Source organism: Agrobacterium tumefaciens (genome assembly GCA_025560025.1).
Classification (GTDB): domain Bacteria; phylum Pseudomonadota; class Alphaproteobacteria; order Rhizobiales; family Rhizobiaceae; genus Agrobacterium.
Map to the genome: position 1 here is coordinate 1,083,582 of CP048485.1, position 230,686 is coordinate 1,314,267.

The 230,686-nt window shown below is 59.4% G+C and carries 225 protein-coding genes, 5 tRNA genes, 1 pseudogene and 3 riboswitches (2 of these 234 only partly in view); of the genes and pseudogenes, 108 read left to right on the forward strand and 123 right to left on the reverse strand.

From position 1 onward, the window contains the following. On the forward strand, nt 1-467 hold the final stretch of the coding sequence (locus FY152_05335; GenBank protein ID UXS33211.1) for a ComEC/Rec2 family competence protein. It extends 1,966 nt beyond the left edge of the window; only the last 467 of its 2,433 coding nucleotides appear in the window; the start codon falls outside the window, past its left edge; it ends in the stop codon at nt 465-467. A 17-nt stretch (nt 468-484) separates the two neighbouring features. On the opposite strand, the gene FY152_05340 is transcribed toward FY152_05335, so the two are convergent. After that, nucleotides 485-1,162 carry a glutathione S-transferase family protein gene (locus FY152_05340; protein ID UXS31546.1) on the reverse strand — a complete coding sequence of 226 codons (678 nt, stop codon included), beginning with the start codon at nt 1,160-1,162 and terminating at the stop codon, nt 485-487. Nucleotides 1,163-1,600: 438 nt separating this feature from the next. Continuing rightward, nucleotides 1,601-2,323, reverse strand: coding sequence for a transcriptional repressor LexA (gene lexA, locus FY152_05345; protein ID UXS31547.1), 723 nt, complete (start codon nt 2,321-2,323; stop codon nt 1,601-1,603). A gap of 210 nt (nt 2,324-2,533) precedes the next feature. Between lexA and FY152_05350 the strand changes: the two genes are divergently transcribed. The 11 genes from FY152_05350 to lipA all read left to right on the forward strand — a co-directional run bounded on the left by FY152_05350 (nt 2,534) and on the right by lipA (nt 13,934). Beyond that, nucleotides 2,534-3,418 carry a VOC family protein gene (locus FY152_05350; protein UXS33212.1) on the forward strand — a complete coding sequence of 295 codons (885 nt, stop codon included), beginning with the start codon at nt 2,534-2,536 and terminating at the stop codon, nt 3,416-3,418. Further along, nucleotides 3,418-4,263, forward strand: a complete 846-nt coding sequence (kdsA, locus tag FY152_05355; GenBank protein ID UXS31548.1) for a 3-deoxy-8-phosphooctulonate synthase — start codon at nt 3,418-3,420, stop codon at nt 4,261-4,263. The genes FY152_05350 and kdsA overlap by 1 nt, the downstream gene beginning before the upstream one ends. 140 nt (nt 4,264-4,403) lie before the next feature. After that, entirely contained in the window at nt 4,404-5,678 is a 1,275-nt protein-coding gene (eno, locus tag FY152_05360) for a phosphopyruvate hydratase (protein UXS31549.1), read from the forward strand. 344 nt (nt 5,679-6,022) lie between these two features. After that, nucleotides 6,023-6,340 carry a septum formation initiator family protein gene (locus tag FY152_05365; GenBank protein ID UXS31550.1) on the forward strand — a complete coding sequence of 106 codons (318 nt, stop codon included), beginning with the start codon at nt 6,023-6,025 and terminating at the stop codon, nt 6,338-6,340. Between the two features lie 153 nt (nt 6,341-6,493). Then, complete coding sequence (pdhA, locus tag FY152_05370; GenBank protein UXS31551.1) at nt 6,494-7,537, forward strand: pyruvate dehydrogenase (acetyl-transferring) E1 component subunit alpha; 1,044 nt, start codon at nt 6,494-6,496, stop codon at nt 7,535-7,537. 17 nt (nt 7,538-7,554) lie between these two features. Further along, entirely contained in the window at nt 7,555-8,976 is a 1,422-nt protein-coding gene (locus FY152_05375; protein UXS31552.1) for a pyruvate dehydrogenase complex E1 component subunit beta, read from the forward strand. A gap of 14 nt (nt 8,977-8,990) precedes the next feature. Beyond that, nucleotides 8,991-10,349, forward strand: a complete 1,359-nt coding sequence (locus tag FY152_05380; protein ID UXS31553.1) for a pyruvate dehydrogenase complex dihydrolipoamide acetyltransferase — start codon at nt 8,991-8,993, stop codon at nt 10,347-10,349. 12 nt (nt 10,350-10,361) lie between these two features. Then, on the forward strand, nt 10,362-11,006 hold the full coding sequence (locus FY152_05385) for an SGNH/GDSL hydrolase family protein (GenBank protein ID UXS31554.1): 645 nt from the start codon (nt 10,362-10,364) through the stop codon (nt 11,004-11,006). 59 nt (nt 11,007-11,065) lie between these two features. After that, nucleotides 11,066-12,511, forward strand: coding sequence for a dihydrolipoyl dehydrogenase (lpdA, locus tag FY152_05390; protein ID UXS31555.1), 1,446 nt, complete (start codon nt 11,066-11,068; stop codon nt 12,509-12,511). A 99-nt stretch (nt 12,512-12,610) separates the two neighbouring features. Next, complete coding sequence (locus FY152_05395) at nt 12,611-12,859, forward strand: GlsB/YeaQ/YmgE family stress response membrane protein (GenBank protein UXS31556.1); 249 nt, start codon at nt 12,611-12,613, stop codon at nt 12,857-12,859. A gap of 103 nt (nt 12,860-12,962) precedes the next feature. Beyond that, a complete protein-coding gene (lipA, locus tag FY152_05400) occupies nt 12,963-13,934 on the forward strand; it encodes a lipoyl synthase (GenBank protein UXS31557.1) in 972 nt (323 codons plus the stop codon). A 201-nt stretch (nt 13,935-14,135) separates the two neighbouring features. On the opposite strand, the gene FY152_05405 is transcribed toward lipA, so the two are convergent. Continuing rightward, nucleotides 14,136-15,065, reverse strand: coding sequence for a DMT family transporter (locus FY152_05405; GenBank protein UXS31558.1), 930 nt, complete (start codon nt 15,063-15,065; stop codon nt 14,136-14,138). A gap of 93 nt (nt 15,066-15,158) precedes the next feature. Continuing rightward, nucleotides 15,159-15,893, reverse strand: a complete 735-nt coding sequence (locus FY152_05410) for a helix-turn-helix transcriptional regulator (protein ID UXS31559.1) — start codon at nt 15,891-15,893, stop codon at nt 15,159-15,161. Between the two features lie 557 nt (nt 15,894-16,450). On the opposite strand from FY152_05410, the gene FY152_05415 reads away from it, so the two are divergent. Then, nucleotides 16,451-17,020 (forward strand): AAA family ATPase, encoded by a 570-nt coding sequence (locus FY152_05415; GenBank protein UXS33213.1) that lies wholly within the window; start codon nt 16,451-16,453, stop codon nt 17,018-17,020. Nucleotides 17,021-17,029: 9 nt separating this feature from the next. After that, a complete protein-coding gene (locus FY152_05420; GenBank protein ID UXS31560.1) occupies nt 17,030-17,485 on the forward strand; it encodes a type II toxin-antitoxin system RatA family toxin in 456 nt (151 codons plus the stop codon). Here the strand turns inward: FY152_05420 and FY152_05425 are convergent. After that, nucleotides 17,467-17,976 carry a CinA family protein gene (locus tag FY152_05425; protein UXS31561.1) on the reverse strand — a complete coding sequence of 170 codons (510 nt, stop codon included), beginning with the start codon at nt 17,974-17,976 and terminating at the stop codon, nt 17,467-17,469. The two genes, FY152_05420 and FY152_05425, sit on opposite strands and share 19 nt — an antisense overlap. Next, nucleotides 17,973-19,160, reverse strand: a complete 1,188-nt coding sequence (locus FY152_05430) for a bifunctional 2-C-methyl-D-erythritol 4-phosphate cytidylyltransferase/2-C-methyl-D-erythritol 2,4-cyclodiphosphate synthase (protein UXS31562.1) — start codon at nt 19,158-19,160, stop codon at nt 17,973-17,975. Before FY152_05430 ends, FY152_05425 begins: the two co-directional genes overlap by 4 nt. Nucleotides 19,161-19,436: 276 nt before the next feature. Here FY152_05430 and dusB point away from each other — a divergent pair, with 276 nt between their 5' ends. The 8 genes from dusB to hflX all read left to right on the forward strand — a co-directional run bounded on the left by dusB (nt 19,437) and on the right by hflX (nt 30,197). Next, nucleotides 19,437-20,453: a tRNA dihydrouridine synthase DusB gene (gene dusB, locus FY152_05435; protein UXS31563.1), complete on the forward strand. Its 1,017-nt coding sequence runs from the start codon at nt 19,437-19,439 to the stop codon at nt 20,451-20,453. Then, complete coding sequence (locus FY152_05440; protein UXS31564.1) at nt 20,450-21,598, forward strand: nitrogen regulation protein NR(II); 1,149 nt, start codon at nt 20,450-20,452, stop codon at nt 21,596-21,598. Before dusB ends, FY152_05440 begins: the two co-directional genes overlap by 4 nt. Beyond that, entirely contained in the window at nt 21,595-23,046 is a 1,452-nt protein-coding gene (ntrC, locus tag FY152_05445; protein ID UXS31565.1) for a nitrogen regulation protein NR(I), read from the forward strand. Before FY152_05440 ends, ntrC begins: the two co-directional genes overlap by 4 nt. Before the next feature lie 149 nt (nt 23,047-23,195). After that, the gene (locus tag FY152_05450) at nt 23,196-25,457 is read left to right on the forward strand and encodes a PAS domain-containing sensor histidine kinase (protein ID UXS31566.1); all 2,262 of its coding nucleotides are present in this window, start codon (nt 23,196-23,198) and stop codon (nt 25,455-25,457) included. Further along, complete coding sequence (locus FY152_05455) at nt 25,447-26,811, forward strand: sigma-54-dependent Fis family transcriptional regulator (GenBank protein ID UXS31567.1); 1,365 nt, start codon at nt 25,447-25,449, stop codon at nt 26,809-26,811. The genes FY152_05450 and FY152_05455 overlap by 11 nt, the downstream gene beginning before the upstream one ends. 49 nt (nt 26,812-26,860) lie before the next feature. Continuing rightward, the gene (trkA, locus tag FY152_05460; GenBank protein UXS31568.1) at nt 26,861-28,237 is read left to right on the forward strand and encodes a Trk system potassium transporter TrkA; all 1,377 of its coding nucleotides are present in this window, start codon (nt 26,861-26,863) and stop codon (nt 28,235-28,237) included. Nucleotides 28,238-28,421: 184 nt separating this feature from the next. Then, on the forward strand, nt 28,422-28,664 hold the full coding sequence (hfq, locus tag FY152_05465) for an RNA chaperone Hfq (protein UXS31569.1): 243 nt from the start codon (nt 28,422-28,424) through the stop codon (nt 28,662-28,664). Between the two features lie 198 nt (nt 28,665-28,862). Beyond that, the gene (gene hflX, locus FY152_05470) at nt 28,863-30,197 is read left to right on the forward strand and encodes a GTPase HflX (GenBank protein UXS33214.1); all 1,335 of its coding nucleotides are present in this window, start codon (nt 28,863-28,865) and stop codon (nt 30,195-30,197) included. A 27-nt stretch (nt 30,198-30,224) separates the two neighbouring features. Here the strand turns inward: hflX and mazG are convergent, their stop codons facing one another. Further along, nucleotides 30,225-31,070, reverse strand: a complete 846-nt coding sequence (gene mazG, locus FY152_05475) for a nucleoside triphosphate pyrophosphohydrolase (protein ID UXS31570.1) — start codon at nt 31,068-31,070, stop codon at nt 30,225-30,227. A 103-nt stretch (nt 31,071-31,173) separates the two neighbouring features. Continuing rightward, nucleotides 31,174-31,761, reverse strand: coding sequence for a nucleoside deaminase (locus FY152_05480; protein UXS31571.1), 588 nt, complete (start codon nt 31,759-31,761; stop codon nt 31,174-31,176). Nucleotides 31,762-32,012: 251 nt separating this feature from the next. Here FY152_05480 and cobA point away from each other — a divergent pair, with 251 nt between their 5' ends. The 5 genes from cobA to FY152_05505 all read left to right on the forward strand — a co-directional run bounded on the left by cobA (nt 32,013) and on the right by FY152_05505 (nt 36,941). Beyond that, complete coding sequence (cobA, locus tag FY152_05485; GenBank protein UXS31572.1) at nt 32,013-33,476, forward strand: uroporphyrinogen-III C-methyltransferase; 1,464 nt, start codon at nt 32,013-32,015, stop codon at nt 33,474-33,476. Further along, entirely contained in the window at nt 33,469-33,783 is a 315-nt protein-coding gene (locus FY152_05490) for a DUF2849 domain-containing protein (GenBank protein UXS31573.1), read from the forward strand. The genes cobA and FY152_05490 overlap by 8 nt, the downstream gene beginning before the upstream one ends. 8 nt (nt 33,784-33,791) lie before the next feature. Beyond that, nucleotides 33,792-35,462 carry a nitrite/sulfite reductase gene (locus FY152_05495; GenBank protein ID UXS31574.1) on the forward strand — a complete coding sequence of 557 codons (1,671 nt, stop codon included), beginning with the start codon at nt 33,792-33,794 and terminating at the stop codon, nt 35,460-35,462. A gap of 10 nt (nt 35,463-35,472) precedes the next feature. Then, nucleotides 35,473-35,979, forward strand: a complete 507-nt coding sequence (locus tag FY152_05500) for a DUF934 domain-containing protein (protein UXS31575.1) — start codon at nt 35,473-35,475, stop codon at nt 35,977-35,979. 149 nt (nt 35,980-36,128) lie between these two features. Further along, nucleotides 36,129-36,941 (forward strand): ferredoxin--NADP reductase, encoded by an 813-nt coding sequence (locus tag FY152_05505; protein UXS31576.1) that lies wholly within the window; start codon nt 36,129-36,131, stop codon nt 36,939-36,941. 48 nt (nt 36,942-36,989) lie between these two features. Here the strand turns inward: FY152_05505 and FY152_05510 are convergent, their stop codons facing one another. Then, nucleotides 36,990-38,306 carry an MFS transporter gene (locus FY152_05510; protein ID UXS31577.1) on the reverse strand — a complete coding sequence of 439 codons (1,317 nt, stop codon included), beginning with the start codon at nt 38,304-38,306 and terminating at the stop codon, nt 36,990-36,992. 152 nt (nt 38,307-38,458) lie between these two features. On the opposite strand from FY152_05510, the gene FY152_05515 reads away from it, so the two are divergent. Then, complete coding sequence (locus tag FY152_05515; protein ID UXS31578.1) at nt 38,459-38,962, forward strand: hypothetical protein; 504 nt, start codon at nt 38,459-38,461, stop codon at nt 38,960-38,962. A gap of 48 nt (nt 38,963-39,010) precedes the next feature. Here FY152_05515 and FY152_05520 read toward each other — a convergent pair whose 3' ends face one another. The 5 genes from FY152_05520 to FY152_05540 all read right to left on the reverse strand — a co-directional run bounded on the left by FY152_05520 (nt 39,011) and on the right by FY152_05540 (nt 44,913). Further along, nucleotides 39,011-39,814, reverse strand: coding sequence for an endonuclease/exonuclease/phosphatase family protein (locus tag FY152_05520; GenBank protein UXS31579.1), 804 nt, complete (start codon nt 39,812-39,814; stop codon nt 39,011-39,013). A 152-nt stretch (nt 39,815-39,966) separates the two neighbouring features. Then, the gene (gene gcvP / locus FY152_05525; protein ID UXS31580.1) at nt 39,967-42,831 is read right to left on the reverse strand and encodes an aminomethyl-transferring glycine dehydrogenase; all 2,865 of its coding nucleotides are present in this window, start codon (nt 42,829-42,831) and stop codon (nt 39,967-39,969) included. Then, the gene (gcvH, locus tag FY152_05530) at nt 42,831-43,193 is read right to left on the reverse strand and encodes a glycine cleavage system protein GcvH (GenBank protein ID UXS31581.1); all 363 of its coding nucleotides are present in this window, start codon (nt 43,191-43,193) and stop codon (nt 42,831-42,833) included. Before gcvH ends, gcvP begins: the two co-directional genes overlap by 1 nt. A gap of 28 nt (nt 43,194-43,221) precedes the next feature. Then, on the reverse strand, nt 43,222-44,361 hold the full coding sequence (gene gcvT, locus FY152_05535; GenBank protein ID UXS31582.1) for a glycine cleavage system aminomethyltransferase GcvT: 1,140 nt from the start codon (nt 44,359-44,361) through the stop codon (nt 43,222-43,224). Between the two features lie 154 nt (nt 44,362-44,515). After that, nucleotides 44,516-44,603: riboswitch (glycine riboswitch) on the reverse strand. Between the two features lie 124 nt (nt 44,604-44,727). Further along, complete coding sequence (locus FY152_05540; protein UXS31583.1) at nt 44,728-44,913, reverse strand: DUF3008 family protein; 186 nt, start codon at nt 44,911-44,913, stop codon at nt 44,728-44,730. Nucleotides 44,914-45,044: 131 nt separating this feature from the next. Between FY152_05540 and FY152_05545 the strand changes: the two genes are divergently transcribed. Together FY152_05545 and FY152_05550 are read left to right on the forward strand one after the other, a co-directional pair. Then, nucleotides 45,045-45,467, forward strand: coding sequence for a hypothetical protein (locus FY152_05545; GenBank protein ID UXS31584.1), 423 nt, complete (start codon nt 45,045-45,047; stop codon nt 45,465-45,467). Between the two features lie 88 nt (nt 45,468-45,555). Continuing rightward, nucleotides 45,556-46,527 (forward strand): DUF1775 domain-containing protein, encoded by a 972-nt coding sequence (locus FY152_05550; protein UXS31585.1) that lies wholly within the window; start codon nt 45,556-45,558, stop codon nt 46,525-46,527. Nucleotides 46,528-46,775: 248 nt separating this feature from the next. On the opposite strand, the gene FY152_05555 is transcribed toward FY152_05550, so the two are convergent. Further along, nucleotides 46,776-47,072, reverse strand: coding sequence for a hypothetical protein (locus FY152_05555; GenBank protein ID UXS31586.1), 297 nt, complete (start codon nt 47,070-47,072; stop codon nt 46,776-46,778). A gap of 202 nt (nt 47,073-47,274) precedes the next feature. Here FY152_05555 and crcB point away from each other — a divergent pair, with 202 nt between their 5' ends. The 6 genes from crcB (at nt 47,275) to FY152_05585 (ending at nt 51,395) form a co-directional block, all read left to right on the forward strand. Further along, nucleotides 47,275-47,652, forward strand: a complete 378-nt coding sequence (gene crcB, locus FY152_05560; protein UXS31587.1) for a fluoride efflux transporter CrcB — start codon at nt 47,275-47,277, stop codon at nt 47,650-47,652. Between the two features lie 66 nt (nt 47,653-47,718). Further along, nucleotides 47,719-48,708 (forward strand): RluA family pseudouridine synthase, encoded by a 990-nt coding sequence (locus FY152_05565; protein ID UXS31588.1) that lies wholly within the window; start codon nt 47,719-47,721, stop codon nt 48,706-48,708. A gap of 6 nt (nt 48,709-48,714) precedes the next feature. Continuing rightward, nucleotides 48,715-49,383, forward strand: coding sequence for an HAD family hydrolase (locus FY152_05570; protein UXS31589.1), 669 nt, complete (start codon nt 48,715-48,717; stop codon nt 49,381-49,383). A 29-nt stretch (nt 49,384-49,412) separates the two neighbouring features. After that, on the forward strand, nt 49,413-50,207 hold the full coding sequence (locus FY152_05575) for an ATPase (protein UXS31590.1): 795 nt from the start codon (nt 49,413-49,415) through the stop codon (nt 50,205-50,207). 60 nt (nt 50,208-50,267) lie between these two features. Next, nucleotides 50,268-50,756 (forward strand): hypothetical protein, encoded by a 489-nt coding sequence (locus tag FY152_05580; GenBank protein ID UXS31591.1) that lies wholly within the window; start codon nt 50,268-50,270, stop codon nt 50,754-50,756. Nucleotides 50,757-51,005: 249 nt separating this feature from the next. Continuing rightward, nucleotides 51,006-51,395, forward strand: a complete 390-nt coding sequence (locus tag FY152_05585) for a RidA family protein (protein ID UXS31592.1) — start codon at nt 51,006-51,008, stop codon at nt 51,393-51,395. A 60-nt stretch (nt 51,396-51,455) separates the two neighbouring features. Here FY152_05585 and fghA read toward each other — a convergent pair whose 3' ends face one another. The 3 genes from fghA to FY152_05600 are packed head-to-tail and all read right to left on the reverse strand — an operon-like array spanning nt 51,456 to nt 53,458. Beyond that, nucleotides 51,456-52,289 (reverse strand): S-formylglutathione hydrolase, encoded by an 834-nt coding sequence (gene fghA, locus FY152_05590; GenBank protein ID UXS31593.1) that lies wholly within the window; start codon nt 52,287-52,289, stop codon nt 51,456-51,458. A gap of 28 nt (nt 52,290-52,317) precedes the next feature. Further along, on the reverse strand, nt 52,318-52,977 hold the full coding sequence (locus FY152_05595) for a DUF1345 domain-containing protein (protein UXS31594.1): 660 nt from the start codon (nt 52,975-52,977) through the stop codon (nt 52,318-52,320). Nucleotides 52,978-53,002: 25 nt separating this feature from the next. Continuing rightward, nucleotides 53,003-53,458, reverse strand: coding sequence for a YaiI/YqxD family protein (locus tag FY152_05600; protein ID UXS31595.1), 456 nt, complete (start codon nt 53,456-53,458; stop codon nt 53,003-53,005). 166 nt (nt 53,459-53,624) lie between these two features. Here FY152_05600 and FY152_05605 point away from each other — a divergent pair, with 166 nt between their 5' ends. Together FY152_05605 and FY152_05610 are read left to right on the forward strand one after the other, a co-directional pair. Continuing rightward, nucleotides 53,625-54,077, forward strand: a complete 453-nt coding sequence (locus FY152_05605; protein ID UXS31596.1) for a hypothetical protein — start codon at nt 53,625-53,627, stop codon at nt 54,075-54,077. A gap of 31 nt (nt 54,078-54,108) precedes the next feature. Beyond that, on the forward strand, nt 54,109-54,912 hold the full coding sequence (locus tag FY152_05610) for a hypothetical protein (GenBank protein UXS31597.1): 804 nt from the start codon (nt 54,109-54,111) through the stop codon (nt 54,910-54,912). A 66-nt stretch (nt 54,913-54,978) separates the two neighbouring features. Here the strand turns inward: FY152_05610 and FY152_05615 are convergent, their stop codons facing one another. Continuing rightward, on the reverse strand, nt 54,979-55,635 hold the full coding sequence (locus FY152_05615; GenBank protein UXS31598.1) for a peroxiredoxin: 657 nt from the start codon (nt 55,633-55,635) through the stop codon (nt 54,979-54,981). Between the two features lie 244 nt (nt 55,636-55,879). On the opposite strand from FY152_05615, the gene FY152_05620 reads away from it, so the two are divergent. Continuing rightward, nucleotides 55,880-57,091 (forward strand): MFS transporter, encoded by a 1,212-nt coding sequence (locus FY152_05620; protein ID UXS31599.1) that lies wholly within the window; start codon nt 55,880-55,882, stop codon nt 57,089-57,091. 105 nt (nt 57,092-57,196) lie between these two features. Further along, on the forward strand, nt 57,197-57,847 hold the full coding sequence (locus FY152_05625) for a glutathione S-transferase family protein (protein ID UXS31600.1): 651 nt from the start codon (nt 57,197-57,199) through the stop codon (nt 57,845-57,847). A gap of 255 nt (nt 57,848-58,102) precedes the next feature. On the opposite strand, the gene FY152_05630 is transcribed toward FY152_05625, so the two are convergent. The 9 genes and pseudogenes from FY152_05630 to FY152_05670 all read right to left on the reverse strand — a co-directional run bounded on the left by FY152_05630 (nt 58,103) and on the right by FY152_05670 (nt 63,993). Next, a complete protein-coding gene (locus FY152_05630) occupies nt 58,103-58,852 on the reverse strand; it encodes a DUF1062 domain-containing protein (protein UXS31601.1) in 750 nt (249 codons plus the stop codon). Nucleotides 58,853-59,200: 348 nt separating this feature from the next. Continuing rightward, entirely contained in the window at nt 59,201-59,845 is a 645-nt protein-coding gene (locus tag FY152_05635; protein UXS31602.1) for a cytochrome b, read from the reverse strand. 3 nt (nt 59,846-59,848) lie between these two features. Next, nucleotides 59,849-60,628: an anti-sigma factor gene (locus tag FY152_05640; GenBank protein ID UXS31603.1), complete on the reverse strand. Its 780-nt coding sequence runs from the start codon at nt 60,626-60,628 to the stop codon at nt 59,849-59,851. After that, nucleotides 60,625-61,131, reverse strand: coding sequence for a sigma-70 family RNA polymerase sigma factor (locus tag FY152_05645; protein UXS31604.1), 507 nt, complete (start codon nt 61,129-61,131; stop codon nt 60,625-60,627). Before FY152_05645 ends, FY152_05640 begins: the two co-directional genes overlap by 4 nt. A 5-nt stretch (nt 61,132-61,136) precedes the next feature. Beyond that, nucleotides 61,137-61,526, reverse strand: a complete 390-nt coding sequence (locus tag FY152_05650; protein UXS31605.1) for a hypothetical protein — start codon at nt 61,524-61,526, stop codon at nt 61,137-61,139. Nucleotides 61,527-61,637: 111 nt separating this feature from the next. Continuing rightward, entirely contained in the window at nt 61,638-62,204 is a 567-nt protein-coding gene (locus FY152_05655; GenBank protein ID UXS31606.1) for a polyisoprenoid-binding protein, read from the reverse strand. Nucleotides 62,205-62,449: 245 nt separating this feature from the next. Then, nucleotides 62,450-62,766: pseudogene (locus FY152_05660) on the reverse strand (hypothetical protein). Further along, on the reverse strand, nt 62,747-63,451 hold the full coding sequence (locus FY152_05665; GenBank protein ID UXS31607.1) for an anti-sigma factor: 705 nt from the start codon (nt 63,449-63,451) through the stop codon (nt 62,747-62,749). Before FY152_05665 ends, FY152_05660 begins: the two are co-directional and overlap by 20 nt. Beyond that, nucleotides 63,448-63,993 (reverse strand): sigma-70 family RNA polymerase sigma factor, encoded by a 546-nt coding sequence (locus FY152_05670; GenBank protein UXS33215.1) that lies wholly within the window; start codon nt 63,991-63,993, stop codon nt 63,448-63,450. The genes FY152_05665 and FY152_05670 overlap by 4 nt, the downstream gene beginning before the upstream one ends. A 203-nt stretch (nt 63,994-64,196) precedes the next feature. On the opposite strand from FY152_05670, the gene FY152_05675 reads away from it, so the two are divergent. Next, nucleotides 64,197-64,985 carry a DUF4394 domain-containing protein gene (locus FY152_05675; GenBank protein ID UXS31608.1) on the forward strand — a complete coding sequence of 263 codons (789 nt, stop codon included), beginning with the start codon at nt 64,197-64,199 and terminating at the stop codon, nt 64,983-64,985. An 81-nt stretch (nt 64,986-65,066) separates the two neighbouring features. Here the strand turns inward: FY152_05675 and FY152_05680 are convergent, their stop codons facing one another. The 10 genes from FY152_05680 to FY152_05725 form a co-directional block, all read right to left on the reverse strand. Then, nucleotides 65,067-65,624 (reverse strand): fasciclin domain-containing protein, encoded by a 558-nt coding sequence (locus tag FY152_05680; protein ID UXS31609.1) that lies wholly within the window; start codon nt 65,622-65,624, stop codon nt 65,067-65,069. A gap of 169 nt (nt 65,625-65,793) precedes the next feature. Beyond that, nucleotides 65,794-66,540, reverse strand: coding sequence for an arsenical resistance protein ArsH (arsH, locus tag FY152_05685; protein ID UXS31610.1), 747 nt, complete (start codon nt 66,538-66,540; stop codon nt 65,794-65,796). After that, nucleotides 66,497-66,925, reverse strand: coding sequence for an arsenate reductase (glutaredoxin) (gene arsC / locus FY152_05690; GenBank protein ID UXS31611.1), 429 nt, complete (start codon nt 66,923-66,925; stop codon nt 66,497-66,499). Before arsC ends, arsH begins: the two co-directional genes overlap by 44 nt. After that, nucleotides 66,922-67,980, reverse strand: coding sequence for an ACR3 family arsenite efflux transporter (gene arsB, locus FY152_05695; protein ID UXS31612.1), 1,059 nt, complete (start codon nt 67,978-67,980; stop codon nt 66,922-66,924). Before arsB ends, arsC begins: the two co-directional genes overlap by 4 nt. 181 nt (nt 67,981-68,161) lie before the next feature. Further along, nucleotides 68,162-68,515: a helix-turn-helix transcriptional regulator gene (locus FY152_05700; GenBank protein UXS31613.1), complete on the reverse strand. Its 354-nt coding sequence runs from the start codon at nt 68,513-68,515 to the stop codon at nt 68,162-68,164. A gap of 57 nt (nt 68,516-68,572) precedes the next feature. Further along, the gene (locus FY152_05705) at nt 68,573-69,346 is read right to left on the reverse strand and encodes a methyltransferase domain-containing protein (GenBank protein ID UXS33216.1); all 774 of its coding nucleotides are present in this window, start codon (nt 69,344-69,346) and stop codon (nt 68,573-68,575) included. A gap of 47 nt (nt 69,347-69,393) precedes the next feature. Beyond that, nucleotides 69,394-70,155 (reverse strand): ABC transporter permease, encoded by a 762-nt coding sequence (locus FY152_05710; protein ID UXS31614.1) that lies wholly within the window; start codon nt 70,153-70,155, stop codon nt 69,394-69,396. Continuing rightward, on the reverse strand, nt 70,152-71,030 hold the full coding sequence (locus FY152_05715) for an ABC transporter permease (GenBank protein UXS33217.1): 879 nt from the start codon (nt 71,028-71,030) through the stop codon (nt 70,152-70,154). The genes FY152_05710 and FY152_05715 overlap by 4 nt, the downstream gene beginning before the upstream one ends. 44 nt (nt 71,031-71,074) lie before the next feature. Then, on the reverse strand, nt 71,075-72,400 hold the full coding sequence (locus tag FY152_05720; GenBank protein UXS33218.1) for a peptide-binding protein: 1,326 nt from the start codon (nt 72,398-72,400) through the stop codon (nt 71,075-71,077). 187 nt (nt 72,401-72,587) lie between these two features. Then, nucleotides 72,588-73,328 carry an NADH:ubiquinone oxidoreductase gene (locus FY152_05725; GenBank protein UXS33219.1) on the reverse strand — a complete coding sequence of 247 codons (741 nt, stop codon included), beginning with the start codon at nt 73,326-73,328 and terminating at the stop codon, nt 72,588-72,590. Nucleotides 73,329-73,470: 142 nt separating this feature from the next. Next, nucleotides 73,471-73,663, reverse strand: a riboswitch (cobalamin riboswitch). On the opposite strand from FY152_05725, the gene FY152_05730 reads away from it, so the two are divergent. Continuing rightward, complete coding sequence (locus tag FY152_05730) at nt 73,646-73,897, forward strand: hypothetical protein (protein UXS31615.1); 252 nt, start codon at nt 73,646-73,648, stop codon at nt 73,895-73,897. It overlaps the preceding riboswitch by 18 nt. Before the next feature lie 20 nt (nt 73,898-73,917). Here FY152_05730 and FY152_05735 read toward each other — a convergent pair whose 3' ends face one another. From FY152_05735 to FY152_05770, 8 genes are all read right to left on the reverse strand, one after another. After that, nucleotides 73,918-75,699: a chloride channel protein gene (locus tag FY152_05735; GenBank protein ID UXS31616.1), complete on the reverse strand. Its 1,782-nt coding sequence runs from the start codon at nt 75,697-75,699 to the stop codon at nt 73,918-73,920. Between the two features lie 21 nt (nt 75,700-75,720). Then, on the reverse strand, nt 75,721-76,551 hold the full coding sequence (locus tag FY152_05740) for an MBL fold metallo-hydrolase (GenBank protein ID UXS31617.1): 831 nt from the start codon (nt 76,549-76,551) through the stop codon (nt 75,721-75,723). Between the two features lie 2 nt (nt 76,552-76,553). Next, nucleotides 76,554-77,336, reverse strand: coding sequence for a TatD family hydrolase (locus FY152_05745; GenBank protein ID UXS31618.1), 783 nt, complete (start codon nt 77,334-77,336; stop codon nt 76,554-76,556). Nucleotides 77,337-77,347: 11 nt separating this feature from the next. Then, complete coding sequence (locus FY152_05750; GenBank protein ID UXS31619.1) at nt 77,348-78,898, reverse strand: methionine--tRNA ligase; 1,551 nt, start codon at nt 78,896-78,898, stop codon at nt 77,348-77,350. Between the two features lie 310 nt (nt 78,899-79,208). Continuing rightward, entirely contained in the window at nt 79,209-80,234 is a 1,026-nt protein-coding gene (locus FY152_05755; GenBank protein UXS31620.1) for a DNA polymerase III subunit delta', read from the reverse strand. Beyond that, a complete protein-coding gene (locus FY152_05760) occupies nt 80,227-80,901 on the reverse strand; it encodes a dTMP kinase (protein ID UXS31621.1) in 675 nt (224 codons plus the stop codon). Before FY152_05760 ends, FY152_05755 begins: the two co-directional genes overlap by 8 nt. Before the next feature lie 136 nt (nt 80,902-81,037). Further along, nucleotides 81,038-82,204, reverse strand: a complete 1,167-nt coding sequence (locus FY152_05765) for a D-alanyl-D-alanine carboxypeptidase (protein ID UXS31622.1) — start codon at nt 82,202-82,204, stop codon at nt 81,038-81,040. Nucleotides 82,205-82,280: 76 nt separating this feature from the next. Further along, nucleotides 82,281-83,369, reverse strand: a complete 1,089-nt coding sequence (locus FY152_05770) for a septal ring lytic transglycosylase RlpA family protein (GenBank protein ID UXS31623.1) — start codon at nt 83,367-83,369, stop codon at nt 82,281-82,283. A gap of 321 nt (nt 83,370-83,690) precedes the next feature. Here FY152_05770 and FY152_05775 point away from each other — a divergent pair, with 321 nt between their 5' ends. Then, complete coding sequence (locus FY152_05775) at nt 83,691-84,029, forward strand: hypothetical protein (GenBank protein ID UXS31624.1); 339 nt, start codon at nt 83,691-83,693, stop codon at nt 84,027-84,029. Between the two features lie 132 nt (nt 84,030-84,161). On the opposite strand, the gene FY152_05780 is transcribed toward FY152_05775, so the two are convergent. From FY152_05780 to FY152_05790, 3 genes are all read right to left on the reverse strand, one after another. Further along, nucleotides 84,162-84,251: transfer RNA gene (locus tag FY152_05780), tRNA-Ser, on the reverse strand. A gap of 639 nt (nt 84,252-84,890) precedes the next feature. Continuing rightward, nucleotides 84,891-85,118 carry a hypothetical protein gene (locus FY152_05785; GenBank protein UXS31625.1) on the reverse strand — a complete coding sequence of 76 codons (228 nt, stop codon included), beginning with the start codon at nt 85,116-85,118 and terminating at the stop codon, nt 84,891-84,893. Nucleotides 85,119-85,133: 15 nt separating this feature from the next. Then, a complete protein-coding gene (locus FY152_05790) occupies nt 85,134-85,397 on the reverse strand; it encodes a hypothetical protein (GenBank protein ID UXS31626.1) in 264 nt (87 codons plus the stop codon). Between the two features lie 138 nt (nt 85,398-85,535). Here FY152_05790 and FY152_05795 point away from each other — a divergent pair, with 138 nt between their 5' ends. From FY152_05795 to FY152_05805, 3 genes are all read left to right on the forward strand, one after another. Continuing rightward, the gene (locus FY152_05795) at nt 85,536-86,255 is read left to right on the forward strand and encodes a hypothetical protein (protein UXS31627.1); all 720 of its coding nucleotides are present in this window, start codon (nt 85,536-85,538) and stop codon (nt 86,253-86,255) included. A gap of 229 nt (nt 86,256-86,484) precedes the next feature. Beyond that, complete coding sequence (locus FY152_05800) at nt 86,485-87,888, forward strand: D-alanyl-D-alanine carboxypeptidase (GenBank protein UXS31628.1); 1,404 nt, start codon at nt 86,485-86,487, stop codon at nt 87,886-87,888. A gap of 83 nt (nt 87,889-87,971) precedes the next feature. Beyond that, nucleotides 87,972-88,232 (forward strand): hypothetical protein, encoded by a 261-nt coding sequence (locus FY152_05805; protein ID UXS31629.1) that lies wholly within the window; start codon nt 87,972-87,974, stop codon nt 88,230-88,232. Nucleotides 88,233-88,328: 96 nt separating this feature from the next. Here the strand turns inward: FY152_05805 and gyrA are convergent, their stop codons facing one another. Continuing rightward, a complete protein-coding gene (gene gyrA, locus FY152_05810; GenBank protein UXS31630.1) occupies nt 88,329-91,121 on the reverse strand; it encodes a DNA gyrase subunit A in 2,793 nt (930 codons plus the stop codon). A 217-nt stretch (nt 91,122-91,338) separates the two neighbouring features. On the opposite strand from gyrA, the gene FY152_05815 reads away from it, so the two are divergent. Next, entirely contained in the window at nt 91,339-91,968 is a 630-nt protein-coding gene (locus FY152_05815; GenBank protein ID UXS31631.1) for a MarC family protein, read from the forward strand. 130 nt (nt 91,969-92,098) lie between these two features. Then, nucleotides 92,099-93,247: an HPP family protein gene (locus tag FY152_05820; GenBank protein ID UXS31632.1), complete on the forward strand. Its 1,149-nt coding sequence runs from the start codon at nt 92,099-92,101 to the stop codon at nt 93,245-93,247. A 64-nt stretch (nt 93,248-93,311) separates the two neighbouring features. On the opposite strand, the gene FY152_05825 is transcribed toward FY152_05820, so the two are convergent. Further along, a complete protein-coding gene (locus tag FY152_05825) occupies nt 93,312-93,893 on the reverse strand; it encodes a single-stranded DNA-binding protein (GenBank protein UXS31633.1) in 582 nt (193 codons plus the stop codon). Nucleotides 93,894-94,157: 264 nt separating this feature from the next. Between FY152_05825 and uvrA the strand changes: the two genes are divergently transcribed. From uvrA to FY152_05840, 3 genes are all read left to right on the forward strand, one after another. Beyond that, nucleotides 94,158-97,079, forward strand: a complete 2,922-nt coding sequence (gene uvrA / locus FY152_05830; protein UXS31634.1) for an excinuclease ABC subunit UvrA — start codon at nt 94,158-94,160, stop codon at nt 97,077-97,079. Between the two features lie 158 nt (nt 97,080-97,237). Next, a complete protein-coding gene (locus tag FY152_05835) occupies nt 97,238-98,038 on the forward strand; it encodes a DUF72 domain-containing protein (protein ID UXS31635.1) in 801 nt (266 codons plus the stop codon). A 149-nt stretch (nt 98,039-98,187) separates the two neighbouring features. Next, nucleotides 98,188-98,706 (forward strand): GNAT family N-acetyltransferase, encoded by a 519-nt coding sequence (locus FY152_05840; GenBank protein ID UXS31636.1) that lies wholly within the window; start codon nt 98,188-98,190, stop codon nt 98,704-98,706. Between the two features lie 51 nt (nt 98,707-98,757). On the opposite strand, the gene dusA is transcribed toward FY152_05840, so the two are convergent. Then, the gene (dusA, locus tag FY152_05845) at nt 98,758-99,768 is read right to left on the reverse strand and encodes a tRNA dihydrouridine(20/20a) synthase DusA (GenBank protein ID UXS31637.1); all 1,011 of its coding nucleotides are present in this window, start codon (nt 99,766-99,768) and stop codon (nt 98,758-98,760) included. A gap of 139 nt (nt 99,769-99,907) precedes the next feature. Between dusA and FY152_05850 the strand changes: the two genes are divergently transcribed. Beyond that, entirely contained in the window at nt 99,908-100,597 is a 690-nt protein-coding gene (locus FY152_05850) for a fumarylacetoacetate hydrolase family protein (GenBank protein UXS31638.1), read from the forward strand. A 36-nt stretch (nt 100,598-100,633) separates the two neighbouring features. Beyond that, on the forward strand, nt 100,634-101,167 hold the full coding sequence (locus FY152_05855; GenBank protein ID UXS31639.1) for a gamma carbonic anhydrase family protein: 534 nt from the start codon (nt 100,634-100,636) through the stop codon (nt 101,165-101,167). Between the two features lie 38 nt (nt 101,168-101,205). Here FY152_05855 and FY152_05860 read toward each other — a convergent pair whose 3' ends face one another. From FY152_05860 to FY152_05870, 3 genes are read right to left on the reverse strand one after another with little or no spacing between them, the layout of a single operon-like run. Next, a complete protein-coding gene (locus FY152_05860) occupies nt 101,206-101,619 on the reverse strand; it encodes a transcriptional repressor (protein UXS31640.1) in 414 nt (137 codons plus the stop codon). Then, on the reverse strand, nt 101,616-102,434 hold the full coding sequence (gene znuB / locus FY152_05865; GenBank protein ID UXS31641.1) for a zinc ABC transporter permease subunit ZnuB: 819 nt from the start codon (nt 102,432-102,434) through the stop codon (nt 101,616-101,618). Before znuB ends, FY152_05860 begins: the two co-directional genes overlap by 4 nt. Further along, nucleotides 102,427-103,347: a metal ABC transporter ATP-binding protein gene (locus FY152_05870; GenBank protein ID UXS31642.1), complete on the reverse strand. Its 921-nt coding sequence runs from the start codon at nt 103,345-103,347 to the stop codon at nt 102,427-102,429. Before FY152_05870 ends, znuB begins: the two co-directional genes overlap by 8 nt. 104 nt (nt 103,348-103,451) lie before the next feature. Between FY152_05870 and znuA the strand changes: the two genes are divergently transcribed. Further along, the gene (gene znuA / locus FY152_05875) at nt 103,452-104,432 is read left to right on the forward strand and encodes a zinc ABC transporter substrate-binding protein ZnuA (protein UXS31643.1); all 981 of its coding nucleotides are present in this window, start codon (nt 103,452-103,454) and stop codon (nt 104,430-104,432) included. 21 nt (nt 104,433-104,453) lie between these two features. Here the strand turns inward: znuA and FY152_05880 are convergent, their stop codons facing one another. After that, entirely contained in the window at nt 104,454-105,506 is a 1,053-nt protein-coding gene (locus FY152_05880; protein ID UXS31644.1) for a LacI family DNA-binding transcriptional regulator, read from the reverse strand. Nucleotides 105,507-105,975: 469 nt separating this feature from the next. On the opposite strand from FY152_05880, the gene FY152_05885 reads away from it, so the two are divergent. The 4 genes from FY152_05885 to FY152_05900 all read left to right on the forward strand — a co-directional run bounded on the left by FY152_05885 (nt 105,976) and on the right by FY152_05900 (nt 110,908). Beyond that, nucleotides 105,976-108,471, forward strand: a complete 2,496-nt coding sequence (locus FY152_05885; GenBank protein ID UXS31645.1) for a glycoside hydrolase family 2 protein — start codon at nt 105,976-105,978, stop codon at nt 108,469-108,471. Between the two features lie 122 nt (nt 108,472-108,593). Further along, the gene (mgrA, locus tag FY152_05890; protein ID UXS31646.1) at nt 108,594-109,625 is read left to right on the forward strand and encodes an L-glyceraldehyde 3-phosphate reductase; all 1,032 of its coding nucleotides are present in this window, start codon (nt 108,594-108,596) and stop codon (nt 109,623-109,625) included. 625 nt (nt 109,626-110,250) lie between these two features. Then, on the forward strand, nt 110,251-110,463 hold the full coding sequence (locus FY152_05895) for a hypothetical protein (GenBank protein UXS31647.1): 213 nt from the start codon (nt 110,251-110,253) through the stop codon (nt 110,461-110,463). A 118-nt stretch (nt 110,464-110,581) separates the two neighbouring features. Further along, nucleotides 110,582-110,908: a hypothetical protein gene (locus FY152_05900; GenBank protein ID UXS31648.1), complete on the forward strand. Its 327-nt coding sequence runs from the start codon at nt 110,582-110,584 to the stop codon at nt 110,906-110,908. Between the two features lie 67 nt (nt 110,909-110,975). On the opposite strand, the gene gndA is transcribed toward FY152_05900, so the two are convergent. The 5 genes from gndA to ccoG all read right to left on the reverse strand — a co-directional run bounded on the left by gndA (nt 110,976) and on the right by ccoG (nt 117,094). Then, the gene (gndA, locus tag FY152_05905; GenBank protein UXS31649.1) at nt 110,976-112,406 is read right to left on the reverse strand and encodes an NADP-dependent phosphogluconate dehydrogenase; all 1,431 of its coding nucleotides are present in this window, start codon (nt 112,404-112,406) and stop codon (nt 110,976-110,978) included. Nucleotides 112,407-112,570: 164 nt separating this feature from the next. Next, complete coding sequence (ccoS, locus tag FY152_05910; GenBank protein ID UXS31650.1) at nt 112,571-112,729, reverse strand: cbb3-type cytochrome oxidase assembly protein CcoS; 159 nt, start codon at nt 112,727-112,729, stop codon at nt 112,571-112,573. After that, the gene (gene cadA, locus FY152_05915) at nt 112,726-114,939 is read right to left on the reverse strand and encodes a cadmium-translocating P-type ATPase (protein ID UXS33220.1); all 2,214 of its coding nucleotides are present in this window, start codon (nt 114,937-114,939) and stop codon (nt 112,726-112,728) included. Before cadA ends, ccoS begins: the two co-directional genes overlap by 4 nt. Before the next feature lie 74 nt (nt 114,940-115,013). Next, entirely contained in the window at nt 115,014-115,514 is a 501-nt protein-coding gene (locus FY152_05920; protein UXS31651.1) for a FixH family protein, read from the reverse strand. After that, nucleotides 115,511-117,094, reverse strand: a complete 1,584-nt coding sequence (gene ccoG / locus FY152_05925) for a cytochrome c oxidase accessory protein CcoG (GenBank protein UXS31652.1) — start codon at nt 117,092-117,094, stop codon at nt 115,511-115,513. Before ccoG ends, FY152_05920 begins: the two co-directional genes overlap by 4 nt. Nucleotides 117,095-117,213: 119 nt before the next feature. Between ccoG and FY152_05930 the strand changes: the two genes are divergently transcribed. The 3 genes from FY152_05930 to FY152_05940 are packed head-to-tail and all read left to right on the forward strand — an operon-like array spanning nt 117,214 to nt 118,448. Next, entirely contained in the window at nt 117,214-117,618 is a 405-nt protein-coding gene (locus FY152_05930; protein UXS31653.1) for an SRPBCC family protein, read from the forward strand. Between the two features lie 10 nt (nt 117,619-117,628). Then, nucleotides 117,629-117,985 carry a VOC family protein gene (locus FY152_05935; GenBank protein UXS31654.1) on the forward strand — a complete coding sequence of 119 codons (357 nt, stop codon included), beginning with the start codon at nt 117,629-117,631 and terminating at the stop codon, nt 117,983-117,985. A 16-nt stretch (nt 117,986-118,001) separates the two neighbouring features. After that, entirely contained in the window at nt 118,002-118,448 is a 447-nt protein-coding gene (locus tag FY152_05940) for a VOC family protein (protein UXS31655.1), read from the forward strand. A 55-nt stretch (nt 118,449-118,503) separates the two neighbouring features. On the opposite strand, the gene ccoP is transcribed toward FY152_05940, so the two are convergent. The 5 genes from ccoP to cobU form a co-directional block, all read right to left on the reverse strand. Next, nucleotides 118,504-119,367, reverse strand: coding sequence for a cytochrome-c oxidase, cbb3-type subunit III (ccoP, locus tag FY152_05945; GenBank protein UXS31656.1), 864 nt, complete (start codon nt 119,365-119,367; stop codon nt 118,504-118,506). Nucleotides 119,368-119,370: 3 nt separating this feature from the next. Further along, on the reverse strand, nt 119,371-119,523 hold the full coding sequence (locus FY152_05950; GenBank protein UXS31657.1) for a CcoQ/FixQ family Cbb3-type cytochrome c oxidase assembly chaperone: 153 nt from the start codon (nt 119,521-119,523) through the stop codon (nt 119,371-119,373). A gap of 13 nt (nt 119,524-119,536) precedes the next feature. Beyond that, the gene (gene ccoO / locus FY152_05955) at nt 119,537-120,268 is read right to left on the reverse strand and encodes a cytochrome-c oxidase, cbb3-type subunit II (protein ID UXS31658.1); all 732 of its coding nucleotides are present in this window, start codon (nt 120,266-120,268) and stop codon (nt 119,537-119,539) included. Between the two features lie 10 nt (nt 120,269-120,278). Next, nucleotides 120,279-121,925 carry a cytochrome-c oxidase, cbb3-type subunit I gene (gene ccoN / locus FY152_05960; protein UXS31659.1) on the reverse strand — a complete coding sequence of 549 codons (1,647 nt, stop codon included), beginning with the start codon at nt 121,923-121,925 and terminating at the stop codon, nt 120,279-120,281. 234 nt (nt 121,926-122,159) lie between these two features. Continuing rightward, nucleotides 122,160-122,681: a bifunctional adenosylcobinamide kinase/adenosylcobinamide-phosphate guanylyltransferase gene (cobU, locus tag FY152_05965; GenBank protein ID UXS31660.1), complete on the reverse strand. Its 522-nt coding sequence runs from the start codon at nt 122,679-122,681 to the stop codon at nt 122,160-122,162. Between the two features lie 504 nt (nt 122,682-123,185). On the opposite strand from cobU, the gene FY152_05970 reads away from it, so the two are divergent. Further along, nucleotides 123,186-123,878, forward strand: a complete 693-nt coding sequence (locus FY152_05970) for a DUF599 domain-containing protein (GenBank protein UXS33221.1) — start codon at nt 123,186-123,188, stop codon at nt 123,876-123,878. A gap of 69 nt (nt 123,879-123,947) precedes the next feature. After that, nucleotides 123,948-124,913, forward strand: a complete 966-nt coding sequence (locus tag FY152_05975; protein ID UXS31661.1) for a DUF1624 domain-containing protein — start codon at nt 123,948-123,950, stop codon at nt 124,911-124,913. Nucleotides 124,914-125,090: 177 nt separating this feature from the next. Here FY152_05975 and FY152_05980 read toward each other — a convergent pair whose 3' ends face one another. Continuing rightward, nucleotides 125,091-125,477, reverse strand: a complete 387-nt coding sequence (locus FY152_05980; protein ID UXS31662.1) for a MerR family DNA-binding transcriptional regulator — start codon at nt 125,475-125,477, stop codon at nt 125,091-125,093. Nucleotides 125,478-125,547: 70 nt separating this feature from the next. Then, nucleotides 125,548-126,975 carry a magnesium transporter gene (mgtE, locus tag FY152_05985; GenBank protein UXS31663.1) on the reverse strand — a complete coding sequence of 476 codons (1,428 nt, stop codon included), beginning with the start codon at nt 126,973-126,975 and terminating at the stop codon, nt 125,548-125,550. A gap of 394 nt (nt 126,976-127,369) precedes the next feature. On the opposite strand from mgtE, the gene FY152_05990 reads away from it, so the two are divergent. From FY152_05990 to FY152_06000, 3 genes are read left to right on the forward strand one after another with little or no spacing between them, the layout of a single operon-like run. Further along, a complete protein-coding gene (locus FY152_05990) occupies nt 127,370-129,688 on the forward strand; it encodes an FdhF/YdeP family oxidoreductase (protein UXS31664.1) in 2,319 nt (772 codons plus the stop codon). Then, on the forward strand, nt 129,688-129,990 hold the full coding sequence (locus FY152_05995) for a hypothetical protein (GenBank protein ID UXS33222.1): 303 nt from the start codon (nt 129,688-129,690) through the stop codon (nt 129,988-129,990). The genes FY152_05990 and FY152_05995 overlap by 1 nt, the downstream gene beginning before the upstream one ends. A 17-nt stretch (nt 129,991-130,007) precedes the next feature. Beyond that, the gene (locus tag FY152_06000) at nt 130,008-130,502 is read left to right on the forward strand and encodes a peptide deformylase (protein UXS31665.1); all 495 of its coding nucleotides are present in this window, start codon (nt 130,008-130,010) and stop codon (nt 130,500-130,502) included. Nucleotides 130,503-130,505: 3 nt separating this feature from the next. On the opposite strand, the gene FY152_06005 is transcribed toward FY152_06000, so the two are convergent. The 3 genes from FY152_06005 to FY152_06015 all read right to left on the reverse strand — a co-directional run bounded on the left by FY152_06005 (nt 130,506) and on the right by FY152_06015 (nt 132,359). Continuing rightward, complete coding sequence (locus FY152_06005; protein ID UXS31666.1) at nt 130,506-130,934, reverse strand: OsmC family protein; 429 nt, start codon at nt 130,932-130,934, stop codon at nt 130,506-130,508. Between the two features lie 342 nt (nt 130,935-131,276). Beyond that, on the reverse strand, nt 131,277-131,702 hold the full coding sequence (locus tag FY152_06010; GenBank protein ID UXS31667.1) for a PAS domain-containing protein: 426 nt from the start codon (nt 131,700-131,702) through the stop codon (nt 131,277-131,279). 572 nt (nt 131,703-132,274) lie between these two features. Beyond that, nucleotides 132,275-132,359 (reverse strand) — tRNA-Leu (locus FY152_06015). A gap of 189 nt (nt 132,360-132,548) precedes the next feature. Between FY152_06015 and lipB the strand changes: the two genes are divergently transcribed. The 3 genes from lipB (at nt 132,549) to FY152_06030 (ending at nt 135,423) form a co-directional block, all read left to right on the forward strand. After that, nucleotides 132,549-133,280 carry a lipoyl(octanoyl) transferase LipB gene (gene lipB, locus FY152_06020; protein UXS31668.1) on the forward strand — a complete coding sequence of 244 codons (732 nt, stop codon included), beginning with the start codon at nt 132,549-132,551 and terminating at the stop codon, nt 133,278-133,280. 66 nt (nt 133,281-133,346) lie between these two features. Continuing rightward, nucleotides 133,347-134,414 carry an NAD(P)-dependent alcohol dehydrogenase gene (locus FY152_06025; GenBank protein ID UXS31669.1) on the forward strand — a complete coding sequence of 356 codons (1,068 nt, stop codon included), beginning with the start codon at nt 133,347-133,349 and terminating at the stop codon, nt 134,412-134,414. 73 nt (nt 134,415-134,487) lie between these two features. After that, nucleotides 134,488-135,423 carry a DMT family transporter gene (locus FY152_06030; GenBank protein ID UXS31670.1) on the forward strand — a complete coding sequence of 312 codons (936 nt, stop codon included), beginning with the start codon at nt 134,488-134,490 and terminating at the stop codon, nt 135,421-135,423. Between the two features lie 24 nt (nt 135,424-135,447). Here the strand turns inward: FY152_06030 and FY152_06035 are convergent, their stop codons facing one another. The 5 genes from FY152_06035 to yajC all read right to left on the reverse strand — a co-directional run bounded on the left by FY152_06035 (nt 135,448) and on the right by yajC (nt 140,320). Further along, nucleotides 135,448-135,906: a hypothetical protein gene (locus FY152_06035; GenBank protein UXS31671.1), complete on the reverse strand. Its 459-nt coding sequence runs from the start codon at nt 135,904-135,906 to the stop codon at nt 135,448-135,450. Nucleotides 135,907-136,065: 159 nt separating this feature from the next. Next, complete coding sequence (locus tag FY152_06040) at nt 136,066-136,911, reverse strand: phytoene/squalene synthase family protein (GenBank protein UXS31672.1); 846 nt, start codon at nt 136,909-136,911, stop codon at nt 136,066-136,068. Nucleotides 136,912-136,934: 23 nt separating this feature from the next. After that, the gene (locus FY152_06045) at nt 136,935-137,327 is read right to left on the reverse strand and encodes a hypothetical protein (GenBank protein UXS31673.1); all 393 of its coding nucleotides are present in this window, start codon (nt 137,325-137,327) and stop codon (nt 136,935-136,937) included. Further along, nucleotides 137,327-139,891, reverse strand: coding sequence for a protein translocase subunit SecDF (locus FY152_06050; protein UXS31674.1), 2,565 nt, complete (start codon nt 139,889-139,891; stop codon nt 137,327-137,329). The genes FY152_06045 and FY152_06050 overlap by 1 nt, the downstream gene beginning before the upstream one ends. Before the next feature lie 81 nt (nt 139,892-139,972). Next, the gene (yajC, locus tag FY152_06055; GenBank protein UXS31675.1) at nt 139,973-140,320 is read right to left on the reverse strand and encodes a preprotein translocase subunit YajC; all 348 of its coding nucleotides are present in this window, start codon (nt 140,318-140,320) and stop codon (nt 139,973-139,975) included. 207 nt (nt 140,321-140,527) lie between these two features. Here yajC and FY152_06060 point away from each other — a divergent pair, with 207 nt between their 5' ends. Beyond that, nucleotides 140,528-141,400, forward strand: coding sequence for an ATP-binding protein (locus FY152_06060; protein ID UXS31676.1), 873 nt, complete (start codon nt 140,528-140,530; stop codon nt 141,398-141,400). A 32-nt stretch (nt 141,401-141,432) separates the two neighbouring features. On the opposite strand, the gene FY152_06065 is transcribed toward FY152_06060, so the two are convergent. Then, complete coding sequence (locus tag FY152_06065; GenBank protein UXS33223.1) at nt 141,433-141,963, reverse strand: serine acetyltransferase; 531 nt, start codon at nt 141,961-141,963, stop codon at nt 141,433-141,435. Between the two features lie 555 nt (nt 141,964-142,518). Between FY152_06065 and fdhA the strand changes: the two genes are divergently transcribed. Beyond that, nucleotides 142,519-143,709 (forward strand): formaldehyde dehydrogenase, glutathione-independent, encoded by a 1,191-nt coding sequence (gene fdhA, locus FY152_06070; protein ID UXS31677.1) that lies wholly within the window; start codon nt 142,519-142,521, stop codon nt 143,707-143,709. A 98-nt stretch (nt 143,710-143,807) separates the two neighbouring features. Here the strand turns inward: fdhA and FY152_06075 are convergent, their stop codons facing one another. Continuing rightward, nucleotides 143,808-144,464, reverse strand: a complete 657-nt coding sequence (locus FY152_06075) for a TetR/AcrR family transcriptional regulator (protein ID UXS31678.1) — start codon at nt 144,462-144,464, stop codon at nt 143,808-143,810. 111 nt (nt 144,465-144,575) lie between these two features. Between FY152_06075 and FY152_06080 the strand changes: the two genes are divergently transcribed. Further along, nucleotides 144,576-145,970, forward strand: coding sequence for a cytochrome P450 (locus tag FY152_06080; protein UXS31679.1), 1,395 nt, complete (start codon nt 144,576-144,578; stop codon nt 145,968-145,970). Nucleotides 145,971-146,021: 51 nt separating this feature from the next. On the opposite strand, the gene FY152_06085 is transcribed toward FY152_06080, so the two are convergent. The 3 genes from FY152_06085 to FY152_06095 all read right to left on the reverse strand — a co-directional run bounded on the left by FY152_06085 (nt 146,022) and on the right by FY152_06095 (nt 148,110). Next, nucleotides 146,022-146,225, reverse strand: a complete 204-nt coding sequence (locus tag FY152_06085; protein UXS31680.1) for a DUF3126 family protein — start codon at nt 146,223-146,225, stop codon at nt 146,022-146,024. Between the two features lie 119 nt (nt 146,226-146,344). Continuing rightward, nucleotides 146,345-147,169, reverse strand: coding sequence for a serine O-acetyltransferase (cysE, locus tag FY152_06090; GenBank protein UXS31681.1), 825 nt, complete (start codon nt 147,167-147,169; stop codon nt 146,345-146,347). A gap of 164 nt (nt 147,170-147,333) precedes the next feature. Then, nucleotides 147,334-148,110 (reverse strand): alpha/beta hydrolase, encoded by a 777-nt coding sequence (locus FY152_06095; GenBank protein ID UXS31682.1) that lies wholly within the window; start codon nt 148,108-148,110, stop codon nt 147,334-147,336. 170 nt (nt 148,111-148,280) lie between these two features. Here FY152_06095 and FY152_06100 point away from each other — a divergent pair, with 170 nt between their 5' ends. Both FY152_06100 and FY152_06105 read left to right on the forward strand, forming a co-directional pair. Then, nucleotides 148,281-148,526 carry a zinc-finger domain-containing protein gene (locus tag FY152_06100; protein UXS31683.1) on the forward strand — a complete coding sequence of 82 codons (246 nt, stop codon included), beginning with the start codon at nt 148,281-148,283 and terminating at the stop codon, nt 148,524-148,526. Nucleotides 148,527-148,555: 29 nt separating this feature from the next. Further along, nucleotides 148,556-149,725 (forward strand): salicylate hydroxylase, encoded by a 1,170-nt coding sequence (locus tag FY152_06105; GenBank protein ID UXS31684.1) that lies wholly within the window; start codon nt 148,556-148,558, stop codon nt 149,723-149,725. A gap of 2 nt (nt 149,726-149,727) precedes the next feature. Here FY152_06105 and FY152_06110 read toward each other — a convergent pair whose 3' ends face one another. Further along, on the reverse strand, nt 149,728-150,915 hold the full coding sequence (locus FY152_06110; GenBank protein UXS31685.1) for a cystathionine beta-lyase: 1,188 nt from the start codon (nt 150,913-150,915) through the stop codon (nt 149,728-149,730). A 375-nt stretch (nt 150,916-151,290) separates the two neighbouring features. Here FY152_06110 and FY152_06115 point away from each other — a divergent pair, with 375 nt between their 5' ends. The 6 genes from FY152_06115 to FY152_06140 all read left to right on the forward strand — a co-directional run bounded on the left by FY152_06115 (nt 151,291) and on the right by FY152_06140 (nt 156,605). Beyond that, nucleotides 151,291-152,313 (forward strand): amino acid ABC transporter substrate-binding protein, encoded by a 1,023-nt coding sequence (locus FY152_06115; protein ID UXS31686.1) that lies wholly within the window; start codon nt 151,291-151,293, stop codon nt 152,311-152,313. 109 nt (nt 152,314-152,422) lie between these two features. Then, a complete protein-coding gene (locus FY152_06120) occupies nt 152,423-153,619 on the forward strand; it encodes an amino acid ABC transporter permease (GenBank protein UXS31687.1) in 1,197 nt (398 codons plus the stop codon). Nucleotides 153,620-153,622: 3 nt separating this feature from the next. Continuing rightward, a complete protein-coding gene (locus FY152_06125; GenBank protein ID UXS31688.1) occupies nt 153,623-154,780 on the forward strand; it encodes an amino acid ABC transporter permease in 1,158 nt (385 codons plus the stop codon). Nucleotides 154,781-154,791: 11 nt separating this feature from the next. Then, complete coding sequence (locus FY152_06130) at nt 154,792-155,565, forward strand: amino acid ABC transporter ATP-binding protein (GenBank protein UXS31689.1); 774 nt, start codon at nt 154,792-154,794, stop codon at nt 155,563-155,565. Between the two features lie 420 nt (nt 155,566-155,985). Further along, nucleotides 155,986-156,060 (forward strand) — tRNA-Glu (locus FY152_06135). A gap of 470 nt (nt 156,061-156,530) precedes the next feature. Further along, a tRNA-Glu gene (locus tag FY152_06140) sits at nt 156,531-156,605 on the forward strand. Between the two features lie 128 nt (nt 156,606-156,733). Here the strand turns inward: FY152_06140 and recJ are convergent. The 5 genes from recJ to FY152_06165 all read right to left on the reverse strand — a co-directional run bounded on the left by recJ (nt 156,734) and on the right by FY152_06165 (nt 163,054). Next, nucleotides 156,734-158,536: a single-stranded-DNA-specific exonuclease RecJ gene (gene recJ, locus FY152_06145; protein ID UXS33224.1), complete on the reverse strand. Its 1,803-nt coding sequence runs from the start codon at nt 158,534-158,536 to the stop codon at nt 156,734-156,736. A gap of 109 nt (nt 158,537-158,645) precedes the next feature. Further along, nucleotides 158,646-158,870 (reverse strand): hypothetical protein, encoded by a 225-nt coding sequence (locus FY152_06150; GenBank protein UXS31690.1) that lies wholly within the window; start codon nt 158,868-158,870, stop codon nt 158,646-158,648. A 331-nt stretch (nt 158,871-159,201) separates the two neighbouring features. Continuing rightward, complete coding sequence (locus FY152_06155) at nt 159,202-160,512, reverse strand: homoserine dehydrogenase (protein UXS31691.1); 1,311 nt, start codon at nt 160,510-160,512, stop codon at nt 159,202-159,204. A 59-nt stretch (nt 160,513-160,571) separates the two neighbouring features. Beyond that, entirely contained in the window at nt 160,572-161,792 is a 1,221-nt protein-coding gene (locus tag FY152_06160) for an LL-diaminopimelate aminotransferase (GenBank protein UXS33225.1), read from the reverse strand. Between the two features lie 302 nt (nt 161,793-162,094). Beyond that, nucleotides 162,095-163,054, reverse strand: coding sequence for a nucleoside hydrolase (locus FY152_06165; GenBank protein ID UXS31692.1), 960 nt, complete (start codon nt 163,052-163,054; stop codon nt 162,095-162,097). 182 nt (nt 163,055-163,236) lie between these two features. On the opposite strand from FY152_06165, the gene FY152_06170 reads away from it, so the two are divergent. Next, the gene (locus tag FY152_06170) at nt 163,237-164,040 is read left to right on the forward strand and encodes a TSUP family transporter (protein UXS31693.1); all 804 of its coding nucleotides are present in this window, start codon (nt 163,237-163,239) and stop codon (nt 164,038-164,040) included. A gap of 41 nt (nt 164,041-164,081) precedes the next feature. Here FY152_06170 and FY152_06175 read toward each other — a convergent pair whose 3' ends face one another. The 8 genes from FY152_06175 to hemN form a co-directional block, all read right to left on the reverse strand. Continuing rightward, a complete protein-coding gene (locus FY152_06175; protein ID UXS31694.1) occupies nt 164,082-164,780 on the reverse strand; it encodes a hypothetical protein in 699 nt (232 codons plus the stop codon). Nucleotides 164,781-165,061: 281 nt separating this feature from the next. Then, a complete protein-coding gene (locus FY152_06180) occupies nt 165,062-165,991 on the reverse strand; it encodes a lipid A biosynthesis lauroyl acyltransferase (GenBank protein ID UXS31695.1) in 930 nt (309 codons plus the stop codon). A 5-nt stretch (nt 165,992-165,996) separates the two neighbouring features. Then, nucleotides 165,997-167,025: a zinc-binding dehydrogenase gene (locus tag FY152_06185; GenBank protein UXS31696.1), complete on the reverse strand. Its 1,029-nt coding sequence runs from the start codon at nt 167,023-167,025 to the stop codon at nt 165,997-165,999. A gap of 162 nt (nt 167,026-167,187) precedes the next feature. Then, complete coding sequence (locus tag FY152_06190; GenBank protein ID UXS31697.1) at nt 167,188-168,471, reverse strand: beta-ketoacyl-ACP synthase; 1,284 nt, start codon at nt 168,469-168,471, stop codon at nt 167,188-167,190. Between the two features lie 11 nt (nt 168,472-168,482). Further along, entirely contained in the window at nt 168,483-169,679 is a 1,197-nt protein-coding gene (locus FY152_06195; protein ID UXS31698.1) for a beta-ketoacyl-ACP synthase, read from the reverse strand. A gap of 208 nt (nt 169,680-169,887) precedes the next feature. Further along, entirely contained in the window at nt 169,888-170,367 is a 480-nt protein-coding gene (locus FY152_06200) for a beta-hydroxyacyl-ACP dehydratase (protein ID UXS31699.1), read from the reverse strand. Between the two features lie 88 nt (nt 170,368-170,455). Beyond that, nucleotides 170,456-170,734: an acyl carrier protein gene (locus FY152_06205; protein ID UXS31700.1), complete on the reverse strand. Its 279-nt coding sequence runs from the start codon at nt 170,732-170,734 to the stop codon at nt 170,456-170,458. Between the two features lie 120 nt (nt 170,735-170,854). Continuing rightward, nucleotides 170,855-172,204 (reverse strand): oxygen-independent coproporphyrinogen III oxidase, encoded by a 1,350-nt coding sequence (gene hemN / locus FY152_06210; GenBank protein UXS31701.1) that lies wholly within the window; start codon nt 172,202-172,204, stop codon nt 170,855-170,857. A 212-nt stretch (nt 172,205-172,416) separates the two neighbouring features. Between hemN and FY152_06215 the strand changes: the two genes are divergently transcribed. After that, the gene (locus FY152_06215) at nt 172,417-173,142 is read left to right on the forward strand and encodes a Crp/Fnr family transcriptional regulator (protein ID UXS31702.1); all 726 of its coding nucleotides are present in this window, start codon (nt 172,417-172,419) and stop codon (nt 173,140-173,142) included. Nucleotides 173,143-173,439: 297 nt separating this feature from the next. Here the strand turns inward: FY152_06215 and FY152_06220 are convergent, their stop codons facing one another. Together FY152_06220 and FY152_06225 are read right to left on the reverse strand one after the other, a co-directional pair. Further along, nucleotides 173,440-173,706, reverse strand: a complete 267-nt coding sequence (locus FY152_06220) for a hypothetical protein (GenBank protein UXS31703.1) — start codon at nt 173,704-173,706, stop codon at nt 173,440-173,442. Nucleotides 173,707-173,787: 81 nt separating this feature from the next. Continuing rightward, entirely contained in the window at nt 173,788-174,219 is a 432-nt protein-coding gene (locus tag FY152_06225; protein UXS31704.1) for a hypothetical protein, read from the reverse strand. 133 nt (nt 174,220-174,352) lie between these two features. Between FY152_06225 and phaC the strand changes: the two genes are divergently transcribed. From phaC to FY152_06255, 6 genes are all read left to right on the forward strand, one after another. Continuing rightward, the gene (phaC, locus tag FY152_06230) at nt 174,353-176,212 is read left to right on the forward strand and encodes a class I poly(R)-hydroxyalkanoic acid synthase (protein UXS31705.1); all 1,860 of its coding nucleotides are present in this window, start codon (nt 174,353-174,355) and stop codon (nt 176,210-176,212) included. Between the two features lie 32 nt (nt 176,213-176,244). After that, on the forward strand, nt 176,245-176,964 hold the full coding sequence (sfsA, locus tag FY152_06235) for a DNA/RNA nuclease SfsA (protein ID UXS31706.1): 720 nt from the start codon (nt 176,245-176,247) through the stop codon (nt 176,962-176,964). 31 nt (nt 176,965-176,995) lie between these two features. Beyond that, entirely contained in the window at nt 176,996-177,835 is an 840-nt protein-coding gene (gene map / locus FY152_06240) for a type I methionyl aminopeptidase (GenBank protein ID UXS31707.1), read from the forward strand. 13 nt (nt 177,836-177,848) lie between these two features. Then, nucleotides 177,849-178,685 (forward strand): JAB domain-containing protein, encoded by an 837-nt coding sequence (locus tag FY152_06245; GenBank protein ID UXS31708.1) that lies wholly within the window; start codon nt 177,849-177,851, stop codon nt 178,683-178,685. Between the two features lie 137 nt (nt 178,686-178,822). Next, a complete protein-coding gene (locus FY152_06250) occupies nt 178,823-179,245 on the forward strand; it encodes a pilus assembly protein (protein ID UXS31709.1) in 423 nt (140 codons plus the stop codon). Nucleotide 179,246: 1 nt separating this feature from the next. Continuing rightward, nucleotides 179,247-180,986: a hypothetical protein gene (locus FY152_06255; GenBank protein UXS31710.1), complete on the forward strand. Its 1,740-nt coding sequence runs from the start codon at nt 179,247-179,249 to the stop codon at nt 180,984-180,986. Between the two features lie 67 nt (nt 180,987-181,053). Here the strand turns inward: FY152_06255 and FY152_06260 are convergent, their stop codons facing one another. The 4 genes from FY152_06260 to rpiA form a co-directional block, all read right to left on the reverse strand. Then, nucleotides 181,054-182,430: a 3-deoxy-7-phosphoheptulonate synthase class II gene (locus FY152_06260; GenBank protein ID UXS31711.1), complete on the reverse strand. Its 1,377-nt coding sequence runs from the start codon at nt 182,428-182,430 to the stop codon at nt 181,054-181,056. Between the two features lie 249 nt (nt 182,431-182,679). After that, nucleotides 182,680-184,065 (reverse strand): glutathione-disulfide reductase, encoded by a 1,386-nt coding sequence (gene gor / locus FY152_06265; protein ID UXS31712.1) that lies wholly within the window; start codon nt 184,063-184,065, stop codon nt 182,680-182,682. 211 nt (nt 184,066-184,276) lie between these two features. Further along, nucleotides 184,277-184,846 carry a DUF2059 domain-containing protein gene (locus tag FY152_06270; GenBank protein ID UXS31713.1) on the reverse strand — a complete coding sequence of 190 codons (570 nt, stop codon included), beginning with the start codon at nt 184,844-184,846 and terminating at the stop codon, nt 184,277-184,279. 16 nt (nt 184,847-184,862) lie between these two features. Continuing rightward, nucleotides 184,863-185,558 (reverse strand): ribose-5-phosphate isomerase RpiA, encoded by a 696-nt coding sequence (gene rpiA / locus FY152_06275; protein UXS31714.1) that lies wholly within the window; start codon nt 185,556-185,558, stop codon nt 184,863-184,865. 190 nt (nt 185,559-185,748) lie between these two features. On the opposite strand from rpiA, the gene FY152_06280 reads away from it, so the two are divergent. Then, nucleotides 185,749-186,450, forward strand: coding sequence for a phosphoglycolate phosphatase (locus FY152_06280; protein ID UXS31715.1), 702 nt, complete (start codon nt 185,749-185,751; stop codon nt 186,448-186,450). Nucleotides 186,451-186,763: 313 nt separating this feature from the next. Here FY152_06280 and FY152_06285 read toward each other — a convergent pair whose 3' ends face one another. After that, complete coding sequence (locus tag FY152_06285) at nt 186,764-188,620, reverse strand: murein L,D-transpeptidase (GenBank protein ID UXS33226.1); 1,857 nt, start codon at nt 188,618-188,620, stop codon at nt 186,764-186,766. Nucleotides 188,621-189,122: 502 nt separating this feature from the next. Between FY152_06285 and fumC the strand changes: the two genes are divergently transcribed. Together fumC and FY152_06295 are read left to right on the forward strand one after the other, a co-directional pair. Next, entirely contained in the window at nt 189,123-190,514 is a 1,392-nt protein-coding gene (fumC, locus tag FY152_06290; protein ID UXS31716.1) for a class II fumarate hydratase, read from the forward strand. 205 nt (nt 190,515-190,719) lie between these two features. Beyond that, the gene (locus tag FY152_06295) at nt 190,720-191,652 is read left to right on the forward strand and encodes an alpha/beta hydrolase (protein UXS31717.1); all 933 of its coding nucleotides are present in this window, start codon (nt 190,720-190,722) and stop codon (nt 191,650-191,652) included. A 173-nt stretch (nt 191,653-191,825) separates the two neighbouring features. Here the strand turns inward: FY152_06295 and FY152_06300 are convergent, their stop codons facing one another. From FY152_06300 to FY152_06315, 4 genes are all read right to left on the reverse strand, one after another. Continuing rightward, nucleotides 191,826-193,454: a CTP synthase gene (locus FY152_06300; protein UXS31718.1), complete on the reverse strand. Its 1,629-nt coding sequence runs from the start codon at nt 193,452-193,454 to the stop codon at nt 191,826-191,828. Nucleotides 193,455-193,613: 159 nt separating this feature from the next. After that, nucleotides 193,614-194,072: a preprotein translocase subunit SecG gene (gene secG, locus FY152_06305; protein UXS31719.1), complete on the reverse strand. Its 459-nt coding sequence runs from the start codon at nt 194,070-194,072 to the stop codon at nt 193,614-193,616. A gap of 115 nt (nt 194,073-194,187) precedes the next feature. Continuing rightward, nucleotides 194,188-194,958, reverse strand: coding sequence for a triose-phosphate isomerase (locus FY152_06310; protein UXS31720.1), 771 nt, complete (start codon nt 194,956-194,958; stop codon nt 194,188-194,190). A gap of 206 nt (nt 194,959-195,164) precedes the next feature. Next, the gene (locus FY152_06315; GenBank protein ID UXS31721.1) at nt 195,165-196,046 is read right to left on the reverse strand and encodes an alpha/beta hydrolase; all 882 of its coding nucleotides are present in this window, start codon (nt 196,044-196,046) and stop codon (nt 195,165-195,167) included. Between the two features lie 224 nt (nt 196,047-196,270). Here FY152_06315 and parE point away from each other — a divergent pair, with 224 nt between their 5' ends. Continuing rightward, entirely contained in the window at nt 196,271-198,382 is a 2,112-nt protein-coding gene (gene parE / locus FY152_06320; protein UXS31722.1) for a DNA topoisomerase IV subunit B, read from the forward strand. A gap of 66 nt (nt 198,383-198,448) precedes the next feature. Beyond that, nucleotides 198,449-199,339: an NAD(P)-dependent oxidoreductase gene (locus FY152_06325; GenBank protein ID UXS31723.1), complete on the forward strand. Its 891-nt coding sequence runs from the start codon at nt 198,449-198,451 to the stop codon at nt 199,337-199,339. Between the two features lie 10 nt (nt 199,340-199,349). Here the strand turns inward: FY152_06325 and FY152_06330 are convergent, their stop codons facing one another. Genes FY152_06330 through FY152_06340 form a run of 3 tightly spaced genes read right to left on the reverse strand, consistent with a single transcriptional unit; the run spans nt 199,350 to nt 200,671 of the window. Further along, nucleotides 199,350-199,958: an ATP-dependent Clp protease proteolytic subunit gene (locus tag FY152_06330; GenBank protein ID UXS31724.1), complete on the reverse strand. Its 609-nt coding sequence runs from the start codon at nt 199,956-199,958 to the stop codon at nt 199,350-199,352. A gap of 42 nt (nt 199,959-200,000) precedes the next feature. Continuing rightward, nucleotides 200,001-200,360 carry a hypothetical protein gene (locus FY152_06335; GenBank protein UXS31725.1) on the reverse strand — a complete coding sequence of 120 codons (360 nt, stop codon included), beginning with the start codon at nt 200,358-200,360 and terminating at the stop codon, nt 200,001-200,003. After that, nucleotides 200,357-200,671 carry a winged helix-turn-helix transcriptional regulator gene (locus FY152_06340; GenBank protein UXS31726.1) on the reverse strand — a complete coding sequence of 105 codons (315 nt, stop codon included), beginning with the start codon at nt 200,669-200,671 and terminating at the stop codon, nt 200,357-200,359. The genes FY152_06335 and FY152_06340 overlap by 4 nt, the downstream gene beginning before the upstream one ends. 168 nt (nt 200,672-200,839) lie before the next feature. Here FY152_06340 and FY152_06345 point away from each other — a divergent pair, with 168 nt between their 5' ends. Continuing rightward, on the forward strand, nt 200,840-202,396 hold the full coding sequence (locus tag FY152_06345) for a phospholipase D family protein (protein UXS31727.1): 1,557 nt from the start codon (nt 200,840-200,842) through the stop codon (nt 202,394-202,396). Between the two features lie 13 nt (nt 202,397-202,409). On the opposite strand, the gene FY152_06350 is transcribed toward FY152_06345, so the two are convergent. The 3 genes from FY152_06350 to FY152_06360 all read right to left on the reverse strand — a co-directional run bounded on the left by FY152_06350 (nt 202,410) and on the right by FY152_06360 (nt 208,880). Beyond that, nucleotides 202,410-203,243: a response regulator gene (locus FY152_06350; protein ID UXS31728.1), complete on the reverse strand. Its 834-nt coding sequence runs from the start codon at nt 203,241-203,243 to the stop codon at nt 202,410-202,412. A 156-nt stretch (nt 203,244-203,399) separates the two neighbouring features. Next, nucleotides 203,400-205,913: an FAD-dependent oxidoreductase gene (locus tag FY152_06355; protein UXS31729.1), complete on the reverse strand. Its 2,514-nt coding sequence runs from the start codon at nt 205,911-205,913 to the stop codon at nt 203,400-203,402. A gap of 351 nt (nt 205,914-206,264) precedes the next feature. Further along, nucleotides 206,265-208,880 (reverse strand): mechanosensitive ion channel family protein, encoded by a 2,616-nt coding sequence (locus tag FY152_06360; GenBank protein ID UXS31730.1) that lies wholly within the window; start codon nt 208,878-208,880, stop codon nt 206,265-206,267. Here FY152_06360 and FY152_06365 point away from each other — a divergent pair. From FY152_06365 to FY152_06375, 3 genes are all read left to right on the forward strand, one after another. Next, nucleotides 208,774-209,001: a hypothetical protein gene (locus FY152_06365; GenBank protein ID UXS30545.1), complete on the forward strand. Its 228-nt coding sequence runs from the start codon at nt 208,774-208,776 to the stop codon at nt 208,999-209,001. The two genes, FY152_06360 and FY152_06365, sit on opposite strands and share 107 nt — an antisense overlap. 26 nt (nt 209,002-209,027) lie before the next feature. Further along, nucleotides 209,028-209,282: a GlsB/YeaQ/YmgE family stress response membrane protein gene (locus tag FY152_06370; protein UXS31731.1), complete on the forward strand. Its 255-nt coding sequence runs from the start codon at nt 209,028-209,030 to the stop codon at nt 209,280-209,282. A 155-nt stretch (nt 209,283-209,437) separates the two neighbouring features. Further along, nucleotides 209,438-209,513 (forward strand) — tRNA-Lys (locus tag FY152_06375). A gap of 153 nt (nt 209,514-209,666) precedes the next feature. Here the strand turns inward: FY152_06375 and FY152_06380 are convergent. After that, nucleotides 209,667-210,095, reverse strand: a complete 429-nt coding sequence (locus FY152_06380; protein UXS33227.1) for a hypothetical protein — start codon at nt 210,093-210,095, stop codon at nt 209,667-209,669. A gap of 438 nt (nt 210,096-210,533) precedes the next feature. Here FY152_06380 and FY152_06385 point away from each other — a divergent pair, with 438 nt between their 5' ends. From FY152_06385 to FY152_06400, 4 genes are all read left to right on the forward strand, one after another. Beyond that, nucleotides 210,534-210,866: a hypothetical protein gene (locus FY152_06385; protein UXS31732.1), complete on the forward strand. Its 333-nt coding sequence runs from the start codon at nt 210,534-210,536 to the stop codon at nt 210,864-210,866. A 146-nt stretch (nt 210,867-211,012) separates the two neighbouring features. Beyond that, nucleotides 211,013-211,264, forward strand: coding sequence for a hypothetical protein (locus tag FY152_06390; protein UXS33228.1), 252 nt, complete (start codon nt 211,013-211,015; stop codon nt 211,262-211,264). 201 nt (nt 211,265-211,465) lie between these two features. Beyond that, nucleotides 211,466-211,693 (forward strand): hypothetical protein, encoded by a 228-nt coding sequence (locus FY152_06395; GenBank protein UXS31733.1) that lies wholly within the window; start codon nt 211,466-211,468, stop codon nt 211,691-211,693. A 265-nt stretch (nt 211,694-211,958) separates the two neighbouring features. Then, entirely contained in the window at nt 211,959-212,147 is a 189-nt protein-coding gene (locus FY152_06400; protein ID UXS31734.1) for a hypothetical protein, read from the forward strand. Nucleotides 212,148-212,278: 131 nt separating this feature from the next. Here FY152_06400 and FY152_06405 read toward each other — a convergent pair whose 3' ends face one another. Beyond that, complete coding sequence (locus FY152_06405) at nt 212,279-212,530, reverse strand: hypothetical protein (protein ID UXS31735.1); 252 nt, start codon at nt 212,528-212,530, stop codon at nt 212,279-212,281. A gap of 683 nt (nt 212,531-213,213) precedes the next feature. Between FY152_06405 and FY152_06410 the strand changes: the two genes are divergently transcribed. Further along, nucleotides 213,214-213,648 (forward strand): PACE efflux transporter, encoded by a 435-nt coding sequence (locus FY152_06410; GenBank protein UXS31736.1) that lies wholly within the window; start codon nt 213,214-213,216, stop codon nt 213,646-213,648. Nucleotides 213,649-213,681: 33 nt separating this feature from the next. Here the strand turns inward: FY152_06410 and FY152_06415 are convergent, their stop codons facing one another. The 5 genes from FY152_06415 to FY152_06435 form a co-directional block, all read right to left on the reverse strand. Next, a complete protein-coding gene (locus FY152_06415; protein UXS33229.1) occupies nt 213,682-214,650 on the reverse strand; it encodes a prolyl oligopeptidase family serine peptidase in 969 nt (322 codons plus the stop codon). 102 nt (nt 214,651-214,752) lie between these two features. Further along, entirely contained in the window at nt 214,753-215,358 is a 606-nt protein-coding gene (locus FY152_06420) for an ABC transporter (GenBank protein ID UXS31737.1), read from the reverse strand. A gap of 15 nt (nt 215,359-215,373) precedes the next feature. Continuing rightward, nucleotides 215,374-216,744, reverse strand: coding sequence for an MCE family protein (locus tag FY152_06425; GenBank protein ID UXS31738.1), 1,371 nt, complete (start codon nt 216,742-216,744; stop codon nt 215,374-215,376). An 8-nt stretch (nt 216,745-216,752) separates the two neighbouring features. Then, nucleotides 216,753-217,589, reverse strand: coding sequence for an ABC transporter ATP-binding protein (locus FY152_06430; GenBank protein UXS31739.1), 837 nt, complete (start codon nt 217,587-217,589; stop codon nt 216,753-216,755). Between the two features lie 10 nt (nt 217,590-217,599). Continuing rightward, nucleotides 217,600-218,760 (reverse strand): MlaE family lipid ABC transporter permease subunit, encoded by a 1,161-nt coding sequence (locus FY152_06435; GenBank protein ID UXS31740.1) that lies wholly within the window; start codon nt 218,758-218,760, stop codon nt 217,600-217,602. Nucleotides 218,761-218,903: 143 nt separating this feature from the next. Here FY152_06435 and FY152_06440 point away from each other — a divergent pair, with 143 nt between their 5' ends. Continuing rightward, nucleotides 218,904-219,887: a dipeptide epimerase gene (locus FY152_06440; protein UXS31741.1), complete on the forward strand. Its 984-nt coding sequence runs from the start codon at nt 218,904-218,906 to the stop codon at nt 219,885-219,887. 535 nt (nt 219,888-220,422) lie between these two features. On the opposite strand, the gene FY152_06445 is transcribed toward FY152_06440, so the two are convergent. After that, nucleotides 220,423-221,262 (reverse strand): UDP-2,3-diacylglucosamine diphosphatase, encoded by an 840-nt coding sequence (locus FY152_06445; protein ID UXS31742.1) that lies wholly within the window; start codon nt 221,260-221,262, stop codon nt 220,423-220,425. A gap of 228 nt (nt 221,263-221,490) precedes the next feature. Here FY152_06445 and FY152_06450 point away from each other — a divergent pair, with 228 nt between their 5' ends. From FY152_06450 to FY152_06465, 4 genes are all read left to right on the forward strand, one after another. Next, nucleotides 221,491-223,806, forward strand: coding sequence for an NADP-dependent malic enzyme (locus tag FY152_06450; GenBank protein UXS31743.1), 2,316 nt, complete (start codon nt 221,491-221,493; stop codon nt 223,804-223,806). A 136-nt stretch (nt 223,807-223,942) separates the two neighbouring features. Next, on the forward strand, nt 223,943-225,049 hold the full coding sequence (locus FY152_06455) for a DUF2865 domain-containing protein (protein ID UXS31744.1): 1,107 nt from the start codon (nt 223,943-223,945) through the stop codon (nt 225,047-225,049). Nucleotides 225,050-225,423: 374 nt separating this feature from the next. Beyond that, a complete protein-coding gene (locus FY152_06460; protein ID UXS31745.1) occupies nt 225,424-226,083 on the forward strand; it encodes a hypothetical protein in 660 nt (219 codons plus the stop codon). Nucleotides 226,084-226,176: 93 nt separating this feature from the next. Then, on the forward strand, nt 226,177-227,136 hold the full coding sequence (locus FY152_06465; protein UXS31746.1) for a hypothetical protein: 960 nt from the start codon (nt 226,177-226,179) through the stop codon (nt 227,134-227,136). A gap of 81 nt (nt 227,137-227,217) precedes the next feature. Here FY152_06465 and bluB read toward each other — a convergent pair whose 3' ends face one another. Then, a complete protein-coding gene (bluB, locus tag FY152_06470; protein UXS31747.1) occupies nt 227,218-227,931 on the reverse strand; it encodes a 5,6-dimethylbenzimidazole synthase in 714 nt (237 codons plus the stop codon). A gap of 96 nt (nt 227,932-228,027) precedes the next feature. Further along, nucleotides 228,028-228,211, reverse strand: a riboswitch (cobalamin riboswitch). 187 nt (nt 228,212-228,398) lie between these two features. Continuing rightward, entirely contained in the window at nt 228,399-229,229 is an 831-nt protein-coding gene (locus FY152_06475) for a TolB family protein (protein ID UXS31748.1), read from the reverse strand. 192 nt (nt 229,230-229,421) lie between these two features. On the opposite strand from FY152_06475, the gene FY152_06480 reads away from it, so the two are divergent. Next, on the forward strand, nt 229,422-229,799 hold the full coding sequence (locus FY152_06480) for a VOC family protein (protein ID UXS31749.1): 378 nt from the start codon (nt 229,422-229,424) through the stop codon (nt 229,797-229,799). A gap of 254 nt (nt 229,800-230,053) precedes the next feature. Here FY152_06480 and FY152_06485 read toward each other — a convergent pair whose 3' ends face one another. Beyond that, nucleotides 230,054-230,686, reverse strand: the 3' portion of a protein-coding gene (locus FY152_06485; GenBank protein ID UXS31750.1) for an NAD+ synthase. 1,047 nt of this gene lie beyond the right edge of the window; only the last 633 of its 1,680 coding nucleotides appear in the window; its start codon lies beyond the right edge, outside the window; its stop codon occupies nt 230,054-230,056.

Sequence of the window (230,686 nt, forward strand, 5' to 3'; positions counted from 1 at the left end):
CCGGATTGGCGCCGAAAACGAAGCTCCCACCCAAAGAGATGGCGGCGGTGACGAAAGAGATGACGGCGGCGCTGAGGGACGCCAAGGCTGGCGTCTTCAGCTGCAGAAAAGGCATATGGTGCGTGGCCCGCGCCGGCAGCGGCGAGTGGATCATTGTTCTGGAGGACGGCCGATTTGCCGGAACAGCCTGCGACATCGCCGATATTGTCATCGTTTCCCGCCGAACTTCGTTTTCACAGTGCCGCTCCGGCGCGCTGCTTCTCAATCGAGACATATTGCGACGTATCGGTTCGGTGGAAATAGATTTTGCCAATATGGATCAGGCAGGCGTGGTAAAACGGCTGCGCGCCGCAATATCCGGAACGGACAGGCCGTGGAGCGAACATCGCTATTACGACTGGAAAAGCGGCCGTTTCGATCACGAGGTACCGGACGCCGTCAACAGGCTGCTGGCGACGTCAGAGTGAGCCGCCAGCGTGGTTCATCATGCCCTGGCGCGCAGATCTTCGATCACGTCGCCGATCCCGCCAATTTCTTCTTCATGCGCCGTGTCGCGCCATGTTTCCTTCAAACCGGCCTCGTACCATTCACGCATCGCGGGCAGGGCGAGCAGCCTTTCGCAATAGCTCCTGGCCGCGGGTGAAAGATCGGCGCCATAGCTCTGGAAACGGAACGCCACCGGGCAGAAGAAGGCGTCGACCGCCGTGAATTTCCCGCCGGCGAGATATGGTCCGCCGAATTTTGCAAGGCCTTCACTCCACAGCGCATCAATGCGCTTGATATCGGCGGCAAGCCCGGCATCACCACCCTTCGGTTTTGCCCTGATGCCGACAGACATGGGATAGAGATTGCGCAGCGAAGAAAAGCCGGCATGCATTTCACTTGCCGCCGACCGTGACCAGGCCCGTGCCTGCTTGTCGCTCGCCCAGACACCCTGATGTCTTTCAGCAAGATATTCAGCGATCGAAAGCGTTTCCCACACCATGAAGCCGTCATCGACAAGGCACGGCACCTTGCCGGTTGGTGAAAAGGAGGAGAAGGAAATCCCTTCACCGAACGGAATGAGTTTTTCAGTGAAGGCGATACCCAGCGTGCGCATCAATACCCACGGCCGCAACGACCATGAAGAATAGTTCTTATTCGCTATATAAAGATCGTACATGGCGTATCTCCCGGATATGACGCGCATTTTTATACCTGCCGGACGTCCGTGGAATATCGAAAATAATCCATGGCTCCCATAAGCCGTATTGATGAATGATAAGGTAAGGGCATGGACGGCAGCTCCTTGCAAATATCACCACCCGGAGACAGCTGAAAATTCACCACTCGACCGACGGCGCAAATTCAACTTCGCGAGGGTTTGGCAAAAATTCAAGGGCTGAATGCGGCAGGACAGACCTATGCCGTCATACTAGCAAAACTGAAAATCAGCATGAAACTGTAGCCAGTGTCGGAAGGCACCACGCATCGCCCGCGTCAGTCACATACCAGCGTGCGTATCCAAATCATGCCATGCTTCGGGCAGTCTTCACCTCTCATACAGGCGTCATCATCACGACGACGCCTGTTGAAACCGGATGACATCCGGTCCATCGGGTCAATGATAACGGCGGATCAGCCCAACCAGCTTGCCCTGGATTTTCACCCGATCCGGTCCGAAGATGCGGGTCTCATAAGCGGGGTTCGCAGCCTCGAGCGCGATGGAGGCGCCCTTGCGGCGGAAGCGCTTCAGCGTCGCCTCCTCGTCATCCACCAATGCCACAACGATATCGCCCGGATTTGCCGTATTGCCGTTACGGATAATGACGGTGTCGCCGTCAAAAATACCGGCCTCGATCATCGAATCGCCCTTGACCTCAAGCGCGTAATGTTCGCCGGTGCCCAGCATATCCACCGGCACGGCAACGTCGTGGGTGTTGTTCTGGATGGCGGAAATCGGCACACCGGCGGCGATACGGCCCATGACCGGCACGGTAACGGCCCCGCCAAGATCATTGGCAGGTGCCTTGGGGGCAGGGGTCGGTTCCGGCGTCTTCGGCTTGCCAAGGCTGCCTTCGATGACACTCGGCGAAAAGCCGCGCTGCGGCCTCGCACCCGGCGCATAGGCCTCGGGCAACTTAATGACTTCCAGCGCCCGTGCCCTGTTAGGTAGCCGGCGAATGAATCCGCGCTCTTCGAGGGCAGTGATCAGGCGATGAATGCCGGATTTGGAGGCAAGATCGAGTGCGTCCTTCATTTCATCGAAGGAGGGCGGCACGCCGGACTCTTTCATTCTTTCATGAATGAAGAGAAGCAATTCCTGCTGTTTGCGCGTGAGCATGAGGAAAACACCCTTGAGAATCGTAGTGGAGGTCGCGAAACAAATACAGAACGAACACTATATGTTCCATATGTGTTCCGCAATCCCCTAAAATTTCGTGAAGCTGCTATCTGTTGTTTTGATGATTTGCCTCATCGCACGAAATTGTGCTTTTCTTCGCCTCGAACCGGTGCAGCATGGCTTCCTGTCGCGCCGCCAGCAGGAATGACAATGACGAAACCCTATTGCATCGATCATCTCGTCTTGCCCGTGCAGGCTCTTGCCGTTGCGGAAAAGCGCTATGAAGACCTCGGCTTCACGGTTGCGCCGGAGGCTCTTCATCCCTTCGGCACGCAGAACGCATGCGTTTTTTTCACCGATGGGACCTATCTGGAGCGGTTGGCAATTGCTGATCCGGCTAAATATAATGCCTCCGTGAACCGTGGCGATGTGTTCACAGGCAGGGATCAAGCCTTCAGGGAGGGTCATGGCAGGGAGGGATTTTCCGCTCTGGTAGCCCGAACCGAGGATGCCTTTGCTGATCATGAGAGATTTGCGATCTCCGGCCTCTCGGCGGGCGATATCTTTGAATTTTCGCGGCCTGTTCGAATGCCGGACGGTTCGCAAAGCGAGGCGGCATTCCGGCTTGCTTTTGCAGCAGCAAGCGGGACGGCTGTGGATTTCTTTTCGTTCAGCTGTCAGCGGCTTCAGGCGCTGCCGGGCGATCGCACGGCACTGGAGCGCCATGCCAATGGGGTTCTCGGCCTCAGCGAGATCGTTCTGTTTCCAGGAGCCGATCGAAATGCGGCGCGGCTGATCGAAACGGTTTTTCGCTGCAAGGGTGAAACGTCCCCGAATGGTGATATGGTTTTCGCAACCGGCAATGCGCGCATCCGATTGGCGGCAAAGCCGGTTTTTGGCGGGCATGACGTGAATGCCGGAGAGTGGGGCGACGGCGGATTGCGCGGCGCGAGCGTCATCTTTTTGTCACACGATCTTGCCGTGACAGAAGCTGTGCTTGCTGCTAATGGCGTGTCCTGCGCAAAAGCGGGCGGCCGCCTGTTGGTGGCAGCAGCACCCGGTCAGGGCGTAACATTCGCCTTCGAGGAAAAATGATGAGCGTTACGAACAATCTCAAAGTCACCGCCGGCGATGGCGCCGGCAAGGTTTCCTTCTCCAACACAGAGCGTTTTTCGCTGATTGCCGGCCCCTGCCAGATGGAGAGCCGCGAACATGCCTTCATGATCGCCGGTGTCCTGAAGGAGCTTTGCGACAAGCTGGGGATCGGGCTCGTTTATAAGTCGTCCTTCGACAAGGCGAACCGCACCTCGCTTTCCGGCAAACGCGGCATCGGCCTCGAGAGCGCCATGCAGGTCTTCGCCGATCTCAAGAAGGAATTCGGCTTTCCTGTTCTGACCGACATTCACACCGAAGAACAATGCGCCATCGTGTCCGAAGTGGTGGATGTGCTGCAAATCCCGGCCTTTCTCAGCCGCCAGACCGATCTTCTTGTCGCCGCCGCGAAAACCGGCCGCGTCATCAATGTCAAGAAGGGCCAGTTCCTCGCCCCCTGGGACATGAAGAATGTGCTGGCCAAGCTCAACGAGAGCGGCAATCCGAATGTGCTTCTGTGCGAGCGCGGCGCCTCCTTCGGTTACAATACGCTTGTTTCCGACATGCGCTCGCTGCCGATCATGGCTTCGCTCGGCGCGCCTGTTGTCTTTGATGCCACCCATTCGGTTCAGCAGCCGGGTGGGCAGGGCGGCTCCACGGGCGGGCAGCGCGAATTCGTCGAGACTCTGGCGCGGGCGGCGGTTGCTGTCGGTGTCGCCGGCCTCTTCATCGAGACCCATGAGGACCCGGACAATGCACCGTCCGACGGCCCCAACATGGTTCATCTGAAGGACATGCCGAAACTGCTGGAAAAGCTGCTCGCCTTCGACGCGATTACCAAAGCCTGAGGGGCGGGGCGGGCACAGTCTGTGCCAATCGATTTTAATGGCGGGCGGGCCGTTTCTGCCGCCCGTCGTCATTGTAATTTCTTCGCCATCGTCTAAGACAGGCGACGGAAAATATCTGTTCCATTCCCAAGGGAGAGACCATGACTGCCATTACCGATATCATCGCGCGCGAAATCCTCGACAGCCGCGGCAACCCGACCGTTGAAGTCGATGTTTACCTCGAAGACGGCTCCATGGGCCGCGCCGCCGTTCCTTCCGGTGCCTCCACGGGCGCGCATGAGGCGGTTGAGCTGCGCGATGGCGGCAAGCGTTATCTCGGCAAGGGCGTGGAAAAGGCGGTTGAAGCCGTCAATACCGAAATCTTCGACGCCATCGGCGGTTTCGATGCCGAAAACCAGATCCAGATCGACCAGACGATGATCGTGCTTGACGGTACGCCCAACAAGTCGCGCATCGGCGCCAACGCCATCCTCGGCGTATCGCTTGCCGTCGCCAAGGCTGCCGCCGAAGCCTCCGGCCTGCCGCTTTACCGTTATGTCGGTGGCCCGAACGCACATCTTCTGCCGGTTCCGATGATGAACATCATCAATGGCGGCGCGCATGCCGATAACCCCATCGACTTCCAGGAATTCATGATCCTGCCGGTTGGCGCGGAAAACATCCGCGAAGCCGTGCGCATGGGTTCGGAAGTGTTCCATACGCTGAAGAAAGAACTGTCCGCACAGGGCCACAATACCAATGTTGGCGACGAAGGCGGTTTTGCACCGGGTCTCGAAAGCGCGCCGGCAGCACTCGATTTCATCATGAAGTCGATCGAAAAGGCTGGCTACCGTCCGGGCGACGACATGTTCATCGGTCTCGACTGTGCCGCAACCGAATTCTTCAAGAACGGCAACTACGTTTATGAAGGCGAAGGCAAGACCCGTTCGCCGATCGAGCAGGCCGAATATCTGGCCGAACTCGTCGCCAAGTATCCGATCATCTCCGTGGAAGACGGCATGGCTGAAGACGACTGGGACGGCTGGAAGGCTCTGACCGATCTTATTGGCAACAAGTGCCAGCTGGTCGGCGACGATCTTTTCGTCACCAACTCCGCTCGCCTTCGCGATGGTATCAAGATGGGCGTTGCAAACTCCATCCTCGTCAAGGTCAACCAGATCGGCTCGCTTTCCGAGACCCTGGATGCGGTTGAGACCGCACACAAGGCTGGTTACACCGCCGTCATGTCGCACCGTTCGGGCGAGACGGAAGATTCCACCATCGCCGATCTCGCTGTTGCGACGAACTGCGGTCAGATAAAGACCGGCTCGCTTGCCCGTTCCGACCGGCTCGCAAAGTACAACCAGCTGATCCGCATCGAGGAAATGCTGGGTCCGCAGGCCGCTTACGCCGGCCGTTCGATCCTGCGCGGGTAATTCCGGCAGTATTGGTTTGTGATGCGGCCCGCCGCCTCGGCGGGCTCATTCAGGGGCGAGCGGTAGCATCCGCATTCCGTCACCCCGGACTTGATCTGGGGTCCAGTGCGATCAAGTCCTTGATCGCGAAAGACTCGCCCCACAGCGCAGATGCGCTGTGGCTGGATGCCGGATCAAGTCCGGCATGACGAGGGTTCTTTTGACGTCGCTGCCATTCTTAGCCCGCCCTCTGGCGGGCTTTTTTGCGCCTATTCGCCAAAGACAATTTAAGGTCAACGGATAGTTAAACAATCAGCCTTAATCTCGAGACTCAAAGGTTATGCGTTTTAAGGCTTCTCTGCGGCATGTGGACCAGACATCATAAAAAGAGACGATTCGGCCGTTTGATCGTTCCGGCCATCACGATCGCTTTTCTTTCCTATTTCGGCTATCATTCGATCCATGGCGACTTCGGCCTGCAGGCGACGGAGCGGCTGGAGCGGCAGCGTATCACCCGTACTGCGGAGCTTGCCAAGCTGACGCAGGCCCGTGTGGCGCTGGAGCGGCAGGTGGAATTGCTGAGCGACGGCTCGCTTGAGCGGGACATGATCGACGAGATTTCCCGTTACCAGCTGAATATGTCCCGCACGGACGAAATCGTCATCATGAACACATATTTCTAATTAACCGAAATCAAGTTAATTTAACATTTCTGATTTATTCACAGCATCTTAGCGTGAATATGTGCCATGCGTTTAAAGCATTGCTGCATGGCATTTTCTTGCATATGGTACGCGCCACTCTATCCATTCAAACGGCAACTCAGGGAGGGATGAATGGCGCCGCGAAAACCAGCGACCGTATCCGGCCGCAAGACCACGGCAAAGGCCGCAACCGAATTCACCGGCAAGAACAGCCCGGACTTCTCGAAGGAAGAAGAGCTTCACGCTTATCGTGAAATGCTGCTTATCCGCCGTTTCGAGGAAAAGGCCGGCCAGCTCTATGGCATGGGCTTCATCGGTGGTTTCTGTCACCTCTACATCGGTCAGGAAGCTGTCGTCGTCGGCATGCAGATGTCGCAGAAGGAAGGCGATCAGGTTATCACCGCTTACCGCGACCACGGCCACATGCTGGCGCTCGGCATGAGCGCGCGTGGCGTCATGGCCGAGTTGACCGGCCGCAAGGGCGGCCTGTCGAAAGGCAAGGGCGGCTCGATGCACATGTTCTCCAAGGAGAAGCATTTCTACGGCGGCCACGGCATCGTCGGCGCGCAGGTTTCGCTCGGAACCGGTCTCGCTTTCGCCAACCGCTATCGCGGCAACGACAATGTCTCCGTGACCTATTTCGGTGACGGCGCCGCCAACCAGGGCCAGGTCTACGAGAGCTTCAACATGGCCGCTCTCTGGAAGCTGCCGATCATCTATATCGTCGAAAACAACCGTTACGCCATGGGCACCTCGACCGCCCGCGCCACCGCCCAGTCGAACTATTCGCTGCGCGGCCAGTCCTTCGGCATTCCCGGCATCCAGGTGGATGGCATGGATGTGCGCGCCGTCAAGGCCGCCGCCGATCAGGCGCTGGAACATTGCCGTTCCGGCAAGGGTCCGATCATTCTGGAAATGCTGACCTACCGTTACCGTGGTCACTCCATGTCCGACCCGGCAAAATACCGTTCGAAAGACGAAGTGCAGAAGATGCGCTCCGAACATGACCCGATCGAGCAGGTCAAGGCACGGCTTCTGGAGCAGGGCTGGGCAAGCGAAGACGAACTCAAGGCCATCGACAAGGATGTCCGTGATATCGTCGCCGACAGCGCCGACTTCGCCCAGAACGACCCAGAGCCGGATGTATCCGAGCTCTACACCGACATTCTGCTCTGATCGGGAAAGGGAAACCCATGCCAGTAGAAATTCTTATGCCCGCCCTTTCCCCGACCATGGAGGAAGGCACGCTTTCCAAATGGCTTAAAAAGGAAGGCGACAAGGTCACCTCCGGCGACGTGATCGCCGAGATCGAGACCGACAAGGCGACCATGGAAGTGGAAGCCGTGGATGAAGGCGTCATCGGCAAGCTGCTGATCGATGCCGGCACCGAAGGCGTCAAGGTCAACACGGCTATTGCCGTGCTTCTTCAGGACGGCGAAAGCGCCGACGACATTTCTTCCTCCGCGAAGAAAGAAGAGCCGAAGGCTGAAGCCGCAAATTCCGATTCGGATGCGGCCGGCGGCAAGACCCGCGAAGCGACCGAAGAGCCGAGCGCTGCCAAGGAAGCCGCCAAGGTTCCCGCAGCACCCAAGATCGAAGTCGCAGCCGATCCGGATATTCCGGCAGGCACGGAAATGGTGATGACGACGGTGCGTGAAGCGCTGCGCGACGCCATGGCCGAAGAAATGCGCGCCGACGAAAAAGTCTTCGTCATGGGTGAGGAAGTCGCCGAATATCAGGGCGCCTACAAGATCACCCAGGGCCTGTTGCAGGAATTCGGTGAGCGTCGCGTCATCGATACCCCGATCACCGAGCACGGCTTTGCCGGTATCGGCGTCGGTGCGGCGATGACGGGCCTGCGGCCTATCGTCGAATTCATGACCTTCAACTTCGCCATGCAGGCGATCGACCAGATCGTCAACTCGGCGGCAAAGACGCTTTACATGTCGGGTGGCCAGATGGGCGCTCCGATGGTGTTCCGTGGTCCGTCGGGCGCTGCTGCCCGCGTCGGTGCACAGCATTCGCAATGTTACGCCGCATGGTACAGCCATATTCCAGGTCTCAAGGTCGTCATGCCTTACACGGCTGCTGACGCGAAGGGTCTGCTCAAGGCCGCCATCCGCGATCCGAACCCGGTTATCTTCCTTGAGAATGAAATTCTCTACGGCCAGAGCTTCGAAGTTCCGAAGCTCGATGATTTCGTGCTGCCGATCGGCAAGGCGCGCATTCATCGCAAGGGCAAGGATGCGACCATCGTGTCCTTCGGCATCGGCATGACCTATGCCATCAAGGCGGTTGCTGAACTCGAAAAGCTCGGCATCGACGTCGAACTGATCGATCTGCGCACCATCCGCCCGATGGATCTGCCCACCGTCATCGAATCGGTCAAGAAGACCGGTCGTCTGGTCACGGTGGAAGAAGGTTTCCCGCAGTCATCGGTCGGTGACTTCATCGCCAACCAGGTCATGCGCGCCGCTTTCGATTATCTCGATGCGCCGATCCTGACGATCGCCGGCAAGGATGTTCCGATGCCTTACGCGGCAAACCTCGAAAAGCTGGCTCTGCCGAACGTCGATGAAGTCGTTCAGGCCGTCAAAACCGTCTGCTACAAGTAAGGGGAGGCGTTTCGATGCCGATAAACATCACCATGCCTGCCCTTTCTCCGACGATGGAAGAGGGCAATCTGGCCAAGTGGCTGGTCAAGGAAGGCGACAAGGTCGCACCCGGTGACGTGATCGCCGAGATCGAGACCGACAAGGCGACCATGGAAGTGGAAGCCGTTGACGAAGGCACGGTCGCCAAGCTGGTTGTTCCGGCAGGCACTGAAGCGGTCAAGGTCAACGCCCTGATCGCCATCCTCGCCGCCGATGGCGAGGATGTGGCCGAAGCGGCAAAGGGCGGCGCTGCCGCTCCCGCCAAGGCCGAGGCTCCGAAGCAGGAAGCTGCAAAGGCTGAAGCGCCGAAGGAAGAATCTGCCCCGGCCAAGGCTGAAAAGCCAGCCGCCGATCAGGCTGCCGCATCGTCCACACCGGCTCCGGTCGCAAAGTCCGGCGAGCGCATCTTCGCTTCGCCGCTTGCCCGCCGTCTTGCCAAGGAAGCCGGTCTCGACCTCTCGGCCGTTTCCGGTTCCGGCCCGCATGGCCGTATCGTCAAGACTGACGTGGAAAAGGCCGCCGCTTCCGGCGGTGCGAAGGCCGCACCGTCTGCTGCTGCATCCGCAGGCGCACCGGCTCCGGCTCTCGCCAAGGGCCAGTCGGACGAAGCCGTTCTCAAGCTGTTCGAACAGGGCTCTTACGAGCTGGTGCCGCATGACGGCATGCGCAAGGTCATCGCCAAGCGTCTGGTCGAATCGAAGCAGACGGTTCCGCATTTCTACGTTTCGGTGGATTGTGAACTCGATACGCTTCTGGCTCTGCGCGCCCAGCTCAATGCGGCTGCCCCCGAAAAGGATGGCAAGCCGGCCTACAAGCTGTCGGTCAACGACATGGTCATCAAGGCGCTGGCTCTTGCCCTGCGCGATGTGCCTGACGCCAACGTCTCCTGGACGGAAAGCGCCATGGTCAAGCACAAGCATTCGGATGTCGGCGTTGCCGTTTCCATTCCGGGTGGCCTGATCACGCCGATCATCCGCAAGGCGGAAGAGAAGTCGCTCTCCACCATCTCCAACGAGATGAAGGACTACGGCAAGCGCGCCAAGGAGCGCAAGCTGAAGCCCGAGGAGTATCAGGGCGGTACGACGGCCGTGTCCAACATGGGCATGATGGGCGTCAAGAGCTTCTCCGCCGTCATCAACCCGCCGCATGCCACCATTCTGGCGGTTGGCGCGGGTGAAGAACGCGCTGTCGTGAAGAATGGCGAGATCAAGATCGCCAACGTCATGACGGTCACGCTTTCCACCGACCACCGCTGCGTCGATGGCGCGCTCGGAGCCGAGCTGATCGGTGCCTTCAAGCGCTACATCGAAAACCCGATGGGCATGCTGGTTTGATCGGAGCGTGACATGGTGAAATCGGTCCTCTGCTTTGGCGATTCCCTGACCTGGGGATCAAATGCGGAAACGGGTGGCCGTCACAGCCATGACGATCTTTGGCCGAGCGTCTTGCAAAAGGCGCTCGGTCCTGACGTGCACGTGATCCACGAAGGGCTGGGCGGCCGTACCACCGCCTATGACGATCTGACGGCCGATTGTGACCGCAATGGCGCAAGGCTTCTGCCGACGCTGCTGCACAGCCATGCGCCGCTTGATCTCGTCATCATCATGCTCGGCACCAACGACATGAAACCGTCGATCCACGGATCGGCAATTGTCGCCATGAAGGGTATCGAGCGATTGGTGAAACTCACGCGCAATCACGTCTGGCAAGTCGCTGACTGGGAAGCGCCGGATGTTCTGATCGTCGCGCCGCCGCAGCTTTGCGAAACGGCAAACCCCGTGATGGGGGCGATCTATCGCGATGCGATCGATGAATCGGCCATGCTGGCTTCGGTTTACCGGGACCTTGCCGACGACCTCGATTGCGGTTTTTTCGATGCCGGCTCCGTTGCCCGCACGACGCCGGTGGACGGCGTTCATCTCGATGCAGAAAACACACGGGCCATCGGGCGCGGGCTGGAGCCCGTCGTCCGCATGATGCTCGGACTTTGACAATAATTCCGTTTCGGAACGGCATGCCGTCATCCGAATAAGACAAGGCAGGATTTCCAATGGCTCAATCTTATGACGTCATCATCATCGGTTCGGGACCGGGCGGTTATATTGCCGCGATCCGCGCAGCCCAGCTCGGCATGAAGGTTGCCGTCGTGGAGCGCGAGCATCTGGCCGGCATCTGCTCCAACTGGGGTTGCATTCCCACCAAGGCGCTGCTGCGCACCGCCGATGTCATGCACACCGCCACCCATGCCAAGGATTATGGCTTGACGCTGGAAGGCTCGATCAAGCCTGATGTGAAGGCAATCGTGGCGCGCTCGCGCGGCATTGCTGCGCGCATGAACAATGGCGTCGGTTTCCTGTTCAAGAAGAACAAGGTCGATATCATCTGGGGCGAAGCCAAGATCACCAAGCCGGGCGAAATCGTTGTCGGCAAGTCCACCAAGCCGGTGGTTCAGCCGCAGGGTCCCGTGCCGAAGAATACGCTGGGCGAGGGCACCTATACCGCCAAGCACATCATCGTCGCGACAGGTGCGCGCCCGCGCGCGCTGCCCGGCATCGAGCCGGATGGCAAGCTGATCTGGACCTATTTCGAGGCGATGAAGCCGGAAGAAATGCCGAAGTCGCTGCTGGTCATGGGCTCGGGCGCCATCGGCATCGAATTCGCCAGCTTCTACCGCACCATGGGCGTCGACGTCACCGTCGTCGAGATCATGAGCCAGGTCATGCCGGTCGAGGATGCGGAAATCTCCACCTTCGCCAAGAAGCAGCTCGAAAAGCAGGGCATGAAAATTCACCTTGAAACCAAGGTTTCCAAGGTCGAGAAGGGCGCGAACTCCATCACCGCGACGCTGGAGAAGAAGGACGGTTCTTCCGAGAAGATCACCGCCGACCGCATGATTTCGGCCGTTGGCGTCGTCGCCAATATCGAAGGCATCGGCCTCGAGGCTGCCGGCGTGAAGACCGATCGCGGCTTCATCGTCATCGACGGTTACGGCAAGACCAACGTGCCGGGCATCTATGCCATCGGCGACGTCGCCGGCCCGCCGCTGCTCGCCCACAAGGCCGAGCATGAGGCAGTGATCTGCGTCGAAAAGATCGCCGGTCTGCCGAATGTGCACCCGATGGACAAGCTCAAGATTCCGGGCTGCACCTATTGCAACCCGCAGGTCGCCTCGGTCGGTCTCACCGAAGCCAAGGCCAAGGAACAGGGCCGCGACATCCGCGTCGGCCGCTTCTCCTTTGCGGCAAACGGCAAGGCTGTCGCGCTCGGCGAAGATCAGGGCATGGTCAAGACCATCTTCGACAAGAAGACCGGCGAGCTGCTCGGCGCGCATATGGTCGGTGCGGAAGTCACCGAACTCATTCAGGGCTTCGTTGTTGCGATGAACCTCGAGACCACTGAAGAAGACCTGATGCACACGATCTTCCCGCATCCGACCATTTCGGAATCGATGAAGGAAAGCGTGCTCGACGCCTATGGGCGTGTGCTGAACGCATAAGTGCTCCGTGATACCCGGCATTGTCTAACCATGCTGGGTGTCCCATATGTCTCGATGCAGGCTCCTTAAAAGGGGCTGGTTCTTTCAGGGAGCGTGGGAATGGAAAGTGTAGGCTGGATTGCAGCAATCATCATCGGCGGTCTCGCCGGCTGGCTTGCGGGCAAGCTCATGGATATGCGCTTCGGCATTTTCATGAACATCATCCTCGGCATTGTCGGTTCGGTGGTTGCCGTTGCGGTGCTTCGAACCTTCGATGTTTTCGTGCAGGACAGCAGGCTCGGCTATTTCGTCACGTCGTTCATCGGCGCCAGCCTTTTGTTGTTTCTGGCGAAGCTGGTACGGCGCTGAAAGGCTTCGTGGCCGGAAGGGGCTTACGCTTTTTCTGGAATTGTTCTAAAGCATCGGGCCAACAGATGTTTAGGTCGCCAGGGGCGATGGAAGCAGGTTTTTAATGGTCACTATTCTCGACAGGACGTCGTCCGACGAAAAGCGCATTCGCCACCCGGAAAAGGCGCATAAGCCCGATACCGAGGTCATGCGTAAGCCGGAATGGATCCGCGTCAAGGCGCCGACATCCAAGGGCTATCACGAGACGCGTGAACTGGTGCGTTCGCACAAGCTGGTGACGGTGTGCGAGGAAGCCGGCTGTCCGAATATCGGCGAATGCTGGGACAAGAAACACGCGACCTTCATGATCATGGGTGAAATCTGCACCCGCGCCTGCGCTTTCTGCAATGTCGCGACCGGCAAGCCCAATCCGCTGGATATGGCCGAGCCCGAGAACGTCGCCAAGGCCGTCAAGCAGATGGGCCTTTCCCACGTCGTCATCACCTCGGTCGACCGCGACGACCTCGCCGATGGCGGCGCTGAACATTTCGAGAAGGTCATCTGGGCGATCCGTGCGGCATCGCCCAACACGACCATCGAAATCCTGACCCCCGACTTCCTGAAGAAGCCCGGCGCGCTGGAACGGGTGGTCGCCGCCAAGCCCGATGTCTTCAACCACAATATGGAAACCGTCCCGGGCAATTACCTCACGGTTCGTCCCGGCGCGCGCTATTTCCACTCTGTGCGCCTTCTGCAGCGGGTGAAGGAACTCGATCCCACCATGTTCACCAAGTCGGGCATCATGGTCGGCCTCGGCGAAGAGCGAAACGAAGTGCTTCAGCTAATGGACGACCTGCGCAGCGCCGATGTGGACTTCCTGACCATCGGCCAATATCTGCAGCCGACCCGCAAGCACCACAAGGTCGAGGCCTTCGTGACGCCGGAAGAGTTCAAGTCCTACGAGACCGTGGCTTATACCAAGGGCTTCCTGATGGTGTCTTCCAGCCCGCTGACCCGCTCCTCGCACCATGCCGGCGACGATTTCGAACGCCTGCGTGCGGCCCGCGAGAAGAAGCTGCTGGCGGCTGCGGAGTAAGGGACAAAGGTTCGGCAACATAGGTTGCTGGATCGGGCGATATACGCTCTCTCCACCGTCATGCTCGGGCTTGTCCCGAGCATCTGCAACCTATCGATTGTACGATACGTGATTGGATCCTCGGGACAGGCCCGAGGATGACGTGAGTGGGAGGCGAGGCTTGTGAAATGGCTCCGCCGCCTGTTCCCGGCCTTCAACCCATCACACCACAACCTTCTCCGGCCTATGCGCCCGCATGCACAAGATCACGCTCAGCACCACCGAACAGATCGCCACGATCTCGACAATGGTCGGCCCGCGCCCTTCCCATAAAAATCCGTAAAGCAACGCAAACAGCGTTTCGAACAGGATCATCTGCCCGACCATGGTGAGCGGCAAAAGACGGCTCATGCGGTTCCATAAGGCATTGCCGAGAATGGAGGCGGTGAAACCCAGCCCGGCTGCAACAGCCACAAAATGCAGCCAGTCGCCCGAATTATGGCTTTCGCCGCCAAAGCCAAAGGCCGGGATGGCGAGCGCCAGCGCAAGCCCACCGGTCACCACGCCGGTCATCATGTTCCAGTCATCGGCGCTGACATCGTGAAGGCGGGAGAGCCACCGGGCATTGCCAACCGCAAAGGCCGTCCAAGACGCCAGCGCACCGAGCGCACAGGCAAGCCCGATGACGCGAGAGACATCGAGCCCTGCATCGTTTTCCGTCAGCGACTGCCAGGAAATGCCGATAATCCCCATCGCGCCGAAGGCGAGCGACGGCCACAGCCGCTTCAGCGACACCGCGCCGTGATCGCGGCTGCCGATGATGGTGACGGCGACGGGCAGGAAGCCGATAATGATCGAGGTGAAGGCGACACCGCTCAATTTCACTGCGGTCGATATGAAGACATAATAAGCGATGTTGCCGATCATGCTCAGCCAGCCGAGTGCTATCCACTCCCGCGCGCCAAAATGCGCCGACACGCGTTTCAGGCGCGGCCCGATGATGATGAGGGAAATCAGCCCATAGGTGAGATAACGCGCCGTCGAGAGTTGCAGGGCGGAAAAATCCGGCACGAGTTTCGGGGCGAGAAAAATCCCACCCCAGAGCGCACCCGCCAGCATGCCGTAAAAAACACCGAGACCTGTTCTGTTCATGTCATGTCACATCCGCATTCACATTTGCCTGCGATGTGCCACAGCCCTCTGCGGCTGTCTTGACAAAAACTCCTGACGGATATGCCGGCGGTTTTAATGAAGCCCGTAGGTCCGACGGTAGGCTGCGGGCGTTTCACCCAATGCATTGCGCATGGCCCGCGTCAGTGCAGTCTGGTCGGAAAAACCGGCCCGCAAGGCGATCTCGGCAATTGGCAGGGTGGAATTGCTGAGCAATACGCAGACCTTGTCCATGCGCAGCCCGGCCAGCCAGCGGTGAGGCGGGAGGCCGAATTCCTCGAGAAACAGCGCATGCAGGCGGCTGTCGCTGATCGTCACGCAGGAGGCCAGCATTTCGATGGTCCAGGGGAAGAACGGTTCCGCCCTGATGAGTGCAACGAGCCTGTGCAGGCGTTGGCGGATGTCGGCTTTCTCATTGGCAAGACTGTCGACCAGGAGCGGCGCCCACAGGTCCGCAATATCGTCGCGTCGCCCCTCTGTCCCGATGACACCGCGCATATAGGCTATCAATTGCCGCGTATCCTGCGCTATGTCGAGAAACGGCGAATGGGCGAATTTCTCGAGCGTTTGCTCGGGAAGGGCGCCTTCATCGATATCGACCACCAGCGAGTGGTTGCTTGCCGTCGCTTCCTGCGTATGCGGCGCATCGCGATGGATGAACACGCCGCGTCCGGTCGACAATTCGTCCTGCCGTCCGGCCACATCGATCAGCAGACGCCCGGAGACAGGAAGAACGATCTGCACGAAGCCATGCCGTTCCTTCGGTCTTTCTTCCCTGTAGGTTCTGATATTTGCGGATGCGGCCATCATGACGTTGTCGTTTTCCATTGTGCAAAGAAATGGCCGCCTCGAAAAAGCGGCCAGTTTCATTGTTTGATTATGACATCGTCTTGAAGATTGGGCCAGTCGGCTTTATCGGTCGGCTCTGCGCGCCGGCAATTAACAGTCTTCCTTGGCGGTCGATTCGCCGCGTTTGCGCTTGCGCAGAACCGGCTTGTTCTCTCTCGCCTCGCATTTTGCAACGTCGATGAGATAGGCAAGCACCGGCATGCCATTCATCGATGCGAGTTGCTTGGCGGATTCGAGAAGGTTGATGATGTTGGAAAAATCGTCCATCGGCTCACTCAGTGGCTCAAAGCGGTTATGTCGGGTCTGAACCCAAGGATGAATACGCGTGGGGAAATCGGGAGTGCCCGGCGCGTTTGCATCCAGTGGGTGTAATATTAGTGGCAAATAAATAGCAATCCCTGCGAGGGGGTTGCAATAGTCAATTTTCCGTAACTGCCATGCGCAACGACGATATCGTTGTGGAACGTTATATCGGGTTGGCAGCACGGTGTTCCAGCGTTCCTGACGAGGTTTACGCGATGCCGCACTATCTGGATAGAGCCGAAGACGCAGCAAAAATCATTGCCGGCGCAAAACGTATCATGGTCGTTGGCTGCTCGGGTGGCGGCAAGTCGACACTGTCACATAAGCTCTCGGCTGCCTTCGGGCTTCGCTACATTTCCATGGATCGCGAGATTTTCTGGCTGCCGGGCTGGCAGGCGCGTCCGCGCGAGGAGCAACGGCAGAAGATCGCCGCCATCGTCGCAGAGGAGAACTGGCTGATGGATGGCAGCAATCCGTCATCTTTCGACATGCGCCTGCCGAGATCCCACATCGTCCTGTGGGTGCGCATGCCGCGCTGGCTTTGCCTGTGGGGCGCGATCAGCCGAATCGGCAAGGGTTACGGAAGGGCGAGGCCCGAAATGGCGGAGGGATGCCCTGAAAGGATCGATCTCGATTTCCTGCGCTATATCTGGAATTTCGAGCGGCGCCATACGCCGATCTTCGAGCAGAATTTCGCGCTTTATGGTCCTGATGTGCCGGTATTCCAGCTGAAAAGCCGAAAACAGTTTCGCCGCCTTCTTGATCTTCTGCGTATCGAGGATTAACTGCCGCTCATGCCACAGTTCGAAACGCATCGCCACGTCAAACACTCGCCCGACCGCATGTACGACCTCGTCGCCGATGTGGAGAAATATCCGCAATTTCTGCCCCTTTGCGAGGCGCTCACCGTCCGCTCGCGCAAGGAGCGCGATGGCAAGGTGCTGCTGGTGGCGGATATGACGGTGGGCTACAAGGCCATTCGCGAAACCTTCACCACGCAGGTGCTGCTGAACCCGGCCGAGCGCGCCATAGACGTGAAATATATCGACGGCCCGTTCAAATATCTCGACAATCGCTGGCGTTTCGAGGCCTCGGACGAGGGCGGCTCAGCCATTCATTTCTTCATCGATTACGAATTCAAGAACCGTCTGCTCGGCGCGGTCATGGGGTCGATGTTCGACCGGGCCTTCCGTATGTTCGCGGAAGCCTTCGAAACGCGTGCCGATAAAATCTATACCGACCCGGCCTGATTGAGGGCTATCAGCATCTCAAGCGCGGTCCTCACCGTCGCAAGCCGGATTTCGGTGCGGCCGATCTCACCATAACGCATTTCCCGATGCAGGATTTCACCGCTGCGCACCTTGGCGGCCAGATGCACCAGCCCCACCGGCTTGTCGGTGGAACCACCACCCGGACCGGCAATACCGGTTACCGCCACCGCAAAATCCGCCCGCGAACGGAAGAGGGCGCCATGCGCCATCTGCAGCGCCGTCTGTCGGGAAACCGCGCCGAAATTCGCCAGCGTCTCGACACCAACCCCCAGCATGTCCATCTTGGCTTCATTGGTATAGGTGACAAAACCACGATCGACGACAGCGGAGGAGCCGGCAATCTCCGTCAGGGCACCGGCGATCAGGCCGCCGGTGCAGCTTTCCGCGGTCGAGACCATGAGGCCATGCGCGGTGAAATCGACAATGATCTGCCGCGCCAGCTCTTCTATGTCAGCGGGAAAAAGGCTCATAAAGGTCTGCCCCTGTAGACAACGGTAGCGGTGGCGATTGCAGCAATGCCTTCCCGGCGGCCGACGAAACCGATGGTCTCATTGGTCGTCGCCTTCACCGAGCAGCGCTCCAGCGCGATGCCCAGCATGTCCGAGAGTGCTTCGCGCATGGCCTGGCGGTGCGGGCCGATACGCGGCGCTTCCGCAATCAGCGAGACATCGGCATTCATGATCGTGCCGCCATTGTCGCGCACCACTTTCGCCGCATGTTCGAGGAAGATGCGTGAGGCGGCACCCTTCCATTGAGGCTCGGAAGGCGGGAAGTGATCGCCGATATCGCCAGCACCGCAGGTGGCGAGCAGCGCATCCGTCAGCGCATGCAAGGCCACATCCGCATCCGAATGACCTTTGAGTTTCTGGTCGTGTTCGATTAAGACGCCGCACAGCGTCACACCGTCGCCGGCCTCCAGCTGGTGCACGTCGTAACCATTGCCGGTGCGCACGTCCGGCAATCCGTGGGTGAGCTTTTCATCGGCCATGGCGATATCCCGCTTGAGAGTGAGTTTTACATTGTCGACCGAACCTTCGGTCAGCGTTACCGTCAGTCCCGCCCATTCGGCAATCGAAGCATCATCGGTAAAATCGGACTTTCCGGAGGCGGCAGCGGCGCGGTGCGCGGCGAGAATATCGCCATAGCCGAAACTCTGCGGTGTCTGCGCCGCATAAAGCCCCTGCCGGGAAACCGTTTCCACGACGCGACCATCCGAACCGCGCTTCAGCGTGTCGGTGACGGGCAGGGCAGGCAGAACGCCGCTAGCACCGGCCCGGTGCAGGGCGATAATGCGTTCCAGCATGTCCACGGCGACGAAAGGCCGCACGGCATCATGGATCATCACATGCGTCAGCTCTTCCGAGGAGAGCGCTTCCAGACCGGCAAGCACCGATTGCTGGCGTGTCGCGCCGCCCGTGACGGTGACGATCCGCTTTCCGGCATTCAGCCGTTCAAGGATCGGCGACAGCAGTGCTGCATCGTCTGCATGGCTGACGACAACGATCGGAGAGGCGTGATCCCAATCCAGAAAGGTCGACAATGTATGCTCGATCACGGCCCTGCCGCCGATCGGGCGATATTGTTTCGGCCCTTCCTCGGGGGAGCCTGCCCTTTCGCCGCGTCCTGCGGCGACGATGACGATGCCGAGTTTCATAGTACTTTCCTGCATTGGTCTTATGCTTTGCGCGCAACCCTTAGCGGTTGACAGTCCTGCTCTAGCGTTTCAAAACCCGGATGGCCAGCCCGATAAGACGCGCATCCGCCCCTGCACCTCGCAGGATCCGCAATCCTTGCGTGTTCGAACCTGCACAAATTGCTGCCGACAGCAAAACAGGCAGGCAGTCGCCCAGCAAATAAAAGGTGCAACCCTCTAAAAGTGCTTGGCAACTGCACAAACACTGTCTAAAAATAATGCAAATAACCCTTCTGCATGAAAGATCATCAGTTGCCCTTTCCGGAGTTGTCAGAACCGTTCAGCATCGGCTCAGTTGCGATCCGTAATCGCGCCGTGCTGGCGCCCATGTCGGGCGTGACGGATCTGCCGTTCCGGCAGCTCGCCTGGCGTTACGGTGCGGGCCTTGTTGTCACGGAAATGGTGGCAAGCCGCGAACTTGTCGCCAATCGCGGGGAATCCTGGGCGCGGCTGAAAAATGCCGGCATGGTTCCGCATATGGTGCAGCTCGCCGGGCGCGAAGCGCATTTCATGGCCGAGGCGGCGAAGATCGCTGCCGATAACGGCGCCGGAATCATCGATATCAATATGGGCTGTCCAGCCAAGAAGGTAACGGGCGGCTATTCCGGCTCGGCTTTGATGCGCGATCCCGATCATGCACTCTCGCTGATCGAGGCAACGGTCAATGCGGTCGACGTGCCTGTGACGCTGAAGATGCGGCTCGGCTGGGATCAGAACACCATCAATGCGCCGGAGATCGCCCGCCGTGCCGAAGCCGCAGGCGTTCAGCTGATCACCATTCACGGCCGCACCCGTATGCAGTTTTACGAGGGGCGTGCGGATTGGGACGCCATCCGCGCCGTGCGCGAGGTGATTTCCGTGCCTCTGATCGCCAATGGCGATGTGGAAACAGCCGAAGATGCGCGGGAAATCCTGCGTCGCTCGGGTGCTGATGCCGTCATGGTCGGTCGCGGCGCACAGGGTCAGCCCTGGCTGCCGGCGGCGCTCGCCGGACATTCAGCGCCGCACCGCGACGATATTCCCGCCATCGCCATCGAACATTACGAGATGATGCTGGAATTCTACGGAAGGGAAGCCGGTCTCCGGCATGCCCGCAAACATCTTGGCTGGTATCTCGACCGTTTCGCGCCAGAGATCGCCACGACTGACAAGGCTGAAATCATGACATCGCGTGACACGGCGGAAGTGGCGGATCTGCTGCGCTCCGCCCTTAGCGAAAATGCGGGCGAAGAAGCCGCAAGGAAGGCCGCATGAGCGCTGACAAACACAGCCCGGCAGATGCAAACCCGCTCGCCATGGCGGTTCTGAACGCGGTGCAGAACCCCGTCATTCTGGTGGATGCCGAAGGTTTCATCGCCTTCGCCAATTGGGAAGCCGAAGCCTTTTTCGGGGCGAGCGCCTCCCATCTCGCCCGCTACCGCGTTTCCACCTTCATTCCCTTCGGCAGCCCGTTGCTCGCCCTGATCGATCAGGTGCGGGAGCGCCGCGCGCCGGTCAATGAATATCGCGTCGACCTGAGTTCACCGCGTCTCGGCCAGGACAAGCTGGTTGATCTCTACGTTGCACCCGTTGTCAGCGAACCGGGATCGGTTGTCGTCGTCTTCCAGGAAAGGTCGATGGCCGACAAGATCGACCGGCAATTGACCCACCGGGCGGCAGCGCGCTCCGTTACCGGCCTTGCCTCCATGCTCGCGCATGAAATCAAGAATCCGCTGTCCGGCATTCGCGGCGCTGCCCAGCTGCTTGAGACGTCGGTTGCCGATGAAGACAGGGCGCTGACACGGCTGATCTGCGACGAGACCGACCGCATCGTCTCGCTGGTCGACCGTATGGAGGTGTTTTCCGACGAGCGGCCGGTAGACCGCGTGCCGGTCAATATCCATTCCGTGCTCGATCATGTGAAGGCCATCGCCAAGGCCGGTTTTGCCCGCAATATCAAGATTTCGGAGAATTACGACCCGTCGCTGCCGCCTGTTTATGCCAATCGCGACCAGCTGGTGCAGGTCTTTCTCAATCTGGTGAAGAATGCGGCGGAAGCCGTGGGCAACCAGCCGGATGGCGAGATCATCCTCACCACCGCCTATCGCCCCGGCATGCGGCTTTCGGTTGCCGGCAGCCGCGAGCGCATCTCGCTGCCGCTCGAATTCTGCGTGCATGACAACGGCCCGGGCGTTCCGGCCGATCTGCTGCCGCATCTATTCGATCCCTTTATCACCACCAAGACGAATGGTTCGGGCCTTGGCCTGGCGCTTGTCGCCAAGCTGATCGGCGCCCATGGCGGCATTGTCGAATGCGACAGCCAGAACCACCGCACGACTTTCCGCGTATTGATGCCCGTCTCGCCAGAAGTGGCGTTCGACGACCGCACTTTGCCGAACACGACAGGAAATGACCTATGACAGCTACGATCCTCGTCGCCGATGATGATGCCGCAATCCGCACGGTGCTGAACCAGGCGCTGAGCCGCGCCGGTTACGACGTGCGCATCACCTCCAATGCCGCAACGCTCTGGCGCTGGGTTTCGGCAGGTGAGGGCGATCTTGTCGTGACCGATGTCGTGATGCCGGATGAAAACGCCTTTGACCTTCTGCCACGTATCAAGAAGGCCCGCCCGGACCTGCCGGTTCTGGTCATGAGCGCGCAAAACACCTTCATGACGGCGATCAAGGCCTCTGAAAAGGGCGCTTACGATTACCTGCCGAAGCCCTTCGACCTGACGGAACTGATCGCCATCATCGGCCGCGCCCTGTCGGAACCCAAGCGCAAGCCGGCCAAGCTCGATGACGACATGCAGGACGGCATGCCGCTCGTCGGCCGCTCTGCCGCGATGCAGGAAATCTACCGCGTTCTCGCCCGCCTGATGCAGACCGACCTGACGCTGATGATAACGGGCGAATCCGGTACGGGTAAGGAACTGGTGGCGCGTGCGCTGCATGATTACGGCAAGCGCCGCAACGGTCCCTTCGTCGCCATCAACATGGCGGCGATCCCGCGCGATCTGATCGAATCCGAACTCTTCGGCCATGAGAAGGGCGCCTTCACCGGCGCGCAGAACCGCTCGACCGGCCGTTTCGAACAGGCCGAAGGCGGCACGCTGTTCCTCGACGAAATCGGCGACATGCCGATGGACGCCCAGACGCGCCTGCTGCGCGTATTGCAGCAGGGCGAATATACGACGGTGGGCGGTCGCACGCCGATCCGCACCGATGTCCGCATCGTCGCCGCCACCAACAAGGACCTGAAGCAGTCGATCAATCAGGGCCTTTTCCGTGAAGACCTCTATTATCGCCTGAACGTCGTGCCGCTGCGGCTGCCGCCGCTGCGTGACCGCGCCGAGGATATTCCCGATCTGGTGCGCCATTTCATCCAGCAGGGTGAGAAGGAGGGTCTGGAAGGCAAGCGTTTCGAGAGCGAGGCGCTGGAAGTCATGAAGGCCTATGCCTGGCCGGGCAACGTGCGTGAGCTGGAAAACCTGATCCGCCGCCTGATGGCGCTTTATCCGCAGGAAGTCATCACCCGCGAGATCATCGAGCAGGAGCTGCAATCGGATGTTCCCGACAGCCCGCTCGACAAGATGGCGGTTCGCACCGGTTCGCTCACCATTTCGCAGGCGGTCGAGGAGAATATGCGCGATTATTTCGCCAGCTTCGGCGATGGCCTGCCGCCGCCCGGCCTTTATGACCGCGTTCTGCGTGAACTGGAGTATCCGCTGATTCTCGCCGCCCTGACGGCGACGCGCGGCAACCAGATCAAGGCCGCCGATCTTCTTGGCCTGAACCGCAATACGCTGCGCAAGAAAATCCGCGAGCTTGGCGTTTCGGTCTATCGTAGCTCCCGCCCAAGCTGAGAATGTTGACAAGGCCGCATTTGTCGTTGCACTTTCGCCACATTGTGTTGCTTGAAAAACACTAGAAGGAAAGAGATTCGCCAGTCTGAGGCGCGTCTCGCCTGACTTCAGAAATGTGGTGCTGGCTGGCCAGCGATTGGGAGTAGTGCATGCGGAAACCCGCCGCCGAAAAAGCCGTTGCCGACGACGCAGCGGGAATGGTGGTTGCCGATCGCAGGATGTCTTTCGCTTTGCCGGGGCTGGTGCTCGCCGGCGTCGCCCTTGTCTGCGCTATCCTCACTCTCTTCGTGCTTCTGGGTGTCACGCCCATTGCGCCGACATCGAACGTGGTCATCGCCTCGGTGGTGATCAATTCGATCTTCGTGATCGGACTGATTTTTCTCATCGGCCGGGAAATCAACCGCCTGCTGAAAGCGCGTAAAAAGGGCAGGGCCGCCGCTCGCCTGCACGTGCGCATCGTCGTGCTTTTCTCCATCGTGGCGATCACACCGGCCGTTCTCGTCGCCATTTTCGCCAGCCTGACGCTGAATGTCGGCCTCGACCGCTGGTTTTCGCTGCGCACGCAATCGATCGTCGATTCATCGAGCAATATTGCCCAAGCCTATATGATGGAGAATGCCGGCTATCTTCAGGGCCAGACCCTGTCGATGGCGACCGACCTCGATCGTAACCGCGCCCTTTTTTATCTCGACCGCACCGGCTTCATTGATCTCATGACCCGCCAGGCCAAGGGCCGCGGTCTGCTCGGCGCGTTTCTGGTGCAGGAGGATGGCGACGCCGTCGCTCAGGCCGATATCAAGACCGAAAAGCCGCTTCCGGCCATTCCGCATGACGCGCTCGAAAAAGCGGCTGCCGGCCAGCCGACGCTGATCCCACCTGGCATCACCAACCTCGTCGGCGCCATCATCAAGCTTGAAGGCATCGGCGGTACCTTCCTTTACACGGTCCGCGCCGTCGATCCCAAGGTGATGGGCGCGATGCGGCTGATGGAAGAGAACCGCGCCGAATACAAGGCGATGGAGGCGGGCCGCGCACCCCTGCAGATCGCCTTTGCGATTCTTTATCTCGGCTTTGCGCTGATCGTGCTTCTCGCCGCCATCTGGACGGCCATTGCGGTCGCCGACCGTATCGTGCGGCCGATCCGCCTTCTCATCGGTGCCGCCGACAGTGTCGCCACCGGCAACATGCATGTGCTGGTGCCCGTGCGCGCCGTCGATGGTGACGTTGGCCGCCTGTCGCGCACCTTCAATAAGATGGTCTCGGAACTGCGCAGCCAGCAGGAGCAGATCATCGAGGCCAAGGACGATATCGATGATCGTCGCCGCTTCATTGAAGCCGTGCTGTCAGGCGTCACCGCCGCCGTCATCGGCGTCGATGAGAACCGCAGGATCACCATCGTCAATCCGTCAGGCGAGGAATTCCTGGCGCAGACCTCCGAGCAGCTTGTCGGCGCGCAACTCTCGGAGATCGCGCCTGAAATCGAGCAGGTCGTGACCGAAGCGAATACCTGGTCGCGCGGCAACTTCCGCAAGCAGATCAATATCATGCGACGCGGCAAGGAGCGGACGCTCAATGTTCAGGTGACCCGCGAGGATGCCCGAGACAGCCGCGACAGCTACGTCATCACCCTTGATGATATTACCGATCTCGTCATCGCCCAGCGCTCGACGGCATGGTCGGATGTGGCGCGCCGCATTGCGCATGAAATCAAGAACCCGCTGACGCCAATCCAGCTTTCCGCCGAGCGCATCAAGCGCCGTTTCGGCAAGCAGATCGACGAGAGCGACCGCGCCGTCTTCGACCAGTGTACGGACACCATCGTCCGGCAGGTCGGTGATATCGGCCGGATGGTGGATGAATTCTCGGCCTTTGCGCGTATGCCGAAGCCGACGAAGGAAAAGTCGGATCTGCGGGCAATCCTGAAGGACGCCGCATTCCTGCGCGAGATCAGCGCCGCCGATACGAAATTCTCAACCGAACTGGGCGATATCCCGCTGGAGGGCATGTTCGATGCCCGCATGCTGGGCCAGGCCTTCGGCAATCTCATCAAGAATGCGACGGAAGCGATCGAGGCGGTGGAAGGCGAAAAACGGCCGGGCAAAATCCTGGTGCGTGCCTCCTTCGACGAGAGCAATTCCCGTTTTGTGGCTGACATCATCGACAATGGCCGCGGCCTGCCCGTGGAGAACCGTCACCGCATTCTCGAACCCTATATGACGATGCGGGACAAGGGCACGGGCCTCGGCCTCGCCATCGTCAAGAAAATCATCGAAGAGCATGGCGGGTATCTGGAACTCCATGATGCCCCGCCGGAGTTCGACCATGGCCATGGCGCCATGATCAGAGTGCTGCTGCCCTATATCGAGGCGGTCGGCGGCGAAAATAACAAGGAAGCAGCATATGGCGTCTGATATTCTGGTCGTGGATGACGAGGCGGACATTCGCGAAATCGTAGCGGGCATTCTGTCCGACGAGGGCCACGAGACCCGCATGGCGTTCGACAGCGACAGCGCGCTGGCCGCCATTTCGGAGCGCGTGCCGCGCCTGATCTTTCTCGATATCTGGATGCAGGGCTCGAAGCTCGACGGTCTGGCACTGCTGGATGAGATCAAGAGCCGCCATCCCGAAATTCCGGTTGTCATGATTTCCGGTCACGGCAACATCGAAACCGCGGTCAACGCCATCAAGCGCGGTGCCTTCGACTTTATCGAGAAGCCCTTCAAGGCCGACCGCCTGATCCTGATCGCCGAGCGGGCGCTGGAGAACTCCAAGCTGAAACGCGAGGTTCAGGAACTCAAGAAGCGCACGGGTGACGCGGTCGAACTCGTCGGTGCCTCCCTTGCGGTTTCGCAGCTGCGCCAGACCATCGACCGGGTTGCTCCCACCAACAGCCGCATCATGATCCTCGGGCCCTCCGGTTCCGGCAAGGAACTGGTGGCGCGCATGGTGCACAAGAAATCTTCACGCGCCACCGGACCTTTCGTGGCGCTGAATGCCGCAACGATCACGCCGGACCGCATGGAAATCGCGCTTTTCGGCACGGAAGGGCTGCCCGGACAGCCACGCAAGGTGGGCGCTCTGGAAGAGGCCCATCGCGGCGTGCTTTATCTCGATGAAGTCGGCGAGATGCCGCGCGAGACGCAGAACAAGATTCTGCGCGTGCTGGTCGATCAGCAGTTCGAGCGCGTTGGCGGCGGCAAGCGGGTGAAGGTGGATGTGCGCATCATTTCCTCGACCGCCCACCACCTTGAAAGCCTGATTGCCGAAGGCCAGTTCCGTGAAGACCTTTACCACCGCCTCGCCGTGGTGCCGGTGAAGGTGCCGGCGCTGTCCGAGCGGCGCGAGGATATTCCCTTCCTGGTCGACATGTTCATGCGCCAGATTTCCGAGCAGGCCGGCATACGCCCGCGCAAGATCGGTGACGACGCCATGGCCGTTCTTCAGACGCATGACTGGCCGGGCAATATCCGCCAGCTGCGCAACAATATCGAGCGGCTGATGATCCTTGCCCGTCCCGAAGGCGGCGAAGCGCCGATCTCGGCCGACATGCTGCCCTCGGATATCGGTGACATGCTGCCAAAGATATCGGCGCAGGGCGACCAGCACATCATGACCCTGCCGCTGCGCGAAGCCCGCGAAATGTTCGAACGGGATTATCTCGTCGCCCAGATCAACCGCTTCGGTGGCAATATTTCGCGAACGGCGGAATTTGTCGGCATGGAACGGTCCGCACTGCATCGCAAACTGAAATCTCTCGGCGTATAAGGAGCGAAGGCCAAGTCGCCGCAACCGATTATTCCGTCAGAGAGACAGCATGAAAGTCATCATTTGCGGCGCAGGGCAGGTGGGTTACGGCATCGCCGAACAATTGTCGCGGGAGGATAATGAAGTATCGGTAATCGATACGGCCGCGCCGCTCATCACCGCCATCACCGAGACGCTGGATGTGCGCGGTTATGTCGGCCATGGCGCGCATCCCGATATGCTGGCGAAGGCGGGTGCCGACCAAGCGGACATGATCATCGCCGTGACCCTGCATGACGAAATCAATATCGTCGCCTGCGAGGTGGCGCATGCGCTCTTCAGCGTTCCGACCAAGATTGCCCGTATTCGCGACCAGAGTTATCTGAAACCTGAATATGCCGATCTCTTCAGCCGCGAGAACATGTCGATCGACGTGACGATTTCGCCGGAAGTCGAGGTCGGCAAGATGGTGCTCCGGCGCATTGCATTTCCGGGCGCGACCGATGTCGTGCGTTTTGCCGATGATACGATCTTCATGCTGGCGATTGAATGCATGGAGGACTGCCCTGTCATCAACACGCCATTGCAGCAGCTGTCCAACCTTTTCCCGGACCTGATCGCGACGGTGGTGGGTGTCTACCGGAACGGCATCCTCAAGGTTGCGCATTCTTCGGAACAGCTGCGGGTCGGAGACCTCGCCTATGTGATCTGTCAGCGCCTGCACGCCCGCCGCACCTTAAGCCTTTTCGGTCATGAGGAGCAGGAGGCGCAGCGCATCGTTATCGCCGGCGCTGGCAATATCGGCTACTTCGTCGCCCGCAAGATTGAGGAGATGCAGCCGAAAACACGGGTGAAGATCATCGAGGCGGATCGCGACAGGGCTATTGCCGCGTCGGAACAGCTCAGCAACACCATCGTCATGCATGGATCGGCGCTTGACCATAAAATCTTGATGCAGGCCGACATCCAGGATTCGGACCTCATCGTTACCCTGACCAATAACGACCAGACCAACATTCTGGCGGCGGTGATGGCCAAGCAGCTCGGCTGCAAGTCCAACCTTGCGCTGCTAAACAGCTCCTCTTTCCATGAGGTCGCCGGCTCGCTCGGTCTGGATGCCTATATCAACCCGCGGGCCGTCACCATTTCCCGGGTTCTCCAGCATGTGCGCAAGGGCCGCATCCGCTCGGTCTATGCCGTGCAGCGCGGGTCGGCAGAGGTGATCGAGGCGGAGGCGCTGGAAACCTCGCCGCTGGTCGGCCAGTCGTTCAGAGACATCGATATGCCTGACGGCGTGCGCATTGGCGCGATCTATCGCGACGGCGTGGTGATCCGCCCGGACGGCAGTACAAAAATCAAGGCGAAGGACCGTGTCGTGCTGTTTGCATCCGCCGATGCGGTGCGCGACGTGGAACAACTTTTCCGTGTTTCAATACAATATTTCTGACTGTCCCGAATCGAAAAAGCGGGTCAATACTCGTACTCATTCGGCTGTTTTGACCGTTGCGGAACGGAACACGATTTGATACCAGAGTTTGAGGTCGACCAAGCGGGGGACAAGACTTGGCCGGCTTATTATTGATTGATTATTTTCCGGTATCCCTGCCGGCAAAAAAGAAAGAAGCGGCGCCATGGCGGAACGTTCTCAAAACCTTCAGGATCTCTTCCTCAATACCGTTCGTAAGCAAAAGATTTCGCTCACGATTTTCTTGATCAACGGCGTCAAGCTGACGGGCGTTGTCACCTCCTTCGACAATTTCTGCGTGCTTCTGCGCCGTGATGGTCATTCGCAGCTTGTCTACAAGCATGCAATCTCCACCATCATGCCCGGCCAGCCGATGCAGATGTTCGAGAGCGAAGAAGGCGCAGCCTGATCCGGCTCCCTCGACGGTATCTTTCGACATAGGCTGACGTGAAGAGGGAACATTTCCGGTTCCGTCAGGTTATTCTAAGGGCCGCCCGCGCGGACGCGGTCGGCCGCAATGTTCTTTCTGGATAAGGCTGAGCCCATTTCGACGCGAGACACCTCGAACGAATCGATCATTCCGGAGCAGGAGAAGCGCCGCGACGACATGCGCGCCGTGGTTCTCGTGCCGGTTCTCAAGCAGCAACGCGAAGGCCGCGATGCGGCGTCGGCACCTCCTTCCCCCGGTCGCTCCGTTGAAGCCAAGCTTGAGGAAGCCAAGGGTCTGGCGCTCGCCATCGATCTCGACGTGACGCAGGGTCTTGTCGTTCCGGTCAATCAGCCGCGTCCCGCCACCTTGTTCGGAACCGGCAAGATCGAGGAAATCGGCCATCTTCTGGATGAGACCAATTCCGGCCTCGTGATCGTCGATCACCCGCTCACCCCGGTGCAGCAGCGCAATCTCGAAAAGCAGTGGAATGCCAAGGTCATCGACCGTACCGGTCTGATCCTTGAAATCTTCGGCCGCCGTGCCTCGACCAAGGAAGGGACGCTGCAGGTCGATCTTGCGCATCTGAACTACCAGAAGGGCCGCCTCGTCAGAAGCTGGACCCACCTTGAACGCCAGCGCGGTGGCGCCGGTTTCATGGGCGGTCCGGGTGAAACCCAGATCGAGGCCGACAGACGCCTGCTGCAGGATCGCATCGTCAAGCTGGAGAAGGAATTGGAGCAGGTGGTGCGTACCCGCCAGCTTCACCGCGCCAAGCGCCGCAAGGTGCCGCATCCGATCGTCGCGCTGGTGGGCTACACCAACGCCGGCAAATCCACGCTGTTCAACCGCATCACCGGGGCAGGTGTTCTGGCGGAGGATATGCTGTTCGCCACGCTCGATCCGACATTGCGGCGCATGAAGCTGCCGCATGGCCGCACGGTTATCCTGTCCGACACGGTCGGCTTCATCTCCGACCTGCCGACGCATCTCGTCGCCGCTTTCCGCGCGACGCTGGAAGAAGTGCTGGAAGCCGATCTCGTTCTGCATGTGCGCGACATGTCCGATCCCGACAATGCCGCGCAATCGGCTGACGTGCTGCGCATTCTCGGCGATCTCGGCATTGACGAGAAGGAAGCCGAAAAGCGCATCATCGAGGTCTGGAACAAGGTCGACCGTCTGGAACCCGAGGCGCATGACGCCATCATGCAGCGTGCCGAAGGCCGCTCGAATATCCGTGCCGTTTCGGCAATCACGGGCGAGGGCGTCGATGCCCTCATGGACGAGATTTCAAAACGCCTGTCCGGTGTTTTGACGGAAACGACCGTTCTCCTGTCCGTTGAGCAATTGCCGCTCATATCATGGGTTTACAGCAACTCCATCGTCGATAGCCGTGAAGACCATGAGGATGGCTCGGTTGCGCTTGATGTGCGCCTTTCGGAAACGCAGGCGGCTGAACTCGAACGGAAGCTTGGAAAGGCGACCATTCGTGAGCGGGAAGACTGGGAGCGCTGAGCGCTCCTTAATGGCATATCAGAACAATCAGGACGAAACCGTATCGAGCGACCGTTCGATGCGTTTCGCCGCCTGCCACAGGTCTTCCATTCTCTCAAGGCTCGCTTCCTGAAGCGTCTCGCCACTATCAGAGAGTGATGTCTCTATATGGTTGAAACGCCTGCGGAACTTCGTGTTGGTGCCACGCAGCGCATTTTCCGGATCGGCCTTGACGTGGCGGCCGATATTGACGAGGGCGAAAATCAGGTCGCCGAGTTCATCCGAGACCTTTTCCGGTTTTCCTTCCGCCAGCGCCTCACGCAGCTCGGCGATTTCCTCTTCGATCTTGTCGAGAATGGGAGCCGGGTCCGACCAGTCAAAACCGACGCGGGCCGCCTGTTCCTGTAGTTTCAAGGCCTCCGTCAGCGCCGGCTGGCTACGTTGTATCCCGCCCAGAAAACCCGCCTTGAAATCCTCCGTAATGCCCCGGCGCGCGCGGCGCTCCGCCCGCTCGCGTTTTTCCTCGGCCTTGATCCGGTCCCATTGCAGCTTGACGCTGTCAGGCGTATCGGCGTCCGATGCGGCAAAGACATGCGGATGGCGGCGGATCATCTTCGAGGTGACGGCCTCAACCACGTCACCAAAGGCGAATTCGCCTTTTTCCTCGGCGATGCGGGCATGGAAGACCACCTGCAGCAACAGGTCACCCAGCTCCTCGCAGAGATCGTCCATATCCTCGCGCTCGATGGCATCGGCGACTTCATAGGCCTCTTCGATCGTGTAGGGCTTGATGGTCTCGAAGGTCTGGACGACATCCCACGGGCAGCCGGTCTCCGGTTCGCGCAGGGCCTGCATGATCTCGATCAGGCGGGAAATATCCTTCGAGGCTTCCATATGTCTCAAACCTTCGTTCTTGCGGCGAGTATGGGTGAAAACGGGACCACCCTTAAATGCCCTGTCTTTTCATTTTTACGCTTTGTTCGGATGCAAAGCCGCGTCAATTGAGCGGAATGTCATTGTCACCCTTTGAGGACTGGTAGCTGGTGGAAAGATCGTCATAGGCGGCCTTGATCCGGGCCGTCTGCGCCTTCAGCGTGGTCTTCAGCGGATCGTCTTCACCCTCCACCAGATCGGCAATGAAATAGGAATTCCAGAAGGCATTGTTGCGGCGATATCCGCCGGGCTCCAGCCCGAAAACCTCCTTGAGGATTTTCAGATCATGCGGGATTGCGAAAGCGTCGCGGGAATCCTCGTGGCTGAAGAAGGAATAGAAATTGTCGAAGCCGGCCCAGGTGATGGCGGACATGCACATGGTGCAGGGTTCGTGGGTCGAAAGAAAAATCAGTTCCTTGGTATTCGGCTTTTCACCCAGTTCATAAAACCGTTTCAGCGTGTGCACTTCGCCATGCCAGAGCGGATTTTCCAGCTCATTATTTGTCTCGGCCACCACCAGCGACAGGTCGGATTTGCGCAGGATCGCCGCGCCGAAAACCTTGTTGCCGAGGCTGACCCCGCGCGCTGTCAGCGGCAGGATATCGTGTTCGATGACATCGAGAAGGCGGGCGGCGAGGGTGTGGCTGGTCAAGGGGCTGGTCCTTCGTGCCGCCTGCAGAAAAGCGGTCTTCGCATGGAGAAATCGACAGGAAACGGTCACTCCTTGTTCGGCGCGAGGACCCAGTTTGTCAAGGGATTCTGAAGGGATTCTGAGGCCCGAAAAAGGACCGCCGGTTTGTTTTCCTCCAAAACCGGGGTCTTCGAGAAATAAAAATCCAGGTGCTGGAAAGGCTTGAATTTCTGTTTCTTCAATCTTGCACCGCAATGCGGGATATATGTCCAATGCACAAAGGACATGATTTTTCCGCTGCTGGCGACCGCCTTTCAACCTTCCCTGCCTTCTTCCGGGTTGAGGGACGGCTGGTCGCTGTTTTCGGAAATGGAGACGAGGCTTTCGCCAAGGTAAGGCTTCTCGCCAACACTGATGCGCATATCGTCGCCTATGCCGATCAGCCGGAAGTGGATTTTAGACGTTATCTCCAGGAAAACAGCATTGATCATCGGGCATTGGGTTTTGAAAGCCGCCTGATCGACGGTGCAACGCTGGTTTTTGCCGCGACTGGTGACGAGGCGCTGGACCGTGAGATCGTTTCTGCGGCGCGTACAAAGAAAATCCCTGCCAATGCGGTGGATCAGCCGGAATTCTGCGATTTCTTCACGCCGGCGCTGGTCGCCCGCGCGCCTGTCGCCATTGCCATCGGCACGGAAGGGGCGGGGCCTGTTCTTGCCCAGATGATCCGCGCGCGCATCGATCAGATGCTGTCGCCGTCGCTCGGCAAGCTTGCGCGTCTTGCCGTGCAATATCGCGACGCAGCCGAAGAAAACGTGCCGAAGGGCGCCTTGCGGCGCAATTTCTGGCGACGGTTCTTTTCCGGTGCAGTCGCGGATGCCGTGGCTCTTGGCGATACGTCTTCAGCACGTGAAGCCGCTGATCGTCTGCTGCAATCGCCTGAGCGCAGCGAAGGCCGCGTCTGGCTGGTTGGTGCCGGTCCGGGGGCGGAAGATTTGCTGACATTGCGCGCCCAGCGCGTGCTGATGGAAGCCGATGTGATCGTCTATGATGCACTTGTGCCGCAGGCGATTGTCGATATGGGTCGCCGCGACGCCGAACGTCTCTCCGTCGGCAAGCGCAAGGGCTGCCACACGAAATCGCAGGAAGAGATCAACCGCCTGCTGGTGTGCCTCGGCAAGGATGGTAAGCGTGTCGTGCGCCTCAAATCCGGCGATCCGCTGGTCTATGGCCGGGCGGGTGAGGAAATGGCGGCGCTGCGTAACGCCGGTATCGGTTATGAGATCGTGCCCGGCATAACCTCCGCCTTCGCTGCCGCTGCGGATTTCGAATTGCCGCTGACGCTGCGGGGTGTCGCTTCGTCGCTGATTTTCACCACCGGCCATGATCTGACCGGCGATGTTCTGCCCGACTGGGCCCGTCTTGCCGTCTCCGGCGCGACCATTGCCGTCTATATGGGCCGCAGCGTCGCCGCTTCGGTTGCGACAAGGCTGATCGAGGCGGGGCTCGGCGTGGAAACGACAGTCGCCGTCATCGAAAACGCCAGCCGCGCGGATCGCCGCCTGCTGCATGGCACATTGAACGATCTGCCCGACCTCGAACATCGCGATGAGTTGACCGGCCCGGTCATGGTCATCATCGGCGATGCGGTGGCGGGCGCCAATTTCGACAGGTCCGAGGCGCTTGCGCTTGCCGCAAGGCCGGCGAACCTCAAACGGGAGTATGCAAATGGCTGACAAGGTTTTGACCGCCAACCGCCTGAGCGACGGTATCGCCGTCTGGCTCGACGCCAATGGCGAATGGACGGAGAACCTGCAGGGGGCGATCGTGGCCCGCCATGCGGAGGCCGTCGCCTCGTTCGAGGAAATCGGCAAGCGGGATTTTTCCGCCAACAAGGTCGTTGATGTGGCCGTCATCGATGTCGTCGAGGAGAACGGCAAGCTCTGGCCGACCCGTCTTCGCGAACGCATTCGCGCTGCCGGCCCAACCGTGCACTATGCCACCGGCTTCAAGCCGGCCGATGCAGCATTCATCGCAGTCTGAGGAAGAATATGTACCGTTACGACGAGTTCGATCACGCATTTGTTGAAGGCCGCGTGGCACAGTTTCGCGATCAGGTTGAGCGCCGCTTGTCCGGCGAACTGGCCGAGGATGCGTTCAAGCCGCTGCGCCTGATGAACGGCGTCTATCTCCAGCTGCATGCCTATATGCTGCGCGTCGCCATTCCCTACGGTACGCTGAATTCCAAGCAGATGCGGATGCTGGCCCATATCGCCCGCAAATATGACCGGGGTTACGGCCACTTCACCACCCGCCAGAACATCCAGTACAACTGGCCGCGTCTTTCCGATACGCCGGATATCCTGTCCGAACTGGCAAGTGTCGAAATGCATGCGCTGCAGACGTCCGGCAACTGCATTCGCAACGTCACCGCCGACCATTTCGCCGGTGCGGCCGCCGATGAGGTCGCCGATCCGCGTCCCTATGCGGAAATCCTGCGTCAGTGGTCTTCCGTGCACCCGGAATTCTCCTTCCTGCCGCGCAAGTTCAAGATCGCGGTGACGGGCGCCGAGCGCGACCGCGCCGCCATTCAGGTTCACGATATCGGCCTGCATCTGAAAAAGAACGACAAGGGTGAGATCGGTTTTGCCGTTTATGTCGGGGGCGGGCAGGGCCGCACGCCGATGATCGCCAAGAAAATCCGCGACTTTCTGCCGGAAGAGGATTTGCTGTCCTACACCACGGCGATCATGCGAGTTTATAATCTGCACGGCCGTCGCGACAACAAATACAAGGCGCGCATCAAGATCCTCGTGCACGAGACCGGTGCGGAAGAACTGGCCCGCCAGGTCGAGGTGGAATTCGCGGAACTGAAGAACACCGAGCTGAAACTGCCAGATGCCGATATCGCGGCAATCACCGCTTATTTCGCGCCGCCGGAACTGAAGGACCGCCCCGAGGGTTGGGAAAGCCTGGCGCGCTGGAAGCGGGCCGATGAAGGTTTTGCCCGCTTCGTCGAGCAGAACGTCGCACCGCATAAGCACCCGGACTATGGCATGGTGACGATCTCGCTGAAACCGATTGGCGGCATTCCGGGCGATGCGACCGATGAGCAGATGGAACTCGTCGCCGATATCGCCGCAGAATATGCCTTTGACGAAATCCGCATCAGCCACGAGCAGAATATCATCCTGCCGCATGTGGCGCTGGCTGATCTCGAACCGGTCTATCGCGCGCTTGTCGGCGCGGGGCTGGCCACCGCCAATGCCGGGCTGATCACCGATATCATTGCCTGTCCCGGGCTGGACTATTGCGCGCTCGCCAATGCGCGCTCCATTCCGCTGGCGCAGGAAATCTCCACCCGCTTTGGTGCGCATGAGCGTCAGGCGGAAATTGGCGAGCTGAAGATCAAGATTTCCGGCTGCATCAATGCTTGTGGTCACCACCATGTTGGCCATATCGGCCTTCTGGGCGTGGAGAAAAAAGGTGCGGAGCTCTACCAGATCACGCTTGGCGGATCGGGCGATGAAAACACCTCGATCGGCGAGATCATCGGCCGTGGCTTCGAGCCGGAAAAAGTGACCGATGCGGTGGAAACCATCGTCGACACCTATCTTGGTCTTCGCCTTTCGAAGGAAGAGAACTTCCTCGAAGCCTATCGCCGCGTCGGACCGCAGCCTTTCAAGGATGCGCTCTACGGTTCCGCAGCCGAAGCCGCCTGAGGAGATTGCAATGACGAAAATCTGGAACCGCGACGGTTTCGTGAAAAATGATCCCTGGGTGATTGAAACGGAAGAAGTGAAGGCGACAGCCGAGCAGAGGCCCTTGCTGCCGTTTGCCGATTTCCTCGTCCGCGCTGCCGAGAGCAACGATATCGGCCTTGGCGTTCTCATCGCGCCCGCCGACGATGTCACCCGGCTTGAGCCTTATCTCGACCGTATCGAGCTTGTTGCCGTGAGCTTCCCGGCCTTCAATGACGGCCGTGGTTTCAGCCACGCCTCGCTGCTGCGCAGCCGTCTTGGCTTTACAGGCGAGGTGAGGGCTGTCGGCGATGTGCTGATCGATCAGGTGCCGCTGATGTTGCGCACGGGCTTTACCAGCTTTGCGGTGACGAACGGCACGGCGATCCGTCGCCTGTCTGAAAATCGCCTGCCGGAAATTCCGGTCTATTACCAGCCGACGGCCAGACAGGCCGCTGGCGGAGAGACCTATAGCTGGCGCCGCCGTGCGGCCGGTTAACGCATGATGCAGGAAATATGAGTTTTTGATACATATTTCCTGCGCACATGGCAGTATTGACATTCTCATGCCTTCAAACCGGAGCAAAAATGGTATAATTGCCCGGTCGGAGAATGTCGCTTATCGAATAAGAATGGACGGAACCTGAAATGAACGCGCCAGCCAAGACGGAAGATTTCGCGATCAAGATACCTGATGGTGTTTACGCCGAGACGGTTTTATCGGTGGAGCACTATACGGACCACCTGTTCCGTTTCCGCATGACGCGTCCGGCCGGTTTCCGTTTCCGCTCCGGCGAATTCGCCATGATCGGCCTGATGGTCGGTGAAAAGCCGATCTATCGCGCCTACTCCATCGCCAGCCCCGCCTGGGATGAGGAACTGGAATTCTTCTCGATCAAGGTTCCGGATGGCCCACTGACCTCGCATCTTCAGGCGATCAAGCCCGGCGATACCGTGCTGATGCGCAAGAAGCCGACAGGCACGCTGGTTCTGGATGCGCTGACGCCCGGCAGGCGGCTTTACATGTTCTCCACCGGCACCGGCATCGCGCCTTTCGCGAGCCTGATCCGTGATCCGGAAACCTATGAGAAGTTCGAGGAAGTCATCCTTACCCATACCTGCCGCGACGTGGCCGAACTGAAATACGGCTTCGATCTGGTCGAGGAAATCCGCAACCACGAATTCCTGAACGAGATCGTCGGCGACAAGCTGAAGCATTATGCAACGGTCACCCGCGAGGATTATCCCTTCAAGGGCCGTATCACCACGCTGATCGAGAACGGCAAGCTGTTTGCGGATCTCGGCGTTCCGGCACTCGATCCCGAAATCGATCGCGGCATGATCTGCGGTTCTTCCGCGATGCTCAAGGACACCAAGGAACTGCTTGAAAAGGCGGGGCTCAATGAAGGCGCCAACAACAAGCCAGCCGAGTTCGTGATCGAGCGTGCTTTTGTCGGCTGAGGAAATATCCGTAGAGACGTTTTAAAAGGGGGCCGAAAGGCCTCCTTTTTATTTGGCGGCGATCTCGTCATTCTGCCTTGGCGCGATCTCATTCCTGTAGACAAGGAACAGGGCGATGGCGATGGCCGCAATGCCGCCGCCAACCAGATGTGACAGGGCATAACCGCCTTTCGTCACCAGCCAGCCCGCAACGACATTGCTGAACGAAGCGCCAATACCCTGCACCATCATCACGCTGGCGAGACCGACGTTGAAACGCCCGGTGCCTTTCAGGATTCGCTCCACAGCCACCGGCGTCACAATCCCCAAAAGGCCCGCGCCGATACCGTCGAGAAACTGCACGGGGAAAATAACCCAGAAATCCGTGAAAGCGGATGCAAGAAACCCACGGATCGGCAATGCTGCGAGCGCAATGAGAAAGACCGTGGCAAGGCCGAAACGGCGTATGAGAAAAGGCGCCATGGCAGCGACAAAGATCATGGCAAACTGCGCGACGCCGGTGATGATGGCGGTGGTGCGGAACGGCGTCTGCAATTCGATTGCAAAATCCTGGGCCAGAAGCCGCCCCATCGGCGCATTGCCGAAATGGAAGATGAGCAGGATGACGGCGAGCAGGATCAATCCGCGTTCGTGAAACAGTACATTGATGCCGGAGGGGCCAGGTTCACCCTTATCTTCACCCAGACCGCGCGCAACCTTGTGATCGATCCTGTCAGGGTCGATTGCGGCCGCGGCAACAAGTGCTCCCGCCGCTGTCAACAACATGAGACCGATGACGCCATGCAGGCCGAAGAAGGAAACGGCAACATAGGTGGCGAAAAGCGAGGCAAAGTTGCCGCCGTGGTTCCAGAACTCGTTTCGCGAAATCTGCCGGGAAAACAGGCGTTCGCCCACAAGGCCTAGTGTCAGCCCGGCGAGGGCGGGACCGACCACCGCGCCGACCACTGCGGTCATGATCTGGCCGGTCCAGACAATCCAGACATCGGGAAAGATGAGCGTAATGAGCGCCCCGATGGTCACCAGAACGACAGGCACCGCGATCAGCGTCCGTTTCCACACCGTGCCATCGACGAGGGCACCGCACAGGGGTGTCGCCAGAAGGCCGACCAGCCCGCCGACTGTTGCAATCAAACCAAGCGAAAGCGATGACCAACCCTTGGTGGCCAGAAAGGCATCCAGAAACGGCCCAAGTCCGTCACGCGCATCGGCAAGAAAGAAGTTCAGCGCCGCCAGCGCAAAGAGCGTGCGGTCGGACAAACCGCTGCGCGGCAGCCCCCCGGAAGGGATGTTAGCCTTTGATGCCGAAATGCCGATAGTCGTCATGGAACAAGCTCCGAAATATGCCCGATATTGGCACAGGGTCACCGTGGCTCGCCAAGAACATGCCTGCCGGCATTTGGTTGCATCGACGCGGACGAAACTTTCGCTACCGTTTTTCAGGAGCGTGAAAAACGGCACGAGGAACATTTTCAGCGATCCGCGAGTTACCTTTCATCAAATCGTATCGGATGATCGCCATGAAAACGAAGGCAGCCCTGATCTTATCTTTCGCAGGCCTCATTGCCGCAACCCCGACGCGCGCCGATGAAAGCGGGTTCCTGTCGTCGCTGGAAGGCACATGGACAGGCAAGGGAACGGTGATCACCCGCATCGGCATGCCGCCGATCAATGTCAATTGCACCTTGAGTTCCGACGCAAAGGCGACGGCGCTGCGCATGTCGGGCACATGCCGTGGTCTTGTCGTGGTAAAGCGTGCCATCGCCGCTGACCTTGCCGCCAGCGGCGCGCGTTACAGCGGCACCTATACCGGCCCCTCCGGCCGTCCTTCGGCATTGGCCGGCAACCGTCAGGGAAATGCGATCAATCTCACGGTCCGCTGGAACCGTGAAATCAACGGGGACCGCGTCGCGGCCATGACCATCGAAAAAGTCGGTGACAATGGCCTGCGGCTGCGCACGACCGACAAGGACGGCAAGACCGGTAAGACGGTTGTGACGAGCGACATCCGGCTGGTGCGCTGATTGCCTTCGGCTCGTTACTGGTGAAAGTCGGACACTGAGTTCAGATTTTCAGCTGAACTCAAGAACCAGCGGGCAATGATCCGAGACTTCCGGCTGCGTCACGACATGGAAGTGATCGACCTTCACGGCCGGATTGACCAGCATGTAGTCCGCATAACGATTTTGTTTCGTGTAGTGCGATGTCCGCGTGTCGGTAAAGCCGCGTGTCGTGACGAGTTCGACGAGGTCCAGCGTCTTCAGCACGGCGAATGTCTCACTATCGGGCAGAACATTAAAATCGCCACAGACGATGACCCGGTCGCCATCCTCGGCGATGTTTCTGACGAGCTGGACGAGGCGTTCTGCCTGCGCCAGACGGGCAGGTGTATCCTGTTTGCCATCGAGTTCCCGCAGGCCATGCATATGGGCGATGACGACGGGTTTACGGGTCGTGAAATCAAAGACACGAATGGCATGGCCGGTGCGCGAGCGAGGATGATCGCCATATCCGTCCGCGGAAAAGGCGCCATGCACGAAACCCTGCGCCTGCGCGACAATGGCAATGGATTTGCGCACGAAGGTCGCCAGCCCCCACTGGGAAGGATACCGCATCTCACCATCCCACAGATCACCCTGCGCTGCCGGGCAGAACACAGCCAGATGATCGGGCAGGGCCTTTGCGACATCCTGCAGGAAATCCGCCCTCTGCGGCAGGTCAATGCCGTGATCGCGATAGATCAGCCACTCCTGCATGGCCGCCGGAGTATGAATGACTTCCTGGAGACACAGAATATCGGGATCGGACGCGGCAATATAGGAAACGAGCTCGTCATGGAGCTTTCCGCCCCAACCGTTCAGGCAGATCAGACGCATTCACACTCCATCGCCGCTGGTTTGCATGGTCCGGTTTAACATGGATCGACGGGCGATCAATCGTGTCAGCGCGGTTCCGGGAACGTTTCCGTCGCAGCAACGAAAAAAGGCCCGGATCTGTCCGGGCCTTTTTATTATTCGAAACGAGTGCCTTATTCGGCGGCTTCGGCATAAGCCTCCATCGGCGGGCAGGTGCAGATGAGGTTGCGGTCGCCATAGACATTGTCGATGCGGTTGACCGGCGACCAGTATTTGTCGATGCGGAAGGCGCCAGGCGGGAAGCAGCCCTTTTCGCGGCTATAGGGACGATCCCATTCGCCGACGAGGTCTTCCACCGTATGCGGCGCGTTCTTCAGCGGGTTGTTGGTCTTGTCCGCACGACCTTCCTCGATGTCGCGGGCTTCCTCACGGATCGCCAGCATGGCATCGCAGAAACGGTCGATTTCCGCCTTGGTTTCGGATTCCGTCGGCTCGATCATCAGCGTGCCGGCAACCGGCCAGCTCATGGTCGGCGCATGGAAACCGCAGTCGATGAGGCGTTTTGCGACATCGTCCACCGTCACGCCGCAGCTGTCAGCCAGCGGGCGGGTATCGATGATGCATTCATGCGCCACACGTCCCGTTTCGGACTTGTAGAGCACGTCATAAGCGCCCTTCAGCCGTTCGGCGATGTAATTGGCATTGAGGATCGCCACCTTGGTCGCCTGCGTCAGCCCTTCGCCGCCCATCATCAGGCAATAGCTCCAGGAAATCGGCAGGATCGACGGCGAACCAAACGGGGCAGCAGACACCGCACCCTCACGGCCGTCCGTCGCCGGATGGCCGGGAAGGTAAGGAGCAAGATGCGCCTTGACACCGATCGGACCCATACCGGGGCCACCGCCGCCATGCGGAATGCAGAAGGTCTTGTGCAGGTTGAGATGCGAAACGTCGGAACCGATATCGCCGGGACGGGCAAGGCCGACCATGGCGTTCATGTTGGCGCCGTCGAGATAGACCTGTCCACCATGCTTGTGGGTGATCTCGCAGATCTCGCGAACCGTCTCCTCGAACACGCCGTGGGTGGACGGGTAAGTGATCATGCAGCACGAGAGGTTTTCCGTATACTGCTCTGCTTTTGCTCGGAAATCATCGATATCGATGTCGCCGTTATCCCGCACTTTCACCGGCACCACCTTCATGCCGACCATCTGCGCCGAGGCAGGGTTGGTGCCATGCGCGGAAGTCGGAATGAGGCAGACGTCACGATGTGTGTCGCCATTGGCGAGGTGATAGTTGCGGATGGTCAGAAGCCCGGCATATTCGCCCTGCGCGCCGGAATTCGGCTGCATGGAGAAGGCGTCGTAACCGGTGACCGAGCACAGCTTTTCGGAAAGATCGTCGATCATCTCCTTGTAACCGAGCGCCTGATCGGCCGGCACGAAGGGATGGATGTCGGAAAATTCCGGCCAGGTGATCGGCAGCATTTCCGCTGTCGCATTCAGTTTCATGGTGCAGGAACCGAGCGGGATCATCGAGCGGTCGAGCGCCAGATCACGGTCCGAAAGGCGGCGGATGTAACGGGTCATCTCGCTTTCGGCACGGTTCATGTGGAAGATCGGATGCGTCATATACTGGCTGGTGCGCAGCAATTCCTTCGGCAGGCGATATTCCGGCTCAAAATCCGAGATCGAGAAATTGCCGCCGAAAGCACGCCAGACGGCCTCAAGCGTTGCCGGGCGCGTACGCTCGTCAAGGCTCATGCCGATCTTGGTCGCGCCGACCTTGCGCAGGTTCACGCCTTCCGCCACGGCCGAACGCAGGATGACGCCCTGCATATGGCCGACTTCAACGGTGATGGTGTCAAAGAAGGTTTCCGGCTCGATGGTGTAGCCGAGCTTTTCCAGCCCCTTGGCCATCAGCACCGCCTTCTGGTGGGTCTGCTGGGCAATGGCCTTGATACCCTGCGGGCCATGGAAGACGCCATACATGGAGGCCATGACGGCGAGCAGCACCTGCGCGGTGCAGATGTTCGACGTCGCCTTTTCGCGGCGGATATGCTGCTCGCGGGTCTGCAGCGACAGGCGATAGGCGCGGTTGCCGCGGGCATCGACCGAGACGCCGACCAGACGGCCGGGCATGGAGCGCTTATGGGCGTCCTTGACGGCCATGTAGGCCGCATGCGGACCGCCGTAACCAACCGGAACGCCGAAACGCTGCGAGGTGCCGATGGCGATATCCGCACCCATTTCGCCGGGCGACTTCAGAAGCGTCAGCGCCAGAAGATCGGCGGCGACGGCAGCAATCGCACCCGTCTGGTGCAGGCGGGAAATCAGGCCTGAGAAATCGCTGACATGGCCGTGCGTGCCCGGATACTGGAAGATCGCGCCGAACACGTCGACCGGATCGAGATCGGTAAACGGGTTACCGACAATCACCTTCCAGCCGAGCGGGGCCGCACGCGTCTCGATCAGCGCAATGGTCTGCGGATGGCAATTGGCGTCAACGAAGAAGGCGGTCGCCTTGGACTTGGCAACACGCTGGCACATCGCCATGGCTTCGGCAGCCGCCGTCGCTTCATCGAGCAGCGATGCGTTGGCGACATCGAGACCAGTCAGGTCGCACACCATCGTCTGATAGTTCAACAGCGCCTCAAGGCGGCCCTGGCTGATTTCCGGCTGATAGGGCGTATAGGCGGTGTACCAGGCCGGGTTTTCCAGAATATTGCGCTGGATGACCGGCGGCGTGATGGTGCCGTAATAACCCTGGCCGATAAGCGAGGTCAGAACCTGGTTCTTGTTGGCCGTTTCACGCAGGCGGTCGAGCGCCTCGCGTTCGGTCAACGCGGCACCCCAGGTCAGCGGCACCTTCTGGCGGATGGAGGAGGGAACGGTGGCGTCGATCAGGGCGTCGAGGCTCTTATAGCCAACGACCTTCAGCATCTCGGCCATTTCCGACGGCGACGGCCCGATGTGACGCCGGTTGGCGAAATCATAGGGCTGATAGTCGGTGAAATGGAATTCGGTGGGCGTCGTCATTACGCGATCAGCTCCTTGTAGGCTGCTTCGTCGAGCAGCGTATCGGCATCTGCGGCGTTGGAAAGCTTGAGTTTGAAGAACCAGCCGGCGCCCTGCGGGTCGGAATTGACCAGCGAAGGATCATCGACGATGGCCTGGTTAATTTCCACCACTTCGCCATCCAGCGGACAATAGACGTCGGAAGCCGCCTTGACGGATTCAACAGTCGCCGCGTCGCCATCCTTGGAGAAGGTGGCGCCCACTTCCGGCAATTCGACGAAGACGAGATCGCCAAGCTGTTCAGCGGCGTGGCTGGTGATGCCAACGGTGGCGATATCGCCTTCGAACTTCAGCCATTCGTGTTCTGCGGTAAATTTCAGCATCGTATTCTCTCCGGAGATGGGATGAAGATTATCGTTTATAGGTGGGCTTGATGAAGGGCAGGGCAGCGACGGTGACGGGCAGATATTTGCCGCGCACTTCCGCAAAGACAGCCGTGCCGGGAGCGGCGTGGGAAACAGGCACGTAACCCATGGCGACGGGACCTTCGACCGAGGGACCGAAACCGCCCGAGGTCACTTCACCGATTTCCGTCTTGCCTTCGGCATCCGCAAACAGCTTCGAATGGCCGCGCACCGGCGCCTTGCCTTCCGGCTTCAGGCCGACGCGGCGGCGCGATGTGCCATCTTTCAGTTCGCCGAGAATACGCTCCGCGCCGGGAAAACCGCCCTCGCGGTCGCCGCCAGCGCGGCGCGCTTTCTGGATCGCCCATTCGAGCGAGGCTTCGATGGGGGAGGTCGTGGTGTCGATATCGTTGCCGTAGAGACAAAGGCCGGCTTCCAGACGCAGGCTGTCACGCGCACCAAGTCCGATCGGATCGCAATCGGGATGTTCGAGCAGGGCTTTGGCAATCTCCTCGGCCTTGTCGGCGGGTACGGAGATTTCAAAGCCGTCTTCACCGGAATAACCGGAGCGGGAGACGATGCAGGGCACGTCATGCAGCGGCACTTCCTGCACATCCATGAATTTCATTTCCGAAACGCCGGCCCAGAGTTCAGCCAGAACGGCCTCAGCGCGCGGTCCCTGAAGCGCGATGAGCGCCCGGTCATCGAGAAGCGTTATCTCGCAGGCGTCGGAAAGATGCGCCTTCATATGGGCGACATCGGCATCCTTGCAGGCCGCATTGACGACGACGAAAAGATGGTCGCCGCGATTGGTGATCATCAGGTCATCGAGAATGCCGCCGTTTTCGTCGGTGAAGAAACCGTAACGCTGGCGGCCTTCCTTCAGGCCGAAAATATCCACCGGCACCAGCTTTTCCAGCGCGAGTGCGGCATCTTCATTTTTGCCGGACTTCGCCTTCAGGATCACCTGACCCATATGGGACACGTCAAACAGACCGGCGGAGGTGCGGGTCTGAAGATGTTCCTTCAGAACGCCGGCCGGATATTGCACCGGCATGTCATAACCGGCGAAAGGCACCATGCGGGCGCCAAGCGATAGATGCAGGGAATTGAGCGGCGTGATTTGAAGCTCGGCGGTATCGTCCAAGGACGCCTCCAGGGTTGCGCGAAAGATCGCGCGGGCTCAGGTCATGACGCTAAAAACGCGCCGGGTTCAAGAGCCCCCTCTGTCCTTGTCGCCTGAGATTGTTATCCCTTCGGCGAGCCGTCCTAATGAAAGGTGGCTTCTCTCCAGAGTTCCGTCGTCACCGCTGGTCCTTTTGCCTGAGAGTTTCCGGGGCGGTTGCTCCTTCGGCACCGCAGTGAAGCGGCTTCTCCCAACGATGATGCGACGCTCATTATCTTCGAAGACCCGTTATTGGCAAGGACCAAATGACGCATCTGAACAGATTCTTGCTCCATCTGCGCCATCGTCGGCGTAAGATGCAGTCAATAGCCTGAGTGCCGGACAATATCAGTCGGATTTTTTCTCCGGCAAACCCTTGCGTTTTGTCGATGCCAATTCATCAAGTTCCTTTTCTGTCATGGACTTCTCCATGCTTTTTGAAGCACCTTGTAAACTGGATTTCTTGATGTCGCCGCGTTTAGCGGCCAGCGCCGCGCCCGCCGCTTTCTGCTGGGCTTTCGATTTGGCCGGCATGTCGGATACTCCTTCCGCAACAGTTTATCGGAGGGAAAATGCCGCGCTCCGACGATTGTTCCGGTTCAGAGCCTGGGGCTGCGGCAAATTTCCCCTTTGAAATCGGTGAGAAAGAAAGGTATCGCCAGAATATGGACGCAAATCGAAAGCGACGGCTGACAGGGATGGAGAAAATGCTTCGCATTTTCTGCGCGACCTTGATGTTGTCGCTCGGCTTTGCCCACAAGCCCGTACTTGCCGCTGCCTCGCAAGTCGTGCTTGATGAGAGTTACCGGCTGCCGGATGGCACCTTTGCAGAGATTTGCCTCGGCCACGGCGGCGGGGTGAATGCCTCGCACGCCAAAGACGGTCCGACCCATTCCAGCGATGCGATCCTGTTTTGCGAGGCCTGCCTGCTGGCCTCGTCCATTCTCCTGCCCGTGCCCGATGCGGACGGCTGGCTGAGGACCGAATTCGCCTGGCTCGACAATCGTTTATCCGCGGAGTGGAGTTTCCGCTCGGTCCTGACGATCCTTAAACAGGCTGCGCGCGGCCCGCCATTGCTGTCCGCCTGATCTCTTCGTTTCACAGGATCATCGCCGCCGGCTGGCGGCACGCAATGGCTGCACTGCCCGTGGGGCGCAGTCGCAAGGACAAGACACAATGAAAACCACCAGGATCATCACCTGCACCCTGTTTGCCGCTTCGGTCTCCAGCGTCCAGGCATTTGCCCATACCAGCTTCGTTGACGCTTCGGCCGAACAGGAAAGCACCGTCGTCGCCGCTCTTCAGGTGCCGCATGGCTGCGAAGGCGGTCTTGCCACGACCGAAGTTCAGGTCAAGCTGCCGGAAGGTTTCATTTCCGCCAAGCCGCAGCCCAAGGCCGGCTGGGAACTGGAAATCATCAAGGGCGACTATCAGAAGGCCTACAAGAACCACGGCCAGGAGATCAAAAGCGGCCCGGTCGAGATTCGCTGGAAAGGCGGCAACCTGCCGGACGAGTTCTACGACACCTTTGCGATACAGGGAAAAATCTCCGGTATAGAGGCAGGGCAGGACCTGCCCTTCAAGGTCACGCAGCTTTGCGGCGACAAGGGCAAGGTTTCCTGGGACGAGGTGGCAGCGGCGGGCGTCGATCCGCATTCGCTGAAAAACCCGGCCCCGGCCATCCGCGTTACTGCCAAGACCCATGCCGGCGGGCATGACCATTCCGCCATGGCCATGGATATGGATGTAGTGAAGGCTGGCAGCCTTGAGGTTTCCGGCGCCACGACCAAGGCCATGCTGCCGGGCCAGCCCGTCGGCGGCGGTTATGTGACGATCAAGAATGCCGGTGATAGCGATGACAAGCTGATCGGCGTCGAATCCGCCGCCGCTGGTCGCGCTGAAATTCATGAAATGGCCATGGTCAACGACGTCATGAAAATGCGCAAGCTGGATGACGGCATCGTCATTCCCGCCGGCCAGACGGTGGAATTGAAGTCGGGCGGCCTGCACATGATGTTCTTCAACGTGAAGAAGCCCTTTGCCGAAGGTGACAAGGTGCCGGTGACGCTGATCTTCGAAAAAGCCGGCAAGGTCGAAATCGTGCTGTCCGCAGGCTCGGCCAAGGGTGACGAACACCAGCATAATTGATGGCTGAAAAAAAACGGCTACCGGAACGCGTGACATGTCCGGTAGCCGCAAGCTTTTTCGGTTATTTCCTTGCTTTCAGCGCCGTGACGGAAAAGGCGTGATGGCCATCGCCTCCGTGATTTTTCCGGCATTCGATGGGTGATATCTAGAAAATCAGCCTGACATCAGCCTGAATGGGAAGGCCGAATTTAAATCGGCCAAACCTAAACTGTAAAATTAGAATATTAACACATCTATTTGATATAAATTTATTTTTTATGATCTGAAGGAGAGTTGTTTTCCTCATAGGCCTCCACGGCCTGATCGAGCGTTGTCTGCGGTTCGTGACGCTGGCTGGCATTGGTCAGGAAATAAAGGGTAAGTGCGGGCGGCTTGATGGCCGTCATCAGGGCTCTGAGTTGAAAGTCGTCTCCGTTTTCCGCCTTGCGCGCCAGTTCATGAATGGCCTCTTCGACCTCGCTCCTGCGCGGCACGCGCGGCGACGGCTTCACCGCCTCCAGTGCATAGGCGGCCGTATTTGCTGAAACGGAAAGAACCTGTGTCATCCAACCTCCGGCCATCTTCGCCGACCCGTAAAAACAGGAGACTAACACCGCCGTCTTGTTGGAAGGCTAAATCGCGGACCTGCAATTTAATCGTATTTTAATGGACGAAAGCGCGGGGTAGTGGACTTTCGCGCGGGATTGCCATGGTCTAGAAATGCCTCGGACAGATCGTCCGGCAATTTCCTCCGGAGACATAATCCCCATGATCAATATCGCCCTTGTCGCCACAGGCGGCGCAATCGGTTCCGTGTTTCGTTATCTGGTCGGTGTCTGGAGCATGCGATTGGCTGGTCCGAATTTTCCCTGGGGAACATTGGCCGTCAACGTGGTTGGGTCCTTCCTGATCGGTTTACTGGTCGAGCTTGTGGCGCGCCGGCTGAACGCCTCGATGGAAATGCGCCTGTTTCTCGTTACCGGCGTGCTCGGCGGATTCACCACCTTTTCGTCCTTCTCGCTCGATGCGGTTGCACTGTTTGAGCGCGGCGCGCTCGGTCTTTCAGCCGTTTACGTCATTGCAAGTCTTGTGGTTTCCATCGCTGCGGTTTTTGCCGGGCTGGCCTTGGGCCGCAGTTTGTTCTAAAGGCTTGGTTCAAACGGCGCGCCAGAGATATGGGCGTGCGATCAAGACAGAGAGACTGGAAATTTCATGGCAGGTATCGAGCATATCAAGGTCGAGGCCGACGAGGCCGGTATGCGGCTCGATCGCTGGTTCAAGATTCACTATCCGGGCCTAGGTTTCGGGCAATTGCAGAAGCTGCTGCGCTCCGGACAGGTGCGCGTGGATGGCGGCCGTGTAAAAACCGATGCGAGGGTGCAGCCGGGGCAGATGGTTCGCGTACCGCCGGTCGATTCCGACCTCAAGGTCAAGAGCGGCCCGATCGGATCAAGGGACCTCAAGCATTCGGAAGATACCGAGCTTCTGGCCCGTATGCTGCTGCATGAGGACGACAAGGTTTTTGTTTTCAACAAGCCGGCCGGCATTGCCGTGCAGGGCGGTTCCGGCGTCAACCGTCATATTGACGGGCTCCTCGAAGCATGGACCAACCAGAAGGGCGAAAAGCCGCGTCTGGTCCACCGCCTCGACCGCGATACGTCTGGCGTGCTGGTCGTCGCCCGCACCCGTGGCGCTGCCCAGAAACTGACCGCCGCCTTCCGCGAGCGCGATACCAAGAAGACCTATTGGGCGCTGGTCAAGGGCGTGCCGCGCAAGCATCAGGACAAGATTTCCACCTGGCTCGTCAAGGAACAGACGGCCGATGGTGACCGCATGCGCATCGCCAAGCATGGCGAGGAGGGGGCCGACCACGCCATTTCCTATTACCGTGTCATCGATACCGCCGCGCAGAACCTTGCCTGGCTGGAAATGGAACCCTATACCGGCCGCACCCACCAGCTTCGCGTCCATGCACTGCATATGGGACACCCGATCATCGGCGATCCCAAATATTACATCGATGATCCAAACTGGGATTTTCCGGGCGGCATCCAGAAACGCCTGCATCTCCACGCGCGCCATATCGACATTCCGCATCCGAATGGCGGCCGGCTTCGGGTCAGCGCACCCCTGCCGCCGCATATGGTCCAGACCTGGAACCTGCTCGGCCTCGACGTGGCCGATGGCGACAGGGAAGGCTGACAGCCCATGAAACTCGTTCTTTTCGATTGCGACGGCACGCTGGTGGATAGCGCCGGCCTCATCCATGCCGTCATGTCCGATACATTCGCCGATTTCGGAAAACCGCGTCCGGATATCTCGCAGACCAAGGCCATTATCGGCCTGACGCTGGATATCGCCATCGCCCGCATGCTCGACAAGCCGCATGTGGATGACGAGGCGCTGGCGATGACGCAGCGCTACAAGGAAATCTATCATCCGGTCCGCGCCCGCCCGGGAATGATCGAGCCGCTTTTCGATGGCGTTGCGGCGCTGATCGACGAGCTGGCGAAACGCGACGATGTCCTGATCGGCGCCGTCACCGGCAAAGGTCGTCGCGGGCTGACCCATATTCTCGAAACGCATGGCTTTGCCGATCATTTCATCGTGTCGCGCACGGCGGATGATTGCCCCTCCAAGCCGCATCCGGCCATGGTGATGGAATGCTGCCATGAAACCGGCATGGTTGCGGCCGACACTGTCGTTATCGGCGATGCGATCTATGACATGCAGATGGCCAAGGCTGCGGGTGCGAAAGCAATCGGCGTCGCCTGGGGTTATGCCTCGGTCGACGATCTCTGGAAGGCGGGCGCCGATACGGTCGTCAGCCACCCGCGCGAAATCCCGGCCTATGTTCCGGCCGATATTCTTGAATAACCATTTTATCCGACTGACGAGGACGTGCCATGCGTGATCTCCTGAATGACCTTTCGGAGGGCCTGAGCCATCCCGATCCCATCCTGCGCGCGCAGATCCAGATGCAGAAACCTCTGCCGAAGCGGTTCTACAAGGATGTCACCGTCGGTGAGACGGAAGAGGGCGGCTTTACCATCCTTCTCGATGGCAAGCCGCTGCGCACCCCCGCCAAGAAGCCGCTGACCGTCCCGACACGCGCGCTGGCGAAACTGCTTCGCGATGAATGGGACGCCCAGAAAGAAGTGGTCAATCCGGTGGTCATGCCCGTCTCTCGGCATGTGAACACGGCCATTGATGGCGTTGCCAACGATACCCAGGCGGTTTTTGAAGACATACTTCGTTTTTCCTCTTCCGATCTCCTCTGCTATCGCGCCGGCGATCCGCAAGCGCTGGTCGCGCGGCAGACGGACCATTGGGATCCTGTTCTGGACTGGGCGGCCAATGTGCTCGGAGCGCGCTTCATTCTCGTTGAAGGCGTGATGCATCAGGACCAGCCGCGCGAAGCCATCGCGGCTTTTGCGGTAACGCTGAAGAAATACGATACGCCGATTACGCTTGCCGCTCTTCACACCATGACGTCGCTGACCGGCTCCGCCATTTTGGCGCTGGCGCTGGCGGAAGAGGAGCTGACGCTGGAGGAAACCTGGGCACTTGCCCATCTGGACGAGGACTGGACGGCCGAGCAATGGGGCGAGGACGAGGAGGCGCTGGAGCGCCGCGCCGTCAGGCTTGTCGATATGCGCGCCGCACTCAATGTTCTGGAGTCCCTGAAGAGCGCGCCTTAACGCTTTTCTAACCCTGATGGTCGAATATGCGGTTACCTCACGTTAGGGGAGCCGCTGATCATGATCACCACGCTGAAACGCCTTGGCATTCTTGTGCTGGCGTGTTTCACGCTCATGTCTTTCAGGCTGGAACCGGAAGCGGCCAATACCGACCGGCTGCTTTACGATGTGCGCGGCGCATTTGTCGCTGCCCGCCCGGATGTAGCTCCGGCGCTGATGCAGTCCATTCATGCGCAGGTGCAGAATGCGATAAAGACGACGGCGCGTGGAGAAACCCGGCCGCGCGTGGTACTGACCATTCGCCTCGCATCCGTTACACGCGGTCCCTTTCTTTTCGGGGAAAGGGCGTCAGCCAAGGTCATCGTCCGCGCCGCCGCCGTCGCGACGGGAGAGGTGATCGCAGAGGCCAAATTCACCGCCACTGTCGTTAGCTTCGACAATCAGTCGATAGAGCAGGAACTTGCCTATGGCGTCGCCGAACGCGTGATCCGCGAGTTCAGGCTCAGCCGACCCGGCCCGACGACGCTTGCAACGGCTCTGTTTCCATAGGCCGGACACAAAAGGCGAGGGCGTGACTTCTATTCGTCCGCACTTCAGCTTCACAAATATCTCAAGCTTCAATTAGGCGCATCTTCCGTGCCCTTAAGTTCGCATACGTCGCGTATATGGAATTGACATGCGGCGCGTATGTAACTATCTGACATACGTAACGTATGTAAATGGGCGTCCGAAGCCTTCTTTTAAGAAGAACAACGCTTCTCGGTGTCCATGACCACTCAGCCATAAGAGAGATGCACAATGACCGCACGCGAAGCAATTTTCCCCGCCAACAGGCATGCGCTTTACGAGGAGCATGGCTATTCCGCAGCGATCCGATCCGGTGACCTTCTTTTCGTTTCCGGCCAGGTCGGCAGCCGTGCCGATGGAACGCCTGAACCTGATTTTGACCGTCAGGTCCGGCTGGCCTTTGAAAACCTCAAGGCCACGCTTGCAGCGGCGGGCTGCACCTTCGACAATATTGTGGATGTAACGACGTTCCACACGGATCCGGAAAACCAGTTCGGAACGATCATGGCCGTCAAGCAGGAGATTTTCAGCCAAAAGCCTTACCCGAACTGGACGGCCGTCGGCGTCAACTGGCTTGCCGGTTTCGATTTCGAGATCAAGGTCATTGCCCGCATCCCGTAATGTCAGGTTAAATCTGCAGCGGCGGCGCTAACAGGGCGCCGCCGGCCTGCTTCTCCATCCTTATCCCAGCCGCTCCGCATGCCACTTCAAATGGTCATCCATGAAGGTGGAAATGAAATAATAGGAGTGGTCGTAGCGCTCATGTATGCGCAGCGTCAGGCCGATATCCGTGCCCTTGACCGCTTCTTCGAACAGCCAGGGGCGCAGGCCCTTTTCAAGAAAACTATCGGCCTTGCCCTGATCGATCAGGAACTCGGGGAAACGCGCACCGTCCTCGACCAGCGCACAGGCGTCGTATTGACGCCATGCGGCCTTATCCGCACCGAGGTATTTTTCCAGCGCCGGCTCGGACCAGTCGGCCGAAGAGGGGGCCACGATCGGCGCAAAGGCGGAGCAGCTCTTGAAACGCTCGGGGTTCTTGAGCGCAATGGTCATCGCGCCATGGCCGCCCATCGAATGGCCGAAAATGCCCTGGCGGCTCATATCCGCACGGAAATGCTGGCCGATGAGGGCAGGCAGTTCTTCCGTCACATAGCTGTACATCCGGTAGTGCTCGGACCAGGGCTCCTCTGTGGCATCGAGATAAAATCCGGCGCCTTTGCCCATCTGCCAGTTGGTCAATTCGTCCGGCACGTCATTGCCGCGCGGGCTGGTGTCTGGGCAGACGACGATCAGTCCCAGTTTGGACGCCATGCGGCGATATTCGCCTTTTTCCATGACATTGGCATGGGTGCAGGTAAGGCCGGAAAGATACCACAGGACAGGGCAGGGCTCATGGATCGCCTTCGGCGGCACATAAACCGCAAAGCTCATCTCAGATTTCAGGGTTTCCGATGTGTGCGAAAATACGCCCTGCATGCCGCCAAAGGCCGTATTCTGCGAAATAATGTTCATGAAGCCATTCCTTGTGAAATTTCCCGGTTCAGCCCGCAAGCGAGACAGCTGCATTGACCGCCGCCGCCACCAGAACCGTATTGAAGAAGAAAGAAACGATGGAGTGCAGCAGCGTGACCTTGCGCATGGCGGTCGTGGTTATCCCCACATCCGACGTCTGCGCCGTCATGCCGATCACCACGGCAAAATAGAGAAAGTCGTAACCGCAGGGTTCCTTCGTGCCAGGAAAATCCATGCCGCCGCGATGCTGGCGTTTGCCGTCCACCATGGCGGGCCGCCAGTAAAGATGGGCGTAATGCAGGGCGGTCATGGTGTGGATGGTCAGCCAGCCGAAGATCACCGAGGCGAAGGCGATGAGCAGCGCCCAGACTGTTTCGCCCGTATGGTTGAGGGCCTGAAACAGCGATACCACCGCGACGGCAACGGCAAGCAGCGTGACGGCGATGATGGCGACCGCAGGCAGATCGTCGCTATCGGCATGGGCCTTCAGATGCTGCGCCGTCAGGCCCGACAGGCGAAAGGTAATCAGGGTGAGATAGGTCAGGAAGAACAGAACGGCCGCGATCTCGATCGCCAGCGGTGGCGCAAAAACCAGCGCCAGGCCAAGGCTCACGGCACCGACCAAAAAAGCAATGACGAAAGGTTGATGGCGGCGATAGCTGTTGCTTTTCATATTGGCCGGGGTCATGGGCGGCACCTTTCTGTTGGCGCCGTCATTTTTTGACACGGCGGCAGAAGCGGTCAAGCGTCTCCAGAAAAGCGGAGCGGTCACGCGGTGAAAAAGCCGCATTATATCCCTTGCTTTCACCGGTTTCGCGCAGATGCGCGCCAAGATCGCGCATCGCCGTCGCCATCCCGATATTCGACTGGTCAAAAACGCGGCCCGTCGGCCCGGTCACCAACGCACCCTTGGCGACGCAGCGCCCAGCCAGCGGCACATCGGCGGTGATGACGATATCGTTCTCACCGGCATGATCGGCGATCCAGTCGTCCGCCGCGTCGAAACCGGCGGATACGATGACGTTTTTCACCATGGGATCGCGTGACGGGCGCAGACCGGAATTGGCAACAAAGGTCACTTCCAGCCCATGCCGTTCCGCCACCTTGAGAATCTCCGGCTTCACGGGGCAGGCATCGGCATCGACATAGATTTGCGGGTTTTGCGGCATGGACACTCTTTTCGGATAATTCCTGCCACGCTTCTAAGCGCAAACGCCGCGATTACCAAGCCCGCCATTGCTGAAATGCGGGTTCGATGCCGGGCAGGGACCGCACTTGCGACGGCCCCAAAAATCGCTTATGTTCACTTTATGTTCTTGTCCCGAAAGGTTTCCCATGCTGGAAGAGTTCATCGTGCAGGCCAAGTCCGCCACTTATGTCGGCGGCGGCAACAAATCCGCTACGCCCACGCGCAAGGGATCGCACGATCTCGGTTATCAGAGCGGCGACTGGCACTATATCGACAGCTATTTCGGGGGAACCGATTTCATCGGCCAGGAGGTCGTCTGGCATGAGGGAACGGCGGTGTGGGCAATGAGTTATTACGGCCGCATCCTCCGGCCCGACATGATCGACGGCGCCACGGCTGGCATGGTCATTCAGCGGTCGCTTTCCACGCTCTATCGGGAGGGCCGGTTCCTTGGCGGTTTCACCAACCCGGTGGAAAATCTGGTCTATGTCGATACGAATGAAGGCGAATTCCGGTCCTTCACCGGCATCGAGCGCATTTACCGGGGCCATGTCGAAACGTACCGGCTTGACTATCATGGCGGGATCATAAAGCCATAACGCACAGAAAATGCCATGGACGGGATTTGTAATGGCAAATGGCGACACTCAATTTTTCAAGGCGACACTCTATTTCGACAGCGAACCCACGATCTCTGATTCAATGCTGACAGAAGCGTGGGGCGAGGAGGGATATGAATGTGAGCGGCTGAGCGAAAAGGGCGTGTTTGACGGCCTGCGCGGTTCGACCAGGGTCTTTGTCGGCACTCCCGAGCCGGTCGCAGTGGCGCCGGTTGCGCCGGCCCAATATCCGGCAGTCGCAGAGGCCGGGGTTGACTGGTCAAAGACCTTTTGCGTTGACGCCAAGGCGGCATATGACGATTTCAGCCGCGCGACACATCAGTGCGAGTTCAGATTCCTCATCATGGCGGATGAGGACGATCCTGAAATCGCCCATAACGAGATCGCCTCAGCCCTGCTCGGCATTCATCAGGTCGCTCCCATGCAGGCCGTCGTATTGCATTATCTCGACATGATCGTCGGCCGCGCCAATCTCGATGACTATCTGAACTATGCAAACAGCCATCTGGACCAACCGCAGCAAATGGCGGCGATGCTGGCCTTCGGAACCTTCGTGATGGAGGAGGGGGAAGAGATCAGGGCCTGGACAACGGGTCTGGAACATTTCGGCCAGACGAATCTGCTTTTCGAAACCCCGGCCGGAGATGCGACGGAAGCGCTTCTTACCCTGTTCGGCCTCGGGCATCTCGTCGTCAACGGGCGACGCTTCGCTGCCGGCGAAGCCATGACATCTTTCGACCTTCTTGCGCGTTTTACGCCCGCCGAACTCAATGCCCGGCCCATGCTGCGCGTCGTCAGGCAGGACGCCGGCTAGAGCCTGCTGTCATACCCAAGGGAGAATGGGACGATGATGTTTCACCGCCCCATCTCAGGTTTCAAATCAGCCAGGCTGCTTGGTCTTACGCAGATAGGGAAGAACCGTGTCGTAGGAACCGAAACGGGCAATCGCATCCTCGTTGGAGACGGCGGCGGTGATGATGACATCCTCACCCTGCTTCCAGTTGGCCGGTGTCGCCACCTGATGTTTGGAGGTGAGCTGGATGGAATCGATCGCGCGAAGAATTTCCTCGAAGTTGCGGCCGGTGGTCATGGGGTAGGTGAGGACCAGCTTGATCTTCTTGTCTGGACCGATGACGAAGACGGAGCGCACGGTGGCGTTGTCGGCAGGCGTGCGGCCTTCGGAACTGTCGCCAGCGCCAGCGGGCAGCATGTCATAGAGCTTGGCGACCTTCAGGTCCTTGTCGCCGATCAGCGGATAATCGACGTTGAAGCCGGTCGCGGTGCGAATATCGTTCTTCCATTTTTCATGGCTTTCGACCGGATCGACCGAAATACCGATGATCTTGACGCCACGCTTTTCGAATTCCGGCTGCAGCCCGCCCATCGCGCCGAGTTCCGTTGTGCAGACCGGCGTGAAGTTCTTCGGATGCGAAAACAGGACCGCCCAGCCGTCGCCGATCCAGTCGTGGAAGCTCACCGGACCATGGGTGGTCTCGGCGGTGAAGTCGGGTGCTATGTCGTTGATACGCAGGCTCATCTGATGTTTTCTCCGTAATGATTTGAACTGAAAACCGATGGTTCTAGGCAATCCGTGTCCGGCGCTGGAGCTTAGAGTTTTTGCGTGAAATGGCCAGCCCTTTCATCGGGCTTCGGCGGTATTTGCTTCAGCCCCACAGAGATTTGATGGCCCCGATTTTCCCTGTTCGTCGCGGTTGCACGATATCCGCCTGGTTGATTGTTTCAGGGGGACATGATTATTCCGGAGACGATCGGGGGCCATCATGACGACTTCTTCTGCGCCTGTTTCTGCAACGGTTCGGGCTCGCATTCCAGCAACGGTCTGGGTGCTCGGCATCGTTAGCCTTCTGATGGATATTTCTTCGGAAATGGTGCAGACGCTGCTGCCCTATTATCTCGTTTCCGGTCTCGGCGCTTCCGCGGTCACTGTCGGTTTCATCGAGGGAATGTCGGTTGCCATCGCCACCACGACCAAGCTGTTTTCCGGGATTATCGCGGACTGGACAAGGCGGCGGAAAATGCTCGCCGTGCTTGGATACGGTCTCGGCGCAATCTCGAAACTCGCTTTTCCCTTTGCCACCTCGCTTGGCTGGATCGTCGCTGCCAAGGCGGTGGACCGGGTCGGCAAGGGCATTCGCGGAACGCCGCGCGACGCCCTTATTGCCGATGTGACGTCACCCGAAATTCGTGGCGCCGCATTCGGGCTCAGAAAGTCGCTCGATACGGTCGGCGGCTTCATCGGGCCGCTGGCGGCCATCGGACTGATGTTCGCGCTCAGCGAAAATGTGCTCGCCATTTTCTGGATCGCGGTCATTCCCGCTTTCCTTGCGGTGTTCATCCTCGTCGCCGGTGTAACGGAACCGGATGCGCCCGCAAGACCAAAAGCCGAAAAGCCATTCCGGCTCGCCGATTTTGCGAAACTCAATCAGGCGGTCTGGATCGTCATCATCGCGGCGTCGCTCCTGACCTTCGCGCGTTTCAGCGAAGCATTCCTGTTGCTGAAATCCGAAGAGGCGGGCTTCCGGCCGGCATGGATACCGATCACGATGGTCATCATGCATGCCGTCTATGGCCTGACGGCCTATCCCGCCGGCCGGCTTTCGGACAAGATCGGCCGCTCAGGGATTATCGCGGCGGGCGTGGCCGTGCTGGTGGCCTCCTATCTGACGCTCGCTTTTGCCAATTCCATTCCGCTGTTCCTGTTCGGCATTCTTCTGTGGGGGCTGCATATGGGCCTGTCGCAGGGTCTGCTCGCGGCCCTGATTGCGGAAACGGCGCCGCCACATCTCAAGGGAACGGCCTTCGGCGTCTTCAATCTGATGACAGGTCTGGCGGTGCTGGTCGGCAATGTCATCGCCGGCTTGCTGTGGGACCTCCATGGTTCGTTCGTCACCTTCCTGGCGGGCGCCGCACTCTCTTTTACCGCATTGCCGGTGTTGATCTGGGTGTCCCGTCGAAAGCGCGCCGTCCCCTGAGCCTGTGCCGAAAACACGACGACGTTGTTTTCGCTCATCCCAGCGCATAGTGTGACGCGACGTCAGGCGACAGCATTCCGGGGTGGGGAGCGATGGAGAACAGCAATGACAGTCACCATTACCGCTTTTGAACGCTCGCCCGATGGCGGCAAAGGTCTCGCCCGCGACATGCGCGTCCGCTGGGCACTCGAAGAAGTGGGCCAGCCCTATGACGTCCGCCTCCTTTCCTTCAAGGCGATGCGGGAACCGGCGCATCTGGCGCTTCAACCCTTCGGGCAGATCCCGACCTATGAGGACGGCGATCTCGTCCTGTTCGAATCCGGTGCGATCATATTCCATATAGCCGAACACCATGCCGGCCTGTTGCCACAGGATGCGGATGCGCGCGCGCGGGCGATCATGTGGATGTTCGCCGCGCTCAGCACCATGGAACCGCCCATCGTCGAGCATTTTGTCACCGGCTTTCTTGAAAGGGACAAAAGCTGGCACGGCGAGCGCCTGCAGATCGTCGATGAACGCATCCGCAAGCGGCTCGGCGAATTGTCCAGCCGACTGGGTGAGGCCGATTGGCTCGACGGCGCATTCAGCGCCGGCGATCTGTTGATGATATCGGTGCTGCAACGGATAAAAAGTTCGGGCATTCTCGATGAATACGCGAATCTAGCGGCCTATGTCGCCCGCGGCGAGGCGCGTCCCGCCTATAAACGCGCCTTTGCCGATCAGTTGGCGATTTTCAAAGCTGCATCGAACGGCTGAACCGCATCGACGGGAGGCCCCCTCGCTGCGGACTGCCTGCGATCAAGCCGAGGTGCTGACGCGATAGGCCATTCCGAGCGACCTCGGCGCGGTCTCCCTGAAGCCGAATTTTTCGTGTAGCCTGTTTGCCGGCACATCGGCGCATCCATGACCGCTTTGCCCAAACCCCGGCCCTGATTGGCGGGGTCAGCAGCAGCCATCACCTTTTACGATGCCGCAAGCGAGGGCCTGAAGTTTCAGGCCCTCGTTATGCCGTTAGAAATCCGCCGTCACGGGTTTCCACAAATGCTCCGGATCGAAGCCGTCGCAGCGCGCGATCACGATCCGGGTTCCGTTTTTAACGCGCCGCCGCAAAAGATCGGAACGGTCGGACAGCGCCCGAAGCGAACCGTCACCCTGAAGCTTCTGCAGCATCGACCGCGAAAGCCCGAGTTCAGACGCCAGCAGGCGGTCAAGGCGTATGCCGGCCTGAAACGGAACCGCGAGATCGATCTCCGCCATGGGCCAGTCGGGAGGTTCATCCCGTATCTGTTTCGCGATATCGAATTCGGGAAACTCGTCGACGCGCTGCGATTTACGTCGCAAGGCTTCGAGGTTGAAGGTCTCCGCCCTTATCCATTGCGGATCGTTGGACTGCAGCGCTTCGAGAACGGCAGGGCTTATGTCCCGGACATTCTGGCGCTCGAAAATCGGCCTGTTCCAGCTCTTGTCGCAGATCAGGCATCTATAGATAAGCCAGGCATCCAGCTTGCGGCCATTGGCATTGAGCCGGATCTTGCCGCTGGCCTGAAATGCCCTCAGGCCGCCGCATCCGCTGCATGCAAGCCAGGGCTGGGGCGCCGTTCGTGGCGTAACGGTCCATTGGACCCTAAGTAAATTGCACATAGTCTCTTGGTCTTCCATTCGGAAGTCCACCAAGATGGTGCAGGAGAAAACCCTTACGGGAACGGCATGGCGGTGTTCTTGGGTGGTGAAGAGCTGAGACAGCGGCGCTGCGCAGGGCACATTGTAACAATGCCAGACCGGTCTCTTGCCACCACCCGATGAACATGATCATACGCCGACAGCCTGCGGCTATCCGGCAATACGGGTGAAACTGGATTGAGACCGGTATTTACTTAGGCAAAGTCTACCTCGATGCGCCAATGCTCTTCGGCGGCGACAATAACAAATGATCGCTCCGAAATAGAGTCATCCAGTGCAGCGAAAAGGCCGAAAGCCGTTGCGATGCGACTTTTATGCAACGTCAGGTGATCCGCCCATTCTTCCCGGTTCAAACGAGGCTACCGGCCGGATTTTATCTCTCATAAAAAATAATGGAAACATATACTTACACAACAACGGCTCGTGCGTTTATTTCCGGGAGGCGGCGGTTTTATGCCTGCTATCTGCGGCTGTCGGAAACGGAAGCATACGTCGGAGAGTCGCGTCCTTGCGAATGAAATGGTGCCACAACGCCGCCGCCACATGAAGAAAGACGATGGCTGCGGCAAGGTAGGCGAGGGTGGCGTGAACCTCGCTCCAGAAGGCCTCCGCCTTGTCGGAAATCACCAGAGGCAATCCCGGCACGACCACGAGGTCGAAGACGTAACTGGGGATTTGCAGAGGCGAGGTCGACGCAATTGCCCAGCCGGCGAGGGGAACGGCCAGCGTCAGGAACAGCAACGCGGCGTGAGCAGCCCGCGCGGCGAACCTCGCTGCCAGCCCTTCACCTTCTAGAGCCTGCGGCTTTCTACTGAAAACAGACCACAGGAAACGCGGCACGGCGAGGGCCAGCACCAGAAATCCTATCGACTTGTGATATTGGAACAGGTCGAACTGAAGAGCCGGGTCGATATTGTCGCGGCTCATCAGATATCCCAGCGCAAGCTGCGCCAGGAAAAGCACCGCGATTGTCCAGTGGAACGCGATTGCCACCAGTCCGTAGGATAGGGGCGTATTACGCCACACCCGTTCCCGCGTCGTTGCGCTATCGGAATGATCCTCGAAATATCTCATCGGCTAGCTCAATTGTTGATAGGTGTCTTTCGCGATGGCGTCCATGCGGTCGGATGGCAGGTTCCCGACCAAAGCGCAGCGGATGGTTTCGTCGTCCCAGGAGATGGCCTCCAGTGAACCAAGGCTGGACCGCCGCATGGCGGTGTCGCTCGAATCGGCCGCAGCCACGATATAAAGAGTGACGCGCTGCCCGCTTTTATCCTCATACATCAGCTGGGCGGCGGCGCCTTCGGAGCTGGGAAGAACCCGGCCGCCGACAAGGGACAGACCGTGGCGGGTGAGGTCGGGAATGTTCAGTTTGCGGTCCAGCCGCTTCGAAAGCCATTTCGGCAGGCTGGAAGCATTCTCCGCATCGGCCCGGATTTCCACCGGATGCAGAACCTCGCTCGCAAACAGCTTATGTGCCTGCGTTGCATCCGCCACGATAGAATGGGCCGGTTCCGCGACCTGAGAGACCAGCCCGCGCCCGAACCAGCCGCCCGCCAAGCCAATGGCCAGAATGAGGATGGATGCCGCCGCCATGTTACGCCAATCGGCGCGCTGCGACCGCAGACGCCGCTCAATGCGGTAAACATCAAGACGCTCGGGCAGGGCGTCGGTATCAAGCGGGCCGTAGAGAGCCTTCAGCGTCGCATTCTGCTGTTGCCATATCGCGACCTTGCTTGCGTCGGCCGGATTGGAGGCGAGGTGGGCACGAACGGCGTCACGCTGCCTGTCTTCGAGCTGCCCGTCGACATAAGAGATGAGATCGGCTTCGGTTATCTGCGGTTCGCTGCCGGTCATTTTATCACCTTGAGATTTGGCTGGTCTTCCTGGGTCATTCGGGCGAGAGCCGTTCGGGCCCGCCCGAGACGGGACATCAGCGTGCCCAGCGGAATTTCAAGAACATCTGCCGCTTCCGCATAACTGAGACCCTCGACGACGACGAGGAGCAGGGCCTCGCGATGTTCGCCGGAAAGCTTTTCAATAGCGCGGGCTATTTCGGCAAGCGCAATCCGGCCCGTCTGCGCCGCCGGCACAAACAGCTGTTCCGCAACATCGTCGATCGGGATTTGCGAGGGCCGGCGATTTCGTCCGCGCAGATTGTTGCGGTAGACGTTGACGAGCACCCGGTACAACCACGGACGCAACGGTCCCTGCGGTTTCCACAGCGCCTTTTTACGGATGGCTCTTTCCAGACAGTCCTGGACAAGATCGTCAGCCGTGTCACGATCATGCGTGAGCGCATTCGCGTAGCGGCGAAGCGCTGGTATGCAACTCGTCATCTCGTCCAGAAAATCCGGCATGGACACTATTCCTTGGCAATGTGCCAGACGCCGCCGACGCCATCGCCCGTGACATCGCCGGGCTTGCTGTCCATCTGCCAGCGATAGAGCGGCTTTCCGTCATGCGACCATTGCATCGTACCATCTTTGCGGGAGATTGGTTTATAGTCGCCATCCGCCTTGTCGGTTTTCGAGGCGGCGAGGGGCGGCCATTTCTTTGCGCAGCCGTCGTAGCAAACCGATACGCCATTGGTATCCTTGTCGAATGTATAAAGGGTCATGCCCTTGGCGTCGGTCAGGATCGTGCCTTTGGCCGTTGCCTTTTCAATCACGGCGCCACCGGCATATGGTTCGGCAAGGGCAGCCGTGGCGGCAAGCGCTACAACGCCGGCCAGAACGAAATGATGTGCACGCATGACGATAATCCTTTGAAGGGTAACGGATTGGACGATATGCCCGATATTAGACAAACACCCGCCCGCGGCATTTAATCCCACCGGGCTCGACTTTTTGCTGCCCCAGCGCCTTTATCTGACGCCCTTCAAATCAATGTCGAATGCAACCGTATTCGAATAGAGCGGCACTCCGACACCCATGCCATAGGGCAGGCGTGCAACATTGCCGGTGACGTGGAAGGTGACGGATCCCTTCTGTTGTTCAACGAACGTCGCGTGAAACGTTTCGGGTCTGGATATGCCTCTGGCTGTCAATGTGCCTTCAACCACGGCGCTGCGCGGTCCGTCCTGCGTAACGCGGCTGGAGCGAAACACGATCTGCGGATAAACGGCGATATTGAAAACCGCGCTGGATCGCAGGAAATTTTCCACCCGTTCTTGCCCGGTCTGGACGCTGGAAGGGTTGAGACTGATTTCCACGTAAGATCTGGCCGGCTGGTCCGGGTCGATATCAAAGCGGCCGGAAATATCAGGAATTGTGCCCTTGATCCCAGGGCCTGCAACCTGCGCAATTGAAAAGCGGATGTGAGAGGAAGGATCGATACGATAGCGTCCGGCCGCCGACGAGAATGGATTGGCAGACGCCGGCGTGCAAATCAATGTCAGGATAAGGAGGGTGATGGAGTGGGAATATTTCACGGCGCAAGCTCCTTCATGAGTAGTCGCACTCAGGAGAACACCGCAGGACGAGGTTTAATCCGCACCACGCCGGCAGATCGTCAAAATCCCTCCTATAGGGGAATACCGCCTTTGACTGTGCGTCGGGCAAAACATCCGTGAGGGAGATGCCTTCTATCAACAAATAATAATCGCATAAGATAGATTATGGAACTTAATTGTCATTTGGGATACGTGCTTTTAATCCCAATGACCTTTCAGGCAACCTAGGCAATCGTCTTGATGCGGGCCAAACGATCCGCGAGATCGTTCCCGGCTATGCCGGAATGTCCCTTGCACCACGCTATTTCTACGTTCGGCTTACGAAGCAGTAAGCGATCCACATTCCGCCACAGAGCTCCATCCGGTATCTGTCGCTTCCGCGCTCGTGAATTCGGGTTGACGCGTTCCACCCGTTGGTCCGCCAAATTTCGCGCCAGCGATGGCACCCCTCAACGACATGAACGGAGTCCGGCCAAAGGTTGGCTGTCCGGCCTGGCGCATTTGTATCCAGCCTGACACTCTCACCGCGGCATTCGTGCAAAACCTTTCGCCAGAATCGGTCCGGTCGGTCTGCCCGTTGGTGATCCGCCTGCCTGCTCGAGCGTGATCTCGTAAAGCTGCTCGCTTTTTGGTGTCGGCAAAGCCGGTCCTGCGAGATGTGCGGATCGAACGCCTTCGATCAGGCCGAGTGAGACTGGCCCAACCTCTTTGGAAGGCAAGGTCCATAGCTGGATCGTCTTGTCCTGCGGTACGGCAAAATCGGCCAGCATCCGCACAGTCGCCTTTTCGTTTCCGAAATCCTCGACCACGGCCTGAACTTCGCCAGCCTCGTTGACGAGGACTGCAATCACCAGCGGCTCCATTGTCCGCGTCAGGCTAAAGGTGAGGCCGGCGGCAAGAACGACAGTTGCGGCAATCGCGGAAATGGCAATCGATCGCCACCCGTTTCCTAGATTGTCGTTTGCGGTGCGGATCGGTTTATTGGCCGCGGATTTCTCCTGAAGCGGCAAACGGGATTGGATATTGTTCCATAACTCACCGTTGACGGCTGTGGGCTCAACGCTGGTATCGAGCGGCAGGAAGCGCTCCCGGCTTGCCGCGACTGCCGCCCGCAATTCGCCGTCACTTTCCATCGCCGCCTCGATGGCCGCAGCCTCCGACGTTTCGAGCAGCCCCAATACATAGTCGTCGGCAATAGCGGGAATGTCTTTGCGATCAAACGTCATGCCATGCACTCCCGAAGCGCCGAAAGCCCGCGCCTTATCCAGGATTTCGTCGTCCCAAGCGGAACCCGCAGCCGGCCGGCGATTTCGCCATGGGAATATCCGGCGACGTAAGCCATCAGAATGCCCTGCCTTTTGGTCTCGTCGAGCGCACCGAGACATTCATAAAGGCGCGAATTCCTGTCGAGCTTCTGCCAGGCGGCGATCACTTCATCGGCCTGTTCGCTGTCGCGCAGCGTCTCGACATCCTGCACCGCGATTTCACGCCTGCCGTCCCGCAGAAGGTTCAGTGCCCGGTTTCTGACGATGGCGTAAATCCAGCCCCGCGCCGAACCTTGGTCCCTCCTATATTGGTGAGCATGCGTCCAGATGCGCACGAAACTTTCCTGCACCACCTCTTCCGCCAGTTCCCGGCGCTTGACGATACGCTCGGCCACCGCGATCAACCGCCCCGCTTCACGGTCGAAAATAGCGCGCAATGCGTTTCGGTCGCCTCTGGCGCAGGCAGCGAGCGCCCTGTCGAGATCGTCCGGCACGGAGCCCATACGCATGCGAAACCTTTCGAGTTCTGACCGCAGGAACGGCCGATCCTGGCATAATACCCATAGAGCGGCGATATGGATGCATGCGGCAGATATTTTTTTACCGGCTGCATCCAAACGCCCTGCCCCGCGTGTCTTCATTGCTGGAAGCGTTAAATGCCAAAGCTTGAACGGCTTCCAAACGGATCAACGCACGGGAGAAAGACATGACTACTATCCGCTTCACTCTGATCGCCTCCGTCGCTTTCGCAGCGACCGCAGGCGTCGCCGTTTCAGCGCCGGTACTTGGACTGACCGGAGACAGGACACTGGTAATGTTCGATAGCGAAAAGCCGGCCGTTACCAAGACGATGGATGTCACCGGCGTCGACAAGCTTGTCGGCATCGATTTTCGCCCCGGCAGCAAGACCGTTATCGGTGTAACGCCGGATCATCGCATCGTCTCCATCAATCTTGAGACAGGCGCGGCAACCGAAGTGGCCAAGATGGACAAGATGCTGACCCTCACCGATGCGCCGGTGGTGGTCGATTTCAACCCGATGGCGGATCGTCTGCGCTTCATGACCGGAACGACCAATCACCGCGTCCACCCCGATACCGGCGCCGTGACGGTGGATGGCGCACTCGCTTTCGAAGACGGCGACATGCACAAGGGCGAAACGCCCAACATCGTTGCCGCCGCCTATACCAACTCGATAGGCAAGCCGGAAAAAACGGCGATGTACAATATCGATGCCACCATCGGCGCATTGATCCAGCAGACGAAGCCGAATGACGGCACGTTGAAAGCGATCGGCAAGCTTGGCCTCAAGGAAAAGCCGGCTACTTATGCGTTTGACATTCACGGTGAGGAAGGCGGCAAGAACACCGCCTATCTGGCTGCGCGCAATACTCTCTACACCGTCAATCTCGAAACCGGCGCGGCCACCGAAGTCGGTGCAATCACCGGCGCGGAGAACGGCCTGCGCGATATTACGGTCCTTCCAGCGATGTGATTTGCGATCACGGGCTCCGAACAAAAAAGAAGGCTGGTCCGTTTGGGGCCAGCCTTTTCCATGACGCCGGTTATTCGCCGGTCACATCTTCGGAAGCAGAACCTTGTCGATGACGTGAATGACGCCGTTCGACTGCTTGACGTCGGCGATGGTGACATGCGCCACGCCGCCGGTCTCGTCGGTCAGCGTGATCTTGCCCATGCTTTCCTTGGCTTTCAGAATGCAGCCGCCAACGGTCTTGACGTCATGCGTACCCTTGTCGTCCTTGATCATCTTTTCGATGGTTTTCGACATGGCATCGGCGGCCACCACATGGCAGGTGAGAACCTTGGTAAGCTGCGCCTTGTTTTCCGGCTTCAGCAGGGTTTCCACAGTACCCTTGGGCAGCGCCGCAAAGGCTTCGTTGGTGGGTGCAAAGACCGTGAAAGGCCCCTTCCCCTGAAGCGTCTCAACCAGGCCGGCGGCCTTGACGGCTGCGACCAAGGTCGTGTGATCCTTTGAGTTCATCGCATTTTCAACGATGTTCTTGTTTTCGTACATGGCAGCGCCGCCCACCTTCGGATTGGCGGCGAATGCGCTGACGGAGATGGCGGACACGATTGTTGCGACTGCAAGCGTGCCTATCGTGGACCTGATCATCGTAATTTCCTCTTGTTCGATTGCCCCGACGCTCGCTACGCGCCTCCTCGGGCTGACACTCCACAATCGGAGCAAGGGAAGATACGAGCCGGACGGGAAAAGAGTTTCAGCCGATCCAGATTCGTTGAAAACTTATCCTTATAAGACGAGGAGTGACGCCCCTCACCCGTCAGATTGAGCCTAGCGAAACGCGCTTCTCCAGCGCGGACGCCTCTTCTTTCCGTTCGCTGTAACGGTCGGTCAGATAGGCTGAGGCGTCACGCGTCAGCAGGGTGAATTTCACCAGCTCTTCGCAGACATCCACTACCCGGTCGTAATAGGACGACGGCTTCATCCGGCCATCGGCGTCGAATTCCTGATAGGCTCTCGCGACCGAGGACTGGTTGGGAATGGTGATCATCCGCATCCACCGCCCGAGGATCCGCATCTGGTTCACGGCATTGAACGATTGGCTGCCACCGGAAACCTCCATCACGGCAAGCGTCTTGCCCTGCGTCGGTCGCACGGATCCGACAGAAAGAGGAATCCAGTCGATCTGCGACTTCATGATGCCGGTCATCGCGCCGTGGCGCTCGGGGCTTACCCATAGCTGGCCTTCAGACCACAGCGACAGCTCGCGCAGTTCCCGTACCTTCGGGTGGCTGACGGGCGCCTCATCGGGCAAAGGCAGGCCTTTCGGATCGAATATCCGCACCTCGCATCCGAGCCTTTCGAGGAGCCGCGCCGCTTCGAACGCGAGCAAACGGCTGTAGGACACCTCGCGGAGCGAGCCGTAAAGGATCAGGATGCGGGGCTTGTGGGTTGCGAAGGATGGACGGAGCGCATCGAGATCGATCGACCGCAGATGCTCGCCATTCAGTGCCGGGAATGTATCAGGCAATTCGCTTTCCTTTCTGATCCAGTATCTGCTCGCCATCCTCCTTGAAGAATGGTCCCCTGAAGCTGTCCGGCAATATATCCAGCACAACCTCGGAAGGACGTGCGAGCCTGGTGCCAAGCGGTGTCACCACGAAGGGACGGTTGATGAGGATCGGTGTGCCGATCATGGCGTCAAGCAATTCGTCTTCGCTCAGGTCGGGATTGTCGAGACCGAGTTCGACATAGGGTGTGCCCTTTTCGCGGATGGCCTCACGAACGGTCAGGCCTGCATCCGAGATCATCGTCGCGAGTTCTTCGCGCGTCGGCGGCTCCTGCAGATATTCGATCACCTTCGGTTCGATCCCGGCGGCGCGGATCAGCGCCAGCGTGTTGCGCGATGTCCCGCAGGACGGGTTGTGATAGATCGTGATGTCCATGCTCATTGCCTTTCGGTGACTATTGTTCGGGAAACAGCGGGGGCGGCCTCATACCAGTCCTTCGACCGGTTCACGATCCAGACGACCGAGAGCATGACCGGCACTTCGATGAGCACGCCGACGACGGTTGCGAGTGCCGCGCCTGACTGAAACCCGAACAGGCTGATGGCGGCCGCGACCGCGAGTTCGAAGAAGTTGCTGGCGCCGATCAGGGCGGACGGTCCGGCAACGCAATGCCGTTCGCCAGCCATGCGGTTCAGAAGATAGGCGAGCCCGGAATTCAGGTAGACCTGGATCAGGATCGGGATGGCGAGCAAGCCGATGACGGCTGGCTGAGCAATAATCTGTTCCCCCTGAAAGGCGAAGAGAAGAACCAGGGTTGCGAGCAGCGCCACAAGCGACATCGGCTGCAGCCTGGCAAGCACGCGATCCAGCACCCGTAACGTACCGTCGGCCGTGAGCTTCCGCCTGATGAGCTGCGCAAGGATGACGGGCACGACGATATAGAGCGCAACGGACAGGATCAGCGTGTCCCATGGAACCGTGATGGCCGACAGGCCAAGCAGCAGGCCGACAATCGGAGCAAATGCAACGATCATGATCGCATCATTGAGCGCGACCTGCGAGAGGGTGAACAGCGGCTCTCCCCGTGTCAGGTTGCTCCAGACGAAAACCATGGCCGTGCAGGGCGCGGTGGCGAGAATGATCAGCCCGGCAATGTAGGAATCGATCTGGTCGCCGGGAAGATAGGGACGAAACAGCCAGCCGATGAAGAGCCAGCCCAGCAGCGCCATGGAAAACGGCTTGACGGCCCAGTTGATGAACAACGTCACGCCGATGCCCCGCCAGTAGGTGCCGACCTGCGCAAGAGACCGGAAATCGATCTTCAGCAGCATCGGAATGATCATCAGCCAGATCAATATTGCAACGGGCATGTTCACCCTGGCGATCTCGGCCGCGCCGACAAGCTGGAAGACCCCGGGCATCAGGTGGCCGAGGGCGACACCGACAATGATGCACAGGAACACCCAGACTGTGAGATAACGTTCGAACCAGGACATTATACGGACTTTCCCTGCGTCGTTGTCGGGGAAGGATAATGCGGCCGTCGGCCGGTCCCCCGCCCTTCACGATGGGAGAAAATTGAGCGCGCGCGATTATTCATGCGCGGGCTGCGCACGTTATGGACATAATCTGTCATGGTCTCTTGATCCGTGGGTTAGGTCGGCGGCCTGGCAGACCTCACGAGGGCTTCGCCTCCGGGCTGCAGCAGGGTGTAAGTTCGGCAAGGAGCGGAGCACAGAGTTCGGTCGCACCGCCGCAACAATCCTTCAACAGGAACAGGATCAGCTCACGCAGACCATCGAGATCCGCGCGGTAGATGATCGACCGGCTTTGCCGCTCGCTTTTGACAAGCCCTGCCCTCGACAATGTGGCAAGATGTGCGGACATCGTGTTCTGCGGAATATCGATGAGACGCGCAAGTTCACCCGCCGCAATACCCTCGGGCTCGTGGCGTACGAGAAGCCGGAAAGTCTCCAGTCGGGTGGATTGGGCGAGCGCGCCGAGCGCCGTTATCGCAATGCTGCTATCCATATATCTAGAATAACGGATATATTGCCGCTGTCAACAGCGATGACTTCATTATCTCGCTCACGGGCGGCGGCACGTCAGTATGAAACGTCGGTAGACATAGGTGCGCAGCCTGTTGCGCAGGTTGGCGTTTTTACGCTGCGCTTGCGCTATAGGGTCGTGGGAGTGCAGTTCGATGCCGGCAAAGCCTGCGGACGTCAGAAGCGGCATCAGCATGTCGGGCCTCAGCCCCTGCCCGAACGGAAGAGCTTTCATGATCGCGGCGTGGTGAACACTCTGGGCCCCATCGTAGCTCTTGTCGGCGCCCACCAGCCGGTCGATGAGCCAGATCATCTGGCTTGCGAAGCGCCCTGTCGGCTTTGGCCTTGCCCAGTCACCATCGAAGAACAGCAGGCGACCACCCGGACGAAGCAGCCTGAACCATTCCCGAAAGGCCTTCTCGGGCTCAGTCAATGTCCAGACCAGATGCCGGCAGATGATTGCATCATAGGACTGGTCCGGTTCCATGGTGTTTTCAGCATCCGCCATGATGAAACGTAGCCTCGGCTTTCCGGCATGTTTCGCCCGCGCCACGGACAGCATCGCCTCTGAAAAATCCAGTGCCGTGATCTCATGACCGAGGTCGTGAATCAGTCGCGTCACCTCGCCCGTGCCGCAGGCCAGTTCAAGGATGCGCTTTGGCTCTGTACCCAGCAAGTCCCTGATCGGCTTCTGCCATGCATCCGCCTCCGGACCGGCAGCAATCCTGTGTCCAAAGGCAAGATCGAAAGTTTCGGATCTTTTCGACCAGTAGTCCCGGATTTCTTCCTTAAGGTCGAAATTGCCGCCATCCATCGTTTCATCCTTTATGTATTGCACGTTGTTTCCACCTTGGCGAAATGTCAGTCAGCGGTGTCGAACAGCGCATTGAGCGTTCCGACCGTCATGGCAATCGCAACACCCGGCCAGATCATCAGGCTCGGATGGTCGAAGATAAAAACGCGATATTCGAAGAGCATGGAGCCCCAGTCGGGCTTTGATGGATCCGCGCCAAGGCCGATAAAGGCGAGCGAGGCATAGGCGGTGACCGCAAAACCCGCCTGGTTGCCGGTATGGGTCACCATCAGCGGCAGAATGTTCGGCAAAAGATGGCGGATGATCATCCGGAATGGTGGCACACCGAGGGCCTCCGTCGCATGAACAAAGGTTTGTCCAAGCACGCGCTGGCTAAGGGAATGGGCAAACAGGGCCGTCGGCCCAATGCCCGCAAGGCCGAGCGCCAGCCCCGCCGTCATGGGCGTCAGACCGAAAACCGCCGCCGTCGTGAGCGCGATGATCAGCGTCGGGACGGTGATGAAGAATTCGCAGCAGCGCAGCAATGCGCGCTCCTTCCAGCCACCCAGTACGGCAGCGCTGGTGCCGAGCAATGTCCCGCCGGTAAATGCGATGAAGCCAACCGAAAAAACCACCAGCGCCGTGCGCCACCCGCCCGCCATGATGCGGGACAGAAGATCGCGGCCGAGGTGATCGGTTCCCAGCAGGTGGCTCGCCGTCATGCCCGAATGACGGGCAAGAATATCCACCGCATCCGGATCATAGGGCTGCCAGAAGGTGCTCAGGAGCAGGAAAAGAAGCAATACGGCAAGTGCGGAATACCGGATCATCGCCCTAGCCGCGGATCGAGAAAACGTTGGAGTATCTGAACGATCAGGTTCATGAGGAGCAGCCACAGCGCGATGACCATGACATAGGCCTGCAAGACCATCTGGTCGCGAACCGCAATGCTCTGCACGAGAAATTGGCTGAGACCCGGAAGATTGAAGAGAATTTCCATGGTGGCGGTCGAACCGATCACCCAGCCAGCCTCCGAGCGGACCGCTGAAAGCAACGCATAAAAAGCACCGCGATGCGCGTGACGCCAGAGAGCCTGCCGGCGAGAAAGCCCCTTGGCGAGAGCGGTGCGGAAATAGGGCTGCCGCATGGTTTCCATCATGTCTCGCCGATAGACGCGCGCAAAGACGGCGGCCGAATGCGAGGCTATCAGCATGACGGGCAGCACGATCGCGGTGGCGTCGGTCGCGAAGGGACGTATCCATCGCAGCTGGACACCGAGGACCCAGAGCAGAACCAGCCCGAGCCAGAAACCTGGAACGGCCTGAACGAAGACTGAAAATGCGCGGCTTGCGCGGTCGGTAACTCCACCTGGCCGGGCCGCTGCGAAAAATCCGATCGGCACTGCGACGGCGATGGCGAGGAGCATGCCCGTAAGGCCGAGCATGAGCGAAACCGGAAGACGCTCACTAAACTCCGCGAAAACGGGTTCGCCGGTGCGGAAAGACCGCCCCCAGTCACCGATGACGAAATCCGCAAGCCAATGCAGATAACGCAGAAGAAGGGGCCGATCGAGGCCCCATTCTTCCCTCAGTGCAGCAACGGTTTCACTCGTTGCCGTCAGGTTCCATACCCTGATGGCGATTTGCACGGGATCGGCGGGCATGAGGGCAATAAGCGTGAAGGATGCAAGCGAAAGCGCAAGCATTGCCAGAGCAGAACGCATGCCGAACCGGAACAATTGCATCAGAACTACCTGATCTCGCCGATATCGGCGCGAAGGACATAATAGTCCGAACCCCAGGGCTCATAATTCTGAAGCCGCTTCGAAAGGCCCACATACCAGACCGGTGAGACCAGAAAGGAAGCAGGAACGTCCGTGAACAATTTTGCCTGGGCATCAAGGGCAATCGCGGCCCGTTCGCCGGCCTCACCCGCCGTAGCGAAGCGGTCGAGGATCGCATCGAATTCCGCAGAGGAATATTTCGAATAGTTGAGCGAAGCACCGCTGCGCAGCATCGAATTGAGGAAAAAGGCCGGATCGCCGTTGGGCGCGGTGTGCTGCGCCCAGAGCGCGATATCGAATTCGCCCGCGGCCGCCACATCCTGAATGTTTTCCACGACCTTGGTGTCAAGCGCGATACCGACCCTGGCAAGCTGCGCCTTCACGACAGGCAGCATGGTAACAAGGTCCGGGCGCTGCGGATAGGTGATGGCGAGAAGCCGCAACGGCAAGCCGTCCTTTGTGCGGTTCCCTGCCCCGTCCTTGACCCATCCGGCGTCATCAAGAAGCGCTTCGGCCTTCTTGATGTCGGTCGGCCGCGGCTGCTTTCCAGCGAAGGGGAAATAGGCGGCATAAGCGCCGGTGGCCGGCTCACCGCCATTGATCGCGGCAGCCAGCTCCTTGCGATCGAAAGTCAGGTCCAGCGCCTCCCGCACTTTGATGTCGGTGGTAATCGGCCGCTTCGTATTGAGGAAGGCGAGATATTGATAACCGACCGGGAAGGACTTGATCGTCAGTGCCGGATTGGTTTCCAGCCGTTTCACGACTTCCGAGGGCAGTCCGAAGGCGAGGTCCAATTCGCCAGCCTCCAGCGCAAGTGTCATGCTTTGCGCGTCACCGAACCTGCGGAAATCGACCGGGGAGCGGGAAGCCGCATCGGCGAAATTGGCATTCGGCGCGAGTTTCAGCGATGTATCTGCCTTGAAATCCGCAATCTGATACGGCCCGGTGAAGAGAGCGCTTCCATCGGCGGCCGGCGTATAGGCGACGAGCGGCCACTCCGCAAATAGCGCCTGCAGGAAGGACACCGGTTTCTCCGTCGTGATATCGAGCGTCAGTGCATCGACTGCCTTGAAGCCAAGCTTTCCACCTGTCGCAAGCGCCGCCTTGTTGGTTGCGAAAGTATGCTCAAATCCGGCCGTAAGGGCTGCTGCCGTTACGGCAGAACCATCGGAGAAGGTCCGGTCCGGTTTCAGCGTCACTGTCCAGGTCAAATCGCCGGTACGTTCCGCTTTCTCGGCAAGGTCCGGCACAAGCCGGCCCTCCTTGTCGACGGTAAAGAGGTTCTGGCCCACTCCATGACTGACAAGAGCCCAGCCATTGGAGCCCTTTGCGGGATCAAGGCCACTTGTGATGTAGGTGGCGCCGACGCGCAAGGGTTCGGTGGCAAGCGCATCGGCCGCCACGCCTGTGGTGAAAGCCGCGAGCCCGGCTGCTGCCAGACGCGAAAAGCTCTTTATCGGCATTTTGTTTCCTCTCATGCTATTCGGAAAGATTGCGCAGCCGCTGTTTGCGGCCGGTCGGGTGATAGGCGAAGTCCTCGACGATACGACCACCAAGCAGGTGTTCGGCAACGATACGATCAACGGCCTCTTCGGTGACGCCGCCATAATAGGTACCCTCAGGAAAGACCTGCATGACCGGCGCAAGGTTACAGGGGCCGAGACAGGTCGATTTGGCCGTCATGGTGCCGTCGCCCGTTACCCTGAGCTTTAACCGTTCCTGCTGGTTGCGCAGATGCCCCCAGATGGCGTCCGCACCGGCTGAATTGCACGGGGCACCCTGACAGACGAGCACACGGCGCTTTTGCGCAGGCACAAGCGACCCCTCGCCTGCCGGGCGCACCGACGGTGAAAGATCGAGTTCCTGTGCCGTTTGTGCGAGGTCTTCGATAAGGAGCGTCATCAGGCTGCTTGCGGTCGGGCTCGCGGTTATCGAAAGCGAGGGCCAGGGGCGTGGGTCCGCTGCCCGCCATCGTTTCAGGGTCTTGGTCAGCCAGTTTTGAAAGCTCGGCTCCAATGGCAACATGAGCGGCACGAGAAGGAGATTGCCGAAACCCTCATCGATGAGCGCGCCGAGTGCTTCGCGCAAGGACGGCGTGCCCTGCTCGGTGAATGCGATGCGAACGGTTCTCGCTCCACGCAGCTGCCCCGCCAGCGCCGCAAGACGCTGCATGTCCTGATGTGGCGCTGCCGCGAAAGCCGATTTGGCGACAAGCAGCACGGCGTCGGGCTGAGAGGGCTCTCGATAGGTTGGTTGGATCTCGGTTGTCACAATGCCTCATTCACGAGGCGGCGACGAAAATGACGGGCCTCCGGCATCAATGCCGGAAACAGCCATCATTCCCATGGCACCCCCCGACCACGGAATTACAATATGTCAGGCAGGTCTCCTGGCTTGCGGGTCAAAGCCACCTCACCCGTCTTCCCGGCATTTCTGCCAGTGACATTGTGGGCGATTGGCTCACCGCTTACAGTTGCGGGACAGCTCCGGGTCTTCACCGGATTCCCTCTTAGCTTCCACCGGGTGGCGGAAGAACCATGACGGAGCGAACCTACACTGCCGCAGGCCGCTGTCAACCGCCTGCGCCGCAAGTGAACACGCTACGCAAGTCTCCTTCGTCCAATCGATTGTTACGTTATAAAGTTACATACACATGGTTTTATTTGCTGGTCAATACCATGTTTTACGACGCGGTACCGAATTGTCGCCCCCACCGCCGTCATCGCGCGGAAACCAAAAATAAAAAGGAAGGCATTATCAATAAAAAATATAATTATATCAATGCTTAAAGAAAGTGACATAAAGTAATTTATAGTTCACCGGAGGCCTCTCGGCGTCGCAACTCAAGCTCTTCACTGTAGCGCCTGAGCGTGTGGCTCTCCGTCAGCAGGCCAACCGGGCGGTTTTCTATCTTGTCGTTGACGACAACCAGCGCTTCGCTTTCCGTGGCATCGAAAGCGGCTGCCGCCTGCCGCGCATTCATCGTCGGCAGCAGCACGTCATTCTTGTAGTGGAGATAGGTTTCGAGGCTGATCTTGCTCGGGTCGCGATCCATCGGGTCGGCGTAGATTTCCGGCACGAGGACGATGCCGGCATAGCGCCCGTCATCATGCGTCATGATCACACGCTGCGTCGAACCCAGTGGAAACTTCTCCTTGAAGGCTGGGAGCCCCATGCTGACATTGGCCTTGCGAATATCGGCGCGCATCATCTTGCCCACGGTCAGGTCGCGGATCCAGCCAATGTCATGGGCGCTGCGAATGCTTTCGCCTCTAAGGTGGAAGCGCCAGGTGGCGAAGGAGTAACCGAAGGTCGTGCGCACCACGAGCGAGGTGGTGATGACGGCGGCAAGCACCAGAGCCGTGATCTGGAAGTCTCCGGTCAGTTCCAGCGCCAGAAACGTCATCGTCAGCGGACCGCCGATGATGGCGGCGGCAAAGGCGCTCATGCCGATCACGGCGTAGACGATGGGCGCTGTCGCCCCATAACCGATATAGGGGGCGCAGAGCGCGAAAATCTTGCCGAGCAGCGATCCCATGAACAGCGAGGCGAAGAACAGGCCACCGCGGAAATTCGAACCGATGGAAACGGCGCTGGCCGCCGCTTTCAGCAGGAACAGCCCCGCCAGCCCGTAGATCGTCAGTTCTGCATCGATATTGAGATGCAGCGCCCCATGGCCACTCGAAAGCACCTGCGGCGATATCAACGCGAGGGCGCCCACAGCCACGCCGCCAATGGCTGGACGAAGCCAGCCTGGAATAGCACTCTTGCGCGCAGTCTCCTCGATGAAAGACACTGTCTGCATGAGCGCGATGCCAATCGCCGCGCATACGACGCCAAGAAAGATGGCGGGCACATAGTCAGCGGGCGTCACGCGGCTTGCATCGACGATATCGATCGAGAGGCCATGGCCGCCTATAACCCCTATGACGGTCGTCGCCACCAGCGCTGAGACGATGAGCGGCGCAAGCGTCACGACCGTATAGGTGCCGATGATGAGTTCGATGGCGTAGAATGCCCCGGTCAGGGGCGCGTTGAAGGCCGCCGCTATCGCCCCCGCCGCACCGCAGCCGACGAGGATTCGCATATCCCCTCGCCTCAGCTTCAACTTGATGCCGATCTTGGAGGCGACGCCGCTGGCAATCTGCGTATAACCGGCCTCAAGCCCCACGGATGCGCCGAAACCGTTGGATACGATGTTCTGCACGCAGACGATGATGCTGTCCGTGAGCGACAGGCGGCCGCCATGCAGCGCATTCGCCTCGATCGGGTCGACCATGGGTTTCTTGCGGGTCTTTGACAGAATGAAAATGATGAGGCCAAGCACGATGCCGCCGATGATTGGCCCCACAAGCACGATCCACCCGGACAGATCGCTGCTGCTCAGCCGCTCGACGCCGAAGACCAGCACATGCAGCGCCGTGCTCAGGGCGCCGATCAGCGCCACCAGCAACCCCGCTGCGATGCCGATGAGAACGGAAAGAGCCACCAGCCCCAGTTCGCCGCGCCGGAACATCGCCCGCAGGCGGCTGGCGCGCAGATTGTCGAAAAAGCTCGCCATACTGGGTGCACGGAAAGGCCGGGTCGACATGCTGTTCCTTTTCAGGCGGTACTAGGGCGCTTCAATCTCGATCTCGACTTCGAAACGCATCTTATCGTAAGCCGGTTCAACATGATCAGGCGTTTCACGCATCACCGTGTCATAATCGAGCGGAATATGCATATGGGTCAAGATCGCCCTTTTGGGGGCAAATCTTTCGATCCAGCCGAGCGCCTGTTCCAGCGAAAGATGGCTGGGATGATAGCGGTGCTGCAGCGCGTCGATGACGAGGATATCGAGACCGGCGAGCTTTGGCAGGGTCTCAGTCGGAAAATCGCTGACATCGGTGCAATAGGCGATATCGCCGATGCGAAAGCCCAGCGAGTGCACGTCGCCATGCTGCTGCATATGCACGTTGAAAGGTATCGGCCCACCTGCCCCCTCGATGATCAAGGGCGCATCGATATCGGCGATGATCCGCGGTTCGACGATGGGCGGATAGCTGCTGCCCGGCGGTGTTTCCAGGCAATAGGCGAACCCGTCCCAGATGCGCGCCATGGTGACGGGATCGGCATAGATCGGAATGCGGTTTTGCTGAATGGCGAAATAGATGCGCAGATCGTCGATGCCGTGCAGATGGTCGGCATGGGCATGGGTATAAAGCACCGCATCGACCGCCTCTACCTTCGCCGCGATCATCTGTTCGCGAAAATCCGGGCCGGTATCGATGACGACGGTCGTCTTGCCGCCATCGGGTCCGATCTGCTCCACCATGAAGGCCGTGCGCGTGCGCCGATTCCTGGGGTTTTCAGGGTCGCAGGCGCCCCAGTCGCCGTTGATGCGCGGCACGCCGGGCGACGACGCGCATCCGAGAACCGTGAAGCGGCGACGGTATATTGCCACGCCTACACCCTTGTCATCTTCGAAAAGCAGCGAAAGGCATTCTCGGTGGTGATGTCAGCCATCCGCTCGAAGGAAATGCCATGCACCTCGGCCAGAACCTCTGCCGTGTTGACGACATAGGACGGCTCGTTGCGCTTTCCCCGCCAGCGCTTCGGCGCAAGATAGGGTGCGTCCGTTTCCACCAGCAGCCGGTCCAGCGGCACGGTGGCGGCAATATCGCGGATGTCCTGCGATTTCGGGAATGTCAGAATGCCGGAAAAGGACACATAACCGCCAAGCTCGACACCGGTCTTCGCTAGCTCTGGGCCGGCGGAAAAGCAGTGCAGGATAAACGGGAAGGCACCCTTGTCGCTTTCCTCGCGCAAAATCGCGGCCATATCGTCATCGGCGCTGCGGCTGTGAATGACGAGCGGCAGCTTCGTCCGTCTTGCCGCCTCGATATGACGAAGGAGACCGGTCTTCTGGTCCTCCGGCTTCTGCGTATCGTAGAAATAATCCAGACCCGCCTCACCGATCGCCACGATCCTGTCATGGCTTTCCGCCAGCCGCACCAGATCGTCGGCAGAAATATCCAGCTCCTCGGCGGCGCTGTTGGGATGCGTACCGACCGAGCAGAAGACCGACGGATATTTCTCCGTGATCTTCAAAAGCTCGGGCAGACGGCGTACCCGCGTCGAGATCGTCACCATCTGGCTCACGCCCGAAGCGTGGGCGCGGGCGACGATATCGTCGCGCTCAGCCTCGAAATCGGGAAAATCCAGATGGCAATGGGTATCGATCAGCATGGTCGTCGCCTTCACGCTTCCGGAGCGACGTAACGCGGGAAGACCGGCTTCGGTGCCTCAAGCGGCGTGCCCGGAACCAGACGTCCCGCTTCGCCGAGCGCTGCAAAATCACGTTTATCGGCGGGGGCAGCAACGAGATCGAGCAGCTTCTCGCAGGATTCCGGCATGAAGGGCTGCAGGAGAATGCCAATCTGGCGCACGACTTCCGCCGTAACGTAAAGCACGGTGCCCATGCGCTCGGGATCGGTCTTCTTCAGCGCCCACGGCTCCTGCGACGCGAAATAGCGGTCAGTTTCGGACACCACGGCAATGATGGCCGCAAGCGCACGGTGGATGAGCTGCTTGCCCATCTCCTCGCGGCAAATCTCAAGCAGCCCGTCGGCGGAGGCAAGCATCGCCTTGTCTTCATCGGTGAACTCGCCGGGGGCCGGAATCTGGCCGTCGCAATTCTTGACGATCATCGACAGCGAACGGCTGGCGAGATTGCCGATACCGTTGGCAAGATCGGCATTGATGCGGGTGGCAATGCCCTCTTCGCTGTAGCTGCCGTCCTGGCCGAAAGAGACTTCGCGCAGGAAGAAATAGCGGACCTGATCGAGACCGAAATGGTTGACCAGATTAACCGGATCAACGACGTTGCCGAGCGACTTCGACATCTTCTCGCCCTTGTTGAGCAGGAAGCCGTGCGCATAGACGCGCTTGGGCAGCGGCAGATTCGCGCTCATCAGGAAAGCCGGCCAGTAGACCGCGTGGAAACGGATGATGTCCTTGCCGATGATATGCACGTCGGCTGGCCAGTATTTTGCGCGCGGGCCGTTCTTGTCCTCGATGTAACCGGTCGCGGTGATGTAGTTGGTCAGCGCGTCGACCCAGACATACATGACGTGCTTCGGGTCGTTCGGAACCTTGATACCCCAGTCGAAGGTGGTGCGGGAAATCGACAGGTCCTTGAGGCCGGATTTGACGAAAGAGATGATTTCATTGCGCCGTTCCGCCGGACCAATGAAATCCGGGTTATCCTCATAGAGCTTCAGCAGCTTCTCCTGATATTCGGCGAGCTTGAAGAAATAACTTGCCTCTTCCACCCACTCGACGGGCGTGCCCTGCGGCCCGTAACGAACGCCGTCGGCGCGCACTTCCGTCTCGTCCTCGCCGTAATAGGCCTCGTCGCGCACGGAATACCAGCCGGCATAGCTGTCCTTGTAGATGTCGCCGCTATCGGCCATCAGGTTCCAGATATTGCGCGAGGTCTCGTGGTGACGCTCTTCCGTGGTGCGGATGAAATCGTCGTTCGAGGCGTTGAGCAACTTGCCCATCTCGCGAAACTGGTCGGAGTTGCGCTGCGCCAGTTCTTCGGGCGAAATGCCTTCCGCCCGCGCCGTCTGCTGCATCTTCTGGCCGTGTTCGTCGGTGCCGGTCAGGAAGAACACATCCATTCCATCCAGGCGCTGAAAGCGTGCCATGGCGTCCGTCGCGATCAGTTCATAGGCATGACCGATATGCGGCTTGCCGTTAGGATAGGAGATCGCGGTGGTGATGTAGAATGGTGTCTTGTCTGTCATGACGGTCTATCGACTTTACAGGCTGTTTTTTGGATAGACCGCTCTTAAACCATTGTTCGCAGCAGCGAAAGAAAAAGCGTACGTTTTGTACGATGGCTTGCGGACAAAGTGGAGTTGGCGAGCGCTTGGCATCCACATTGCCGTCACCCCGGACCTGGTCCGGGGTCCAGCAGCGATCAAGTCCTTGATTGCGAAAGACTCACTGCTCACGGCGCAGACGCACCGTGGCTGGATGCCGGATCAAGTCCGGCATGACGGAGGAGACGTTTCCGTATCGGTAAAACCGTACGTTTCGGACGATTTCCTGTCTTCAAACGCCGCGAATATCCTCCAGAATGGAAAGCACCATCTGCTTCTTGTCGAGATTATAGGCCTGCGCCACCGTAATCCGTTCCGAGAGTGTCGAGGAAAGCCGTGCGTGTTTTTCCGCCGCAGCGATATCGCCCGCCATCGCCGCCGCCCGCGCGCGCTCCATCAACTCTTCCGTCACATGCTCCATGAAGAAGCCGAGAACGATGTCGCCATCCTTCTGCGCCAGGACCTCGGCAAGCTTGTGCATCTGCTTGCGCACGCCGGGCCCTTCAGCCGCCATGACTTCCGCAAAGGCCTCGACAATGTCGGAGCCGCCGTAATTCATCAGCTTCAACGCCTGCGCCACACTGCCCTTTGAGGCGGCGAGCAGGGCGTCGCGCTTTTCGCCGGATGGGCTGATGCCGAGATGATCGAGGGATTGCACCATGGCCGCATCGGAAAGCGGCAGGAGCCTCAGCGGCATGCAGCGCGAACGGATGGTCGGCAGCAATTTTCCCGGTGCATGTGACAGGACAAGGAACATCGCACGCTTGGGCGGCTCTTCCAGTATTTTCAGGATCGCATTTGCAGCATTGCGGTTGAGATCGTCGGCGGGATCGATGATGACGATACGCCAGTTGCCGGTGCCAGAGGTTTGCGAAAAGAAGTGCCCTGCCCGCCGCACCTCGTCCACAGTGGTGGCGGATTTCACACGGCCGGTTTTTTCGTCCACGGGACGGGTGAGGTGCAGCAGATTGTGCGAGGCGCCGGCGGTAATCTGCCGGCTGACCAGCGATTGCGGATCGGGATCGGCAAGGAAATCCGGCGCCAGCGACGGATCGGGATGGCTGAGCACATGATTGGCGAAACGGAAGGCGAGCGTCGCCTTGCCGATACCCTCCGGCCCTTCGATCAGAATGGCATGATGCCCTTTGCCGGAGCGATAGGACTGCGCAAGGAACGCCTCCGCTTCGGCATGACCGAAAAGCTTCGTGTTCTGCTGCGGCGCTATTGCGCCGTCGAGAACGCCCTGAACGTCACTCATGCGCCGCGCCCGCCGCAGTCTTCAGCCGCTCGAGTAACGGCTCGACAAAGGACATGACGTCCTCCGTGACCTTTTCCTCCGGCTGATCGGCATTGACGATCCGGCAGCGACGCGGCTCGGCAAGCGCAATATCCAGATAGGCCTCCCGCCGCTTCTCATGAGTCTCGATTTCCTCTTTTTCGAACCGATCCGGCGCAGCGCCCTCATCCGCACGCTTTCTGGCGCGGGCAAGGCCCTTTTCGGCGGCGATATCGAAGATCAGCGTCAGTTCCGGCACAACGCCGTCGATCGCGACCCGTTGCAGCGTTTCGATGAAATCCGGCTCCAGATTGCCGGTCGTACCCTGATAGACACGGGAAGAATCGAGGAACCGGTCGCAGAGAACGATTGCGCCCTTCTCCAGTGCCGGACGAATGACCTCCTCGACATGATCGTTGCGCGCCGCCGCAAACAGGATCGCTTCCATGCGCACCCCGAAGGATTCGGCCGCACCCGAAAGCAGTACATGCCGAACGGCCTCCGCACCCGGCGAGCCGCCCGGCTCACGCGTCACGACCACCTCGAAACCACGGCCGCGAAGCGCCTCGGCAAGCGTGCGAATCTGCGTCGACTTGCCGGCGCCCTCGCCGCCTTCGAAGCTTATGAACAATCCGGTCTTTTCGGCCAATGTCACGTCCTGCAGGGGATTTCTCAAAATTCGAAATGCCTGTTTACAGCATCGAACCGAAAAGTGTGAAGCGCTTTTGCGAAAATCCGGTGACTGAACAAAAGCATGGAGAAAGCTGTCATCTGCGCAAAAGGCGTCAGAGCCAGAACAGCAGCAATTCCTTGAGCGCGCCTGTCGCATTCTGGGTCAGCGTGCCCTTGCCCACGGCAGCCTTCGTATAAAGCGGCACTTCCCGCAACAGCCGTTCGCCTGAAAAAACCTTGAGCGTTGCGACATTCGCGCCGCTGTCGAGCGGCGCGTTGAGTGGCCAGCGATAAACGATCCGCCCGGAGATACGCTCGGGATTATTGACCGGCACCAGCACGCTGACGTCTTCTCTCGGCGAAAGATCGATATGCGAAACATTGCCGCCATAGACGCTGACGGAACCAACCGCCTCGTCCCTGGCAAAAAGGTGGCGTTTCTCGAAGGCCGTCAGCCCCCAGTCCACCACCCGCCGGGCCTCTTCCTGCCGTGTCTTATCGTCGACGATGCCGGCAAGTGCCAGATAGACCCGGCGCCCTTCACGCTCCGCGGAAACCACCGCTGCAAAACCGCTGCCTTCGGCAAAACCAAGTCCGAGACCGTCTATGCCGTTACCCAGCAGCGAGTTCTTGTTGCGCTGGAAAATCCGGTTCCATTCGAAATCCGGCCGGGTGAAAAGCCCGTAGCGATCCGGATAGGTATCGTGCAGATGCTGGGCGAGACGGACCATGTCCTTCGCGCTCGTCTGATTGCCCGGATCGGGCAGTCCTGTCGAATTGGCAAAGGTGCTGCGGCTCATGCCGAGTTCGCCTGCCCGCACCGTCATGCGCTTGGCAAATGCCGGGTCGGAACCCGCCATGCCCTCGGCGATGATGATGCAGCCGTCATTGGCGTTCTGCACTATAATCCCGGTCAGGAGATCATTGATGCTGACGGCGGATTTCAGCGCGGCGAACATGGTCGAGGTTCGCGATGGCGCACCACCCGTGCGCCAGGCATATTCCGATACGGGATAAGGCGTCTCGGGCGTCACCTGCCCTTTCGACAGCGCATCCAGAACCACCTCCACCGTCATCAGCTTGGCAAGCGAAGCGGGCGGAAAGGACTGGTTCTCATTCTGGGAAAGAAGCACCGTGCCGGTCTCGGCATCGATCATATAGGCCTGCTCGGCCTTGGCGATGAAAGGCGCCGTTTGCGACTGCGCCGGATTGCCGCCGAGAAACGCAAATGCCGCCGCCCCGGCGAGCGAAATAATAGAACGATGTATGGCCTTGCGCATGAAACCGCCCAGCTTTCCCTGCCGCAACCCGCCGCTCGCGACGAAAACGCAAGTCAGCCATAAATTCTTCAATTGGTCAGCGTGTCTTCGCCTGCTGACGCTTCACATGGGCGAGTATGGAATCCTCATTCAGCGTTCCACGATCGACGAGCACGCTGTCAAACGCACGCGACGTTCTGGAGACCGTAGCAGATTCCTCGGAATAAGCGGCTGCATATTTGGAGGATGGCGTCGGCACGCGCAGATAATTGCCGCCGGGTGCCGCCGGCTCACGCATGAAATTGCCTTCCGGGCGCTCGGCCAGGAACGGACCGATTTCCGGCAAAATCGCAAATTGTTCGAAGACCGGAGCCGGGCCATTGACCAGCGGCATGGCCTGCAGCGCTGCATTCTTCTTGGACCCCACCAGCGCCGTCTGCGTGGAAGCGCCGTAATTGGGGTTTGATGTTGGAGCCGGCACGAAATTCGGAGAAGCCGAAGCCACCATGACGCCGGTTGCGATCTGCCCTTCCGGCGCAACACCCGGCGAACGTGAGCCCTTCGGAATATAGGATGCCATCAGATAAGGCATGTCGTGACCGTCAAGCGGTGCACGGCCGGCATATTGCACCCGCACATTCGCCGTACCGGTCGCCTTCATGTCGAGAAGGTCGGCCGTCTTGCTGGAAACGTCGATCAGGCGGCCCTCGTGGAAGGGACCACGATCATTGACGCGCACCAGAACCGAAGCGCCGTTCTCCATATTGGTGATGCGCGCATAGCTCGGCAGGGGAAATGTCGGATGTGCGGCGGAAAGATGTTCCTTGTCGTAGACTTCGCCATTCGCCGTCAGGCGGCCATGGAAGGCGGAACCATACCAGGAGGCAAGGCCGGTCTTGTTGTAACCCGGCTCTTCTTTCGGGAAATAACGGCGGCCCTTGACCGTATAGGCATTGCCGACAAGCTCGCGCCCGCCGCCTTTAGGAATGATTTTTCCGTCCGCCACACGCGGGCTGGCTTTGACGCCATATTCGGATTCGGAAAAATATTCCTTGCTGCGCTTTGGCTTGGGCTTGGTATCGGAAGTGGTTGAACACGACGCTGTCGCGGCGCAAAGCACGGAAATTGCAAGCCACTTCGCACCCGATCTGGTGCTGATGCAGAGTTTCTTGACCGTAGAATTCAAATCGTCTGCCCCACGCTGCTTGCAGGCTCGGAGAACCGCACCCTCTTCCGCTTCGATTGCTTTGCCCCTGCCATCGAAGCACCTAACAGTCGCTTAATCTTGTGCATAACGTGGCGAAAATGCGAACGACTTCTGCAAAATCGATAAAATTGTAACGAACGTGGTTAATGATTTATCTCTTTTTGGACGGCGTGGAAGATGCCACCTGCCCTTGATCTGCTCGCTTTCCGGCATCCGCGCCGACGGAACAAACGCAGTGCCGCCGCGTTTCCACCCCGCAAACAACCAAGCTTCCGCCGGTTTTCGGCTGAGGGAGGAAACATGTTGAAGTCGTTAAAAGCTACGGGTCTGGCACTCGGTATAGCCCTGGTATCCATCACCGCGCCCATCCCGGCAGGCGCACAGGATATGGAGCTGAGGATCGGCCCCGATGGCGTTCGCCCCGTTATCCGGGATCGTGACCGGGATGTGGACCGCCGCGGCCCACCCCGCATGCGTGGCTGTAGCGAACGCGAAGCCCGCGCCGCCGCCCGCGAAGCCGGCCTACGCGACCCGGAAGTCGTGCGCGTCACCCCCGGCCGTGTTGTCGTCGAAGGCTTCACCCGCCGCGGACCGGACCGCATCACCTTCGCCAATGAACGTGGTTGTCCGGAAATTTGATTGCATATGACGTTTGGAGCCCGCTGAAAGGCGGGCTTCTTCATTTATTGTGGCGTTACGGTATTGTCGCTCAAACAACATGATACGGACCGGCGATCGCTCCGTTCGTTCGAATGATAATTTTGAGATTAATGGCAGATGGGGTGGGATTCGAACCCACGGTACGCTCTCACGCACGCCGGTTTTCAAGACCGGTTCCTTAAACCACTCGGACACCCATCCTTCGGTGGTGAGGCTTTATAGCGGTTTGAAAATGGCCGTCAATCCCGCTGGGAAAAGCCAGCCTCTTCTCATGGCGGAAGCCCAAGGATCATTGCCCGGGCGTCGTCGCCGGCGGCAGCAAAGACCCCTCGCCCGAAGGAACAGCAGGGATCTGCTGGTTCGAATCGAAAAGCGTCAGGCTGAGGACGATTGCAACAAGCACCAGCAACAGCGCCACGAAGAGAATTCCGGATTTATCCATGCGTCTGCTCATGTCCGGTTATGTTAGGGTCGAATATGTGCAATTCGAGGCAACATCAAGAATCGGGCAACCTGCAGGTGGATTGTCGGTTTGCTTGTCCCGTTTTGCAACTGCAAACGGAGGAAGCATTCGGTCCGACGAATAGCGGTCCAAAGCCTGCCTTCACCGATTGAGCAAAATTTATGCGCCAGCGTACTGTTTGGGACGGAAGTGGCCTATCGCGTCAGCAATATTGTCGCTTATATAATCACATCGCTCCCGGGCATTGCCCAACTTTCCCCGAGCGATCAACCTGCCCCGCTCCTTTGCGGGGCTTTTTTCTTTGATAGCGATTAAAAATTAGGACCGTCGGCGAAAGGTTGGGCGCACAGAAAGCACCTCCTGGCCGGTTCGGCAGGTCAGACGCCGATACTCGGCCCACCATCACCGTGCCGCCCACCACCCCTTAAAATATCCTCGAAAAGGTTCAGCAGCGCCGGAGGCAATGTGTCGGACAGTTCAGCGATGATGTCGTTGGCGCGATTATAGGAATAGATGGCGCACAGCGTCAGCACCAGAAGCACGATCCACGGCCAGATCGGTTTACGCCTTTGCGGCGTCCCGTTCGGTTGTTGCGGTATGGTCATGCCGGCACCTTCCGTTCAGGCCTTCACGCGCGGTTCGCCTCCCGGCGCATAGGCAGTTTTCTGCAGGAAACGGAATATGTTGCCACATTGTGCGCAGCGGATCATAAAATCCGTCGGGTCGCCCGAAGCGCGCTCGGTCCGAAAACCGCGCGGCATTTCATCGACGCGAAAATCGACGTTTGCGCGGCCCTTTTCATCGGATTCCGACACCTCGGCAAACCCCTGATGGCCACATTTGGAACATTCGAGCTTCCGGGAATATCTGTCACGCGCTGCCATATGCCGTCCTTTGCTTGCATCTCATCAGGTAGCAGCGGCAAAACATCATTTCAATGGCGATCGCCGCAGGTTAAAGCTTTGCCCATCTATTTCCACGCGGGAAAACACGCCCGATGGCAAGAACGAATGTGGAAGCTCATGCACAACGAAAGACCCCTGCCTTCATCGTCCCTGATGCGGCGCTTCGCGATTATCGCCGTCATCATTCTCGTTCTCGTCGCCGCACTCAATGTGGGCATTAAATGGTATGGCGACCGGATTCTCCAGGCGACCCATACGACAGCCACCGATGAGGTGCTGATTTCAATCGGCAACGACCGGCTGACGCTTGCGAAAAACACGCTGCGCGTGCCGTCCGAACGTCAGGATGGCGAGCGCGAGCGGGTGGATCTTTATCTGACATGGCCGGAGCTCAGGGGATATGAAGACGCCAATCGCGCTGTCTTTGACGATCCGTCACGGGCAGCGGGCCTGATTTACGTCCAGCTATCACAAAGCACGATGTCGGAGGACATGTCAGGCCGTTTCGGGCCGATTTATTCCCGGCTGACGGAAGGAGATCCGGTGCCGTTGAAGCACGGCCTGATGCTGCATCGCCTGCGCGCCGATTCCGGTTACGGCAAGGAAGTCATATTGACCGGCCGACGTGAAGGCGAAAACGACTATGTGGTCCGCTGCCTCCTGCCGCAGACACCGCAGGAAGCGACGGGCAGCGATTGCCAGAGGGATATCCACGCCGGTCAGGACCTCAGCCTGTTCTATCGTTTTTCAACCACCCTGCTGCCGCAATGGGCAAAGCTGGATGCGGATATAAAAGCTTATGTCGAGCAGCGCCTCGTAAAAGACAGAAATCCGTGACACGGCACGGAACAGATTGCGGGCGAAAAGTCGCATTTTATGGAAACCGGATACCTTTCATAAACCACTTGGTAACGCCATCCCGATAAAGTTTCTTCCCGGAGCATTCGGGCGGGGCGTGTCCGAGCGGAACAGAAATATGCGATTGAAGAGTTCAGCAGTGTTGAAAAGTCTATCCGGGGCACTTTCGCGCAATGTAGGCGCGGCGTCTTTTGTAAGGTTTGTTGCGTTGACCCTTGCTGCGGCGTTCATAACCGCAACATCCGTGGGGACTGCGCAGGCAGAGCCGAAATATGCGGGCATCGTCATCGATGCCAAGACCGGCAAGGTTCTCTACGGCGAGGATCCCGACGGCCTGCGTTACCCGGCATCGCTGACAAAGATGATGACGCTTTATCTGACATTCGAAGCGCTGAATACCGGACGTATCTCGCTCGATTCGAAGGTGCCCGTCTCGGCCAATGCCGCCAAGGAGCCGCCTTCCAAGCTCGGTGTGCGCGCCGGCGGCTCGATCACCGTCGAGCAGGCGATCCTTGCGCTCGTCACCCGCTCCGCCAACGACATGGCAACCGCACTCGGTGAATATCTCGGCGGCTCGGAAGATCGTTTCGCCCGGATGATGACCGCCAAGGCCCGTGCCCTCGGCATGACCCGTACGACCTATCGCAATGCCAACGGCCTGCCCAATACGGCGCAGATGACGACGGCACGCGACCAGGCCCGCCTCGGCATCGCCCTTCGCCAGCATTATCCGCAATATTACGGTTATTTCTCCACCCGTACCTTCAATTTCGGCAAGCAGGTCATCGGCAACCATAATCGTCTCGTCGGAACCGTAAGAGGCGTGGACGGCATCAAGACCGGTTACACCCGCGCCGCCGGCAGCAACCTTGCGACCTCGGCGCAGCTTGACGGCCGCTCCATCGTCGCCGTTGTTCTTGGTGGACGCTCCAGCGCCGCCCGCGATGCCACCATGCGCAAGCTTGTTGCCACCTACCTGCCGCAGGCATCGCGTGGCGGTAACAGCAACCTCATCGCACAGACACGGTCCGCACCGGTTGAAGAACCCGTTGCCGTGGCGGCAGCCGTTCCTTCCGTGGCAGTTGCCGCAACTGCAGCCGGCCTGCCCAATTCTGGCCCTGTGCCGCAGACCCGTTACGAAGAAGCGCCGGTTACCGCCTTCGCAGGTTCCTCTTCCAATGCAGCCGTAAAGGCCATGGAGGCCGCCACCTGGCAGAAGGGCAAGGATCCCATCAATCAGGCGCCCGTCGCACCCGATCGCAAGTTGATTACCAACTCGACCAAGGTGGACAATATCGTCACCGCATCGACCGCACCTTCGGTATCGTCTGCCCCTTCGGTTGCCGCAAAGGCAGAGGTTGCGCAGGGTGGCTGGGTGATCCAGATCGGCGCATCGCCGGATGAAAACTCCGCGCGTGGCCTGTTGCAGAACGCACAGGAGAAGGGCGGCGCCGCCCTTCGTTCCGCAAAACCCTTCACGGTCGCCTTCAGCAAGGACGGCTCCCAGATTTATCGCGCCCGTTTCGGCGGCTTTGATGGCCAGAACGCTGCGGTGAATGCATGCAATGCATTGAAAAAGAAAGGCGTCAGCTGCTGGGCGTCACTCCAGTAACAGACGTTTCCGCAGGCGGTGGTTCATTGTCGAAACATCGCCTGTCTCCTCGAATTGTGTAATGTGTAGCGAGGCTTTCCAAGATGGCAGTCAACGAGAATTATTCGGACATTGCGTCTGGCAACGGGCATGGCAGTCTGTCGGTTCTGCATCCCATTCACGAGGCGGCAATGCGTATCGCCGATCTCGGTCTCAATCGTTCCAAGGCAAAGACGCGCGATCTCGTCAGCCTGCTTCTGTCGCACGGCGCCCGCGCCTGGCGCGCCAACCAGCCGGAAGCCAGCATCCACCTTCATGTCGCACGCCGTTCAGGCCGCGCGCCGGTCCATATACGCATTCGTTAAGACCGGACTGGCAGACAATATCCAAATAAAAACCCCGCGTAGCCTGAGCTCCGCGGGGTTTTCTGTTTATCGGCAGTGAGAGAGAAACGAGGCGGCTTACGCCTCGCTCTCCGGTGCCTCCGGCGTATCCGGCAGATTGTCATCGGCCTCTTCGCCATTGCCGTTTTCGCCTTCATCGTCGCCTTCCGGCTCGTTGATGCGCTCCACGGAAACCACCTTCTCATCCTTGGCGGTCGAGAAGATCGTGACACCCTTGGTCGCACGGCTGGCAATACGGATACCGTTCACGGGTACGCGGATGAGCTGGCCGCCATCGGAAACCAGCATGATCTGGTCGCCTTCGTCGACCGGGAAAGCGGCGACAAGTTCGCCGATCTCGGCTGTCTTCGAGGTGTCGGTGGCGCGGATGCCCTTGCCGCCGCGACCCGATGTGCGGAAATCGTAAGAAGACGAGCGTTTGCCGAAGCCCTTCACGGAAACCGTCAGCACGAATTCTTCGCGCGCCTTCAGCTCCTGATAACGCTCTTCACTGAGCTCGCCCTCTTCCGTCACTTCCTCGCCAACCAGTGCGATATCATCCTCATCGACGCCAGCGGCGCGCCGCTCGGTAGCCGAACGCTTGAGGTAGGCGGCGCGCTCCCACGGTTCAGCCTCCACGTGACCCACAATGGTCATGGAGATGATGCGGTCGCCTTCGGCCATGTTGATGCCACGCACGCCGACGGAGTTACGGCCTGCAAAGACGCGCACATCGTCCACGGGGAAGCGGATGCACTGCCCGAGCGCGGTCGTCAGAAGCACGTCGTCGCGGTCGGTACAGGTTTCGACGGAGAGGATTTCATCGCCCTCCTCATCGAGCTTCATGGCAATCTTGCCATTGCGGTTGACCTGCACGAAATCGCCGAGCTTGTTGCGGCGAACCGTGCCGCGTGTCGTCGAGAACATCACATCCAGCGTTTCCCAGGTCGTTTCGTCCTCGGGCAACGGCATGATGGTGGTGATGCGCTCGCCTGGCTCCAGCGGCAGCATGTTGATGAGGGCCTTGCCCTTGGATTGCGGCGTGCCGATCGGCAGGCGCCAGACCTTTTCCTTGTACACGATACCGCGCGAGGAGAAGAACAGCACCGGCGTATGCGTATTCGCAACGAAGAGACGGTTGACGAAATCTTCGTCGCGTGTCGCCATGCCGGAACGGCCCTTGCCGCCGCGACGCTGCGCCCGGTAAGTGGTCAGCGGCACGCGCTTGATGTAGCCGAGATGCGAAACGGTAACGACCATGTCTTCGCGGGCGATGAGATCTTCATCGTCCATATCAGGACCGCCCTCGACGATCTCGGACCGGCGCGGCGTGCCGAATTCGTCGCGGATGGCGCCAAGCTCGTCCTTGACGATCTGCATGATGCGCAGGCGCGACGACAGGATTTCGAGATATTCGCTGATTTCCGCGCCGATCTTGTTCAGCTCGTCGCCGATTTCATCGCGGCCAAGCGCGGTGAGGCGGGCAAGGCGCAATTCGAGAATGGCGCGCGCCTGCTCTTCAGAGAGATTGTAGGTACCGTCATCATTGATGCGGTGCCGCGGATCGTCGATCAGACGGATCAGGCTTTCCACATCCCGCGCCGGCCAGCGCCGCGTCATCAGCTCTTCACGGGCCGAAGCCGGATCGGGAGCATGACGGATGACTCGGATGACCTCGTCGATATTGGCGACCGAAATCGCCAGACCGACCAACACATGCGCACGATCGCGCGCCTTGCGCAGCAGGTACTTGGTGCGGCGGCTGACGACTTCCTCACGGAAGGACACGAAAGCGCGCAGCATGTCGAGCAGCGTCATCTGCTCCGGCTTGCCGCCGTTCAGCGCCACCATATTGCAGCCGAAGGAGGTCTGCAGCGGCGTGTAGCGATAAAGCTGGTTCAGGATGACATCGGCATTGGCGTCGCGCTTCAGCTCGATGACAACGCGGTAACCCTGACGGTCGGATTCGTCGCGCAGGTCGGAAATGCCCTCGATGCGCTTTTCCTTGACCAGCTCGGCCATCTTCTCGATCATCGACGACTTGTTCACCTGATAGGGAACTTCCGTGATGATGATCTGCTCGCGGTCGCCGCGCATCGGTTCGATGGTCGCACGACCGCGCATGATGACCGAACCGCGGCCCGTCTCGTAAGCCGAGCGGATGCCGGAACGGCCCATGATCAGCGCGCCGGTCGGGAAATCCGGGCCGGGAATGATCTGCATCAGTTCCGGCAGCTCGATCGCCGGATTTTCGATCAGCGCGATACAGCCGTCGATGACCTCGGAGAGATTGTGCGGCGGAATATTGGTGGCCATGCCGACGGCGATGCCGCCTGCGCCGTTGACCAGCAGGTTCGGGAACTTGGCCGGAATGACGACCGGCTCCTGCAGGGTGCCGTCATAGTTGTCGCGGAAATCGACCGTTTCCTTGTCGAGGTCGTCGAGCAGCGAATGCGCGGCCTTTTCGAGGCGGCATTCGGTATAACGTTCGGCCGCCGGCGGATCGCCATCGATGGAGCCAAAATTGCCCTGCCCGTCGATCAGCGGCAGACGCAGCGACCAGTCCTGCGCCATACGCGCCAGTGCATCATAGATCGCCGAATTGCCGTGCGGATGGAATTTACCCATCACGTCACCGGTGACGCGGGCGCATTTGACGTATTTCTTGTTCCAGTCGATGCCAAGTTCGGACATGCCGTAAAGAATACGGCGATGAACCGGCTTCAGACCATCACGGACATCGGGAAGCGCGCGGGAGACGATGACGCTCATGGCGTAATCGAGATACGACCGCTGCATTTCCTCCATGATGGAAATCGGTTCAATACCTGGCGGAAGCTTTCCGCCGCCGGGGGGGCTCTGGTCAGTCAAAACGGATCACATTCTCTGTTAAGAATCGGATGGATTTTTATAGCGGAAACAGCCACGTTAAGCCAATTTCCCGGCGAGTTTTGAACAGTCTTTTGCGTCATTTGCAAGACATACACCGCTTTTCGCCATTTAGCTTGGCAAAAGCGCCGCCGCTCCCTTTCAATGCAGGCGCGACTTGCGTAGGCTCAGGCACAAAAAGGCAAAAAGCGGGGAAAAAATGGCCAGCAGCGAAATCCTCATCAACGCGCTTACCACACTTCTGGTCACCCTCGATCCGCCCGGTCTCGCGCCCGTATTCCTTGCGCTCACCACCGGCATGACGCGCGGCCAGCGCAGTCAGGTGGCGCTGCGCGGCTCGCTGATCGCCTTTGGCATTCTCGCCGTCTTCGCCCTGTTCGGTCTTACCATTCTCAACCTGCTCGGCATTTCGCTCGGTGCCTTCCGCATCGCCGGTGGCCTGCTGCTGTTCTGGATTTCCTTCGAGATGATTTTCGAGAAACGCCAGGAGCGCAAGGAAAAGACCTCCGAGATCGCCATCACCAAGGATCACCTGCACAATCTGGCGGTCTTTCCGCTCGCTTTGCCGCTGATTGCCGGGCCGGGCGCCATTTCCGCCACGGTGCTTTTGGCCGGCACGATGAAGACGACACTCGAAATGGTCGTGCTCATTCTCATCCTCGCTTTCGCCATGGCCCTCGTCTATGCCGTTCTGATCGTGTCTGAGCGCATGGACCGCTTTCTCGGCAATACCGGCCGCGCGATCCTCACAAGGTTGCTTGGCGTCCTGCTCGCAGCCCTTTCCGTGCAATTCGTGGTCGACGGAATAAAGTCAGCCTTCGGCTTCTGAGCTGCCGCCCGTCTTGACGCCCGTGCAACAAAAACCTGCGACGGGCGGAAATTGCGGAAAATCCGTCCTTTAAATCCGGGGTCAGCCTCGGCTAAAAGAGGTGTGTTCTTCGGATTCGAAAGTTTTCTCCATGCGATCCACGCTGCGCCGCCTCATCCCGGATGCCGCTCCCGTCAGTCAGAGGGAAAGGCTGCGTGCCGCAACCGGCGCTTTTGTCGGCATCTTGCTGACCGGGCTTCTGGGCAGCCTCGCTTTCCGCTTCGACCCCACCCTGCCCGCCATGATCGCCCCGATGGGCGCCTCCGCGGTGCTTCTCTTCGCCGTGCCCTCCAGCCCGCTGGCGCAACCCTGGTCCATCCTCTGCGGCAATCTCGTTTCGGCTTTCGTGGGCGTGACGGCGGCGCTTCTCGTCCCGGATGTCTTCCTTGCCAGCGCGCTCGCCATCGGCCTTGCCATTGCCGCCATGATGGCGCTGCGCTGCCTGCACCCGCCAAGCGGCGCGGTGGCGTTGACCGCCGTTCTTGGCGGCCCCGCCGTGCACAGCCTCGGTTATGGTTTTCTCCTGTGGCCCGTCGCCGGAAACTCGCTGATCCTTCTTGCCCTCGCACTCGCCTACAACAATGCCACCGGCCGCGCCTATCCTCACGGTCTGAAGCTGGGAAAGGCGAGCCATGGGACGGCAGACCCGACGCCAATTCAGAAAATCGGCTTTTCCTCGACCGATCTCGATGAGGTGCTGAAGGAATATGACGAGATTCTGGATATAGACCGCGACGATCTCGAGACCATCCTGCGCAGGACCGAACTGCGCTCCTGGCGTCGTCGCGCCCTTCATCTCGATTGCGAAAGCATCATGTCACGCGATGTCGTCGGCGTCGCCCCTGATGATAGCCTGCGCCACGCCCATGCGCTGATGCGCAACCGTCATTTCAAGGCGCTGCCTGTCACCAATGACCGCGCCGAAATCGTCGGCATCGTCACCCAGACGGATTTTCTGGAAAAGGCGAGCTGGAGAAACGGCCGCCCCTCCATCGGTTTCCTGCAGCGGCTGCGTCTTATCCTTACAGGGGCAAGCGCCCCCAACGATACCGTGAAAGACATCATGACATCGCCGGTCAGAACCGTGCGGCCTGAAACCGCAATCGAGGAGGCCATCATCCGCTTTGCGGAAGAAGGGCTGCATTACCTGCCGGTGATCGACGCCAACGGCAAGATGGTCGGCATTATATCGCAATCCGATGTCATGGTCGCGATGCTGGCGGATAAGGCTGCGGCATAAACAGCCGCAACCTCAATGCGGGCGGCAGCTTCGCTACGCCCGCCTTCTCTCATTCGCCGTCCGCTCAGAACGGAATATCGTCGTCCATGTCGTTGGAGAAGCCGCCGGAGGGCTGGCCGCCGCCACGCGAAGAGCCGCCGCGCGACGACGACTGCTGGTCGTAGCCACCACCGTAATTGCCACCGCCGCCGCTGCCATAATCGCCGCCGCCGAAGTCTCCGCCGCCGCTACGGCCACCGCCGCCGCCCTCGCCGCGACCATCAAGCATGGTCAGCGTGGAGTTGAAACCCTGCAGCACGATTTCGGTGGAGTAACGGTCGTTACCGGTCTGGTCCTGCCACTTGCGTGTCTGCAACTGGCCCTCGATGTAGAGCTTGGCGCCCTTCTTCACATATTGCTCGACGACCTTGCACAGGCCTTCGTTGAACACAACGACCGTGTGCCATTCGGTTTTTTCCTTGCGCTCGCCGCTATTGCGGTCCCGCCAGCTTTCGGAGGTGGCGATGCGCAGGTTGGCGATCGGACGGCCGTCCTGGGTCCGGCGGATTTCGGGATCGGCGCCAACATTTCCGATCAGAATTACCTTGTTTACGCTACCAGCCATCTCGTCATCCTGTCCGCCGGCCATCATGACCGGCAATTGCATTTCAAAAAATTCGGCACACAATAACCGCCACGGGCATTAAAAGGCACCGCAACAGGGGAACTATCCACAGCGAATAATCTTGAGTGTCCCGAAGGGATATTCGTACTTGCTATTTGTTCCTTTTTTGTTCTATTAAATCGTGAAATTCGAGTCAAGTGAGCCGAAAAGCCGCCGACTATAGGGAATAGACCTCGACACGTCCGGCTGCGTCACTACATAAGGGCGCGCCGCCATCAAGCCTGTTATTTTTGTCCGAGCCTTGTCATGAGTGAACTGAAGACGATTTCCATCCGTGGTGCCCGTGAGCATAATCTCAAGGGCATTGATCTGGATCTGCCGCGCAACAAGCTGATCGTCATGACCGGGCTCTCCGGCTCGGGCAAGTCATCGCTTGCCTTCGACACGATCTATGCCGAGGGCCAGCGCCGTTATGTCGAGAGCCTCTCGGCCTATGCGCGCCAGTTCCTCGAAATGATGCAGAAGCCGGATGTCGACCAGATCGACGGCCTGTCGCCGGCGATTTCCATCGAGCAGAAGACCACCTCGCGCAATCCGCGCTCCACGGTCGGCACGGTCACGGAAATCTACGACTATATGCGCCTCTTGTTTGCACGTGTCGGCGTGCCCTATTCGCCGGCCACCGGCCTGCCGATCGAGAGCCAGACGGTCAGCCAGATGGTGGATCGCATTCTCGCTTTCGAGGAAGGCACGCGCCTTTATATTCTCGCGCCGATGGTGCGCGGCCGCAAAGGCGAATATAAGAAGGAACTCGCCGATCTCATGAAGAAGGGCTTCCAGCGCGTCAAGGTGGATGGCCAGTTCTACGAAATCGCCGACGTTCCGGCCCTCGACAAGAAATACAAACACGATATCGACGTGGTGGTCGACCGCGCGGTCGTGCGCCCGGATATGGCGGCGCGTCTCGCTGACAGTCTCGAAACCTGCCTCAAGCTCGCCGACGGTCTGGCGGTCGCGGAATTCGCCGACAAACCTTTGCCGCCGGAAGAAACCGCGGCTGGCGGCTCTGCCAACAAGTCGCTCAACGAGACCCATGAGCGTGTGCTGTTTTCGGAAAAATTCGCCTGCCCCGTCTCCGGCTTTACCATTCCGGAGATAGAGCCGCGGCTTTTCTCCTTCAACAATCCCTTCGGCGCCTGCCCCAGCTGTGATGGTCTGGGCTCGCAGCAGAAGGTGGATGAAAATCTGATCGTGCCCGAACCGGCCCGCACGCTGCGCGACGGCGCCATTGCCCCCTGGGCCAAATCCTCTTCGCCCTATTACAACCAGACGCTGGAAGCGCTCGGCAAGGCCTTTGGTTTCAAGCTTTCGAGCAAATGGTCCGATCTGTCCAAGGAGGCGCAGCACGCCATCCTTCAGGGCACCGATGACAAGATCGAATTCAACTATCAGGACGGCGCTCGCTCCTACAAGACGGTGAAGAATTTCGAAGGCATCGTGCCCAATCTGGAGCGCCGCTGGAAAGAGACTGACAGCGCCTGGGCGCGCGAGGAAATCGAACGCTATATGTCGGCCGCCCCCTGCCCGGCCTGTGCGGGTTTTCGCCTGAAACCCGAAGCGCTCGCCGTCAAGATCAACAAGTTGCAGATCGGCGAAGTCACCCAGATGTCGATCCGCATGGCGCGCGACTGGTTCGAGACCCTGCCGGAGACGCTGAACGCCAAGCAGAACGAGATTGCGGTCCGCATCCTCAAGGAAATCCGCGAGCGCCTGCGCTTCCTCAACGATGTCGGGCTGGATTATCTCAGCCTGTCGCGCAATTCTGGCACGTTATCCGGCGGTGAAAGCCAGCGCATCCGTCTGGCCTCGCAGATCGGCTCCGGCCTGACGGGTGTTCTGTATGTTCTCGACGAGCCGTCCATCGGCCTGCACCAGCGTGACAATGCCCGCCTGCTGGATACGCTGAAACATCTGCGCGATATCGGCAATACCGTCATCGTGGTCGAACATGACGAGGACGCCATTCTGACGGCGGATTATGTGGTCGATATCGGCCCGGCCGCCGGCATTCATGGCGGTCAGGTGATCGCCGAAGGCACGCCGCAGGAGGTGATGGCCAATCCGAAGTCGCTGACCGGCAAATATCTCTCCGGCGAACTCGGCGTCGCCGTGCCGGCTGAGCGCCGCAAGCCCAAGAAGGGCCGCGAAATCAAGGTTTTTGGCGCCCGTGGCAACAATCTGAAGAATGTGACTGCGGCCGTGCCGCTTGGTGTCTTCACCGCCGTTACCGGCGTTTCCGGCGGCGGCAAATCCACCTTCCTGATCGAAACGCTCTATAAATCGGCGGCACGCCGGGTGATGGGCGCGCGTGAAATTCCCGCAGAACATGATCGCATCGATGGTTTCGAATTCATCGACAAGGTGATCGACATCGACCAGTCGCCGATTGGCCGCACGCCGCGCTCCAACCCCGCCACCTATACCGGTGCATTCACGCCGATCCGCGACTGGTTCGCCGGTCTGCCGGAGGCGAAGGCGCGTGGTTACGCGCCGGGCCGTTTCTCCTTCAACGTCAAGGGTGGCCGCTGCGAGGCCTGCCAGGGCGATGGCGTCATCAAGATCGAGATGCACTTCCTGCCTGACGTCTATGTCACCTGCGATGTCTGCCACGGCAAACGCTATAATCGCGAGACGCTTGATGTCACCTTCAAGGGCAAGTCCATCGCCGATGTACTGGATATGACGGTGGAGGAAGGCGTGGAGTTCTTCGCCGCCGTTCCGGCAGTGCGCGACAAGCTGCAATCGCTCTTCGATGTCGGCCTTGGTTATATCAAGGTCGGCCAGCAGGCCAATACGCTCTCCGGTGGCGAGGCGCAGCGCGTCAAGCTCGCCAAGGAACTGTCGAAACGCTCGACAGGCCGCACGCTTTACATTCTCGACGAACCGACGACGGGCCTTCATTTCCACGACGTCAACAAGCTGCTGGAAATGCTGCAGGCGCTGGTGGACCAGGGCAATTCCGTCGTGGTGATCGAGCATAATCTCGAAGTTATCAAAACCGCCGACTGGATCATCGATATCGGCCCCGAAGGCGGCACTGGCGGCGGCGAAGTGGTGGCAACCGGCACGCCGGAAGACATCGTCAAGAACGAGCGGTCCTATACCGGTCACTTCCTGAAGGAACTTCTGGAACGCCGGCCGGCCGGAAAGCGTGAGGCTGCGGAGTAAAATTCCCGGATATTGCCGGGAATTTCGCACCCTTTCCGTCATCCTCGCCCTTGAGGCGAGGATCCACAGCCGCCGAGAACATGGATCCTCGCCTCAAGGGCGAGGATGACGTCGGGAGCGACGTTGAAAAGAAAACGCCTATTTGGGAGGAACAGCATATGTCGACATCAGGCACGATCCGCACCGGTATCGGCGGCTGGACCTTCGAGCCGTGGGAAGGCACGTTTTATCCGGAGAAACTGCCGAAAAAACGCCAGCTCGAACATGCCAGCCGGCAATTGACGGCGATTGAGGTGAACGGCACCTATTATAGCAGCCAGAAACCCGAGACCTTCGCCAAATGGGCGGCGGATGTGCCGGAGGATTTCATCTTCTCCCTGAAGGCAAGCCGTTTCGTCACCAATCGCAGGGTTCTGGCCGAAGCGGGCGAATCGATGACGAAATTCCTGACACAGGGCCTGACGGAGCTTGGGTCTCACCTTGGCCCGATCCTCTGGCAATTCGCACCGACGAAAAAATTCGACGCTGATGATTTCGGCGCGTTTCTGGCGCTGCTTCCCGAAAAACAGGACGGCATCCGCCTTCGTCACGTAGTCGAAGTGCGCAACCCGACATTTCAGGTGCCGGAATTCATCGATCTTCTCGCCAGACATAAGGTCGCCGTCGTCTGCGCCGATCACCACGACTATCCGATGCTGCCGGATGTAACGGCGGATTTCGTCTATTGCCGGCTCCAGAAGGGCGAGGACGATATCGAGACCTGCTATCCGAAGACCGGGATTGACCACTGGGCAAAACGGGTCAAGACCTATGCGGCGGGCGGCGTGCCGGATGACCTGCCGCTGATCGCGCCCGACAGGCAAATCGAAAAAACGCCCCGCGACGTCTTCGCCTTCTTCATCACCGGCGGCAAGGTCAATGCGCCGAACGGTGCGCAGGCGCTGCAGAAAGCGGTCTGAGCGGGAAAGCCCGCTCGCGATCGCTTGATCCACCTGACCAGGCGGCACCAAAAGTCGGGGAACAGATGTCCCCGTCTTATTGCGGTCATCTCGTGCCGGCTAATATCTCGAGACCTCCATCGTCTTCAAAGGGTTGGCCGGGAATGGGAATGATTGAAACGGAACGTCTGCGCCTTCACCACTGGCGGGACGATCATTTTGAAGCTTTCGCCGCAATGCAGACGGACCCGGAGGTGATGGCCGATCAGGGTGGGCCGGCGGATAACGCAAAGAGCAGAGAGAAATTCGAACGTTACCGCAAGGCGGAGCGCGACCACGGCATTGCCCGCTGGGCGGTGGAAAGTCCGGACGGCGTCTTTCTCGGTTATGCCGGCATTATGCCGCGCATGACAGACGACCATCCGCTCGGCCTGCACCACGAAATCGGCTGGCGTTTCATCCGGCAGGCCTGGGGAAAGGGTTACGCAACCGAAAGCGCAAGAGCGGCGCTGGCGCATGCGGCCCATCGCTCAGACATAGCCCGGATCGTCGCCTATACAAGTTCCGATAATATCCGATCGCAATCCGTCATGACCCGCCTTGGCCTGATACGGGAACCATCTCTGGATTTTACGGTTCCGGGCGATATCGACAGGGAATGGCGCGGACTGGTCTGGGTTGTTCCCTGAAAGGCTTTCCATCGCACCGACGGCGCTGCAAACCAAGGCCCTTGCCGGGCCTCAGCCAGCCAGCTCTTTCGCCGGGTTGAAATCAATGGCCGCAAACGCAGCCTCGATCACCTCGGTGCCAGCGCCCGGCCGGGTCGCATCGCTGGAAAGGATTTGCCGGAAACGACGTGCACCCGGCATGCCCTGAAACAGACCGACCATATGCCGGGTAACATGGTTGAGACGCCCACCTGCGGCAATATAGTCAGCGGCATAGGCCATCATGGCATCACGCAGCCGCATCCAGTCCGGCTGCAGGGCATCCTCGCCATAGATGCGATGGTCGACATCCGCAAGGATGGAGGTATTGTGATAGGCGGCACGGCCAAGCATCACGCCGTCCATATGGTGCAGATGATCGCAGGCCTGATCGAGATCGGCGATGCCGCCATTGATGCCGATGAAAACGTCGGGATTTTCCCGCTTCATGCGATAGACGAGTTCATAATCAAGCGGCGGCACCTCGCGGTTTTCCTTCGGCGAAAGCCCCTGCAACCATGCTTTTCGCGCATGAATCCAGATGGCGTCCGCACCGACGGCGATAACGCGCGCCAGAAAATCCGGCAGTACGGCCTCCGGCTCCTGATCATCCACGCCAATGCGGCATTTCACCGTGACCGGCACTTTTGCAACGGCCTTCATCGCCGCCACACATTGCGCCACGACATCCGGCTCACGCATCAGGCAGGCGCCGAAGGTACCGGATTGCACCCGGTCCGAAGGACAGCCGACATTGAGATTGATCTCGTCATAGCCGTAATCACCGGCGATCCGCACGGCCTCCGAGAGCTTGAACGGATCCGATCCACCCAGCTGCAATGCGACAGGATGTTCCTGGGGGTGATAACTGAGCAGCCTGTCCCGCTGGCCATGGATGATGGCGTCGGCAACGATCATTTCGGTATAAAGCAGCGCGCGCTTCGACAGCTGCCGGTGCAGAAATCTGCACCTCGTGTCGGTCCAATCGATCATCGGGGCCACGGCGAAGATTTTTTCGCCGCTTGCAAGCGCTTGTCTGTACATGGATTAACCTCTTTGCGCCGGCTTCTACAGCAAAGGACCGCAAAAAGCCAGTTTTGCCCTCGCCAGCATTTTCAACTGGAAATCAGCCCGGAATCGCGGGACAAGAATTGCACCTTAAAAAAGACGACAGGAAACTCCCATGGCCGCCACCGTCATCCCCGCCCCGCAACCCGTGCTCCTGCCAGTGAACGGCACGAGCGACATGTTCCCCGTGCGGCGGGTCTATTGCGTCGGTCGCAACTATGCCGATCACGCGATCGAGATGGGCCACGATCCCTCGCGTGAGCCACCCTTTTATTTCCAGAAGAACCCGGACAATCTCCTGCCCGCAGGTCAGGACTTCCCCTACCCGTCGCTGTCTTCGAACGTCCATTACGAAGTCGAGTGTGTCGTGGTGCTGAAAAGCGGCGGTGCGGATATTCCGGCGGACGAAGCGTTGAACCACGTCTGGGGTTACGCCGTCGGCATCGACATGACGCGCCGTGATCTGCAGGACGGCCTGAAGAAGATGGGACGCTCCTGGGAGGGCGCCAAGGCATTTGAATATTCCGCGCCGGTTTCGGCCATCGTCCCCGCAGATAAAATCGGCCATCCGGCGACCGGCGCGATCTGGCTCGATGTCAATGGTGAACGCAAGCAGACGGGCGATCTTGCGCAGATGATCTGGAAGGTGCCGGAAGTGATCGCCGAGCTTTCCAAGCTCTTCACGCTTGCCGCCGGCGACGTGATCATGACCGGCACGCCGGCTGGCGTCGGCCCCATCGTGCGCGGCGACAGGATCGAGTGTGGCGTCGAAGGTATCGGCACGCTGTCCGTCACCGTCGCCTGAGCATGATCGACGCATAATCCATAGGGAGGAACCGCCATGCCGCTTTTTCGTCTCGGCAATCGGGTGCCGCAGACCCCCGCTGCCGATCGTTACTGGGTGGCTCCCGACGCCAATGTCATCGGCTCGGTGACGCTGGGTGAGGATGTCGGCATCTGGTTCGGCGCGACGCTGCGCGGCGATAATGAGCCGATCAGCGTCGGGCGCGGCACGAACATTCAGGAAGGCGCGATGGTGCATAGCGACCCCGGCTTTGCCGCAACGATCGGCGAAATGTGCACCATCGGCCACCATGCCATCGTGCATGGCTGCACCATCGGCGACAATTCGCTGATCGGCATGGGCGCGACGATCCTGAATGGCGCGAAGATCGGCCGCAACTGCCTTGTCGGCGCCAATGCGCTGGTGACCGAGGGCAAGGAATTCCCGGATAATTCACTGATCGTCGGATCGCCGGCGCGAGCGATCAGGACGCTGGATGACGAGGCCGTCGACAGCCTTCGCCGCTCGGCCGAAAAATACATCGAGAACTGGAAGCGTTTTTCGAAAGACCTGGCGATCATCGAAGGATGAGAAACGGCGGACGATGTCGCCCGCCCCGACAACAATGCCTATGACGCGCAATTGGCGCAGAGGCCGCGAATTTCAATCGTGGTCTTTTCCGCCTTGAACTTGCTGTCCTTCACCCAGCGCTCGAGGCGATGGTCGATTTCGTGATCATGGAATTCGGTCACCTGTCCGCAGGATTCGCAGATGGCAAAGGCCACCGTTCCGTGATGATGCGAGCAGCATTCGGCCTGCGTGTGGGTGCAGGCGACGAAAGCGTTGAGGCTTTCCAGCCGGTGCACGAGACCGTATTCAACAAGCTTTTCCAAAGCCCGGTAAACCTGCAGCGGTGCACGGAACCCGTCATCCCGCAGCTTGTCGAGGATCATGTAGGCGCTGAGCGGCTGATGCGCATTCGACAGGGCATTCATGACCAGCGACTGGTTCTTGGTGAGGTTCTGCTGGGTCTGCACATTCATGACTTGCCTCCTTCATCCGCGGAGCGGGAAAAACCTGGCGCCGGTAACAGGCTTATAACGAACAGGATCACGGCGGCAACCACGATGGAGGGGCCCGACGGCGTATCATAGGTCAGCGAGCCGAACAGGCCACCAATGACGGCAACCGCGCCGATCAGCGAGGCGACCACGGCCATCACCTCAGGCGTGGCCGAAAAGCGCCTTGCGGTCGCCGCCGGTATGATGAGCAGCGAGGTAATCAGCATGATGCCGACCACCTTCATGGCAATGGCGATCACCAGCGCCATCAACAGGGTGAAGATGAGCTTGGCCCGTTCCGGGTTCAGCCCCTCCGCCTCTGCGAGCTCATTATTGACGGTGGAGGCGAGCAGCGACCGCCACAGGAAAACCATGGCGACGATAACCACCAGTCCGCCGCCCCAGATCAGCGCGATATCGCTGCGGGTAACGGCCAGAATATCGCCGAACAGGAACGAGACGAGATCGATGCGCACCCAACTCATAAAGGCGACGATGACGAGACCGATCGCCAGCGCCGAGTGGGACAATATGCCAAGCAGAGCATCGGCGGAAAGCGCCTGCCGCCTTTGCAGAAAAATCAGCAGGATCGAAACGGCCGACGCCACCAGAAAAACGCTGACGATGAGGCTGAGCTGCAGCAGCAGCGACAAGGCAACGCCAAGCAGTGCGGAATGCGCCATCGTATCGCCGAAATAGGCCATGCGCCGCCAGACGACGAAGCAGCCGAGGGGACCGGCGGTCAGGGCAACGCCGATGCCCGCGAGCATGGCGCGAACGAAGAAATCGTCAAACATGGCGCTCTCCCTGCCCGTGGCTTGCGGGGCCGTGGGCCTGATGGTCATGCTCATGACCGCAGCCGCATTCGCCATGGTCATCATGGCGGTGACCATGGTCATGCGTGTGATGATGGCCATCTTCGGGATGGCAATGATCGGTCACGGAGCCATCCGCATGCTGCACCCGGCCATCGGGCAGATGGGTGTGATCGTGATGGTGACTGTAAACGGCAAGGCCCTTGGCGGCCGCCCCGCCGAACAGCCGCATATATTCCGGGCTCTGGCTCACCGTCTGCGGCGTTCCGCGGCAGCAGACATGGCCGTTCAGGCATATCACAGTGTCGGTTTCCGCCATCACCACATGCAAATCATGCGAGATTAACAGAATTCCGCAATTGCTTGAATTTCTGATATTTTTTATCAGTTCATAGAGCGCTATCTCACCGGAGAAATCGACACCCTGAACAGGTTCATCCAGAACCAGCAGGTCCGGCTTGCGCGCGATGGCACGGGCGAGAAGCGCACGCTGGAACTCGCCGCCAGACAGATGCTGGACTTCTGCACCCGCCAGATGCGCGATGCCCGTGGCGTTCAACGCCGCATCGATCTCACGGGCGGCCAGCGGCCCGGTCAGCGTCATCAACCGGCGCACGGAAAGCGGCATGGTCCAGTCCACGGATAGCTTCTGCGGCACATAACCAACACGCAGACCGGCAATGCGCGACACCTCACCTTCGCTCGGCTTCAACACGCCGATGGCCATTTTCGCACTGGTGGATTTCCCCGAACCATTGGGGCCGATCAGCGTAACGATCTCGCCTTTGCTGACGGAAAACTCCACGCCGCGCACCAGCCAGCGGCCGTTGCGCTGCACGCCGGCATTGGAAAGGGAAACCAGTATGTCGTTACCCTTGGGGGCGGAATGAAGCATGGGATTGTCCGATTGGCGATGTTGCTTACCGCTATTGCATACGTTATAGAGTTACGCAATAAATGTAATAACATAACTATACTTCTTCAAGTGGAGTGCATTTCATGAAGTCGATCCTGATCCCGCTCATGGCATCGGTGGCAATAGTAGCGGCCGCTTCCGGCGCCATGGCCGCACCCAATGTCGTGGTCTCGATCAAGCCTGTCCACTCCCTTGTCGCGGCAATCATGCAGGGCGTAGGCGAACCGCAGCTCCTCGTCGAGGGTGCGGCCTCTCCCCATACCTATAATCTCAGGCCCTCCAATGCACGCACGCTCCAAAAGGCCGATCTGGTCTTTTGGGTCGGGCCCGGGCTCGAAGCTTTCCTGGAAAAGCCGCTGGAGGCGCTGACCAGCAAGGCGACTGTGGTGGAACTGGAAGACGCCAAGGGGCTGGAAAAGCTGCCCTTCCGCGAAGGCGGCCCTTTCGAGGCGCATGATCATGCCGAAGAAGAACACGGCGAACATGACGGCCATGCCGAAAAGGCAGGCACGCATGATCATGCCCATGATCACGACGATCATGAGCACGGCGCATATGACACACATCTCTGGCTTGATCCCGCCAATGCCAAGGCCATGGCGCAGGAGATCGAAACCGCGCTGATTGCGGCAGATGCCGGCAATGCCGCGACCTATCAGGCCAATACGAAGAAGCTGATCGATGACATCGACGCGCTGGACACCGAAATTGCGGAAACGGTCAAGCCGGTGAAGGACAAGCCCTTCATCGTTTTCCACGATGCTTACCAATATTTCGAACACCGTTACGGCGTGAAAACGGCGGGATCGATCACCGTCAGCCCCGAAACCCTGCCGGGCGCGGATCGCGTCAGCCAAATGCAGGAAAAAGTCCGCCAGCTTGGTGCGACCTGTGTTTTTGCCGAACCGCAGTTCGAGCCGAAGCTGATCTCGGTCATCACCGAGGGCACGGCGGCAAAATCCGCAACGCTCGATCCGGAGGCGGCCACGCTGGAGCCCGGTCCCGACCTCTATTTCAAGCTGATGCGCGGCATTGCCGCCTCACTGAAGGATTGCCTGTCCTGATCCGGACTGGCGATCCTTCTCTCAAGGCTTCGGCGCCATCTCGGACCAGACCGGCCCGCTGATACTCTGCAGGGTTTCCGGTGACGCGCCGTTGATGCGCGCCAGAAGGGCTGTCGCAAGCTCCCTGCCCGCCAGCTTGATATCTTCGTTGACGGTGTGGATCTGCGGCTTGATCCAGTTCAAAAACTCTGCGGACTGCTTCGAGACGATGTCGATGTCCTCGCCGATCCTCACACCCGCCGCCTCAAAACCCGCCACAAGGGCGATGGTGCTGCTGCCGCTGATGGAGACAATGCCATCGGGACGATCGTCCGATTGCATCAGCCTCTGGCCAAAATCGCGAATCCTGTCGAGCGGCGTTTCGATGGTCACGGCATCGATTGGAAATTCGGAAAGGCCGAAATCCCTGATCCCGCGATTGAAGCCCTTGCGGGCATGGTCGTGGAAGGAAAAGCGTGATGGGGGCACAATCACGGCAATCCTCTTGCGTCCGCATTGAGCCAGTCGCTCGACAGCCTCATAGGCGTAAGCCTCGTTGTCGAAATCATGATAGGCATGTTCAATGCCCATATCCGAGCGGCCGTGGGTGACAAAGGGCATGTTGCGCTCTGTCATGAAACGCACGCGCGGATCGTTCGGCTCGATCTTCGAAATAATGACCCCATCCGCCGAGCCGGTCTCGAGAATGTAGCGGATCGGCACCATGGAATCCTTGGCATGGGTGTGTGGTGTGACGACAAGGTGATATTGGGTGGTGGCGAGAACCTCGGTGATGCCGAACACCATCTGGCTGGTGAAACCCATCAACTCTTCATCGACGCTCAGCACAAGGGCAATCACATTGGTCTTGCCGGTGCGAAGGCGCACACCCGCACGGTTCGGCTGGTAGCCGATCTGCCGGGCGATAAGCCGCACACGCTCCTTGGTTTCAGCGCCAATATCCGGTGCATCCTTCAGCGCGCGAGACACGGTGGTAATGCCCAGGCCTGTCATGAAGGCGATGGTCTTCAAGGTTGGGCGCTCGCCCGTCGTGACGGGCATATCGCCCCCGCCGGATTTACCTGTATCGTTCATGTCATTTCGCCACGCTTTACCGGACAGTAATCATAGATAGCTTTTACTCTGTTGCAAAGGCAAACGTCACAAACCGCCAGCCGGCTCGCTCATGGCGACGCAAATCATGACTATAACGATATAGGCAGGGAAAAATTCCTCCGTTGCCCGCAAAACCTCCCTAACCTCAGATGCAGAGATCGCGATCGCTTCCAGGCGGAAAAATCCTTATTATTTAGATTAAATAATCAACCAAAACATATGATTCAAAACGTAAAAACATGATATATTGAAAACAATAGCCTCTGCCAGTTATCGTCTTCCGCCGGCAGGCATCTTTACCTTTGTAAGTTTCATCCTGAAGGCATGACGGAACGATTATTTTACGGTAACGTTGCCGGAGGGAGGAGACTGTCTAGCCGGACGAGTTTCTATCAGCCGGTGCACGGGCATCCGTCTTCCCCAGATTCTGACACAAGCCTGCATCATAATGCCGGCCCATCCGCTTCGAATTCATATTACGCAGGGTCCGATCATGATTTCCTCCTCCACGCCCGAAACCGTCATCGATCTGGCCGGGCTGTGGCGCCTGCAATCCGCGGAAGGAGACCATGCGACCGAACTTTCCATACCCGGCGACATTCACAGCGCACTCAAAAATGCAGGCATCATTCCCGACCCCTATCACGGTGCCAATGAAACCGCGGTGCAATGGGTCGCGCAGCGGGACTGGATCATCCAGCGGACATTCGTGCTCGATGATGCTGAAGCCAGCTGGTATCTCGATATCGATTACCTCGATACGGTCGCCATCATCTTCGTCAACGATGTTCCGGTTCTCACCGCAGACAATTGTTTCCGCCGTTACCGCCCAGACGCGTCGCGCGCGCTGCGGCCCGGCGAAAACACCATCCGCATCCATTTTCACTCCAACATTGCGGCCGGTGCGGAACGGCAGGCGCGGCAGCCTTTCTATATTCCCTATCACCCCGGCAATTCGCCGATCGCCAATGGCAACATGCTGCGCAAGCCGCAATGCCATTTCGGCTGGGACTGGAACATCGCGATTGCGCCGCTCGGCCTTTACGGCAAAATCCTGCTGAAGCGCCTTGATACCGCACGTATAGAACATGTCGTCACCTCCCAGCACCATGTCGAAGGCGGCGTCGAGCTGCATGTCGCCGTCACACTGTTTGCCGAAGGCCCGGCCAGCCTGCCGGTCTATCTGTCTCTCAACGATGAAAGGCTCAGGCTCGATTGCGGCGTCGGCGCCGGTGAAACGCTGGTGCGCCACGTCTTCTTCGTGGAAAATCCGGAACTCTGGTGGCCGGCTGGCAGTGGCGAACAGACGCTCTACAGGCTGACTGTGGAATTGCCCGATGAGACCGTGACCCGCCAGATCGGCTTCAGGACCATCGAGCTTCTGACGGACAAGGACGAGGCCGGCAGCCGCTTCGCCTTCCGCATCAATGGCCGGGAAATCTTCTGCCGCGGCGCCAACTGGATCCCCGCCGATGCGCTCTATTCGCTGACCAGCCGGGAAAAGACCGAGGACCTTCTCTGCTCCGCGGTCGAGGCAAATATGAACATGATCCGCGTCTGGGGTGGCGGGTTCTATGAGGAAGACTGGTTCTACGATCTCTGCGACCGTCTCGGCCTGCTGGTCTGGCAGGATTTCATGTTCGCCTGCAATCTCTATCCCTGCAGCGAGGATTTCCTCGATAATGTCGAACACGAGGTCGATTATCAGGTGAAACGCCTCTCCTCCCATCCGTCCATCGCGCTCTGGTGTGGTGATAACGAGCTGGTGGGTGCGCTGACCTGGTTCGATGAATCTCGCAACAATCGCGACCGTTACCTCGTAGCCTATGACCGCCTGAACCGCACCATCGAACGGGCTCTGAAAAAAGCCGCTCCCGAAGCGCTCTGGTGGCCATCGAGCCCCGCCTCCGGTTATCTCGATTATGGCGATGCCTGGCACGCGGATGGTTCCGGCGACATGCACTACTGGTCCGTCTGGCACGAGAACAAGTCGTTTAATAATTACCGTTCGGTGAAGCCGCGCTTCTGCTCCGAATTCGGTTTCCAGTCCTATACATCCATGCCCGTCATCCGCACCTACGCGGAAGACAGGGACATGAACATCGCCTCCCCGGTCATCGAGTTGCACCAGAAGAATGTCGGAGGCAATGAGCGCATCGCCGGCACCATGTTCCGCTACTTCCGCTTCCCGAAGGATTTCGAGAATTTCGTTTATCTGAGCCAGGTGCAGCAGGCGCTGGCCATCCGCACGGCTGTCGATTACTGGCGCTCGCTGAAGCCCCATTGCATGGGCACGCTTTATTGGCAGCTCAACGATACCTGGCCGGTCGCCTCATGGTCGAGCCTCGATTATGGCGGCGGCTGGAAAGCGCTGCATTATGCCGCCCGCCGTTTCTTCCAGCCCGTCACCGTCTCGGCCATCCCTTCCGACGATGGACGCCGGGTGAGCTTCTCCATGGTCAACGACACGGCGGAAGATGTGGAAATCGACATGAACATCGTTGCGCTGACCATGGACGGCAACCGCGTGCCGCTGAAATCCGCCAACGGCACCTGCGCGACCGACAGGGCCGCCACGCTGACGGATATCGACATGGACAGCCTGCCTGATGGCGCCATCCTCGCCTGGAATTTCATCGCTTCCAACGGCATGACCGGCGAAGGCCACCATGTGCGCGACACCTACAAAGCGCTGGAGCTTCAGCCTGCTGGCCTGACATTCAACACCAACACACTGAAGAACGGCCAGTTCGAAATCGATGTGACGGCTACGGGTCTCGCCCTCTTTGTCATGCTGGAGGCCGATCAGCCCGGGCGCTATTCGGATAATCTGTTCGATCTTTCCGCTGGCGAAACGCGCCGTATCATCTTCACCCCGAAAGCGAATGGCGGGCAGCCGCATTTCCGCATCTTCGATCTTTACACCTGCCAATCCTCGCATTGAAACAAGGCGGAGAAAGGCATAACCATCCCTCTCGGGAATGACAGGTGCGCCCGCGCCTGTCCCATCAGTTCAAAGGCTGCCGGATTCTGCGCAGCCGATCATCAGCGAATGGAGGAAGACCCATGGTTTGGCAACCGGCCGAAAACCGATACAAATCCATGAAATACAATCATTGCGGAAAGACCGGCCTGAAACTGCCGGCGATTTCGCTCGGCCTTTGGCACAATTTCGGCAATGACACGCCACACCAGACCAAACAGGCCATCTGCCGCCGCGCCTTTGATCTCGGCATCACCCATTTCGATCTCGCCAACAATTACGGCCCACCGCCCGGCAGTGCCGAAACCGCCTTTGGCGAGATTCTGAGGACCGATTTTGCCGGCTATCGCGACGAGATGATCATCTCCTCCAAGGCCGGTTACAATATGTGGCCCGGCCCCTATGGCGAATGGGGCAGCCGCAAATACGTAATCGCCTCCTGCGACCAGAGCCTGAAGCGCATGGGGCTGGATTACGTCGATATCTTCTATTCCCACCGTTTCGACCCCAATACGCCGCTTGAGGAAACCTGCGGCGCGCTGGACCAGATCGTGCGCTCGGGCAAGGCGCTTTATGTCGGCATCTCGTCCTACAATTCGAAGCGCACCCGTGAGGCCGCAGCGATCCTGAAGGACCTCGGCACGCCCTGCATCATCCACCAGCCGAGCTATTCGATGATCAACCGCTGGATCGAGGAAGACGGTCTCGTCGACACGCTGGAAGAACTAGGCATCGGCTCCATCGTCTTCTCCCCGTTGGCGCAGGGCATGCTGACCACGAAATATCTCGGCGGCGTGCCGGACGGCAGCCGTGCCGCGCAGAGCAAGTCGCTCAACCCGGCCTTCCTCAACGAGCGCAATGTCGAGAACATCCGTGCCCTCAACAGCATTGCCGAGCGGCGTGGCCAGACGCTGGCGCAGATGGCGATTGCCTGGGTTCTGCGCGGCGGCCGCATCACTTCGGCGTTGATTGGCGCAAGCCGTGTCGAACAGGTCGAGGATTGCGTGAAGGCGCTCGACAATCCGGATTTCACGGCCGAAGAACTTGCCGAAATCGACCGTTACGCCAAGGAAGCGGATATCAACCTCTGGGCAAAATCCGCCGAACGGGTCTAATCGAAAAAAAGACCGCCCGGTTTTGCCGGGTGGTCCTATCACTCAATGAGGCAGCGAAAGTCGCTACCGGAACAGAAGGGGCTTGTTGTAGGGAATCCAGCCGTTTTCGAATGGCCCCGAAGCCCCCCGCGCGCTCACATGGGTTACCCAAGCTTGGGTCGAGGTTCCTTTATTAGCCGCAGAACACGCGAATGACGGTCGACTTCGGATTAGTCACAGATTCTGTGGCAGTGCCGCTATGAACAAAGTTCAATCTTGACGGTGTGTCATTAGCAACGCGCTCTTGTCGCCCATAATGCCGCGAGTCTCCGGGAATATTCAGACCAACAGTCGCGGATGAAGGCCCTCCAATATATTTCTGATAGCGCGACGCACCACAAGCGTCAGAAGACGACCCGGAGTTATTAAGCGTTGTCGGCGCAGTTGTGCAGCCACTAAGGGTGATCAATATGAGCGACACTGATGTAACTAATCTTGACTTCATGCTTATCTCTTCTACTCGCCTTGGTCGTGGTCAGATATTCATTTCTCACTAAAGTCGCACGTATCTAATTGCAAATATTTCAAAATTTGAACGTTTTTTGAGGTGAATAAAACTATAATTGGCACAACGGATCGACGTTGAATGCCATCGCAGCGCGCGTTCGGCTCAGGCTTCCGTGGTGCGTTTCGCGCACTGGAACCTGCAGTCAGCGTCGGCGCCATGGTACTTGCGCTTTCACAGGCAAGGCGGATTTTGGGGTTTAATCAACAGCAGCATTTGCACGTGACGGCGTGGTGGACAAAACGACAGCCGGGTGGTCGGATCACTTTGGCAGCAAGAAAAATCTCAAAATAGAAGATTAACTCCCGCCCCTAACCGTTAATAACCATTACATAAATGTAATTTTAAATTCAGTTTCCGTTCATTCGTTTATTCGTAAGTTCTCCTCATCGAAACACGAGAGGAAACTTCCATGAAAAAGTTCGTCACCATTCTTCTGGCCGCTACCGTTCTCGCCGCTCCGATGGCTCAGGCCCAAAGCCGCCACGACGATCGCCATCGCGGTGTTACCGTCGAGCGTCAGGTCACCACCAAGAAGGTCATCGTCAAGAAGCACCGCTGGGATCGCGGCCAGCGTCTGTCTGCGGGCGAACGCCGTCATGTGATCGACCGCCGCGATTATCGCCGCTATCGCCTTGCCGAACCGCGCCGCGACCAGCGCTGGGTCCGCGTCGACAACCAGTTCCTGCTCATCAATGCCGTCAGCGGCCTGATCGTCGGCCTCGCCGCCGCCCGTTAATCCAGGCATCGATGAAATGAAAAAGGCCCGCTCGCGCGGGCCTTTTGTCGTTTGTCGTTTCAGCCGATCAGAAAATGTCGGCGCCGCTGCCCCAAGGGCCATGCGGCTTGTCCACGCCGTCGGTACGCTCGAAACCATGGGCGCCGAAGAAGTCGCGCTGCGCCTGAATGAGGTTGGCGCTGCCGCGGCCACGGCGATAGGCATCGAAGTAACCGAGTGCCGAAGCCAGCGCCGAAACCGGCAGGCCGGAGAGAACGGCATAGGAAACGACACGGCGCAGCGGTGCGTCGGTATCCTTGACGATGCCGGCGAAGGCAGGCGTCACGATGAGGTTGGCCACATGCGGGTCCTTGGTGAAGGCCGAGGTGATCTCATCGAGGAATTCCGAGCGGATGATGCAGCCAGCGCGCCAGATGCGGGCGATCGTCGGCATCGGCAGGTTCCAGTTGAACTCCTTCGAAGCGGCCGACATGATGGCGAAGCCCTGCGCATAAGCGCCGACCTTGGCGGCCAGAAGCGCGCTTTCCAGATCGGCGATGAAGGCCTTTTTGTCAGCCGGTGCCGCTGCAAGGGTCGGCAGGCCGAAGATCTTCTCGGCAGCTTCACGCTCATCCTTCTGCGACGACAGGATACGGGCAGCCACGGCCGCCTCGATGGCGGTTGCGGCGACGCCCATGTTCTGCGCCTCGATGACCGACCACTTGCCGGTGCCCTTCTGGCCGGCCTTGTCGAGGATCAGATCGACCATCGGCTTGCCGGTGATCGGATCGGCGGCGCGCAGGACCTTCTCGGTGATTTCGATCAGGTAAGAATTCAGGCGACCCTTGTTCCATTCGGCGAACACGTCGGCGATTTCGACGGCGCTCATACCAAGGCCATCACGCAGGATGCCGTAGATTTCGGCGATCATCTGCATATCGGCATATTCGATGCCGTTATGGATGGTCTTGACGAAGTGGCCGGCGCCGTCATTGCCGAGCCATGCCACGCACGGATCGTTATTGTACTTGGCGGAAATGGAAGTCAGCACCTTCTCGACACGCTTCCAGCTGTCTTCGGTGCCGCCGACCATGATCGACGGTCCATGGCGCGCACCTTCTTCACCGCCGGAAACGCCCATGCCGATAAAGGTCAGACCGCTATCCTTCAGATTGTCGAAACGGCGGATCGTATCGCGGAAATTCGCGTTGCCGGCATCGATCATGATGTCGCCATTGGCGAGATGCGGTTTCAGGATTTCCATCTGCTGGTCGACCGGATCGCCGGCCTTGATCATGATGATGATCGGGCGCGGAGGGCGAATGGCGGCGACGAATTCCTCGATGGTTTCGCAGGGGATCAACTGTCCCTGCAAGTCCCCAGCCTCGGCGTAGAATTTTTTCGTCGCTTCAGGGGTTCGGTTGAATACGGCAATCTTGTTGCCCTTTTCCGCGATGTTCAACGCCAGGTTCGAGCCCATGACGCCGAGACCGATCAAACCGATTTCTGCCTGTTCCACGGATGTGCCTCCATCTTGCTTTTAGGTGGTCGTGTTGTGGCACTGTAATGAACAAACGGCAAGGCTGGGGGCGACTGAAACGATTAAATTTTGATGACGCAAATCAGCTTTGCATATTTGCGACAGGTCGAGGCCGGCTCAAAACGGCAAGCCCACCTCGCCTCTTATGATCGTCGGGGCCGGTCATCATCGTCATCCAAGGCCCGCCAGGCGGCCCCGTCCATATCCTCATATTGGCCGGAGCGCACCGACCAGAGGAAGGCGAAAAGGCCAAGCGCTCCTAAGAACAGCGCGACGGGAATGAGATAGATCAACATGTTCATGCCAGTTGCGCCCCCTCGCCTGCAAATCCGGTCTTTGCGTCGTTCTGGGGACGGACGGTTTCAGCAGTACCGGCAAGACGCAACGCATTGGCGACGACGATCAGCGAAGACGTCGACATGGCGATGGCCGCGATCATCGGCGTCGCATAACCGGCAATCGCAATCGGCACGGCGATGATATTATAGCCGATCGCAAGCGCGAAGTTCTGCCGGATCAGCCTTCCTGCCCGCTGCGATGTCTCGATTGCGAAAGGCACGGCATCGAGATCCTCCTGCATGAACACGAAATCAGCGGCCTGCCGACCGATATCGGCGGCGGTGGCCGGCGCCATGGACACATGCGCGGCAGCAAGCGCCGGCGCATCGTTGATACCGTCTCCCACCATCAGCACCCTGCGGCCCTCGCCGGCAAGCTCGGCGCAACGCGCCGCCTTGTCCTTCGGCGACAGGTCCGCACGCCAGTTGCCTATCCCCAGCCGCTGCGCCATGGCGCTGACGGCGGCGGCCCGGTCACCCGAAACGATTTCCTGCATCAGGCCCCGCACTGAGAGATTACGCAAAGCCGCAACCGCACCCGCGCGTGGATTATCCTCGAAGCCGAAGCTCGCCAGTTGATGACCATCTAGCGACAGCACCACTTCCGACCGCGCATCGCCATTGTCGGTTCGTGCCTCGTCCGGGCAGGCGAAACGGCGATTGCCGAGCCGGTAGATGCCAGCTTCCGTCTCGGCCTCGACACCCGAGCCTGGAATTTCCCGCACCACCTCATAGGCCGGCAAGGCACCGTTATAGGCGGCATGCAGGGCTTTCGAGAGAGGGTGACGCGAATGGGCGGCAAGTCCCGCCGCAATTGCCATGGTGGCCGGCTTCACATCATCTGCCTCGACCAGTCTCGGTTTACCAACGGTCAGGGTGCCGGTCTTGTCGAACAGCACGGTATCGATTTCGGCCAGCCGCTCCATCGCCGAACCTTCCTTGACCATGATGCCGTGCCGAAACAGCCTTCCGGCGGCCACCACCTGCACGACGGGAACGGCAAGACCAAGCGCGCAGGGGCAGGTGATGATGAGAACCGCAATGGCGATCAGCATCGCCTGTTTCCAGTCACCGCCGAAAATGCCCCAGCCGAGAAATGTCACCAGCGCAAGAAGATGCACCACGGGAGAATAATAGCTCGCGGCACGGTCGGCGATGCGCCGGTAACGCGCCCGCCCGCCTTCGGCCGCCTCCATCAACCCGATGACTTCCGAGAGGAAGGAATCCTTCGCCGATGCCGTCACCCGCGCAATCAGCGAACCGGTGAGGTTGAGCGTACCGGCCTGAAGGCTGTCGCCTGCCGCAACGCGGCGCGGTGCGCTCTCGCCATTGACGATGGACATGTCGAGATCGCTGCTGCCGGAGACGACCACGGCATCCACCGCCACCCGGTCCCCGGCCGCAATCGCAATCGACATTCCCGGCTGGATATCGGCAAGCGGCCGATACTCCCGCGTTCCATTCTCACCGATCACCGTTGCCCCGCGCGGCGAAAGACGGGCAAGCCCGGCAATGGCCGAACGCGCCTTGTCACGCATGATATGGTCAAGCGTCCGGCCGATGAGCAGGAAGAACAGCAGCGAGACGGTCGCATCGAACCAGGCATGCTCACCGTGATGGATCGTTTCCCACAGCGAGACGGCATAAGAGAGCGTGATGGCGAGCGCTATCGGCACATCCATATTGGTGCGGCCGTGTTTCAGCGCATTCCAGGCCGACTGGTAAAAGAAACGCCCGCCATAGATCAGCGCCGGCGCGGCGATCATCGCCGAAATCCAGTGGAACATGTCGCGCGTCGCCGCATCCGCCCCCGACCAGACGGAGACAGACAGAAGCATGATATTGGCGGAAGCAAAGCCGCACAGCGCCACCGCCCTGATCAGCTGCGAACGCAAGGCGTCCGAGGCATCCTGCCCGCTGGCGAAAAGATGCGTGCGATATCCCGTCGCAAGAATGGCGCGGGCAATCTCGGCAGGATCGGTCCTGACGCCATCGACCTCCTCCTTCCAGACGACCGCCACGCGTTTGGACGACAGGTTCACCCGCGCCCGCTCCACTTGGCGCAGACGGCCGAGCGCGGTCTCGATGGTGGTGATGCAGGCGCCGCAATACACATCCGGCACGCTGAGATCGCTCTGCCGCAGCCCCTGCCCCAGATCGCGGCTCGCCAGCATCAACTCCTCTGACGATGGTGGATTGACCGGCTCGCCGAGTTGCAGCGAACCTTCCGTTCCCGGTGCGCAGCAGCTCATTTGCGCCCCCTGATGACGGCGATCCGCGTGCCCTCATGCACGATAATCCGGCCGTCCTTGACGGCGGTAACCTCGACGATCCATTGGCCCGGCAGCATATCATGCGGTCCGGTAAAGACACCGGTGGAAACCGGCGTCAGTTCCATGTCGAAATTCTGGCGTTCCCCCACAGGCCGGCGAAAATGCGCCGTCACCTTATCGGTCTCGACCGGGCCGGTATCGGGATGAAACACCTCGTAACGCACGGTCTTTTCATCCACGATGAGCTTGCCCCTGATACCGGTCGCAGCCCGTGCCTTGGCGGCTTCCGCCTTGGCATTGAACTGCTGGCTGGCCACATAGGTATTGGGTACGACAAGCCCGCTCCAGCTGTTGACCGCGTTCCAGGCCATCACCATGTTGACGGTGATGACGGTGCCGAAAAACAGCAGCATGACACCCAGCATGTGCCAGCCGGTGAACGTGAAACCGGACGTCTGGCGATTGTTCACGGTCATTTTTTCACTCCCGGAGCGTTGAAGACAGCATCGTAGCGGGCCGTCTCATGGCCGCCCGTATCGCTGACGATGAATTCGAAGTTTTCCGCCGCCCGCGCCACATCCTCGCCCGGCAGGGTGACGAAGACCTTCAGCGTCGTCGCCTCGTCCGGCTCCACCGTCACCTCGAAGGTGCGCGCAGCCGTATCCGGCATGCCGTTGATCTTCATCACTGCATTCGGAATGCCTTCTATGGTCAGGCTCATTACGCGCGGCTGCGGCACCATGTTCAGAATGCGCACAGTATAGCCGTTGCGAATGGAGCCGTTCGATTCCAGCACATATTGCGGATTGCGGTCATGCAGCACATTCAGCGCCAGCCGCTCCCGCGTCACCAGCGCAAACAGCATGCCGATGCCGACCGCCGACCATATGGCCGTGTAAAGCAGCGTGCGCGGCCGGAAAACGATGCGCCAGTTGAAGTGGCGGATGCTCTTCCTGAAGCTGCCGTCCTCCTCACGCACATTGGCGGGGCGGATGGCATGCTCACCATTGTCGGTCGCCAGCGCCATGTTGGACTGATATTCGGAAAGCGTCGCATAGGCGATCAGCCCGCGCGGCTTGCCGATCTTGTCCATCACCCCGTCGCAGGCATCGATGCAGAGCGCGCAGGTGATGCATTCCAGCTGCTGCCCGTCCCTGATGTCGATGCCCATGGGACAGACCGCGACGCAGGCATTGCAATCGACGCAATCACCGATGCTCTCCCCTGCCGCTGCCGCCTTCTTGGCATGCCGCGAGCGCGGTTCGCCGCGCCAGTCATTATAGGTAACGACAAGCGAATTCTCATCCAGCATCGCCGCCTGGATGCGCGGCCAGGGACACATATAGGTGCAGACCTGTTCCCGCATCAGTCCACCGAAGACATAGGTGGTGGCGGTGAGGATGGCGACGGTGGAATAGGCGATCATCGGCGCCTGCCCTGTCATGAACTGCATGGCCAGTGTCGGAGCATCGGCAAAATAGAAAATCCAGGCGCCGCCGGTCAGAACGCCGATCACCAGCCAGATCGCGTGTTTCAGTATCCGCTTGCGCAGTTTGCCGAATGTGAAGGGCGCGGCATCCAGTTTCATGCGCGCGTTCCTGTCGCCCTCTATCGCCCGTTCGACCACCAGAAACAGGTCAACCCAGACGGTCTGCGGACAGGTGTAACCGCACCATGCACGCCCGATAGCGGACGTAACGAGAAACAGCCCAAGCCCGGCCATGACCAGCAATCCGGCGACGAAGAAGAACTCCTGCGGCCAGATTTCGATGAAGAAGAAATAAAAGCGCCGGTTGGCGATATCGATCAGCACCGCCTGATCCGGCGCATAGGGACCGCGATCCCAGCGCAGAAACGGCGTCAGATAATAAATGCCGAGCGTGACCAGCATCACCAGCCATTTGAACCGCCGGAACCTGCCTTCCGCACGCTTGGGAAAAATCTTCCTGCGTGCTTCGTAGAGCGGTTTGCGCGTTTTTGCGGAATTGACGGCTTCCGCCTCCAGTCTCTCGACGGGCTGTTGCGGGCGATCCTGTCCGGCGCGATAGATGTTCATGATAGGAGTCCGTTTTTATCTCCTTGCTTTCTCCCATCTCCCCGGTGAAACATCCTTGACTTGCATCAAGTGACGACAAAGTGGCGCAGTATGGGAACGCGCCGCCAAGGGAGGATGAAATGCCTGTCATGCAGTCGAGAATCATTCATCTGTCGATCGAAAAACCCTGGAGCCATGTCTACGACTTCGCCTCCGACCCGCAGAACATGCCGCGCTGGGCGGCAGGTCTTGGCGGTGGGCTGAAGCCGGACGGCGAAGACTGGATCGCCGAGGGCGGGCCGCTTGGCGAGGTGCGCGTCAATTTCGCGCCCACAAACGAGTTCGGCGTCATCGACCATGTCGTGACCTTGCCGGATGGCGTGAAGGTTTATAACGCGCTACGGGTAACGCCGAACGGCAGCGGCACGGAGGTGAGTTTCACCCTGCTTCGCCTTCAGGGCATGACGGACGAGGATTTCGAGCAGGATGCAAGAGCGGTCACGGCCGATCTCGAAACGCTGAAGGCGCTGCTCGAAAAGGATTGATGGAGGAACCATGACCACGAATACGAACGACCGGCAGATCGACTATGTCGAATTCAACGTCGCCGATATCGAACGCAGCAAGGAGTTTTACGGTGGCGCCTTCGGCTGGTCCTTCAAGGATTACGGTCCGCAATACTGCGAGTTTTCCGATGGCCGGCTGACCGGCGGTTTCACCACCACGGCGCCGGTCTCGGCCAAGGGCGGACCGCTCGTCATTCTCTACGCCGCCGATATCGAGGATGTGCAGCGCCGCGTCGAAGCCGCCGGCGGGCAGATCAGCGTTGCGATCTTCGCCTTTCCCGGCGGGCGCCGTTTTCATTTCACCGATCCGGACGGATACGAACTGGCCGTCTGGTCGAGAAATTGATCGGCAGGAGCCCGCCATGACTTTGACAACACCGCCTTTTTCGTTGGTCGGTATCGATCATATCGTCTTCATCGTCGACGACATGACGCGGGCGCTCGATTTTTACCGGAACGTGCTGGGGTGTAGGGATGGTTACTCTTACCCTGCTCTCGGGATGGAACAAGTCTGGAGCGGCAATGCCCTGATCGTGCTGTGGGATGTCACGCACCCCGGTGGCACAAAGGCCACTCCGCCCGTCGCCGGAGGTCGTAATGTCGATCACATCTGCATAGCGACCGGTCCTCTGAACCATGATGCGCTTCGCGCCCATCTGGCGAAATTTAACGTCACGATAGAACAGGAAGCCTTTCACGGCGGCGCGAGAGGAATGGGACATTCGTTCTATTTCCGTGATCCCTTCGGCAACAAGATCGAGTTGAAGGGACCAGCCGAATATCCGGATGGACGGGCGGAAAACGCCTGATCTGAACAATAAAAAAGGGCGCCTCCCCGGCGCCCTTCCTTACATTCTACTTGCCTCATTCGCCCCCACCAAGCGAATGCACGAAGATTGCCAGCTGCTTGACGGTCGTGTCACCCAGACGCTCACCCCATGCGGGCATGACGCCGTGCTTGGGCGAACGGATCTGCGAGACGATGCCTTCCTCCCCATGCGACTTTAACCAGATCGCGTCGGCCAGATTGGGCGCGCCGAATTCGCGATTGCCCTTGGCGTCTTCCCCGTGGCAGGAGGCGCAATTGTCGGCAAAGAGCTGCTTGCCGGGCTCCACCAGCGCCGGGTTGGAGGGGGTGCCGGTGAGACTGACGACATAGGCGGCAACCTCGCGGATTTCATTCGACTGGAGGATATCGCTAAAGGCCGGCATTTCCGAAGCGCGCGTATCCGCATCGTCGGCAAAACGAATGCCGTGCTTCACCGTCGTATAGATGTCGTCGACGCTGCCGCCCCACATCCAGTCGTCATCGTTGAGGTTGGGATAGCCCTGCCCGCCTTCCGCGCCCGAACCGTGACACTGAATGCAATTGACCTTGAAAGCGGCAGCGCCGCCGGAAAGGGCAAATTGCCTCAGGGTCGGATCTGCCTGAATTTCAGCAAGCGACGAGTTGGCGATCCTGTCGACATAGACGCTCTGCGACTGTTTCGCTTCGGCCATGTCGGCCGCGATCTCGCCACGGCTGCTCCAGCCGAGCAAGCCCTGCGTCGCGCCATTGATCAGCGGCCATGCCGGAAAGGCGATGGTGTAGCCAATCGCCCAGAGGATCGTTGCATAGAAGGTCCAGACCCACCAGCGCGGCATGGGATTGTTCAGCTCGCGGATACCGTCCCATTCATGGCCGGTGGTTTCGACGCCGCTGATGTCATCAATGTGTTTTTCGGACATATCTTAGTCCTCCCTAAGCGGAATGCTGGCGGCATCGTCCGCGGCCTTTTTCGAGCCGGGGCGAAGGGTGAAAACGACGACGCCGGCAAAGAACAGGGTCATGGCAAGCAGGCCCCAGCTATCGGCGAAGTGGCGCATGGCCGTGTAGGTTTCCATGGCTCACACCTCCTCACCGGTATCCGGCGGCATCGTCATAAGTCGAGAAATCGACCAGCGTGCCGAGCATCTGCAGATAGGCGACCAGAGCATCCATTTCGGTAAGCTTGGCCGGATCGCCATCGAAATCACCCACCTTCGCCTTGGGATAACGCACCAGGAGTTCCGACGAATCCGCATTCGGGTCAGCCTGGGCGGCCAGATCGGCGGCGGATTTTTCGATCATTTCGTCGCTATAGGGAACGCCGACGGCGCGGTTGGCCTTCAGCTCCATGGAAACGTCGGTGATCTTCAGCGGCGTGGTCTTCAGGAACGCATAGGAGGGCATGATCGATTCCGGCACCACCGAGCGCGGATCGGCCAGATGCTGCACATGCCATTCGTTCGAATAACGATCGCCGACACGCGCGAGGTCCGGGCCCGTGCGCTTGGAGCCCCACTGGAACGGATGGTCGTACATGGATTCAGCCGCCAGGCTATAATGCCCGTAACGCTCCACCTCGTCGCGGAACGGCCGGATCATCTGGCTGTGGCAGACGTAACATCCCTCTCGGATGTAGATGTTGCGCCCGGCGAGCTCCAGCGGCGTATAGGGTCGCATGCCCTCCACCTTCTCAATGGTGTTTTCGAGATAGAAGAGCGGGGCGATTTCCACGATGCCGCCGATGGAGACCACCAGCAGGGAGCCGACCAAGAGGAGTGTAGCGTTGCGTTCGATGACGCCGTGTTTGTCGAGTATGGACATCGGCCTCTCCTTATTCAGCGGGCTGTAGCGAACGGGTTTCGGCGGGCTGCGCCGAAGCCTCGGCATCCGTGTGGATACCTTCGTCGCGTTGATGACCGAGAATGGTCATCGTGACGTTGTAGGCCATGATGAGCGCGCCGCTGAGGAACATCAGACCGCCCAATGCACGCATCACGTAATAGGGGAACAGCGCCGCGACCGATTCCGCGAAGGAATAAACGAGGAATCCCTGGCTATCATATTCGCGCCACATCAGCGCCTGCTGGATGCCGGCCACCCACATGACGGCGGCGTAAATGACGATGCCGAGCGTGGCGAGCCAGAAGTGCCAGTTGACGAGTTGCAGACTGTAAAGACGCTCCCTGCCCCAGAGTTTCGGCGTCAGGTAATAGATCGCCCCGAAGGTGATCATGCCGTTCCAGCCGAGAGCGCCCGAATGCACATGGCCGATGGTCCAGTCGGTATAGTGGCTGAGCGAGTTGACGGCCTTGATCGACATCATCGGCCCCTCGAAGGTCGCCATGCCGTAAAAGGCAACCGCCATCACCATCATGCGCACGATGGGATCGGTGCGGATCTTGTCCCAGGCGCCTGAAAGCGTCATCAGGCCGTTGATCATCCCGCCCCAGGACGGCATCCACAGCATGATCGAAAACACCATGCCGAGCGTCTGCGCCCAGTCCGGCAGCGCCGTATAGTGCAGGTGGTGCGGACCGGCCCAGATATACATGAAGATCAGCGCCCAGAAGTGGATGATCGACAGACGGTAGGAATAGACCGGACGGTTCACCTGCTTCGGGATGAAATAATACATCATGCCGAGGAAGCCGGCGGTGAGGAAGAAACCGACGGCGTTATGGCCGTACCACCATTGCGTCAGCGCATCCTGCACGCCGGAGAAGGCCGAGTAGCTCTTGACGCCGAGGAAGGAAACCGGAATCGCCAGATTGTTGACGATATGCAGCATGGCGATGGTGACGATGAAGCTCAGATAGAACCAGTTCGCCACATAGATATGCGGCTCCTTGCGCGTCAGGATCGTGCCGAGGAAGGTGACGAGATAGGCGACCCAGACGATGGTCAGCCAGATATCCACATACCATTCCGGCTCGGCATATTCACGGCCCTGCGTAATGCCCAGGAGATAGCCGGTAGCGGCCATGATGATGAAAAGATTGTAGCCCCAGAACACGAACCAGCCGAGATTGCCGCCGAACAGGCGCGCGCGACAGGTTCTCTGCACCACGTAGAAGGATGTGGCGATCAGCGCATTTCCCCCGAAAGCGAAGATTACCGCAGAGGTGTGCAGGGGCCGTACGCGGCCGAAATTGAAATAGGGCGCGATGTTGAGATCGGGAAAGGCGAGCTGAAGCGCCACGACGACACCAACCAGAAAACCGACGACACCCCAGAACACGGTGGCGATGACGCCGTATTTCACCACCTCATCGAAATATTGCGACTTGAGCCGCACGCGTGCGGCGGGATCGACAGGCGCGAAGGACACGCGGCGCAGCAGAAGCACCGTGCTGACCAGAAGCGTAAAGAACAGCACCCACATATGGGCGGCGAAAAGACTGTCATGGGCAAAGGCTGCCCCGAGCAACGCGAGAAAGGCCCCAAGGGCCACGATCGCGGTTTCTAACGTGTAATTCATTGTTGGTTTCCCCCAACGTGCAAGCGACCGACGAAAGGCACGGCGCGCGCTTGACTAAGCGGAAACGGGCCTTTGCGTCGGTTGGAGCATTGCCACCGGCGTGGGGAAGCCACCTTGATTCAGATCAAGAAAGCGAAGCTGTCGTAGCGGGGAAGAACGCTGCGTTCATGCAAAACGATGTCGGAACAAAATGGCCGGGCTCCGAAACGGTTCCGGCTTAAGAGGCCGGCGGCATCAGCCCTTCATCTTCAATGGCAGACCCGCAGCGACGAAATAGACCTCGCCGGCAATGGCGGCGACACGCTGGTGCAGCCGCCCCGCATGATCGCGAAATTCCCGCGCCATGCGGTTCTCCGGCACGATGCCGAGACCGACCTCGTTGGAGACGAGAATGAGTTTCGCTCTGGTGGATATGATCGCCGTCTCAAGCGCGGCAAAGGCGGCCTCGATATCGGCATTTTCCATCATCAGATTGGTGAGCCACAATGTCAGGCAGTCGATGAGGATCACGTTGTCCGGCCCGTCAAGCTGGGCAAGCACGCCGGCGATATCCACGGGCGCTTCATGGGTTGTCCATTCCCCGCCGCGCCGCGCCTGATGGTGATCGATGCGATCGCGCATTTCATCGTCCCATGCCCGGCCGGTGGCCAGATAATGCAGATGGCCGCCGGCATTCCCCGCCAGCTCTTCGGCGAAACGGGACTTGCCCGAGCGCGCACCGCCAAGAATGAAAACGGAGCGGTTTTTATCTGTCATGGGAAACCTGAAAGAGAGAATGGAGCGGACCGGTATCTTTGCGATGTCGCAAGCCAGGGACAGGCGGACATGAAGGGAACGATTCGTAGAAAAAGGCGTCCCCCGGTTGCTCATGCCGGACTGCCGCTGATACCGGGCCAGAGAGATCACAACCTGTCCGCAGGATGCGGATCATATCAAAGTCCTGACAACTCCGGGCGCCGGAAACACCGGTCCTGATGAAAGGCTAGGTGCGAAAGGCGGCCCTGTCAATCGGCACGCGATATGGCCGGAAAATCAAAGCGGAACCGGTACGCAAAACCTTACCCGGAACCGGCAGACCTGCTGTCCGCGAGAGGATTGATAAAGCCACTTGGTTACCGGAACGTTAGCAGAAAATAAAATGATCGAGCTGCAACGCCGCGGCAGAATATCGGCTGACGGAGGCCGCTGCCATTGCCTTGGCATGGCCTTCAAATCAATATGCTTTCGAAGATTCGCAAACAGCAAGGTGGCCTGCCCGTGATGACCATCATGGACTATATTTCGATCGTCGTTTTCATAGTGCTGTGGGCCGTCTATACGCATGTCACGACGGGAAGGACGCTGTTTTCGAGAACCAGCCTCAATCAGGCCATGGCCGAGCGCCGGCGTGAGTGGATCATGAACTCCCTCAAACGCGACCTGAAGATGATCGACACGCAGATCATGGCCGGCCTGCAGAATGGCACCGCCTTTTTCGCCTCCACCTCCATCTTCGCCATCGGCGGATGTTTCGCTCTTTTGGGAGCGACCGAGCAGGTGGAATCGGTCTTCCGCGACATGCCTTTCGTGCACTATGCCGGACGCACGGCCTTCGAGCTGAAGGTCATCGGGCTCACCTGTCTTTTCGGTTATTCCTTCTTCAAGTTCGGCTGGTCCTACCGTCTGTTCAACTATTGCACGATCCTGTTCGGCGCCATTCCCATGGTCCACGACGTCAATTCGGACCGTGAGGCGGCCGAGCGCGCGGCTGAAAACGTCATAAAGATGAACATCATCGCTGCTAAGAACTTCAATGACGGCCTGCGGACGATCTTTCTGTCCATCGGTTATCTCGGCTGGTTCATCAGCCCTTATGTCTTCATTGCCAGCACCGTCATCATCATCGTGGCGCTGTTGCGCCGTCAGTTCTTTTCCGAGGCGCGCCGCGCCATCATGGAAGAAAACAGGCCTTGAAATAGCCGCACTTCAAGGGCCAAGCCCGGGTGAATATTGGCCCTCCACAAAGCTGAAAAAGCGGAAACCATGGACACAGACACAGCCGCAAACGAAAACCGCCGCAAAGGCCGCATCGGCGGTCTTGATACATTGCGCGGGCTGGCGCTCATCGCCATGGCATCCTACCACTTCACGTGGAACCTCGAATATTTCGGCTATCTCGAACCCGGCACGGCAACCACGGGCCTCTGGAAGCTCTATGCGCGCGGCATTGCAAGCTCGTTCCTGTTTCTGGCCGGTTTCAGCCTGTTTCTTGCCCATGGCAAAGGCCTGAACTGGCCGTCCTTCGGCAAGCGTTTTGCGATGGTGGCCGGCTCGGCGCTGCTCATCACCATCGCCACGTATTTCGCCTTTCCGGACAGCTTCATCTTTTTCGGCATCCTGCACAATATCGCCGCGGCAAGCCTCGTTGGCCTGCTGTTTCTGCGCGCACCCGCGCCTGTAACGCTGCTTTTTGCAGTGATTGCCTTTGCGCTTCCGCACTATGTTCAATCCGACCTGTTCAACAGCAAGTGGCTGGCCTGGATCGGCTTTTCCACCATGCCGCCGCGTTCGAACGACTATGTGCCGCTCCTGCCGTGGCTTGCCCCCTTTCTTGCCGGGCTCGCGGTTTCGCAATTCGTCACGCCACGCGACTGGCTGGACCGTTTTCGCAGTCCAAGCTCGCCGCGCAATCTGATAGCAAGCGCCGGCCGTCACAGCCTCTCCTTCTACCTCATTCACCAGCCGGTGCTGATCGGCCTTGTCTACGTCCTGTCGCAGGTGGCCCCGCCTCCACCGGTCGATCAGGTCGAGCTTTACAAATCGAGCTGCGAAAAAAGCTGCGTCGAACAGCCGAACGGGCTGGAATTGTGCCAGCGTTTCTGCGGCTGCACGCTGGAAAAACTGCAGGCGGAAAACCTGTTCGACACGATGATGGAAGGCAAGCTCAGCGCCGATCAGCAGACCAAGGTTGGCGAAGTGGCGCAGCAGTGCACGGTTGAGGCGCAGTAGGAAAAAGTTGCCGGGTCATAGAGGAATGGCGTGGTGTCCTATGCTCGACGTCATCCTCGGGCCTGACCCGAGGATCCATCGACGTCGCTGTAGACCCTCGGGTCAAGCCCGAGGGTGACGAAGGAGAGGTATCGACCTCTAAAAGCGCGCCTTAAGCGCGACCGGCAGGGGCCTTGTTCAAGTCCCGACGCCGATTTCGGCAAGCCGCGTCAGACAGGCCTCCTCGACATTGTCGAGTTCGGCCAGCGTCTCCTCGATATCCTTGCGTTTCTGCCGGAGATCGGCACGCTTTTCATCGACCTTCTTCATCAGAAGCACCAGCTGGCCCGATTCGCCCGGGGGCTCCTTGTAAACGTGAATAATCTCGCGGATTTCAGAAATCGTGAAACCGATACGGCGGCCGCGCAGGATTTCCTGAATGAGACGCCTGTCCGCGGCCCTGAAAAGCCTCGTGCGCCCGCGACGCTCAGGGTGAATCAGCCCCTCGTCCTCGTAAAATCGCAAGGTGCGGGTGGAAACACCGAATTCGCGTGTCAGTTCGGTTATGCTATAATACTTGTCCAAGGGCCTATCCGATTCATAACCGGATAATATTATTTGACCTTCACGTAAAAGTCAATTTTTCTCGCCGCGCCTAACCGGAAATACCATACCACCAGGTCGCAATACCCAGAAAAGCGAAAAAGCCGACAATATCTGTCACGGCCGTGACGAAGACCGCCGAAGAAACGGCCGGGTCCGCCCCGAACTTGTCGAGAACCAGCGGGATGAGAATGCCTGCCAGCGCCGCCGCCAGCATGTTGAGACACATGGCGGTGGCGATGATGCCCCCGATGTGGACATCCTGAAACCAGATGCCGGCAACAACGCCGATGGCGCAGCCGAACAGCATGCCATTCAGGATGCCGACACCCGCCTCACGACGGATGATACGGGCGGCGTTGTGGATATCGAGGCTCTTGGTCGCCAGCGCCCGCACGGATACGGTCATGGTCTGCGATCCGGCATTGCCACCCATACCCGCGACCGCCGGCATCAAAATCGCCAGCGCGACAATCTGCTGGATGGTCGCATCAAACAGGCTGATGACCGAGGCGGACAGAAATGCGGTGATGAGGTTGACGGCAAGCCATGGCACGCGCGAGCGCGACGTGCTGGCGATACTGTCCGACAGTTCTTCGTCACCCACACCCCCAAGGCGCAGCAAGTCCTCCTCGGCCTCTTCCTGGATAACGTCGACCACGTCATCGATGGTAAGCACGCCGACAAGACGTCCGTTATTGTCAACCACGGCTGCGGAAAGAAGGTCGTATTGCTCGAAAAGCTGCGCCGCCTCCTCCTGGTCCATTTCGGCAGGAATCGAGTGGTTCGTCTCATGCATGATCGTTTCGATCTTCACCTGACGCTTGGCGCGCAGCACCTTGTCGAGATCGAGTGCGCCCACCAGCTTGAAGGTGGGGTCGATGACGAATATCTGCGTGAAGGAGTCGGGCAGTTCCTCCTCTTCGCGCAGATAGTCGATGGTCTGCCCCACGGTCCAGAACGGCGGCACGGCGACGAATTCCGTCTGCATGCGACGTCCGGCCGAGCTTTCCGGATAATCCAGCGCCCGCATCAACCGCACCCGTTCGGTGAACGGCAGCTGCGAGAGAATGTCTTCGCGGTCCTCGTCGTCGAGGTCTTCGAGAATATAGACCGCGTCGTCCGAATCCAGCTCGCCGATACCGGCAGCGATCTGCTCGTTCGACATCTGGTCGACGATATCAAGGCGGATACCCTCATCCACCTCGGTCAGCGCCGTCATGTCGAAATCGGAGCCAAGCAGCCGCACCAGCGCATGGCGTTGTTCCGGCAGGATGGATTCGAGCACGTCGCCAAGTTCCGACTCGTGCAGCCGCGCAACATTCTTGCGCAGGAACAGCAGGTCTCGGTCGGCAATAGCCGCCCCCACCATCGCCAGAAAATCCGAACGGACAGACCCGTCTTCGGCGTAGATATCGGAAAGTGCCTCTGCCGGCCTCAACTCCTCGGGCGCGACAAGATCGTCGTCACGGTCTGTCATCTGGCGTCCTCTTGTATTCAAATGCCGCAGTGCACGAATGCGCAGGCAGAATGGCGTTAAAAAGTATATTGTCAACAACCGGATAGGCGGAAAACAACAAGCCTCCCAACTGCGACGCAAATGTCATGAACCGCCGCTTTGAGAGACCGCGATTTAAGGACGCAGCGCCCCTTCACGACGCGTCAGGAGTGCATGGCGCCGCAATTCTCTCAACGCGCGCCGCACCCCTGCCGTTCCGCAGGAAGAGCCCGGACAGACCCTTTCCCACTCCAGGCAACACCAAGATAGAGATTGACATATGTCGTCCATAGGCGATTCTGAAACAGCTTTTTTACATAGGATCGGCCGCAGCGACCACATGGCCGGGAACGCATATTTTGGGAAAGCCAAAGCAATGAGCAAGACGGATTTCATCGGCAAGGCCTCCTCCGCCGCAGGCGGCTGGGGTGCGCTTAAAAGCGTCGGCAAACGGCTTCTGGAAACAGGCGCGCCGATTTCCGGGGCACGCACGCTGCTGAAGACGAACCAGCCGGACGGCTTCGACTGTCCCGGCTGCGCCTGGGGCGATCCAGAACACGGCTCTTCCTTCGAATTTTGCGAAAATGGCGTCAAGGCAGTCGCCTGGGAAGCGACGGAAGCCCGCGTGCCGCCGGATTTCTTTGCCGCCCATAGCCTATCCGAACTGCGCGGCTGGTCCGACTACGATCTGGAAAAACAGGGCCGCCTCACCCACCCCATGCGCTACGACCGGGCGACAGACAAATATCTGCCGGTATCCTGGGACGATGCCTTTGCTGAAATCGGCAGGATATTGAACGGCCTCGACAGCCCGGACCGGGCGGAATTCTACACCTCCGGCCGCGCCTCCAACGAGGCCGCCTTCATCTATCAGTTGATGGTACGGCTCTATGGCACCAATAATTTCCCCGACTGTTCCAACATGTGCCACGAGGCAAGCGGCGTCGGCCTGAAAGCGTCGATCGGCGTCGGCAAGGGCACGGTTCTGCTTGAGGATTTCGAACAGGCGGACGCCATCTTCGTGATCGGCCAGAACCCGGGCACCAACCATCCCCGCATGCTGGGCGACCTGCGCCGCGCCGCCCTTCGCGGCGCAAGGATCGCCGTCTTCAACCCGATCCGCGAAAAGGGTCTGGAGCGCTTCGCCGATCCGCAGGACAAGATCGAGATGATCACCGGCGGCAACACGAGGATCGCCACCAATTATTACCAGCCGCGGCAGGGCGGCGATATGGCCGCCGTGCGCGGCATGAGCAAGGCTGTCTTCGCCGCCGACGATGCCGCAAGGGCGGCTGGTGAACCCGCGATCATCGACTACGACTTCATCGCCGAACATGCGGTGGAATTCGAAGCCTATCGCGCCGCCGTCGAGGCAACCGACTGGGAAACCATTCTCGACCAGTCCGGCCTGACCCGCGCCCAGATCGAGGAAGCCGCCGGCATCTACATGAATGCCGGCTCTGTCATCGCCACCTGGGCCATGGGTGTCACACAACACCGGCACTCCGTCATCATCGTTCGCGAAATCACCAATTTCATGCTGCTGCGAGGCAATATCGGCCGCCCCGGCGCCGGTCTCTGCCCGGTGCGCGGCCATTCAAACGTGCAGGGCGACCGCACCGTCGGCATCGACGAGAAAGCGCCGCCTGCCCTTCTCGACGCGCTGGAGAAAGAACTCGGCGTGTCCATGCCGCGCAAGCCCGGCCACAACACCGTGGAAGCCGTCGCCGCCATGCTGGATGGCAAGGCTCAGACCTTCATTGCGCTCGGTGGCAACTTCCTGCGGGCGACGCCCGACAGCCCGCTGATCATCAAGGCTTTCGAGAAGCAGAAACTCACGGTCAATATCGCCACCAAGCTCAACCATTCGCATCTGGTGCCGGGCGAGACATCCTTCGTACTGCCCTGTCTCGGCCGAACGGAAATCGACCGCAATTCGGCAGGACGGCCGCAGATTGTTACGGTCGAGGATTCCATGAGCATGGTGCATGGTTCAGGCGGCATCAACCCGCCGGCCTCGGACGAACTCCGCTCGGAAGTCGCCATTATCGCCGGCATTGCGCAAGCGACGCTCGGCAATGCGCATGTGGACTGGAAAGCGCTTGCCGATGATTACGATCTCATCCGCGACATGATCGAGCGGGTCATTCCCGGTTTTGACAATTTCAACGAACGGGTCCGCGTGCCGCGCGGTTTTCATCTGCGCAACACGGCGGCCGAACGGCGGTGGAACACACCTGCGAAAAAGGCCACCTTCTATAGCGGCCCCCTGCCTGAACAGACCGAGCATCAGCAGGCGCTCAGCCGTGACAATCTTTTCGTGCTGCAGACCTTCCGCAGTCACGATCAATACAACACCACGATTTACGGCATGGACGACCGTTATCGCGGCGTTTATGGCGAGCGCCATGTCATCTTCATGAACCCTGCGGATATGGAAGCACTCGGTGCCCATTCCCGCCAGCGCGTCGATGTCATCGGCGAATATGGCGATGGCGTGGAACGCATCGCGGAAAACTTCCGGCTCGTGCCATACAATATCCCGCGTGGCAGCGTCGGCGGCTATTATCCGGAACTGAACGTGCTGGTGCCGCTATCGAGCTATGGTGATGGCAGCTTTACGCCGACATCGAAATCCGTGCTCGTCTCCGTCCGCCTGCTTGCCGATGCCCCCGTGAAGGCGAACGCCTCTTGATGGAAGAAGAGCAATCCGCAGCCGCTTTCATGGCGGCTGTGGAACAGATCCAGCAAGAAGCCTCTTCTGCTATTACCGCGACGGGTGCGGCGGTCCTTCTGGCTATCCATCAAGACATAGCCACCGACAGCCGCAGCATCGCAAACCGGCTGGGGCTTGCGCACGCTCTCGTTCTGCGCGAAATCGCTGCCCTGTCACCCCGCTTCGTGCGGGTGACGAAACGCGATGCTCGCACCCAGCGCAGCTTTCTGGAAGTGACGGCGGAAGGACAGGCGCTTGCGGCTTCTCCTTCCCGCAATTGAAAAGAACGGAGCATTCCTTGGCAATCAGGCCGATTCTGCCCTACCCCCATGCGGGTCTTTGCGAGACCTGCGCGCCTGTTACTATTTTTGACGATCATCTGCAGGAACTGGTCACGGACCTGACTGACACGATGCGCGCCGCTCCCGGCGTCGGCATCACCGCGGCCCATATAGGCGTAAGGCAGCGCGTTTTCGTGCTCGAACTGACACCGGGAAACGTCCTCACCTACATCAATCCTGAGATCCTCAGCCGGTCCGCAAAGACCATGCGGCATGTGGAGGGCAGCGTCTCGATGCCGGATTTCACCGAGGAGGTGGAGCGACCATCCCAGATCGAAGTGAGATTTCAGGACGCAGCGGGCATGGAACATAGTCAGGCAGCAGAGGGGTTTCACGCTATCTGCATCCAGCACGAAATCGATCAGCTCGATGGCATCTTCTGGCTGAAGCGACTGTCGAAGCTCAAACGCGACCGGCTGGTAAAGAAATGGGAAAAATCCCGAAAGCCGTGACGATCAGCCGGCAATCGACAGCACAAATTCCGCCTCGCCCTTCAGCGTGTTGCTGACGGTACAGATATCCTCGGCCGAATGCGCGATTGCAGCGCGGGTAGCCTCGTCGAAATCCCCGGTTATCTCGATCGTTATATCGAAACGGATGATCCGATAGGGTTCTTCTGCAGATTTTTCACCGGCAACATCAACGGTGACGCCCTCGAAATGGTCCAGCAGACCCATACGGCTCGCCGCGATCCGGGCGCTGAGCGTCAGGCATGCGGCAAGCGACGAATAAAGAAGATCGAGCGGGTTGAAGCCCGGCTCCGAGACGCCGGTCGCGATCTCAAGTGCGCCGCCGGTCCTTGTCGAAATCACCGGTCGACCAAGCCGCCCAACCGTGGCTGTCGCGCCAATGGGTCTCACCTTCACCTTCGCGCCTTCGACCATTCAAATAATCCTGATTTAATCGCACGCAACCGATCGCATGGAACAAAAATCTATCTGGCGCTTTTTACTCACACAACGGTGAACGATCGTTGAACCTTTATTTTACAGGGAGCTGGGACATATGGTTACATCTACGCTCGTCAGCATTCTGATCACCTTCCTGGTGATCGTGCTTGTCTTGTGGCTCATCGCACGACTGCCCGTGGGCGGTGGCGCAAAACAGATCGCGCAGATCATCGTCATCATCATCGGTATTATTTCGCTTCTGAAATATCTCGCCGTCTTCTGATGTCCCGGCAAAGCGCACATAAAAAAAGGCGGCGAAAGCCGCCTTTTTTTGCGTCATTGGCGCGGTTCGAACTGATAGGTTTTTTTAAGCGTGATGTCGCGAACGCTGCCGATGCCGAGGAACGGCGTGTTTTCCGCATCGAAGATTGCCCTGCCCTTCGCAACGATCCAGCGGGCGGAACCATCAGGCAGATTGACCTTATAGCGCTGGTCGAAGAACACACCCGTCGTAATGCTGTCGAAAATCGCCTGCGCCACCTGATCGCGCATTTCGACATCGATTCTTTCCAGAACATCCTCGATCGTCACACCGCGTGACGCCACGGTTTCGGAAAATCCATGGCATTCCGCTGTAACCGCGTCCATGATCAGCCTGTTGTCGGAAATGCTCCACATATAATAGCCGAGTGCATTGTCTGAATCCGTTTTGTCCCCTTGCACGAAAACCCCCAGACATTTTTTCCTGACAAAAGCTAACATCAGACCTCTAATATTCCACCCCTTGCTTTTGTAGGGGGTAACCACCCACCTACTACAGCGTGCATCGATATCCACCGAAATTTAATGATGACCAAGACCGGATGACGGCCTCCAGGCGGCGATAAATTCTGAAGAGATATCGTAAAGCCGTTCGCCTGCACCTACATAGCTTTGCGCTAAAATTTCGAAGGAGGCTAATATGCTGCGAACCGCCCTTACCCTTGGACTGCTGTCGGCAACCGTTTTTCTTGCTGGGTGCCAGACATGGGAAAGTCCATATCGAGGAAGCGGATGGCGGATGGATCAGGTCATGGATGGCGATCCTTATCGCGTCGGTGACGGCAACCATCAAGACAACGGCACCGCCTCGAATATCATTCGACGCTAGGCCGTCAGAACATCGTCCGGTCGGCGGCAAATCGATTATTTGCCGCCCCAACTTCTCATAGCCGTCTGTGGATAAAAGACACAAATGCGGCACGCATAGTCGGCGTCAACGGAATTCTTGCTCTGGGAAGTTTACTGCCAACCGATTGGCTAAAAAAGAAAAAACCCGCCGAAGCGGGTTTCTTTGGTGCGGTCGAGAAGACTCGAACTTCCACGGGTTGCCCCACAGCGACCTCAACGCTGCGCGTCTACCAATTCCGCCACGACCGCATCGTGGTAGGCGTCGACTTGCGCCGACGGGGGTGCATGTAGCAAAAGGATTTTCGGTGCACAAGAGCGTCGTGACAGTTTTTTGAAATTAAAAATCGCACCGCACCATCCTATATGCAGGAAGCCCGGAAATGCTGGGGTTGCCGCCTTGTCATCATTTTGCGAGAAGGCTGTGGAAAGGACTTTTTCATGCTCACACGCACCGATATCGAGACAAATATGTTGCCCGCCGCCGGTTCCCCGCCCGTTCGCTGGCGAATCTCGGAAGGTTTCGTCCCCTACGAGCAGGCGATTGAGGAAATGGAGCGGGAAGTCGCCGCCATCGCCAGTGGCGAAGCGGATGAACTCGTCTGGCTTCTAGAGCATCCACCACTTTACACCGCCGGCACCAGCGCCGACGCCGCCGACCTCATAGAGCCGGATCGTTTTCCCGTCTTCGCCACGGGCCGTGGCGGTGAATATACCTATCACGGGCCGGGACAGCGGGTCGTTTACGTGATGCTGGACCTGAAACGCCGGCGTCAGGATGTCCGCGCCTATGTGGCGGCGCTGGAAGACGTGATCATCCGCACGCTCGACAAGATGAATGTGCGCGGCGAACGGCGCGAAGATCGTGTTGGCGTTTGGGTCCGGCGGCCGGAGAAACCTCTTCTGCCAGATGGCAGCATGGCTGAAGACAAGATCGCCGCGCTTGGCATCAGGCTGCGCAAATGGGTGAGCTTCCACGGGCTGTCGATCAATGTCGATCCCGACCTCTCGCATTTTTCCGGCATCGTTCCCTGCGGCATCAGCGCCTATGGCGTCACCAGCCTTGTCGATCTCGGATTGCCGGTTATGATCGGTGATGTCGACGTTCTGCTGCGCGAAGCCTTCGAGGAGGTGTTTGGCGAGGCAGTGCCCGAATCCGGCTCCGGCGGCTGATCCCACTGCAACTTTTGCCGCAGGCCGGTGTTTCCAGCATCGATCACCACAAGAGGAGGAACGACCATGTTCACAACGTCCGCCTATGCCTGCGATGACGGTTCTTCGCCGATGAAGCTCGCGACCATCAAGCGTCGCGATCCCGGCCCGCGCGATGTCGAAATCGAGATCGAATTCTGTGGCGTCTGCCACTCCGATATCCACACGGCCCGCAGCGAATGGCCGGGCTCCCTCTACCCCTGCGTTCCCGGCCACGAAATCATCGGCCGCGTCGGCCGGGTGGGCGCGCAGGTCACCAAGTTCAAGGCGGGCGACCGGGTTGGTGTCGGCTGTATCGTCGATAGCTGCCGGCAATGCGCAAGCTGCGCCGAGGGGCTGGAGCAATATTGCGAAAACGGCATGACCGGCACCTATAATTCGCCCGACAAGGCTATGGGCGGTGGCGCTCATACGCTTGGCGGTTATTCTGCCCATGTCGTCGTCGATGACCGTTACGTCCTCAACATTCCCGAAGGCCTCGATCCGGCCGCCGCAGCACCCCTGCTTTGCGCGGGTATCACCACCTATTCCCCGCTGCGCCACTGGAACGCAGGACCCGGCAAGCGTGTCGGCGTGGTCGGCCTCGGTGGCCTTGGTCATATGGCCGTCAAGATAGCCAATGCCATGGGCGCGACCGTGGTGATGATCACGACGTCGCCCGGCAAGGCGGAAGACGCGAAAAAGCTCGGCGCCCATGAGGTAATCGTCTCCCGTGATGCCGAGCAGATGAAGAGTGCCGCTGCAAGTCTCGATCTGATCATTGATGCGGTTGCCGCCGACCATGACATCAACGCCTATCTCGCGCTGCTGAAACGCGATGGCGCGCTGGTGCAGGTGGGCGCTCCGGAAAAGCCGCTCTCCGTCCACGCCTTCAGCCTCATCCCCGGCCGCAAGACCTTTGCCGGTTCGATGATTGGCGGCATTCCCGAGACCCAGGAAATGCTGGATTTCTGCGCCGAAAAAGGCATCGCCGCCGAAATCGAGATGATCGATATCGATCAGATCAACGACGCTTATGAACGCATGATAAAAAGCGATGTGCGTTATCGCTTCGTCATTGATATGAAGAGCCTGCCGCGCCAGAAGGCTGCCTGACCCTGGAAAGGGGGCGAGTTTCCGGCGTCCCCTCTCCTCGTTTGACCGTCCGGTTGAAAGCGCAGCCCTAACCATGACCAGCCAGACCGGTTTCAACGATGTCGCCAAGGGCATGACCATCATGGCGGGCTGCATGTTCGTGCTGCCGGTCATGGATGCGATCGCCAAATACATGGCGGTCAGCGGCGGCATGTCGCCGGCGCAGGTCACCTTCTACCGCTTCTTTTTCCAGCTTCTGTGCACCCTGCCCCTGCTGTTGGTGATCTCACCGAAAGCGCTGTTCAGCGCCAGGCGGCCGTGGATGAACTGCCTGCGCGGTGTGCTGCATGCCTCGGCCAGCCTGATGTTCTTTGCCGCCGTCAAATACATGCCGCTCGCCGATGTCTTTGCGATCTATTTCGTCGAGCCCTTCATGCTGACGATGATGTCGGCCCTATTCCTCGGTGAAAAAGTCGGCTGGAAACGCTGGACGGCGATTGTGGTGGGGTTTGGCGGCGCTCTCATCGTTATTCAGCCGAGTTTCGAGATCTTCGGCTGGACTTCGCTCCTGCCGGTCGCCTGCGCCTTTCTCTACACGCTTTATCTCTTCCTGAACCGCGCCATCGGCGATGCCGACAGCCCGCTCGTCATGCAGACCATGTCCGGCATTGCCGGCACCGTGTTCATGGGGGCGGCCCTTCTGGCCGGCAATGCATTCGGCGACAAGGATTTCGCCGTCTCGCTCCCGCAATCCGGCTTTGCCCTCACCCTGCTCATCCTGCTGGGTTCGATATCCGGCTACATGCATCTCCTGATCGTCAGGGCCTTCAGGCTGGCGCCCCTCTCTCTGCTGGCGCCGTTCCAGTATTTCGAGATCATCTCGGCGACGGTACTCGGTTATGCGCTGTTCTCAGACTTCCCGACGCCGTCGAAATGGCTGGGCATCCTCATTATCGTCGCATCCGGCCTGTTTATCATCTGGCGAGAACGCAAACAGACACAGACCAATCTGCCGCTGGACGGGCAATGAGACGGGACGATGAATGGCAAGGCCTCAGCTGCCCGAGGGCAACGAGCCTTCGTCGTGATGATCCTGCGCCTCTACGAGGCTGCCAAGCAGCCAGAGAGAGACCTCGGCCGCCTCTCCAGCCGATTTGAACCGGTATGAGCCGCTATATTTCGGCATATCGAAAAAGGTAACGACAAAACCGTCGCCGCTTTCGAGACTTTCGACCCTTATCCGCTCTGGGTCGATCATCACGCACACATAGTGAGACCCCATATTGCGCATGAAGCCGGCCTTGTTGTCATGGAGGCGCACAAAGGCCGCGACGCCATCCACCGTCATATGCAGGCTTCTGATCGCCTCGTTGGGAAAGGCCCGGGCGAAATCCATGATCGCCTGCCCCACATCATGGCTGTTATCCTCGTCCGTCGCCCGCGTCATGCGCCATGCATATACAGCGAAGACCGAAAGCAGCACGAAAACGATAATCCAGATCGCAATACTCACCCGGGACGCTCCCTCAGCACCGAAACATCACGATTCGCGAATCGAAACGATGCGAACCCGGTTTCGGTTCATAAAGATCGAGGCTTGCGTGAAGTGTGGCTTCACGGGGATCGCTGCAGAATCGGGAGCGGTCCGCCATGCGATACGCGGGACAGAAAATCAGAACCGCTTGAGGAAGGACGCCTTTGCCAGCAGCCATTGCCGGCGCAGCTGCGACAGCTGCAACTCGCCTTCGAACACGCCCGTTCCGGCCTTTCTGGCGGCAAGGATAACCGGGCCGGACAAAGCCACGGGGAGATAGGCCGCGAAGACCGTTTTCGAAATCTTCGCGCGTCTCGCCTTTTCTATATGATCGAGAGCGTGCGCCGCAAAAATCTCGATGGCGATGCCGATCCGCTGTTTATCCTGACCTTCGAGAAACGTCTCGCGGTCGAGCCCCGCAGCCGCCAGCATGTCGGCAGGAATATAAACCTGCCCGCGACGCCGGTGCAGCGGCATCAGGAGAAGAATGCCCGCCATGGCCTGTGCCACGCCCGCATGCCCTGCCGCTTCCGCGCTGGATGCGGCGTCTTCAGCGGAAAGCACGAGACTTGCAAGCTGGATCAATGCGGATGCGGTTTCTCCGGCATAACCTTCAAGCGCATTGCGATCCTCGAACAGGTCGTCATAGAGATCGAAGATACGCGCCTCGATCATATTGGCCAGCACAGGACGCGGCAGGCGATAATGCTCGATCGCCGCCAGAAGCGCTGCTGCCACCGGGTGGGATTGGCTGTCACCGTGTGCATTGCCGTCCAGAAGATCGCGCCACCATTGCATGCGCACCTCGCCGGGCAGCGCCTCGCGCACGGAATCGCGGATACGGGCGATTTCGGCATTGAAGGCGTATAGCGCGGCAAGGGCATTGCGCTTTTCGGCAGGCGACAGAAGGCAGGCGAGATAGCGGTCGCGATCGGTATCGCGCAGCGTCGCGAGGCAGACGTCGAGATTTTCTGTGGGTGCCATGGTTCCCCGCGCGAAACGTCCTGTCAGCCTTCGACGGCAATCAGCGCCGCAGCCACGGCGCGCGATTCCGAAAGCATGATATTATAGGTGCGCACGGCAGCACCCGTGCTCATCGGGTCGACGGAAATACCCGCTTCCTTAAAGGCCGCGCGCAGTTCTTTCGGCAGCACCCGCATGCCGTCACCCGTGCCGATCAGCAGCACTTCGATATCCTGCGCTTCCGCCAGAACCTTTTCGAAATGTTTGACGGTCAGTTCTTTCGCATCAACGGGCTCCCACCCGTAGATGCCGGAAGGCAGGAGCAGAAGCGAGCCGCGATGCGACATGTCGGCAAAACGGAAACCGCCATTGCCATAGGCATCGATGGGCGCCCGGCCGGGAAAATGGGCCGGGCGTATTTCAATCCCGCCGGCCATCAGACGGCAGGCTTGCCGCCGATGGCGTTGCCGGGCTTTTCATCCTTCTCGTCTTCCGCATCCTTGCTGTCGGGACGCAGCTTGAAGGCGATCAGCACCGGCGCGGCGATGTAGAGCGACGAGAACACGCCGATACCCACACCGAACAGCATGGCGAAGGTGAAGGAGCGGATAACCTCGCCACCGAAGAGGTAGAGCGCCAAGAGCGCCAGAAGTACGGTCAGACCAGTCAGGATCGTGCGCGACAGCGTCTGGTTAAGCGACACGTCGATGATCATCGACAGCGGCATCTTTTTATAACGCCTGAGGTTTTCGCGGATACGGTCGTAGATGACAACGGTATCGTTCAGCGAATAACCGATGATCGTCAGGATCGCCGCGATACTCGTGAGGTTGAACTCTATCCCGAGGAACACGAACAGGCCTATCGTAAAGACCACGTCGTGCACCATGGAGATGACCGCACCTAGCGCGAACTGCCATTCGAAGCGCACCCAGATGTAGATCATGATCGCGGTCATGGCGAGCAGGATGCCAATCGTGGACGTATAGGTAAGGTCACCCGACACGGCCGGACCAACGACTTCCACGCGGCGGAAGTCATATTTGTCCTCAAGCTCACCACGCACCATGGTGATGGCCGACTGCTCGGCATTCTCGCCGCCGTCCTGCGCCTGGATACGAATGAGAACATCCTGCGGCGTACCGAAGTTCTGCGCCTGGATTTCACCCAGATTGAGCTGGTTCAGACGATCGCGAATATCGGCAAGATCCGCCTCGCCCTGCTTGGCGCGCACTTCGATGACCGAACCACCCTGGAAATCGATGCCGAGGTTCAGGCCCTTGGCAACGAAACCACCGATGCAGGCGAGCATGATGGCGCCGGTGATCATGAAGACCACGCGACGATAGCGCATGAAGGGAATGTCGCGGCCATCGAACATGGCGGTGCGGACACCCTTCGGCAGGTGTTTCGGACGGCTGCGGCGAACCCAGTAGCCGAACATCCACGCCGTCAGCGTATAGGCCGTGAAGACGGTTGTGATGATACCGACGGCCAGCGTGACGGCGAAGCCCTTCACCGGACCGGTGCCCATGTAGAACAGCACGCTCGCGACGATGAGCGTCGTCAGGTTGGCGTCGATAATGGTCGCGAAGGCGCGGGTGAAGCCGTTATCCAGTGACTGGATCAGCGGTTTGCCGCTTTTCACCTCCTCGCGTATTCGCTCATAGATCAGAACGTTCGAATCCACCGCCATGCCGATGGTGAGGACGATACCGGCAATACCCGGCAAGGTGAGTGTCGATCCGATCACGCTGAGAACAGCGAGCAGCATGACGACGTTGACGACAAGGGCGATATTCGCCAGCAGGCCGAAGAAGCCATAAAAGACGAACATGAAGATGAGGACGCCGACGGCGCCGATGGCGCTGGCCGTCAGGCCGGCGGTGATGGAGTCGTTACCGAGGCTTGGGCCAACGGTGCGTTCTTCAACTACGGTCAGCGTGGCCGGTAGCGCACCGGCGCGCAGCAGGACCGCAAGGTCGTTGGCGCCCTGTACCGAGAAGTTACCGGAAATCTGTCCCGAACCGCCAATGATCGGCTCGCGGATGACAGGTGCGGAAATCACCTGGTTATCGAGAACGATGGCGAAAGGCTTGCCGACATTCTGCTGCGTCGCCTGCGCAAAGCGCTGCGCGCCGCGGCTGTCGAAGCGGAAGGTGACGACGGGTTCGTTGGTCTGCTGGTTGAAGCTTGCCTGTGCGTCGACGAGATTGTCGCCGGAAACGAGCGCGCGGCGTTCCACCAGATAGGGAACCGGCGGATCGTCCTGCGAATAGAGAACCTCGGAGGTGGCCGGCGGACGGCCGTTCATCGCTTCCTGCACCGGCATCGTCGTGTCGACCATGCGGAAGGACAGCTTTGCCGTCTGGTTGAGGAGAGATTTCAGGCGCTGCGGGTCCTGAAGGCCCGGCACCTGCACGATGATGCGGTCGGAACCCTGACGCTGGATGAGCGGCTCGGTGGTGCCGACTTCGTCAACGCGGCGACGTACGACTTCGATGGACTGCGACACGGCCGAAGACAGGCGGTAGTCGATGCCTTCATCGCTCAGGTTGAGCCTGAGAAGATTGTCGCCGCCATCGCTCATCGTCACTTCGGTGATGGAACCGCCGACCAGCGTGCCGGCGGACACCGGCTGCGTCAGGTCGCGAAGCGCAGTCTTGGCCGCTTCGTATTGAGCGGGATCGCTGATACGAACCTGAATCTGCTGGCCGTTGCCCGTGAGCCCGGAATAGCGGATGTTGGCGTCGCGAAGCTGCGTGCGCACATCGCCGACGATCGTTTCAAGCCGTTCCTTGACAATGTCGGAACGCTCGATCTTGAGCATGATGTGCGAACCGCCCTGAAGGTCGAGACCGAGCGTTACCTTGTTGTCCTTGTACCAGGCAGGCATGCTCTCCAGCTGTTTGTCCGAAAACAGGTTGGGAGAGGCGATGAAGACGCTTGCCAGCACAAGCAGCCAGATGAAGACTGTTTTCCAACGGGAAAAATGAAGCATTTCGATCTCGGTCAGGGTTGGGGTTGCGCTGATGACGCAACCCGTCAAATTCGGAAGCGGGCGTCCGGTTATCCGGCAGGATCAGGAAGCGGCTTCCGTCTTGACCACTTCGCCCTTCACGCGCACTTCGGCAATATAGGCACGAGCGGCACGGATTTTCACGCCTTCGGCGATTTCGACTTCCAGTTCATTGTCGTCGATGACCTTGGTCACCTTGCCGACGATGCCGCCGCCGAGAACGACCTGATCGCCACGGCGAATGCTGGTCAGCGTCTCCTGACGCTTCTTCATCTGCGCGCGCTGCGGACGGATGAGGAAAAAGTACCAGACCACCATAAGCGGCGCAAACAGGAAAAGCATTTCAAGGCCAGACCCGAAGGCCGATGCGCCACCCGCTGCGTCCTGGGCAAAAGCTTGACTAATGAACATATAAAACTCCTCAACGATTACGGCACGACCTCTTATGCCGCCCCAGCTTTCAAGCCGCCGGAATATAGTGGGGAACGCCGGGATTGCAACAGATGCAGGCCGCCCGCCGTACCGATTCCGGACCTCTTAACCTTTATGGGCTGGAAACGCCATGCTAGGCCGGGCCGAAAACATCGTTTTGAACACGAGACAAGCGGAAGAAACACCATGATTCGAGAAGAGACGGCCACCCTGCTTCTTGCCGAACTGCGTAGACTGAACATTGCCGTGGAACGGCTCGCCGGCCCGGCACCCGCCATAAACGACTGGAATGCGGCCGATTGTTTCGTCTGGTCGCCGGTCAACTCCTTCCTGCAGCCGGTCGCACGTCCGAACCGCATTGCGCTGAAACTCATTCGTGGCGTTGACCATGTGCGCGACATCCTGCACGAAAACACGCTGCGTTTTGCCGATGGTTTTCCCGCCAATAACGTGCTGCTCTGGGGCGCGCGCGGCATGGGCAAATCCTCGCTGGTCAAGGCTGTTCACGAAGATGTGCGCGCAGCAAGCGGCGTTCCCCTGAAACTGGTCGAGGTGCACCGCGAGGATATCCACACCCTGCCCGCCTTGCTCGACATCTTGAAGGCTTCCGGTGAACGCGTCATCGTCTTCTGCGACGACCTCTCCTTCGACCACGACGACACGGCCTACAAATCCCTGAAGGCGGCGCTCGACGGCGGCATCGAGGGACGGCCGGACAATGTTCTGTTTTACGCCACGTCCAACCGCCGCCACCTTCTGCCGCGTCACATGATGGAAAACGAGCAGTCGACGGCCATCAACCCCTCGGAAGCGGTGGAGGAGAAAGTCTCGCTCTCGGATCGCTTCGGCCTCTGGCTCGGTTTCCACAAATGCGGTCAGGAAGACTACCTGACCATGATCGACAGCTATGCCACGCATTTCGATCTGGGACTCGATCGCGAAACCCTGCATCACGAGGCGCTGGAATGGGCCACCACGCGCGGAGGACGCTCCGGCCGTGTGGCCTGGCAATATATTCAGGATGCCGCCGGGCGCCTGAGGAAATCGATCGACAGATAGGCTGCGATCAAACAGCAGGGATTAATCGGGCCTCACAGCGCCTCATCCACCCTCAGTCCCGCGCGTCTGACAATTCGCGCGGGAACGCCCACGACGGTACAGTCGGCGGGAACATTCTTGATGACAACCGCATTGGCCCCGACTTTTGCATTGTCACCCACGACGATATCCCCAAGCACCTTGGCGCCGGCATTTATCGTAACGTTGTCACCAATTCTGGGCGCGCCCGTCGAGCTGGTGTAACCGATACTGACCTGCTGATTTATCCAGCAATTGGCGCCGATCGACTCGGCCGATATGATCGTTGCAAATCCATGCTGAATGAACAGGCCGGGGCCGATATCGGGCGTGTGGATGTGCAGCGTACTTTCCGGGCGTGCCAGGAACTTGAAAAAATGCGCCCTCGGCAACCGATAATAAAAAAGGTTGCGAAACTCGGCGGTGCCGGTCAGCAATCTCACCGCATCAAGCATGAGGTCGCCGCGTTGCGTCGATGACGTCCCGAGAAGCTTTTCGCTCCACGCCTCGATGTCTCTGAAGATCGGGTTCCCCGGTTTCGCCATGAAAAGCAGAACCAGGTGCGGCGTAACGGACAGGGCCGATACCGCAAAACAGACTTTTTTAAAAATGGTCACAATGAAATCCTTAAATATGGAAGGCAATTTATCGTCTCGAGCGTAACTTGCAACCGCGTATCTATGCCCTATCGGCAGGATGATAATCGTGACGGCGTTTTCGGTATCAAACCTTCGCCGCTGCGCCGCAAAAGAGCCATTTCCAGAATGTTTGAACTGGTGTGAAGGCCAGTGTCGTCAAGGCTACAGAGGGTGTCGTATTCCCGAACGTCACCTCGCCCGTCACATGGTTTGCTGCAGGCATCCGGCACCATCCAGTCAATTTCGTGAGGAGGAGCCGGACAACCGGCTAAATGCCGGGGCTGCGGCGGCGGTAGATCAGGAGGTGGCGGCGTCTTCTCGGAACGTCCCATTTATTCCCCTGTCCATCCTTCGCCGAAAGATCACATGCGAACCGTCACCGGTTCGTCGGTGCAGTTCGACAATATCTGCCTGCGGAGGAGCGGGCCGGCATTGATGTTCAAACCCAAGGAGGAGATGGATATGAGCAGGAACAGAGGCGTCGTTTATCTGAAGCCGGGCCAGGTTGAAGTCCGCGACATCGACGACCCGAAGCTGGAGGCGCCGGATGGCCGCCGCATCGAGCACGGCGTCATTCTCAAAGTTATTTCCACGAATATCTGCGGTTCCGACCAGCATATGGTGCGCGGCCGCACCACGGCGATGCCGGGTCTCGTTCTCGGCCACGAAATCACCGGCGAAGTCATTGAAAAAGGCGTCGATGTCGAAATGCTTGATATCGGCGACATCGTCTCGGTGCCCTTCAACGTCGCCTGCGGCCGCTGCCGCTGCTGCAAGTCGCAGGATACCGGCGTCTGCCTGACGGTGAACCCGTCTCGCGCCGGCGGCGCTTACGGCTATGTCGATATGGGCGGCTGGATCGGCGGACAGGCGAGATATGTCACCATCCCCTATGCCGACTTCAATCTTCTGAAATTTCCCGACCGTGACAGGGCGATGTCGAAGATCCGCGACCTCACCATGCTGTCCGACATTCTGCCGACCGGCTTCCACGGTGCGGTCAAGGCGGGTGTCGGCGTCGGCTCCACGGTCTATGTCGCAGGCGCCGGCCCGGTCGGTCTTGCCGCCGCCGCCTCTGCCCGCATTCTGGGGGCTGCGGTCGTCATGATCGGCGATTTCAACAAGGATCGCCTTGCGCACGCGGCAAAAGTCGGTTTCGAACCCGTCGATCTCTCCAAGGGGGACCGGCTGGGCGATATGATCGCGCAGATCGTCGGCACCAATGAGGTGGACAGCGCCATCGACGCCGTCGGTTTTGAGGCACGCGGCCATTCCGGCGGTGAACAGCCGGCCATCGTTCTCAACCAGATGATGGAGATCACCCGCGCTGCCGGCTCGATCGGTATCCCCGGCCTCTATGTCACCGAGGATCCCGGCGCGGTCGATGCCGCAGCAAAACAGGGCAGCCTGTCCCTGCGCTTCGGTCTGGGGTGGGCGAAGGCGCAATCCTTCCACACCGGCCAGACGCCGGTTCTGAAGTATAACCGTCAGCTCATGCAGGCCATCCTGCATGACCGTCTGCCCATTGCCGACATCGTCAACGCCAAGATCATAGCGCTCGACGATGCCGTCCAGGGTTATGAAAGCTTCGATCAGGGCGCGGCGACCAAGTTCGTTCTCGACCCGCATGGCGATCTGCTGAAAGCAGCCTGACATTTCGAGAGCTCGCGTCCCATAATCATTGAACAGCGCCCGCGAAGAGTATTTTCGCGGGCGCTTTTACCGTATCACCACACGGTGAAATCAAGAGACTACAGCAGCATCCCTTCCAGCTCGGCCGTGGCAGCCGGGGAAAGATAGGGGCGGAACAGGCTCGACACTTGCCGAAGCCCCCATTCCAGTTGCAGCGGCCCGAATTCGGTCACGCCCTCCTGCAGGTTAAGATAGGCCGCCCAATAGGTCGAGACGATCCATAGGTTTGTGAGAACGGCAGCCCGCTCACCTTCCGGAATCTCCGCAAGTCCTGCTTTCTCCATTCGTCCGACAATATCATCGACGGCAAAACGCATGGCCGCGCTGATGGTGCGCACCGGCTCCACCAGCGCAGGCGCAGAGGAAACAAGCCCGACAAGATCGCGAAACAGGAAGCGGTAATTCCACACCAGCGAAAACCAGCGCCGCAAAAACCCGGTGTAGGTCGCCGCAGCACCTTCGTCCGCGCCGTCAATCTTCGCGACAATCGCCAGCGCATCGGCTTCGAACAGGGCAAACAGCGCCAGAACCAGCGCCTCCTTGGTGCGAAAATGGTAATAAAGATTGCCCTCGTTGATATTCACCGCCCTTGCGATCTCAGCCGTGGTCACATGATCGGGCCCCCGCTCGTTAAACAGCTCGAGAGCAGCAGCAAGAATTCTCTGCCGTGTAGGGGAAAGACGCCCCGTTGATCGTCCACCCTCGCTTTTCTTCATTGATATAGGACCCCGCTATTGAAACCTAAGGCATACACCTTAAATGACTAAAATAAGGTATACACCTTAACAGGGAAATTTGAGTGTTCAACGCGAATAAAGGACCTGTCCATGCCCGGAACCGACCTTCGCAGCCCGCCCCCGGATATATCCGCTGCGGCACCCGTCTCCAGGTTCGCCACAGCACGTGTGGCCCTCTCGCTCATCCGCAATCCGCTGAATGCGTTGCCGCCGGAGATTTTCAGCGAACCGGCGGTCTTCACGCGCCTTGGCGGCACGATGCGTGTCCACCTCGCCGATCCGGTTCTTATCCATGAGGCTCTGGTCAAAAACGCCCATCTGCTCGGCAAGGGTGAGGATGTGCGCCGGGCTCTGGGCCCCGCACTCGGACAGGGCCTTCTGACGGCGGATGGCGATCACTGGAAATGGCAAAGGCAATCCGTCGCCGCCGCCTTCCGGCATGAAAAGCTGCTGGAACTGCTGCCCGTGATGATCGAGGCGGCAGAGCGAACCGAAAGGCGCTGGCGCACATCCCCTTCCGGTGACATCGATATCGGCCATGAAATGATGCGGACTACCTTCGACATCATTGTCGAAACCATGATGTCCGGCGGCCACGGGATCGATATCGGGCGCGTCGAACAAAGCGTCACCGACTATCTGAAACCAACCGGCTGGACCTTTGCGCTCGCCATGCTGGGCGCACCGGAATGGCTTCCCCAGCCCGGCCGGCGCAAGGCCCGGGCCGCTGTCAATTATCTGCGCTCCAGCCTGTCGACGGTGATCGCTAACCGGCGGCAAAACCCCGCCGACCGGAACGATCTGGTCTCCATGTTGCTCGAGGCAAAGGACCCGGAAACCGGACGCATGATGAGCGACACTGAAATCACCGACAATCTGCTGACCTTTATCACCGCCGGTCACGAAACCACCGCGCTCGGTCTCGCATGGACGTTCCACCTGCTGTCGCAAAACAGCGATGTGGAACGGAAAGTCGTCGAGGAGATCGCGGCCGTCACCGGTGGAAATCCAGTCGCGGCAGGGCATATTGCTGAACTGACCTATACGAGACAGGTGTTTTCCGAGGCGATGCGGCTTTACCCGCCTGCCCCGGTTGTCACCCGCACGGCGCTGCAGGACTTCAGGCTCGGCGACCATGATATTCCGGCCGGAACCGTTCTTTATGTACCGATCTATGCCGTGCACCGGCATACGGCGCTATGGGACCAACCGGAACGCTTCGACCCTTCCCGCTTCGATCCGGAAAAAACCAGGGCGCGTCACCGTTACGCCTATATGCCTTTCGGCGCAGGCCCGCGCGTCTGTATCGGCAATGCTTTTGCGATGATGGAAGCCGTCGCGATCCTCGCCGTGCTTTTGCAGAAGGCCCATCTCGAAAACAGATCCGCAGCCACGGCGGAGCCGTTGATGAGGGTGACGTTACGCCCGCAAGCCCCTCTGATGATGCGGGTCACGAACCGCAAAAACAAATCGCCCGCGGTGTGAACCACCGCGGGCGATTATTACCCCATAAAGAACATCACCTGATGGTGACGATCAAAGATCGACGTCGAGGATCGCCATGGAGAAGTTGTACGAGCGGTCGCCGTCTTCGTCATCGATGTAGACGACGCCGAGAAACTCTTCGCCAAGATACACTTCGGCGGAATCGTCCTTGCGCGGACGCGCCTTCACAACCATCTTTTCATTGAAGGTGCGCTTGAAATAGGCCTCGAGTTTTTTGATTTCGTCGGCTTTCACCACTATTCTCCTGTGCGGTTCGGGTTGGCCGCTTTTGGCATGGGACAAAGGCCAAAGTAAAGTGAAAGCGGCGCATCATCCGTGTCTTCCACACGGACGAGCGCAATATTCACGACCCGTCAGATATCGGCTCCGATAACCTGGTCCATTAGACGCGAGGGTTCCGAACACCCTGCTTCTCCTACCACGCGCGCCGGCACGCCGGCCACGGTGGTCTTCGGCGGGACCGGTTTCAACACCACCGAACCGGCGGCAATCCGCGAGCAGCTGCCGATCTCGATATTGCCGAGGATTTTTGCGCCTGCCCCGATCATCACACCGTTGCCGATCTTCGGATGGCGGTCCGCCCCCTCCTTGCCGGTGCCGCCAAGCGTCACGCCGTGCAGGATGGAAACATTGTCACCGATGACAGCCGTTTCACCGACCACCAGCCCCGTAGCATGATCGAGGAAGATACCCTTGCCAATGCGCGCGGCCGGATTGATATCCGTCTGGAAGATGCTCGATGAGCGGCTTTGCAGGTAAAAGGCGAAATCCCTGCGGCCCTTCGCAAGCAGCCAATGGGCAAGGCGATGCGTCTGGATGGCCTGGAAGCCCTTGAAATAGAGCAGCGGCTCCATGAAGCGCGTGCAGGCCGGGTCGCGATCGTAAACCGCCTGGATGTCGACGCGCAGTACGCTTCCCCATTCCGGCCAGTCATCCAGCATATCCTGAAACGTCTGGCGCAGAAGCACGGCCTGCATATCGGGATGATCGAGGAGTTCGCAGATGCGATAGATCACACATTCTTCGAGAGACCGGTGATTGAGGATCGTCGAATAAAGGAAGGCTGAAAGCAGCGGGTCCTGAGCTGCGGCGCTACGCGCTTCATGCAGCAGGCTGCCCCAGATCGGATCGACGATCGCCAGCTGTTCGGGCTGACGGGCCTCGGTACGTGCGACCATGAATGGTCTCCTCGTTTGCAGTGGTCGTTCTTTATACAGAAAAAGACGTGTATTAGAAATGGGATTCGAATGACGACTTTAAAGACGGCAAGGCTTCAGTTTTTCTGCATGCAGCATGAAAAAGCGTTTCTTGCCGCCCCGGGGCGTTGCCGAAATAATCCAGATCAAAGCGCGCGGTAAAATTCCAGAACCGCAGCCTTGAACACCCGGTCGCCAACGGCCAGCATATGGTCGCGGCCGGGAATGTCGATCGCGCGCGCATGCGGCATGATCGCCGCGAGTTCTGCGCCGGATCCGGCAATATCATCCTTCGTTCCAACCGCAATCAGCGTCGGCGCATCAATCTTTTCCGCCTGTTCGCGCGTGACGAGGACCCGCGAGGTCTCGATACAGGCGGCCAGCGCCAGCCGGTCGCTTTTCGTCTGGTCGGCAAAGGCACGGAACATACGGCCACGCTCATGGGTGACGACATCGAGCGAGGGGGCGAGCAGCGCCTCGGCAATCGGATCCCAGTCGCCGACGCCTTCGATCATGCCTATACCGAGCCCGCCGAAAACCAGCGAGCGGACGCGCTCGGGATGGGCCATGGCCAGAAAGGCGGAAATGCGCGCACCCATGGAATATCCCATCACATGGGTTTCCGCGATGCCGAGATGATTGAGCAGCGCCACGGCGTCTTCCGCCATGACAGGCGGATAATAGGCGTCTGGATCATGCGGCTTGTCGCTTGCGCCATGGCCGCGATTGTCGATGGCAATCACCCGGTAGCCCGCATCCCCGAGTGTTTTCAGCCAGCCGGGATGTACCCAGTTGACGTTCGCGCTGGAGGCAAAGCCATGAATCAACAGAACCGGCTCGCCCGCCGGATCACCCTCGTCGAAATAGGCAAGGCGAAGGCCGTCATGGGAAAAATCGGAAAATTGCGGCGTGTTGAGATTCATCAAGGACATCCTTTTTGCCGGACCATATGGCAGGAAATCGCAATGGTGAACATATTTTCCTGACGATTTTTATGGAGATGCAATGCGTTTGAGGCTACATATCCGCAGCAATAAGCCCATGCTCGATGACGATCTGCGGCTTAACCACGATATTGCATTTGGAGACGAACATGGCCGGGCATTCCATTCCCCACTTCCAGAACGATGGCGGACACAGCGTAATCGAGATCGGCGTCAAGGAATTCATGTGCACCGGCGCTTCGGTGCCCTACGATCATCCGCATATCTTCATCGATATGGGCGACGACAACGAGAAGGTCTGTTCCTACTGCTCTACCCTTTACCGTTACAATCCGTCGCTGAAGGCCGAACAGACCAATCCTCCGGGCTGCGTCTTCCATGTGAAGGCCGCCTGACCTTTTCCCTTTCCTGATCGGGGCGCATCATGCCCATCACATCCGTAGCCATTGTCGGTGCCGGCATTGCCGGTCTCACCGCTGCCCTTTCTTTTGCCAGGCATGGCGTCAGCTCCGACATCATCGAACAGGCCGGTGAACTCGCGGAAGTCGGCGCCGGCCTGCAGCTGTCGCCCAATGCCGCCCGCATCCTTGCGGAACTCGGCGTGATGCCGGAGATCGAGGCACGTTGGACGGAGCCTGTCAGCGTCGAACTGGCATCGGGAAAATCGCTTGCCACGCTGTTATCATTGCCAATGGCCGAAATGGCTCGCACACGCTGGGGCGCACCCTACGGCGTCCTTCACCGCTCGACGCTGCAACGCGCGCTTCTTGATGCGGTGACCCGCAATCCGCTCTGCCGCCTGCATCTCGGCAAACGCATGGAAAATGCAACGTTGGATGGGATTGCCGCAACCACGTTTCGTGATCACGACCTGATCGTCGGCGCGGACGGCGTCTGGTCGGCGGCCCGTTTTGCCGTCCCCTCCTCTCCCGTCGCCACTTTTTCCGGCAATGTCGCCTGGCGCTTCACGGTCGCTGCAAAAGATGTGCCTTCCGCCATCAACAAGAGCGCCGTCACCGCCTATCTCGGTTCGGGCGGCCATATAGTTGCCTATCCGCTGAAGGAAGTCGGCGGCTTCAACATCGTCGCCATCGCGCTCGGTGCCGATCCCGGCGCGACATGGCGGGCCGAATCGAGCGGACAGCAGAAAGCGATGCTGCTGGCGCAATTTCGCGACTGGAGCCCGGATATCGTCCGGCTCCTGTCATCGTCGGAAAATCCAACCTTCTGGCCACTCTACCAGGCCGGCCCCGGACGCTGGCACAATGGCCGCGACACGGTGCTGATCGGCGACGCAGCCCATGCGATGATGCCTTTTGCGGCACAGGGGGCGGCGATGGCTATCGAGGATGCCTTTGAACTGGCGGGCGCGCTGGCCGGAACACCCCTGCCCGTGGCACAGGCCCTTGCAGCCTTCGAAGCTTTGCGCCTTCCGCGCATAGAAAAGGCCCGCAAGCGGGCCTCTCTCAATCGTTTCGCCTATCACGCCACAGGCCCGGCTCGCCTTGCCCGGGACTTCGTTTTTTCAACACGTCCCACGGAAGCCTTCCTGAAGGACTTAGACTGGCTTTACGGCTACCGCGCCAAAGGCTGAGGTTAGACCCCGGCCGCCGCCGCAAACCCGGCCTCAAGATCCTTCTTGAGATCGACAATATCCTCAAGCCCGATCTGCAGACGGATGACCGGCCCTTCCGTAGGACCTTTGGCGATGGTCCTGTCGACAAGCGATACCGAAACGGCAAGCGATTCGTATCCGCCCCAGGAATAGCCAAGCCCGAAGAAGGTCAGCGCATTCAAGAATGCTGCCGCCGTCTGCTTGTATTTTCCCTCTTCAGCTTTCAGCACGAAGGAGAACACGCCGCTTGCGCCCTTGAAATCGCGCTTCCAGAGGTCATGCCCGGCAAAGCTCGGCAAGGCCGGATGCAGAACGCGCACGACATCGTCGCGGCGTTCCAGCCATTGAGCGATATCGAGTGCACTTTTCTGATGGTGTTCCAGCCTGACGCCCATGGTCCGCATGCCACGCAGGATCTGGTAGGCATCGTCAGACGTGACGCAGATGCCGAGATTGGTATTCGCCTGATAAAGCGCCTTCCAGTGCTTTTCATTGGCCGAGACAAACCCCATCAGCACATCCGAATGCCCGGAGGGATATTTGGTGGCGGCATGAATGGAAACATCGACGCCAAAATCGAGCGGCTTGAAATAAAGCGGTGTCGCCCAGGTATTATCCATCGTCACGACGCAATCATGCCTGTGGGCGATCTCGGCGATCAGCCGGACATCCTGAATCTCCAGCGTGTTTGAGCCCGGCGCTTCCAGATGCACAAGCTTCGTATTCGGGCGGATGAGCGCTTCAATGCCTGCACCGATCGACGGATCGTAATACTCAACCTCAACGCCGAGCTTCTTCAGCATCGTATTGCAGAAGCGGCGCGTGGGAAAATAGACCGAATCGACGATCAGCGCATGATCGCCCGCACCGAGATAGGCAAGGAACGGCACGGTGATCGCTGCAAGCCCCGACGGCACGAGAATCGTTCCGAAAGAACCCTCGAGCTCATTGACGAGATTGCAAAGCGCATCCGTCGTCGGCGTTCCGTGGGTGCCATAGGTATATTTCTGGTTCTCAGTCGAAAGCGTCTCGGCGTCGGGGAAAAGCACGGTCGAGCCGCGCACGATGGGAGGATTGACGAAACCGAAACAGTCCGCGGGATCGTTACCGCCATGGGCCAGGCGCGTATTCATACCTGCGGTGGAACGCAGGTCATTTGTCTTGGTCATTTCAGATCAGCTTTCGAAGGAATATTGACGCGAGCGACAATGCTAAGAGCGGAGGGCAAGGTCAAGTCCCGTAAAACAGTGCCAGACATGTCGATTGATGCATTGCGAAACAGCATACAAGAAGTATACAAAAATCGTGCAAGTGCAAATTTTCGCAAAAATATGCTTATATTTTCACCCTTTGCACACTTCCCGACCAAAATCTGGAAAATTCCGTTTTATAGGCACAATTATTGCCGGCACGTCTTGACCCCGCTGCCAATTGCGATTGTGATAGAAAAAGCGGATCGAAAAGGTCTTGCTGAAGGGGGAGCTGGGGTAAAACAACGATGCCGGTCCCCTTCCATTGACGATAACAAACAAAGGTTGGGAAAAATGAAAAAGGCAATTCTGTCAGCCGCTATCGGCGCAGCAGTTTTGGGAGGAGCCTCGGTCGCTTCGGCTGCGACGCTTCAGGATGTGAAGTCGAAAGGTTTCGTCACCTGCGGCGTGAGCGCGGGCATTCCGGGATTTTCAAATCCCGACGACAAGGGCGAATGGTCCGGTATCGACGTGGACTATTGCCGTGGTATTGCCACTGCGGTTTTCGGTGATCCTTCCAAGGCAAAGTTTGTCGCCCTGTCGAGCAAGGACCGCTTCCCGGCCCTCCAGTCTGGCGAAGTCGACGTTCTGACCCGTAACACCACCTGGACGATCAGCCGCGATACGTCGCTCGGCTTCAACTTCCGTACGGTCAACTATTATGACGGCCAGGGCTTCATTGCCAAGAAGGGCCTGAATGTTAAGTCCGCGCTCGAGCTTTCCGGCGCCGCCGTCTGCGTTCAGACCGGCACGACCACCGAGCTCAATCTCGCCGACTATTTCAAGACCAACAATCTGCAGTACAATCCGGTGGTTTTCGAAAAGGAAGCCGACGCAACCTCTGCCTATGATTCCGGCCGTTGCGACGTCTACACCACCGACCAGTCCGGTCTTTACGCCATCCGTCTCAAGCTGAAGAACCCGGACGACAACATCGTTCTGCCCGAAGTCATTTCCAAGGAGCCGCTTGGACCGGCCGTTCGCCAGGGTGACGACCAGTGGTTCGACATCGTGACCTGGGTTCACTATGCGATGGTCAATGCCGAAGAACTGGGCATCACCTCCAAAAACGTCGATGAACAGAAGACCAGCGCCAACCCGGATATCAAGCGTCTGCTCGGTACCGAAGAAGGCACCAAGATCGGCACCGATCTCGGCGTGACCAACGACTGGGCTTACAACATCGTCAAGCTGGTGGGTAACTACGGCGAAGTCTTCGACCGCAACGTCGGCGCCGGCTCGCCGCTCAAGATCGAGCGTGGCCAGAACGCATTGTGGACCAAGGGCGGCCTGCAATACGCACCGCCGGTCCGTTAATCGGCCCCATCCTCGGTTAGAGGCTGAAAGGAGGCTGGGCAAAGCCCGGCCTCCCATTTGAAATTATATAAATAAGCTCGCAAAGAGCATATAAAAGGGAAAGGTGCCTATGGCAGGCAACGCGGTCAGTTCGCAACGATCGCGCGCGCAAAGCGCGTCGTCACTTATCAACGATCCACGCATTCGAGGCATTTTCTATCAGGTTCTGACAGTCGTCATCCTGACCGCCTTCGTCTGGATCATCGTGACGAACACGATCACCAATCTTCAACGGGCAAACATTTCATCCGGCTTCGGCTTCCTCAATGGAAGAGCCGGTTTCGATATCGGCCAGTCGCTCATCGCCTATACCAGCGACGCGACCTATGGCCGGGCGCTGCTCGTTGGCATTCTCAACACGATCCAGGTCGCATTTTTCGGCATCATCGCCGCCTCGATCATCGGTTTCATCGTCGGTATCGCGAGACTTTCCAGTAACTGGCTGATCTCGAAGCTGGCGCAGGCCTATGTGGAAATCTTCCGCAACATCCCGCCCCTGCTCGTTATCTTCTTCTGGTACAAGGGCGTTATTTCCGTCCTGCCGCAGGCGCGCGATTCGCTGGAGCTTCCGCTTGGAAGCTACCTCAACAATCGCGGCTTCTTCTTTCCGAAACCCCTCTGGGGCGAAGGCACCTGGCTTATTCCGCTCGCCTTTCTGGTCGCCATCGTCATCAGCGTCTTCGTTTATCGCTGGGCGAAGGCCAGGCAGGAAAGAACCGGCCAGCAGTTCCGCACCGGAATAACGATAACGCTTCTCGTCATCGGCCTCCCCGCCGCGACATTTCTGGCGCTCGGCGCACCACTGACATTCGACTACCCGATTGCCGGGCGTTTCAACCTGTCAGGTGGCGCGGTCGTCGCCCCGGAATTCATGTCGCTGTTTCTGGCTCTCTCCTTCTACACAGCCTCCTTCATCGCCGAGATCGTTCGCGGCGGCATCAAGGCCGTGGCTAAGGGCCAGACCGAGGCAGCGGAAGCATTGGGCCTTCGCCAGAGCACGACGACGCGTCTGATCGTCGTTCCGCAGGCGATGCGCATCATCATTCCGCCGCTGACAAGCCAATATCTCAACCTGACCAAAAACTCCTCGCTCGCGGTCGCGGTCGGTTTCGCCGACATCGTTTCCGTTGGCGGCACGATCCTCAACCAGACGGGACAGGCAGTCGAAGTTGTTGCGATCTGGCTGGTCATCTATCTCTCGCTGTCCATTCTCACGGCCGTGGTCATGAACTGGTTCAATGCGAAAATGGCCCTGGTGGAGAGATAATCGATGACGATCAGCAATCACGCTTTCGTGCGACAGACCATCGAGGATGCCAAACCCGCGCCGTCGAGTGCGGTTGGCATCAGCCATTGGCTGCGTACCAAACTTTTCGCCACGCCGAAGGACACGATCCTCACGGTTCTCGCCATTGCTTTCCTCGCCTATCTTCTGCCGCCACTCATCGACTGGCTGTTCATAGATGCGGTGTGGAGCGGCAGCGATCGTATCGCCTGCCTGACCGCCTCTCAAGGCGGTGCGCTTCCGGACGGCCAGTCCGGCGCGTGCTGGGCCTTCGTTTCGGCAAAGCTCGGGCAATTCGTCTTTGGCCGTTACCCGCTCGACGAGCGCTGGCGTCCGATCCTCGTGATGGTGACCTTCGCCATCCTGCTCGTGCCGATGCTCATCCCGAAGGCGCCGTTCAAGCGGCTCAATGCCCTGGCGCTTTTCATCATCCTGCCCTTCATCGCGTTTTTCCTGCTCATCGGTGGCGTCTTCGGCCTGCCGAAGGTGGAGACGCAGCTGTGGGGCGGCCTGATGGTGACCCTCATCCTGTCGTTCTTCGGGATCACGGTCTCCCTGCCCTTCGGCATTCTTCTGGCACTCGGCAGACGGTCGAACCTGCCGGTCATCAAGATGCTCTGCGTGCTTTTCATCGAAGTCATCAGAGGCATTCCGCTGATCACCGTGTTGTTCTTCGCCAGCATCATGCTGCCGCTGTTCCTGCCCGACGGCTGGACCTTCGACAAGTTCCTGCGCGCGCTGGTCGGTGTGTCGCTGTTCTCCTCGGCCTATATGGCGGAGGTGATCCGCGGCGGCCTGCAGGCCATTCCGAAGGGGCAATATGAAGGGGCGGATTCGCTCGGCCTGAACTACTGGCAGAAGACGCGGCTGATCGTGCTGCCGCAGGCGCTGAAGCTGGTCATTCCGGGCATCGTCAACACCTTCATCGGGCTTTTCAAGGACACGTCGCTGGTCTCTATCATCGGCATGTTCGACCTACTCGGCATTGTCACACTCAACCAATCGGATGCGAACTGGGCGACACCCGTCACGGCGATGACTGGCTATATTTTCGCAGGCTTCGTATTCTGGATATTCTGCTTCGGCATGTCGCGTTATTCGCTGTTCATGGAACGGCACCTCGACACCGGGCATAAACGATAAGGGACGCTCAAATGGCAGAAACCCAAGCAAAAAAACTGACCGTTTCGGCTACGGACGTGGCAATCGAAATCGTCGGCATGAACAAGTGGTACGGCGACTTCCACGTGCTGCGCGATATCAACCTGAAGGTCATGAAGGGCGAGCGCATCGTCATCGCCGGTCCTTCGGGTTCGGGCAAGTCGACCATGATCCGCTGCATCAACCGGCTGGAAGAACATCAGTCGGGACTGATCAACGTCGATGGTATCGAACTCACCAACGACCTGAAAAAGATCGACGAAGTGCGGCGCGAGGTTGGCATGGTGTTCCAGCACTTCAACCTCTTCCCGCACCTGACGATCCTCGAGAACTGCACTCTGGCGCCGATCTGGGTTCGCAAGACCCCCAAGAAGGAAGCCGAGGAAATCGCGATGCACTATCTGAAGCGCGTCAAGATTCCCGAGCAGGCCCACAAATACCCGGGCCAGCTCTCCGGCGGCCAGCAGCAGCGCGTGGCGATTGCCCGCTCGCTTTGCATGAAGCCGAAGATCATGCTGTTCGACGAACCGACATCGGCGCTCGACCCTGAAATGGTCAAGGAAGTGCTCGACACCATGGTCGGCCTTGCCGAAGACGGCATGACGATGCTGTGCGTGACCCACGAAATGGGCTTCGCCCGCCAGGTCGCCAACCGCGTCATCTTCATGGACCAGGGCCAGATCGTCGAACAGAATTCGCCCGCCGAATTCTTCGACAATCCCCAGCACGAGCGCACCAGGTTGTTCCTCAGCCAGATTCTGCACTGAGGCGGCGGATCACAAACACATCATCCAACGGGGCCGCTTCGGCCCCGTTTTTTTTGCAGGAATAGCGCGCCACACTCACCGTCATCCTTACCCTTGACGCAAGGACCCATAGGCGGCTGTAGAGTGGATCCTCGCCTCAAGGGCGAGGATGACGGCAGGCATGTTCTACCTCATCACTGCTTCACTGTTAGGTTCCAATCCGGCCAACGGTCGCGCTGAGTCGTCAGCTTGCAGTCTGAATCCCAAGCGAAAAGCCTCGAAAACAGCGACACTCCGACGCTTTAACCATTTGTTACGAAACAAGAATCCTTGTTTTTCAGGGCTTGTAGCGGCCCATGTCATTTTTTTGTCAAATCATGCATTTTTCCGCTTGCGGACCAACGGGAGCCTGACTATAAGGGCGCCACACCACAAGCGCACGCGCCCTTCGTCTATCGGTTAGGACGTCAGATTTTCATTCTGAAAAGAGGGGTTCGACTCCCCTAGGGCGTGCCACTTGCCTTCGTGTTTCCTCTTAAAGATATGCAATAACGCGATTTGTAACGATCGTTCGTCGATCAAGCATCCGCAAATTTTCCATCGCGACGATGACGACGCTGGAACCGATTCCCGGCCGGTACGTTAAAATGCTGTCCCCCCGATGGAAGGCGAGCCGGGCGAGATGCCGGTGGGCAAATTATACGGCTTGCCTTTCCCTCCTCCCCGCTTTCCGTACGGCCAAACCAGCGATCAATTGAAGCCAGCTAAGGCTTCAGCAATCACGCAATTCGTTTGACCAAGCCAAAAACCGCTCCAAATCACTCAGCGATAGAGCCGTTATTTCAAAGCTTTGGCCTCTCCGATCACGGTTTTCCACAGCCCTTCCGCTCCGAGTAAAAAAACTCGTCATGAAGCGAAAAAAATCGATTTTTCCGCTTGCGGACCAACCGGAGCCTGACTATAAGGGCGCCACACCACAAGCGCACGCGCCCTTCGTCTATCGGTTAGGACGTCAGATTTTCATTCTGAAAAGAGGGGTTCGACTCCCCTAGGGCGTGCCACTTGCTTCTCCTGAAAAATCAGTATTCTGTATAAAAAACTTCACCTAACGCGTGAACGTAAGGACGATCGCCGTTTCCGGCTCGTACTGAACTTTACCCCGAAGAATTCAAACAGATTGGCGACCCTGTCAAGGTGCGAAAGCCGCGTCCAGAACGCGCAGCTGCACGCGCCTCTGGCCCTGCCATAGATCGGCTCCCACGGTGCCTGCGACGTGGATGGACCTGCCGCGCGCATTCAGCAGCATCTGCCCCAGCGGCGCCTCTGCGGCGCGAAATGCGATGCCGTCCAGCCGGGAGCCATCCATGGCCTCCAGCGTGATCTTGACGTGAGCGGTGCCGACAAGACGCACATCCCGCAGGCGATGGGCAGGCACGGCGAAAATCGGTTGGGAATGGCCCGATCCATAAGGACCGGCCTGCTCCAGCTGGTCGACAAGCTGTAAAGTCGCGCCCGACGCGCCGATGGCGCCATCGATCTTCAGCACGCTGCTTTCCACCAGCTCGCTCACCGTCCTGACTGCAGCCTCCTCGAAGAAGGTTCTGAGTTTACCGAGATTGGCGCGTTCCACCGTGAGACCCGCAGCCATGGCGTGGCCGCCGCCCTTGACCAGCAATCCCGCCTCCACGGCAGCGCGCACCATACGCCCCATATCAAAACCATTGATCGAGCGGCCGGAGCCGGTGCCCTTGCCGGAAGGATCGAAGGCAATGGCGAAAGCCGGGCGACGGAAACGGTCCTTCAGTCGCGAGGCAAGCAGGCCGACGATACCCGGATGCCAGTTTTCCCGGGCCGTAACAATGACACCGGCGCCTGACCCGTCGCCATATTCGAACAGCGCCTCCGCTTCGGCTTCCGCCAGCATCGCGGCTTCCATCGCCTGCCGCTCGCGGTTCAGCTCGTCCAGGCGTTCCGCGATCACCTCGGCCTGCGAAGAATCGTCGATGGTCAGGAGACGGCTGCCAAGTGCAGCATCGCCGATACGGCCGCCGGCATTGATGCGCGGCCCGATCAGGAAGCCGAAATGATAGGGTGTGACAGGTCCGCCAAGCCCGGCCTTCTTGAACAGCGCCGCCAGCCCCGCATTGTTCATATGGCGCGCGGCAATCAGCCCCTTCACCACATAGGCGCGGTTCAGCCCCTTCAGCGGCACCACGTCGCACACGGTCGCAAGGGCAACGATATCGAGAAGCGACAGCAGGTCCAGCGTGAAAGCCTGCCTGTTGCGCCTGTCTTTCAACAGCCTGAGTGTAGCGACCAGCACGAGGAACACCACGCCGGCGGCGCAGAGATGCCCCTGCCCCGAAAGATCGTCCTCCCGGTTGGGATTGACCAGCGCGACTGCCGGCGGCAGTTCCGAGCCGACCTGATGGTGATCGATCACCACCACATCGGTGCCCGCATCCTTCGCGGCCTGCAGCGATTCATGGCTGGTGGAACCGCAATCGACGGTAACGATCAGCGTTGCGCCATTGGCGGCAAGCTGCTGCATCGCCGCCGGGTTCGGTCCGTAGCCCTCGAAAATCCGGTCGGGAATGTAGATTTCCGGCGTAATCCCGAAATGCGCAAAAAAGCGGTACATCAAGGCGGACGAAGCAGCACCGTCAACATCGTAATCACCGAAGATCGCCACCTTCTCGCCGGTCTCGATGGCGCGCACCAGCCTCTCGGCCGCCTTCTCACAATCGGTCAGCATGTGCGGATCGGGCATCAGCGAGCGGATGGTGGGATCGAGGAATTCCAGGGCGTCATCGACACCCACCCCGCGCCCGGCAAGCACCCGCGCGATCAATTCAGGAATGGCATGGATTTGCGACATGGCCAGCGCACGGTTCTGTCCGGCCTGATCCAGCCGCGACACCCAGCGCTGCTCTGTCGCCGACCGCTCCACGCTCAGAAACGCGCGGGCAACGGTATCGGCCGGCTCCATCATTGCCATCCTGTCCATTCATCCTGTCGTGTATATGCGCATCCGCGCCTTTTCTTACACCGGGCTAAATGGCGATGGCGGGTTTTTCAAGCAAAAACGCCTGTGCAGGGTTTTACACCGAAAAAATCGAGAAGAACGGGCTGACGATGGATACCGCACCGACCAGCAGCAGCAGCGAGAACACGGCAAGCGAACACCAGTTGCGCTCATAGTCGGCAATATCGAATTCCATGCTTCGAATATTGTCATTGGCACTGTGTGGCCTGGCCCGATGATGGGTGGCCAGAACGCCTTCGCGCTTGTTGTCCTTGAAAAGGATAATCGATGTCACGGCCACGCCTCCCTCGCTTGGTGAACATCATTAACCATAGAGCCGAATCGTGTTGCATTCCAGCGGTTCTGAGGCCGCTCGCGCAAATTTTCTGGGTGTTGTAGGCTTTAAAAATGGAACGGGCTTGCAAGAACAGTGAAATCCCGCTGCTCCCAAAGAATGCTCTCATCCGGTTCGAAAACATCTCCGTGGTCATCCTCGGGCTTGCCCCGAGGATCCACTGACCTACCTGCGCGGCGCTGGATCCTCGGGTCAAGCCCGAGGATGATGGCGCGTTTGGCGAGCACGTCGCGCTTGGCAAGAGTGCCGTGGCTGGCGCGAATGCGGCACCAGCGTCTCAGGTCCGCTCGATGCGGATGACCTGCGGCTCGCTGACGAGATATTTCTCGTTCTTGATCGCCTTCACCGCCTTGCGGATCGCATCTTCCATCGTCGCATGGGTAACGAGGATGATCGTCTGCGGCGCACCTTCCACATGCACGCGCTGGCGCTGCACGATGGATTCCAGCGAGATGTTGTTATCCGCCATGCGGGTAGCGATGGAGGCGAAAACGCCGGCCTGATCCTTCACCGTCAAGCGAATGAAATAGCCGCCTTCATGGCTCTTCATCTTGGCGCGGCGATAATCGGCAAGCGATTTTGCCGGACGGCCAAGCACCGGAACCTGCTGGGCGCCCGGACGGCTCTTGGCGATATCGGCGATGTCACCGAGCACGGCGGACGCCGTGGCATTGCCGCCAGCACCCGGACCAACCATCAGGAGTTCTCCGAGGATATCGGACTCGATCGCCACCGCATTGGTCACGCCGTCCACCTGCGCGATGACGGAATCGAGCGGCACCATGGTCGGATGAACGCGCTGTTCGATACCGGATTCCGTCACCTGCGCCACGCCGAGAAGCTTGATGCGGTAACCGAGTTCGGCCGCCGCCTGAATGTCCTCGCTGGAGATATTGGTGATGCCTTCCAGATAGATGTCATCGGCCGAAATCTTGTTGCCGAAGGCAAGCGTCGTCAGGATGGCCAGCTTGTGGGCCGTATCGTTGCCCTCGATATCGAAGGCCGGATCAGCTTCGGCATAACCCAGCCGCTGCGCTTCCTTCAGACAGGCCTCGAAGGACAGCCCTTCCTTCTCCATCTTGGTGAGGATGTAATTGCAGGTGCCGTTCATGATGCCGTAGATGCGCGACACATGGTTGCCGGTGAGAGACTCACGCAGGGCCTTGATGACGGGGATACCGCCGGCCACCGCCGCTTCGAAATTGAGAAGCGCACCCTTGTCTTCGGCGATGGTCGCCAGTTCGACGCCGTGCTTGGCCAGCAGCGCCTTGTTGGCCGTCACCACATGGAGACCGCGTGCGAGAGCGGCGCGTACCGCATTTTCCGCCTGACCGGAAGCACCGCCGACCAGTTCGACGAAGACGTCGATATCGGCTTCGCTCGCCAGCTGCTCCGGCGTGTCGAACCAGGTAATACCCGTGAGATCAATGCCGCGGTCGCGCGAACGGTCACGCGCACTCACCGCAATAATCTCAATCGCGCGTCCGCAGGTAATCGCAAGTTCGTTGCTTCTCTGCTGGAGGATGCGCACGAGCGAAGCGCCGACAGTGCCGAGCCCCGCTATGCCGATTCTCAATGAATCTGCCATGGGTATGTTCCTGATTGCTGTTGAGGGTGGCGGCCGGGACCCGGCCGCCTCGGGTTGCCCTATCTGTGGGCGTTAAGCGAAACGACATTGTGCATCGTTTCGTCTGCGCTCGACAGGAAACGCTTCAGATTGCGCGCTGCCTGACGAATTCGATGCTCGTTTTCCACGAGCGCAAGACGGACGTAATCATCGCCCATCTCGCCAAAGCCGATGCCGGGAGCAACGGCGATATCTGCCTTCTCGACCAGGAGCTTGGAGAATTCCAGGCTGCCGAGATGACGGAATTTTTCCGGGATCTTCGCCCAGGCGAACATCGTCGCCGCCGGCGGCGGAACCTCGAAACCGGCCTTACCGAAGGTGTCGACCATGACGTCACGGCGACGGCGATAGACATTGCGCACTTCTGCGATGTCGGAACCGTCACCGTTCAGCGCATGCGTCGCAGCAACCTGGATCGGCGTGAAGGCGCCGTAGTCGAGATAGGACTTCACGCGGGTCAGCGCCGCGATCAGCCGCTCATTGCCAACGGCAAAGCCCATGCGCCAGCCGGGCATGGAGAAGGTCTTCGACATGGAGGTGAACTCCACCGCAACGTCGATTGCGCCGGGAACTTCGAGAACCGAAGGCGGCGGATTGTTTTCGTCGAAATAGATTTCCGAATAGGCAAGGTCGGAAAGCACGATGATTTCGTGCTTCTTCGCAAAGGCGATGACATCCCTGTAGAAATCGAGCGAGGCCACATGCGCCGTCGGGTTCGACGGGTAGTTGATGATCAGCGCCAGCGGCTTGGGAATGGAGTGGCGCACCGCGCGCTCCAGCGGCCCGAAGAAGCTCTCATCCGGCTCGACATTCATCGAACGGATAACGCCGCCCGCCATCAGGAAGCCGAAGGCATGGATTGGATAGGTGGGGTTCGGACACAGGATCACGTCACCAGGTGCCGTGATGGCCTGCGCCATATTGGCGAAGCCTTCCTTGGAGCCGAGCGTGGCGACAACCTGCGTATCGGGGTTCAGCTTCACGCCGAAACGGCGGGCATAATAGGCGGCCTGCGCGCGGCGAAGGCCGGGAATGCCCTTTGACGAGGAATAACGATGGGTGCGCGGGTCCTGAACGACCTCGCAAAGCTTGTCGACGATGGCCTTCGGGGTCGGAAGGTCGGGATTGCCCATGCCGAGATCGATGATATCGGCCCCGGCCGCTCGCGCGCTCGCTTTCAAACGGTTGACCTGTTCGAAGACGTATTGCGGCAGACGCCGGACCTTGTGAAACTCTTCCATCTCTTTCCTCATGGGAATGGACCGGTTCTGCCGGCCCATAACGAAGGTTCGTTTTTTGTTTTAAAACGCCGCCGACACGAACCGACCCGGCAGGCGTTATTCATTGTAGCGCAAAGAACGCGAAAACCTACAGGGCTTTTCTCGGCCCACGCGGCTTCGCGATCATCCGCCCGTGCTTCGGACAAAGCCTTTTCGGCCCCGAAAGCAAGGCGGATCACGCAACAGGATCAAGGAACTTGCATAACGCCAGATTCTTGGAAAATGCAAGGCAAGCCATGCTCAAGAACGGCCATTCCTGTCGTTCAGCCGCGCTCGCCCTTCACAATTGCTGCGCGGATGACCGAAAGCACGCGTTCCGGCTTGATATCCGTGCAGACGAGCTGGCTCGGATGCCCGTCCCAGTCGCCCGGCGGAAAGGCGCGGCCATCCGGCTTCTGAATTGTCTGGCCATCGGCAAGACCGCCGCAGACCACACGTACCGGGCCGCTGCGGGTCTCAAACAGGTCGGGTGCAACGAGATAAACACAGGCGCAGCTATCATGCACCACCATGCCGTCGCCGGTGCGTGTCTTGTAGAAATCAATGTAGAATTGCGACAGGTCGGAAAGCAGTTGCACCGGCTTGCCGCCGGCCTTGGCCATCTCCGCCATGAAGGCGCTGGTCATCACCGTTTTTGTCGTCACGTCGAGACCGACGACGACCACCCGCCAGGGCGCGGTAAAGACAAGATCGGCCGCCTCCGGATCGCCGTGAATATTGGCCTCGGCCGCCGGGGAAACATTGCCGTTCATGTCGAAGGCGCCGCCCATGACGATGACCTCTTTCACCAGCGCCGCCACATCCGGCTCCTCGCGTAGCGCCAGCGCCAGATTGGTCATGCGGCCAACGGCAATCAATGTCACCTCGCCGGGATTGGCCTTGACCGTCTCGATGATGAAACGATGCGCCGGGCGCGGATCAAGCGGCAGGTCGATGGTTTCAGGGATATCGATATCGCCGAGGCCATTTTCCCCGTGAATGAAGGTCGGCCAGTGGCCTTCCTTGCGGGCGGGATCGAAGGTCACACCGGCGCCCTTCGCAACCGGTGCGGTCATCTGCCATTCCCGCTTGAGGAAGAGCGCATTGCGGGTGGTGATATCGATGGGGGCGTTGCCGAAAACCGTGGTGACGCCGATCAGATCGATATCGGGATGGCGATGCAGGAACAGAAGCGCCATGGCATCATCTACACCGGGGTCCGTATCGAATATCACTTTATGCATAATGCCCTCATCCGTATGTCCTGAGCGTCACCGCCGCTTCTGGCGATGCGCCACGGAAACATACCGATAAGCGGCAGCACCGCAATCCCCCCGCCGGCCGGCGCTCAGAGAGAAAAATATTGCGCGGCAGTCTTTTCGGTGAAAGAAGAGGTCCTCTCCCGCCGCCTGCCCGGACATTCCAAGTGCAAGACATCGCCCTCAACGTTTTCGTCGTTCTTTTCTGCGTCGCCATCTTTGCCGGATTTATCGATTCCATTGCCGGTGGCGGCGGTCTCATCACCATTCCGGCCATGCTGATCATGGGTATTGCGCCGCTGGACACGCTCGGCACCAACAAGCTGCAATCGCAGTTCGGCTCGGCCTCCGCCACCATCGCCTATGCCCGGCGCGGCCATGTCAATCTGAGGGAACAATTGCCGATGGGCCTGATGGCGATGCTCGGCGGAGGGCTGGGCGCCGTCACCGCCGCCTTCGTGCCCGCCGATCTGCTGCGCACCATCATGCCGTTCCTGCTGATCGCCATTGCGCTTTATTTCGCCTTCAAGCCGCAGCTCAACGATATCGACAGCCACCGCCGCATCACGCCCTTCGTTTTCGGCCTGACCGTTGCTCCGCTGGTGGGATTTTACGACGGCGTCTTCGGCCCCGGCGCGGGTTCGTTCTACATGCTGGCCTTCGTGGCGCTTGCCGGGTTCGGCATGCTGAAGGCAACCGCCCATACCAAGCTTCTGAACCTCGGTTCGAACTTCGGCGGCTTCGTCGTTTTTGCGATCGGCGGTGCGGTTCTCTGGAAGCTTGGCCTCGCCATGGGTGTAGGCCAGTTCATCGGCGCACAGATCGGCTCGCGCTTCGCCATGAAGAACGGCGCAAAGATCATCCGGCCGCTGCTGGTGCTTTCCTGCCTGGCAATGGCGACGAAGCTGCTGCTGGATGCCTCATCCGCATGGTCCATCGCCACGATCTGGGATTCGATTTTTCCGAAATAGCGGGTTGAGCGTTTCCATCCGAGCCGGAAACGCCGTTAACCTCACCCGGCAGCGCGACCGCGTCTGCGATCGGCAATTTCCCTGATCACCACCATCGCGCCGACAAGCTTGTAGGTGGAGGAATAACAGGGCGACATTTCCAGCGACTTCACGACGGTGCGGCCGTTCTGGTCTTCGGCGTAAGTATATTTCGACGTATTGCCCTTGAAGCAATTGTCCAGCTTCTCACGCAGATCGTTCTGAAAGCGGTGTACGCCGACAAGCTCGGCGATATGACATCCAACCAGCCCCTCCGGCGCATTGCGCTGGAAGGCATCGAGAGCATTGGCAAAGGACACGCGATAGCCGGGAGAAACGATGACCACGGGCTCGTCCAGGTCGTTGAGCATGTCTTCATCGAGGACCAGATGCCTGTGGTGCCACTCCAGAGTGTCCTCGTCCTCGTCACCGATGACCTTGGCCTTCAGCGGCATGCCGACATAACGGTCGACCAGGGTTCTCAGAAGCTCGGAGTTGCGCTGCACGCAGCCGAGATCTTCCGCCTCATGATTGAGGAGATCGATGGCGAAACGGAACTGCTCGCGAATATCCTCGGAGCTTCCAGTCTGACGCCCGACAACCCGCTCGAGAAGCTGCTCCAGTTCACGCTCCAGCACCGCGATCTTGTCGGCCTCGTTTTTACCAACGGCAGATTGCAGTTCCGTATAACGCAGCCAGAACAGCTCAATCAAATCTTTCAACCCAACTCTCCCTGAACGGGCAAACACACACCGTCCCCAATCCGAACGGATGGACCCTGTATCCCCTTATTGTAGCGTCTGCGCGTTTAAAAATGACGTAACAAAGCGCGCAAACGCCGCAGGGATTGTTGTCCAAAATATCACAGCCGACGCTATTTTTTCAATTTCGATAATCCATGAACGAAAAATGAGGTTCCACTAATATGGAAAAATATCGAAATACACAAATTCGCGGCCGAAATTTGTGAAAATCAAACACAATCAACGGCGCGGCAATCGCTTCAAATCCGGTGCTTCACGTCCCAGCGGTCGTGATACCACAGCCATTGGCCGGGATATTCACGCACCCAGCTTTCCACCTTGTCGTTCAGAAGCTGTGCGGTCGCCTGAATATCGACATTGCCTTTTTCGTCGCGCGGGATCTCGACCTTCGGCTCGATTTCCAGCCTGTAGCGGTTGTCCGGCAGACGCACGCAGCGGGCGGGATAGACGTCGCAATTGAACTGCCGCACCAGCTTGGCCAGCAGCGGATTGGTGCGAACCTCAAGCCCGAAGAACGTCGTCGTCAGCCCCTTGCTGAACTTCTGGTCAACGAGAACGCCGACACCGCCGCCCCTTTCCAGCTGCCGCGCGAGCGCAAAGGAAGAGCCGGCATGTGAAGGCACGAGATTGCCCATGCGTTCCTTGCGGAAATTGAACACCTTGTCGGCGACATACGGATTGTTCGGCGGCCGGAACAGCACCGTCACGTCGAGACCGAAGGCGGAACTGGCCACCGGCAACAGCTCGAAATTGCCGCTATGGGCGGTAAAGACGATGAAGGGCCGCGGATTGTCGCGCAGTTCCAGAAAGGTCGGAATACCCTCAACCTGAATACGGCCGGGCTCGTTCTTCTCCGGATCGAAATCGAAAAGCCGGTCGAGAAAGACATATTCCGCCGCCAGCCGGCCCATATTGGCCCAGCTGTCCATGGCGATCTCAAGCCGCTCCTCCTCGGACTTCTCCGGAAAGGCGCGCGCCAGATTGTAAAGCATCAGCTTGTGGCGGCCGGTTTTCGGCCCCACGAAGCGCGCCAGCCGGTCGGCGGCGCGAATGCCCGCATCGGCGGGAAAAAGCTTCAGCAGGTTGAGAAGGCCGAAGGCGAATGTCGCAATCAGCCACTGCCGGAAGTGGTCCAGTTTCAGGACGATCCGTGTCAGGAACAGCTTCAAGATGCTCAGTCCATCCGCAGAACGATCTTGCCGAACACCTGGCGCGTTTCCATGCGCTCCAGCGCCCTGTCAATATCGTCGAAGGTCACTTCGGTGTCGATGACGGGGTGAACGATGCCGCGCGCCATCTTCTGCATGGCATTGGCCATGTTTTCCATGCGGCAGCCGAAGGAGCCGAGCAGCTTCAACTGCTGCTGGAACAGCATCATCAGGTTGATATCGGTGGAGACACCTGACGTGGAGCCGCAGGTGACGAGGCGGCCACCGCGCTTCAGCGAGAACATCGAGGCCACGAACGTGTCCTTGCCGACATGTTCGAACACCACGTCGACACCCTTCTTTTTCGTCAGCTTGCGCACGACGCCTTCGAAACGGTCGGTCCGGTAATTGATGACGTGGTCGGCGCCAAGCGCCTTCGCCCGTTCGATCTTGTCGTCGGAACCAACAGTGGTGATGACGGTGCAGCCCATCTTCTTGGCAAGCTGGATCGCCGCCGTGCCGATGCCCGAACCGCCCGCATGGATGAGGATCGTTTCGCCGGGCTCAAGCTTGGCATTGTCGAACAGCATATGCTCGACCGTACCGAAGGTCACGGGTGCCAAAGCCGCAGCAACGGCGTCAATGCCATGTGGTGCCGGCACGAGCTGGCGCGCCGGAATATTGATCTTCTCCTGCGCAAAACCATCGAGATGGAAACCGTGCACGCCCTGCACATGTTCGCACAAATTGTCGCGGCCTTCGCGACAGGGCTTGCACAGCCCGCAGGTGCGCGCGCCATAGATCGAAACGAGCTGGCCGGGCAGCACATTCGATACGCCCGGACCGATGGCTTCGACCACGCCCGAAGCCTCGGCACCAATGGTGAGCGGCATCTTGCGCTTGGCGAAAGCCATGCCGCGCCAGCCCCACACGTCGATGTGGTTGAGCGCAACGGCCTTGACGCGCAGCGTCACCTCGCCCGGCGCCGGTGCATCCGGTTCGGGCAGGTCCACTTTTTCGAGCTTCCGGTCGTCGACGAGTTGAAGAGCGCGCATATTTCAGTCCTTCGCCCAGGGGCGTTTATCTGGGGCCGTTTATCTAAAGAGCTATTCCAGCAAACCTCTGTATCGGTTTTGCGGCCGGAATGCGTAATCAAAGAAGCGAGAGCATTTCCGGATTGGTCGGGCCGGAAACGCTTCTGTTTGTGGCGGAACCGGTTAAGCCGGTTCCCGCGTCATGACAAGGCTTGCATTCTGTCCGCCAAATCCGAAGGAGTTGGACAGAACTGCACTCACCTCAGCATCCCGCTTCACATTCGGCACCACATCGAGCGAAATGGTCGGATCGGGATTGTTGTAGTTGATCGTCGGCGGCAGCGTGCCGGTCAGCATCGTCTGCAGAGAGAACACGGCTTCTACCGCGCCAGCCGCCGTCAGCGTATGGCCGATCATCGACTTGTTGGAAGACAGCGGAATATTCTTCAGGCCTTCGCCGAAAACGGCCAGCATCGAGCCATATTCCATCTTGTCGTTCTCAGGCGTCGAGGTACCGTGGGCGTTGATATAGCCGATATCGCTTTCGGCCACGCCCGCATCGGCCAATGCCGCACGGATCGTCGCAATCGCCGGGCCGCCATCGGGTGAAGAGCGCGTGCGATGGAAGCTGTCGGCCTTTTCACCGGCGCCCTTGATGATGCCGAGAACCTTGGCCCCACGTGCAACAGCGGATTCCAGCGATTCCAGCACCAGTGTGGCTGCACCTTCGGCGATCACGAAACCGTCGCGGTCCTTGCTGAATGGCTTGGAGGCCTTTTCCGGCGGGTCGTTCTGGGTCGAAAGCGCGGAGAGAAGCGAGAAGCGGATCAGCGCCTCGGCGCTGACCGAACCGTCGGTCGCAACCGTCAGCGCCCGTTCGGTGCGGCCCTGGCGGATGGCCTCGACGCCGAGTTGGATCGCGGTCGCACCGGATGCACAGGCCGTGGACAGCGTGACGGGCAGGCCACGGGTACCGAAACGGTCGGAAAGACGTTCGGAAATCGCGCCGAACAGCGCCGCCTCCTGAAACGCCGGGTCGTGACGCTGGCGGAAGGCCGTCAGGAAACGCTCATAGGCATCGCCCGGCTGGGCGGCTGGCGGAGACCGGTCGGCAAGCTCGAAGCGGGCGCTCCATTCCGGCTCGATCGGCGGCGCGGCCAGAAACAGCGGGCCGTCGAAATCACCTGATATACCGGCCTGCGCGAGCGCCTCGATGGTGGTCTCACGCGCGAAGGCATAGGAACGCTCGACGGAATTCGGAACCGGAATATCGATGAAATCGACCGTGCCGCTGATGCGGGTCGAAAGCCCCTCGGTCGGAAAACGGGTGATCTTGTGGATGCCCGACTTGCCCGCCGTCAGCGCCGCCCAGTTATCGGCAAGCCCCTGCCCCAGCGACGTGATGATGCCCATGCCGGTGACGGCGACGATCGGGCGACCGAGATGATCCTTGAAATTGGAAGTCATGGTCTTTCTCCTCAAACGTCACGGGACAGAACGGCGACACCTTCGCCGCGCACATGGCCGACGGTGGTGACGACGGCTTCGCTGGCCGACTCGCCCATGGGCTTTTCCGCCTTGGCGTCGAAGGTAGGAACCTTGGCGCCGCTTTCAAGCGTAAGCGCAGCCAAAGCCAGGCCGAGCGGAAACTGCGCCTCAAGTCCGTGGCCGGTGACACCACCGAAACCGCGAATGGCGGCCTTGGGCAGGGTCTTTTCGAGAATATCCTTCTCGCGCCGGGTAACGTCGTCATAACCGCTTGCGCCGGAAAACACGACGGTCGCAGCACTATCCTTTGCCGGGGCAAGCAGGCGCTCCATGCGCTTTTCCATCTTGCCATCATCACGGCTGCCGCGATCGCCCTCGATGGCGTCGATGCGGGCATAAATGCGCGCGCCGCGTTCGCTGGCATGCTTGCGCGATTCCAGCACGAGGAATGCGCCAAGCGAACCGGAAATCATGCCGCCGCCGTTCTGGTTCTCACGCGACCACAGCGGCTGCCAGCCGCCCTGCGCATGTGCACCAATGGCTTCAAACAGCAGAATCATGTCGGGACGTTCCGCCGAGAAAGCGCCGCCCACCAGCGCATGGCTCGATTCGCCGGAGCGGATGCGGTGGAACGCGGTTTCAACGGCGGAAATGCCGGCCGCTTCCTCGCCCATGAAAGTGCGCGAAGAGCCGGTAACCTTGTGCACGATGGAAATATTGCCGGCCATCAGATTGGAAAGCTGGGCGAGAAACAGCGTCGGGCGCAGCTCCGTCGTCAGCTTCTCATTGAGAAGCTTTTCGCGGTCATTGCGCTTCAGCGCTTCGTCGACGATCAGCGTATCGACATTGATGTCGCGCTCACCGCCGCCGGCAGCAACGATCATGTCCATGGTGGCGCAGGCTTCGGCATTTTCCTTCAGACCGGCATCGTCGAGTGCCAGACCGGCGGCGAACACGCCGAGGCGCTGCCAGTTTTCCATCTGGCGCTGGTCGCCACGCTTGGCGATCTGCGCAGACCAGTCGATTTCCGGCATGGGATGGACCGGGTAGGGTTTGAACTTTTCGGTCTCAACCACCGTTTCAGGCGCCGCCGTTCCCGAAAGAAGCGCCACATGCGCCTGGCTTCCGACGCCGTGACAGGTCACGATGCCGACCCCTGTTATCACCACATCATTGTCAGATTTCATCGTCTGTCATCCTTTGCAGCCGGCCCCATCGAAACGGTCACGGCTATCCAACAGCGGTCGCGAACAACCACTTCATGCGTTGCGGAATAAAGCGCGCGATGCGGATTGGCAATGGCGAAGGCCCGATCCGCCGTCGCCAGCCCACGATTTTCGTGCTCAAAACCGGGCCGGCGCGAAAAACGCTCTCCTTCGAAACGGACGGAAACGCTTATTTCTGCGCATCCGCGGCAATCGCCGCCATCAGGCCGACTTCCTCGGCCCGCTTCTTGACGATAGGCCCAAGCGGGATTTCGCTGAAGGGCATGGTCCTGAGCTTAAGCTGCGCGTCGCATACCTTCTTGCCATCCGAGGTGATCTTCGCCTTGGTAACGGCAAAACCGGACCCGTCATGCTCCAGCACCGCCTCGATGTCGAGAACCGCGCCCGGCTCCACGAAAGTCCGCATCTTGGCGCCATCGACCGACATCAGGAACGGCATGGAGGCGAAATCGCTGAACGCCAGAACCAGCATGCCGGAAGCCTGCGCCATGGTCTCGATCAGAAGCACACCCGGAACCAGCGGCATGCCGGGAAAATGTCCCTCGAAAACCGGGCTTTTATCCGGAACGACGGACTGCGCCTTCAGCGTACGCGTCGCCATGTCCACGGCTTCGACCTTGTCGATCATCTGAAAATATTCAAGCAGCATTCGTCCGGCCCGTCTCTGGTCGGTTAGTCATGGTTCGCCCGCAGGCGGGAACAAAAGAAAATGCCCGCTGGAAGCGGGCATTGTCACATCAGCCCTTGGCTGCGCGCAATTCGTCGATCTTGGCGCAAAGGTTCTTCAGCACGAAATATTCTTCGGTGGAAACCTTGCCTTCGTTGACTTCCTGCGTCCACTGCTCGAGCGGAATCTTGATGCCGAATTCCTTGTCGATGGCGAAAACGATATCCAGAAAGTCGAGGCTGTCGATGCCCAGATCGTCGATCGTGTGGCTTTCCGGCGTAATGGTTTCGCGGTCGATTTCGCTGGTTTCGGCGATAATGTCGGCAACCTTGTCGAATGTAGCTGTCACGCCCATAATCCTTATTGTCGTTCGTATGAATTATCCTGTCTGACGCACCACATAGGCAAGTCGCACAAAAAAGCCAATGGTTTCGTGACGTAACTTTGAAATTTGCCCTGAAACTGTTGCCTAAACAGCAACCGAATGGCGGCCGCGTCCATTGCCGAGATAGGTGTCGAAGATTGCCGCGATATTACGGACAAAAGGCTTTCCCGCCTCCGTCACCGCAAAAATATCGGCGTCCAGCCGCACCACGCCGTCCCTGTCGAAGGCAGCAAAATGCTGTGCCTGCTTCGTCACGGAATGGCTGACCTTGCCGAAACGATGCCGCAGATCCGAGAGGTCGAGCGAGAAATCGCACATCAACCTTTCGATCACATGCGAACGCAGATGATCGTCCTCCGACAACTCAATTCCCTTGACGACGGCAAGACCGCCCTCGCCCGCCAGACGCTGATATTCCCCGGTCGCCGCCATGTTCTGCACATAACCCTGCGGCAACCTGCCGATCGACGATGCGCCAAGCCCGATCAGCGCATCGGCCGTATCGGTGGTATAGCCCTGAAAATTCCGCCGCAGCTCCCCGTCCTCGGCCGCCCGGCACAAGCTATCGGCAGGCTTGGCGAAATGATCGATGCCAACCGGCCTGTAACCCGCCTGTTTCAACATTTCTGCCGCCATCGTCATCTGCCGGTACCGTTCGGCAACATCCGGCAGGGCCTGTTCGGGGATCAGCGACTGGTGCTTTTTCATCCAGGGAACATGGGCATAGCCGAAAAGCGCGACCCGGTCGGGATTAAGCGATACGATCTTTCTGACCGTCTTCTCCAATGTCTCGCAGGTCTGGAACGGAAGCCCGTAGAGAATGTCGCAATTGACTGAATGAACGCCCCTCGCCCGAACGGCATCCACCACCGATTGCGTCTGCTCGAAGCTCTGTATCCGGTTGATGGTTTTTTGCACTTTGTCATCGAAATCCTGAACGCCGAGACTCGCCCGTGTCATGCCGATGGCCGCAAGCGCATCATACCGGCTGTCGTCGAGGTCGTTCGGATCCATTTCAACGCTGATTTCGGGCGCCAGCCCAAAGTTGAAATGACGCTTCAGACAGTCCATCAGGCTCACCATGTCATCAGGTCTCAGCATGGTTGGCGAACCGCCGCCAAAATGCACCGCGCTCACCACGGCATCGGGCGAAACCAGAGCGCCGACGGCCGCAATCTCCCGCTTAAGTGCCTCAATATAAACGGCAATCGGTTCGTATTTCAGCGTGTGCTTGGTGTGACAGGCGCAGAACCAGCACAGCCGGTCGCAATAGGGAATATGCAAATAAAGCGATATACGGTTCCGGTGGCCGAGCGCGGCCAGCCATTGCCGGTACGTTCCGCTATCGACTGCTTCGTGAAAATGCGGCGCGGTTGGATAGCTCGTGTAACGCGGCACGGCGCCCGAATATTTGCGAAGAAGTTCGGTATTCATCACCCGATTTGCCTTTTATCAAGAAAATGTCGATTTCCTCCCTTTCAGTAGCGGCTGCGACAGTTTGCAACTTTGACTTCAATCAAATCGCGCCTTAAGTTCTTGCTAAAGTAGACGCGGGGGCGACGGCTACACGGCGCAAGCCTCAGAGAGACCGGATTTTACACCCACGGTCGCGATCGTTCCGAAAAAGCCAGCATTGGAAAAGGCTTATGGACACGTTGCAGAAGACCATCCACAATTCGGAAGAACCCGTCATATGCCGCTCCTGCGAGGCGCGGCACGGCGGTCTTTGCAGCACCTTGACGCCACAGCAGCTTTGCGACCTCAGCCGTCATTCCAGCCGTAAAAAACTGGAAGCGGGCAATGAGCTGCTGGGCCAGGGGGAACTCGTCACCTCCTACGGCAATATTCTGAACGGCGTGGTGAAACTCTCGAAAATGATGTCCGATGGCCGCCAGCAGATCGTCGGCCTGCAATTCGCACCGGATTTTCTCGGCCGCCCGTTCATGGCGGAAAGCAAGATGACGGCGGAAGCGGCAACCGATGTGGAAATCTGTCTCTTCCCGCGCCGCGTCGTCGACCGGATGATTTCAGAGGTTCCGGACATGGAGCGCAAGCTCCATAGCCAGTCGCTGAAGGAGCTGGACGAGGCGCGCGACTGGATGCTGACGCTCGGGCGCAAATCCGCGCAGGAAAAGGTTGCCAGCTTCCTTTATATGATCGCCACGCATATCGACCCGGAAAACGACGATAAATCGTCTTTCGACCTGCCGCTTTCACGCGCCGACATCGCCGATTTCCTCGGCCTCACCATCGAAACGGTGAGCCGGCAAATGACCAAGCTGCGCAAGGAAGACATCATCCGCATCGAGAACAACCGCCATATCACGGTGCCTGATCTCGGCGCGCTGAGCGACGCCGCCGGCAACGACTGACCGGCATCCCGCAAGTTTTCATCGGCCCTGAAGGGATGGCGTTCCGATGTTGATGTAAGGCGCCCGCGCCTGAGCGGGTGCGAGCGCAAAACCGGCAAGAACCAGCAAAGCAGCGATGCATCTCATGATATTTCACCCTGTATGCCGCCTTTTCAGCGGCCTGTTTGTTATGTCTGCATCTTAACTGGCAAACTCATCCATCCGCTTAACAACTTGGGTAAGCGGATGGTTCAAAGGCAGGGTAAAGAAGAGGTTATGCTTGCAGTGTCCTAGGCGGAAAAAAGGCTGCTGAAGCGATCAGGCTTTCCACGTCGTGAACAAAATTGCGACAAGCGAAAGAGGACTGGGCGTACCAGACAGCACAAACGCTAAAACACAAGCGACGCCATAACCCAGCCACCAAAAACGATATCGCGTGGTGGCGCCAAGCAGGCAAAGACCGATATTCAAAGCAAAGATCGAAATACCGAGAAATAGCGACGGGCTGACATCAAGTGAGCGCAGGATCGCAGGCAGAATGCCCAATAAAACTGCAAGGACCAAAAGCATTTTTGGATTGCGCATTCAAATCATAACCGATTTTCGCAGAATTATTGTTCAAAATCTAATGCACGCCTATGACCACGGCGTGAATTTATTTGAAATTTACTGCGAAGCAGCAGGCGTCGCAACCGGCTTCTGGTTTTCGCCAAGCGCCCGCAGTTCCGCGACACGGCGCTTGTATTCGGCTTCCGAAATCTGGCCGTTGCGGCGTGCAGCACCGAGGCGCGACAGGTTTGATTCCATGGTGGAGGCCTCGTCGTCGCCCATCTGGGTGCCGGCGGCCGTCATCGGCGCTGAAAAGGTCGGATAGGTTCCGGTGTCGCGCTTCTGGCTCACCGCATTGTCGCTGACGGGGCGCGGACCGACGATTTCGGCGGTCGGGCGGCGCATATGCGCGGGAGCGACGATCGGTTCAGGTGCCTTGCAGGCGGCAAGCGTCGTGGCGAACATGACGCCGGACAGCGAAAGAACGGCGATTCTCGCGGCGTTTTCCACATATGTTCCCCATGTGCCCATGTGCTTGCCCATCGTCATGTTCCGCCTGTAAGGATATCTGCCGATATCGAATTCGACTGCGGTTCAGCCCTTTGCGGCCTCCCCTTGCTGGTGGAACTTGTATTCGTTTTCATGCAGAATGTGCAAACACAAATTTGGCGGAGGATGATGCATGGCGGGTGTTGACGGCGGCGCTGGAAAAAAGGGTGGCAAAACACCCGGTTTCGACGCCAGCTCAGCCGAGGCCTACCTGATCCGCGATCCGGAGACCTTCGCGGTCAACATTGCCCGTGCGCTTGAAAATCTTGGCAAGGCCGCGTCCGAATGGCTGGCGCCGCGCGAGCGTGGCGAAATCCCCCAGGCAAGCGCCGATCCCGTCACCGATCTCGTCAAGACGCTGTCCGATGTCGCCGAATACTGGATGGCGGAACCGAAACGCTCCCTCGAAGCGCAGACCCATCTCCTCTCCAGCTATTACGAGCTGTGGGCAAAATCGGTGGCGCAGTTTTCCGGCGATGCCGATTCGGCCTCGGCGACGCCGGCCGAAAGCGGCCCTGCGGAGCGCCGCAACAGGCGTTTTGCCGATGCCGACTGGCAGGCCAATCCTTTTTTCGATTTTCTCCTCAAAGCCTATCAGACCACCGTCGGTTTTGCCGACCGGATGGTGACGGAGGCAGACGGCCTGGATGAACACACCCGCACCAAGGCGCTGTTTTACATGCGCCAGGTAACGGAGGCGCTCTCACCCGCCAATTTCGTCTTCACCAATCCGCAGGTCTTCCGCGAGACGGTCGCCTCCAGCGGCGCCAATCTCGTCAAGGGCATGGCGCAGCTGGCGGAAGATGTCGCGGCAGGCCATGGCCACCTGAAACTGCGCCAGACGGACTACAGCAAATTCATCATCGGCCAGAATATCGCCACAACCCCCGGCAAGGTGGTCGCGAAAAGCCCGCTCTGCGAGATCGTCCATTACGCACCGACGACGAAAAAGGTTTTCAAACGGCCGCTGCTGATCGTGCCGCCATGGATCAACAAATTCTACATTCTCGATCTCAATCCGCAGAAATCCTTCGTCGGCTGGTGCCTTGAGCAGGGCCATAGCGTCTTCATGGTCTCCTGGATCAACCCGGATGCCCAGCTGGCGGATAAAGGCTGGGAAGACTATATCCGCGAAGGCATCGATTTCGCCCTCGACACGATCGAGGAAAGGACCGGCGAAACGGAAATCAACGCGATCGGTTATTGCGTCGGCGGCACGCTTTTATCCTCGGCACTGGCGTTGCATGCGCAGGAAGACGACGGGCGCATCCGCAGTGCCACGCTGCTCGCCGCCCAGACCGATTTCATCCATGCCGGCGACCTCAAGGTCTTCATCGATGAAGGCCAGCTTGCGGCGCTCGACAGGCATATGCAGGCGGTCGGTTACCTCGACGGCTCGATCATGGCCACCGTCTTCAACATGCTGCGCGCCTCCGATCTTATCTGGCCCTATGTGGTCGATAATTACCTGCGCGGCACGGAACCCCTGCCCTTCGATCTGCTCTACTGGAATTCCGATTCGACCAGGGTGACGGCCGCCAGTCACTCCTTTTATCTTCGCAATTGTTATCTCGACAACAATCTCGCCCGCGGGCTGATGCGCGTGGCAGATAAACGGATCAATCTCGGCGACATCAAAATCCCGGTCTATGATCTCGCCACCCGCGACGATCATATCGCCCCTGCAAAATCCGTCTTCACGGGTGCTGCCCTGTTCGGCGGGCCGGTGGAATTCGTGCTCGGCGCGTCCGGCCACATAGCCGGCGTCGTCAATCCGCCGCAGCTTGAAAAATATCAATATTGGACAGGCCCGTCACCGGCCGGAGACTTCGATGCCTGGCAGGCCGCCGCCACCGCCCATAAGGGTTCCTGGTGGGTGCACTGGCAGAACTGGATCGAAAGCCAGAATGGCGAAAAGGTAAAGGCGCGAAAACCGGAGGACGGCAAGCGTCCCGTGCTTGGCGATGCGCCGGGAACCTATGTCCTTTCCTGACCACTTCCATCACCTAACATCTTTCAGGCCACATGTTCTTCACGCCCCCGCTCATTCCCGCCACGCTGATCGCCCGTTATAAACGCTTCCTGTTCGACGCCATTCTGGAGGATGGCACCGCGATCACCGGCTCCTGCCCCAATACCGGCTCCATGCGCGGGCTGACAACGCCGGGCTCCCGCATCTGGCTGTCCGAACATGACAGCCCGACCCGCAAATACCGGCACATGCTGGAAATGGTCGAGGCCGATGGCACCACGGTCGGCATCAATACCGGCATGCCCAACCGGCTGGCGGAAGAGGCTATCCTGAACGGCCGCATCCCCGAACTCGGCGGCTATTCGACGATCCGGCGCGAACAGAAATATGGCCGCAATTCGCGTATCGACTTCCTGCTGTCCGAACCCGACCGGCCGGATGCCTATGTGGAAGTGAAGAACGTGCATTTCATGCGCGAGAAAGGGCTGGCCGAATTTCCCGATACGGCCACCAAACGCGGTGCGAAACATCTGGAGGAGTTGGGCGACGCTGCGGAAGCCGGTTATCGTTCGGTGATGCTCTATCTCATCCAGCGCGACGATTGCGACCGGATGCGCATCTGCGATGATCTCGATCCCGTCTATGCGCTGGCATTTCAGCGGGCCATGGCGCGCGGCGTGGAGGCCTATGCGGTGAAATGCGAGGTCTCCCCGGCACAAATTTCGGTCAGCGGAACGGTTAAGATGGACGAATGGCGTCCGGCTGTTTTATGAACAGGGACGTAAAGAGACAGAAAGCACTAAGATGGTCACCTATATCGACGCAGCCTCCGCCCCCCTCAAGAATACAGGCGTTATCCGCCTCTATACCCCTGAGGACTTCGACGGGATGCGCAAGGCGTGCCAGCTGACGGCGCGCTGCCTCGATGAACTTGCGGCAATCGTCAAGCCGGGTGTCACCACGGATGCCATCGATCGTTTCGTCTTCGAGTTTGGCGCCGACCACGGTGCGCTTCCGGCAACGCTGAATTATCGCGGTTATACGAAATCCGTCTGCACCTCGATCAACCATGTGGTCTGCCACGGCATTCCAGACGAAAAGCCGCTGCGCGACGGCGATATCGTCAATATCGATGTGACCTATGTGCTGGATGGCTGGCATGGCGATTCAAGCCGCATGTATCCGGTCGGCCAGATCAAGCGCGCCGCCGAGCGGCTGATGGAAGTGACCTATGAATGCCTGCTGCGCGGCATCGCGGCGGTGAAGCCCGGTGTACGGACCGGCGCAATCGGCGCGGCGATCCAGACCTATGCGGAAGCCGAGCGTTGCTCGGTGGTGCGCGACTTCTGTGGCCACGGTGTCGGACGCCTGTTCCATGACACGCCCAATATCCTGCATTACGGCCGTCCGGACGAAGGCCCGGAAATCCGCGAAGGCATGATCTTCACCATCGAGCCGATGATCAATCTCGGCAAGCCGCATGTGAAGGTGCTTTCCGACGGCTGGACGGCGGTGACGCGCGACCGTTCCCTTTCCGCGCAATATGAACATGCGGTCGGAGTCACGGCCACCGGCTGCGAAATCTTCACGCTGTCGCCCGGCGGCTTCGACCGTCCGGGCCTGCCGCCGCTTCCCCCCGCATAAGGCCAGACCGCCTATGGCAAAACGCCCCGCCCTGCCTTCCGCCGATCCTTCCCAAACGTCCGGCTTTCAGGCGGGCGAAGGCGATCTTTTCGACGGAGCGGATGAGCGCGGCTTTTTCGCCGAACCAAGAAGCGCCCCAAAAAAACCGGCCGCGGCCGTTGCGGAACAGGAAGCGGATGCCGCCCATTTTCACGGCCATCGGGACCGGTTGCGGGCGCGCTATCGCGATGGCGGCGACACGGCGCTTGCCGACTATGAATTACTGGAGCTTTTGCTGTTCCGGCTCATCCCGAGACGCGATACCAAACCCATCGCCAAGGCGCTGATAGCCCGCTTTGGAACCCTGGGCGGCGTGCTCGGCGCGCCGCTGCCGCTCCTGCAGGAGGTAAAGGGCGTGGGTGAGGCCGTAGCGCTCGAGCTGAAGCTCGTCGCCTCCGTTTCCCAGCGCATGCTGAAAAGCGAGATCCGCAACAAGCAGGTTCTCGGCTCCTGGTCCTCTGTCATCGACTATTGCCATGCCGCCATGGCCCATGAAACGCGCGAGCAGTTCCGCATCCTGTTCCTCGACAAGCGCAATGTCCTGATCGCCGACGAGGTACAGGGCCAGGGAACCGTGGACCATACCCCGGTCTACCCGCGGGAAATCGTGCGCCGCGCGCTTGAACTTTCATCTACTGCATTGATTTTAATACATAATCATCCAAGTGGGGACCCCACCCCCTCCCGCGCGGATATCGAGATGACCAAAACCATCATCGATACGGCAAAGCCGCTCGGCATCACCGTTCACGACCACATCATCATCGGCAAGGACGGCCACGCAAGCTTCAAAGGCCTCCGGCTGATCTGAAGTAGAAGCGAGAGTTTAAGAAAGGCTGCAACCCACAAGAGCGGCATCAACACAAAATTAACACCTATAAATTAGCATTTCCGAAAATAATAAATCAAGGCATCGAACCTTGATGCCTGAAGGAACGGGGGTGCTTTATGTTTAATGGAGTGCGTTTCTTTCGCGATAGATCCGGCTCGTCTGCTGTCGAGTTCGCCATCGTCGCGCCGATATTCTTTCTCGTCCTGCTCACCATGATCGCCTACGGCATTTATCTGATGGCGGCCTATTCGGTGCAGCAGATCGCCGCCGATGCGGCAAGAACGGCGGTTGCCGGGCTGAACACGACCGAGCGCCAGCAGCTGGCCCGGGATTTCGTCACCAAAAGCGACCTCAGCTACGCCTTCATGGACAAGAAGCGTTTCACAGTCGATGTCGCCACCGATCCCGCCAATGCCAACCAGTTCACGGTGAAAGTCGAATATGACGCCCGCGATCTGCCGATCTGGAGCCTCTACAGCTACACCCTGCCCGAGCCGGTCATCCGGCGTTTTTCCACCATCCGGATCGGAGGAGCATGACATGCGGACTATCCATTCCCTGCTTCCCGCTTTCCTGAAGGATCGGGCCGGCAACATCGCCATCTCTGCCGGGCTTACCGCGCCGCTTTTCATCGGCATATTGGCGCTCGGCGTCGATTACGGCTATCTGACCCTGCAAAAACGGCAATTGCAGCAGACCGCCGATCTCGCAGCCATATCGGCCGCCGCCAATGCCGCCGACGCCGAAAAGGCGGTGCAGCAATATTTCGCCCTCAACGGCATAGATCTCGGCGTCAAGACGGCGCAGGGCCTGCTGACCCCAGCGGGTCTGAAACCCTTCGATCCCTTGAACGAATTTGCCAGCAGCAAGGGTTATGCCCAGGTCATCAAGGGGCATTATGAACCAGATGCGACCGTTCCCGTCGACCAGCGTTTTGTCGAAAACGCCCTGCCCACCAATGCGATCAAAGTGAACATCGTCGAGAAGGGGCAGATATTCTTCGCCTCCGCCTTCACCACCCCGCCCAAGGTTTCGGCGGTCGGAACCGCCTCGTCCCAGAAAATCGCGGCATTTTCGGTGGGATCGCGGCTCGCAAGCCTCGACGATGGAATCCTGAACAGCCTGCTCGGCGGCCTGCTCGGCACCACGGTTTCGCTCAAACTCATGGATTATCAGGCGCTGCTCGCTGCCGATGTCAACGCATTGCATGTCGTCGAGGCGCTGGCCATCGATCTCAAGCTCACCGCCGGCACCTACAAGGATGTTCTGAAAACGGAAATCACCTATGGCCAGTTCCTGAATGCGCTGACGAAGACCACCGGCCTGCAGCCGGCAGTCGCCACCATTCTGACTGCGCTGCAAAAAACCGTCAACAAGAGCAATATCAAGCTCAAGCTCGAGGAAATCCTCAATCTCGGGCCATTTTCCGACAAGCTGATCGGTAGCGGCGAAAACCTCAAGGTCACGGCCGGCGTCTTCGATCTCATCAATGCCGCCGCCGTGGCGGGCAATGGCGGCAACCAGCTGGCGCTCAATCTCAACGCCAACCTGCTGGGTCTCACCTCGGTCAAGGCAACGCTTGCCATCGGTGAACCACCTGTCGAAACGCCGTCACTCGCCGTCGGCGGTCCGGGCACCGTGGTCCGTACCGCGCAAACCCGGCTGGCGGTCAATGTCGTGGTCGATGGGCTTCAGGCGATTGCCGGCCTGAAGGTCAATGTTCCGCTCTATGTGGAAGTCGCCCATGCCGAAGCACGGCTTGCCGATATTCGCTGCACGGGCGGCGGACAGGGAACCGTCGATGTCGAGGTCGTACCCGGCGTCGCGGAAATCGCCCTCGGCAATGTCGATACCTCGGCCTTCGCCAATTTCGGCAAGGACCCGCGCGTCACCAAAACAGCAATCGTGGATTCCGCACTGCTCGCCATCAATGGCAGCGCCCTCATCAATGCCACCAACATGAAGAAAACCAAGCTGACTTTCACGCAGTCAGATATCACCCAGGCAAAGATCAAGAGCGTCTCCACCAAGGACACCGTCACCACTCTCGTCAGTTCCCTGCTGAAGAACCTCGATCTGGATATCAGGCTCCTCTTCCTCAACCTCGATCTGGGAGGGCTGGCGGGAATTCAGGCCGCGCTTGCCAATACGCTTTCCGTAGTCACGGCTCCGGTCGATCAGCTGCTCTACAACGTGCTTCTGGTTCTCGGCGTCAAGATCGGCGAGGCCGATGTACGGGTCACGGATGTTCGGTGCCAGCAGCCGGCGCTGGTGCAATAATTCAGCACCGCGCATGAAAAAAGCCGCCGGATGGTCTCCCGGCGGCTTTTTTGTTTAAGGCTTTATATCAGGCGTTGGCAATCGCCAGGCGCTTCTCATCCCGACCGCTCTTCATGCGCTCCGACAGAAGGAAGGCCAGTTCCAGCGCCTGATCGGCGTTGAGACGCGGATCGCAATGGGTGTGGTAACGGTCGGACAGCGAATCCGCCGTCACGGCGCGCGCGCCGCCCGTGCATTCCGTCACGTCCTTGCCGGTCATCTCGATATGGATGCCACCCGGATGCGTGCCTTCGGCGCGGTGAATCTGGAAGAAGCTTTCGACTTCCGACAGAATGCGCTCGAACGGACGCGTCTTGTAGTGGTTGAGCGTGATCGTGTTGCCATGCATCGGATCGCAGGACCAGACGACCTTGCGGCCCTCTTTTTCCACCGCACGGATGAGCTTCGGCAGGCTGTCCGCCACCTTGTCATGACCGAAACGGCAAATCAGCGTCAGGCGTCCGGCCTCGTTCGCCGGGTTCAACGCATCGATCAGCTCGATCAGATTGTCCGGCGTCAGCGACGGACCGCATTTCAGGCCGATCGGGTTCTTGATGCCACGGAAATATTCCACATGCGCATGGTCGAGCTGACGCGTGCGGTCACCAATCCAGATCATGTGGCCGGAGGTGGCATACCAGTCGCCCGAGGTGGAATCGACGCGGGTGAGCGCCTCTTCGTAACCCAGCAGCAGGGCCTCATGGCTGGTGAAGAAATCGGTCTCGCGCAGGCTCGGATTGTTCTCCGCGCTGATGCCGATCGCCTTCATGAAATCCATGGTTTCGGAAATCCGGTCGGCCAGCTTGCGGTAACGGTCCGCCTGCGGGCTGTCCTTGATGAAGCCAAGCATCCACTGATGAACGTTTTCAAGGTTGGCATAACCGCCCATCGCGAAAGCGCGCAGGAGGTTCAGCGTCGCCGCCGACTGGCGGTAGGCGTCAAGCTGGCGCTCCGGGTTCGGAATGCGCGAGGCCTCGTTGAATTCGATGCCGTTGATGATGTCGCCGCGGTAAGACGGCAGCGTCACGCCATCCTGCGCTTCCACGTTGGAAGAGCGCGGCTTGGCGAACTGACCGGCAATACGGCCAACCTTCACGACGGGCAGCTGCGCGCCATAGGTCAGGACAACGGCCATCTGCAGGAAAGCGCGGAAGAAGTCGCGGATATTGTCCGCGCCATGCTCGAGGAAGCTTTCGGCGCAATCGCCACCCTGCAACAGGAAGGCGTTGCCTTCGGCCACATTGGCAAGCTGTTTTTTCAGGCGGCGGGCTTCACCGGCAAAAACCAGCGGCGGATAGGTCGCAAGCGTGGCTTCCGTTGCCGCAAGCGCTGCCGCGTCAGGATATTCGGGAACCTGCTGGATCGGTTTCTGCCGCCAGCTGCCGGGTGTCCAATTCTGTGCCATGTCCTTACCCTTTTTTCGACCACGCGACTGTCGCGCGACCGCCTCGAAAAATTGAGCGGCTTATAGCTCCATGCATCGCCTTTGCATAGCCGATCCCGGCGCCATACCGCTCAATCCGCCCGTTTTGAGCGTCTCAAGCGCATAAAAGTCAATTCAAACGATTTAACAAACCCGCCCCCACCCGAAAATCGTCTGTTTCGGGGGCGACGGGCAATTTTGACGCGCGATTATATCACGCTTGCGCCAGGGCTACACGCGCTCGCCATTCACCACGCGGTAGCTCGGCGAATACATCGTCACCAGCTCCTCGGCGGCTGTGGGATGAACCGCCATGGTACGGTCGAAATCATCCTTGGTGCAGCCGGCTTTCAGCGTGATGCCGAGAAGCTGCGCCATCTCGCCTGCCTCGTGGCCAAGAATATGCACGCCCACAACCTTGCGGTCGCTGGCATTGACGATCAGCTTCATGATCGTCTTTTCCTGGCGGCCGGAAAGCGTCGCCTTCATCGGCCGGAACTGCGCGCGATAGACTTCCAGCTCCGGATACTTCTTGCCCGCTTCCTCTTCCGAAAGACCGACAGTTCCGATTTCCGGCTGCGAGAACACCGCCGTCGCAATCAGCTCGTGATCCGGCTTGGTCGGGTTGTTCTTGTATTCGGTTTCGATGAAGCACATAGCCTCGTGGATCGCCACCGGCGTCAGCTGTACCCGGTCGGTGACGTCACCCAGAGCGAAGATATTCGGGACGTTGGTCCGCGAATAGTCGTCGACGATGATCGCGCCGCGCGCATCCAGTTTCACGCCGGCGTTTTCGAGACCGAGGCCCTTCGTGTTCGGATCGCGCCCGAGCGCCAGCATCACCGTCTCGACGGCAAGAGTACCGTGGTTCTTGGTGCGGGCCTGCAATGCGCCCTCACCCTTCGTCACTTCTTCGATGACATCACCCAGCAGGATCCTGATGCCCTTGGCTTCCATGGCCTCGTGCAGACCCTTGCGCATGTCCTGATCGAAACGCGACAGGATTTCCTTGCCACGGTAGATCAGGGTCGTTTCGACGCCGAGCCCATGGAAGATATTGGCGAATTCCACCGCGATGTAACCGCCGCCGGCAATCAGGATCGACTTCGGCAGCTCTTCCAGATCAAAAGCCTCGTTGGACGAGATCGTCAGCTCATGGCCGGGCAGCGCCCTGTGCTCGTTCGGCGTGCCGCCGACGGCAATCACGATACGCTCGGCCGTGAAGGTCTCGCCGGTTTTTGTGAGCTTCACGGTATGGGCATCGACCAGTTCCGCCCGGCTGTCGAAAATATCGGCCTTGGCGTTTTCCAGACCCTTGCGGTAGAGCCCTTCGAGACGGGTGATTTCCTTGTCCTTCGCCGCGATCAGTTTCTTCCAGTCGAAGCTCCTTTCACCGACGCTCCAGCCGAATCCTTCCGAATCCTCGAAATGCTCAGGGAATTGCGAGGCGTAGACGAACAGCTTCTTCGGCACGCAGCCGCGAATGACGCATGTGCCGCCATAACGGTATTCTTCAGCAATCCCCACGCGCTTGCCGAGCGAGGCCGCCACGCGGCCGCTGCGCACGCCGCCGGAGCCGCCACCGATGACGAAAAGATCGTAGTCATAAGCTGTCATAGTCAAAACCCCTGATCAAAACCCCTGCCATCAGCCTCAAGCCGGGCGGTGGTGCATTCACGGCACATATAGGTGCTGCGACGCACAAATGAAAAGCCCGGTCTTGCGGCCGGGCTTTGAATATTTCTGAAGATAGTTTTTTTGATTAAGCATCGGATTCTCCGGAAACCGCATTACACTTTCCGGTCCGATGCTCAGTCTGTTCATTCAATCAGGGCTTGGGAGCCGCCGGAGCGCCGCCCGTGGCGTTCTGATCGGCCGGAAGCGGCTTCAGGTCAGCACCGGCGACCTTCTGCAGTTCGGTCATGCTGGAAGCGTTCAGGTCGCGGTTGATGCCGGCGGCCCAGATATCGGCAGCCTTCATCAGTTCGCGCGTGGCGATCGGGCCGTCCTTAAGAAGCTTCTTGCCGGCTTCGCTGCTGTAGAAGGTGGAAATGGCGTTCAGCTCTTCAACGGTGAAGGCGCGCGCATAGGTGAGTGCAGCCTCACGTTCCAGATCGGCGCGGCGCGGCGCAAGCTCGAGCGCCTTGGCATCGACGGTCTCGGTGATCGCGTCCTGAACATTCGGCGATGCCTGGATGAGTTCAGCCTTCAGACGCTCCGCCAGACCCGGCAGGATGTCATCGAAACGGTCGGTGACGCCAAGAGAGGCGATCGCCTGCCGTGCGGCAGCAATATGCGCTTCCGAAATTTCCTGAGCGCGTGCGGCAGTACCGAACACGATGCCGGAAATAAGGATCGAAGCAGCGGCAGCTTTGCCCAGTCCCGCTAGTTTGATCATGAAAATCTCGCTCCTGTTATACTGCCTGCATCACGCGGGCGCCTTCAGGTCCCGCGATAATGGCAAGCGATGCCAAATTTATGAAAAGTCCGTGCTCGACAACACCGGGGATAGTGTTCAGCTCGCGTGCAAGCGCTTCTGCATCAGGAATACGGCCAAAAGATGCGTCGAGAATAAGGTGTCCGCCATCCGTCATGAAGGCGCCGTCGCCGGACGAACGCATCGTCAGCGTGCCCGAAAGGCCGGACCGCGCCGCCAGCTTCTCGATGGCGATCCGGGTCGCCACCTGGCCGAACGGGTTGATTTCGATGGGCAGCGGAAAGGCGCCAAGCGTCTCCACGACCTTGCTCTGGTCGGCAATCACGATCACGCGGGCAGATGCCGCCGCCACGATCTTTTCGCGCAGAAGCGCGCCGCCGCCGCCCTTCACAAGCCGCAGCGCATGGTCCACCTCATCGGCGCCGTCAATGGTCAGATCCAGCTCCGGCAACTCGTCGAGGGATTTCAGCGGCACGCCGAGTTCCACGCAGAGCCGTGCGGTGCGCTCGGAGGTCGGTACGCCCTCGACTTTCAGACCGGCGGCAACCTTTTCCGCCAGCAGCCGCACGAATTCCTCAGCCGTTGAACCCGTGCCGATACCAAGCCGCATCCCGTCTTGAACATGGGACAATGCGGCCTCGGCGGCCTTGATCTTCATCTGGCGGGCATCCATGTGCCTGAAACTCCGGTAGCTTTGTCGTCGCCGTGCTGTTTACACGGGTCGAAAGCCAAACGAAAGCCTTTTTCAAGCCAACGAACAGAACGTTGTGGTGCGGTTGCAAAGACAAGGCCGTTTGCCTAGGCTTGGCGCGAATGAAAGCACCGATAGCTTCACCAGAAGCATACCCAAGAGGCCCGTTTCCGTGACATCCCGCCCGCTCTCCCCGCTCGCCATCTTCGATCTCGACGGCACGCTCGTCGACACCGCCGCCGATCTCGTCTCGAGCCTCAATCACACCATTGCCGTGGCCGGGCTTGCCCCCGTCACCTATGAGGACCTGACCCACCTCGTCGGCCAGGGCGCGCGTGTGATGATCAAGCGCGCCTTCGCGCTTCGCGAGACAGAACTGCCGGAAGCCGAAATCGAGCCGCTCTATGAGCGCTTCATCACCCATTACCGCGCCGAAATGCCCGGCGAAAGCCGCCCCTATCCCGGCATCATCAACACGTTGGATGCGCTGTCGGCCGCCGGCATCACGCTTGCCGTCTGCACCAACAAGACCGAAATCCTCGCTTTGCCGCTGCTCGAAAAGCTGGGCCTAACCCAATATTTCGCCGCTATCACCTGCGGCGATACGTTCGAATTCCGCAAGCCGGATGCCCGCCATATTCTCGGCACCATCGAAAAAGCCGGCGGCGATGTCCAGCGCTCCATCATGGTCGGCGACAGCATCAACGACATTCTCGCCGCAAAGAACGCCGCCGTCCCGTCGATTGGCGTCACTTTCGGTTATTCGGATGTGCCGATGGTTGAACTGGAGCCGGATGTGGTGATCGACGATTTCACGGAATTGACGCCGACGCTGTTCGAAGAACTGGTTGCGAAGGGTGCAGCGGCCGCCTGAGAGGCTGGACCAGACAAGTGAAGCGCCAGAGAACGGCGATTCCGACGTCAATGAGAGCTGAACAACCTCTCTTCCGTCATGCCGGACTAGATCCGGCATCCAGCCACGGCGCGTCTGCGCCGTGAGAAGAGAGTCTCGTGCGATCAAGGACTTGATCGCGCTGGACCCCGGATCAGGTCCGGGGTGACGGAGTACGGTGTTGCCGTTAATGCCAAATGCAGCTGGCAGACTCCAGCACCAAACAAATTGGGCAGGCTTTTCCTTCAAACAAAAAAGCGCCGTTTCCGGCGCTTTTTTCTCGATGCTATTCTGATCAGATCGACGCGGCCCGCGCCTTCGTCGTCACGGCAAACGCCTTCTGCACATAGCTGTCACGGTCGTAGACATCGTCGAAGAACTGCACCTTGCCGTCCTTGTCCGGCCAGGCGGTGAAATAGGCCACGTAGACCGGAACCTTCTCCGGCACCTGCACGGCGCGGTTCTTGCCAGACGCGATCTGCTCGCCGACCTTTTCGACACTGGTGCCGAGAACTGCAGCCGCCATGCGGCGCGGCTCGACCAGACGGATACAGCCATGGCTCAGCGCCCGCATGTCGCGGTTGAAGAAGCTCTTGGCGGGCGTATCGTGCATGTAGATGGCATGCGCATTGGGGAACAGGATTTTCAGATCGCCCAGCGCATTGTCGCTGCTCGGCGGCTGGCGAACCGAAACCGCATTGGTCGAGCCGTACCAGTTGACGCTGGTGGAGGAGACCGCACGGCCGCCCACTTGAACCTCATAACCCAGCCGGTCGAGATAGGACGGGTCGCGGCGCAGCTTCGGCAGCATCTCGTTGACGATGATAGACTGCGGCACGCCCCAATAGGGGTTGAACTCGACAGTCTGGATCTCGTCCTGGAAGAAATAGGTCTGGTTGGCCTTGGAGCCGACGACCACCTTCATGCCGAACTGTTCTTTGCCCTCATTGTGGTAATAGGCCATGAAAGCGGGCTGGTTGATGAAGACGTAGCGTTGGCCGAGATCGGCCGGCAGCCAGCGGACCTGCTCCATCGCCACCTGCACCTTGGCAATCTTCGTGTCACTGCTTTCGCCGACCATGGCGCGCACGGTGGCGCGGCCGATGACGCCGTCCGGCTTCAGACCGTTCTCGCTCTGGAACGCCTTCACCAGATCAACGAGATCGGGCGTATAGTCAGGCGTCTGCTGATAAGCGGAAATGATGGCCGCATGTTCAGCCTTGAAGGCGGGCGAAGCGCGGTGTTCGATGGCCTTGACGACATTGGCCATATCCGCGCTGCTGTTACCGGGCTTCAACACCAGATCAGCCGGAACGCGGACGACATGCGCCGCATCGCCTTCGCCGCGCAGGCGCGCAAGTTCCGCCTTCAACGCAAGATACTCAGTGCTGGACGGTTCACGGCTGCGCAGATAGGCGGCAACATCGGGGCTCAGGCCCGCCAGTTTCAGCACGGGAGCGAGGTTCACCGTCTTGCGCTTGAAATCATGGTAGCCCGACAGCCGGTTCGGATCGACGCGGCCACGGGTGGTGTCCTGCACATAGGCCAGAACCTTGGCCGAGAGCGCCAGCTCGAACTGCATCTGCGCCCGCTGATAGGCATCGGAGGCCGATGCGGACGCCGTTTCCACCGGCGCGCCCGTGGCCGTCGTACCGGCTGCATTGCTGCTGATGCTGGCCGTCACGTCTTTTGCCGGTGCGGAAATGCTGTAGTCGGCCGGATCGAGGCCGCTTTCGCCAACCGTTTCGAAAAAGGCGATGACAGCATTTGCCCGCTCTGTCAGTTCGCCTTCGGAAACCCAAAGCGTCTTGCCGCCGGCGCCATAATAGGCTTCGAGCGCCTTGGCGATTTCGGGCGTGGCGCTGAACTTCAGATTGGCGAGACCCTCGCCGAAATTCGCCGTATTCACCGCACGGGCCGTATCCGCCTTGTAATCGTAATAACGCGGGCCGGAAACGCGCGGCAGGGGCTCGGGATCGGAGGCATCGGCGCTCGGTCCTGAAACCGACGGCGATGTGACGATGCCGGCCGGCGGCAACTCACCGCGATCGCGCGCAACCTTGCCCGGGCCGCCGCGCAGAAGGTCCATCAGCGTTACCGCGCCGGCGCTGCCGGGAAGAGCGGTGGAAACGCAAAGACCGAGAGCCAGCACCAGCGCTGCCGATGATTTTCCAGAAGTGACTTGCAATTTGATCCTCGTAGCACCCCAGCACCGCCAGTCAAACGGCGGGCTTCAGTTTCATGCCTGTCTAGCCGATCGACGGCCCGTTGAAAAGAAAACGCCCAAAGCCCACAACCATGCCGAAATGAACCTTATGATACAGCCAAAGCCGTAAAAACGTAATTTCAAGAATTGGCGAGAATGGTTAAATTTCTATTTATTTCATTAACTTTGCCAGGGGCGGCCTAGCGCCCCGCCCGCCCCTGAAACGCCGGTTTTCCGGCCATTTGAGGACGTAGTAAAAATGACACGCCGCGGCCTTTTTCTCCCTTAGGCGATCCGCACCCCGGAATCGCTTTTGCGCGACCGGAAATATCTGCCTCTACCGCATTGCAGCGCTTTCATTGCCGGCGCGATGATTCTATATATCGGCCGCGCAAGGCGGGCGAAGGCGCCGTTTTGGCGGAGGAAAACAAGTAAAAAGGCAAGATTGATGACAGCCACACGGACGGAAACCGATACATTTGGACCCATTGAAGTTCAGGCCGATCGCTATTGGGGCGCGCAGGCGCAGCGCTCGCTCGGCAACTTCAAGATCGGCTGGGAAAAGCAGCCCGCCTCTGTCGTTCGTGCGCTGGGCATCGTCAAGCAGGCAGCCGCCCGTGCCAACATGGCGCTGGCAGGCCTCGACCCCAAGGTCGGCGACGCCATCATCGCCGCCGCACAGGAAGTCATCGACGGCAAGCTGACCGAGCATTTCCCGCTCGTCGTCTGGCAGACCGGCTCCGGCACCCAGTCCAACATGAATGCCAATGAGGTGATCTCCAACCGCGCCATCGAAATGCTCGGCGGCGAAATGGGCACCAAGAAGCCCGTTCACCCCAATGACCACGTCAATATGAGCCAGTCCTCGAACGACACCTACCCGACGGCGATGCACATCGCCTGCGTGGAAGAGATCGTTCACCACCTGCTGCCCGCCCTCAAGCACCTGCACAAGGCGCTGGAAGCCAAGGTCAAGCAGTTCGAAAAGATCATCAAGATCGGCCGCACCCACACGCAGGATGCGACCCCGCTGACGCTCGGCCAGGAATTCTCCGGCTATGCCGCGCAGGTCGCCTCCGCCATCGCCAACATTGAAACCACCCTGCCCGCGCTCTCCAAGCTCGCCCAGGGCGGCACGGCCGTCGGCACGGGCCTCAACGCTCCCATCGGTTTCGCCGAAAAGGTCGCCGAGGAAATCTCCACGATCACCGGCCTGCCCTTCGTGACCGCGCCGAACAAGTTCGAGGCGCTCGCCTCGCACGATTCCATGGTCTTCTCGCATGGCGCGATCAATGCGGCAGCTGCTGCGCTGTTCAAGATCGCCAACGACATCCGCTTCCTCGGTTCCGGCCCGCGCGCCGGTCTCGGCGAGCTCTCGCTGCCGGAAAACGAGCCCGGCTCGTCGATCATGCCGGGCAAGGTCAACCCGACCCAGTCGGAAGCGCTGACGCAGGTCTGCGCCCACATCTTCGGCAACAATGCAGCATTGTCCTTCGCCGGTTCGCAGGGCCACTTCGAGCTCAACGTCTATAACCCGATGATGGCCTACAACTTCCTGCAGTCGGTCCAGCTTCTGGGCGACGCGGCCGTCTCCTTCACCGACAATTGCGTCGTCGGCATCGAGGCCCGCGAGGACAATATCAAGAAGGGCGTCGAAAACTCTCTGATGCTCGTCACTGCGCTTAACAGCAAGCTCGGCTACGACATCTGCGCCAAGATCGCCAAGACGGCACACAAGAACGGCACGACGCTGCGCGACGAGGCCGTTGGTGGCGGATACCTCACCAACGAGGAATTCGACCAATATGTGCGCCCGGAAAACATGATCGGCCCGAAGTAAGCCGGTCATGCAACGGACATGGAAACGGGCCTTCGGGCCCGTTTTTGTTTGTTCGACTGACGCACCGCACCGAGACTGTGACTTGGTTGGCCCGAACCGGAATATGGTGTTGCCCCCACATTGACCTGTTGGTTTTTTATATTGTCCTCATAAACTGCTCTTCCGGGGCAATATCGGAGCCGAATGCACGATTGAGGATGACATCATGATCTGCCGCCGCAGCCTGCTTCTTGCTGGCGTATTCCTCGCTACAGCCGTGAAAATGCCAAATCTGATTGCCGACGATAATCGGCCCCGCATTGCCCTTTGGCCCGGGCTACCTCCCGGTGGCGGCGGCCCGGACGGCACTGCGGATATCAGCAAAAAAGGCGCCGTCACCAACATTGCCATACCAAGCCTTGAGGTATTTGCCCCCGAAAAGCCGAACGGTTCTGCAATCATCATCGCAGGTGGCGGCGGATATAAACGCATAGAGGAAGGCAAGGAGTCCTATCCCGCCGCACGCTGGCTTGCGGCCAGAGGCATTTACGCTTTTGTCCTCAGCTACCGCCTGCCAATTGAAGCATGGGCCGCCGGGCCGCTCGCACCGCTCCAGGATGCGCAGCGCGCATTTCGTCTGATACGTGCACGCGCCCCGGACTGGCATATCGATCCGAACAGGATCGGCGCGCTGGGCTTTTCTGCAGGCGGACACCTGATGGGGCTTGCCGCCGCCCGCTCGGCCTTCACTTCTTACGAAGGCGTCGATGACGTCGACAGACAATCAGCCCGGCCGGATGTCGCAGCGCTGATCTATCCGGTCATCACGCTCGCAGCACCCTTTGACCACACATCAACCCGCAGATCGCTTGTCGGCAGACACCCAACAGAAAAGGCAACACGGGAATGGTCAGTGGAAAGCCATGTGAGCAAGGATTGCCCGCCCATCTTCCTCACACAAGCGGATGACGACCGGATTTCCAATCCCGCCAATAGCCGTATCATGGAAGAGGCCTGTGAAAAGGCTGGTGTGGATGTCGAATTTCATCCAATCGCGTCGGGTGGCCACGGCTTTGGCATGGGCAAGGCCGGCACCCCATCGGAGGAATGGCCAAACTGGTACGAGACGTGGTTGCGGAAGCATGATTTTCTGGGGTGAGGCACGCTCGCAAACAATCGCACCGTGCATTTTCGGACTAGTTGTACCCTCTCCTCCGTCATCCTCGGGCCAAGCCCGAGGATGACGGAGCAAGACGCATCGTCGAAACTTTGCGGGGTGCGTGCACCAAAAAAAGGGCCGCTGTCGCGACCCTCTTCATATTCTTCAAACCGTCAAACCAGCCGGCTCTGCTCCACCGCCGCTTCAATGAAGCTGGCGAAAAGCGGATGCGGGTCAAGCGGACGGCTCTTCAGTTCCGGGTGGTACTGAACGCCGATGAACCACGGGTGGTCAGGATATTCCACGGTTTCCGGCAGGACACCATCCGGAGACATGCCCGAGAAGACCAGTCCGCATTCTTCCAGCCGGTCCTTGTAATCCACATTCACCTCGTAGCGGTGACGATGGCGCTCGGAAATGTCAGTGGTGCCGTAGATATCGGCAATCTTGGTGTCTTTCTTCAGCGCCGCCTTGTAAGCACCGAGACGCATCGTACCGCCGAGATCGCCCTTGGAGGAACGCTTCTCCAGCTCGTTGCCCTTCACCCATTCGGTCATCAGGCCGACGACCGGCTCGGACGTCGGACCGAATTCGGTCGAAGAGGCATTTTCGATGCCGGCCAGATGACGGGCCGCTTCCACGACCGCCATCTGCATGCCGAAGCAGATGCCGAAATAGGGCACGTTGCGCTCACGCGCGAACTGCGCCGCCATGATCTTGCCTTCCGAACCGCGCTCGCCGAAGCCGCCGGGCACCAGAATGCCGTTGACCTTTTCGAGATAGGGCGTCGGATCTTCCTTTTCGAAGACTTCCGACTCGATCCATTCCAGCTTGACCTTGACGCGGTTGGCAAAACCGCCGTGATGCAGCGCCTCGATCAGCGACTTATAGGCATCCTTGAGGCCGGTATATTTGCCGACGATCGCAATCGTGACCTCGCCTTCCGGCGTGCGGATACGGTTGCAAACCTCTTCCCACTGTTCCAGACGCGGCTTCGGCGCCGGTTCGATGCCGAAAGCGGCCAGCACTTCCGAATCGAGGCCTTCCTTGTGGTAGGCAATCGGAACGTCATAGATATTCGCCACATCCAGAGCCTGGATGACGGCGGAAGGACGCACGTTGCAGAACAGCGAAAGCTTGCGGCGTTCCGCTTCCGGGATTTCCCGGTCGGCACGCACCAGCAGAATGTCGGGGTGAATACCGAGCGCCTGCAGTTCCTTCACGGAATGCTGGGTCGGCTTGGTCTTCAGCTCACCGGCTGCCGGAATGTAAGGCATCAGTGTCAGGTGAAGATAGATCGCCGTGCCGCGCGGCAGGTCGTTGCCGAGCTGACGGATCGCCTCCATGAACGGCATCGCCTCGATGTCACCCACCGTGCCGCCAATCTCGCAGATGACGAAGTCGTAATCGTCATTGCCTTCGATCACGAAATCCTTGATCTCGTTGGTGACATGCGGAATGACCTGAACGGTTGCGCCGAGATAGTCGCCGCGCCGTTCCTTGTCGATGATGTTCTTGTAGATGCGACCGGTGGTGATGTTGTCGGTCTTGGTGGCCGAACGCCCCGTGAAGCGCTCGTAGTGGCCAAGGTCGAGGTCCGTCTCGGCACCGTCGTCCGTCACGAACACTTCGCCGTGCTGTGTCGGGCTCATGGTGCCGGGATCGACGTTCAGATAGGGGTCGAGTTTACGAAGCCGCACCCGATAACCACGGGATTGCAACAAAGCTCCGAGTGCTGCCGCGGCGATGCCCTTACCTAGAGAGGAGACCACGCCGCCTGTGATGAATACATATCGCGCCATGGGATTCACCGGATACCTTTTTACCTCTGATTCCGCCAGCCCAAATTTCATGCTGTTGCAAATTCGCTGTTGACGAATTGGCAATGGGATGCGGCGAAATGCACACAAAAGAAAACCGGCAGGCTTTTGGCCTGCCGGAGCGTTAAATCGAAACCGGGCTTATTGACCGGTCGGTACTGCGTTCGGATCGGCGGGCTGCGCCGGTGCCGGGGCGGCAGTGCCGGACGCGGCAGGAGCCGGAGCCGTCTGCGCGGGCGCTGCTGCACCACTATTGGTCGGAACGCCATTTCCAGCCGGAGCCGGTGTTGCGGGCGTCGTCGCCGGGCCGAGCGTGTCGAGAATGCCGTTGCCCTGGCCCTGCGTTGCCGGAATACGGTTCAGAATATCGGTCGGGCGCGCTTCGTAGCGGGTCAGAAGACCAAGCCCGAGCGACGTCAGGAAGAACAGCGCGGCGAGGATGCCCGTGGTGCGGGTCAGCGCATTGGCCGTTCCGCGCGCGGACATGAAGCCCGAACCGCCGCCGATACCGAGGCCGCCGCCTTCGGAACGCTGAATCAGGACCACGCCGACAAGCGCCAGCACGATCATGAGGTGAATAACAATCAAAACGGTCTGCATGACAATCCATTCCATGCCCCGCGCGGAGCACTACAAAGAAGGTTTCGCGGCTCTTTACATGAGGCGAAGGTTTATTCCAAGCCCCTTTCCAACCCCTGCGACAGGAAAGCTGGTCTCAGGCCGTCAGTTGCTCATATGCCGCATAGATGGACAGGAAGTCCGAGGCTTTCAAGCTGGCGCCACCGATCAGCGCGCCATCGACATTCTCGACGCCCATCAGTTCCAGCGCATTGGCAGGCTTTACCGAGCCGCCATAAAGAATCCGCATGGTCTTGCCGGCATCGCCGAAGCGCTTGACGAGCTCGTCGCGCATGAAGGCATGCGCTTCGCGCACATCTTCCGTCGTCGGGGTAAGACCGGTGCCGATCGCCCAGACCGGCTCATAGGCGATGACAGTGTTTTCCGCGGTTGCCTCATCCGGCAGCGAGCCGGCCAGCTGGCGCTTGAGAATGTCGAGCGTCTGGCCCGCCTTGCGCTCATCCGCCGTCTCGCCAATGCAGACGATGGCGATGAGATCGGCCTGATGGGCGGCAACAGCCTTGACGCGCACCAGATGATCGGTCTCGGCATGGTCGGTGCGGCGCTCGGAATGGCCGACGATGACATGGGTGCCAAAGCAGTCGGCAATCATCTCGGCGGAAATATCGCCGGTATGGGCGCCCAATGTGTTCTGGTGGCAATCCTGTCCGCCGATCATCAGGGGGCTGTCATCGCACAGCGCGGTCGCGACATAAAGCAGCGTCGAAGGCGGGCAGATCAGCGCATCCACCTTTTCGGACAGCGCGCCCTTGACGCCCTCTGCCATGGCCTTGATCTGATCAAGCGAGGCACGGGTGCCGTTCATCTTCCAGTTTCCGGCAACAAGCGGTCGAACATTCGGCGTCATGCGTATCCCATTCCCTTTGTCTTGAGGCCGCCTTCGGCGGCGCCCCTCTGCCGCGAGCGGCCCTTAATCACGACAGAAACCCTGCCGGAAATCCCGGGATATTCCTTTAAACGCAGCCGTCAACAAATGGTACAAAAAAGCGGCCTGAAGGTTCAAAACGGCGGGCAGAATCGCAAAATTTGCCAATCCTGACCCAAATGGCGGCCTCAGCGGCTCAAAATCCAGTTCAAGACCGCCCGCCAGTCGGTCATGCGCACCGGTGTACCGTGGCTGCCGGTCTCATATCGCGTAAATCGAGCGGGCTCACCGGATTTCAGCAAACTGCGAAAAATGGTCGCCTGCTGATCGGCCGAATAAACCTTGTCGGCGCTGCCATGCGTGAACCAGACCGGCTTCCTCGCCTTGGCAAAGACGCTCTTGGGAAAATCAGGATCGACCGCACCGCCGAGGATCGCCATTCCCTTGAGGCTTGCAACGGCGGCCTTGTCGCGGCTGATGCCGTAGCAGATGAAACTGCCCATGGAAGCACAGGTCAGCACGACAGGCTTGCCGCCCGATTTTTTGGCCGCATCGGCAATCAGCGCCGCGATATCGGCAACGCCGTTCTCATCGAAGGAGCGCACGCTCGGCGCATAATAGGTGCCGCCATTGGCGACGGCCAGATTTTTCAGCCGGTTGAAATTGCCGCCGAACGTATAGTCGTTCATGCCGAGCCGCCGGTCACCGCCGCGCCCGTGAATGAAGATGACCGTGAAGGCCTGTCCGCTTGCCGGCCCGACGCGGCCAACCTCAAGCGCCCTGCCCTCAACGGAAACACTTTCCAGCGCCTGCGCCTTCTTCGGCGTCATATCGACATATTGCCGTTTCACCCGCCGCTCCGGCACCTCGTCGCGGCCGTTGATATCGCGCATTTCCTGATAGTCGACGACTTCTGAAGCGCCGCCATCGGCCGTGGAAAGCACCGTCTGGGCGGAAAACAGCTCATCCTTGAAGGGGCGCAGCGGCCCGTCGGAGGCAAAGGCCGCAACCGGCATGGCCGCAACACTCAGGCTGAAAAGAGTACAAAACGTGAAATGAGCTGTGGACATGCCTTGGCTAACCGTTCATTCGTGGCTGCGAGACTTGCCATTGCAACCTCGCCAGCGCAATCCTCCTGTTGCGAAACCCTGACACAATCGTGGCATAGGATGCGCTGCGTTTGCCAGACGGACCCACTGGAATCGGACGGGAACCGCGTTTGGCGTTATGATTGACGCTACTGGCATAATGATTCGCATGGCGAAATTCTGACACACGACTTTGAACTTTGGACATGATGGACGACAGCAACGATCTCTTCTCCGGTCTTCCGGCAGCACGAAACAGCGAAACGGAAACGAACGAGGATACGGTGAAAGCCGTAAATGCCCCGGCGACCGCAGCCGCCAACGCGAATGTGCAGCCGAAACCCGCAGCCGTTGCGGCCGTCACGCCGCCTGCACCCGTGTCTCCGTCCGGTGACGACTACGGCGCCTCCTCGATCCGCGTGCTCGAAGGGCTGGAGCCGGTGCGCATGCGCCCCGGCATGTATATTGGCGGCACCGATGAAAAGGCGCTGCACCATCTCTTCGCCGAAGTCATCGACAACTCCATGGACGAGGCCGTCGCCGGCCACGCCAATTTCATCGAGGTTCATCTCGATGCCGAAGGTTTCCTGACAGTCACCGACAATGGCCGCGGCATTCCGGTGGAAAACCACCCGCAGGTGCCGGGCAAGTCGACGCTCGAAGTCATCATGACCAAGCTGCATGCCGGCGGCAAGTTCGATGGCAAGGCCTATGAGACATCGGGCGGCCTGCACGGCGTCGGCGTATCCGTGGTCAATGCGCTGTCCGATCTTCTCGAAGTGGAAGTGGCGCGTAATCGCAAGCTTTACCGCCAGCGCTTTTCGCGCGGCGCACCGATCGGCGGGCTTGAGGAACTGGGGGATGTGCACAACCGTCGCGGCACCCGCGTGCGTTTCCATCCCGATCCGCAGATCTTCGGCGATCACGCCAAGTTCGAACCGGCCCGCATCTTCCGCATGGCCCGTTCCAAGGCCTATCTCTTCGGCGGCGTCGAAATCCGCTGGAGCTGCGATCCCGGCATGGTCCCGGCCGGCGGTGAAATCCCCGAAAAGGCCGTGTTCCATTTCCCCGGCGGCCTGAAGGATTATCTTGCCGCCACGCTCGGCAAGGAATTCACCGTCACCCGTGAGATTTTCTCCGGCCGCACGGAAAAGACCGGCGGCCACGGTGCACTCGAATGGGCGGTGACCTGGTATGGCGGCGACACGCAGATTCATTCCTATTGCAATACCATTCCGACGCCCGAAGGCGGCACGCATGAGGCCGGCTTCCGCATTGCGCTCACCAAGGGCCTGAAGAACTACGCGGATTTGACGCAGAACAAGCGCGCCAAGGACATCACCACCGACGACGTGATGATCTCTGCCGCCGGCATGCTCTCCGTCTTCATCCGCGAGCCGGAATTCGTCGGCCAGACCAAGGACAAGCTCGCCACCGTCGAGGCACAGCGCATCGTCGAAAACGCGCTGCGCGATCCCTTCGACCATTATCTCGCCGGCAATCCGGGCGAAGCGGCAAAGCTGCTCGACTGGGTGATCGAGCGCGCCGAAGAGCGCCTGCGCCGCCGCAAGGAAAAGGAAGTCAACCGCAAGACCGCGGTGCGCAAGCTGCGCCTGCCCGGCAAGCTCGCGGACTGCGCCCAGAACACGGCGGAAAATGCGGAACTTTTCATCGTCGAGGGTGACTCGGCCGGCGGCTCGGCCAAGCAGGCGCGTAACCGCGCCAATCAGGCCATCCTGCCGCTGCGCGGCAAGATCCTCAACGTCGGCAGTGCCAGCCGCGAAAAGCTCTCGGCCAACCAGCAGATCGCCGATCTCATCCAGGCGCTCGGCTGCGGTACCCGCACCAAGTACCGCGAAGAAGATTTGCGTTACGAGCGCATCATCATCATGACCGATGCCGATGTCGACGGCGCCCATATCGCCTCGCTGCTCATCACCTTCTTCTATCAGGAAATGCCGGAACTCATTCGCGGCAATCACCTGTACCTCGCCGTGCCGCCGCTCTACGTCATCCGTCAGGGTGCCAAGAGCGCCTATGCCCGCGACGACGCCCACCGCGCCGAGTTGATGGAAACCATGTTCAAGGGCAAGAAGGTCGAAATTGGCCGCTTCAAAGGCCTTGGTGAAATGATGGCCCAGCAGTTGAAGGAAACCACCATGGATCCCGAAAAACGCACCCTGCTGCGCGTCGAGATCGATGATGTGGATTTCGAAGGCACCCGCGAAGCCGTCGACAATCTGATGGGCACCAAGGCCGATGCCCGCTTCCGTTTCATTCAGGAACGGGCGGCCTTCGCTGATAATCTGGATATCTGATCGTCCGGATGAACTCTTGAAAGGCAGCGCATGGCGCTGCCTTTTGTGTTGATGGGAGGCAACATCATGCGGATTGTGCTGACGGGCAGTTCCGGTCGGGTCGGCCGCGCGATTTTCAGCGCCCTTGCCGGCAGGCACGATGTCACCGGCATGGATCGCTCCCCCTTTTCCACCACCCATATCGTCGGCGATTTCGCGAACGAAGTGCACCTGCGCTCCGCTTTCGAACGGGCGGATGCGGTGATCCATACGGCAGCGCTCCACGCCCCGCATGTCGGCATTGTCCCGGACACGGAATTCCAGCGCATCAATGTCGAGGGAACCCGTATGGTGGCGGAAGCGGCAATGGCGGCGGGCGTGCCGCGGCTGGTTTTCACCAGCACCACGGCGCTTTACGGACACGCGGTTTCCGCAGGGGCCTGCACCTTCATCGATGAAAAGACGCCGCCCCGGCCGAAAAGCATCTATCATCGCACCAAACTCGAAGCCGAGCAGATGCTGGAGGCGATGGCGGGCCCGCATCTCGCCGTGCGCGTGCTTCGCATGTCCAGAAGTTTCCCGGAGCCCGCCGACGTGATGGCGGCTTACCGGCTGCATCGCGGCGTCGATATTCGCGATGTCGCCGATGCCCATGTGCTGGCGTTGACCAATGCGGGAAACGATTTCCAGCGTTATATCATATCGGCAACCACCCCGTTTTCCGCCGATGACTGCGACAGCCTTGCCGAGGATGCAGCTTCCGTTCTCCGGCAGCGGACCCCGGCCCTCGCCGACGCTTTCGCGCAAAGGGAATGGGCACTGCCGGCAACGATTGACCGGATCTACTCACCCGCCCGCGCCGAAGAGAGGCTGGGCTGGACATCCCGCTTCGGTTTCGGCGAGGTACTTGCACAATTGGACCGGCGCAGTCTGGAGGTCCTGCCCGTGGGCGCCAATATCAGCAGGAAATCCGAATAGGCGTCCGGCCTTATGCCGCGACATCCTCACGAACGCCCAGAATGCGATCGATCAGGCCCCATTCCAGCGCTTGCTCCGCCGTCATGAAAAAATCCCGGTCCATGGCCGCTTCGAATTTTTCATAGCTGTGTTTGCAATGCTCGGAATAAAGCCGCGTCATGCGGTGCTTGGTCAGCCGTATCTCCTCGGCATGGATCAGCATGTCCGAAGCCTGTCCCTGGAAACCGCCCAGCGGTTGATGAATGTGGATGCTGGCATTGGGAAGAGCGCTCCGCTCGCCCGGTGCACCCGCCATCAGCAGAAACGACCCCATGGAGCGCGCCGTTCCCATGCAGAGCGTATGAACCGGTGCGCGGATATAATGCATGGTGTCATACATGGCGAGACCGCTGGTCACCACACCGCCCGGCGAATTGATATAGAGATGGATCGGTTTCTTGGGGTTTTCCGCCTCGAGAAACAGCAATTGCGCGCAGACCAGCGCCGAAACCGTATCGTTCACCTCGCCGTTGAGAAAAATGATCCTTTCCCGCAACAGCCGGGAATAGATATCGAAAGACCTTTCTCCCCTTGACGATTGTTCGACTACCATAGGGACGAGTTGCATCGCTTCGCGCATTGGCGAACTCCTGTCGTTAAGAATGTCGGGGAACGGGTCGGATCAGGCCGCGAGCTTGATCGGCGAACCGTTGTGGTTTGCGGCGGCCTTCGTCACACGGCCGGGCCTGGTGACGGGCAACGCATGAATGACCCGCAGGCTCGTGCCACCACGGTCATTCGATGCGATCCTGAAGGTGACGGTGCTTTCCAGAAATGGCGGAACATTCTCCCGCAACCTGTAGCAGACTTCCTCACCGGGCGTGACATTGACCGCCTCCGGTTCCGCCAGGGCTTCCTGCGGCAACCAGTGCTCGCGAAATGCCGGAATACTGATTGCGCGCCAGACCTTCTGCGGCGGCTCATCAAGATCATATTCAAGCTCTAAATCATTTTTCGGCGCTTCGTGTATTTGCCTGTTCATTGATCCATATCCTTCAGCAGGAGCTTGAGAGCCTCTATGCGCTGTGGCCAATAGGCGCGGTATTTGCCGAGCCATGCCGCAATGCGCGTCAGCCCGTCCGGATCGACCTCGTAATTGACGAAACGGCCCTGCCGCCTTTCAACCACGAGCCCTGCCCCGCGCAGAACCGACAGGTGCTGCGACATGGCCGGCTGGCTGATCTCGATCCCTTCGCGCAAAGCAGAAGCGTTCATGGCGCCATCCGCCAGCTTTTCGAAAATGGCGCGCCGTGTCGGATCGGCCAGCGCCCGGAAAATATCGTTCTCTGTCATGCCAACACATAAGCACACACTTATGCGTTTCACAAGCCCCGGGGTCTCGTATCCGTCTTGCGAGACGGCTTTTTAGAAACCGATATTCTCTCCGGCCGTGAACGCTTTATGCCCTCGCGCGTTTTCATCCGGCCTGATAATCTTCAGGCGGGGGAGCGATCAAAACAAGTGACTGCATTTACGGTCTTCATTGCCATTCTTCTCCTGGTCATCGGATCGGGCCTGTTTGTCGTCATCGGCAAACAGCGGGAAAAAGCCATTCCCAAGCGCCCCTCCGCCGCCCTGCCCGTTGCGGAGGATAAAACCCGGCTTGACCGGCACTGGCAGTCGATACGGAACGGCTGGAGCGAAAAAAACGCGCTCTGCCTGCTGCATTCCAACCTTGATGCCTTTGCGGTGCGCGTGGCGGCTGCACGCGCGGCGGGACGCAGCCTCGATCTCATGTATTACATGTGGAATGCCGATCTTACCGGGCGGCTGATGATGCGCGAAGTTATCGCCGCCGCCGACCGTGGCGTGCGTGTAAGGCTGCTTCTGGATGATCTCGGCGTTTCGATCTCCGACCGCATCTTCCATGCCATCGACAGCCACCCCAATATCGAACTGCGGCTGTTTAATCCAACAAGAGCGCGGGAAAACATCCTCTACCGCAGCCTGGAACTCATCCTGCGCTTCCGGAGCGTCAACCGGCGCATGCACAACAAGGCGTGGATTGCCGACGGACGCGCGCTCATCGTCGGCGGGCGCAATATTGGCGATGCCTATTTTGATGCCGCCGAGCGGGCGAATTTCCACGATTTCGATGTGCTCGGTTTCGGCAGGATCGTTGCCGATGCCACCGAAATCTTCGATGATTACTGGAACAGCGCGGTTTCCGTGCCGGTGCGCTCGCTTCTGGCAAGACGACCGAGCAAGCTTGCGAGATTGCGACGCGAGCTTGACGCCCTGCCGCACAGCGAGGCCGCCAAACCCTATCTGGAGCGCGTCGAAAGCCAGTATGGCAGCGGCCATTTCCTGATGTCGGATCGCCTTCACTGGGTCGATACCGCCGATGTGCTTGCCGATCCGCCGGAGAAAGCGGCGGGAAAACGCCGCAAGGGCCATAACTTCCTGATGGAAAGCCTGCTGCCGCTGATGCAGGCGGCAAGCGAGAGCCTGCACATCACCTCCCCCTATTTCATTCCCGGCAAACAGGGCGTGGACATTTTCCTGGATCTGGCAGAGCGCGGCGTGTCGGTCGCCATCCTCACCAATTCGCTGGCCGCAACCGATGTGGCAGCCGTTCATGCCGGTTACGCCCGTTATCGAAAACCGCTTCTGCTGGGCGGCGTGAACCTGCATGAATTACGCTCCCAGGCGGACCAGGGCAGCTTCACGCTACGTGGTTCGGGACAGGCAAGCCTTCACACCAAGGCCTTCACCCGCGACGGTAAGACCGGCTATATCGGCTCGCTCAATTTCGATCCGCGCTCCGCCTCGCTCAATACCGAAATGGGCGTCGTCTTCAACTCAGCCCCGCTGGTTGCCCGCATGGACGAGATATTCTCCGATGAAATCCGCCGCATGATGAGTTTCGAGCTGGGTATGGACAATGACAACCGTCTCCTCTGGATGACGGAAGAACAGGGTCAGCCAAAAATATACCGGCGCGAACCCGACGCTGCCATCAGCCGTCGGATCATCGCCGGTATCATGCGCATCCTGCCGCTTGAATCACAGCTGTGAGAATGAACGCCGGTCAGGCTGCGGGTCTCACCCCGGCCTTGGCCAATTGTATCTGCACCAGCGTATCGAGGTTCTGGTTCACGCGGCAGTAGAATTCCTCGTCGATGAAGGGCCGCAGCATGAAATCATTGCCGCCCGCCTTCAGGAACCGGGCTGATAGCAGCCGGTTGGTGGAAGAGGAAACGCCGATGATGCGCAGCTCATGCGAACCGCGCACGGTGCGAATGCGCCGCGTCAGTTCGAAACCGTCAATATCGGGCATGTTATAATCCGTCACCACCAGCCCGATGTCGGGGTTGGCCTTCAATATTTCGAGCGCCTTGGCGCCGCTATCGGCAAGGCTGACGCGGAAATTATAGCGTTTCAGACGGCTGGAAAGCAGCGCCCGCGCCGTCGGGCTGTCATCGACGATCAGCACATGGTGGCGGTGGTTGGTGAGAAACCGGCAGACGGATTCCGTCAGCATGTCCACGGCGAAGATATTGTCTTTCAGAATATAATCGACCACATCCTTGGCGATCAGCGTCTCGCGGGTCGCCTCGTGGAAGGTGCTGGTGAAAACGATGGTCGGAATCGAAAGGTCGATCAGATATTCCAGCGCCTCGCCCTTTTCCGCCCCCGGCAGGTTGATGTTGGAAATTGCCAGCGTCACCGGTTCGGGCGAATGCTCATAACAGGCCTGCAGCTCTTCAAAAGAGCGGCACACCTCCACCGTTACGCCCAGCATCTCCTTCAGGCGCATGCTCACCATCTGGGTGAAAACGTTGCTGTCTTCCGCAAGCAAAATGCGGTTATTGGTAAAGGGCACGCCCGAATATTGCATGCCCGTAATGCCGAGAAAATTCATCCTGCCCCAGTCCCCCGTCGTATTTAAGGGAAAATAGCAGGCGCGTTTTGCAGAATAATTAATGACACTTTTGCCGGCAAACGAGTTACGCACATGCTTACCTAAACGGAAATACGGCCCGCAAGGGCCGTATTGTCAGTGCGGATAGAAGCGGTCTCAGGCGCGCAGCAGCGCATTCTCCGTATCGAACGGGCTTTCTTCCACCACCTCGGCATCATAAAGCGTGCCGAGAATGCGGATTTTCAGCTTTGTGCCAATCGCAGCATATTCCGGTTTGAGCATGGCAAGCGCAATCGACTTGCCGATGCGCCAGCCAAAACCGCCGCTGGTGACACGGCCGGCAAGAGCGCCGCTCTCGTCGGAGATCGCTTCAGACCCACGCGCATCCACATCCGTATTGCCGGTAACGGTCAGCGTCGAGAACACCCATTTCACCCCGGCCTCCTTGTAGGCCACCAGCGCATCGCGGCCGATGAAGCTCTTTTCCGGACGCAGGAAGCGGTCGAGGCCGGATTCATAGGCGTTATATTCCACCGAAAGCTCGCGTCCCATATTGCGATAGGACTTTTCGAGCGACATGGACACCATGGCGCGGATGCCGAACGGCTTGATGCCGAATTCGGCGCCCGCTTCCATCAACCGGTCGAAAATGTAGTTCTGCATCTCGATTGGATGGTGGAGTTCCCAGCCAAGTTCACCGACGAAATTGACGCGCAGCGCATGCGCCGTCGCAACACCGACGGAAATCTGCTTTGCCGTCAGCCACGGGAAATCCTTGTTCTCGAGGCTGGTGCGGGTCAGCTTTTTCAAAAGATCGCGCGACTTCGGACCGGCAAGCACCAGCACACCGTATTTCTGGGTGATCGGCTGCAGCACCACGGAACCGTCGGTCGGGGCAAGCCGGCGCAGCACGTCGTGGTCATGCGCCTCCAGACCACCTGCCGAAACCAGGTAGAACCGGCCCGGAGCCCATTCATAAACGGTGAATTCCACCTTCACGCCACCATTCGGCGTCAGAAGATGCGTCAGTGCGATGCGGCCGCGCTTCTTCGGCACGATGTTGGCCAGAATGCTGTCCAGCCAGGCACGCGCACCCGGGCCGGAGACTTCCATCTTGGCGAAGGCCGACATATCAAGCACGCCGACATTCTGGGTGACGTTCTTCACCTCATTGCCGACATGTTCGAAATAATTCGAACGGCGGAACGACCATTTCTCGACGATACGGCCATCATCCAAAGCCGGCGCATGGTTATGGCTGGTGATGACATCGGCACCCACGCCAAGGTCTTCCTCGCGCAGCGCATAACCTTCCGGCGCATACCAGTTGGCACGCTCCCAGCCATAAACGGAGCCGAACACGCCGCCAAGCTTCTTCAGACGGTCATAAACCGGCGTCGTCTTCAGCGGACGGGCGGCGGAGCGCTCTTCGTCCGGATAATGCATGGTGAAGACGTTGGCATAGGCTTCTTCGTTCTTGGCGATGAGATAGCCTTCCGTGGCGTAAGGCCCGAAACGGCGCGGATCGACACCCATCAGGTCGAGCGTCGGCTCACCATCGACGATCCATTCGGCCAGCTGCCAGCCGGCGCCACCGGCGGCGGTGATACCGAAGGAATGGCCTTCGTTCAGCCAGAAATTCTTCAGCCCCGGTGCGGGGCCGACAATCGGGTTGCCGTCAGGCGTATAAGCGATAGCACCATTATAGACCTTCTTGATACCCACTTCGCCGAAGGCCGGAACGCGCACCATCGCCGTTTCGATATGCGGCATCAGGCGGTCAAGCTCCTCCTGGAACAGCTCATATTCGCTGTCATCGGAAGGACCGTCGACATAACAGACCGGCGCGCCGACTTCATAAGGACCGAGGATCAGACCGCCCGCCTCCTCGCGCATGTACCAGGCCGAGTCGGATTCACGCAGCACGCCCATTTCCGGCAGGCCCTGACGGCGGCGTTCCTGGATGGCCGGGTGCGGCTCGGTGACGATATATTGATGCTCGACCGGGATGACCGGAATATTGATGCCGACCATCTCACCGGTCTTGCGGGCGAAGGAGCCCGTGCAGGAGATGATATGTTCGGCGATGATCTCGCCCTTGTCCGTTGTCACCTTCCAGTGACCGTCTTCCAGCTGCTCGATGGCGGTGACGGTGGTATTGCGATAGATCGTCGCCCCGCGGTCACGCGCGCCCTTGGCCAATGCCTGCGTCAGGTCGGCGGGCTGAATATAACCGTCATCGGGATGCTGGATGGCGCCAAGCAGGCCATCCGTCTCGCAGAGCGGCCAGATTTCCTTCACCTGTTCCGGCGTCAGCATGTTGACACGCACGCCGATGGTCTCTGCAATGCCGGCATAATACATATATTCGTCCCAGCGATCCTTGGTGCGGGCGAGACGTATGTTCGAGACCTTGGAAAAACCGACATTCATACCGGTCTCTTCCTGAAGCTCCTCATAAAACTTCACGGAATATTTGTGGATCTGGCCGACGGAGTAGCTCATGTTGAACAGCGGCAGGAGACCGGCCGCATGCCAGGTGGAGCCCGAGGTCAGTTCCTTGCGCTCGATGAGAACGCTGTCGCTCCAGCCCTTCTTGGCAAGATGATAAAGCGTCGAGACGCCGACGACGCCGCCACCGATCACCACCGCCCGTGCATGTGTCTTCATTTCCAGAACCCCTAAAAAGCGCCGGCATTAACCTGCCGTGCCGCCAAATCGATGGGAGGAATATGAAGCGCCAGGCGGCCGTTCAGCCGCCTGATTGCGACATGGCCATAGGGTGCTGCGACAGGCGTGAAAATGCGGAGCATGCGGGACGAAGGTGGCGCAGCTTTACCGCTCGTTTCTTCTCCCCGAGGGGGAGAAGGTGGCCCGAAGGGTCGGATGAGGGGGCAAGCTCGCAGGAGATCTCTACCCTCGCCCCCTTATCCCGCTGCCGCGACCTTTTCCCGGCGGGAAGAAGGCGACAAGCCGCACATCCCTGCCCAATAACGTCCACACCTTGAGGCAAATAGCAGACTAGGCTTTCGCGCCCGGCTTCTCCTTCAGCTCGGTCACCTTGTCGTCTTTCGACGTTTCTTTCTCAGGCGCTGCCGCGCCCGTATGCGCCACCACCGCCTTCTCGCCCTCCTCCGCAAGCAGCGCCGCCAGCATCTGCGGGTTGGCATCGCCTTCCACGTGGATATTGAGGTTGCGCTGCGGGAACGGAATATCGATCCCCTCCTCGCGGAAACGCTTGAGGATGGCGATCCTCAGCGCATTCTTCACGCCAAGCCCGTTTGACAGATCGGCAAGGTGGAAACGCAATTCGAAATCCAGCGAGAAATCGCCGAAGCGGAGGAATTCCACATGCGGTTCGGGGTTGCGCAGCACCGGCGGCTGCGCCCGCACCAGCTCCAGCAGGATATCCATGACCTTCTGCGGATCGGAATCATAAGCCACGGAAACCGGTATTTCCGCCCGCATGATGCGGTTGCGGTGTGTCCAGTTGCCGACCGAGGAATTGATGAACTCGGAATTCGGCACGATGATCGACTGGCCGCGAAAGGTTTCGATCTCCGTTGCGCGCACGGAAAGCCGCTTGACGGTGCCTTCCGTCGTGCCTGTCACCACCCAGTCACCCACCTTGAAGGGGCGCTCCACCAGCAGGATGAGACCGGAGACGAAGTTCGACACGATGTTCTGGAGGCCAAAACCGATACCGACGGAAAGAGCGGAGGCGACCAGCGCGAGACTGGAGAGGTTGAGACCGGCGGATGACACGCCGAAGATGGCCGCAACCGCAATGCCGAGATAACCGATACCCGTTTTGACCGAGTTGCGCACGCCGGCATCCACCTGCCCGCGCGCCATGACGTTGTTGTCCAGCCATTTCTGGAACCAGCGCGTGATGATGTAACCGATGGCAAAAACGAGGACGCCGCCGAACAGGCCGATCAGCGAGATCGAGGCATTGCCGACGGTGATGCCGGTCAGCAGGCGATAGGCCCAGCTTTCAATGTCGCCGGGCTGGAACCCCCAGGAAAACAGGATGAGCGGCACGCCGAAAGCAAGTGCGACGGCATAGATGCCAAGCCCCGCGACAAGGCCGGCCTGATCGAGCGCAACCGGCCCGAGACCGAAACGACGCCCGAGATAACGGCCGGCAAGGGACTCCGCAAAGGCGCCCTGCCTCGAAATCGCCTTGCCGGAGAGAATGCCGATATACATCGTCGCAAGCACCGCACCGGTGGCAACGATCTGCGTGGCAAGGAAGCGGGCAAGACCGACATAACCGGTAAGGCACGCGCCGATGAGCACGAGGCCACCGACCCTGAGCAGAATGACGAGCCAGCGCGGCAGGCGCTGGTTTCCGGTCTCGTAATCCTGCCCCTCGCCGATCACCGGCCGCAGGAACGATACGGTGAGCAGGATGATACCGATGATGATGGAGGCAACGAAACTCTTGGCGACGGTGACGATAAGCGGCGAATAAAGCGTTTCGCTGATCGTGCCGAACAGATAGTCGAGGCCGTTGACCAGCGCCATCAGGAGCACCGCCGAAGACAGCGTATGCGCGCCCTTGTTGGAAACCTGCAGCAGACGCCACTCCGGCTGCGTCGGCGCAAAGATCGCATAGCTCAGACGCGACACGAAATAAACGAAGCCGGTGATCGCCATGGCCCCGAACAGGATCGGCGCTATGTCGGAGCGAAGCACGTTGAAATTATCGAGGAAAAAGGCCGAGGTCACCAGGAACAGGAAGAGCGAAAGCGACTGCACCATGGTTGACCAGAAGGCCACCGAAAGCCGTCGCAGATAGGACGGCTCGCCGGTAAAGGCGCGCCTGTCCATGCGGCTGCCGAAAAAGCGATAACCGCCCACCAGAAACAGCAGCGCCGCCATGATCGACAGCACCACGGCGCCGAACATCGGCAGGCGCTTGTAGTTCCAGACGAAACCCGCCCAGCTGCTGAAGGCATTGTTAAGGTTGGTCAGTTCGGTAACAAAGGCGGAAGAGGCGTCACCCAGCGTCTGGGCGGAAACCTCCGTGCGCTTAAACAGCGTGGCGGCAAAAAGCGCCCGGCGAACCGCGGTGATATTGTTGGAAATCTGCGCGGCATTGGTGGCGGTGCTCTCCACCTCCCCGGCAATCGCGTTTACCTCCGCCCGCTCCGCCGTCAGCCGCGCACGCTCTTCCGTCACCATGCTGGCTTCCGGTGGCTGGTCATCCGCAGGGGCAGCGCCCAGAGCGTCCAGCCGGGTCTTGATCTGGTCGAGGCGGGTGCGCAGCTTGGTATTGGTGGCAGACGCATCGGCAGCAATGGTGTCAGCGCGCCCTTTCAGGTCCACCAGCTGCACGTCGTCGCTGCCGCCCGCCTCCACCTGTTTGGCGATGGCCGAAACATCCGCCTTCCATTTTTCCAGATCCGCTCTCGCCTGCTCGACGGCGGAGGCCTGGATGACGACCGGTGCGGATGGCGTTGTCCCTTCCTGCGCCGATGCCGGCATTGCGGACAGGAAAAAACCGCCAAGCATGGAAAGCATCATGGCCATCATTGCGGCCATGGCGGCCTTTTGCCACCGGCCGGACACACGCCCATCCGTCATCCGCCTGTCGTCAATCAATCCGCCGAACATCAACCGCACATCCATGCCTTTCGTCTCTAAACACCGCTTCAGGCTATTTACCGCCTGCAGCGAGGAAAACCACCCGCATAAAGCGAGGTTTTCGGGTCGCCGCCTTGCTTTTCACCCGGAGAATCATCACCTTTGATAGTGCAGCAAACATGGGAGGAAATCATGGAATCTGCTGGCATTGGCTGGATCGCAGCTATCATCATCGGTGGTGTCGCCGGGTGGCTCGCCGAACAATTCATGAAAAGCAATATGGGTGTTTTCATGAACATCCTTCTCGGAATCGTCGGCGCGATCGTCGCCAACGCCATATTGTCGGTTTTCGGAATCGTTTTGACCGGCTGGATCGGTTACCTCATCGCCGGCTTCATCGGCGCCTGCATCCTCATCCTTATCGGTCGAGCTTTCAGACGCGGCTGAACAAAATGGAAAATCGGTAAAAGCCCGGATTTCCAGACTTTTCCAGCGCGACTGAAATTTTTTCGTCACAAAAATCGAAGAAATTTCATTTCCGCGCTGGACAAGCCCAAACTTCCCCTTTATAGCCCCCCTCACACCGCCACACGGTGTCGGTCGGGTGATTAGCTCAGTTGGTAGAGCAGCTGACTCTTAATCAGCGGGTCGTAGGTTCGAGCCCTACATCACCCACCAAATTCTCCTAAAATGACAAGACGTTGCGATGCTTACCTGAAGCATCGCATGAGCGCCGGAAACGAAGCAATCAGTCCTCGAAGAAGGCGTGCGCGAGACACATCGCCCGTCGCTACCGCGGACGGGCATCCCCGAAAAATAGCCGCTGTACGTCTATAACTTCGTTTCCGTTACGCTTTTTGCCCCGATGAAGCGCGGCTCCAATGGCCGACCCGCAATACGGCCGCCGAATTCCTCGGTGAAAGGCACCGGCGCTGCCTGCTTTACCGCATTGATGGCGGAATCGATAAAGGCTTGCCGTCTCGGGCTCTCCTCTTGTGGGCGTGAGGCGATAACGACGACCTTGCCCCTTATCTGCCCATCCTTGTGCAGAATGAACCGCAACGTCACGACGAGACCCTCGGTATCCTCCGGCGGCACCCAGCAGGCGTAGATCGCGTCGAACATCTCATTGAGATTGCTGGCCGGGGTCGGATCCTTGCATTGCCGCGACTGGCCTGAAGCCGGCGTCGAAGCGCCTGCAGCGAGAATGGCCAGGGCCACCAGCGCCGACAGCTGGAGGCTGCGGAACACAAAAAACAAGCGATTGAACAAATCCAATATCCTTTTTTCGGAAGACGGCCCGCCTCCGCGTGCCAGCCGGTCATAAATTTTAAAAAGAATCTTCGCGTCAGTAAAAACTTGAAAGCGACGCGCATCGGAAATTTTTAAGCGTACAACCTCGCAATCGCCATGAAATAAAGCGTGAATTCGAATTTCAAAACCAAAAACTAAATTATAAAATATTCATACAAATTAAATACAATCAAATAAATATACTTGAATTACAGCGAAGCAAACAAATACTTATAGAATAAATATTTATAATATTTTCGAGATATATCAAACAGTACGATCGCTGCAAAAAACAGCCCAATAATCGCGGCTTCGCCCCTTAACCAAAGACCACAGTTTGCATTGCAAGCCACCGGTTAAGCTGTATGCATTTCCTTGCCAGAATAATGGGCACAGGGGGATGTCATGAAATCGAAATGGGTAATGACTGCATTTTTCGCGGCGGCGATGACGGTTGCCGGTACGGCGCAGGCGGAAGACCTCGTCTTCACGCTGAAGAACGGAACGGGCTCCGTTCTCAACGCCTTTTACACGTCGCCGGTAGGCGTGAATGACTGGGAAGACGATGTTTTCGGCAAGAAGGCGCTTGGTCCCGGCGAAGAGATGGAAATCACCATCGCCGATGGCCGCACTGTCTGCAAATACGACATGCGCTTCGAATTCCAGGGCGATGCGCTCGAAGACCTCGAGGATACCCAGAACCTCTGCGAACTCGGCGAATACACCATCACCGAATAACAGTGTTGCAATCGCGGCCCTGTCCGATAGTGGCAGGGCTCGCATCCGCATGCGGGCTTCAACCAGAGCTTTCGGCAAATCCCCGGAGGGGGAAATATTGGCGTCGCAGCATCGCCGATTTCCCCAAAGCCGTCTCAATCATCCCTATGATTGACGCCATGAGATTGATCATCAACATATTGCTTTTTGTCCTCGGCGCGGTCGGGAGCGGGATATGTGCGTTTTTATTGTCGGCAGCGCTCGCCGATTCCGGACTTCTCGGTTCCTGTTTTGAAGGCGGCTGCGCTTATGCGGCGCTTTTTATGGTGCTTCCCGTCACATGGTTCGTTCTTTTTGCGCTTTACGTCATGGCCCTGCTGGTCTGGAGACGAAAGCCTTTCCGCAATGGAAGGCTCTGAAAAAGCGCATGGCGACGCCACCGCTACCGCGCGTTCGTTGACAGCGATCAAGACTTGCCGTTAACGTCCGCCTGCTGGGGGATTCGCTGCCAGTGATATGCGGGCTTGTAGAGCATACCCGATATCACCGGCCTCTGAATGTGCATGTCCGATTTGCGTTTTGCGTTTGCTGGACATGACGGAAAACAGGGAGACCAAACGATGCGGGCCGCAATCAATTCCCCGTCGCTTTCTATCGACACTATGGACTATCAGGCCGAGTGCCAGTTCGCACTGGAACCCTCCATCCACGGGCTGATTGAAAAAGCGGAACATGCCGGCTGGAACCGCCAGCAGGCCGCACTTGCCATCGTCGCACTCGCCAGCGAACACCTGACCGACCTGCTGTCCACGGGCCTCCCCGCGCCGGACCAGCGTCCCCTGTCCTGATACCCTCCCGCCAGCCGCGGCGAATCAGCGCCCCGGCATCCTTTGGCATATCATTCCAAAAATCGATCGAGCAGACCGGAGCGTCACCACCGTATCCGCAAGGACATTTGACGCTCCGGTAGCGTAGCCCATAAAGCAGCGGCCCGCCCATCCTCCCGCTCCTCCCCCAGACACACGGCCTTCCCTGCCCGCCGCCGATCCTGCCACACTGTTGACATAAGCGGCCTTTAATGAGAACATAAAGTGAACATTATGGAGGTCAGCGATGAAGACAGCAGACGTAACCATAGAAAATGCCCTCTCTGTCGTCGCCCGGTCTCGCGATATGCGTGAGCGCGCGCTTGAGCGCCGCCGCGAATTGCAGCGGCGAACGGAAGTCATCATAACGCGGCCGCTCTACGTGCTGAAAAAGAGCCAGGGGCCGCGACAGCTGTCGCTGAAACTCGATAGCTAGACGGCGCCGGGAAGACTGAAAGACGTAGAACCAAAGCGCCGGTCGGCTGCTTCCCTTTTTCAGACAGAAAAATCCCGTGCGGATCATCTCGCGCACGGGATTTTGGGAATGAAGAGGCAAAGTGCACTGTCTTATTGCATGCGCTGCATTGCAGCTTCGGGCTCGCCGGTCGTGGCAACCGTTGCCGCAGGAAGGCGGTCGGTCTTTTTCAGAATGACGACGGGCTTTTCCACCGGGTCAGTTGGTGGAACGATGCTTGCGGTTTTAAATTCACGGTCGACGGCAGGAACAGAAGCATTGATCTTTTCATGACCGGCGCATTCTGCAAGCGCTGCACTGGCGGAAAAACCAAAGACAGCGGCGATAATGAGAACTGATTTCATGTCATTCTCCCTTCGCTTTTGTGGCGATCTCCAGTCTAGGTGGAGACGGCCCGGATTGAAAATCACACTTTAGAGACATCTAAAACATTGGATCATTTCGGCAGTCGTCGTCTTTGATGTGCAATGGAGTGACAGGACATTGTCCCCGCCCCTATTTTTTCCGCACATCCAGCGGATTTCGGCAAAGCGGCCTGCGAAATATCATCGCCACATAACTTCCCTTCAGGGAAATCAGGCTCGGCGTGTAAGTCGAAACCTTTGCCGCGTTGGCGGCCTTTATCGTTCTTCCGTCAGAGGAATTCTGCTGCATGGCACGCCTCCTTCCATGAGCCATAACGAAAATACGCGGCTCTTGTTCCGCATCGCATCTCTCTTCCCCCCGAGATGGGCTAAAGCGTAGCCGCTTGTTTCTTCTCCCCGCCGGGGAGAAGGTGGCCCGGAGGGTCGGATGAGGGGGCAAGCTCTCCGCACACCTCTACCCTCGCCCCCTCATCCCGCTGCCGCGGACTTCTCCCCGGCGGGGAGAAGAAACAGGCGGCATCCTCCCCGTGACATCGACTGCCTTAGCAATGCCTCACGCTTGAAAATTTCACCCAAAACCTCTATATGCCTCACCGCGAGGACGACCTCGGCCATCATGGCGACAGCATGCGGGACGGCCCGGTCACATACCGGAGAATAAATTGCGCTCCCTGCAAGATCGTATCCGCCACGCTCTCAGCTTCGAAATCATCGGCCTTCTGCTGGTCGTGCCGCTCGGCGCGCTCATTTTCGGCATGCCGATGGAAGATATCGGCATTGTCGGCCTGGTCAGCGCAACACTCGCCACCGCCTGGAACTATATCTACAATCTTGGCTTCGACCATGCCATGCAGCGCCTGAAAGGCACGACGCTGAAGACGCCCGCCATCCGGGTCGCACACGCGCTGCTGTTCGAACTGGGCCTGCTGATCGTGCTGATGCCCTTCATCGCCTGGTATCTCGGCATCAGCCTCGCCCACGCGCTGGTCATGGATATTTCCTTCGCGCTGTTTTACGTGGTCTATGCCTTCGTCTTCAACTGGAGCTACGACCGGATCTTCCCGCTGCCGGAATGGCAGTCGCAGGATGCCGTCTGATCGGCATGGCCGAAGGCAGGAAAAGGCTGCGTTTCAGTGCAGAGACGCCTTGAAGAAGCGGACGACATCGGCATTGAAGCTGCGGTGAAATTCCGCCCGGTCAAAGCCTGGAATGTCGCTGCAGATTTGCGGCGCGGCCTTTTCCATCTCGGCGGGGCAAGGCGTGATGAACGAAAAATGTCCCGCGCCCGTCACCGTCCGATAATCCGGTTTCACCGGCAGATCATCGCGCAGCCTTGCAATATCCTGCGGCGCAACGCCATCGCCGCCCCGCTCCGAACTCCAGAGCTGGACGGGAATGTTAAGGTTCTGCAGGTCGTCCGAACCCGGAAAGACGTTCAGGGGATCAGCCACGACCACGGCCTTCACCCGCGCATCGTGAACCCGATCCCCGGGAACTGCGCCCCTGTCCCGCATCTGCGCGCACAGCGCCGCTTGTTCATCGGGGCACGGCAGGCCCGCATTTGCGAAATCCGGCATGCCGCCGGCAAGCACCAGCGCCGTATAACCGCCCCGCGAAAATCCGAAGACACCGACACGGCCGGTATCGATGAACCGGGCCTCTTTCCAGTTTGCCAGCATATGATCCAGCAACCGAACGACGTCCGCCGGCCGCTCGGTCAGCGCGGAAAGCTCGCCTGCCCGCTTCATATCAAGCGCATTGTCACCGGGATGATTGAGAGCCGCGACAATGAAACCGGCGTCCGCCAGCGCCGCCGCCATATCCCGATGGCTGAAATAGGTGCCGGCGAAACCATGGGAAATGACGACAAGCGGATATTGCCCGTCGACAACAGGGCAATCGCGCACCGCAGAAAGCACGAAGGGGCCGATCCTTGTCTCCACCGGCGCTGCCGCACAGGGCGACCAGACGGCAGCCCTGATGGGCGCTTTGCCATCAGCGGATGGAACCTCGATCAACTGCAGTCCGGCCGCAAGGGCGGCACCGGTTCCCGAGAGGACGGAAAGAAGCATGAGGCAAAGCAACGCCGGAAATCGCATGATGAACCCGCGGATGGAGAGACTGCGCGCAAGGCCGGGCATCACCCGACCTCTCCCGAAGATAGGCTAATTTCTTATATCGGAAATGACCGTCGCGAAGATTCAGAGCGACTTCAGCGTCCAGGCCACGATCTCGCGTGTGGCGGCGGCAAAGGCCTGATCCAGCGCCTTCACGAAATTGGCGTTGCCGGAACCGCTGACGCGGGCGCTGGCGCGGAACACGTCCTGCGCCTTCACCGTGCCATTGCGGTCATTAAGCAGCTTCACCGATATTTCGATATTGGCGATATTCTTCGCCGTATCGATTTCGAATGCGCGAATATCGGTCACGACCTGATAGTCGATTGCCAGCCCCTGCCCCGGCCGGCCGACGCCGCCGAGCTTGCCGGTATCCTCGAAGGCTTCCACCAGCTTGGATTGCACCATGCGCGGCAGGCGGTCGCTCCATTGCGAATTACCGAGATATTGCACCTCCGAGCCGGAAAGGCGCACCACGATGTTTTCGCTGTCGAGCGCCTTCAGGGCAGTCGGATCGGCGATCAGCAACTGCCGGTTTTTGAGCGAAGGTCCCTGCGCCACCGTTGCCGAAGACACGGAAAGATCGAACGTGTCGTTCTTCGGCGCGCCAGCGCAGCCCGCCAATAAAACAGCAAGCAGCGGGGCCAGAATAAGGGCGCGGCGTTTGTGGCCGTTCATCAATCGTGTCATTGGCCCATACCCCTCTTAGCGCCTTGTTCTGCCGTCATATTGTTTCACGGTTTCGCCGCCGAAAATCAACCGCTGCGGATCGCGGTCGATATTGGTGATGGCATTGTTGAGATTGTCGACCGTGACCCGCGTGCTGCCGATCAGCGCCTGGAAATCCTTCAGGCCCGAACTGGAGAAACGGGTCAGATTGTCGGCAATCGGCCCGATGCGGGCATTGAGATTGTCAGCCACAGCCTTGAACGATGTCAGTGTTTCGCGCGCCTTGGCAAATAGCGAATTGGCGTCATCGGTGCCGAGCATGCCGTCGACCTTGGCGAGAATGCCGTCGACGCGGCTGGAGGCGAGGTTCAGCTTGCGGCCCATGTCGGTAAAGTCGGAAACCGCCTGGTCGATATCGGCACGGCGAGCGCCGACATCGTCAGCGATCCGCTTGAAATTCGCCACGGCGTCACGCGCATCGGCGGTCGCCGCGGAAACATCCCCTACCACGGTGCTGACCTTGGCGGGATCGACAGAGGCCAGAAGCTCATCCGCGCGCTTCACCACGGTCTGCACTTCCGTGCTTGCCGCTTCGAAATTGCGCGCCGTGCTCTGCACCGTCTCCATAATGCCCTGAATATCGCTGGAAGCGGAAGCAACATCCTTCGTCACCTTGTCGACATTCGACAGGATGGAATCGATCTTGCCGGCATCCACGGCCTTCACCAGATCCTCGATGGCGGTGAGCGTGCCGTCGAGACGCACCGAAACCGACTGTACCGTTGTGGAAAGCGAGCTGAGGCTTGCAATGAAATTCTTGATGCCGTCGGAATTGGCCGCCAGCGCATCGGAGAATTTTTCGGCATTGCGCACGGTCTGCGTCAACGGGCCACGCGCATCCTGCACGAAACCCTGCAATTCGCCGATGGCCCCATCGGCGCGTTTCAGTATTTTATCCGCCGTGGCGAGCAGGTTGGTGACGCTGGAAAGATCGGCCGTCAGCTCGGCCGGAACGCCGCTTTCGACAGCCTTCTGCAGAATGCGCTCGCCATCCTTGTTACCGCCGGAAAGCTCGATATAGGCAGCGCCCGTCAGGCCCTGAATTTCAAGCACGGCGCGGGTGGACGGGAAAACCGGGGCATCGGCCTGCACTTCGGTAAAGGCGATGGAATAGGCTGGATCATCGCGGTCAATGGCAAGACCGCGCACGGTGCCGACCGGAATGCCGTTGAAGCGCACGGGAGAACCGACGGAAAGACCGTTCGCGGAGCCGGGAATACGCACGACGAGCTGCGCCGTCGGGCCGCCACGACCGAATTCCGCCATCCAGTAAACGAAGCCGAATGCGGCGGCGATCACGATCAGCGTGAAAATTCCGACTATGGTGTAGTTCGCCTTGGTTTCCATGCTTCTTGTTACTCCACCGGATTTTCGTGTCTGCCGTCCGGAAGAACGACAGAGCGCGCCCGTTTACCGCGGAAATAGGACTGCACCCACGGGTCGTCGCAGGCGAACATGTCCTGCAATGTCCCTTCCACCAGCACCTTCTTCTGGCCCAGCACCGCAATGCGGTCACAGACGGAGAACAGGCTGTCGAGGTCGTGCGTCACCATATAGACGGTCAGGCCGAGCGAATCACGCAAGCGCGCGATCAGCATATCAAATTCCGCCGCCCCGATGGGATCGAGGCCGGACGTCGGCTCATCGAGGAAGACGAGGTCAGGATCGAGCGACAGCGCCCGGGCGAGCGCCGCACGCTTGATCATGCCGCCGGAAAGCTCGGATGGGTACTTGTCACCCGCATCGGGCTTCAGCCCCACCATCTCGATCTTCAGATAGGCAAGCTCGTCCATCAGCTTCTTCGGCAGATCAAGATATTCCCGCATCGGCAGCTGGATGTTTTCCTTCACCGTCAGGCCGGAAAACAGCGCGCCCTGCTGGAACAACACACCGAGCCGCTGGTCAAGCATCATGCGGTCGTCTTCGCTCGCCTTGTCGTAATCAGTGCCGAGAATGCGGATCGCACCCGCCTGCCGCGGCAGGAGCCGCAGGATCGCACGCATCAAGACGGATTTGCCGGCACCGGAGGGGCCGATGAAGCCGAGGATTTCACCGCGATAGACATCGAGGTCGAGATTTTCGAGCACGTTGCGGCCGTTAAAACCGACGGTCACGCCCTCGACGGAAAGCACCACCTCGCGCCCGTCTTTCCCGGTTCTGGTCTCCTGCGGTTTCTGGTCCAGTTTCTCCAACGCGCCCTCCCTAAAAATCGATGGCTGCGTAGAAGATGGCGAAAAGACCATCCACCAGAATGACGACGAAGATCGACTTCACCACCGAGGAGGTGACATGCTGGCCGAGCGATTCGGCCGAACCACCCACCTTCATGCCCTCCACCGCCGCGACGATGCCGATGATGAGCGCCATGAACGGCGCCTTGATCATGCCGGCGGCAATGGTCGATTCCTCGACAGCGCCGTGCAGACGCGACAGGAACACTTCGAAAGTGATGCCGGAATAGAGTAGCGCCACGATGGCCGCACCGAAAAGCGCTGCAAAATTGGCAAGAATGGTCAAAAGCGGTAGCGCGATGGTCAGCGCCACCAGCCGCGGAAACACGAGCACGCCGACCGGGTTGAGACCGATCACCTTCAGCGCGTCGATTTCCTCGCGCATCTTCATCGAGCCGATTTCCGCCGTGATCGCACTGCCGGAGCGGCCGGCGATCATGATCGCGGTCAACAGAACGCCGATTTCGCGCAATTGCAGAATGCCGACGAGATCGACAACGAAGACTTCCGCACCGAAATAACGCAGCTGGAACGCGCCCTGCTGGGCGATGATCGCGCCGATCAGGAACGACATGAGCATGATGATCGGCACGGCGCGCACGCCCATATGGTCGATCTGGTTGACGATTGCCGCCGGCGAGACGCCACGGCCGCGCCCGAGCTTCATCTGCGCGCCGCGCACGGCCGAGCCGAGAATATACATGCCCGCCAGGAAATCCGCGCCGTTCTGGATCACGGCCTGACCGATCGGCGCGAAGATGCGTTCCACCAGTCCGGGCTTCGCAACCGGCTCGCCCACCATCTCCGCCTTGTCAGGCAATTGACCGATGACGTCCTCGATCCGGTCGTTGCCGGTGAGCGTGACCGTCGCGCCGTTCGCCTCAAGGTCCCTGCGCAGGCGCTGGATGATCCACGCACCTGTCGTGTCGATGGCTTCGACGGCGGAAAGATCGATCTCGACGGCGCCGCCGGATTTGCTTTTTTCGATCCGGTCGAGGCTTTCAAAAATTCCGGAGAGATTGCTGTTGCGCCAGGAACCACTCATGACAAAACGCAAGCCGCCGCCGGAGACGCTGTCGTCTTCGGTGATTGCGGCCGGGTTCGCCTGTTGCCGTGTGTCCTGTTCTTGCATAATGCTCCGAGCGAGTGCAGCCGTCACGAGATTCTTAAAGGTTTCATAACGTTTTGGCCTCCGGCAGGCCACAGTGACGGCTGACAATTCGTGATAAATTTGGCGTCATGTGTCTTTTGCCGCCCAATCGGAAGTGAAAAAACATGCCCCGTTACCTTCAAGCCACAACAGAACGTTTTCCCGTCGCCGGCAGCTTCACCATTTCACGCGGCACCCGCACGCATGCGGATGTCGTAACGTGCACCATCCGCGATGGTTCCTTTACCGGCATTGGCGAATGTGTGCCCTATCCGCGTTATGGCGAAAGCATCGAAGGCGTCATCGCCGATATCGAGGCGATGGCGGAACAGATCGCCGGCGGCGTGACACGGCAGGAACTACAGCAGGCGATGCAACCCGGCGCCGCCCGCAATGCGGTCGATTGCGCGCTCTGGGACCTCGAAGCCAAGATCAGCGGCAAAACCGTTGCCGAGCGCATCCTTGGACAGGCGGCAAAGCCGCTCGTCACAGCCTACACCATCTCGCTTGCCGATCCCGAGACCATGGCCGCGAAGACGGCGGAAAATGCAGGCCGTCCGCTGCTGAAAATCAAGACCGGCACGGCGGATGACGAAGCGCGTCTAAGGGCCGTGCGCGCCGCCGCACCCGAAGCGCGCATCATCATCGACGCCAATGAGGGCTGGAATGACTATAATATCGAATATTATCTGAGACTTGCGGCAGAGCTGAAGATATCGCTTATCGAGCAGCCGCTACCCGCCGGCAAGGATGACATCCTCGCCCGCATCGACCATCCGGTGCTGATCTGTGCCGACGAAAGCGTGCATTCCACCAAGGACCTCGCCGCCCTGCGCGACCGTTACGATGCGATCAACATCAAGCTCGACAAGACCGGCGGCCTGACCGAAGCGCTCGTCATGAAGGCGGAGGCCGAAAGGCTCGGCTTCACCATCATGGTCGGTTGCATGCTCGGCACCTCGCTCGGCATGGCGCCTGCGGTGCTCGCGGCGCAGGGCACGGCTTTTGCCGATCTCGACGGACCGCTGCTGCTGGCCGAGGATCGTGAGCCGGGGCTGGTTTATGAGGGTTCGCTGGTTTATCCGGCGCGGCCGGAATTGTGGGGGTAAGTCGTGGATATTGAAGGCAGAGAAAAACGATAAGGCGCAACCTCGCCGCTCGTTTCTTCTCCCCGCCGGGGAGAAGGTGGCCCGAAGGGTCGGATGAGGGGGCAACGCTAGCGGTATACGGAGAGCTCGCCCCCTCATCCCGCTGCCGCGACCTTCTCCCCGGCGGGGAGAAGGCAAAAGACGCACCCGCTCGCCTTAAATGACGGAAGGGCTCGTCTATAAGGAAGGCGTGGTTATCCGGCCCCGCCGGAATTGCGGAAGTCTCGCCCAGGCACCGCATGCCAAGGCGGCATCTTCTGCGTGCCTTACCCAAAGAGTCACAGGGAAGATTGTAGAACCTCTCCTCCGTCATGCCGGACTTGATCCGGCATCCAGCCACGGCGCGTCTGCGCGGTGAGAAGAGTCTTGCGCGATCAAGGACTTGATCGCACTGGATCCCGGCTCAAGGCCGGGATGACGGTGTGCAGATATTGCCACTCATGGCAGACGGTATTCCATACGAGCATACCTTCAGCGCCCGTCAAACGCCCCCAACTCAGGCCGCGTGCTTCCCGATCAGCCCCGGAATATTCACCGGCTCCATCTCGTCCGAAGCATGTTCGGCGGTAACGTCGCTCGTCTGCATCCAGGTGATCAGCTCGAAGCTGCCATCGGCATTTTCGGCGATCGCCGTGCAGCTCTCCACCCAGTCGCCGGTATTGATGTAGCGGATACCGTCCATGTCTTCCATGACTGCATGGTGAATGTGTCCACAGATGACGCCGTCGACATTGTTGCGCCGTGCCTCGTCAGCCACCACGCGCTGGAATTCGCCGATGAAGTTGACAGCGTGCTTGACCTGCAGCTTGGCCCAGGCCGAAAACGACCAGTAAGGCAGGCCGATGCGGCGGCGCACGGCGGCAATGGCGATGTTGATGGCGATCGCCGCGTCATAGGCCCAGTCGCCGAGATAGGCGAGCAGGCGGGCATTGCGCACCACCACGTCGAACTCGTCGCCATGGATGACCAGATATTTCTTGCCGTCGGCGGCCTCATGGATCATGCGCTCGGCCACTTCGATGCCGCCGAAATGCATGCCCGGAAATTCCCGCAGGAATTCATCGTGATTGCCGGGAATATAGACGATGCGCGTTCCCTTGCGGGCCTTGCGCAGCAGCTTCTGCACCACATCGTTGCAGCCCTGCGGCCAGTACCAGCTGCGGCGCAGGCGCCAGCCGTCGACGATGTCGCCGACGAGAATGATCGTCTCGGCCTCGTGATATTTCAGGAAGTCGAGCAGATAATCCGTCTTGGCCGCCTTGGAACCAAGATGGACATCCGAAATGAAAAGCGTTCTGAACTGTCTGGTTTCGATTTGACCGGCCACGGATTTCATCCCCCTGTTCGGTTGCGTCCCTGCGGCTTTCTTACCTCTCAGAACCAGACTCGTGTTTCAGCAACATGACAGAGACGGGTTTTTGTATGGAATATGACTGATGGCTTCACGAAAACGCGAATAAGCCATGGCCGCATTTGCATAAGGTGCGGTCAAATAACGGCTGTACCACGGGGAAGTTTGTTGTATTCAGGGGGCCGGAATTGAACCAGACATGACGGTGGAAGAATGACCTCTCACGATAAGAACAACACGCCCGCCAACACGGCAAAGGCCGACATCGAGGAACAGGCGCTCTTTTTCCACCGCTATCCGCGCCCCGGCAAGCTGGAAATCCAGGCCACCAAGCCGCTCGGCAACCAGCGCGATCTGGCGCTGGCCTATTCGCCGGGCGTCGCTGCGCCCTGTCTCGCCATCCATGAGAATCCCGAGATGGCGGCGGACTATACCGCCCGCGCCAACCTCGTCGCCGTCATCTCCAACGGCACCGCCGTGCTCGGCCTTGGCAATATCGGCCCGCTCGCCTCCAAGCCTGTCATGGAGGGCAAGGCCGTCCTCTTCAAGAAATTCGCCGGCATCGACGTCTTCGACATCGAGATCGACGCGCCCGGCATCAATGACATGGTCTCGACCATCGCAGCGCTGGAGCCCACCTTCGGCGGCATCAACCTTGAGGACATCAAGGCGCCGGAATGTTTCGAGGTGGAACGCCAGCTGCGCGAAAAGATGAACATCCCGGTCTTCCACGATGACCAGCACGGCACCGCGATCATCGTCGCCGCCGCCGTCACCAATGCGCTGGAACTCGCCGGAAAATCGCTCTCGAGCGTCAAGATCGTCGCCTCGGGTGCAGGTGCGGCAGCCCTTGCGTGCCTCAACCTGCTCGTTGCCATGGGCGCGAAGAAAGAAAACATCTGGGTCCACGACATTGAAGGCCTCGTTTATGACGGCCGCAACACGCTGATGGACGAGTGGAAGGAAGTTTACGCCCAGAAGACCGACAAGCGCGTCCTGGCCGAAACCATCGACGGCGCGGATGTCTTCCTCGGCCTTTCCGCCGCTGGCGTGCTGAAGCCGGAACTGCTGGAGCGCATGGCGGAAAACCCGCTGATCCTCGCGCTTGCCAACCCCAATCCGGAAATCATGCCGGAGGCTGCACGTGCGGCCCGACCGGATGCGATGATCTGCACCGGCCGTTCGGATTTCCCGAACCAGGTCAACAACGTTCTCTGCTTCCCTTACATCTTCCGCGGCGCGCTGGATTGCGGCGCAACCACGATCAACGAGGAAATGAAGATGGCCGCCGTTCAGGCCATCGCCGAACTCGCGCGTGAGGAAGTCTCCGAAGTCGCGGCAAAAGCCTATAGCGGTGAAACCCCGATCTTCGGCCCGAACTACCTCATCCCCTCGCCCTTCGATCCACGCCTCATCCTGCGCATTGCACCCGCCGTTGCCCGTGCTGCTGCCGCAAGCGGCGTCGCCGCCCGGCCGATCACCGATTTCGAAGCCTATCTCGACCAGCTGAACCGTTTCGTCTGGCGCTCCGGCTTCATCATGAAGCCGGTCTTCAATGCCGCCAAGGCTGCCGAAAAGAAGCGCATCATCTTTGCCGAAGGCGAAGACGAGCGTGTGCTGCGCGCCGCCCAGGTGCTCCTGGAAGAAGGCACCGGCATTCCGATCCTCATCGGCCGTCCGCAGATCATCGAAACGCGCCTGAAGCGCTTCGGCCTGCGCATCCGCCCGCATGCGGATTTCGCCGTGGTCAATCCGGAAGACGATCCGCGCTACCGCGATTACGTTGATGACTATTTCGCCCTCGTCGGTCGCGCCGGCATCAACCCGGAGGCGGCCCGTACCATCGTGCGTACCAACTCCACCGTCATCGGTGCGCTTGCGGTGAAGCGTGATGAGGCGGATGCGCTGATCTGCGGCCTCGAAGGCCGTTATGACCGCCACCTGCGCGACGTGAACCAGATCATCGGCAAGCAGGAAGGCGTGCGTTCCTTCGCCGGCCTCAGCCTGCTCATCACCCAGCAGGGTGCGCTGTTCCTCACCGATACTTTCGTGAATTACGACCCGACCTCCGAGGAAGTGGCGGAAATGGCCATTCTCGCGGCCAAGGAAATCCGCCGCTTCGGCATCACGCCGAAGATCGCCCTCGCCAGCCATTCCAATTTCGGTTCCCGCGATTCCGAAAGCGCCCGCAAGATGCGCCGCGCCCTGAAGATCGTGCAGGAAGCCGCACCGGAACTGGAAGTGGACGGCGAAATGCAGGGTGGCTCGGCGCTGTCGGAAGCGCTGCGCAAGCGCGCCATGCCGAACAGCGTGCTGACCGGTGAAGCGAACCTGCTGGTCTTCCCGAACCTCGATGCCGCCAACATCACCCTCGGTGTCACCCGCACCTTGACGGAAGGCCTGCATGTCGGCCCGATCCTGCTCGGCACGGCCCTGCCCGCCCATATCCTGTCGCCCAGCGTCACCTCGCGCGGCGTGGTCAACATGGCGGCGTTTGCCGTGGTGCAGGCCTCGCACCCTTCGGTGTGATAGAGGCCGCATTAACGCAATTTTGAACAGGCTGTTGCCGCATTGCGGCAACAGCCCATGTTATCTTCCTGAAACACGGATTTCGTGAAGTATAACGCCCCTGCCACCGGCCGGGGACATCGAACGGATCGAACAATTGACCCGCCGCAGCCGCATCATCGGCCTCCTGCTTCCCCTTGTTTTCGTCGCCCCGGCCGCCGCTTTCGCGGATCAGGTCTGTGATACGCTCTACGCGCAATTGCGCGAGCCGCCCCGCGTCATCGGCAATACGGCCGAGGTGCGGCGTTATGCCAATGCGCTCGCCCGTCAGAACATCGTGATCCGCAAGATCAGGAACGACCTGCGCAGCTATGGCTGCTCATCCGGCAGCGTCATCGTCTATGGCAGCCCCAATGCCGGGCTCTGCGCCGAGATCGGCGATGCGCTGGTGGATGCCGAAGCCGAACGCGATGCCATCATCCGCGACCGCGACGATGCCATGGCGGCCGCGCGTGACAATGGCGGCGACGTCAGGCGCCAGCGTATTCTCGCCGCCCTCGATGCCAATGGCTGCAGCACCGTGCCGCAAACGGAAACGCAATTGCCTCCGCCGTCACCCGATGTGACGCGTTATCCCGACGCCTTCCGCCAGCAGGGCAATCAGCCGGGACAGGCCGGGCTTTCGCCCTACCCCAACGCCTCCGCCGAGGGCGGGCTTAGAACACTCTGCGTGCGCACCTGCGACGGCTCGTTTTTCCCCATTGCGTCCAACGCCTCGCCGCTCGATTTCCGCGCCCAGGCGGAGCAATGCCAGAAAATGTGTCCGGGAACTGAGACGGAGCTTTATTTCCACTCCATGACGGATCAGGAAACGGCCGACATGGTGTCTGCCGAAACCGGAAAGCCCTACAAGGACCTGCCGACCGCGTTCGCCTACAGGAATGCCTCGGCAAAGGCGCCGGGCTGCGCCTGCAACATGGCCGCCTATCACGATGAAATGCAAAAGCAGGAAGAGGCAGCCCGGCCGGAAGCCGAAAAACCCTATTCCGGCATCACCACCATCCCATCACCGCAAGGCGACAAGGCTCCGAAACCCGCTGAGCAGCAGCAGGCCGCAAAGCCGCCGGAGCAACCGGTTCCTGAACGCGACTACGACCCGAACGACAGCAAGGTCCGCGTCATCGGCCCGAAATTCCTGCCCGACCAGACAGGCCGGATCGACCTCAAAAACCCGGCATTGAAGGGCATACAGCCGCAGCAATAAACGCGCCGCGATGTTTTAAGCCGGCTGGCAACCGCAATCGGATTGCGCCGCATCCCTGCGCGCTGCGTCCGTCATCTGACCCGCTTTGATCCACGATCGGGCATTGAGCGACATATAGTCTTCACCTCGTTTGCCGGCAAATATTCGCACACAACCGTTACGCACAAACGCGATTGACTTCCCCTAAAAGGTGCATACTATCGAGAAATCCACTTAAAGTGGATCAGCACTCAAAGTAAAATACAGACCGCTCGCGCGGCTTCGGCCCCGCGCGCCCTTCATGCATCTCCAGACGAAGACGTCGTCCATCTCAGCCCGAGTGGACGATCAGAGTTTCATTGCCTTTTGAAGCCCACAACCATCAGGAGTAAGCCATGACATCCATTCAAATCACCGCCACCGGCGTAAAATTGCTCGATCCTTTCGTTCCGGTCATCGCCACTTTGCCGACAGGCGAAGCAAAGGAGTCCTATTCCATCTCCGTTTCCGGCATGGGGCAGCTGACCGGCATTTCCTATACCGTTCCGGCCCACACCACCGGAAAGATCAAGGCCCAGCTGCAGATCTCGGCCCTCTCCAGCCAGGATGTGAAGGACCTCAACGCACTTGCACTGGGAATGCTGGAAGCGTCCTATCGCGAGGAGATCAACGAATACGAAAAGACCACCGCCAGCGCCAACCTGTCGGTCTGGACATGGTTCTTCGGCGGCGGCGGCGCGTCGGCATCCTATGAAAAGACCAGGCAGGAAATGCGCTCCAAGGGCCTGACCGAACAGCAGATCACCATGCTGATGGATGCCTTCCTGGAACGCGCAAAAAACATGTCAACCGTCGAGATCGAGTTCTACGTGAACAATCAGAACAACGACTACGCTGTCTCCGGTGACGTCTATCTCTACACCGTATCCGGCACGATCAGCACTGAAAAAGGCACCTCCCAATACCGCATGCTGGCCGATCAGGCAGCAGCCGGCGGCCCTCCGCCCGCAGGAGGCGGCGCGCCGTCCAGCGGCAAGATCATTCCCTTGAACTGATGCTTGCAATCCCGTGCGGCGCTGGCCTCCACCCCGGCGCCGGCGCCGCCCGGTCGACATCCGTTTTCACCCTTTTACCCATGAGGCAAGCGAATGACTTTCGAGGAACTCACCGCGCTCAAGGAGCGGCACTACCACCAATTGACAGGCATACCCGGCGTCACGGCAATCGGCGTCGGACTGCTTGAAGACGACACCGGCGAACTGACCCAGGAGCTGGGCCTGATCCTCTACCAGCATGCGCCGGAAGCATCGCTGCAGGCAAGCCTGATGACGACACTCGGCGGCGCGCCGGTGCAGGTGCGGGAGGGCTCTTTCATACGCCCGCATGAGGCCTTGAGAACGCCGCCTGTTCCGGGAACGGAATTGAAGGATCATCCAAGACGCCTCTCCGACAATCCGCGCGAGAAGATCGTGGAGCCGATGGTCGGCGGCATCAGCGGTAGCCCGGATTACTGGTCGTGGACCGATACCGTCGGCACCATCGGGCTGGTCGTCAGGGCCGCCAATGGAGCGCCGCTGATCGTGAGCAATGCGCATGTCATCTGCCGGGACAATGGACAGATCGGCGATGACGTCTCGCAGCCGGCACGCACCTGGCTCGGTGATCTCGCCGCCAATATCGTCGCCCTGCAGAGGGGCAACATCGTCTATCAGGGAACCAGCTATGGCGTCGATGCGGCCGTTGCCAGCCCCACAAACGGCCGGCTCGCCACCATCGGCGCGATCTACAACCTTCCCTCACCGGTGGGAGCAGCCGTTGCGGCACTCAACATGAATGTCACGAAATCGGGGGTGACGACGAACATCACCAATGGCGTCGTTTCCGGCTTTTACGATGTGCAGCAGCCGAACATGCGCAACCAGATCGGCATATCACCCCGCCGCGCCGGCGAGGTTTTCAGCCAGCCGGGCGATAGCGGCAGCGCCGTGATCGACACGGCGGGCAACAACGTCGTCGGGCTGTTTTGGGGCGCAAGCGCCCAGGGCACGATCAGCCTCGCCAGCCCCATCCAACCCATCCTCAATCTTTTCAACTGCACCATCGTCTGACGCATGAAAAACGTCTGACAGATGGAAAACCATCCTTTCCGAGCGCTCATTCGGGAAGGGTGCCCCCCAAAGCGAAGCCGCTCACCCACCCCACCGGTTGCGGAACACCAGCTCTTCCAGCGGCACACGCTGCCGCCAGCCCTTCACCGCCAGTTCCGGCTCGGTGTAAAGCGCATCGACGCGGCCGAGGCACAGCCAGGCCACGATTTCGATATGGTCGGGAATGCCCAGAATGGTGCGAATGTCGCTATCATGGAAAATGCTGACCCAGCCGACACCGATGCCTTCGGCGCGTGCCGCAAGCCAGAGATTCTGGATGGCGCAGACGGTGGAATAGACATCCGTGCGCGGATTATGGGTGCGGCCTAGCACCACCTTGCCGCCACGCGTCGGATCGCAGGTGACGCAGATGCTCAGCGGCGCCTTGCGGATGCCTTCAAGCTTGAGACTACGGTAGAGCGTCTGCTGCTCGCCCGTAAACATCGCCGCCGCCTCCTCATTGGCGCGGCTGAAGGCCACAAAGGCAGCCTGCCTCACGGCGCCATCGGTAACGAGCGTGAAATTCCACGGCTGCATGAAGCCGACGGAGGGAGCGGAATGCGCAGCCCGCAGCAGGCGCTGCACCACCTCTTCCGGCAAAGGATCGGGCAGGAACTGGTCACGTACGTCACGGCGGCTTTCAATGGCGCGGTAGATCGCCTCGCGTTCCTCGCTGGAAAAAGGCCGGGCGGGTGAAAGCGCGTGATCGAACGGATCGGCTTTCAATGGACCGGTGGCGGACGGATCAATCGGCATCGTTTATCCCCAACAATGCGGGCGCGGCTGTGCTGAAACCTTACCGGTTTTCGCCTGCACGACACGCCTCTTCAACAACCTGCCGCCGTCCACGCGGTTCGGTCTATCCCGTCAGGCCGGTCTTCTGACTCGGCTTCATCCGCCCTTTTCGCCTTCCCGAACTGCTTCAGTGGCTTGTGAAAAGGGCATCAGCCTCACAGCGCTGGGCACGTTCCGGTCTTTCACCGGATTCCCGATTCTCCCACCGCAACCGGCGGGCACCTGACGCAGAAAGCTATGGGCAAGAAGGCTTGCGAAGGCAAGTGTCTTGCAGGACTGTGCGGCAATGTGACCACGGCACACCGTCATAGCGGTCTTGAGCAACATCCAGACAGCCCAAGTCTTTGGGCTGAAAAGAGGCCTTTCGACGCGCAGACGCGCATCGGCTGGATGCCGGATCAAGTCCGGCATGACGGAAGAAGAATAGATCACGCGACAGGGAAATACCTGACATAGGCGAACTCATCCCCATCCGGTGACCAGTTGGGTGAGTTCATCGTGCCCTGCCCGCCAAAAAGCTCAAACAGCGTCTCGGCATTGCCGCCATCCATATCCATCAGCCGCACCCGCACGTCGAGGTCGCGCGGATGGTCGAAGACATCGCCGTCATAGGAGACGAACACCACCTTGTCACCTTTCGGAGACGGATGCGGAAACCAGTCGCCATAGGAACTGTCGGTGATCCGCTCGACGGCTGAACCATCCACCTGCACGCGCCAGATCTGCATCAGCCCGGTGCGGCTGGAATTGAAATAGACCCACCCGCCATCAGGCGAATAATCCGGCCCGTCATTGCGGCCTTCGCCATGGGTCAGCCGCGTCTCGACGCCGCTTGCTATATCCATCGAATAGATATCGAAGACCTGATCGCGAATGCCGCAATAGGCAAAACTTTTCCCGTCCGGAGCCCATCCGTGCCAGTAGGAAGGAAGGTTCTTCGTCATCAGCCGTGGCGCGCCGCCCGCCGAGGGCATGAGATAGATGGCACTCTTGCCAAATTCCACCTTGTCGGAAATGGCGTAGAGCGATCCATCCGGCGAAATGCCGTGATCATTGTTGCAGAGCGTGGCAAAGCCGGTATCGATCCTCTCCGGCGACGCATCACCGGCAAGGGACAGGCGGTAAAGCAGCCCTTCGCTGTTCAGCAGCAGATATTTTCCATCCGGCGACCAGTTCGGCGCTTCAAAAAGATCAGGCGTCTGCCACACCACCCGCATCTGCCGGGTGCGGATGTTGAAGATTTCGATGGAGCTGCGCATTCTGCCTCCCGGGCGTGTCCGTGTTCTCGCTCAAAGCGCCCGGCAATGCAGACATTCCGTTTGCATCCGCCATCGCCATGATTATGATCCTAGGGCGGCAGGCACCGTCCTGCAAATTCAAACCGGAAAAAACGCCAGCGCTCCGGCACCGTCCGTGACCCTTGCCGTTTCTCCCAGATCCGAGGTTCCGCGATGAATACCATCGCCGATCACGGCATCCGCTTCGGGCGGATCGCCGCAATGCTTCCTGTCAAAAACATCGAAAAGGCCCATGATTTTTATGTCGGTGTTCTAGGCTTCGAAAAAACCTTCGAAAACGGCAACCCTGTCGGTTTCATGATCCTCAAACAGGGTAATGCCGAGCTGCATCTGACATTGCAGCCCAGCCACAAGGCAGCGCCCTTCAATGTGGCGCATATGATGGTGAGCGATGTGGACGCGCTTCACGCAATCTGCAAAAGCCAGGGCTTGCGCATCATCAAGGGCCTGCAGGACAAGGATTACGGCCTGCGCGCCTTTGTGTTTGAAGACCCGGATGGCAACCGCATCGATGTGGGGCAGGTTATTTGAGATGAGCGAACGGCGCGGGGTTTTCTCCGCGCCGCTTGCTTAAACACGAAGGCTTGTTGTGGAACGAGCGCATGCCCCTTGTTTCTTCTCCCCGCCGGGGAGAAGTCCGCGGCAGCGGGATGAGGGGGCAAGGGCAGTGAGTTACGGCAACGTTGCCCCCTCATCCGACCCTTCGGGCCACCTTCTCCCCGGCGGGGAGAAGAAACACGCGGCAACGCCGGGCAGAACCATCCGCTACCCGCGCCTTCCTTCAATCACCGATCCCGGAACCGGTTGGTAATCGGATAACGCCGGTCACGCCCGAAGTTCTTCTTGGTGATCTTCACACCCGGCGCCGATTGCCGGCGCTTGTATTCGGCGAGATAAAGCAGATGCTCCACCCGGTGCACGGTGGCCACATCATGACCGCGCGCGAGAATCTCCTCGACCGACATTTCCTTCTCGACAAGGCACTCAAGAATATCGTCCAGCACCGGATAGGGCGGCAGCGAATCCTGGTCGGTCTGGTTGGGGCGCAATTCCGCCGAAGGTGCCTTGGAAATGATATTGGCCGGGATCACCTCGCCGGAAGGGCCGAGCGCGCCCGGCGGCACATTACCGTTGCGCCAGCTGGAAATGGCATAGACCTGCATCTTGTAGAGGTCCTTGATGGGATTGAAACCGCCATTCATGTCGCCGTAAAGCGTGGCATAACCCACCGACATTTCCGACTTGTTGCCCGTCGTCACCACCATCGAGCCGAACTTGTTCGAGACAGCCATCAAGATGGTGCCGCGCGCGCGGCTCTGCAGGTTTTCCTCGGTAATGCCCTCTTCCGTGCCTTCGAAAAGATCTGACAGTGCCGAGAGGAAACCTTCCACCGGCTCGACGATCGGCACGATGTCGTA

Coding starts and splice junctions, on each gene's coding strand:
- FY152_05340 (UXS31546.1), bottom strand. CDS start 1,162: ATGTACGATCTTTATATAGCGAATAAGAACTATTCTTCATGGTCGTTG.
- lexA (UXS31547.1), bottom strand. CDS start 2,323: ATGCTCACGCGCAAACAGCAGGAATTGCTTCTCTTCATTCATGAAAGA.
- FY152_05350 (UXS33212.1), top strand. CDS start 2,534: ATGACGAAACCCTATTGCATCGATCATCTCGTCTTGCCCGTGCAGGCT.
- kdsA (UXS31548.1), top strand. CDS start 3,418: ATGAGCGTTACGAACAATCTCAAAGTCACCGCCGGCGATGGCGCCGGC.
- eno (UXS31549.1), top strand. CDS start 4,404: ATGACTGCCATTACCGATATCATCGCGCGCGAAATCCTCGACAGCCGC.
- FY152_05365 (UXS31550.1), top strand. CDS start 6,023: ATGTGGACCAGACATCATAAAAAGAGACGATTCGGCCGTTTGATCGTT.
- pdhA (UXS31551.1), top strand. CDS start 6,494: ATGGCGCCGCGAAAACCAGCGACCGTATCCGGCCGCAAGACCACGGCA.
- FY152_05375 (UXS31552.1), top strand. CDS start 7,555: ATGCCAGTAGAAATTCTTATGCCCGCCCTTTCCCCGACCATGGAGGAA.
- FY152_05380 (UXS31553.1), top strand. CDS start 8,991: ATGCCGATAAACATCACCATGCCTGCCCTTTCTCCGACGATGGAAGAG.
- FY152_05385 (UXS31554.1), top strand. CDS start 10,362: ATGGTGAAATCGGTCCTCTGCTTTGGCGATTCCCTGACCTGGGGATCA.
- lpdA (UXS31555.1), top strand. CDS start 11,066: ATGGCTCAATCTTATGACGTCATCATCATCGGTTCGGGACCGGGCGGT.
- FY152_05395 (UXS31556.1), top strand. CDS start 12,611: ATGGAAAGTGTAGGCTGGATTGCAGCAATCATCATCGGCGGTCTCGCC.
- lipA (UXS31557.1), top strand. CDS start 12,963: ATGGTCACTATTCTCGACAGGACGTCGTCCGACGAAAAGCGCATTCGC.
- FY152_05405 (UXS31558.1), bottom strand. CDS start 15,065: ATGAACAGAACAGGTCTCGGTGTTTTTTACGGCATGCTGGCGGGTGCG.
- FY152_05410 (UXS31559.1), bottom strand. CDS start 15,893: ATGATGGCCGCATCCGCAAATATCAGAACCTACAGGGAAGAAAGACCG.
- FY152_05415 (UXS33213.1), top strand. CDS start 16,451: ATGCCGCACTATCTGGATAGAGCCGAAGACGCAGCAAAAATCATTGCC.
- FY152_05420 (UXS31560.1), top strand. CDS start 17,030: ATGCCACAGTTCGAAACGCATCGCCACGTCAAACACTCGCCCGACCGC.
- FY152_05425 (UXS31561.1), bottom strand. CDS start 17,976: ATGAGCCTTTTTCCCGCTGACATAGAAGAGCTGGCGCGGCAGATCATT.
- FY152_05430 (UXS31562.1), bottom strand. CDS start 19,160: ATGAAACTCGGCATCGTCATCGTCGCCGCAGGACGCGGCGAAAGGGCA.
- dusB (UXS31563.1), top strand. CDS start 19,437: ATGAAAGATCATCAGTTGCCCTTTCCGGAGTTGTCAGAACCGTTCAGC.
- FY152_05440 (UXS31564.1), top strand. CDS start 20,450: ATGAGCGCTGACAAACACAGCCCGGCAGATGCAAACCCGCTCGCCATG.
- ntrC (UXS31565.1), top strand. CDS start 21,595: ATGACAGCTACGATCCTCGTCGCCGATGATGATGCCGCAATCCGCACG.
- FY152_05450 (UXS31566.1), top strand. CDS start 23,196: ATGCGGAAACCCGCCGCCGAAAAAGCCGTTGCCGACGACGCAGCGGGA.
- FY152_05455 (UXS31567.1), top strand. CDS start 25,447: ATGGCGTCTGATATTCTGGTCGTGGATGACGAGGCGGACATTCGCGAA.
- trkA (UXS31568.1), top strand. CDS start 26,861: ATGAAAGTCATCATTTGCGGCGCAGGGCAGGTGGGTTACGGCATCGCC.
- hfq (UXS31569.1), top strand. CDS start 28,422: ATGGCGGAACGTTCTCAAAACCTTCAGGATCTCTTCCTCAATACCGTT.
- hflX (UXS33214.1), top strand. CDS start 28,863: ATGCGCGCCGTGGTTCTCGTGCCGGTTCTCAAGCAGCAACGCGAAGGC.
- mazG (UXS31570.1), bottom strand. CDS start 31,070: ATGGAAGCCTCGAAGGATATTTCCCGCCTGATCGAGATCATGCAGGCC.
- cobA (UXS31572.1), top strand. CDS start 32,013: ATGCACAAAGGACATGATTTTTCCGCTGCTGGCGACCGCCTTTCAACC.
- FY152_05490 (UXS31573.1), top strand. CDS start 33,469: ATGGCTGACAAGGTTTTGACCGCCAACCGCCTGAGCGACGGTATCGCC.
- FY152_05495 (UXS31574.1), top strand. CDS start 33,792: ATGTACCGTTACGACGAGTTCGATCACGCATTTGTTGAAGGCCGCGTG.
- FY152_05500 (UXS31575.1), top strand. CDS start 35,473: ATGACGAAAATCTGGAACCGCGACGGTTTCGTGAAAAATGATCCCTGG.
- FY152_05505 (UXS31576.1), top strand. CDS start 36,129: ATGAACGCGCCAGCCAAGACGGAAGATTTCGCGATCAAGATACCTGAT.
- FY152_05515 (UXS31578.1), top strand. CDS start 38,459: ATGAAAACGAAGGCAGCCCTGATCTTATCTTTCGCAGGCCTCATTGCC.
- FY152_05520 (UXS31579.1), bottom strand. CDS start 39,814: ATGCGTCTGATCTGCCTGAACGGTTGGGGCGGAAAGCTCCATGACGAG.
- gcvP (UXS31580.1), bottom strand. CDS start 42,831: ATGACGACGCCCACCGAATTCCATTTCACCGACTATCAGCCCTATGAT.
- gcvH (UXS31581.1), bottom strand. CDS start 43,193: ATGCTGAAATTTACCGCAGAACACGAATGGCTGAAGTTCGAAGGCGAT.
- FY152_05540 (UXS31583.1), bottom strand. CDS start 44,913: ATGCCGGCCAAATCGAAAGCCCAGCAGAAAGCGGCGGGCGCGGCGCTG.
- FY152_05545 (UXS31584.1), top strand. CDS start 45,045: ATGGACGCAAATCGAAAGCGACGGCTGACAGGGATGGAGAAAATGCTT.
- FY152_05550 (UXS31585.1), top strand. CDS start 45,556: ATGAAAACCACCAGGATCATCACCTGCACCCTGTTTGCCGCTTCGGTC.
- FY152_05555 (UXS31586.1), bottom strand. CDS start 47,072: ATGACACAGGTTCTTTCCGTTTCAGCAAATACGGCCGCCTATGCACTG.
- crcB (UXS31587.1), top strand. CDS start 47,275: ATGATCAATATCGCCCTTGTCGCCACAGGCGGCGCAATCGGTTCCGTG.
- FY152_05565 (UXS31588.1), top strand. CDS start 47,719: ATGGCAGGTATCGAGCATATCAAGGTCGAGGCCGACGAGGCCGGTATG.
- FY152_05570 (UXS31589.1), top strand. CDS start 48,715: ATGAAACTCGTTCTTTTCGATTGCGACGGCACGCTGGTGGATAGCGCC.
- FY152_05575 (UXS31590.1), top strand. CDS start 49,413: ATGCGTGATCTCCTGAATGACCTTTCGGAGGGCCTGAGCCATCCCGAT.
- FY152_05580 (UXS31591.1), top strand. CDS start 50,268: ATGATCACCACGCTGAAACGCCTTGGCATTCTTGTGCTGGCGTGTTTC.
- FY152_05585 (UXS31592.1), top strand. CDS start 51,006: ATGACCGCACGCGAAGCAATTTTCCCCGCCAACAGGCATGCGCTTTAC.
- fghA (UXS31593.1), bottom strand. CDS start 52,289: ATGAACATTATTTCGCAGAATACGGCCTTTGGCGGCATGCAGGGCGTA.
- FY152_05595 (UXS31594.1), bottom strand. CDS start 52,977: ATGACCCCGGCCAATATGAAAAGCAACAGCTATCGCCGCCATCAACCT.
- FY152_05600 (UXS31595.1), bottom strand. CDS start 53,458: ATGCCGCAAAACCCGCAAATCTATGTCGATGCCGATGCCTGCCCCGTG.
- FY152_05605 (UXS31596.1), top strand. CDS start 53,625: ATGCTGGAAGAGTTCATCGTGCAGGCCAAGTCCGCCACTTATGTCGGC.
- FY152_05610 (UXS31597.1), top strand. CDS start 54,109: ATGGCAAATGGCGACACTCAATTTTTCAAGGCGACACTCTATTTCGAC.
- FY152_05615 (UXS31598.1), bottom strand. CDS start 55,635: ATGAGCCTGCGTATCAACGACATAGCACCCGACTTCACCGCCGAGACC.
- FY152_05620 (UXS31599.1), top strand. CDS start 55,880: ATGACGACTTCTTCTGCGCCTGTTTCTGCAACGGTTCGGGCTCGCATT.
- FY152_05625 (UXS31600.1), top strand. CDS start 57,197: ATGACAGTCACCATTACCGCTTTTGAACGCTCGCCCGATGGCGGCAAA.
- FY152_05635 (UXS31602.1), bottom strand. CDS start 59,845: ATGAGATATTTCGAGGATCATTCCGATAGCGCAACGACGCGGGAACGG.
- FY152_05640 (UXS31603.1), bottom strand. CDS start 60,628: ATGACCGGCAGCGAACCGCAGATAACCGAAGCCGATCTCATCTCTTAT.
- FY152_05645 (UXS31604.1), bottom strand. CDS start 61,131: ATGCCGGATTTTCTGGACGAGATGACGAGTTGCATACCAGCGCTTCGC.
- FY152_05650 (UXS31605.1), bottom strand. CDS start 61,526: ATGCGTGCACATCATTTCGTTCTGGCCGGCGTTGTAGCGCTTGCCGCC.
- FY152_05665 (UXS31607.1), bottom strand. CDS start 63,451: ATGACGTTTGATCGCAAAGACATTCCCGCTATTGCCGACGACTATGTA.
- FY152_05670 (UXS33215.1), bottom strand. CDS start 63,993: ATGGGCTCCGTGCCGGACGATCTCGACAGGGCGCTCGCTGCCTGCGCC.
- FY152_05675 (UXS31608.1), top strand. CDS start 64,197: ATGACTACTATCCGCTTCACTCTGATCGCCTCCGTCGCTTTCGCAGCG.
- FY152_05680 (UXS31609.1), bottom strand. CDS start 65,624: ATGATCAGGTCCACGATAGGCACGCTTGCAGTCGCAACAATCGTGTCC.
- arsH (UXS31610.1), bottom strand. CDS start 66,540: ATGGCGAGCAGATACTGGATCAGAAAGGAAAGCGAATTGCCTGATACA.
- arsC (UXS31611.1), bottom strand. CDS start 66,925: ATGAGCATGGACATCACGATCTATCACAACCCGTCCTGCGGGACATCG.
- arsB (UXS31612.1), bottom strand. CDS start 67,980: ATGTCCTGGTTCGAACGTTATCTCACAGTCTGGGTGTTCCTGTGCATC.
- FY152_05700 (UXS31613.1), bottom strand. CDS start 68,515: ATGGATAGCAGCATTGCGATAACGGCGCTCGGCGCGCTCGCCCAATCC.
- FY152_05705 (UXS33216.1), bottom strand. CDS start 69,346: ATGGATGGCGGCAATTTCGACCTTAAGGAAGAAATCCGGGACTACTGG.
- FY152_05710 (UXS31614.1), bottom strand. CDS start 70,155: ATGATCCGGTATTCCGCACTTGCCGTATTGCTTCTTTTCCTGCTCCTG.
- FY152_05715 (UXS33217.1), bottom strand. CDS start 71,030: ATGCTTGCGCTTTCGCTTGCATCCTTCACGCTTATTGCCCTCATGCCC.
- FY152_05730 (UXS31615.1), top strand. CDS start 73,646: ATGACGGAGCGAACCTACACTGCCGCAGGCCGCTGTCAACCGCCTGCG.
- FY152_05735 (UXS31616.1), bottom strand. CDS start 75,699: ATGTCGACCCGGCCTTTCCGTGCACCCAGTATGGCGAGCTTTTTCGAC.
- FY152_05745 (UXS31618.1), bottom strand. CDS start 77,336: ATGCTGATCGATACCCATTGCCATCTGGATTTTCCCGATTTCGAGGCT.
- FY152_05750 (UXS31619.1), bottom strand. CDS start 78,898: ATGACAGACAAGACACCATTCTACATCACCACCGCGATCTCCTATCCT.
- FY152_05755 (UXS31620.1), bottom strand. CDS start 80,234: ATGAGTGACGTTCAGGGCGTTCTCGACGGCGCAATAGCGCCGCAGCAG.
- FY152_05765 (UXS31622.1), bottom strand. CDS start 82,204: ATGCGCAAGGCCATACATCGTTCTATTATTTCGCTCGCCGGGGCGGCG.
- FY152_05775 (UXS31624.1), top strand. CDS start 83,691: ATGTTGAAGTCGTTAAAAGCTACGGGTCTGGCACTCGGTATAGCCCTG.
- FY152_05785 (UXS31625.1), bottom strand. CDS start 85,118: ATGACCATACCGCAACAACCGAACGGGACGCCGCAAAGGCGTAAACCG.
- FY152_05790 (UXS31626.1), bottom strand. CDS start 85,397: ATGGCAGCGCGTGACAGATATTCCCGGAAGCTCGAATGTTCCAAATGT.
- FY152_05795 (UXS31627.1), top strand. CDS start 85,536: ATGCACAACGAAAGACCCCTGCCTTCATCGTCCCTGATGCGGCGCTTC.
- FY152_05805 (UXS31629.1), top strand. CDS start 87,972: ATGGCAGTCAACGAGAATTATTCGGACATTGCGTCTGGCAACGGGCAT.
- FY152_05815 (UXS31631.1), top strand. CDS start 91,339: ATGGCCAGCAGCGAAATCCTCATCAACGCGCTTACCACACTTCTGGTC.
- FY152_05820 (UXS31632.1), top strand. CDS start 92,099: ATGCGATCCACGCTGCGCCGCCTCATCCCGGATGCCGCTCCCGTCAGT.
- FY152_05825 (UXS31633.1), bottom strand. CDS start 93,893: ATGCAATTGCCGGTCATGATGGCCGGCGGACAGGATGACGAGATGGCT.
- uvrA (UXS31634.1), top strand. CDS start 94,158: ATGAGTGAACTGAAGACGATTTCCATCCGTGGTGCCCGTGAGCATAAT.
- FY152_05835 (UXS31635.1), top strand. CDS start 97,238: ATGTCGACATCAGGCACGATCCGCACCGGTATCGGCGGCTGGACCTTC.
- FY152_05840 (UXS31636.1), top strand. CDS start 98,188: ATGATTGAAACGGAACGTCTGCGCCTTCACCACTGGCGGGACGATCAT.
- dusA (UXS31637.1), bottom strand. CDS start 99,768: ATGTACAGACAAGCGCTTGCAAGCGGCGAAAAAATCTTCGCCGTGGCC.
- FY152_05850 (UXS31638.1), top strand. CDS start 99,908: ATGGCCGCCACCGTCATCCCCGCCCCGCAACCCGTGCTCCTGCCAGTG.
- FY152_05855 (UXS31639.1), top strand. CDS start 100,634: ATGCCGCTTTTTCGTCTCGGCAATCGGGTGCCGCAGACCCCCGCTGCC.
- FY152_05860 (UXS31640.1), bottom strand. CDS start 101,619: ATGAATGTGCAGACCCAGCAGAACCTCACCAAGAACCAGTCGCTGGTC.
- znuB (UXS31641.1), bottom strand. CDS start 102,434: ATGTTTGACGATTTCTTCGTTCGCGCCATGCTCGCGGGCATCGGCGTT.
- FY152_05870 (UXS31642.1), bottom strand. CDS start 103,347: ATGCTTCATTCCGCCCCCAAGGGTAACGACATACTGGTTTCCCTTTCC.
- znuA (UXS31643.1), top strand. CDS start 103,452: ATGAAGTCGATCCTGATCCCGCTCATGGCATCGGTGGCAATAGTAGCG.
- FY152_05880 (UXS31644.1), bottom strand. CDS start 105,506: ATGAACGATACAGGTAAATCCGGCGGGGGCGATATGCCCGTCACGACG.
- FY152_05885 (UXS31645.1), top strand. CDS start 105,976: ATGCCGGCCCATCCGCTTCGAATTCATATTACGCAGGGTCCGATCATG.
- mgrA (UXS31646.1), top strand. CDS start 108,594: ATGGTTTGGCAACCGGCCGAAAACCGATACAAATCCATGAAATACAAT.
- FY152_05895 (UXS31647.1), top strand. CDS start 110,251: ATGCCATCGCAGCGCGCGTTCGGCTCAGGCTTCCGTGGTGCGTTTCGC.
- FY152_05900 (UXS31648.1), top strand. CDS start 110,582: ATGAAAAAGTTCGTCACCATTCTTCTGGCCGCTACCGTTCTCGCCGCT.
- ccoS (UXS31650.1), bottom strand. CDS start 112,729: ATGAACATGTTGATCTATCTCATTCCCGTCGCGCTGTTCTTAGGAGCG.
- cadA (UXS33220.1), bottom strand. CDS start 114,939: ATGCTGGCGAGCCGCGATCTGGGGCAGGGGCTGCGGCAGAGCGATCTC.
- FY152_05920 (UXS31651.1), bottom strand. CDS start 115,514: ATGACCGTGAACAATCGCCAGACGTCCGGTTTCACGTTCACCGGCTGG.
- ccoG (UXS31652.1), bottom strand. CDS start 117,094: ATGAACATCTATCGCGCCGGACAGGATCGCCCGCAACAGCCCGTCGAG.
- FY152_05930 (UXS31653.1), top strand. CDS start 117,214: ATGCCTGTCATGCAGTCGAGAATCATTCATCTGTCGATCGAAAAACCC.
- FY152_05935 (UXS31654.1), top strand. CDS start 117,629: ATGACCACGAATACGAACGACCGGCAGATCGACTATGTCGAATTCAAC.
- FY152_05940 (UXS31655.1), top strand. CDS start 118,002: ATGACTTTGACAACACCGCCTTTTTCGTTGGTCGGTATCGATCATATC.
- ccoP (UXS31656.1), bottom strand. CDS start 119,367: ATGTCCGAAAAACACATTGATGACATCAGCGGCGTCGAAACCACCGGC.
- FY152_05950 (UXS31657.1), bottom strand. CDS start 119,523: ATGGAAACCTACACGGCCATGCGCCACTTCGCCGATAGCTGGGGCCTG.
- ccoO (UXS31658.1), bottom strand. CDS start 120,268: ATGTCCATACTCGACAAACACGGCGTCATCGAACGCAACGCTACACTC.
- ccoN (UXS31659.1), bottom strand. CDS start 121,925: ATGAATTACACGTTAGAAACCGCGATCGTGGCCCTTGGGGCCTTTCTC.
- cobU (UXS31660.1), bottom strand. CDS start 122,681: ATGACAGATAAAAACCGCTCCGTTTTCATTCTTGGCGGTGCGCGCTCG.
- FY152_05970 (UXS33221.1), top strand. CDS start 123,186: ATGACCATCATGGACTATATTTCGATCGTCGTTTTCATAGTGCTGTGG.
- FY152_05975 (UXS31661.1), top strand. CDS start 123,948: ATGGACACAGACACAGCCGCAAACGAAAACCGCCGCAAAGGCCGCATC.
- mgtE (UXS31663.1), bottom strand. CDS start 126,975: ATGACAGACCGTGACGACGATCTTGTCGCGCCCGAGGAGTTGAGGCCG.
- FY152_05990 (UXS31664.1), top strand. CDS start 127,370: ATGAGCAAGACGGATTTCATCGGCAAGGCCTCCTCCGCCGCAGGCGGC.
- FY152_05995 (UXS33222.1), top strand. CDS start 129,688: ATGGAAGAAGAGCAATCCGCAGCCGCTTTCATGGCGGCTGTGGAACAG.
- FY152_06005 (UXS31666.1), bottom strand. CDS start 130,934: ATGGTCGAAGGCGCGAAGGTGAAGGTGAGACCCATTGGCGCGACAGCC.
- FY152_06010 (UXS31667.1), bottom strand. CDS start 131,702: ATGTTAGCTTTTGTCAGGAAAAAATGTCTGGGGGTTTTCGTGCAAGGG.
- lipB (UXS31668.1), top strand. CDS start 132,549: ATGCTCACACGCACCGATATCGAGACAAATATGTTGCCCGCCGCCGGT.
- FY152_06025 (UXS31669.1), top strand. CDS start 133,347: ATGTTCACAACGTCCGCCTATGCCTGCGATGACGGTTCTTCGCCGATG.
- FY152_06030 (UXS31670.1), top strand. CDS start 134,488: ATGACCAGCCAGACCGGTTTCAACGATGTCGCCAAGGGCATGACCATC.
- FY152_06040 (UXS31672.1), bottom strand. CDS start 136,911: ATGGCACCCACAGAAAATCTCGACGTCTGCCTCGCGACGCTGCGCGAT.
- FY152_06045 (UXS31673.1), bottom strand. CDS start 137,327: ATGGCCGGCGGGATTGAAATACGCCCGGCCCATTTTCCCGGCCGGGCG.
- FY152_06050 (UXS31674.1), bottom strand. CDS start 139,891: ATGCTTCATTTTTCCCGTTGGAAAACAGTCTTCATCTGGCTGCTTGTG.
- yajC (UXS31675.1), bottom strand. CDS start 140,320: ATGTTCATTAGTCAAGCTTTTGCCCAGGACGCAGCGGGTGGCGCATCG.
- FY152_06060 (UXS31676.1), top strand. CDS start 140,528: ATGATTCGAGAAGAGACGGCCACCCTGCTTCTTGCCGAACTGCGTAGA.
- FY152_06065 (UXS33223.1), bottom strand. CDS start 141,963: ATGGCGAAACCGGGGAACCCGATCTTCAGAGACATCGAGGCGTGGAGC.
- fdhA (UXS31677.1), top strand. CDS start 142,519: ATGAGCAGGAACAGAGGCGTCGTTTATCTGAAGCCGGGCCAGGTTGAA.
- FY152_06075 (UXS31678.1), bottom strand. CDS start 144,464: ATGAAGAAAAGCGAGGGTGGACGATCAACGGGGCGTCTTTCCCCTACA.
- FY152_06080 (UXS31679.1), top strand. CDS start 144,576: ATGCCCGGAACCGACCTTCGCAGCCCGCCCCCGGATATATCCGCTGCG.
- cysE (UXS31681.1), bottom strand. CDS start 147,169: ATGGTCGCACGTACCGAGGCCCGTCAGCCCGAACAGCTGGCGATCGTC.
- FY152_06095 (UXS31682.1), bottom strand. CDS start 148,110: ATGAATCTCAACACGCCGCAATTTTCCGATTTTTCCCATGACGGCCTT.
- FY152_06100 (UXS31683.1), top strand. CDS start 148,281: ATGGCCGGGCATTCCATTCCCCACTTCCAGAACGATGGCGGACACAGC.
- FY152_06105 (UXS31684.1), top strand. CDS start 148,556: ATGCCCATCACATCCGTAGCCATTGTCGGTGCCGGCATTGCCGGTCTC.
- FY152_06110 (UXS31685.1), bottom strand. CDS start 150,915: ATGACCAAGACAAATGACCTGCGTTCCACCGCAGGTATGAATACGCGC.
- FY152_06115 (UXS31686.1), top strand. CDS start 151,291: ATGAAAAAGGCAATTCTGTCAGCCGCTATCGGCGCAGCAGTTTTGGGA.
- FY152_06120 (UXS31687.1), top strand. CDS start 152,423: ATGGCAGGCAACGCGGTCAGTTCGCAACGATCGCGCGCGCAAAGCGCG.
- FY152_06125 (UXS31688.1), top strand. CDS start 153,623: ATGACGATCAGCAATCACGCTTTCGTGCGACAGACCATCGAGGATGCC.
- FY152_06130 (UXS31689.1), top strand. CDS start 154,792: ATGGCAGAAACCCAAGCAAAAAAACTGACCGTTTCGGCTACGGACGTG.
- recJ (UXS33224.1), bottom strand. CDS start 158,536: ATGATGGAGCCGGCCGATACCGTTGCCCGCGCGTTTCTGAGCGTGGAG.
- FY152_06155 (UXS31691.1), bottom strand. CDS start 160,512: ATGGCAGATTCATTGAGAATCGGCATAGCGGGGCTCGGCACTGTCGGC.
- FY152_06160 (UXS33225.1), bottom strand. CDS start 161,792: ATGGAAGAGTTTCACAAGGTCCGGCGTCTGCCGCAATACGTCTTCGAA.
- FY152_06165 (UXS31692.1), bottom strand. CDS start 163,054: ATGCATAAAGTGATATTCGATACGGACCCCGGTGTAGATGATGCCATG.
- FY152_06185 (UXS31696.1), bottom strand. CDS start 167,025: ATGCGCGCTCTTCAACTCGTCGACGACCGGAAGCTCGAAAAAGTGGAC.
- FY152_06190 (UXS31697.1), bottom strand. CDS start 168,471: ATGACTTCCAATTTCAAGGATCATCTCGGTCGCCCGATCGTCGCCGTC.
- FY152_06195 (UXS31698.1), bottom strand. CDS start 169,679: ATGAAATCTGACAATGATGTGGTGATAACAGGGGTCGGCATCGTGACC.
- FY152_06200 (UXS31699.1), bottom strand. CDS start 170,367: ATGCTGCTTGAATATTTTCAGATGATCGACAAGGTCGAAGCCGTGGAC.
- hemN (UXS31701.1), bottom strand. CDS start 172,204: ATGAATACCGAACTTCTTCGCAAATATTCGGGCGCCGTGCCGCGTTAC.
- FY152_06215 (UXS31702.1), top strand. CDS start 172,417: ATGGACACGTTGCAGAAGACCATCCACAATTCGGAAGAACCCGTCATA.
- FY152_06220 (UXS31703.1), bottom strand. CDS start 173,706: ATGCGCAATCCAAAAATGCTTTTGGTCCTTGCAGTTTTATTGGGCATT.
- FY152_06225 (UXS31704.1), bottom strand. CDS start 174,219: ATGACGATGGGCAAGCACATGGGCACATGGGGAACATATGTGGAAAAC.
- phaC (UXS31705.1), top strand. CDS start 174,353: ATGGCGGGTGTTGACGGCGGCGCTGGAAAAAAGGGTGGCAAAACACCC.
- sfsA (UXS31706.1), top strand. CDS start 176,245: ATGTTCTTCACGCCCCCGCTCATTCCCGCCACGCTGATCGCCCGTTAT.
- map (UXS31707.1), top strand. CDS start 176,996: ATGGTCACCTATATCGACGCAGCCTCCGCCCCCCTCAAGAATACAGGC.
- FY152_06245 (UXS31708.1), top strand. CDS start 177,849: ATGGCAAAACGCCCCGCCCTGCCTTCCGCCGATCCTTCCCAAACGTCC.
- FY152_06250 (UXS31709.1), top strand. CDS start 178,823: ATGTTTAATGGAGTGCGTTTCTTTCGCGATAGATCCGGCTCGTCTGCT.
- FY152_06255 (UXS31710.1), top strand. CDS start 179,247: ATGCGGACTATCCATTCCCTGCTTCCCGCTTTCCTGAAGGATCGGGCC.
- FY152_06260 (UXS31711.1), bottom strand. CDS start 182,430: ATGGCACAGAATTGGACACCCGGCAGCTGGCGGCAGAAACCGATCCAG.
- gor (UXS31712.1), bottom strand. CDS start 184,065: ATGACAGCTTATGACTACGATCTTTTCGTCATCGGTGGCGGCTCCGGC.
- FY152_06270 (UXS31713.1), bottom strand. CDS start 184,846: ATGATCAAACTAGCGGGACTGGGCAAAGCTGCCGCTGCTTCGATCCTT.
- rpiA (UXS31714.1), bottom strand. CDS start 185,558: ATGGATGCCCGCCAGATGAAGATCAAGGCCGCCGAGGCCGCATTGTCC.
- fumC (UXS31716.1), top strand. CDS start 189,123: ATGACAGCCACACGGACGGAAACCGATACATTTGGACCCATTGAAGTT.
- FY152_06295 (UXS31717.1), top strand. CDS start 190,720: ATGATCTGCCGCCGCAGCCTGCTTCTTGCTGGCGTATTCCTCGCTACA.
- FY152_06300 (UXS31718.1), bottom strand. CDS start 193,454: ATGGCGCGATATGTATTCATCACAGGCGGCGTGGTCTCCTCTCTAGGT.
- secG (UXS31719.1), bottom strand. CDS start 194,072: ATGCAGACCGTTTTGATTGTTATTCACCTCATGATCGTGCTGGCGCTT.
- FY152_06310 (UXS31720.1), bottom strand. CDS start 194,958: ATGACGCCGAATGTTCGACCGCTTGTTGCCGGAAACTGGAAGATGAAC.
- FY152_06315 (UXS31721.1), bottom strand. CDS start 196,046: ATGTCCACAGCTCATTTCACGTTTTGTACTCTTTTCAGCCTGAGTGTT.
- parE (UXS31722.1), top strand. CDS start 196,271: ATGATGGACGACAGCAACGATCTCTTCTCCGGTCTTCCGGCAGCACGA.
- FY152_06325 (UXS31723.1), top strand. CDS start 198,449: ATGCGGATTGTGCTGACGGGCAGTTCCGGTCGGGTCGGCCGCGCGATT.
- FY152_06330 (UXS31724.1), bottom strand. CDS start 199,958: ATGCGCGAAGCGATGCAACTCGTCCCTATGGTAGTCGAACAATCGTCA.
- FY152_06335 (UXS31725.1), bottom strand. CDS start 200,360: ATGAACAGGCAAATACACGAAGCGCCGAAAAATGATTTAGAGCTTGAA.
- FY152_06340 (UXS31726.1), bottom strand. CDS start 200,671: ATGACAGAGAACGATATTTTCCGGGCGCTGGCCGATCCGACACGGCGC.
- FY152_06350 (UXS31728.1), bottom strand. CDS start 203,243: ATGAATTTTCTCGGCATTACGGGCATGCAATATTCGGGCGTGCCCTTT.
- FY152_06355 (UXS31729.1), bottom strand. CDS start 205,913: ATGAAGACACATGCACGGGCGGTGGTGATCGGTGGCGGCGTCGTCGGC.
- FY152_06365 (UXS30545.1), top strand. CDS start 208,774: ATGGCCATCATTGCGGCCATGGCGGCCTTTTGCCACCGGCCGGACACA.
- FY152_06360 (UXS31730.1), bottom strand. CDS start 208,880: ATGGATGTGCGGTTGATGTTCGGCGGATTGATTGACGACAGGCGGATG.
- FY152_06370 (UXS31731.1), top strand. CDS start 209,028: ATGGAATCTGCTGGCATTGGCTGGATCGCAGCTATCATCATCGGTGGT.
- FY152_06385 (UXS31732.1), top strand. CDS start 210,534: ATGAAATCGAAATGGGTAATGACTGCATTTTTCGCGGCGGCGATGACG.
- FY152_06390 (UXS33228.1), top strand. CDS start 211,013: ATGATTGACGCCATGAGATTGATCATCAACATATTGCTTTTTGTCCTC.
- FY152_06395 (UXS31733.1), top strand. CDS start 211,466: ATGCGGGCCGCAATCAATTCCCCGTCGCTTTCTATCGACACTATGGAC.
- FY152_06400 (UXS31734.1), top strand. CDS start 211,959: ATGAAGACAGCAGACGTAACCATAGAAAATGCCCTCTCTGTCGTCGCC.
- FY152_06405 (UXS31735.1), bottom strand. CDS start 212,530: ATGAAATCAGTTCTCATTATCGCCGCTGTCTTTGGTTTTTCCGCCAGT.
- FY152_06415 (UXS33229.1), bottom strand. CDS start 214,650: ATGCGATTTCCGGCGTTGCTTTGCCTCATGCTTCTTTCCGTCCTCTCG.
- FY152_06420 (UXS31737.1), bottom strand. CDS start 215,358: ATGACACGATTGATGAACGGCCACAAACGCCGCGCCCTTATTCTGGCC.
- FY152_06425 (UXS31738.1), bottom strand. CDS start 216,744: ATGGAAACCAAGGCGAACTACACCATAGTCGGAATTTTCACGCTGATC.
- FY152_06435 (UXS31740.1), bottom strand. CDS start 218,760: ATGCAAGAACAGGACACACGGCAACAGGCGAACCCGGCCGCAATCACC.
- FY152_06440 (UXS31741.1), top strand. CDS start 218,904: ATGCCCCGTTACCTTCAAGCCACAACAGAACGTTTTCCCGTCGCCGGC.
- FY152_06445 (UXS31742.1), bottom strand. CDS start 221,262: ATGAAATCCGTGGCCGGTCAAATCGAAACCAGACAGTTCAGAACGCTT.
- FY152_06450 (UXS31743.1), top strand. CDS start 221,491: ATGACCTCTCACGATAAGAACAACACGCCCGCCAACACGGCAAAGGCC.
- FY152_06460 (UXS31745.1), top strand. CDS start 225,424: ATGACATCCATTCAAATCACCGCCACCGGCGTAAAATTGCTCGATCCT.
- FY152_06465 (UXS31746.1), top strand. CDS start 226,177: ATGACTTTCGAGGAACTCACCGCGCTCAAGGAGCGGCACTACCACCAA.
- bluB (UXS31747.1), bottom strand. CDS start 227,931: ATGCCGATTGATCCGTCCGCCACCGGTCCATTGAAAGCCGATCCGTTC.
- FY152_06475 (UXS31748.1), bottom strand. CDS start 229,229: ATGCGCAGCTCCATCGAAATCTTCAACATCCGCACCCGGCAGATGCGG.
- FY152_06480 (UXS31749.1), top strand. CDS start 229,422: ATGAATACCATCGCCGATCACGGCATCCGCTTCGGGCGGATCGCCGCA.